190 protein-coding genes, 4 pseudogenes, 1 CRISPR repeat array and 1 riboswitch are annotated in these 228,517 nt (G+C 45.4%); of the genes and pseudogenes, 112 read left to right on the forward strand and 82 right to left on the reverse strand.

Translation table 11 applies throughout. The annotated features are described in order from the left end of the window. Nucleotides 1–97: 97 nt before the first annotated feature. The 7 genes and pseudogenes from JGK22_RS05265 to JGK22_RS05295 form a co-directional block, all read left to right on the forward strand. Nucleotides 98–1,585, forward strand: a pseudogene (locus JGK22_RS05265) (TIGR03936 family radical SAM-associated protein); the annotation flags it as partial. Nucleotides 1,586–1,813: 228 nt separating this feature from the next. Continuing rightward, nucleotides 1,814–1,963: a hypothetical protein gene (locus JGK22_RS05270; RefSeq protein WP_293312480.1), complete on the forward strand. Its 150-nt coding sequence runs from the start codon at nucleotides 1,814–1,816 to the stop codon at nucleotides 1,961–1,963. Nucleotides 1,964–3,060: 1,097 nt separating this feature from the next. Continuing rightward, nucleotides 3,061–5,394 (forward strand): Rne/Rng family ribonuclease, encoded by a 2,334-nt coding sequence (locus JGK22_RS05275; RefSeq protein WP_293206679.1) that lies wholly within the window; start codon nucleotides 3,061–3,063, stop codon nucleotides 5,392–5,394. A 2-nt stretch (nucleotides 5,395–5,396) separates the two neighbouring features. Then, nucleotides 5,397–6,152, forward strand: a complete 756-nt coding sequence (locus JGK22_RS05280) for a ribonuclease HII (RefSeq protein ID WP_293174924.1) — start codon at nucleotides 5,397–5,399, stop codon at nucleotides 6,150–6,152. Between the two features lie 186 nt (nucleotides 6,153–6,338). Further along, nucleotides 6,339–12,428 (forward strand): trifunctional serine/threonine-protein kinase/ATP-binding protein/sensor histidine kinase, encoded by a 6,090-nt coding sequence (locus JGK22_RS05285; RefSeq protein ID WP_293195752.1) that lies wholly within the window; start codon nucleotides 6,339–6,341, stop codon nucleotides 12,426–12,428. Nucleotides 12,429–12,553: 125 nt separating this feature from the next. Beyond that, nucleotides 12,554–12,949 carry a response regulator gene (locus tag JGK22_RS05290; protein ID WP_293155470.1) on the forward strand — a complete coding sequence of 132 codons (396 nt, stop codon included), beginning with the start codon at nucleotides 12,554–12,556 and terminating at the stop codon, nucleotides 12,947–12,949. Nucleotides 12,950–12,989: 40 nt separating this feature from the next. Beyond that, a complete protein-coding gene (locus JGK22_RS05295; protein WP_293174918.1) occupies nucleotides 12,990–14,759 on the forward strand; it encodes an adenylate/guanylate cyclase domain-containing protein in 1,770 nt (589 codons plus the stop codon). Nucleotides 14,760–14,991: 232 nt separating this feature from the next. On the opposite strand, the gene JGK22_RS05300 is transcribed toward JGK22_RS05295, so the two are convergent. The 4 genes from JGK22_RS05300 to JGK22_RS05315 all read right to left on the reverse strand — a co-directional run bounded on the left by JGK22_RS05300 (nucleotide 14,992) and on the right by JGK22_RS05315 (nucleotide 19,968). Beyond that, the gene (locus JGK22_RS05300) at nucleotides 14,992–18,006 is read right to left on the reverse strand and encodes a PAS domain S-box protein (RefSeq protein WP_293174915.1); all 3,015 of its coding nucleotides are present in this window, start codon (nucleotides 18,004–18,006) and stop codon (nucleotides 14,992–14,994) included. A 332-nt stretch (nucleotides 18,007–18,338) separates the two neighbouring features. Beyond that, nucleotides 18,339–18,614, reverse strand: a complete 276-nt coding sequence (locus JGK22_RS05305) for a hypothetical protein (RefSeq protein ID WP_293174912.1) — start codon at nucleotides 18,612–18,614, stop codon at nucleotides 18,339–18,341. Between the two features lie 267 nt (nucleotides 18,615–18,881). Continuing rightward, complete coding sequence (locus JGK22_RS05310) at nucleotides 18,882–19,064, reverse strand: zinc ribbon domain-containing protein (protein WP_363319142.1); 183 nt, start codon at nucleotides 19,062–19,064, stop codon at nucleotides 18,882–18,884. Nucleotides 19,065–19,074: 10 nt separating this feature from the next. After that, nucleotides 19,075–19,968, reverse strand: a complete 894-nt coding sequence (locus JGK22_RS05315; RefSeq protein WP_293174906.1) for an RNA-guided endonuclease TnpB family protein — start codon at nucleotides 19,966–19,968, stop codon at nucleotides 19,075–19,077. Nucleotides 19,969–20,270: 302 nt separating this feature from the next. Here JGK22_RS05315 and trpD point away from each other — a divergent pair, with 302 nt between their 5' ends. Next, nucleotides 20,271–21,386 (forward strand): anthranilate phosphoribosyltransferase, encoded by a 1,116-nt coding sequence (gene trpD / locus JGK22_RS05320; RefSeq protein ID WP_293175013.1) that lies wholly within the window; start codon nucleotides 20,271–20,273, stop codon nucleotides 21,384–21,386. Nucleotides 21,387–21,641: 255 nt separating this feature from the next. On the opposite strand, the gene JGK22_RS05325 is transcribed toward trpD, so the two are convergent. Then, entirely contained in the window at nucleotides 21,642–22,367 is a 726-nt protein-coding gene (locus tag JGK22_RS05325; RefSeq protein WP_293174902.1) for a retropepsin-like aspartic protease, read from the reverse strand. A 137-nt stretch (nucleotides 22,368–22,504) separates the two neighbouring features. Here JGK22_RS05325 and carA point away from each other — a divergent pair, with 137 nt between their 5' ends. The 5 genes from carA (at nucleotide 22,505) to JGK22_RS05350 (ending at nucleotide 27,322) form a co-directional block, all read left to right on the forward strand. Next, a complete protein-coding gene (gene carA / locus JGK22_RS05330; RefSeq protein ID WP_293206092.1) occupies nucleotides 22,505–23,656 on the forward strand; it encodes a glutamine-hydrolyzing carbamoyl-phosphate synthase small subunit in 1,152 nt (383 codons plus the stop codon). 261 nt (nucleotides 23,657–23,917) lie between these two features. After that, a complete protein-coding gene (locus JGK22_RS05335; RefSeq protein WP_293155451.1) occupies nucleotides 23,918–24,274 on the forward strand; it encodes an STAS domain-containing protein in 357 nt (118 codons plus the stop codon). A 212-nt stretch (nucleotides 24,275–24,486) separates the two neighbouring features. Further along, nucleotides 24,487–24,942 (forward strand): ribonuclease III domain-containing protein, encoded by a 456-nt coding sequence (locus tag JGK22_RS05340; RefSeq protein ID WP_293241260.1) that lies wholly within the window; start codon nucleotides 24,487–24,489, stop codon nucleotides 24,940–24,942. 335 nt (nucleotides 24,943–25,277) lie between these two features. Then, nucleotides 25,278–26,549, forward strand: a complete 1,272-nt coding sequence (rlmB, locus tag JGK22_RS05345; RefSeq protein WP_293312483.1) for a 23S rRNA (guanosine(2251)-2'-O)-methyltransferase RlmB — start codon at nucleotides 25,278–25,280, stop codon at nucleotides 26,547–26,549. A gap of 494 nt (nucleotides 26,550–27,043) precedes the next feature. After that, a complete protein-coding gene (locus tag JGK22_RS05350; RefSeq protein WP_293174890.1) occupies nucleotides 27,044–27,322 on the forward strand; it encodes a DUF1816 domain-containing protein in 279 nt (92 codons plus the stop codon). Nucleotides 27,323–27,511: 189 nt separating this feature from the next. Here JGK22_RS05350 and JGK22_RS05355 read toward each other — a convergent pair whose 3' ends face one another. The 4 genes from JGK22_RS05355 to JGK22_RS05370 form a co-directional block, all read right to left on the reverse strand. Then, the gene (locus JGK22_RS05355) at nucleotides 27,512–28,348 is read right to left on the reverse strand and encodes an alpha/beta hydrolase (RefSeq protein ID WP_293195741.1); all 837 of its coding nucleotides are present in this window, start codon (nucleotides 28,346–28,348) and stop codon (nucleotides 27,512–27,514) included. 231 nt (nucleotides 28,349–28,579) lie between these two features. Further along, nucleotides 28,580–28,861 (reverse strand): hypothetical protein, encoded by a 282-nt coding sequence (locus JGK22_RS05360; RefSeq protein WP_293174884.1) that lies wholly within the window; start codon nucleotides 28,859–28,861, stop codon nucleotides 28,580–28,582. 25 nt (nucleotides 28,862–28,886) lie between these two features. Continuing rightward, complete coding sequence (locus JGK22_RS05365; protein ID WP_293174881.1) at nucleotides 28,887–30,191, reverse strand: serine hydrolase; 1,305 nt, start codon at nucleotides 30,189–30,191, stop codon at nucleotides 28,887–28,889. 418 nt (nucleotides 30,192–30,609) lie between these two features. Next, the gene (locus JGK22_RS05370; protein ID WP_293175010.1) at nucleotides 30,610–31,065 is read right to left on the reverse strand and encodes a helix-turn-helix domain-containing protein; all 456 of its coding nucleotides are present in this window, start codon (nucleotides 31,063–31,065) and stop codon (nucleotides 30,610–30,612) included. 217 nt (nucleotides 31,066–31,282) lie between these two features. Between JGK22_RS05370 and gatA the strand changes: the two genes are divergently transcribed. Continuing rightward, complete coding sequence (gene gatA / locus JGK22_RS05375) at nucleotides 31,283–32,743, forward strand: Asp-tRNA(Asn)/Glu-tRNA(Gln) amidotransferase subunit GatA (RefSeq protein ID WP_293216319.1); 1,461 nt, start codon at nucleotides 31,283–31,285, stop codon at nucleotides 32,741–32,743. 122 nt (nucleotides 32,744–32,865) lie between these two features. Next, a complete protein-coding gene (locus tag JGK22_RS05380; protein WP_293206098.1) occupies nucleotides 32,866–33,903 on the forward strand; it encodes an alpha/beta fold hydrolase in 1,038 nt (345 codons plus the stop codon). A gap of 143 nt (nucleotides 33,904–34,046) precedes the next feature. Here the strand turns inward: JGK22_RS05380 and JGK22_RS05385 are convergent, their stop codons facing one another. Then, nucleotides 34,047–34,790: a pentapeptide repeat-containing protein gene (locus tag JGK22_RS05385; RefSeq protein ID WP_293195739.1), complete on the reverse strand. Its 744-nt coding sequence runs from the start codon at nucleotides 34,788–34,790 to the stop codon at nucleotides 34,047–34,049. A gap of 865 nt (nucleotides 34,791–35,655) precedes the next feature. Here JGK22_RS05385 and JGK22_RS05390 point away from each other — a divergent pair. The 3 genes from JGK22_RS05390 to JGK22_RS05400 all read left to right on the forward strand — a co-directional run bounded on the left by JGK22_RS05390 (nucleotide 35,656) and on the right by JGK22_RS05400 (nucleotide 37,164). Continuing rightward, a complete protein-coding gene (locus tag JGK22_RS05390) occupies nucleotides 35,656–36,306 on the forward strand; it encodes an ATP-binding protein (RefSeq protein WP_293189639.1) in 651 nt (216 codons plus the stop codon). 287 nt (nucleotides 36,307–36,593) lie between these two features. Further along, nucleotides 36,594–36,935: a DUF3593 domain-containing protein gene (locus tag JGK22_RS05395; RefSeq protein WP_293216321.1), complete on the forward strand. Its 342-nt coding sequence runs from the start codon at nucleotides 36,594–36,596 to the stop codon at nucleotides 36,933–36,935. Then, a complete protein-coding gene (locus JGK22_RS05400) occupies nucleotides 36,928–37,164 on the forward strand; it encodes a hypothetical protein (RefSeq protein WP_293174868.1) in 237 nt (78 codons plus the stop codon). The genes JGK22_RS05395 and JGK22_RS05400 overlap by 8 nt, the downstream gene beginning before the upstream one ends. Here the strand turns inward: JGK22_RS05400 and JGK22_RS05405 are convergent. The 5 genes from JGK22_RS05405 to JGK22_RS05425 form a co-directional block, all read right to left on the reverse strand. After that, complete coding sequence (locus JGK22_RS05405) at nucleotides 37,141–38,859, reverse strand: OB-fold nucleic acid binding domain-containing protein (RefSeq protein WP_293174865.1); 1,719 nt, start codon at nucleotides 38,857–38,859, stop codon at nucleotides 37,141–37,143. The genes JGK22_RS05400 and JGK22_RS05405 overlap by 24 nt on opposite strands. Nucleotides 38,860–39,144: 285 nt before the next feature. After that, entirely contained in the window at nucleotides 39,145–39,630 is a 486-nt protein-coding gene (locus JGK22_RS05410; protein WP_293214161.1) for a hypothetical protein, read from the reverse strand. Nucleotide 39,631: 1 nt separating this feature from the next. Then, nucleotides 39,632–42,295, reverse strand: a complete 2,664-nt coding sequence (locus tag JGK22_RS05415; protein WP_293174859.1) for a DNA polymerase III subunit alpha — start codon at nucleotides 42,293–42,295, stop codon at nucleotides 39,632–39,634. A gap of 212 nt (nucleotides 42,296–42,507) precedes the next feature. Beyond that, the gene (locus JGK22_RS05420; RefSeq protein ID WP_293174856.1) at nucleotides 42,508–42,927 is read right to left on the reverse strand and encodes a lysozyme inhibitor LprI family protein; all 420 of its coding nucleotides are present in this window, start codon (nucleotides 42,925–42,927) and stop codon (nucleotides 42,508–42,510) included. A 62-nt stretch (nucleotides 42,928–42,989) separates the two neighbouring features. Further along, complete coding sequence (locus JGK22_RS05425) at nucleotides 42,990–43,298, reverse strand: DUF2499 domain-containing protein (protein WP_293174853.1); 309 nt, start codon at nucleotides 43,296–43,298, stop codon at nucleotides 42,990–42,992. Between the two features lie 324 nt (nucleotides 43,299–43,622). On the opposite strand from JGK22_RS05425, the gene csaB reads away from it, so the two are divergent. From csaB to trmB, 3 genes are all read left to right on the forward strand, one after another. Then, nucleotides 43,623–44,669 (forward strand): polysaccharide pyruvyl transferase CsaB, encoded by a 1,047-nt coding sequence (gene csaB, locus JGK22_RS05430; RefSeq protein ID WP_293174850.1) that lies wholly within the window; start codon nucleotides 43,623–43,625, stop codon nucleotides 44,667–44,669. A 101-nt stretch (nucleotides 44,670–44,770) separates the two neighbouring features. Further along, a complete protein-coding gene (locus tag JGK22_RS05435; protein WP_293174847.1) occupies nucleotides 44,771–45,481 on the forward strand; it encodes a Uma2 family endonuclease in 711 nt (236 codons plus the stop codon). Nucleotides 45,482–45,602: 121 nt separating this feature from the next. Next, nucleotides 45,603–46,235, forward strand: a complete 633-nt coding sequence (gene trmB / locus JGK22_RS05440; RefSeq protein ID WP_293174844.1) for a tRNA (guanosine(46)-N7)-methyltransferase TrmB — start codon at nucleotides 45,603–45,605, stop codon at nucleotides 46,233–46,235. A 403-nt stretch (nucleotides 46,236–46,638) separates the two neighbouring features. Here trmB and JGK22_RS05445 read toward each other — a convergent pair whose 3' ends face one another. From JGK22_RS05445 to JGK22_RS05460, 4 genes are all read right to left on the reverse strand, one after another. Further along, a complete protein-coding gene (locus JGK22_RS05445) occupies nucleotides 46,639–47,175 on the reverse strand; it encodes a lipase family protein (protein ID WP_293175002.1) in 537 nt (178 codons plus the stop codon). Nucleotides 47,176–47,450: 275 nt separating this feature from the next. Further along, the gene (locus tag JGK22_RS05450; RefSeq protein ID WP_293195737.1) at nucleotides 47,451–48,284 is read right to left on the reverse strand and encodes a Uma2 family endonuclease; all 834 of its coding nucleotides are present in this window, start codon (nucleotides 48,282–48,284) and stop codon (nucleotides 47,451–47,453) included. 22 nt (nucleotides 48,285–48,306) lie between these two features. Beyond that, nucleotides 48,307–48,846 (reverse strand): hypothetical protein, encoded by a 540-nt coding sequence (locus JGK22_RS05455; protein ID WP_293195734.1) that lies wholly within the window; start codon nucleotides 48,844–48,846, stop codon nucleotides 48,307–48,309. Between the two features lie 183 nt (nucleotides 48,847–49,029). Beyond that, on the reverse strand, nucleotides 49,030–50,544 hold the full coding sequence (locus JGK22_RS05460; RefSeq protein ID WP_293216327.1) for a phospholipid carrier-dependent glycosyltransferase: 1,515 nt from the start codon (nucleotides 50,542–50,544) through the stop codon (nucleotides 49,030–49,032). An 87-nt stretch (nucleotides 50,545–50,631) separates the two neighbouring features. On the opposite strand from JGK22_RS05460, the gene JGK22_RS05465 reads away from it, so the two are divergent. Next, on the forward strand, nucleotides 50,632–50,787 hold the full coding sequence (locus tag JGK22_RS05465; RefSeq protein ID WP_293195730.1) for a hypothetical protein: 156 nt from the start codon (nucleotides 50,632–50,634) through the stop codon (nucleotides 50,785–50,787). A gap of 36 nt (nucleotides 50,788–50,823) precedes the next feature. Next, complete coding sequence (locus JGK22_RS05470; protein ID WP_293312485.1) at nucleotides 50,824–53,643, forward strand: tetratricopeptide repeat protein; 2,820 nt, start codon at nucleotides 50,824–50,826, stop codon at nucleotides 53,641–53,643. Between the two features lie 167 nt (nucleotides 53,644–53,810). Here the strand turns inward: JGK22_RS05470 and JGK22_RS05475 are convergent, their stop codons facing one another. From JGK22_RS05475 to acsF, 3 genes are all read right to left on the reverse strand, one after another. Continuing rightward, complete coding sequence (locus tag JGK22_RS05475) at nucleotides 53,811–54,053, reverse strand: hypothetical protein (protein ID WP_293174826.1); 243 nt, start codon at nucleotides 54,051–54,053, stop codon at nucleotides 53,811–53,813. Nucleotides 54,054–54,111: 58 nt separating this feature from the next. Beyond that, nucleotides 54,112–54,714, reverse strand: coding sequence for a Uma2 family endonuclease (locus JGK22_RS05480; RefSeq protein ID WP_293202805.1), 603 nt, complete (start codon nucleotides 54,712–54,714; stop codon nucleotides 54,112–54,114). Nucleotides 54,715–54,818: 104 nt separating this feature from the next. Beyond that, entirely contained in the window at nucleotides 54,819–55,892 is a 1,074-nt protein-coding gene (gene acsF, locus JGK22_RS05485; RefSeq protein WP_293189653.1) for a magnesium-protoporphyrin IX monomethyl ester (oxidative) cyclase, read from the reverse strand. A gap of 7 nt (nucleotides 55,893–55,899) precedes the next feature. Between acsF and JGK22_RS05490 the strand changes: the two genes are divergently transcribed. The 3 genes from JGK22_RS05490 (at nucleotide 55,900) to rpmF (ending at nucleotide 57,301) form a co-directional block, all read left to right on the forward strand. Next, nucleotides 55,900–56,169, forward strand: coding sequence for a hypothetical protein (locus tag JGK22_RS05490; RefSeq protein ID WP_293174817.1), 270 nt, complete (start codon nucleotides 55,900–55,902; stop codon nucleotides 56,167–56,169). 112 nt (nucleotides 56,170–56,281) lie between these two features. Further along, nucleotides 56,282–56,758 carry a TM2 domain-containing protein gene (locus JGK22_RS05495; protein ID WP_293174814.1) on the forward strand — a complete coding sequence of 159 codons (477 nt, stop codon included), beginning with the start codon at nucleotides 56,282–56,284 and terminating at the stop codon, nucleotides 56,756–56,758. 369 nt (nucleotides 56,759–57,127) lie between these two features. Then, entirely contained in the window at nucleotides 57,128–57,301 is a 174-nt protein-coding gene (gene rpmF / locus JGK22_RS05500; RefSeq protein WP_006632406.1) for a 50S ribosomal protein L32, read from the forward strand. A 153-nt stretch (nucleotides 57,302–57,454) separates the two neighbouring features. Here rpmF and queA read toward each other — a convergent pair whose 3' ends face one another. Further along, nucleotides 57,455–58,585, reverse strand: coding sequence for a tRNA preQ1(34) S-adenosylmethionine ribosyltransferase-isomerase QueA (gene queA, locus JGK22_RS05505; RefSeq protein ID WP_293312548.1), 1,131 nt, complete (start codon nucleotides 58,583–58,585; stop codon nucleotides 57,455–57,457). A gap of 145 nt (nucleotides 58,586–58,730) precedes the next feature. Here queA and JGK22_RS05510 point away from each other — a divergent pair, with 145 nt between their 5' ends. Beyond that, on the forward strand, nucleotides 58,731–59,120 hold the full coding sequence (locus JGK22_RS05510) for a hypothetical protein (protein WP_293154581.1): 390 nt from the start codon (nucleotides 58,731–58,733) through the stop codon (nucleotides 59,118–59,120). A 196-nt stretch (nucleotides 59,121–59,316) separates the two neighbouring features. Here JGK22_RS05510 and JGK22_RS05515 read toward each other — a convergent pair whose 3' ends face one another. Continuing rightward, complete coding sequence (locus tag JGK22_RS05515; RefSeq protein ID WP_293312487.1) at nucleotides 59,317–59,883, reverse strand: YraN family protein; 567 nt, start codon at nucleotides 59,881–59,883, stop codon at nucleotides 59,317–59,319. 12 nt (nucleotides 59,884–59,895) lie between these two features. Here JGK22_RS05515 and JGK22_RS05520 point away from each other — a divergent pair, with 12 nt between their 5' ends. Further along, a complete protein-coding gene (locus JGK22_RS05520) occupies nucleotides 59,896–60,417 on the forward strand; it encodes a pentapeptide repeat-containing protein (RefSeq protein ID WP_293312489.1) in 522 nt (173 codons plus the stop codon). Between the two features lie 149 nt (nucleotides 60,418–60,566). Here JGK22_RS05520 and dnaG read toward each other — a convergent pair whose 3' ends face one another. Then, nucleotides 60,567–62,567, reverse strand: a complete 2,001-nt coding sequence (gene dnaG, locus JGK22_RS05525) for a DNA primase (RefSeq protein WP_293189657.1) — start codon at nucleotides 62,565–62,567, stop codon at nucleotides 60,567–60,569. Between the two features lie 336 nt (nucleotides 62,568–62,903). On the opposite strand from dnaG, the gene JGK22_RS05530 reads away from it, so the two are divergent. The 3 genes from JGK22_RS05530 (at nucleotide 62,904) to JGK22_RS05540 (ending at nucleotide 67,385) form a co-directional block, all read left to right on the forward strand. Next, nucleotides 62,904–63,839, forward strand: coding sequence for an NAD-dependent epimerase/dehydratase family protein (locus JGK22_RS05530; RefSeq protein ID WP_293312491.1), 936 nt, complete (start codon nucleotides 62,904–62,906; stop codon nucleotides 63,837–63,839). 276 nt (nucleotides 63,840–64,115) lie between these two features. Further along, the gene (locus JGK22_RS05535) at nucleotides 64,116–65,042 is read left to right on the forward strand and encodes an Rpn family recombination-promoting nuclease/putative transposase (protein WP_293312493.1); all 927 of its coding nucleotides are present in this window, start codon (nucleotides 64,116–64,118) and stop codon (nucleotides 65,040–65,042) included. A gap of 213 nt (nucleotides 65,043–65,255) precedes the next feature. Further along, complete coding sequence (locus tag JGK22_RS05540) at nucleotides 65,256–67,385, forward strand: serine/threonine-protein kinase (protein WP_293312495.1); 2,130 nt, start codon at nucleotides 65,256–65,258, stop codon at nucleotides 67,383–67,385. A gap of 665 nt (nucleotides 67,386–68,050) precedes the next feature. Here JGK22_RS05540 and JGK22_RS05545 read toward each other — a convergent pair. Both JGK22_RS05545 and JGK22_RS05550 read right to left on the reverse strand, forming a co-directional pair. Continuing rightward, nucleotides 68,051–68,788, reverse strand: coding sequence for a hypothetical protein (locus JGK22_RS05545; protein ID WP_293213274.1), 738 nt, complete (start codon nucleotides 68,786–68,788; stop codon nucleotides 68,051–68,053). Beyond that, nucleotides 68,785–69,111 (reverse strand): MgPME-cyclase complex family protein, encoded by a 327-nt coding sequence (locus JGK22_RS05550; protein ID WP_293174790.1) that lies wholly within the window; start codon nucleotides 69,109–69,111, stop codon nucleotides 68,785–68,787. The genes JGK22_RS05545 and JGK22_RS05550 overlap by 4 nt, the downstream gene beginning before the upstream one ends. 345 nt (nucleotides 69,112–69,456) lie before the next feature. Here JGK22_RS05550 and cas10 point away from each other — a divergent pair, with 345 nt between their 5' ends. Genes cas10 through JGK22_RS05605 form a run of 11 tightly spaced genes read left to right on the forward strand, consistent with a single transcriptional unit; the run spans nucleotide 69,457 to nucleotide 79,981 of the window. Then, nucleotides 69,457–71,700 carry a type III-B CRISPR-associated protein Cas10/Cmr2 gene (gene cas10, locus JGK22_RS05555; RefSeq protein ID WP_293312497.1) on the forward strand — a complete coding sequence of 748 codons (2,244 nt, stop codon included), beginning with the start codon at nucleotides 69,457–69,459 and terminating at the stop codon, nucleotides 71,698–71,700. Then, nucleotides 71,697–72,422, forward strand: coding sequence for an RAMP superfamily CRISPR-associated protein (locus JGK22_RS05560; protein WP_293216338.1), 726 nt, complete (start codon nucleotides 71,697–71,699; stop codon nucleotides 72,420–72,422). The genes cas10 and JGK22_RS05560 overlap by 4 nt, the downstream gene beginning before the upstream one ends. Next, on the forward strand, nucleotides 72,409–73,677 hold the full coding sequence (gene csx10 / locus JGK22_RS05565) for a CRISPR-associated RAMP protein Csx10 (protein ID WP_293216339.1): 1,269 nt from the start codon (nucleotides 72,409–72,411) through the stop codon (nucleotides 73,675–73,677). The genes JGK22_RS05560 and csx10 overlap by 14 nt, the downstream gene beginning before the upstream one ends. Then, a complete protein-coding gene (locus JGK22_RS05570; protein ID WP_293174778.1) occupies nucleotides 73,674–74,102 on the forward strand; it encodes a hypothetical protein in 429 nt (142 codons plus the stop codon). The genes csx10 and JGK22_RS05570 overlap by 4 nt, the downstream gene beginning before the upstream one ends. A gap of 42 nt (nucleotides 74,103–74,144) precedes the next feature. Then, entirely contained in the window at nucleotides 74,145–75,266 is a 1,122-nt protein-coding gene (locus JGK22_RS05575) for a putative CRISPR-associated protein (protein WP_293174775.1), read from the forward strand. Between the two features lie 53 nt (nucleotides 75,267–75,319). Then, nucleotides 75,320–76,171, forward strand: a complete 852-nt coding sequence (csx7, locus tag JGK22_RS05580) for a CRISPR-associated RAMP protein Csx7 (protein ID WP_293174772.1) — start codon at nucleotides 75,320–75,322, stop codon at nucleotides 76,169–76,171. A 7-nt stretch (nucleotides 76,172–76,178) separates the two neighbouring features. Continuing rightward, nucleotides 76,179–76,799: a hypothetical protein gene (locus JGK22_RS05585; protein WP_293174769.1), complete on the forward strand. Its 621-nt coding sequence runs from the start codon at nucleotides 76,179–76,181 to the stop codon at nucleotides 76,797–76,799. A 29-nt stretch (nucleotides 76,800–76,828) separates the two neighbouring features. Beyond that, nucleotides 76,829–77,788, forward strand: a complete 960-nt coding sequence (locus JGK22_RS05590; RefSeq protein WP_293216340.1) for an RAMP superfamily CRISPR-associated protein — start codon at nucleotides 76,829–76,831, stop codon at nucleotides 77,786–77,788. After that, nucleotides 77,785–78,261 (forward strand): hypothetical protein, encoded by a 477-nt coding sequence (locus JGK22_RS05595; protein ID WP_293174764.1) that lies wholly within the window; start codon nucleotides 77,785–77,787, stop codon nucleotides 78,259–78,261. The genes JGK22_RS05590 and JGK22_RS05595 overlap by 4 nt, the downstream gene beginning before the upstream one ends. Further along, nucleotides 78,258–79,337: an RAMP superfamily CRISPR-associated protein gene (locus tag JGK22_RS05600; protein ID WP_293206136.1), complete on the forward strand. Its 1,080-nt coding sequence runs from the start codon at nucleotides 78,258–78,260 to the stop codon at nucleotides 79,335–79,337. The genes JGK22_RS05595 and JGK22_RS05600 overlap by 4 nt, the downstream gene beginning before the upstream one ends. A gap of 2 nt (nucleotides 79,338–79,339) precedes the next feature. Continuing rightward, nucleotides 79,340–79,981 (forward strand): hypothetical protein, encoded by a 642-nt coding sequence (locus JGK22_RS05605; RefSeq protein ID WP_293206139.1) that lies wholly within the window; start codon nucleotides 79,340–79,342, stop codon nucleotides 79,979–79,981. A 79-nt stretch (nucleotides 79,982–80,060) separates the two neighbouring features. On the opposite strand, the gene JGK22_RS05610 is transcribed toward JGK22_RS05605, so the two are convergent. Then, nucleotides 80,061–81,261 (reverse strand): ISAzo13 family transposase gene (locus JGK22_RS05610; protein WP_293216342.1). Its coding sequence is split into 2 segments (ribosomal slippage): nucleotides 80,061–81,020 and nucleotides 81,022–81,261, totalling 1,200 coding nucleotides; the frame shifts between segments, so codons are not numbered across the junction. 158 nt (nucleotides 81,262–81,419) lie between these two features. Here JGK22_RS05610 and JGK22_RS05615 point away from each other — a divergent pair. The 5 genes from JGK22_RS05615 (at nucleotide 81,420) to JGK22_RS05635 (ending at nucleotide 85,175) form a co-directional block, all read left to right on the forward strand. Further along, entirely contained in the window at nucleotides 81,420–81,863 is a 444-nt protein-coding gene (locus JGK22_RS05615; RefSeq protein ID WP_293216344.1) for a hypothetical protein, read from the forward strand. A 473-nt stretch (nucleotides 81,864–82,336) separates the two neighbouring features. After that, nucleotides 82,337–82,558 carry a hypothetical protein gene (locus tag JGK22_RS05620; protein WP_293216345.1) on the forward strand — a complete coding sequence of 74 codons (222 nt, stop codon included), beginning with the start codon at nucleotides 82,337–82,339 and terminating at the stop codon, nucleotides 82,556–82,558. Between the two features lie 3 nt (nucleotides 82,559–82,561). Then, nucleotides 82,562–83,056, forward strand: a complete 495-nt coding sequence (locus JGK22_RS05625; RefSeq protein WP_293208560.1) for a hypothetical protein — start codon at nucleotides 82,562–82,564, stop codon at nucleotides 83,054–83,056. 158 nt (nucleotides 83,057–83,214) lie between these two features. Further along, on the forward strand, nucleotides 83,215–83,640 hold the full coding sequence (locus JGK22_RS05630) for a hypothetical protein (protein WP_293208563.1): 426 nt from the start codon (nucleotides 83,215–83,217) through the stop codon (nucleotides 83,638–83,640). Between the two features lie 320 nt (nucleotides 83,641–83,960). After that, the gene (locus JGK22_RS05635; protein ID WP_293312499.1) at nucleotides 83,961–85,175 is read left to right on the forward strand and encodes a glycosyltransferase; all 1,215 of its coding nucleotides are present in this window, start codon (nucleotides 83,961–83,963) and stop codon (nucleotides 85,173–85,175) included. 153 nt (nucleotides 85,176–85,328) lie between these two features. On the opposite strand, the gene JGK22_RS05640 is transcribed toward JGK22_RS05635, so the two are convergent. The 6 genes from JGK22_RS05640 to JGK22_RS05665 all read right to left on the reverse strand — a co-directional run bounded on the left by JGK22_RS05640 (nucleotide 85,329) and on the right by JGK22_RS05665 (nucleotide 91,281). Then, entirely contained in the window at nucleotides 85,329–86,237 is a 909-nt protein-coding gene (locus JGK22_RS05640) for a MoxR family ATPase (RefSeq protein WP_293174740.1), read from the reverse strand. A 312-nt stretch (nucleotides 86,238–86,549) separates the two neighbouring features. Further along, complete coding sequence (locus tag JGK22_RS05645; protein ID WP_293232419.1) at nucleotides 86,550–87,773, reverse strand: bifunctional riboflavin kinase/FAD synthetase; 1,224 nt, start codon at nucleotides 87,771–87,773, stop codon at nucleotides 86,550–86,552. 373 nt (nucleotides 87,774–88,146) lie between these two features. Further along, a complete protein-coding gene (locus JGK22_RS05650) occupies nucleotides 88,147–89,070 on the reverse strand; it encodes an MBL fold metallo-hydrolase (RefSeq protein ID WP_293174734.1) in 924 nt (307 codons plus the stop codon). Nucleotides 89,071–89,333: 263 nt separating this feature from the next. Then, nucleotides 89,334–90,569 carry a transposase gene (locus tag JGK22_RS05655; protein ID WP_293174989.1) on the reverse strand — a complete coding sequence of 412 codons (1,236 nt, stop codon included), beginning with the start codon at nucleotides 90,567–90,569 and terminating at the stop codon, nucleotides 89,334–89,336. 46 nt (nucleotides 90,570–90,615) lie between these two features. After that, on the reverse strand, nucleotides 90,616–90,759 hold the full coding sequence (locus JGK22_RS05660) for a hypothetical protein (RefSeq protein WP_293174987.1): 144 nt from the start codon (nucleotides 90,757–90,759) through the stop codon (nucleotides 90,616–90,618). 333 nt (nucleotides 90,760–91,092) lie between these two features. Beyond that, on the reverse strand, nucleotides 91,093–91,281 hold the full coding sequence (locus JGK22_RS05665; protein WP_293174731.1) for a hypothetical protein: 189 nt from the start codon (nucleotides 91,279–91,281) through the stop codon (nucleotides 91,093–91,095). Nucleotides 91,282–91,953: 672 nt separating this feature from the next. Between JGK22_RS05665 and JGK22_RS05670 the strand changes: the two genes are divergently transcribed. Beyond that, entirely contained in the window at nucleotides 91,954–92,883 is a 930-nt protein-coding gene (locus JGK22_RS05670; protein ID WP_293312501.1) for a hypothetical protein, read from the forward strand. On the opposite strand, the gene JGK22_RS05675 is transcribed toward JGK22_RS05670, so the two are convergent. Both JGK22_RS05675 and JGK22_RS05680 read right to left on the reverse strand, forming a co-directional pair. Continuing rightward, entirely contained in the window at nucleotides 92,851–93,465 is a 615-nt protein-coding gene (locus JGK22_RS05675; RefSeq protein WP_293208571.1) for a hypothetical protein, read from the reverse strand. The genes JGK22_RS05670 and JGK22_RS05675 overlap by 33 nt on opposite strands. Before the next feature lie 130 nt (nucleotides 93,466–93,595). Further along, complete coding sequence (locus JGK22_RS05680; RefSeq protein ID WP_293189671.1) at nucleotides 93,596–93,760, reverse strand: hypothetical protein; 165 nt, start codon at nucleotides 93,758–93,760, stop codon at nucleotides 93,596–93,598. Between the two features lie 233 nt (nucleotides 93,761–93,993). On the opposite strand from JGK22_RS05680, the gene JGK22_RS05685 reads away from it, so the two are divergent. Then, nucleotides 93,994–94,893 (forward strand): alpha/beta hydrolase, encoded by a 900-nt coding sequence (locus JGK22_RS05685; RefSeq protein ID WP_293174716.1) that lies wholly within the window; start codon nucleotides 93,994–93,996, stop codon nucleotides 94,891–94,893. A 474-nt stretch (nucleotides 94,894–95,367) separates the two neighbouring features. On the opposite strand, the gene JGK22_RS05690 is transcribed toward JGK22_RS05685, so the two are convergent. Continuing rightward, nucleotides 95,368–95,895 carry a DUF4330 domain-containing protein gene (locus tag JGK22_RS05690; RefSeq protein ID WP_293174713.1) on the reverse strand — a complete coding sequence of 176 codons (528 nt, stop codon included), beginning with the start codon at nucleotides 95,893–95,895 and terminating at the stop codon, nucleotides 95,368–95,370. Nucleotides 95,896–96,584: 689 nt separating this feature from the next. Between JGK22_RS05690 and JGK22_RS05695 the strand changes: the two genes are divergently transcribed. Next, on the forward strand, nucleotides 96,585–97,436 hold the full coding sequence (locus tag JGK22_RS05695; RefSeq protein WP_293189673.1) for a M48 family metallopeptidase: 852 nt from the start codon (nucleotides 96,585–96,587) through the stop codon (nucleotides 97,434–97,436). A 521-nt stretch (nucleotides 97,437–97,957) separates the two neighbouring features. Continuing rightward, nucleotides 97,958–99,526: direct repeats of the CRISPR family, unit length 36 nt; unit sequence GTTTCAATCCCCTTGCGGGGAAGTCGTTTGGGAAAG. 392 nt (nucleotides 99,527–99,918) lie between these two features. On the opposite strand, the gene JGK22_RS05700 is transcribed toward JGK22_RS05695, so the two are convergent. From JGK22_RS05700 to rfbF, 6 genes are all read right to left on the reverse strand, one after another. Next, entirely contained in the window at nucleotides 99,919–100,698 is a 780-nt protein-coding gene (locus tag JGK22_RS05700) for a metallophosphoesterase family protein (RefSeq protein ID WP_293216349.1), read from the reverse strand. Between the two features lie 528 nt (nucleotides 100,699–101,226). Then, nucleotides 101,227–101,973, reverse strand: a complete 747-nt coding sequence (locus JGK22_RS05705) for a DUF1995 family protein (protein ID WP_293216351.1) — start codon at nucleotides 101,971–101,973, stop codon at nucleotides 101,227–101,229. A 147-nt stretch (nucleotides 101,974–102,120) separates the two neighbouring features. After that, nucleotides 102,121–102,864 carry a cyclase family protein gene (locus tag JGK22_RS05710; protein WP_293216353.1) on the reverse strand — a complete coding sequence of 248 codons (744 nt, stop codon included), beginning with the start codon at nucleotides 102,862–102,864 and terminating at the stop codon, nucleotides 102,121–102,123. Next, nucleotides 102,848–103,012 carry a hypothetical protein gene (locus JGK22_RS05715; protein ID WP_293174698.1) on the reverse strand — a complete coding sequence of 55 codons (165 nt, stop codon included), beginning with the start codon at nucleotides 103,010–103,012 and terminating at the stop codon, nucleotides 102,848–102,850. Before JGK22_RS05715 ends, JGK22_RS05710 begins: the two co-directional genes overlap by 17 nt. A 41-nt stretch (nucleotides 103,013–103,053) precedes the next feature. Continuing rightward, nucleotides 103,054–104,136: an acyl-CoA dehydrogenase family protein gene (locus JGK22_RS05720; protein ID WP_293276903.1), complete on the reverse strand. Its 1,083-nt coding sequence runs from the start codon at nucleotides 104,134–104,136 to the stop codon at nucleotides 103,054–103,056. Between the two features lie 450 nt (nucleotides 104,137–104,586). Continuing rightward, nucleotides 104,587–105,363, reverse strand: coding sequence for a glucose-1-phosphate cytidylyltransferase (gene rfbF / locus JGK22_RS05725; RefSeq protein ID WP_293174692.1), 777 nt, complete (start codon nucleotides 105,361–105,363; stop codon nucleotides 104,587–104,589). 498 nt (nucleotides 105,364–105,861) lie between these two features. Here rfbF and JGK22_RS05730 point away from each other — a divergent pair, with 498 nt between their 5' ends. Together JGK22_RS05730 and JGK22_RS05735 are read left to right on the forward strand one after the other, a co-directional pair. Continuing rightward, nucleotides 105,862–106,401 carry an RNase A-like domain-containing protein gene (locus tag JGK22_RS05730; protein ID WP_293174689.1) on the forward strand — a complete coding sequence of 180 codons (540 nt, stop codon included), beginning with the start codon at nucleotides 105,862–105,864 and terminating at the stop codon, nucleotides 106,399–106,401. Beyond that, nucleotides 106,398–106,697 (forward strand): contact-dependent growth inhibition system immunity protein, encoded by a 300-nt coding sequence (locus JGK22_RS05735; protein WP_293312503.1) that lies wholly within the window; start codon nucleotides 106,398–106,400, stop codon nucleotides 106,695–106,697. Before JGK22_RS05730 ends, JGK22_RS05735 begins: the two co-directional genes overlap by 4 nt. Before the next feature lie 285 nt (nucleotides 106,698–106,982). Here the strand turns inward: JGK22_RS05735 and JGK22_RS05740 are convergent, their stop codons facing one another. Continuing rightward, nucleotides 106,983–108,311: a beta-xylosidase gene (locus JGK22_RS05740; protein WP_293312505.1), complete on the reverse strand. Its 1,329-nt coding sequence runs from the start codon at nucleotides 108,309–108,311 to the stop codon at nucleotides 106,983–106,985. A 214-nt stretch (nucleotides 108,312–108,525) separates the two neighbouring features. Beyond that, nucleotides 108,526–112,050, reverse strand: a complete 3,525-nt coding sequence (locus tag JGK22_RS05745; RefSeq protein ID WP_293174680.1) for a glycosyltransferase — start codon at nucleotides 112,048–112,050, stop codon at nucleotides 108,526–108,528. A 455-nt stretch (nucleotides 112,051–112,505) separates the two neighbouring features. On the opposite strand from JGK22_RS05745, the gene JGK22_RS05750 reads away from it, so the two are divergent. The 3 genes from JGK22_RS05750 (at nucleotide 112,506) to JGK22_RS05760 (ending at nucleotide 122,470) form a co-directional block, all read left to right on the forward strand. Beyond that, the gene (locus JGK22_RS05750; protein WP_293195701.1) at nucleotides 112,506–114,824 is read left to right on the forward strand and encodes a tetratricopeptide repeat protein; all 2,319 of its coding nucleotides are present in this window, start codon (nucleotides 112,506–112,508) and stop codon (nucleotides 114,822–114,824) included. Nucleotides 114,825–115,406: 582 nt separating this feature from the next. Continuing rightward, a complete protein-coding gene (locus JGK22_RS05755; protein ID WP_293174674.1) occupies nucleotides 115,407–116,699 on the forward strand; it encodes an ATP-binding protein in 1,293 nt (430 codons plus the stop codon). Between the two features lie 578 nt (nucleotides 116,700–117,277). Further along, on the forward strand, nucleotides 117,278–122,470 hold the full coding sequence (locus JGK22_RS05760) for a PAS domain S-box protein (RefSeq protein ID WP_293211481.1): 5,193 nt from the start codon (nucleotides 117,278–117,280) through the stop codon (nucleotides 122,468–122,470). Between the two features lie 150 nt (nucleotides 122,471–122,620). Here JGK22_RS05760 and JGK22_RS05765 read toward each other — a convergent pair whose 3' ends face one another. Continuing rightward, entirely contained in the window at nucleotides 122,621–123,184 is a 564-nt protein-coding gene (locus JGK22_RS05765; protein ID WP_293174668.1) for a Uma2 family endonuclease, read from the reverse strand. A 164-nt stretch (nucleotides 123,185–123,348) separates the two neighbouring features. On the opposite strand from JGK22_RS05765, the gene JGK22_RS05770 reads away from it, so the two are divergent. Next, nucleotides 123,349–124,743, forward strand: a complete 1,395-nt coding sequence (locus JGK22_RS05770) for a lipid-A-disaccharide synthase-related protein (RefSeq protein WP_293174665.1) — start codon at nucleotides 123,349–123,351, stop codon at nucleotides 124,741–124,743. Between the two features lie 474 nt (nucleotides 124,744–125,217). Here JGK22_RS05770 and JGK22_RS05775 read toward each other — a convergent pair whose 3' ends face one another. Then, on the reverse strand, nucleotides 125,218–125,967 hold the full coding sequence (locus tag JGK22_RS05775; protein ID WP_293174662.1) for a 2-phosphosulfolactate phosphatase family protein: 750 nt from the start codon (nucleotides 125,965–125,967) through the stop codon (nucleotides 125,218–125,220). Nucleotides 125,968–126,189: 222 nt separating this feature from the next. On the opposite strand from JGK22_RS05775, the gene JGK22_RS05780 reads away from it, so the two are divergent. Beyond that, complete coding sequence (locus JGK22_RS05780) at nucleotides 126,190–127,083, forward strand: EI24 domain-containing protein (RefSeq protein WP_293174659.1); 894 nt, start codon at nucleotides 126,190–126,192, stop codon at nucleotides 127,081–127,083. Nucleotides 127,084–127,214: 131 nt separating this feature from the next. Here the strand turns inward: JGK22_RS05780 and JGK22_RS05785 are convergent, their stop codons facing one another. Next, a complete protein-coding gene (locus JGK22_RS05785) occupies nucleotides 127,215–127,490 on the reverse strand; it encodes a hypothetical protein (RefSeq protein ID WP_293174656.1) in 276 nt (91 codons plus the stop codon). Between the two features lie 546 nt (nucleotides 127,491–128,036). On the opposite strand from JGK22_RS05785, the gene JGK22_RS05790 reads away from it, so the two are divergent. The 4 genes from JGK22_RS05790 to JGK22_RS05805 all read left to right on the forward strand — a co-directional run bounded on the left by JGK22_RS05790 (nucleotide 128,037) and on the right by JGK22_RS05805 (nucleotide 132,787). Further along, nucleotides 128,037–129,548, forward strand: a complete 1,512-nt coding sequence (locus tag JGK22_RS05790; RefSeq protein ID WP_293174653.1) for an MBOAT family O-acyltransferase — start codon at nucleotides 128,037–128,039, stop codon at nucleotides 129,546–129,548. Nucleotides 129,549–129,558: 10 nt separating this feature from the next. Next, nucleotides 129,559–130,461: a hypothetical protein gene (locus JGK22_RS05795; RefSeq protein WP_293216361.1), complete on the forward strand. Its 903-nt coding sequence runs from the start codon at nucleotides 129,559–129,561 to the stop codon at nucleotides 130,459–130,461. Nucleotides 130,462–130,677: 216 nt separating this feature from the next. After that, nucleotides 130,678–131,409 carry a hypothetical protein gene (locus JGK22_RS05800; RefSeq protein WP_293312507.1) on the forward strand — a complete coding sequence of 244 codons (732 nt, stop codon included), beginning with the start codon at nucleotides 130,678–130,680 and terminating at the stop codon, nucleotides 131,407–131,409. A 460-nt stretch (nucleotides 131,410–131,869) separates the two neighbouring features. Then, complete coding sequence (locus tag JGK22_RS05805; protein WP_293312509.1) at nucleotides 131,870–132,787, forward strand: serine/threonine-protein kinase; 918 nt, start codon at nucleotides 131,870–131,872, stop codon at nucleotides 132,785–132,787. On the opposite strand, the gene JGK22_RS05810 is transcribed toward JGK22_RS05805, so the two are convergent. The 4 genes and pseudogenes from JGK22_RS05810 to JGK22_RS05825 all read right to left on the reverse strand — a co-directional run bounded on the left by JGK22_RS05810 (nucleotide 132,765) and on the right by JGK22_RS05825 (nucleotide 135,667). Beyond that, nucleotides 132,765–132,983, reverse strand: a complete 219-nt coding sequence (locus JGK22_RS05810; RefSeq protein WP_293216365.1) for a hypothetical protein — start codon at nucleotides 132,981–132,983, stop codon at nucleotides 132,765–132,767. The two genes, JGK22_RS05805 and JGK22_RS05810, sit on opposite strands and share 23 nt — an antisense overlap. Before the next feature lie 357 nt (nucleotides 132,984–133,340). Further along, a pseudogene (locus tag JGK22_RS05815) lies at nucleotides 133,341–133,946 on the reverse strand (J domain-containing protein); the annotation flags it as partial. A 245-nt stretch (nucleotides 133,947–134,191) separates the two neighbouring features. Further along, on the reverse strand, nucleotides 134,192–134,785 hold the full coding sequence (locus tag JGK22_RS05820; protein ID WP_293211490.1) for an ATP-dependent Clp protease proteolytic subunit: 594 nt from the start codon (nucleotides 134,783–134,785) through the stop codon (nucleotides 134,192–134,194). Between the two features lie 222 nt (nucleotides 134,786–135,007). Next, nucleotides 135,008–135,667, reverse strand: a complete 660-nt coding sequence (locus JGK22_RS05825) for an ATP-dependent Clp protease proteolytic subunit (protein ID WP_293174629.1) — start codon at nucleotides 135,665–135,667, stop codon at nucleotides 135,008–135,010. Nucleotides 135,668–135,890: 223 nt separating this feature from the next. Here JGK22_RS05825 and JGK22_RS05830 point away from each other — a divergent pair, with 223 nt between their 5' ends. From JGK22_RS05830 to JGK22_RS05940, 24 genes are all read left to right on the forward strand, one after another. Continuing rightward, nucleotides 135,891–137,126 carry a VWA domain-containing protein gene (locus JGK22_RS05830; protein WP_293312511.1) on the forward strand — a complete coding sequence of 412 codons (1,236 nt, stop codon included), beginning with the start codon at nucleotides 135,891–135,893 and terminating at the stop codon, nucleotides 137,124–137,126. A 142-nt stretch (nucleotides 137,127–137,268) separates the two neighbouring features. After that, nucleotides 137,269–137,835, forward strand: a complete 567-nt coding sequence (locus tag JGK22_RS05835) for a Uma2 family endonuclease (RefSeq protein WP_293312513.1) — start codon at nucleotides 137,269–137,271, stop codon at nucleotides 137,833–137,835. A 4-nt stretch (nucleotides 137,836–137,839) separates the two neighbouring features. Further along, the gene (locus JGK22_RS05840) at nucleotides 137,840–138,316 is read left to right on the forward strand and encodes a tetratricopeptide repeat protein (RefSeq protein WP_293174618.1); all 477 of its coding nucleotides are present in this window, start codon (nucleotides 137,840–137,842) and stop codon (nucleotides 138,314–138,316) included. A gap of 52 nt (nucleotides 138,317–138,368) precedes the next feature. Beyond that, complete coding sequence (locus JGK22_RS05845; protein ID WP_293189711.1) at nucleotides 138,369–138,938, forward strand: Uma2 family endonuclease; 570 nt, start codon at nucleotides 138,369–138,371, stop codon at nucleotides 138,936–138,938. A 78-nt stretch (nucleotides 138,939–139,016) separates the two neighbouring features. Further along, nucleotides 139,017–139,949, forward strand: coding sequence for a homoserine kinase (thrB, locus tag JGK22_RS05850; protein WP_293312515.1), 933 nt, complete (start codon nucleotides 139,017–139,019; stop codon nucleotides 139,947–139,949). Between the two features lie 226 nt (nucleotides 139,950–140,175). Next, nucleotides 140,176–143,565, forward strand: coding sequence for a serine/threonine-protein kinase (locus JGK22_RS05855; protein ID WP_293312517.1), 3,390 nt, complete (start codon nucleotides 140,176–140,178; stop codon nucleotides 143,563–143,565). Next, the gene (locus JGK22_RS05860; RefSeq protein ID WP_293189717.1) at nucleotides 143,562–145,094 is read left to right on the forward strand and encodes a phospholipase D-like domain-containing protein; all 1,533 of its coding nucleotides are present in this window, start codon (nucleotides 143,562–143,564) and stop codon (nucleotides 145,092–145,094) included. Before JGK22_RS05855 ends, JGK22_RS05860 begins: the two co-directional genes overlap by 4 nt. A 274-nt stretch (nucleotides 145,095–145,368) precedes the next feature. After that, entirely contained in the window at nucleotides 145,369–146,442 is a 1,074-nt protein-coding gene (gene fbp, locus JGK22_RS05865; RefSeq protein WP_293174592.1) for a class 1 fructose-bisphosphatase, read from the forward strand. A gap of 196 nt (nucleotides 146,443–146,638) precedes the next feature. After that, nucleotides 146,639–147,790, forward strand: a complete 1,152-nt coding sequence (gene tal, locus JGK22_RS05870) for a transaldolase (RefSeq protein ID WP_293189719.1) — start codon at nucleotides 146,639–146,641, stop codon at nucleotides 147,788–147,790. A 252-nt stretch (nucleotides 147,791–148,042) separates the two neighbouring features. Then, on the forward strand, nucleotides 148,043–148,873 hold the full coding sequence (locus JGK22_RS05875; protein WP_293195681.1) for a hypothetical protein: 831 nt from the start codon (nucleotides 148,043–148,045) through the stop codon (nucleotides 148,871–148,873). Continuing rightward, a complete protein-coding gene (zwf, locus tag JGK22_RS05880) occupies nucleotides 148,874–150,403 on the forward strand; it encodes a glucose-6-phosphate dehydrogenase (protein WP_293189723.1) in 1,530 nt (509 codons plus the stop codon). Between the two features lie 299 nt (nucleotides 150,404–150,702). Then, nucleotides 150,703–152,067 (forward strand): glucose-6-phosphate dehydrogenase assembly protein OpcA, encoded by a 1,365-nt coding sequence (opcA, locus tag JGK22_RS05885; RefSeq protein WP_293174581.1) that lies wholly within the window; start codon nucleotides 150,703–150,705, stop codon nucleotides 152,065–152,067. Between the two features lie 244 nt (nucleotides 152,068–152,311). Next, nucleotides 152,312–153,829, forward strand: coding sequence for a cobyrinate a,c-diamide synthase (locus tag JGK22_RS05890; protein ID WP_293189725.1), 1,518 nt, complete (start codon nucleotides 152,312–152,314; stop codon nucleotides 153,827–153,829). A gap of 100 nt (nucleotides 153,830–153,929) precedes the next feature. Next, nucleotides 153,930–154,421, forward strand: coding sequence for an ureidoglycolate lyase (locus JGK22_RS05895; protein WP_293174575.1), 492 nt, complete (start codon nucleotides 153,930–153,932; stop codon nucleotides 154,419–154,421). A 135-nt stretch (nucleotides 154,422–154,556) separates the two neighbouring features. Next, nucleotides 154,557–154,847 (forward strand): hypothetical protein, encoded by a 291-nt coding sequence (locus tag JGK22_RS33215; RefSeq protein WP_366025102.1) that lies wholly within the window; start codon nucleotides 154,557–154,559, stop codon nucleotides 154,845–154,847. Next, nucleotides 154,802–155,815 (forward strand): cytosine deaminase, encoded by a 1,014-nt coding sequence (gene codA / locus JGK22_RS05900; protein ID WP_366025104.1) that lies wholly within the window; start codon nucleotides 154,802–154,804, stop codon nucleotides 155,813–155,815. The genes JGK22_RS33215 and codA overlap by 46 nt, the downstream gene beginning before the upstream one ends. Nucleotides 155,816–155,963: 148 nt before the next feature. After that, complete coding sequence (locus JGK22_RS05905) at nucleotides 155,964–156,404, forward strand: KGK domain-containing protein (RefSeq protein ID WP_293174572.1); 441 nt, start codon at nucleotides 155,964–155,966, stop codon at nucleotides 156,402–156,404. Nucleotides 156,405–156,423: 19 nt separating this feature from the next. After that, the gene (locus tag JGK22_RS05910) at nucleotides 156,424–156,732 is read left to right on the forward strand and encodes a hypothetical protein (RefSeq protein ID WP_293174569.1); all 309 of its coding nucleotides are present in this window, start codon (nucleotides 156,424–156,426) and stop codon (nucleotides 156,730–156,732) included. Between the two features lie 17 nt (nucleotides 156,733–156,749). Continuing rightward, nucleotides 156,750–157,202 (forward strand): hypothetical protein, encoded by a 453-nt coding sequence (locus tag JGK22_RS05915; RefSeq protein ID WP_293312519.1) that lies wholly within the window; start codon nucleotides 156,750–156,752, stop codon nucleotides 157,200–157,202. Nucleotides 157,203–157,286: 84 nt separating this feature from the next. Continuing rightward, nucleotides 157,287–157,595 carry a hypothetical protein gene (locus JGK22_RS05920; protein ID WP_293174562.1) on the forward strand — a complete coding sequence of 103 codons (309 nt, stop codon included), beginning with the start codon at nucleotides 157,287–157,289 and terminating at the stop codon, nucleotides 157,593–157,595. Between the two features lie 11 nt (nucleotides 157,596–157,606). Then, nucleotides 157,607–158,059, forward strand: coding sequence for a hypothetical protein (locus JGK22_RS05925; RefSeq protein ID WP_293174559.1), 453 nt, complete (start codon nucleotides 157,607–157,609; stop codon nucleotides 158,057–158,059). Between the two features lie 100 nt (nucleotides 158,060–158,159). Next, complete coding sequence (locus JGK22_RS05930; protein WP_293174556.1) at nucleotides 158,160–158,621, forward strand: KGK domain-containing protein; 462 nt, start codon at nucleotides 158,160–158,162, stop codon at nucleotides 158,619–158,621. A gap of 68 nt (nucleotides 158,622–158,689) precedes the next feature. Next, complete coding sequence (locus tag JGK22_RS05935; protein WP_293174553.1) at nucleotides 158,690–158,866, forward strand: DUF4089 domain-containing protein; 177 nt, start codon at nucleotides 158,690–158,692, stop codon at nucleotides 158,864–158,866. 14 nt (nucleotides 158,867–158,880) lie between these two features. Further along, nucleotides 158,881–160,344, forward strand: a complete 1,464-nt coding sequence (locus JGK22_RS05940; RefSeq protein ID WP_293312521.1) for an AtzE family amidohydrolase — start codon at nucleotides 158,881–158,883, stop codon at nucleotides 160,342–160,344. Nucleotides 160,345–160,352: 8 nt separating this feature from the next. Here JGK22_RS05940 and rpsU read toward each other — a convergent pair whose 3' ends face one another. The 5 genes and pseudogenes from rpsU to JGK22_RS05965 all read right to left on the reverse strand — a co-directional run bounded on the left by rpsU (nucleotide 160,353) and on the right by JGK22_RS05965 (nucleotide 164,068). After that, complete coding sequence (rpsU, locus tag JGK22_RS05945) at nucleotides 160,353–160,547, reverse strand: 30S ribosomal protein S21 (protein ID WP_006632476.1); 195 nt, start codon at nucleotides 160,545–160,547, stop codon at nucleotides 160,353–160,355. A 328-nt stretch (nucleotides 160,548–160,875) separates the two neighbouring features. Then, nucleotides 160,876–161,986 (reverse strand): peptide chain release factor 2 gene (prfB, locus tag JGK22_RS05950; RefSeq protein ID WP_293174547.1). Its coding sequence is split into 2 segments (ribosomal slippage): nucleotides 160,876–161,913 and nucleotides 161,915–161,986, totalling 1,110 coding nucleotides; the frame shifts between segments, so codons are not numbered across the junction. Between the two features lie 66 nt (nucleotides 161,987–162,052). Continuing rightward, on the reverse strand, nucleotides 162,053–162,511 hold the full coding sequence (locus JGK22_RS05955) for a peptide chain release factor-like protein (protein WP_366025133.1): 459 nt from the start codon (nucleotides 162,509–162,511) through the stop codon (nucleotides 162,053–162,055). Then, a pseudogene (locus JGK22_RS05960) lies at nucleotides 162,497–163,042 on the reverse strand (PCRF domain-containing protein); the annotation flags it as partial. The gene JGK22_RS05955 and the pseudogene JGK22_RS05960, both read right to left, overlap by 15 nt. Nucleotides 163,043–163,339: 297 nt before the next feature. Further along, nucleotides 163,340–164,068: a Bax inhibitor-1 family protein gene (locus tag JGK22_RS05965; RefSeq protein ID WP_293174544.1), complete on the reverse strand. Its 729-nt coding sequence runs from the start codon at nucleotides 164,066–164,068 to the stop codon at nucleotides 163,340–163,342. Between the two features lie 568 nt (nucleotides 164,069–164,636). Between JGK22_RS05965 and JGK22_RS05970 the strand changes: the two genes are divergently transcribed. After that, the gene (locus JGK22_RS05970; protein ID WP_293174537.1) at nucleotides 164,637–164,990 is read left to right on the forward strand and encodes a PEP-CTERM sorting domain-containing protein; all 354 of its coding nucleotides are present in this window, start codon (nucleotides 164,637–164,639) and stop codon (nucleotides 164,988–164,990) included. Between the two features lie 119 nt (nucleotides 164,991–165,109). On the opposite strand, the gene JGK22_RS05975 is transcribed toward JGK22_RS05970, so the two are convergent. The 3 genes from JGK22_RS05975 to JGK22_RS05985 all read right to left on the reverse strand — a co-directional run bounded on the left by JGK22_RS05975 (nucleotide 165,110) and on the right by JGK22_RS05985 (nucleotide 170,011). Further along, nucleotides 165,110–166,306: an RNA-guided endonuclease TnpB family protein gene (locus tag JGK22_RS05975; RefSeq protein WP_293195769.1), complete on the reverse strand. Its 1,197-nt coding sequence runs from the start codon at nucleotides 166,304–166,306 to the stop codon at nucleotides 165,110–165,112. Between the two features lie 210 nt (nucleotides 166,307–166,516). Continuing rightward, nucleotides 166,517–168,616, reverse strand: a complete 2,100-nt coding sequence (gene bchD / locus JGK22_RS05980) for a magnesium chelatase ATPase subunit D (protein ID WP_293189733.1) — start codon at nucleotides 168,614–168,616, stop codon at nucleotides 166,517–166,519. 42 nt (nucleotides 168,617–168,658) lie between these two features. Further along, nucleotides 168,659–170,011 carry a HAMP domain-containing sensor histidine kinase gene (locus tag JGK22_RS05985; protein ID WP_366025111.1) on the reverse strand — a complete coding sequence of 451 codons (1,353 nt, stop codon included), beginning with the start codon at nucleotides 170,009–170,011 and terminating at the stop codon, nucleotides 168,659–168,661. 137 nt (nucleotides 170,012–170,148) lie between these two features. On the opposite strand from JGK22_RS05985, the gene JGK22_RS05990 reads away from it, so the two are divergent. From JGK22_RS05990 to JGK22_RS06010, 5 genes are all read left to right on the forward strand, one after another. After that, nucleotides 170,149–171,486, forward strand: coding sequence for an SLC13 family permease (locus JGK22_RS05990; protein WP_293174531.1), 1,338 nt, complete (start codon nucleotides 170,149–170,151; stop codon nucleotides 171,484–171,486). A gap of 287 nt (nucleotides 171,487–171,773) precedes the next feature. Beyond that, nucleotides 171,774–171,985: riboswitch (cyclic di-AMP (ydaO/yuaA leader) on the forward strand. Nucleotides 171,986–172,085: 100 nt separating this feature from the next. Continuing rightward, the gene (gene ntrB, locus JGK22_RS05995; RefSeq protein WP_293312523.1) at nucleotides 172,086–172,934 is read left to right on the forward strand and encodes a nitrate ABC transporter permease; all 849 of its coding nucleotides are present in this window, start codon (nucleotides 172,086–172,088) and stop codon (nucleotides 172,932–172,934) included. Nucleotides 172,935–173,114: 180 nt separating this feature from the next. After that, on the forward strand, nucleotides 173,115–174,542 hold the full coding sequence (locus JGK22_RS06000; RefSeq protein ID WP_293174526.1) for an ABC transporter substrate-binding protein: 1,428 nt from the start codon (nucleotides 173,115–173,117) through the stop codon (nucleotides 174,540–174,542). Nucleotides 174,543–174,777: 235 nt separating this feature from the next. Then, entirely contained in the window at nucleotides 174,778–175,620 is an 843-nt protein-coding gene (locus JGK22_RS06005; protein ID WP_293189735.1) for a nitrate ABC transporter ATP-binding protein, read from the forward strand. 55 nt (nucleotides 175,621–175,675) lie between these two features. Continuing rightward, nucleotides 175,676–176,467, forward strand: coding sequence for a universal stress protein (locus tag JGK22_RS06010; protein ID WP_293174520.1), 792 nt, complete (start codon nucleotides 175,676–175,678; stop codon nucleotides 176,465–176,467). 129 nt (nucleotides 176,468–176,596) lie between these two features. Here the strand turns inward: JGK22_RS06010 and JGK22_RS06015 are convergent, their stop codons facing one another. Together JGK22_RS06015 and JGK22_RS06020 are read right to left on the reverse strand one after the other, a co-directional pair. Continuing rightward, complete coding sequence (locus JGK22_RS06015) at nucleotides 176,597–176,815, reverse strand: hypothetical protein (RefSeq protein ID WP_293174517.1); 219 nt, start codon at nucleotides 176,813–176,815, stop codon at nucleotides 176,597–176,599. A 354-nt stretch (nucleotides 176,816–177,169) separates the two neighbouring features. Beyond that, nucleotides 177,170–179,251, reverse strand: a complete 2,082-nt coding sequence (locus JGK22_RS06020) for a S9 family peptidase (RefSeq protein ID WP_293174514.1) — start codon at nucleotides 179,249–179,251, stop codon at nucleotides 177,170–177,172. Between JGK22_RS06020 and JGK22_RS06025 the strand changes: the two genes are divergently transcribed. The 3 genes from JGK22_RS06025 (at nucleotide 179,241) to JGK22_RS06035 (ending at nucleotide 181,000) form a co-directional block, all read left to right on the forward strand. Beyond that, complete coding sequence (locus JGK22_RS06025) at nucleotides 179,241–179,393, forward strand: hypothetical protein (RefSeq protein ID WP_293174511.1); 153 nt, start codon at nucleotides 179,241–179,243, stop codon at nucleotides 179,391–179,393. The two genes, JGK22_RS06020 and JGK22_RS06025, sit on opposite strands and share 11 nt — an antisense overlap. 70 nt (nucleotides 179,394–179,463) lie before the next feature. Further along, entirely contained in the window at nucleotides 179,464–180,387 is a 924-nt protein-coding gene (locus JGK22_RS06030) for a nucleoside hydrolase (protein ID WP_293312525.1), read from the forward strand. Between the two features lie 217 nt (nucleotides 180,388–180,604). Next, nucleotides 180,605–181,000 carry a VanZ family protein gene (locus tag JGK22_RS06035; protein WP_293174505.1) on the forward strand — a complete coding sequence of 132 codons (396 nt, stop codon included), beginning with the start codon at nucleotides 180,605–180,607 and terminating at the stop codon, nucleotides 180,998–181,000. Between the two features lie 339 nt (nucleotides 181,001–181,339). On the opposite strand, the gene JGK22_RS06040 is transcribed toward JGK22_RS06035, so the two are convergent. Together JGK22_RS06040 and JGK22_RS06045 are read right to left on the reverse strand one after the other, a co-directional pair. Continuing rightward, complete coding sequence (locus JGK22_RS06040) at nucleotides 181,340–182,944, reverse strand: DUF4335 domain-containing protein (RefSeq protein ID WP_293204581.1); 1,605 nt, start codon at nucleotides 182,942–182,944, stop codon at nucleotides 181,340–181,342. A 93-nt stretch (nucleotides 182,945–183,037) separates the two neighbouring features. Further along, the gene (locus JGK22_RS06045) at nucleotides 183,038–183,643 is read right to left on the reverse strand and encodes a DUF3038 domain-containing protein (RefSeq protein WP_293122723.1); all 606 of its coding nucleotides are present in this window, start codon (nucleotides 183,641–183,643) and stop codon (nucleotides 183,038–183,040) included. Nucleotides 183,644–184,022: 379 nt separating this feature from the next. Between JGK22_RS06045 and JGK22_RS06050 the strand changes: the two genes are divergently transcribed. Continuing rightward, nucleotides 184,023–184,232 (forward strand): helix-turn-helix transcriptional regulator, encoded by a 210-nt coding sequence (locus JGK22_RS06050; protein WP_293204579.1) that lies wholly within the window; start codon nucleotides 184,023–184,025, stop codon nucleotides 184,230–184,232. Continuing rightward, nucleotides 184,225–184,773, forward strand: coding sequence for a hypothetical protein (locus JGK22_RS06055; RefSeq protein ID WP_293204578.1), 549 nt, complete (start codon nucleotides 184,225–184,227; stop codon nucleotides 184,771–184,773). The genes JGK22_RS06050 and JGK22_RS06055 overlap by 8 nt, the downstream gene beginning before the upstream one ends. On the opposite strand, the gene JGK22_RS06060 is transcribed toward JGK22_RS06055, so the two are convergent. Both JGK22_RS06060 and JGK22_RS06065 read right to left on the reverse strand, forming a co-directional pair. After that, nucleotides 184,736–185,677, reverse strand: a complete 942-nt coding sequence (locus JGK22_RS06060; protein ID WP_293312527.1) for a DNA methyltransferase — start codon at nucleotides 185,675–185,677, stop codon at nucleotides 184,736–184,738. The genes JGK22_RS06055 and JGK22_RS06060 overlap by 38 nt on opposite strands. Before the next feature lie 213 nt (nucleotides 185,678–185,890). Continuing rightward, nucleotides 185,891–188,522: pseudogene (locus JGK22_RS06065) on the reverse strand (endonuclease MutS2). A 557-nt stretch (nucleotides 188,523–189,079) separates the two neighbouring features. Here JGK22_RS06065 and JGK22_RS06070 point away from each other — a divergent pair. From JGK22_RS06070 to JGK22_RS06080, 3 genes are all read left to right on the forward strand, one after another. Further along, nucleotides 189,080–190,324, forward strand: coding sequence for a response regulator (locus JGK22_RS06070; RefSeq protein ID WP_293312529.1), 1,245 nt, complete (start codon nucleotides 189,080–189,082; stop codon nucleotides 190,322–190,324). Nucleotides 190,325–190,829: 505 nt separating this feature from the next. Beyond that, nucleotides 190,830–192,350: an aldehyde dehydrogenase family protein gene (locus JGK22_RS06075; protein WP_293204570.1), complete on the forward strand. Its 1,521-nt coding sequence runs from the start codon at nucleotides 190,830–190,832 to the stop codon at nucleotides 192,348–192,350. A gap of 429 nt (nucleotides 192,351–192,779) precedes the next feature. Then, nucleotides 192,780–193,127, forward strand: coding sequence for a DUF779 domain-containing protein (locus JGK22_RS06080; RefSeq protein ID WP_293211534.1), 348 nt, complete (start codon nucleotides 192,780–192,782; stop codon nucleotides 193,125–193,127). A gap of 254 nt (nucleotides 193,128–193,381) precedes the next feature. Here JGK22_RS06080 and JGK22_RS06085 read toward each other — a convergent pair whose 3' ends face one another. The 3 genes from JGK22_RS06085 to JGK22_RS06095 all read right to left on the reverse strand — a co-directional run bounded on the left by JGK22_RS06085 (nucleotide 193,382) and on the right by JGK22_RS06095 (nucleotide 196,022). Continuing rightward, nucleotides 193,382–193,876, reverse strand: a complete 495-nt coding sequence (locus JGK22_RS06085; protein WP_293216394.1) for a hypothetical protein — start codon at nucleotides 193,874–193,876, stop codon at nucleotides 193,382–193,384. A 167-nt stretch (nucleotides 193,877–194,043) separates the two neighbouring features. Then, nucleotides 194,044–195,114 (reverse strand): FAD-dependent monooxygenase, encoded by a 1,071-nt coding sequence (locus JGK22_RS06090; protein WP_293195659.1) that lies wholly within the window; start codon nucleotides 195,112–195,114, stop codon nucleotides 194,044–194,046. A 356-nt stretch (nucleotides 195,115–195,470) separates the two neighbouring features. Beyond that, nucleotides 195,471–196,022, reverse strand: coding sequence for a DUF2854 domain-containing protein (locus JGK22_RS06095; protein WP_293312531.1), 552 nt, complete (start codon nucleotides 196,020–196,022; stop codon nucleotides 195,471–195,473). A gap of 687 nt (nucleotides 196,023–196,709) precedes the next feature. Between JGK22_RS06095 and JGK22_RS06100 the strand changes: the two genes are divergently transcribed. Together JGK22_RS06100 and JGK22_RS06105 are read left to right on the forward strand one after the other, a co-directional pair. Then, nucleotides 196,710–196,970 carry a hypothetical protein gene (locus tag JGK22_RS06100; RefSeq protein ID WP_293174481.1) on the forward strand — a complete coding sequence of 87 codons (261 nt, stop codon included), beginning with the start codon at nucleotides 196,710–196,712 and terminating at the stop codon, nucleotides 196,968–196,970. A gap of 180 nt (nucleotides 196,971–197,150) precedes the next feature. Further along, a complete protein-coding gene (locus JGK22_RS06105) occupies nucleotides 197,151–197,321 on the forward strand; it encodes a hypothetical protein (RefSeq protein ID WP_293149374.1) in 171 nt (56 codons plus the stop codon). Nucleotides 197,322–197,675: 354 nt separating this feature from the next. Here the strand turns inward: JGK22_RS06105 and ppk1 are convergent, their stop codons facing one another. The 3 genes from ppk1 to JGK22_RS06120 form a co-directional block, all read right to left on the reverse strand. After that, nucleotides 197,676–199,859: a polyphosphate kinase 1 gene (ppk1, locus tag JGK22_RS06110; protein WP_293174478.1), complete on the reverse strand. Its 2,184-nt coding sequence runs from the start codon at nucleotides 199,857–199,859 to the stop codon at nucleotides 197,676–197,678. A 306-nt stretch (nucleotides 199,860–200,165) separates the two neighbouring features. Then, nucleotides 200,166–203,711 (reverse strand): HEAT repeat domain-containing protein, encoded by a 3,546-nt coding sequence (locus JGK22_RS06115; protein WP_293312533.1) that lies wholly within the window; start codon nucleotides 203,709–203,711, stop codon nucleotides 200,166–200,168. Then, complete coding sequence (locus JGK22_RS06120; RefSeq protein ID WP_293312535.1) at nucleotides 203,705–203,959, reverse strand: hypothetical protein; 255 nt, start codon at nucleotides 203,957–203,959, stop codon at nucleotides 203,705–203,707. Before JGK22_RS06120 ends, JGK22_RS06115 begins: the two co-directional genes overlap by 7 nt. A gap of 537 nt (nucleotides 203,960–204,496) precedes the next feature. Here JGK22_RS06120 and JGK22_RS06125 point away from each other — a divergent pair. Beyond that, entirely contained in the window at nucleotides 204,497–204,958 is a 462-nt protein-coding gene (locus JGK22_RS06125) for an SRPBCC family protein (protein WP_293195654.1), read from the forward strand. A gap of 6 nt (nucleotides 204,959–204,964) precedes the next feature. On the opposite strand, the gene JGK22_RS06130 is transcribed toward JGK22_RS06125, so the two are convergent. The 3 genes from JGK22_RS06130 to JGK22_RS06140 form a co-directional block, all read right to left on the reverse strand. After that, nucleotides 204,965–205,693 (reverse strand): gamma-glutamyl-gamma-aminobutyrate hydrolase family protein, encoded by a 729-nt coding sequence (locus tag JGK22_RS06130; RefSeq protein WP_293204564.1) that lies wholly within the window; start codon nucleotides 205,691–205,693, stop codon nucleotides 204,965–204,967. Between the two features lie 376 nt (nucleotides 205,694–206,069). Further along, complete coding sequence (locus JGK22_RS06135; RefSeq protein ID WP_293312537.1) at nucleotides 206,070–206,729, reverse strand: DUF2834 domain-containing protein; 660 nt, start codon at nucleotides 206,727–206,729, stop codon at nucleotides 206,070–206,072. Between the two features lie 36 nt (nucleotides 206,730–206,765). Next, nucleotides 206,766–207,044 carry a hypothetical protein gene (locus tag JGK22_RS06140; RefSeq protein ID WP_293195650.1) on the reverse strand — a complete coding sequence of 93 codons (279 nt, stop codon included), beginning with the start codon at nucleotides 207,042–207,044 and terminating at the stop codon, nucleotides 206,766–206,768. A 219-nt stretch (nucleotides 207,045–207,263) separates the two neighbouring features. Here JGK22_RS06140 and JGK22_RS06145 point away from each other — a divergent pair, with 219 nt between their 5' ends. Together JGK22_RS06145 and JGK22_RS06150 are read left to right on the forward strand one after the other, a co-directional pair. Next, nucleotides 207,264–208,871, forward strand: coding sequence for a nucleoside transporter C-terminal domain-containing protein (locus JGK22_RS06145; RefSeq protein ID WP_293312539.1), 1,608 nt, complete (start codon nucleotides 207,264–207,266; stop codon nucleotides 208,869–208,871). Nucleotides 208,872–209,393: 522 nt separating this feature from the next. Then, complete coding sequence (locus tag JGK22_RS06150; protein WP_293193440.1) at nucleotides 209,394–209,999, forward strand: DUF3318 domain-containing protein; 606 nt, start codon at nucleotides 209,394–209,396, stop codon at nucleotides 209,997–209,999. A 236-nt stretch (nucleotides 210,000–210,235) separates the two neighbouring features. Here JGK22_RS06150 and JGK22_RS06155 read toward each other — a convergent pair whose 3' ends face one another. Next, nucleotides 210,236–210,493 (reverse strand): helix-turn-helix transcriptional regulator, encoded by a 258-nt coding sequence (locus JGK22_RS06155; RefSeq protein WP_293195646.1) that lies wholly within the window; start codon nucleotides 210,491–210,493, stop codon nucleotides 210,236–210,238. Nucleotides 210,494–210,644: 151 nt separating this feature from the next. On the opposite strand from JGK22_RS06155, the gene JGK22_RS06160 reads away from it, so the two are divergent. After that, nucleotides 210,645–211,055: a hypothetical protein gene (locus JGK22_RS06160; RefSeq protein ID WP_293195644.1), complete on the forward strand. Its 411-nt coding sequence runs from the start codon at nucleotides 210,645–210,647 to the stop codon at nucleotides 211,053–211,055. Nucleotides 211,056–211,293: 238 nt separating this feature from the next. Here the strand turns inward: JGK22_RS06160 and JGK22_RS06165 are convergent, their stop codons facing one another. Together JGK22_RS06165 and JGK22_RS06170 are read right to left on the reverse strand one after the other, a co-directional pair. After that, a complete protein-coding gene (locus JGK22_RS06165; RefSeq protein WP_293208090.1) occupies nucleotides 211,294–213,069 on the reverse strand; it encodes a glycosyltransferase family 39 protein in 1,776 nt (591 codons plus the stop codon). Between the two features lie 119 nt (nucleotides 213,070–213,188). Beyond that, entirely contained in the window at nucleotides 213,189–214,400 is a 1,212-nt protein-coding gene (locus JGK22_RS06170) for a glycosyltransferase (protein ID WP_293193442.1), read from the reverse strand. A 117-nt stretch (nucleotides 214,401–214,517) separates the two neighbouring features. On the opposite strand from JGK22_RS06170, the gene cofH reads away from it, so the two are divergent. Continuing rightward, nucleotides 214,518–215,699 (forward strand): 7,8-didemethyl-8-hydroxy-5-deazariboflavin synthase subunit CofH, encoded by a 1,182-nt coding sequence (cofH, locus tag JGK22_RS06175; RefSeq protein ID WP_293174446.1) that lies wholly within the window; start codon nucleotides 214,518–214,520, stop codon nucleotides 215,697–215,699. Nucleotides 215,700–215,702: 3 nt separating this feature from the next. Continuing rightward, nucleotides 215,703–216,308, forward strand: coding sequence for a hypothetical protein (locus tag JGK22_RS06180; RefSeq protein WP_293174443.1), 606 nt, complete (start codon nucleotides 215,703–215,705; stop codon nucleotides 216,306–216,308). A 140-nt stretch (nucleotides 216,309–216,448) separates the two neighbouring features. Here the strand turns inward: JGK22_RS06180 and JGK22_RS06185 are convergent, their stop codons facing one another. Continuing rightward, nucleotides 216,449–217,093 (reverse strand): Uma2 family endonuclease, encoded by a 645-nt coding sequence (locus JGK22_RS06185; RefSeq protein ID WP_293174440.1) that lies wholly within the window; start codon nucleotides 217,091–217,093, stop codon nucleotides 216,449–216,451. Nucleotides 217,094–217,284: 191 nt separating this feature from the next. Here JGK22_RS06185 and JGK22_RS06190 point away from each other — a divergent pair, with 191 nt between their 5' ends. Then, complete coding sequence (locus JGK22_RS06190) at nucleotides 217,285–217,905, forward strand: Uma2 family endonuclease (protein WP_293195639.1); 621 nt, start codon at nucleotides 217,285–217,287, stop codon at nucleotides 217,903–217,905. Nucleotides 217,906–217,942: 37 nt separating this feature from the next. Here JGK22_RS06190 and JGK22_RS06195 read toward each other — a convergent pair whose 3' ends face one another. The 3 genes from JGK22_RS06195 to JGK22_RS06205 form a co-directional block, all read right to left on the reverse strand. Then, nucleotides 217,943–218,923, reverse strand: a complete 981-nt coding sequence (locus JGK22_RS06195; RefSeq protein ID WP_293312542.1) for a hypothetical protein — start codon at nucleotides 218,921–218,923, stop codon at nucleotides 217,943–217,945. A gap of 8 nt (nucleotides 218,924–218,931) precedes the next feature. Next, nucleotides 218,932–220,077 (reverse strand): AAA family ATPase, encoded by a 1,146-nt coding sequence (locus JGK22_RS06200; protein ID WP_293312544.1) that lies wholly within the window; start codon nucleotides 220,075–220,077, stop codon nucleotides 218,932–218,934. Between the two features lie 251 nt (nucleotides 220,078–220,328). After that, a complete protein-coding gene (locus tag JGK22_RS06205) occupies nucleotides 220,329–221,567 on the reverse strand; it encodes an LL-diaminopimelate aminotransferase (RefSeq protein WP_293226185.1) in 1,239 nt (412 codons plus the stop codon). Between the two features lie 68 nt (nucleotides 221,568–221,635). On the opposite strand from JGK22_RS06205, the gene JGK22_RS06210 reads away from it, so the two are divergent. The 4 genes from JGK22_RS06210 to JGK22_RS06225 all read left to right on the forward strand — a co-directional run. Beyond that, entirely contained in the window at nucleotides 221,636–221,800 is a 165-nt protein-coding gene (locus JGK22_RS06210) for a hypothetical protein (protein WP_293174425.1), read from the forward strand. 190 nt (nucleotides 221,801–221,990) lie between these two features. Next, on the forward strand, nucleotides 221,991–223,082 hold the full coding sequence (locus JGK22_RS06215) for a hypothetical protein (RefSeq protein WP_293174422.1): 1,092 nt from the start codon (nucleotides 221,991–221,993) through the stop codon (nucleotides 223,080–223,082). A gap of 358 nt (nucleotides 223,083–223,440) precedes the next feature. Beyond that, a complete protein-coding gene (locus tag JGK22_RS06220) occupies nucleotides 223,441–225,300 on the forward strand; it encodes a DUF3352 domain-containing protein (protein WP_293193445.1) in 1,860 nt (619 codons plus the stop codon). An 850-nt stretch (nucleotides 225,301–226,150) separates the two neighbouring features. Next, nucleotides 226,151–228,517, forward strand: a 2,367-nt coding sequence (locus tag JGK22_RS06225) for a filamentous hemagglutinin N-terminal domain-containing protein (protein WP_293312546.1), incomplete at its 3' end; no start/stop codon positions are given.

Below are 228,517 nucleotides of genomic sequence, written 5' to 3' on the forward strand. Positions count from 1 at the left end.
TTAGCATCCCACTTACAGAAGTCACAACCACTTATGTCAGATTTTTTGGTTCCTACTCTTCTAGGATAACTGGGGTTATATTTAATTGCAAGCCCCTAATGGCAGGCGGCCACTGAATTTTAACTTGACAATTTCTAATTTTACGCCTAAGCCTCACACTCCTTTTCAGTGGCATTCGGTTTCTACTGCCGAGTTTTCACGCAAGCAAAAATTGCTGAAGGGTGAATTCAAAGCGATGAGAAATATCAAGGTGAATTATACCGATGTGCGGATTTCGGCAATGGAGGATTTTGTCGGTAGGGGCGATCGACGTTTGGGCGCTGTAGTCCACCGCGCTTGGGAACTTGGCGCTGGTATGGATGCGTGGTGGGAAAGCTTGGATACAGCATACAAGGCTTGGACAAGGGCGATCGATGAATCGGGACTTACCTGGAAATACCGCCAAGTTGAAAGCGGCGAATGGAATCTTTTTCAGAAGGAAGAGGAGAAGGAAGAAGGAAGTTCGGCAACGGATTCTGTAACGGATGTAACGGATGTAACGGATGTAAGTCGTCCGAGGGAAGTCGTCCGAGGGAAGTCGGAAGATTTTCCCGCATCTCCCCCTCTCCCCCTCTCTCCCTCCCCCCCTCTCCCCCTCTTTCTCGATCGACCTTTACCTTGGGATCACTTAGACACGGGAATCGATAAAAACTGGCTGAAACTTGACTTGCAAAAGGCTTTAGAAGCAGCGACGGTTCCCGATTGTTCCTTTGAAGGGTGTTCCCGCTGCGGGGTTTGCGGCACAGATTTCGGACACAATGTGGTTGTAGATGCCCTGCCAATTCCAGATTTTGCTGGGGAATTTGTACCGAATACAGAACGGAAACAGCGTTTTCGGGTTTGGTTTGGGAAGGTGGGCGATATGGCTTTGGTTGGTCATTTGGATTTGCTGCGATTGTTCGATCGAGTTGTCCGCCGGGCCGATTTACCGATTTCGTTTACTGGCGGCTTCCACCCAAATCCTCGGATTTCTGTGGCAAATGCTCTGCCTCTGGGCGTTACCAGCACTGGGGAAATTGCTGATTTTGAACTCACTGAGTCGATCGATCTTGAGATTTTCCGGGCAAAATTGGCCGCGACTCTGCCGGAAAATATCCCGATTTACAAGGTTGAGTCGATCGACCTCAAAGCTCCTTCTGCCAGTCAATTGTTAGAAGCAGCGGAGTACGTAATTACTGTGGCTGCAACAGGCTTGTTGACGGAAAATGGCGAATCTGACCAGGATAATTCTACTGCTGTCTCCGTCGCAGATACTGCCAATTGGGAAGCTTGGGTGAAGGCGATCGCCGAAACAGAGGCTTTTTGGCGGGTGCACACTACTAAGTCGGGAAAGACTCGCGATGTCAATTTGCGCGATCGGCTGCACAAACTAGAACTTGTGCAGCAATCCGAAGGTACAGCCGTCTTGCGCTATACCGGCAGTTGTCGCAGCGACGGCAACCTGCTCAAGCCCGAACACCTTGTTTTCATGCTCGAACAAGTCAGCCAGCAGGAAATTCAGCTTTTGCAGGTTCAGCGCAGTCAGCTAATCTTGGGTTATGGTTAAAATAGGGAAGCTGTGGTGAAATATTTCACCTTCGGCTCTCGATCGGGATGTGTCGTGTCAAGCTATAATTGCTTGTTATGGAAGCCGCAGCGGCTTGAGCGCTTTTGTCGCTCGTCGCTAAGAGCCAACCAGCAACGCGGGCTGGGTGCAAATTGCTTCTGTTCAAGACTTCAAGCCTTTTTGTACATTCACGGGCTAAATCTAGCGCTAAACCCGCAGGAGCGGAGCATGAACCAAATTGATCGATTAATTTCGATCGATCGAGTGGTTGTCGATCGTCGGCTTAGTCAAAAATCTCATGGTTCAAGCCGAGCCAGCGGGTATTCAACAATAGATGTTTTTGACCTCGATCGAAAACGGATACAAGTCCGGACTTAATTCGTGGAGATCCCAAAATTTTAGACCAAGGTTCAAGTTCCCAGATTCATCTGCGCTTGTAAATCTAAAATCTAAAATTATTCAATCTAAAATCGACTGACAAGGTTTTAGGGTTGGCAGGGGCGGAAGTTCCAGTCGAATGCCAAGAATAGAGTCTGTTGAGTGTGATCGCGCAAGAATTCAATAAAAGTCCTTACGCTTTCACCAGAAAACGAGCCCGGCGTGCCCCTGGCTTTAGACACGGGGAGGAAGTCGGTAGCGGTTTCAACCGCCTTCAATATTCCTTTACACAAGTGATTGGAGTCTTATTCTATAATTGAGTTAGCAAGTAAAACAACCATCTACGTGTTGAAACACTCTAGTATCGGAGAAATCCCGGCACAGTGAGCCACCACACTCCTCAAGGAGTAGTAAGCCTGTATAACTGACAAGTAATGGCAGAGTGTGAAGCGTACCTATCTGGCGTTGTGATGGTCTATGAAAACAAGCACAATTTCAAAGTAAGCGCAATTGCAACATCTTTTATAAAGGTAGTTGTTTTGAGCGTCTAGAGGTGATTTGATAGCACCTTTGAGAGTTTTCGGATTCATTCAAGAATCCCCGTGGCTTAAGCCCTGGGGAGTATCAATCCTACTTACTTTCGCTCAAAACCAGCCCTCAACCACCACGCAAGCGGAGTTATCAGTTCGTAATGTTCAGTTGTGTGTTCAGTTGTGTGTTAAGAAATTGGTGAGAGTGGCGCTGAATTTATTCGCTGAGTTCAAAGGAAGAGTTGCAACTGTTGAATTTTGAAGTATTGAGGAAAGCAATTCTCAACTTAAAACTCAATATTGCTAACTCGATAAAAGCCTCCTTATTTCTATCTCTCAGATTTATCTGCTGAGCATAACTCATAACTCTCGATCGGTCGGGTTTAACTACTTTTTTATCTGTAACAGTGAAGAGTTAACAGTTAACAGTGAAGAGTTAAATTTCCTTCAACCCTGCACCAACTGACAGCTAATAACTCTTTAAGCTACTACTAATTACAGTTAAAGTCAGAGGCACTTTTCAGCGTTAGTGTCTCTAACTTGCTGACAGTTTTTTGAGGAAATTGAATGACAAAGCAGATAGTTATAGCAGAGCAGCATCGCATTGCTGCCGTCTTTTCAGAAGATCAAATCCAAGAACTCGTGGTAGCCACAGGCAGCCATCAAGTCAGTGACATTTACTTGGGAATTGTCGAAAATGTACTTCCTGGGATAGATGCGGCCTTCGTCAATATTGGCGACCCAGAACGCAACGGGTTCATGCACGTCACAGACCTCGGCCCACTGCGGCTCAAGCGATCGGCAGGAGCAATTACAGAACTCCTCACCCCCCAGCAAAAAGTGCTGGTACAGGTGATGAAAGAACCGACGGGCAGCAAAGGCCCCCGGCTGACAGGCAACATTACCCTGCCCGGGCGTTATTTGGTACTGATGCCCTACGGCAGGGGAGTCAATCTGTCCCGGAGAATCAAGTCGGAAGCCGAGCGCAACCGCCTCAGAGCCCTGGCTATTTTGGTGAAACCGGCCGGGATGGGGCTGCTGGTAAGAACCGAAGCCGAAGGCATGACCGAAGAAGCCATCATGGAAGATTTGGAAGTGCTGCAAAAGCAGTGGGAAGCTGTTCAACTTGAAGGCGGTTCTACCCGGGCGCCGGCACTGCTCAACCGCGATGACGATTTTATCCAGCGGGTATTGCGGGATATGTTCAGCGGTGACGTGAACCGGATTGTCGTGGACTCGCAAAATGGGATTAAGCGGGTGAAGCAGCAGTTGATGAGCTGGAACGGCGGTAAACTTCCTGCGGGAGTTTTGATCGACCACCACCGAGAGCGCGCCTCGATTTTAGAATTTTTCCGCGTCAACGCTGCGATTCGAGAAGCTCTCAGACCAAGGGTAGATTTACCTTCTGGCGGTTATGTGATTATCGAGCCGACAGAAGCGCTGACGGTAATTGATGTCAACTCTGGCTCGTTTACTCGATCGGCAACGGCTCGCGAAACTGTACTCTGGACAAATTGCGAAGCAGCAACGGAAATTGCCAGACAACTGCGACTGCGGAATATTGCCGGGGTGATTATTGTTGACTTTATTGACATGGAATCCCGCCGCGATCAGTTGCAGGTGCTGGAACATTTCAATAAAGCTCTCAAAGCTGACAAATCTCGACCCCAAATCGCTCAACTGTCCGAATTAGGACTGGTAGAACTCACCCGCAAACGCCAAGGTCAAAATATTTACGAGTTATTCGGCCACAGTTGCCCTACTTGCAGTGGGTTGGGTCATCTGGTACAACTCCCGGGCGAAGAGGACTTCGGCGCAGCGGTGCGGGAAGCAGCCGATCGCACTGTGACTTCCTCCAACCGGGTGATGTTGAACTTGCCAGAAGGATTGGAACGCCGCAGCTTGGCGCCTGTAGCTGCTGCAACTGCTGCACCAGTGCGAGAAGAACGTTCCCCCGAACTCGCTCGGGCTGCTTGGGAACCTCAGAGCGAAAGTTTGGATTTTGTTGAGACTGGCGGCAACGCCTCAGCTTTGGACTTGCTCAACCATCCCAGCTATCAGGATTTGGGCAACGGAACCAGACGGCGGCGGCGCCGCCGGATTGGTGAAGAGCCTTTTGCCGTCGTCCCGGTGGAAGAGGAACCGGTACGTAGCAAGTTGCGGCTGCCGAATACTTCGAGTGCGCCCGTCGCAGATACCCGCTCTGAGTATCTGGTGGTGACTCCCCCCGGCATCCGGGCAGCTTCTGAGGGCTTCGGGCTGGTGAATATGGCTGCTGTTGGCAGGCGCGAGGAATTCGATCGCGTGCGGCCAACTAAGTCTGAGCTGCTGAAGCCGATGGTGGAGCCTCCGGAGGTGATTTCGGTGGAAATGACGCCAGAAGAGCAGGATGTTTATGCTCTGATGGGGGTTTCTCCTTTGGTGCTAACCGATCGCAGCGTCAAAAATCCTAAAAATGCGATCGTTTCGGTGACACTCCCCGGAGCTGGGCCGAATAAGCCGCCTTTTGAGCAGCTCGAATTTGAATTTGAAGCGCCTGCGCCAGCACCCCATGTTGAGGAACAAAATTATTATTCAGAAATGTCGGTTGCCCTGCCGGTATTTGCTGAGGATGACGATGACGATGATGCTGATGATGAGGCTGAAATTTACGGCGCAAGTTCGATCGACGAAATCGATGATTTTGAGCCGATGGAGGAAGCCGACGATGTGATGGCTTTCTCGAATCAGCCGAATAAGCTATATGAGTCGATCGAATCCTATGAGCCGATCGAATCCTATGAGCCGATCGAATCCTATGAGCCGATCGAATCCCACGAGGCGATCGAATCGAGCGAACCCGAGGAACCTGCGATCAACCGCCGCCGCCGTCGCCGCTCCTCTGCTGTTTTGGATGAGTGATTATGAAGGAAGAAGGAAAAGGGAAGAAGGAAGAAGGAACAAAGAAGAAGGAAGAGGGAAGAAGGAAGAAGGAACAAAGAAAAAGGAACAAAGAAGAAGTAGAAATTTTTACTCTCTTCCCATCTTTCCATCTCCCAATCTCCCCCTCTCCCTCTCCCCCTCTCCCCCTTTCCCCCTCCCCCTCTTTCCCTCGGATAATTGCAGGTGTAGATGAAGTAGGAAGAGGAGCTTTGTTCGGGCCAGTGGTGGCAGCCGCCTGCATTTTGCCCGACGAAGTTCTCGAAGAATTAGTAAGTTGCGGAGTGCGCGACAGCAAACAGTTGAGTGCCGCAGCCCGGAGTCGGTTAGCAGTCAAAATCAGGGCTGTGGCGGTTGACTGTCAAATTGGTGTGGCTTCGGTGCGGGAGATCGATCGCCTGAATATTTTGCAGGCTTCTTTGTTGGCAATGAAACGGGCGATTTTGAAATTAAATGTCGCCCCAGATTTGTGTTTGGTTGACGGCAATCAAAGAATACCCAATTTGTCGATCGACCAAGAGACGATGATTAAAGGTGATTCGCGATCGATTCAGATTGCCGCTGCTAGTATTGTCGCCAAAGTTTGGCGCGACGAATTAATCCTGCGGATGGCCGTCAAGTATCCTGAATATGACTTGACAAACAACAAAGGATATGGTACTGCTAAACATAAGTTAGCTTTGGAACGTTGTGGTGTGTCTGTCTTTCACCGGGTGTCATTTAGTCCCTGTCGAAAATAGTTAAATAGCACTAAAAAACCTAATTAATTTCAGCCAGAGCATCTAAAATTTGAACAGCCAAGAATTTTGGATTAATTGTTCTGGGCGCATAAACTCTACTCTGTAAGATGTGCAATATGCACCTTACCGCTTTATCATTTTCAGCCTCCGATAGCATCTACAGAATATTGATTTAACCTCTTCACCATGACTGATAATATGTTAAAAATTCCCGGCTATCACCTCACCGAGCAAATCTATAATGGCTCTAGAACCCAGGTTTATCGAGGAGTTTCTGAGTCAAACCAAAAAGTAATTATCAAACTGTTATGGAGTGAATATCCCACTTTTAGCGAACTCATACAGTTTCGGAATCAGTACACGATCACCAAAAATCTTGACCTTCCGGGAATTCTCAAACCCATTGCACTCTTAAACTATCAGAATGCTTTTGCTCTGATTACCGAGGATATTGGAGGTATTTCCCTCGCTGAGTATACTGTTAATTCAGAGCAATTGGAGAATATCAAATCCAGTAAATCTGACATTTCCTCCCTCCAGAGTTCGCCTCTACCGCTAAATGAATTTTTGCCGATCGCAATTCAGATTGTCAAAACCATAGAAGGACTATATCACAACCGAATTATTCACAAAGACATCAAGCCCCAGAATATCATCATTAACCCGGAAACTAAAGAAGTTAAATTAATTGACTTCAGCATTTCCTCACTTCTACCCAGAGAAAACCAGGAAATCCAAAATCCAAACGTCTTAGAAGGAACCCTAGCTTATATGTCCCCAGAACAAACGGGACGCATGAATCGGGGTATCGACTACCGTACCGACTTTTACTCGTTGGGAGTTACATTTTACCAAATACTAACAGGGAAATTGCCCTTTGACTCTAACGATCCAATGGAGTTAGTCCACTGTCATATTGCCAGAATGCCAACTGAGCCAATCAATCTGGTTCCAGCTATCTCAGTGATGGTGAATAATATCATCATGAAACTGATGGCAAAAACTCCAGAATCACGCTATCAAAGTGCTGCTGGGCTGCGCTACGACTTAGAAAAATGCTCGCAGCAATGGCAAGAAAATGGGACTATTAGCGAGTTTGTATTGGCAAATCGGGATATTTGCGATCGCTTCGTCATTCCCGAAAAACTCTACGGTAGAGAAACTGAAGTTAAAGCCCTATTAGCAGCCTTCGATCGCATCAGCGAAGGCAATATCGAAATCATGTTAGTAGCGGGATTTTCCGGCATTGGAAAAACCGCCGTTGTCAATGAAGTTCACAAACCCATTGTCCGCCAACGGGGTTACTTCATCAAAGGAAAATTCGATCAATTTAAGCGGGATATTCCCTTCTCTTCCTGGGTGCAGGCATTCCAGAATTTAATCAGACAATTACTCACCGAAAGTGCTGGCGAGGTGCAGAAATGGCGAGTCAAGATATTAGGGGTTTTGGGTGAAAACAGTCAAGTTATTATCGATGTCATCCCAGAATTAGAACACCTAATTGGTAAGCAGCCAGAAGTCCTCAAACTAGAAGGAGTCGCAGCTCAAAATCGTTTTAATTTGCTATTTGGCAAGTTTATCCGAGTATTCGCCACCAAAGAACATCCTTTAGTAATTTTCTTGGATGATTTGCAGTGGGCAGACTCAGCTTCTTTGAAATTGATGCAATTGTTGATGAGCGAAACAGATACCCGCTATCTGTTGTTAATGGGAGCATATCGAGACAACGAAGTATTTCCGGCTCACCCGCTAATGTTGACATTGGGTGAGATTAGGAAAGTAGAGGCTAATTCGTCAGCATCTTCTCTAGAAAAGCAGGATATCGATCCACCCGTCCTGAAAGTCAATCAAATTACCTTAGCACCTCTCAACCTAACTTCCCTAAATTGCCTAATTGCGGATACTTTTTCTTGTCCAATAGAAAGAGCAATGCCTTTGACGGAATTGATTTTTGCCAAAACCAAAGGCAATCCCTTTTTTGCAACTAAATTTCTGCAATTTTTGCACAGCGATGGATTTATATCATTTGATTTCACCCCCGGGGCAAGGGGGGGGTGGCAGTGCGACATTGCCAAATTGAGGGCGCTTTCTTGGACTGATGATGTCGTCGAGTTTATGGCAATTCAGTTGCAGAAATTGCCTGAAAATACTCAGCAAGCTTTAAAACTTGCAGCTTGTGTAGGTAATCAATTTGACTTAGCAACGCTAGCAATTGTCTCCAAAAAATCCGAGTCGGAAACAGCAGCCGATTTGTGGCTAGCACTGCAAGAAGGATTAATTATTCCCACCAGTGAAGTATATAAATTTTTTCAGAAATCTGAATCAATTGAAATTCTTCAAGGATCGGAGTTATCGGTTCCCTACAGATTTTTGCACGATCGAGTGCAGCAAGCGGCATATTCTCTGATTCCCGAATCCCAGAAACAGTCCACCCACCTCGAAATCGGACAATTGTTGTTGAGGAATACGCCAGAAGCAGAACAAGAAGAGAAGATTTTTGATATTGTCAACCAATTAAATATCGGGGTGGAGTTAATTACCGATCGAATCAAACGAGATGAGCTTGCTCAATTAAATTTAATAGCTGGACGTAAAGCTAAATCTTCCACGGCTTACGCGGCTGCTGAAAAATATTTAACTTTAGGCATAGAACTCCTGGATGTTGAGTGTTGGCAGAATCATTACAACCTGAGTTTAGCACTTTACGAAGAAGCCACAGAGGCGATGTATCTGAATGGTGATTTTGAGCAAATGGAGCCATTGGCAGAAATAGTCCTGGAAAAGGCAAATACGCTCTTAGATCAAATCAAAACTTATCAAGTTAAAATTCAAGCTTTGAAAGCGCAGAACCAACTCAAACAATCTTTGAATTTTGGGTTAGACATTCTCAAACTCTTGGGGATAGATCTACCTAAAGATCCAGAACTGACAGAAATTCCCTTGGCTTTTGAAAAGACGCAATTGGCTTTACAAGAAAAACCGATTCATGACTTAATTGATTTACCTGACATGAGTGACCCGCAAAAACTGGCAGCAACTCAGATGCTGTTACAACTCTGTCCTTCTGCTTACATGGTCACTCCAGTTTTGCTACCTCTCATTACTTTTAAACAAATTCAATTAGCCCTTAAATATGGTAATGCACCAACTCATACTCATGCCTATGCTAATTATGGACTCATTCTCTGCGGAGTCATGGGGGAGTTAGAATCGGGCTATCAATTTGGACAACTTGCACTAAATCTACTCGAAAAACTCGATACTAAGCCTTTCAAATCTATGACGCTGTTTGTAGAAGCTTGCTTTATCAAGCATTGGAAACAGCATATTACAGAGACCTTAAAACCTTTTCTAGCTTCTTACTTTAGCGGTTTAGAGACAGGAGATTTAGAACACGCTTGCTATTCTGCCCACAGGTATTGCTACCATTTATTCTTTAGTGGATCGGTCGAGCTATCAAGCGTGAAACTAGAGATGGAAACTTACGGTGATGCGATCGACAAGATGAATCAGGATAGCATTCTTCAATTGCATCAAATTTACCATCAAGTTGTATTAAACTTACTGGAAAGGACGGATAATCCTTGCTTTTTAATCGGTTCAGCTTGTGATGAAGCAAAAATGTTACCGATTCATATTGCCAATAATTACAGAATAGCGTGTTACTATTTTTTCTTAAATAAGTTAATCCTTTGTTATCTTTTTTGTGACTACCACCAAGCCATTGAGCATTCTGCCGGAGCAGAAGAGTATTTAGATGCAGGAGTAGCTTCGATATTAGTACCGATTTTTTATACCTATGATTCTCTGTCTAAGTTGGCGGTGTATCCCGATCGAGAGATTTCGGAACAACAACAAATCCTCGAAACTGTAATCGCCAATCAGGAGAAAATGCAAAAATGGGCGAATCATGCCCCGATGAATTATCTACATAAATTTTATCTAGTAGAGGCAGAACGGCATCGAGTTTTAGAGGAAAAATTAGAGGCGATCGAATTGTACGATCGCGCCATTTCCCTCGCCAAAGAAAACGGTTATCTCAACGAAGAAGCACTAGCCCAGGAACTCGCGGCTAAATTCTATCTCGCTTGGGGTAAAGATAAAGTTGGCACAGTTTACTTAACCGACGCCTACTACGCTTATGCGCGTTGGGGTGCAAAGGCAAAGGTTGAGGATCTAGAAAAACGGTATCCCCAATTGCTCGCCCCAATCCTGAACCAGAAAAAGAGCATTCATACAGACGAAACAATTGTGCTAATGAAGTCTGGAACTATCTCATCCACGAGTTCCAGTGTTTCAGAAATCCTGGACTTCGGGACAATCATGAAAGCATCTCAAACACTTTCAGGAGAAATTCAGCTTGACAAATTGCTGTCAATTTTAATGCAAGTAGTGATGGAAAATGCCGGAGCAGAAACAGGCAATTTTATTTTGCAAAAAGCAGGTAATTTAGTAATTGAAGCTACCGGAATTAGCGGTGTTGCAGAAATAAAAGTTCTGGAGTCAATTCCTATTGAAACTAGCGATAAGTTACCTCGAAGCGTCATCAACTATGTTTTTAGGACTCAAGAATATGTCATTTTTAACGACTTGTTCGAGGAAATCAACCAACCAGAATCTCCCATTAAAAATATTAACGATCCATACATAAGTCAGCACAAACCAAAATCAGTATTGTGTTTGCCTATTCAACATCAAGGAAAGGCGATCGGTATCCTTTACCTAGAAAATAACCTGACAGTGGGTGCATTTACTCTCGATCGATTAGCAGTTCTACAATTATTGTCTTCTCAAGCTGCCATCTCGATCGAAAATGCCCAACTCTATGCCAATTTAGAAGCAAAAGTAGAAGAACGCACCCAAGAACTCCAGCAGTCAGAAGCTCGTTTTCGACAACTTTACGAGCAATCCGCCGATGCAATTTTGCTTTTAGATGGAGATGTTTTTATCGACTGCAACCCCGCCACGGTCAAAATGATGCGTTGCAATGACAAAAAACAGCTTCTTTCCTTGCCGCCGGCTCAACTTTCTCCGGAGATTCAACCAGACGGTAGAAACTCTTTTGAAAAAGCCCAGGAAATCACAGCCATTGCTTTTTCGCGAGGTAGCTATCGCTTTGAATGGATGCACCGGCGCAGCGACGGAGAAGACTTTTGGGTGGAAGTATTGCTGACTGTAATTCCTGTAGATGGTAAGGAAATTCTGCATACGGTGTGGCGAGAAATTGGCGATCGCAAGCAGGCTGAAGCAGCTTTGTACCAGAAAAATCAAGAACTAAGCGATACTCTCCAACAGCTCGAAACCACCCAAGAAGAGCTGATTCAATCAGAAAAAATGGCAGCTTTAGGACAACTTGTGGCGGGAGTTGCTCACGAAGTTAACACACCCTTGGGTGCAATTCGTTCTTCAGCGGGAAATGTGTCTAAGTTCTTGGATCAAACTCTGGAACATTTGCCAGCACTTTTTCAATCTTTCTCTCCAGAAGAAGGGCAAAAATTCTCAGAATTACTTCAGCGATCTCTCCAACAAGAATCAATACTATCAACCAAAGAAGAACGCAAATTGAAGAGAGCTTTAAGAAGCGAACTGCAAGAATTAGAGATTGAGAATGCCGATATTGTTGCAGATCTATTAGTTGTGATGGGGATCTACGATCGTATCGAAACTTGTCTCCTGCTACTCCAAAAACCGGATAGTTTGCACATCCTAGGAACCGCCTACAAACTGTCTGAATTAAAAAGAGGCATCGCTACTATCAATACAGCTACAGATCGAGCATCAAAAGTTGTGTTTGCCTTAAAAACCTATGCCCGTTACGAACAGGCAGGCACTAAGACAACAGCCAGCATTGCTGAAGGGATCGAAACCATCTTAACTCTCTATCAAAATTTACTCAAACAAGGAGTTGAGGTAGTCAGAAACTATACCGAAATACCGCCGATACTATGCTATCCAGATGAACTAAATCAAGTGTGGACAAATCTCGTTCACAATGCTTTGCAAGCAATGGATAATCGTGGCACATTAACTATTGGATTGACGGAGCAATCCGATCAGGTAAAGATTAGCGTTACTGACAGTGGCAAAGGCATCCCTGAAGAGATCGAGGCGAAAATATTCGAGCCATTTTTTACTACTAAACCCGCAGGAGAAGGCAGCGGATTGGGACTGGACATTGTGAAGAAGATTGTGGAAAAACATCAAGGAAGGATTGAGGTAGAATCAATTCCAGGTGAAACTACATTTAATGTTTTTCTGCCGAACGTTAGAGTATAATTATGAAATGTACCAATATCAGGACTGAAGCATAAGCTGGTTTGCAAGACTATTAGTAGCGGTAAGGTGTGCAGTTCTCACCCTACCAACAGAGTTATATCGCTAATCATAGAGGATAAAAAATAATGTCTAAGCCAGTTATTTTGTGTGTTGATGATGAGAGAATTGTGTTAAATAGTCTGAGGACGCAACTGTCAAGAGCATTCGGTAGTGATTACCTCTATGAAGGAGCGGAAGATGCGGATGAAGCTCTAGAGTTAATCGAAGAACTTAATGAGGAAGATATAAGTATTATTTTGATTATTTCTGATTGGCTAATGCCGGGAATTAAAGGAGATGAGCTGCTGATTCGGATTCACAAAAAATTCCCCAAAGTTATTAAAATTATGCTAACTGGTCAAGCTGACGAAGCAGCGATTAACCGAGCTAAGAACGAAGCGAATCTCCATTGCTGTTTGTCTAAACCTTGGTCGGAAGCCGAACTGTTGGAAACGATTAAATCTGGTTTAGCGCAACTATAGCCGAGTTGTTGAAAACTATTAAATCCGGTCGGTCTCAATTATGGCTCTACAAGTAATTGTCTGTGTTGATGATGAGAAAACTGTACTCCGAAGTCTGAAAGCAGAACTTCAAGAGGCAATCAGTAATGATTATATCATCGAAATTGCTGAAGGTGGGGAAGAAGCATTAGAATTAATCATGGAATTGCTAGACGATGGCTATGAAGTCCCGTTAATTATTTCCGACCATATTATGCCTGAAATGAATGGAGATGAGCTGTTAAGGCGAGTTCATATCATTTCACCCAAAACTCTGAAAATCATGCTCACAGGACAAGCAGATATTGAAGCGGTAGGAAATGCTATCAAAAATGCAAATTTATATCGTTATATCGCCAAGCCCTGGCAGCAAGAAGACCTGAGTTTGACGGTAAAAGAAGCTGTCAATAGTTACCATCAAAACAAACTGTTGGCGGAACAAAATGCCCAACTCCAGCAAATGAATAGCGAGTTGGCAAAGTTAAACTTTGACCAAGCATTACTGATTGCCCAACTCAATGAAAACGAAAATCGCTTGACACAGTTTTTGGAAGCAATGCCAATTGGTGTGGGGGTGCTGGATGCTGAGGGCAAAGTTTACTATATCAATCATAAAGCCAAAGAGATATTTGGTAAGGGAGTGGTGCCGGATATAAATTCAGAACAATTGTCAGAGGTTTATCAAACTTATCGAGCAGGCACCGATCGAGAATATCCTCCTGAAGACTTGCCAGTTGTGCGGGCGTTGAGAGGAGAAAATGCCGCTGCTGACGATGTAGAAGTCCACAACGGCGACAAAATTATTCCCTTAGAAATTTCGGCAACTCCTATCTACGATCGCACCGGAAAAATTACTTATGCTATTAATACCATTCTAGATATTACCGATCGCAAAAAAGCTGAAGCCGAGCGCAAAAATCTGATTACAGAACTTTTTCAAGTTAATAGTAATCTGGAACTGGCGCTAGATACAGAAGTAAAAATCACTGAGGCGACAAGTCGCTTTGTACCAAATCAGTTTTTATCTTTTTTGGGATATGACAGTATTGTTGATGTTAAATTGGGAGATGCGGTAGAGTTGGAAATGTCGATTTTGTTTTCTGACATTCGCGATTTCACAACGATTTCGGAACAGATGACACCGCAAGATAATTTTAAATTTATAAATTCATATTTGAGTTATATGGAACCGCTGATTGTGGAAAATCATGGGTTTATTGATAAATATATTGGCGATGCAATTATGGCTTTGTTTAGCGAGGGCGCTGACAATGCTGTGAAAGCGGGGATTGAGATGCTGCATACTCTTGCTGAATACAATCAATATCGCGTTTCTATGGGCGATGTGCCGATCCAGATTGGGGTGGGAATTAATACTGGTTCTTTGATGCTGGGTACTGTTGGCGGACGCAATCGGATGGACGGTACTGTGATTGGCGATGCGGTTAATTTGGCTGCTCGGATTGAAAGTTTGACGAAGAATTACGAGGTGCCGCTGTTAATTACTCAGCAGACTGTCGATGGCTTGAGAAATCCTGCTGATTATGGGATTCGCGTGATTGATAAGGTTCAGGTTAAGGGGAAGTCTGCATGGGTTACTGTTTATGAGGTTTTTGATGCAGATTTGCCGTTCGTTAAAGCGGGGAAGTTGGCTACTTTGCCAGTGTTTACTGAGGCTTTGTCTTTGTACAATATCTATAATTTTACTGAAGCGGCGGGGTTATTTGCTGATTGTTTGCGGCAAAATCCGGGGGATAGGGTGGCTCGAATTTATTTGGCTAGGTGTCAGTAGTTAGTTGACAGTTGACAGTTGACAGTTGACAGTTGACAGTTGGCAGTTGTTATTTGTTATTTTTGAATATCTCGCAATAATCAATAACTAATAACGTTCGCGAGCGGGGACGCTCGCACTAATAACGTTCGCGAGCGGGGACGCTCGCACTAATAGCGTTCGCGAGCGGGGACGCTCGCACTAATAGCGTTCGCGAGCGGGGACGCTCGCACTAATAGCGTTCGACTACTGACTACTGACTAATTTGCTCGATCGGCATTTCGATGATAAATTCGGCTCCTTGCCCTGGTGCAGACACGCAAGTCAGCATCCCGCCGTGCTCTTGGAGGACTCTGTAGGAAATGGACAGGCCCAAACCGGTGCCTTTGCCTGCGGGTTTGGTGGTAAAAAAGGCCTCGAATAATTGCTGGCAAACTTTTTCGGGCATACCGGGGCCGTTGTCAGAAACCCGAATTACAGCATTGGAGTTTTGGACTTCCGTCTTAATTTTAATCTTGCTGCGGTTAGCTTTGGCTTCGAGAACCGATCGCCCTGCGTTGTATTCCTCGATCGCGTCGATCGCATTTCCGATCAAATTCATAAACACCTGATTGATTTTACCGGAATAGCACTCAACTAAAGGCAAGTTGCCATATTCTTTAATTACGGCAATTTCGGGATAGTTGCCTCGGGCTTTCAGGCGGCTTTGCAGGATTAGCAGCGTTCCTTCAATGCCTTCGTGTAGATTAACCTTGGTCATTTGAGAATCGTCTTTGCGAGAGAAATTTCTGAGCGATCGCACAATTTCCCGAATGCGATCGGCTCCAATCTGCATCGAAGAGATAGCTTTTGGCAAATCTTCTAAGAGAAAATCTAGCTCGATATCCTCAATTTTCTGTTGAATTGATGCCGGTGGCTGTGGGCAGTGCTGCTGGTACATATCGATTAAATTCAGCAAATCTTCGGTATAGTGACCTATGTGGACGAGATTGCCGCAGACGCTACTAACGGGATTGTTAATTTCGTGAGCAACACCGGCTACCATTTGACCGAGGGTAGACATTTTCTCGGTGTGAATTAATACTGCTTGAGTTTGCTGCAATTCCTGTAAAGTATGTTCGAGCTGAAGTTTTTGCTGGGTTAACTCGGTTTGCGATCGCAGCAAAGCTTCCTCGCTGCGTTTTTGTTCGGAAATATCAGTAATTAACCCTTCCAAAGCGAGCAATTCGCCTGAGTCGGAATATACTCCCAAACCTTGCTCCCAAACCCATTTTAATTCCCCGTTTTTAGAAGTTATGCGGTAATTTAACTGATATGGTCGATTTTCTCGCAGGGCAATTTCTACGGCATTACAGAAGATTTCGCGATCGTCCGGGTGAGTCAATTCCGATAGAGAAACTTGCGGGGTGCCGATAAATTCTTCGGGAGAATAGCCGGATAATTGATAGCAGCCTTCGCTGACAAACTCCATACTGCGATCGGCATCGTTGCGAAAGCGGTAGGCCATCCCCGGCAAATTGCTCATTAGGGTGGACAAGGCGCGCTGGCTTTCCCGCAGGGCTTCTTCTGCGTGTTTGCGATCGGTAATATCTGTCATCACCACGAGCACGCAGAGTTCCCCCTCCAAATGAATCAATTCGGCTGACACCAAACACACCACCACCGATCCCGACTTCACCCGAAATTCGCATTCGGCGTTGCGAACAACACCCTGTACTTGCAGCAATTGCCTAAAATCAAGTCTGTTTTGAGGCTTTACCCAAATATTTAATCCCGCTACTGTATTGCAGGTCATTTCTTCTAAACTGTAACCAGTTATCGATAAAAAACTATCATTAGCTTCTATAAAACGACCCTCAGCAAAAGTAGTAATAGTCATTGGATCTGGACTCGATCGAAAAGCCTTAGAAAACTTTTCCTCCGACAAACTCAACCTTTTAATAGCTTCTTCCAACTGACTTGTCCGCTCTTTAACCCGGCATTCCAATACCTCGTTAGCCTGCTTCAGAGCAACCTCTGCCTCCACCCGATAAGTGATATCGCGCACCACGGCTTGCAGCCGCATTTTGCCGCCGATATCCATAGAAGTTAACAGCACTTCCGCCGGAAACTCTGAACCGTCCAAACGGCAGTGTACCCAGTCAAAACGACTATTTCCTGTTTCCATAGCCGTATTAATTCGCTCTAGAGAAAGACTCATAGAATCTTGCCCGTTCGGTTGCAGCCGCGGGCTAAATTCCGAAGGATGCTTGCCACAAAACTCCGATTCACTGCTGCATCCAAATAAAGTTAAAGTAGCCGGATTGCAATCTAAAAAACTCTTTTCGTCTAGCAGCATTACCGCATCTGTCGTCGATTCGTACAGAGTGCGAAACTTTTTTTCTGAAGCTTGCAAAGAAGCAATCAACTGCATTCTTTCTTCTCCAGCCCGCTTTTGGTTAGTAATGTCCTGCATTACTTGAGAAAAGCCCTGCAACTCTCCGCTTTCATCCCGCAAAGGAGTCACAATAATCTTCGCCCAAAATCGGGAGCCATTTTGGCGGAACCGGTAGCCTTCACTTTGATATCTACCTCTTTCGCTAGCTGTGATTAATTTTTCTTGGGGTTTGCCAATTGCAATATCTTCAGGCGTATAAAAGCATTCAGAATTTTTCCCAACTATTTCGCTAGATTCATACCCTAAAATTCTTTTGGCTCCCGAATTCCAGCTTGCTACATACCCCTTAGTATCTAGCATGAATATAGCATAATCTTTAACACCTTCTATTACCATTCGCAGGCGTTCTTCACTTTCTCTAAGCCTAGATTCGGCATTTTTGCGCTGGGTAATATCTTCGACAAAACCTTCGTAGTAGAGCAATTGACCGCCTGGGTTGCGGACTGCGCGGGCATTTTCCGCGATCCAAATTACTGTTCCATCTCTGCGATAAATCTGCGACTCAAAATCTGACACGATGCCTTTTGCTTGCAAAGCAGAAATAAAATCATTGCGGCGATCGGGATTGACGTAAAGCTGATCGCTAATATTAGTCAGACTGTCCATCAATTCTTCGGCAGAATTATATCCGTAGATGCGAGCCAAAGCTGGGTTAGCGCTGATGTAGCGACCGTCATGGGTTGTTTGGAAAATGCCGGAAACAGCATTTTCAAACATACTCTGATATTTTGCTTCCATTTGGTGCAGTGCCTCCTCTATATTCAGGCATTCTATCGTTTTATTTTCTAATTTACAGTCGTTCGTTTTGTTTGCTAATTTTTGGTGTGCCATTTTTGAATACCCTGGTGTGTTTTTGTGAAAGATTCAATATTGTTGAGTGTCTGTTAGTAGTATAGATGCTGGATCGCCAAGTCGATAAATCCACCGCCGAGCCGTGCGATCGTTGTTGTCAAGCCTTAATTGCTTGCAACACATATCAGGACACAACGCTGTGTTGTGTCCCTACAGAATATGTGTATTGGATCCGATCGAGAACGGCTAGAGTCTGAGATTCTCCGGACACTGCTGTATTTATTGACTTCATCTACTGCGCCGTTAGTTGTTAGTAGAGTTACGAAAGTTTAACCAGTCGGGTTTATTTTATTTTGAGCTACAAATGACTGTCAAAATCGGATTTGCCAATCAATCTGCTGAAAGTTGCGATCGTTCGATCCAAACTCGTCTGTTAAAAGCTTCCTGAATAAATGAGGAATAATTGTACAGGCTGAAATTAGCTGTAAACTGTTTTTTCCTGTTTCGGCAGTGACTTTGACAACGATCGCTCCAAAGTACAGTACCAACTGCTGATTTTTTAGACGATCGCCCCATCGGCTGGCAAACTTGCTGCAAGCAATCCGCCACTCTAGCTGAATGCTGCCACCAATGGTGCCAGTTACCATTGATTTTTGCTGGCAGATTATATAGCTGACGGTCGATCGCTCTTTAGTAGATGAGGCCCCTATCTAAAATTGTCACAATCCGAGGGAGCATTGTTGTATCAAAAAATTCATATTGGGCTAGTTTCGTGGAATAAATTCTGTAGCCGTTACATAAATCCTACCCAAAGCGACCCAAAATTAGGCAATGTTGGATGCCTCGGGGCTTCGTTTACTTCCTGCTTCATCCTGGTAGTGTCGGCACTTGTCCAGTCCACAGGCTAACCCCGCCTAACTGACGGTTTTTGACAAATTGATTGCCGCATTTAAGTCGCGGTCAATCTTAAAACCACAATGGCTGCATTCAAACATTCGCTCACACAGAGAGAGTGTTTCTTTTTTGGTTCCACAATTAGAACAGGTTTTTGAGCTTGGGAACCAACGGTCAACTATTACCAACTTTGAACCGTACAACTTGCACGCTCTAGGTTAACTGGCGGCGGAACTCAAAGAAACCCATATCAGCAACTGATGCAGCCAGTTTATGATTAGCCATCATCCCGGATACATTCAAATCCTCTATAACTATTACACCGTGGTTTTTGGCAAGTAATGTCGTTAGTTTGTGTAATGTATCTTTACGGATGTTAGCTATCTTTCTATGCAATCTTGCTATCTCGTTCTGTGCTTTTTGACCATTACTCGAACCGATGACTTTATGGCGACTAAACCATTGCATCCTTGAGAGTTTTGCTGCGTATTTTTTGTAAGATTTAGCACCTATAACTACTTCACCTGTTGAGAGAGTAGCCAATGCTTTAATACCGAGGTCAACTCCTACAATATTTGTTTGGCATGATTCTTGTTGTTCTACATCAAACCTGAAACTGATAAACCACCTGTCGGCAATCCGGGATATCGTGCAAGATTTAGTCAATACTTGCGGTAACTTTTCATAAGTTTTAATGACGCCAATTACAGGAACTTGGATTTTGTTGCTCGCGCTGATTTTGACTGTTCCTTCTAATGTGAAAAAATCTCCCCTTCCTTTTTTCTTAAACTTCGGTACGCCAGCAGTCTTTTTAAAACACCGTTTCCATGCTTCTCGCAATGCTATTAATGCGATCTGCGGTGTAGATTTGCTGCACTCGTAATACCAAGCATTCTCTGATTTTACCATAGCTACTAACAGTTTGTGCAGGTCAATAGCTGTAGGAAATTTGAGTTTTTCGTTGGGGTTTGCTTGATTGTGGTCGAGAATGTTTTTGGTCAACCACAGTCCCCAATTCCAAGCGTGACGAGCTACCCCGCAATGTTTGGCTAGCAGTATTCGCTGTCGGGCATTAAGTTTTAATTCGGTTTTAAATCCGAGTAGCATGGCATTCCTTTATTTGGCTCGCGGCATATATTTCTTGCTTGCACTGTCTGATTGTGACCAATATCAGACACCGCAGCAAGTATGGAAAATCTAACAGAAGACAAAAGCTACCCACGATCGGGCGCATATGGGCAACTTTGTCTAACAATCTAGTTACAGTTTTTCGCCCTGCTGTCATTTTGGCAAAAATTTGGGTCAGGGCGCGCCAAATGTCGGCAGCAACTCTGGTAAAATCCCGATCGACACTCGGCCCAGGCCCGACATCAAACAGCCCACCCCAGCAAAAAATTCATTGTCGCTACATGACTGATTCTTCCGTACTTACAACACCAGATATATCCGCAGCTTCAACTTTGACAGCGGACTCTCCCCTGTGGCCAGCCCTGCTGCAACAACTGTTAGACAGACAATCTCTTTCGCACGTCCAAGCTGCCGACTTAATGCAGGGATGGCTGGCAGAAGCCATACCCCCCGTGCTTTCAGGAGCCATTTTAGCAGCCCTCCAAGCCAAAGGCATCTCGGCCTCAGAATTAGCAGGAATGGCTCAGGTATTGCAGTCTCAGTCCCTGACGGGCGAGTCCCAGAGCGTTGTCGATCGCCAATCTCCCATCTCGAATCTCAAATTAATTGATACTTGCGGCACAGGCGGCGATGGTGCGTCCACATTTAACATTTCCACTGCTGTAGCCTTTGTGGCTGCTGCGGGCAAAGTTCGAGTCGCCAAACACGGAAATCGATCGGCATCCAGCAAAGTCGGTTCGGCTGACGTGTTGGAAGCACTCGGAGTCAACCTGGGCGCCGATCCTGCCAAGGTAAAAGCTGCGGTAGACGCTACGGGCATCACCTTTTTATTTGCGCCTGGGTGGCATCCCGCACTTAAGGCTGTAGCATCGCTCCGACGCACTTTGAAGGTGCGGACTGTTTTTAACCTTTTAGGGCCGCTCGTCAATCCTATGCGCCCTACAGGGCAGGTAATCGGGGTGTTCGATCCCAGTCTGGTATCAACTATTGCCCAAGCTTTGGGCGAGTTGGGAACTGAGTTGGCGATAGTCGTTCACGGCCGAGAAAAGTTGGATGAGGCGGGTTTGGGTGATGTGACGGATTTGGCGGTTTTGTCGGGCGGCCAGGTTGAACTGACAAGTTTGCATCCGGAACAGGTAGGATTGACGCCAAGTGCGATCGGCTCGTTAAAAGGCGGAAATGTTGAGGAAAACGCCGAGATTTTGAGCAACGTGTTGCAAGGCAAAGGTACAGCAGCACAAATGGATGTTGTAGCTTTGAATGCGTCTTTGGCTTTTCAGGTGGGAGGTGTAATTCCGATCGGTTCCCACGCAGCAGGAGTTACTTTGGCCAAGGAGATTTTATCGAGTGGTGAATCTTGGTTGAAGTTGCAGCAGTTGGTGGAGTTTTTGCGGTGAAGGAATAAGTTCGGCAACGATCGATGTGCGGGATTTAACGGATTAATCAAGGTACAAGGTACGTAGTTGGGCTTTAGCCCTCTATACAGGTATGTTGAAAGAGGGCTGAAGCCCAACTACGTACTTATTTCCATGATGACAAGAAAAGCACCCTGCTTTTTAAGGGGGATGCGAGGGAAATCTGTGGGTAACAAAAAGTGTTAAGTGAACCGTATTGCGTTACATCTGTTACATAATCCGCTGCCGAACTTCTCTCTATGAGCGCGAGCGAAATTCAATCACATCTTGCTTAATAGTCACATCTTTATTACCAAAAAAATCGTGACCGAGCAGCCCAATTTCTAGTGCTGGGGAGATGGGTACAACTATATTATTAATCGCCAAACCGCCAGCTTCAATTGAAGTAAGACTGCCGAGAGAAAAAGTAGCCTCTCCGTTCGGAGTTTTTGCTTGCACGGTTCCTTTAGGAACTATCCCCAAAGCGGTAGCCATTGCTGGTGTAATGACGGTGCGGCTGGCTCCCGAATCCACCATCATCTCAAACTTTTGTTTGCCATTAAAGGTGACTTCTATGACTGGGATATTAGCTTCTCGGCGTTTAATTTTGACTAGAAACACTCCCGACTTGGTATCAGGCGAAGCAGGCGAAGCAGGCGAAGCAGGCGAAGCAGCGGGAGTCGATTCTTGAGGGAGAAAACCGCATACCGATCGACTCAAGCTGACAGTTTGACCGCTGGAGTTCCGCATAAAGCATCCCTCGCTCTCTTGAGCTGTCGCTCGCGAAGAGTAGACGGCGGTGTCAAGTAAAATTGAGCTGCTCAGAGAAATAACTGCTGTTAAAGCCAGTAAAGGTTTCCGCAGGTTTTGAGGGTTCAGCAGAGGCTTGATTGAATTGGAGGATAAAGGTAAGGGAGATTGGCCGATCATAATTTGATTAAACGGTTTAGCTCGATCGTAACAACGACAACTGCCTTTTGGCATAGATAGCCCTGGACTCCGGCACCAACACATTCTGCCTCGGCTGGCACAAATTCCAATAATATCTGTATATTGCCGGCTAGCATCAAATCCCAGGCAGTGGTAAGAATTAAACCAAACGACTGTAATTTAAGGATGCCATGTCACTTTCAACTGCACAACCCGCTCTCCTAGTCCTAGCTGACGGTACTGCTTACCGCGGCTGGTCTTTTGGCGCTGACGCCACCGTCGTCGGCGAGGTCGTATTCAACACGGGAATGACGGGCTATCAAGAAGTTTTGACCGATCCGAGCTATTGCGGTCAAATTGTCACTTTTACTTATCCAGAATTGGGCAATACCGGGGTAAACCTCGAAGATGAAGAATCTTCGCGGCCGCAAATCCGAGGTGCGATCGCCCGTAACGTATGCAGCCGACCCAGCAACTGGCGCTGTTCAAAATCCCTGCAAGATTACCTAAAACAGTACGACATCCCAGGTATTTACGGCATCGATACCCGCGCCCTGACTCGCAAAATTCGCACCGTAGGAGCCATTAACGGCGGCATTTCGACCGTGATTCTCGACCAGGCGGAGCTTTTGGAGCAAGTCCAAGACGCCCCCAGCATGGCCGGGCTGAATCTGGTGAAGCAAGTAACTACCCGGGAGGTTTACGAGTGGTCTGAAGCCACAGATGCCGTATGGGAGTTCAGTCCGACAGTTAAGCCGGATAACGGCAAAATGTGGACGGTGGTAGCCCTAGACTTTGGGGTCAAGCGCAACATCCTGCGTCGTTTGGCGAGTTACGGCTGTCGGGTAATTGTTGTACCCGCCGACACGTCAGCCGAGGCAATTCTCAAGTACAACCCGGATGGCATTTTTCTGTCCAACGGGCCTGGAGATCCTTCGGCGGTAACGGAAGGGATCGCGACGGCGAAAGCTTTGTTGAAGTCGGACAAACCTGTGTTCGGCATTTGCATGGGACACCAGATTCTGGGCATTTCCTTGGGTGCGGAAACTTTTAAACTGAAGTTCGGGCACCGGGGATTGAATCATCCAGCAGGTTTAACTCAGCAGGTAGAAATTACTAGCCAAAATCACGGTTTTGCGATCGACCCTGATTCCCTAGTCCCGGAAGTAGAAATTACTCACCTCAACTTGAACGATCGCACTGTAGCCGGATTGAAGCACAAAACCTTACCCCTGTTCTCAGTCCAGTACCACCCAGAAGCCAGTCCGGGCCCCCACGACGCTGACTATTTGTTCGATCGATTCGTCCAGTCAATGCGAGACAATCAGAAAGTACCAGCTTAGTCATTGGTCAATAGTCAATAGTCATTAGTCATTAGGAAACATGACCGATTACCAATGACTGATGACCTGTTTGGCCAATGACCTGTTTGGCCAATGACCTGTTTGGCCAATGCCCCATGCCCCATGCCCCATGCCCCATGCCCCATGCCCCATGCCCAATGACCCATAACTAAAAAACTGTAGACAAAATACCAAAAAACTCCTATAATGAAGCCTCGACTTTAAGCCATACCTAGCTAGGAGGGTGTCATTCCTGAGTCATTGACCCTGACCGTTAGCCTCAGAGGCACTCGCGAAGTCAAGAATAACCATCAGTTATTTCGCTTGACTGGCCTGCTGGACGCTTTTTCTGAGGCCACTTTTCGGAAGGTACTAAGCAAATGTATTGACGAGGGCCCAAAACACGTAATTTTGGACTTGTCTCAGATAGATTTTGTGGATAGTTCAGGCTTGGGCGCACTTGTGCAACTTGTCAAGAAAGCCCAAACCATGGAAGGGACATTGCAAATTGTCTCAAATCCCCGCGTAACTCAGACTGTTAAACTGGTTCGCTTAGAGAAATTTTTGTCTTTGCAGCCTTCGGTTGATGAGGCGGTAAAAAACGTCAAGGATGCTTGACGCTACAGTGGGTTTAATTCGCTATCCGGCGATCGATGCTGGATAGCAAATTCTTATGGTTGTGCCGCGAGTTTTCAGCTCGCTTGTCTGTAGAAGATCTCAGTTTCTCACAGAGCACACTCCTGTGAAAGCTATAATTATCTGAAGTGACAAAAGACGAAATAAGTAAGTGTAGAAAAGCCAAGCTGTGCCGAAGTTTTATTTAAAAAAGTATGTCGCTGATCGCCGATGACAACCCAAAGCTGAGTCTGACAGATCTCGGTTTAGATCGAATCCATCCTCCGAGGGCGACACCCGCAGAAATAGAAAGAATTTCGCCCGCAGCATGGGCATATTTGGGGGATGCAGTTTACGAACTCTACATTCGGAGTTCGTATTTAATGCCACCGAGAAGATTGCAAGCTTATCACGAATTGGTGGTGGGGCAAGTACGAGCAGAAACTCAAGCGCGTCACTTGCGATCGATCTCTCCTTACTTGAACAGTACAGAATTAGCAATTGTCAAGCGCGGCCGCAATGCCGTATCGGGCCGTTCTAAGCGAGCAGATCCAGAAATATACCAACAAGCCACCAGCTTAGAAACGTTGGTTGGATATTTGTACCTGACAGACCCCGAAAGATTGACCGAAATTTTGGGATTTTTAGAACTTGATACTGAAAGTATTTAGCCGAAATTTGGGAAGAGTGAGGAATTAATTGATAATTCTGGCACGGTTAGCCTAAAACAGCAAAAAGCTCGCGAAGACAAACAAGATTGATATGTCGATCCTTAGCAAGTTAAGCAGCAGTAAAATCCTTGCTCCCTCAATCTAACATCTAAAATCTCAAAGCCCTAAGATTGCTCCCTCAATCCTAAATCCCAAATCTAAAATCTAAAATCGTGTTGACCACAACAAACAAATGAGAAAATTTACTAGACCAAACTCCTCGCGATCGAATTCCGACAGCAAGCCCTGGAGCAGCGAAGGCCGCCGTCAGGACTCACAACCGTCCTCTGCCAGATTTGAACGCAAGCCCCGTCCCGACACTCGCCCAACAGACGCCCCTCAAAAGCGATCGACCTTTTCGCCCCAATCCCGAGAAATGCCCGTGCGAGCAATTTTCAAACGGAGAGTCGATTCCGACAGCCAACCGCCCACCGGCAGAAATAATTTCCCCGACAGAGACAGAGACGGAGACGGATACAGCAGCCCGCGGCCAGCCCGCAACAATTTCCGAGACAGAGACAGCAGCCCGCAGCCAGCCCGCAACAATTTCCGAGACAGAGACGGCAGCCCACAGCCAGCCCGCAACAATTTCCGAGACAGAGACGGCAGCCCACAGCCAGCCCGCAACAAACAGAGACAGCAGCCCGCAGGAATCCCGGGGCAATTATTACAAAGACAGAGACAAAAACAGAGACAGAGATAGTAGCCCGCCGGAATTCCGCGGCAACCATTTCCGAGACAGAGACAAAGACAGAGACACTCGCCCGGTAGACACGAACTCAAATACAGTCGTGCAGCCAGACGCAGACACAGATGACATGATTTACGGCCGCCATGCAGTGCAAGCAGCCTTAGAAAGCAACCAAGTCCTGAACCGAATTTGGGTTGTCCCGCACCTGCGCTACGATCCCCGCTTTCACAGCTTGCTAACCGAAGCCAAGGCCAACGGCAGCATTATCGACGAAGTTGACGATTTGCGCCTCGACTACATCACGCGCAAGGCAAACCACCAAGGCGTAGCCGCCCAAGTATCAGCTTACGAATACCTGGATTTGAGTGAACTGATCGCACAGGCTAAGGCTGCTTGTGCAGATCCCGTAATTGTGGTAGCCGAAGGACTCAACGACCCCCACAATCTAGGGGCGATTATTCGCACCGCAGAAGCATTGGGAGCTCAGGGGATGGTGATTCCGCAGCGACGGGCAGTTGGGATTACCTCGGCAGTGAGAAAAGTGTCAGCCGGCGCATTGGAAAGCCTGCCAGTGGCAAGGGTTGTGAATCTTAACCGGGCCTTGGAAGAATTGAAAGAGGCTGGATTCTGGATTTACGGCACAGCAGCAGGCGTGGGTGACTCATTAGAGACAATCAACTTCTCCGGGCCCACTGTTTTAGTTGTGGGCGGTGAAGCTGACGGTTTGAGCCTTTTGATACAGCGCGGATGTGATGGATTAGTTTCAATTCCTTTAAGGGGAAAGACTCCTAGCCTGAATGTCTCGGTAGCAACGGGAATGGCTTTATACGAAATTTACCGCCAGCGCGGGCCGAAAAAATTTCACGTCCACGGATAGTCAAATTGGTTGAAAAAAACAGCACAACAGAGTAATTTATGTAAGTAGCTAAAGCCTGGTTATCGGTGTCTCTAGCTACTGAGACCTCACTAGCAAAATATCGAGTAGAATGTCACCTGAGAAAACACCTAATATGTACTCAAATTAGAGCCCAACTGCATAACAAACAGATAACTCTGAGGATAAAGCACTTTGGTTATTCCCAATAGGTAAGCAACTACGGTGATGCAAAAATATGCGAATGCCGCCAAAACATTGAGCGGTAGTACCCTCCGAACAAGTAATAATACATCGGCCGCCGTTACGGACAGGCGAAAGTAGAAGGGGCCTTCTCCTTACTGTCAAACAGGAAATCGACACCAATCTATTTAGATATTGACTTTAAATAGGTTTGGATTGTTTCTTTGTAGCATTAAAGCCGCGTAAATAACAAAAGCGCAGGCGTTGCCCGCAGCACCCTGAAAACACCGTTAAATACATTAGAAGAAAAGCAGATGAAAGAACTCTTGATTAGCTTGCTCAACTTTTTCGGATTGGCTTGGTGGGTTGAAGTGAAAACTTCAGCGCCGCGGTGTATTTACTATTTTGGCCCCTTCTTGACGGCTCAAGAGGCGGAATCTGCAAAAGCAGGATATATAGAAGACATAGAAAATGAAGGTGCAGAAGGTCTGAGTGTTTCCATTCAGCGCTGCAAACCTATTGCTTTGACGGTTGCAGATGATTTGGGAAAGTTTGGTGAGGGAGGGTTGTTGCCTGTTTTGAGCAGCCAGTAGCAGCAGGAATTTTGAGTTTTGAGTTTTGAGTTGTCAATTTAAATCCGGCAATATCGGAATTATACCCTGCAAGCTAATCCCGATCGCCATTTGGGACGATCGCACTGTTTAACTCGGATGCCAACGCCAACGATATAGCTTCAAAACTCTAGACGGTTGGATGATTGATTGCTTCTAAAAATTCAAAACTCAAGACTCGGAATTGCCAACTGCTTGGGGGTGACTCTCAATCCACCGATCGATATCTGTGACTACCCGATCGGGAATTTCCCAAGGAAATAAGTGGGCTGTATTGGGATAGCACTGCCACTGACTGTCCTGAAGGTGGCGGGCTGTTTCTAAACTGGATGCTGAGGTGATATGTCGATCGCCCTCTCCGGCCAACACCAAGCACGGACATTGAATCTCGCCGAGTTGTGGTAAGCGATCGTATCCGGCTCTGAGAGCGGTATTTAACGCCTTTGTCGCCTTGTGGGAAGTCTGGAGGTAGGCGGGAGTACCTGCTGCGGCTAAGTAGCGGTAAGGGGTCGCTGTATGCTGCTGGATTAAGTAGCGAAAGAGCGATCGCCTGCCAAAAGTATCAATATTCCACTGCCAACCGGGTACCACCCAGTTAATAATTCCGGCTAAACCGGTGTAAAGATTATCTTGCCAAGAAATGGGCGGGTGACTTCCGCGCGGTTTGGCGGCGGATGCGAGGAGAATCAAACCGGTGACTCGCTGGGGATATTTCATGGCTAATTCCAGGGCTAAAATGCCTCCCAAAGACCAGCCGATGACTAAAGTGCGATCGACCCCTAATCGGTCTAGAAGTGCTTCTAAATCAAGCAAGTGGTCGGTCATTTCAAAGGAATTTGAGGTGCGACTGTTGCCATATCCGCGCAAGTCTGGGGCGATCGTCCGAAACCGCTGTGATAGGTGTTCTGTGAAGACAGACATACAATCGCCGGAACCTGGATGGCCGTGCAAGCAGAGAATCGGAAATCCTTTTCCTTTGACAGAAACGTTGAGTTTTGTGTGGGACATTTTCTGATTTGGCGATTATATAAATCTACGTTATTAAGGTATGTTGTTGCGCTTCAGCGCTCTTGTCTATATGAAAGAGCGCCCAAGCGCAACAACGTACCTAATTATGTTAATCGCACTTTAAACCTGCCGCAGCCGCTGTCGGATACTTGACGGGAACAAAAGCAAGGCCTAACTGCTTTCCGACAAAGAGTTCTTCATTGAGCGGAGTTCCTTCGATGTATTCTTGAATTAAGTAAAAATTTCCATTTTCTGGAAAGCGATGAACCTAGGAGTGCACTCGCACTTATAGAGTTCCTCCAGGGCTTTAGCTTCTTTTTCAAATAGTGCTTTTGCTCCTTGCAAAACTTGCGAATCTTTAGATTGAGGAGGCAAAATTTCCTTGACTACACAAGGAGAATTTTCTAGTTGCTTTAAATCCTTAGCTGTATAGGTAATCGCAAACCCTCCCCGCCCCAATTTTTCGATAATTTCGTAGCGATCGCACAGAATATCTCCTGGATTCAGGCACATAAATTTTTAACAAGTTTTCACATTTTTAAAAGCTGGGATTATTACTAATATAATCGGCAATTTTAGCAATAGACTTGCGGATTTGTAGATCGCCACTGGTGCGGCTGTCTATCACAGTCATCACATAGGCTTCGCCGTCAATGTTCATCGCTAAAGTTGTGCCTAGCACCAGGGAATTCTCCCCGGTTTTTTCGCCCAACCACTGAGCTTTACTTCCTTTCAAGGCGGCAAATCCCAAAGCGCGATCGTACTGCTGGTTGAGAGTTTCTACTAACAGTTTAGCGCCCGGTGTTTCGCCGTTGTAAATTTGCACCATCATTTCGGTGAGTTCGTTAGCAGTTACGCGGTTGGGCCCGGAACCGGGGTTGGCGGGCATAGTTTTTTCCCCCATTAATTTGAAGTTCACGCGGGTGACTTGGTAGCCGCGATTTTCTAAGAATTGATTGATGTAATCGGAACCCAAATAATCGATCAGTTGATTGGTGGCGATGTTGCTGCTGCGATCGATCATTTCTTCTAACAGTAGTTGTACCGGGTAATTGCGCCTAGACAAAATCTTCGTCGATGAGTCTTCGGTGAAATTGCCCGGATCGACGAATACTTCATGGTTCAGACTGATTTTTTCTTTGTCGAGTTTTTGCATCAGGGCGACAGCTATCGGCACTTTAATTAAGCTGGCCGGGCTGATAGGAGGCACATCGCCCCGGAGGTTGACGCACTCTCTAGAAAGGTGGCAAATCCCGATCGACGCTTCATTCGACAAACCGCTTGAACGGGCAACCTCTGCCAAAAAATCGGATTTTGCTTGCTGGACTTGAGAGGTTGCTACGGTTAAATTTTCCCGGTATTCTTGAGCTTTGGAGGCTGTGAGGGGAGCTAAAAATGAATTTTGGGGAACTTCTTGTAAGTTGTTTAGGGCCTGGTGCCACAAAAATTGAGTTTGCTGCGAAGATTCGATCGACTGATTTGACTTCCCTCCCGTTTCTACGGCTCGGTTGGCTAAACGGACTGCTTGCTGTAAGTTGTCGTTAGATCTCTGTTCTACTAATATTTGAACTTCCACCTCTTGCAACTGCTGTACCAATTTTTCTTGAGAATTGCCGGCGAAGGGAACTAAGCCAGAGAGCAGGGTTGGTTCTGGGGAGGGTGAGGCGGGTTGTTCTAGTTGGGTGACGAGCCGATCGCGAATTTTGTAGAGTTCGTCTAGGGAACGCGGATTAGATGATTGAGCAAGTGAACTGGCGATGGTTAACACCTGAACCAGTCCGATGCTGGCTGCTACTGCCGCCATCTTGTTTGCGATCGACAAAAAACGGCTGAACCCTGGCATACTCGACATCCTCAACACAACCAAATTCAATCTAATCAGCTATTATTGCACGATTCAAACGATTTTAGATTTTAGATTTTAGCCGCAGCCGTAGGGTGCGGATACATCGACAATCCTCCACAAAGAGCGACAATCGATCGAGCGACGCACCTTTTCTTGTCAGGAACTCCAGGCAACAACCCTCCGTTTCACTCCGCCCAACATTTTTGTGGTAGCAAGCTTGTTGATAAATACTATCAGGTGCGTCGCCACAAAATTGTCGATTTAATTTAGGGATTTTTCATGGATCCACACCCTACGAATACTGACAACTGACAACTGACAACTGCCAACTGCCAACTGACAACTAACAACTGCCAAAATAAAGGGAGCGATCGCACCCAATGGCGATCGACCCCTCTAAAATATTGCGAACTATCTACTTTCTGCGGCGGCGCCGCCAATCAACACCCAACCGCTTGAGATAATCCCAGCCGCGTTGGGGCCAAACATGAGCGCTACCAGTCTTTTCAGCAATCCAGCGAGCTACTTTGGGGCCTGTCCAGTCTCCGCCGTCGGGGGCGGGGCCTTGCAGGGCTTGTCGCAGTTCTTCTTGCTGTTCGGGGCTCAGCAAGGATTTGGCAGGAGGGGGCTGGCGGTCTCCGCTGCGGTTTCTCACAGAGTTAGGCCCTTCTCGGTTATAGCGCTGGACAATTTCTTTGGCGTAGTCGTAGTTAATCCCTACGACTTGGGCTGCTTGTTTGATAGTCCAATTTCGGGAAACTAAGAGTAGCAAGTGCCAGCGGCGCGACTCTGTGGTGTTTTGTGCCTGCCGGTAGCGAATTTTGAGTTCCTCTGCCGTCAGGTGAGATTCTAAGTGAGCTTTAGGTGGCATTCCTCCAACGGGGCATCGGGAACTTCTTACCATATATCTTTGGTTTTGGGGAGAATTCCGGATGAAATTGTCTTCTTGGGGATCGTCGCGGCAAATACGTAGCTTTTTTTACCGCAGATGCAAGCATAGAGACGCAGTTGAAGAAGGGCTGTAAGTGCGTGCAATTGCCAGCTATATTGGCTAAGTGGCTGAAAGTAGAAATGATAAAGGTACGAGCATGGCATCCATCCGCGAGTTGCACCGACAACTGGTCAATAAAGAACGCTCTGCTGTGGAAATTACTCAAGAAGCATTAGACCGAATTACCCAGCTAGAGCCGAAATTGAAAAGCTTTCTGTGCGTGACAGCAGACAGCGCATTGGCGCAGGCCCACAAAGTGGATGCCCAAATCGCAGCAGGCGAGGAAATTGGGCTGTTGGCCGGAATTCCGATCGCCGTTAAAGACAATATGTGCACCGAGGGCATTCCCACAACCTGCGCCTCTCGGATTTTGGAAAATTTTGTCCCTCCCTACGATGCAACCGTCGTCTCCAAACTCAAAGCAGCCGGTGCGGTGATTCTGGGCAAGGCCAATATGGACGAGTTTGCCATGGGGAGCTCGACGGAAACTTCGGCCTATCAAGTTACCGCGAATCCTTGGGACTTGGAGCGCGTGCCCGGAGGTTCTTCTGGCGGTTCTGCCGCAGCGGTAGCCGGCGGAGAATGCGTCGTTAGCTTGGGTTCGGATACTGGAGGTTCGATCCGCCAACCTGCTGCTTTTTGCGGTTTGGTGGGGCTGAAACCGACCTATGGGTTGGTTTCTCGTTACGGTTTGGTGGCCTACGCTTCTTCTCTCGATCAAATCGGGCCCTTTGGCCGGACTGTTGAGGATACGGCGATTTTGTTGGGGGCTGTCGCTGGTTATGACAGTAAAGATTCGACGAGTCTCAATGTCCCAATTCCTGACTACGCCCAAGCTTTGAGACCCAGTTTGCGACCGAAGGGTCAGATTAGAATTGGTGTAATTAAAGAAACTTTTGGCGTCGGGTTGGACTCGGCGGTTAAAGACGCCGTGACAAAGGCGATCGAGCAATTTCAACAATTGGGCGCAGAAATTCAAGTCGTTTCTTGTCCCCGGTTCCGCTACGGTTTGCCCACTTACTACATTATTGCTCCCTCGGAAGCTTCGGCGAATTTGGCGAGATATGATGGAGTAAAGTATGGTTTCCGATCGCCCGATCCCGAAAATCTTTTGGATATGTATGCCAAAACTCGCGCTCAAGGGTTCGGTGCAGAAGTTAAACGCCGGATTGCGATCGGCACTTACGTGTTGTCCGCTGGATATTACGACGCCTATTATCTCAAAGCTCAAAAAGTTCGGACTTTGATTAAAGAAGACTTTGAAAAAGCTTTTTCTCAAGTTGATGTTTTGGTCTGTCCCACTGCTCCGACTACGGCTTTTAAGGCAGGCGAAAAATTCAACGACCCCCTGAGTATGTATTTGTCAGATTTGATGACTATTCCGGTGAATCTTGCTGGTTTGCCAGCTTTGAGTTTGCCCTGCGGATTTGATGATAAAGGACTGCCGGTGGGTATACAACTGATTGGTAATGTTTTGCAAGAATCTCGGCTGTTTCAAGTGGCTCATGCTTACGAACAATCCACTAATTGGCACTTGCGTCACCCGGAATTGAATTAATTTTTGAAATTCGGCGGAACGCTGCTGCGGAAGTTAGTAATCGATCTAAAGCTAATCATATGAATTAATCATTTGTCATTAGTTTTTGACCGATTTCTAATCTCCCGCGTGTCTTATTTTCTATGAACAAGTTACTGGTATTTGTTTTGTCTAAATCCCTCATAACTTTTGGGATAGTTTTGGCGATCGCTTATTCTGCTGCTTGTGTATTGCTATTTGTAGCGCAAGGTAAGTTTATATTTTTTCCGGCGCGGGCGATCGAAACTACGCCAGATGATTTTAAGTTGAAATATCAAGATGTTTGGCTGCAAATTCCAGCTAAAACAGCGGCGCTGGAAATGGAAAGCGTACATGGGTGGTGGATTCCTGCCTCGGAAAACCCCCGCAAATTTCGGGGGGAAGTAAGAGAGGTGGTTCCACTTCAACCATCCCAAACCCCCCCCAGCCCCCCCTTGTTAAGGGGGGGAGTCAGAGAGGCTGTTCCTGTCCCCCCCCTTAACAAGGGGGGGTTAGGGGGGGTTCCGGTTCCCCCACTTCACAAGGGGAACTTAGGGCGGGTAGTTTTGTACCTGCACGGTAATGGTTCAAATGTGGGAGCAAATGTCGAACACGCTAATCGATTTCATGGCTTAGGTTTGTCAGTATTTCTGATCGATTATCGCGGTTATGGAAAAAGTCAGGGCGATTTTCCGAGCGAATCTCGGGTTTATGAGGATGTTGAACAGGCCTGGGATTATTTGGTGAAACAGCGGGGGATTAACCCAAATCAAATTTATATTTACGGTCATTCTTTGGGAGGGGCAATTGCGATCGATCTAGCAGTGCGGCACCCGGAGGCTGCGGGGTTAATTGTGGAGGGTTCTTTTACTTCGGTAAGGGCAATGGTAGACTTCCAAAAACCGCTATTTAGGGCGTTTCCGATAGATTTGTTGCTGGCGCAGCGGTTTGATTCTCTGTCAAAAGTCGATCGCCTGCAAATGCCGGTACTATTTATTCACGGGACTGCTGACACTGTAGTTCCAGCCGAAATGAGCAAAAAAATGTTTGATGCAGCACCCGAGCCCAAACAGCTTTACATGGTTCCCAATGGAGGACACAATAATGCGGCACAAATCGGCGGTGCAGAATATCTGCGGGTAGTGAGCAAATTTTTATTGTAGGGTGCGTCAGCTCATAGTGCGATCGTAAAAAAAGATAAAAAAGGGTACGTAGTTGCGCTTGGGCGCTCTTATCTTATATATATGAAAGAGCGCTGAAGCGCAACTACGTACCTAAAGATCGACACCTATAAACGGCTTACCAATTAATTCAACCTTAAAATATCTAACCACCAGTCATTGACGGCACGGCAGTAATTGCAGTAATTGTTCGAGCTAATCGGTTGTTGTTTTTTAACATCACAACCTCGCCGAGATATTTTGCGGTTCGGCATCCGGGCGCCGCATAAATTAGCATCTATAAAATTAGCTTTGTTCAATCTCGCATCGCTCAAATCGGCCCCTCTGAGGTCAGCACCGCTAAGATTTGCACCGCTTAAATCAGCTTCTTTGAGGTCAGCACCGCTGAGATTTGCCCCAGAAAAATCGGCATTTCTCAGGTCACTTCGACTTAGTTTAGCTGCGCTCAAATTACTGCATTTTAAGTTGGCCAACTGAAGAGATGCGTCGAGCAGAGAACTTTCGCTGAGATTGGCATTTTCTAAGTTGGCTCCCCTGATGTCCGCCCTGCTCATGTCGGCTTTGCTGAGGTCGGCATCGATTAAAAAGGCATTTCTCATGTTGGCGTTATTTAAATTAGCTTCCATTAAATCCGCCGCAGTCAAATCCGCATCTACTAAGTCGGCCCTGCTGAGAGTGGCGCGACTCAAGGAAGCGCCAAACAAATCTGCACGGCTCAAGGAAGCGCCAAATAAGTCGCATCCGGGACATCCTCTTGTTGCTAGCAGCCGCTTGATTAGAGGCAGATTTTGAGCTTGTAAGGGAACTGCTGCGCCAAATGGGAGTAGCAGAATCACTGCTGCCAGAATTGTCAGTTTAATTTTTGTCATCAGGTGTTGCGCGTTTAAATTGTATATGTCAATTACCTATTACCTAGTTGTCAAATCATCTCCTCATCAGACTTTCTCCCTGGATCTCTCCCCTCTGCCGGAATCTCCTCGAACATAACAGACTATGTAGATGCAAGCAAAGCTTAGTCCGGGTAATTCATCTAACTGCGTTTTATCGCCTAGTTTTCTCCTGGAATAACGCGCGCGGGGCTAAAAACAGGGTTTATTGCTAGATTTTTCGCTGTCAAATCCAATATTTTTAGCAGAAACGGCCTTGTTTGCAGCAGTCTTGGTCTAGTCGATTGACAAGCGAATTTCGACCTGTGGTACCCGCCACGTGATTTATCCGTGGAATCAATCCCAAATCGAAAATCGAAAATCCTCTCTTCCCCCGAATTTATAAAATCTAAAATCTAAAATCTAAAATCGATTGACGTGGCACGCCGGTGTGAGGTTGGCGGACGATCGCCTTTGCGGATATTACTTACTCCTTTAGGATGAGAGCGATTACCTCAAATCGGCTTTGCAGGCTACCGGCGAGCCACCGTTGGCAGTGGCTCAATGCCTTGTATTTTGTAGCTGGCGACGGCTGGGGTAAATGAGCTCCGGCAGTGATTCGGTAATTTCTGGTGGATGCAGGCGGATTGTGCTACGGGGGCGATCGCTCTCCGTACAGGCGATCGGTAAATAAGCCAATTGGCTTAGACTCTTAAGACATATTGCTGATGCGATGCCTTCTACAAAAAAGATAGCATTTTGGTATGAACGCCGAAATTATACTGAATAAGCAAGTATAAAAAACGACAAAGTGTGTCGGCGGGTGTGAAAAATGGGTACAACTAATACTTTCAGACGAGGAAAATCAATGTCGAACAGCATAGATCAACTGGCAGAAGGCGGCAGAGGCATCAAACTCATGTGGCAGATTGCAGACGAGCTGAGTTACACCCGGACTCTTGACGGTCGAAATTGTTTGTCGCTGAGCAAAAGTTACGAAGTAGAAAGTCGCTCGCGATCGCAAAATATAAAAAAGGCTAGCGTTTTAGATGGGTTAATGAATTTGTTAAAGAAGTGGGATTGGCAAGATGACATTGAGCAGGAAGCAGAACTGAATGAAAGTTCTTTGAAAAACATCAGCCTGCAAGTCAACACAGATATGAATGCTTTAACTAAAGTTTTGGACTGGTTGGAGCAGTTGCAAGATGTATCGATCCCCAATGAGGTTTGGTTCCAATTACAGCTAGCTTTAGCTGAAGGTTTTACTAATGCAGTTCGTCACGCTCACAAAAATCTGCCCGCAGAAACTCCTATTCAACTGCAAATTACGGTATGTAGCGGACACTGGCAATTCAAACTTTGGGATTGTGGGCCGCGTTTTAATTTTGATGCTAAGCTCGAAGAAATTATCGCAACAGATAGAAAACGCTTTGCTGATTTAGAGGTTTTGAGCGATACTTGCTTGATACCTAGCAGACCGACAACTTTGGAAATGTCTCAGTTTCGGATTGCTGGGTAAAGTAACAATTAACAGACTGGCACGGTTGAAAATGTGTTATACTAATAACGGTGTTAGGGGAAGAGTTACGGGTTGTGTCTCCGCGCGGGTCAGGGGTTTTTAATACTAGCGACCTGCTGCGGAGAAGGTTAAAAGCTATGGGCTTGGGTGAGTCTCTAGCAGTTCGACAAAAATGGGTTCCTTTGTTAAATTAGACATGAAAAATTCACCACAAAAAGTTAAAATTTATTCACATTAATTTTTAATTTTTTAATCTATGATGGTATCTGGTCGCTCACCAAATACTAATGATTTCCAAAGAAAGTTTATTTGTGCTGTCTCTATTTCCCTACTTGGGTTTTCTCTGGTTTTTGACGAAATCTGGAAAAACTCCTCGTTTAGCTCTGATGGGATTTTACGGCACTCTCGTGTTTGTGGGTGTGACTATTCCCGCAGCAATTTATGCAAAAGTTGCCTACAATGAGTCGCTAGCAAATGTCGATTGGCTCCACGGTTCTGCGGAACTATTCTTGACACTTGCCAATATTTTAGTAGTTTTAGGCTTTCGGGAAGCGGTGATTAAAGCCAAAGCATCCTCACAGAATGGTGGCGAGGAGCAAGAATCTCTTGCAGACGGGGGAATTGATTAAGACTTTGAGCGGCCATTCTGACGCGGTGATTTCGGTGGCTATCAGTCCCGATCGCGAAACTATGGCTAGCGGCAGTCGAGATGGTACTGTTAAAGTCTGGAACTTGCAAACAGGCGAATGTTTGTGCAGCCTAGTTGGGTGCAATCCGGTGGCTTTTAGTCCTGACGGTCAAACTTTAGTCACCGGTGGGGATGGGGCCCAAATGTTAGTTTGGCAGGCGTTTGTTTAGTTGGGCGAGATAGCTGAGATACTGGGAAATGCGATCGACATCTGCGTCAAGCAAGCGATTGGCCCAAGAATATATCTTAAGTTGCGATCGCATTTCCCGAAATATTGCAGCATCCCCGCGACTGTCGAGAGGGAAAACCGAAGCATCAAATCCCGCCGACTTGAGACGGCTAACAGCGCCATCGCCATCTTGTACCCACAATTGACGCTTGATGCGAAGAGGTTGACAGCAATATTCACCGACAACGATTCCCCCCACCGAAACGCTAGCATCCTCTCCACGATTGGAAAGTTCTTGCAAAATAGCTTTCAGAGAATTGAGGTTTTTGACATCTTGCACCTGCGGCGGTGTAAACTTGACAATCACCATTTCTGTAACTTCCACTGGTTTAGTCGATCGTCCAAAGTTGACCGGTTGATTCGCCCAAGAATTTTGTATTTCCGATGGCGCCACCCAAGAATTTTGCGTTTCCGATGGCGCCACCCAAGAATTTTGTATTTCCGATGGCGCCACCCAAGAATTTTGTATTTCCGATGGCGCCGCCCAAGAATTTTGTGTTTCCGGTAGTGGGATCTCGATTTCCTCTGTAACCTCTGGTGTTTCTACAGGCTTTGCAGTATCTACAATTATCTGAATTTCCTCACCATCCTTCTCAATTTTCCCGCTAATCAGTAATACAGCATTCTCTATAATATGCGGTTTTAATTGTTCGTAAGCCTTCGGAAACACAACAGCTTTGATTTGATGTGTCAAATCTTCTAATTGCAAAATTGCCATCGCATCGCCTTTTTTCGTCACTACCAGTTTGATAGCGTTGAGCATGACAATAACCGATACTTTACCCTTTTTCTCGGCTAACTGTGCGAGAGTCACAACATCTGGATCTTGATTAGATTGAAGCAGAAACTTGAGGGGATGATCTGATACATAAAAACCCAGCAATTCTTTTTCTAAACGCAATTTTTCCTGTGTGTCAAAATCTTTCACAGTTTTTGATTTTGGCGCAGATTCATACTTATTCGCCGACTTCCCAAAGCTAGTATCTCCTAACAAGTCAAAGAGATTACCTTGACCAGTTTCTCGGTCTTTTTTGCGGTCTTGCGCCCATTTCATAACCCCTTCCAAGTCGTTTACTAATTGCTGGCGGTTGGGTGCGATTTTGTCAAAAGCACCACAGTGAATCAAGGCTTCTAGGGCGCGGCGGTTGACAGAATGTAGATTTACGCGATCGCACAAATCTGGTAAAGAATTAAAATCACCCCCTGACCTGCGCGCCTCCAAAATATTTTCAATAGCCCCCTCACCAACATTTTTAACCGCCGAAATTCCAAACAAAATTTTATGTTTTTCCGCCTTTGTCATCTCCATCGGCAATGGCGTAAAAGTAAGTTCAGAACCATTAATATCAGGTGGTTCAACATCAATCTTCAGCTTGATACAATTAGCAATATATCTCTGTACCTTCTCCTGGTCGCCTCTGTTAGCAGTCAGCAGTGCAGCCATGTATTCTACAGGAAAATTTGCTTTTAAATAAGCAGTTTGATAAGTGATATAGGCATAGGCCATTGAATGGGATTTATTAAAGCAATTAGATGCCACCAGACTATTTTCTAGTGTAAAATTATGATCTCTTTCAACGCCAATGTCATATACTTCTTGAGTTCCTAGTGATTTTCTACTAATGATTTTAACCATGTTTGTAACTCCTGAGAATATCTTCAATTTTAGTCTTTTTTCGTTGTAAACCTAATCTGGGATACTGATACACAAAATCATAGAATGCTTGTATATTTTTCCGACTAAATATTCTCCAATAATAAACTTTTTTAAATTGATGCTCTTGTACAGAACCCATGCCTAAGTGCCTTGTTAGTTCGCAGGGAAATTTAAAGGAACTAACAATGCAGACTAAACCGCCACTCCTACCTTTGTTTGCATAAGCACAACCGTCACCATCAAAGTACCCTAACACATAAGACGCTAAATATTTGGAGTTAGGAAAATAGGTAACTTCTGAAAAGTCCTTCCTGTTATGATGCCGTAGCCCTGTAAAGAGCTTGCCAGTTTTTCAGAAGAAAAATTTATTCGGTAGTGAGGAGCATAATTTTGAGGCTGAACAATTCTAATTTCACCAGAGTATTGTAGCTCTATGCTGAGCATTTCTGTGAGTTCTTTGTCAATTGATTCAAAAGCTACATAATTAGTTTGAGTAACGCAGCCATCAGCAGCTAGCAATCCTAACAAATAGGCTTTAGCTTGAGAGTCAATTATATCAAAATAGCTTTCATTTAAAGTATAGCGGTTTCGTCGCTTAGTATTAATGTCAGCTTCTTTTAAAACTCTTGAAACTGCTCTCTCGCTTACCCCAAGGTAGTTAGGGATTTCTCGACACTCCATGCCTTGGTTAAAAGCTAAAATGATTTGTTCCTTGTGTTCTGATTTTAGTTTCCTATAGTCTATATACATTTTATAGATGTGAGCTAGAGTTGATTTGTTTTAAGTCTAATCCTTTTTCAAATATTTCGTCAATAGGTAGCATTTGACCGTCAAAAGTCATAAACTTGTGATCTTTTGTCGCGCGAATTATCGAGCCATCTTCCAGACAATACTCAAAGACCTCCTGCTGACCTCGGCGATGCCACTGTGCAATTGGCTGTGTATAAATATGGCCATTATTATCAACACTGTAAACGGTACATTCAATTTCTTCCTCGACAATTTTACCAATAGCCATCGGCCCATATTCCATAGTCAATATCTTCGTGTCATAGCTCAAACAATATTCCGCGAATTGAAGCATCTGTCCGAACAACTCTTCGGCAACTCTTTGAGCGACACCATTCTTAGTTGCGCCATCAATAAATGTTTCCTTTTGCTTCTGCATTTCATCAGCCTTCTTCTTGCCCATTGCGCGGCGCAGCAAGTCAGCTTGACCTAAAGAATAGCCCGCCAAATCTTGAGCCATCCGCATAATTTGCTCTTGGAAACAAAGCGTTCCATAAGTCTCTTTTAAAATCGGTTCTAACAGCGGATGGTCGTATTTAACGACTTCTCTACCATGTTTGCGATCGATAAATTGTGGAATCAAACCAGCATCCAGCGGGCCGGGACGATAAAGCGCCAGAATAGAAGAAATATCATCCAGACAAGAAGGTTTGATTTTTTTTACTACATCCAGCATCCCAGAAGATTCTAGCTGAAAAATACCTTCTAAATCTCCTTTTTCTAATAGTTGATAAGTCTTTGCTACATCACCGGGTAACTTGTTGTTCCTAGTAAATGTCTCTTGAGCTCTGCGTTCTATGTCAGAAGGTAAGCCTTCAGCATTGATAGTTATATCTTGAGTTTGCTTAACATAATCAACAGTTTTTTGGAGAGTCGTTAAATTTTTGAGTCCCAGAAAGTCCATTTTGAGTAACCCCAAAAATTCCAAGTCTTCCATAAAATATTGGGTGATTACAGCACCATTTTCATTTTTTTGCAGGGGCACAATTTCATCAAGGGGGATGGAAGAAATCACCACACCGGCGGCATGAACACCATAGGTTTTGTTAGTTCCTTCAATGCGAATTGCCATGTCAATCCACTGACGCACTGGGACTTCGGTGCCAGTTTCGGCATTAGTACAAATAGTATTTTCGTAGTTGGTTTTAAATTCCTGTGCCGGTGTTGCATCGGAAATCATTACTTTGAGTTTTTCCGGTTTCCCCCGCGATACTGGAATCATTTTCGCCATCTCATCGGCTTTTTTGTAGGGAATACCTAAAACTCTGGCAACATCTTTCAAAACAGCTTTTGATGTCATCCTGTTGAAGGTAATAATTTGCGCTACGCGGTCTGTACCATATTTGTCTGTAACATATTTAATCATATCGTCCCGTCTTTCGATGCAGAAATCGCTATCAATATCTGGCATCGATTTGCGTTCGGGATTGAGAAATCTCTCGAATAGCAATCCGTGGTGTACCGGGTCTATGTTGGTAATATTGAGGACATAAGCAACTAAAGAACCTGCCGCAGAACCACGTCCTGGCCCGACGGGAATATTGTTGTCTCTAGCATATTTCATGTAGTCCCAAACCACTAAAAAATATTCAGAGAAACCCATCTGCTGAATCATTTTTAGCTCATATTCTAGTCTTTGTTTGTAGACTGGGGGGATTTCATTTCTGGTACGGGCTTTGAGTCTTTCTAATAATCCTAGCCAAGATATTTCTTCTACATAGGTATCGGCGGTATGTTCTGGGGGAATTGGGATTGTGGGAATCCGAGCTTCTCCTGTTAGATCGTATCTTGATACTTTGTTTGCTACTTCTAGGGTGGTTTCGATCGCCTCTTCGATCGTTTCATCATCCAAATGGTCTCGAAATAGTTGCGCCATCTCCATAGCAGACTTCAGATATTCTGTGCCGCTGTAGCGCATCCGCTTTTCTTCTTCAATCAGTTTGTTGGTGTTGATGCACAACAAAGCATCGTGAGCTTCTACGTCGTTGCAGGAAATATAGTGAGAATCATTGGTGGCAATTATTTTAATATTGAATTCGCGGGCAATTTTGACGATTTCAACATTAACCATGCGGTCTTCTTGGGAACCGTGGTCTTGAATTTCTATATAATAGTCTTCTCCAAATACTTCTTTATACCATTTGGCAACTTCGCGGGCAGTATCTAGCTTGTTTTGCAGAATCATTTGGGGAACTTCGCCACCCAAACAAGCGCTGGTAACAATGAGACCTTCGGAGTATTGTTTGAGGAGTTCTTTGTTGATGCAAGGACGGGCAAAAATACCTCTTTCGGGCATTCCTTTTAAATGGGAAATTGTGGTAAGTTTTACTAAGTTTTTATAACCTTGCGTATTTTTAGCTAAGACAACTTGATGGTATTTTCTTCTACCTCGAACTTTGACTTCGATGTCGCCGTTGACGACGTACATTTCATTGCCAATGATGGGCTTGATATTTTTATTTCGACAAACTTTGATTAGCTCGATCGCACCATACATCACGCCGTGGTCTGTAAGGGCGATCGCGGGCATCCCCAATTCCACCGCCCGTTCAGCTAGCTGCTGTAGCTGAGATGCCCCGTCTAGCAGGCTGTAATCGCTGTGAATGTGCAAACCAACGAAAGACATAGCGATTTTATATTGTAGATTTTAGATTTTAAATCTTACACCATTGGCGTGTCAAAGGATAAAATAAAAAACAAAGCTTATTATCACTTTTAAGATAATTTAGGGTGGGGGGTATGACACCATAATACATCAGTTTGCTGTGGTATGGATGATAGAATGGGTAAGTTGTTGTCGATCGCGATGGCTACGCCCTGGCTTACGCCTACGCACTTTTACAAACTTGCTTGTTCCAAATAACCCTCCAAATCTTTAATACGTTCTTTTGTGACTCTGGCTCTGCAATAACCGTAGATAGAAGGAGCCACGCTACCACCCTCAAAGTAACCTGCTTCATAATCGCAAGATTCATCTCTAAACTTGAGCCAACTTCGCTGTGCGACTATCAATCTCTGCTTTTGTTTGCTGTTGAGTTTTGGTTGAAGTTGCTGATATACTTGATTGAGTTTTTTGTCTGCTGCCTGAAACTCTTGGCTGGAACACACATTCTGATCCAGTGTCGTTTGAGGACTTTTACAGTTAGGTTGTTGGGCGAGTATTAAGGATGTATTACTAGCTTGACTGGGAAGTAAAGATGTGGCTGTCAATAACAGTGAACTAGCTGCCAATGTTGTCCAAACAATGCTATTTTTCAAGGATTTTTCTCCTTAGTTTGTTAGTAATGACTGATTTCCTATCAACTATCAACTGTCAACTGTCAACTGTCAACTGACTGCTGAGCCGATCGCCAAATCCACCAAGCAGCCGCCCACAGAGTAAAATTACCGATGACAGTCATCGCAGCTTGCAGGGTAACAATCCATTCTAGGGCTGGGGAGTTGTCGAAAAAGTGCCACGTACAGGCGCACATAGCGCTGACAAGGGCGGGCAGCATTCCGACAGAAAGGCCCCACCAAGCTCGGTTTTTAGTGACTTCGCCGTAAGTCCAAATTAACCAGATGGCGGCAATCCACTCGACGACACTAGAGACATGAATAATCCAGGTTGGAATTGACAAAGCGTGCATTTTTTGTATTGTGAAGGAAGATGTGTGACAGTTGGCAGTTGGCAGTTGGCAGTTGGCAGTTGACAGTTGGCAGTTGACAGTTCACCGTTACATTAGTGCTGTCCGCCGCTCGCTAACTTCGTGATTTGACAACTTGCCTGGTCGCTTAGAAAAGGGTTGACATTTACACCATTTATGGTAGCAGGTTTGCGGTGCTATTCATGAAGTTATTTGTGCGAAGAGCGATCGGGCGGTTGCGATATTTTGTTGTTTTAAAAAAGAATCTTTTGGTAACAATAATTAGGTATTGTAATAGTTATATTCGATTCCAAACAAAGAGTAGAAATGCGAGCAATTTTGTGCGGCTATTATGGTAAAGGCAACGGTGGCGACGAGGCGCTGTTGGCTTCGCTACTGCAAATGTTACCAGATGGGGTGACGCCGATCGTCCTTTCTGGCAATCCCGTCGAGACAAATCAGCGGTACGGAGTAGCTGCGCGCGATCGCATGAATGCGTTTGGTGTCCTCGATACACTCCGCAGCGCTGACGCCCTAATCTGGGGTGGCGGTAGTTTAATCCAAGACAGTACCAGCCTTGTCAGCCCTTTTTACTATGGTGGCTTGATGGGATTAGCGCAGCAGATGGGCTTAAAAACTGTTGCTTGGGCCCAGGGAATTGGCCCTTTAAATCGTGAGATTACTCGTAAATTATCTCAGCGGTGTTTTGGTGGATGCACAGCCGTCAGCGTGCGCGATAAAGGCTCAGCTACCATACTTGCAGATTGGCAAATTCCCTTTACATTAGCGCCCGATCCAGTGTGGGCTTTGGAAAATTCCCCCGTCTCCGGTTTGTGGGATTTGCCGTCGCCGAGAGTTGCGGTTTGTTTGCGATCGCACTCTACACTAACACCCGCCCGTTTGTCAATCCTAACTCAAGCTTTAGTTGACTTTCAAAAAGCCACTCGCACCTTAATTTTGCTGCTGCCTTTCCAAGCTTCCCACGACTTAGAAATTGCCAAACATTTGCACGAAGCGCTGCCGAAAAGGAGCCGCATCCTGAGTTTAGACGATCCGAGAAAGTTGAAAGGAGTGTTCCGGGGAGTCGAAATGGCGATCGGGATGCGCTACCACAGTTTAATTATGGCAGCATCCGAAGAATGTCGCTGTTTTGCCCTCAGCTACGATCCCAAAGTCAGCCAATTGATGGACGAGTTAGAAATGCCGGGATACTTATTATCAGAATTGCCCGAAGATCCCTATTTAATCAGCAAAACCTGGATGGATCACTATGCCAACGGCGCCGCACTATCGCCAGACAGGATAAAATTTATTGTAGGGCGATCGCTCTTTCATAAGGAAGTATTGCAAACCGCACTCCAGCAGTCTCAGTAAACAGTTGATAGTTGACAGTTGACAGTTGACAGTTTACCTGGAACAGCACAGTTTTGATGGCGGGGAGGCTGAATCTATTTTTTGCTAAGAGGTAAAATATTATGACAGTAAGTACAGCCGACATAAAAATTACCTGGGAAAAATTGCCAGACGATTTCATCTTAGACGAGGAACCAGTGGAAAATATCGACCAACCATTACTCGCCGCCGCCCTGCGCGAAATCCTAGAAATTGCCGGACTATTGTTAGAGGGAATCTTAGTTGCGCCGAATATGTGTGTGTGCGCGACATTAAACGACAAGCTAGTTACCAAAGCGCCAGATTGGTTTTATGCCCGCAACGTACAACCGCTTGCTGCCCCCGAAATTCGCCGCAGTTACACCCCAAACTTAGAAGGAGAAATCCCGGATATCGCGCTGGAGTTTTTATCAGCTAATCAGTACGACGAATATTCAAGTAAACCAACTTTTCCCCCGGGAAAATGGTTTTTTTACGAGCAAATGCTGCGAGTACCAATCTATGGTATTTTTGAGCCTGCGGCAGGATTGCTAGAAGTGTATCGGTTGAATTCATCAGGAAGATATGAAGCACAGCAGCCGGATGCAAACAATCATTATTGGATAGAAGGAGTTGGGTTATTTCTAGGCGTTTGGCAGGGAACAAAGGCTGAAAGAACCGGATATTGGTTGCGCTGGTGGGATGAAAGCGGACAGATGTTATTGTGGGGTGCAGAGATGGTGGAAAGGGAAAGACAGCGAGCCGATCGACTAGCCGCACAATTAAGAGCAGCAGGCATTGAACCAGAAGCTTGATACAATAATTAGAAATGAAAAATCCTAAGACAGCGATTTTTCATTTCTAAAAATATCTGCGTTAATCAACGTTAATCTGCCCGCATCAGCGGTTAAAAATTACATTCAGGAGACAGCAAAATTGGCAAGAGTTAGAGTTCGGGAACACGTAAATCCCCTATCGATGAGATATCAAACATCCGCCAGTCCCCCAGATTGGACGAAAATATATAGCGACTTAAATTTGCCACTGCATTTAGATATCGGCTGCGCCAGAGGCAGGTTTTTGTGGCATATGGCGCAAGCACAAGCTGATTGGAATTTTCTCGGATTAGAAATTCGGGAACCTCTGGTAGACGAGGCAAATCTTTGGCGGGACGAAAAAGGCTTGACAAATCTGCACTATTTGTTTTGTAATGCGAATAGTTCTCTCAAGCCTATTTTAGAAACACTTCCCGCTGGTACTTTGCAGCGAGTTAGCATTCAATTTCCCGATCCGTGGTTCAAGAAAAAGCACCACAAGCGGCGGGTGGTACAGCAGGAATTAGTCGGCGAGTTGGCGACTTATCTGGCTGTTGGCGGCGAAGTGTTTATTCAATCGGATATTGAGGAAGTAGAAGTCGAAATGTGCGATCGCTTTTCATCTCATCCTAGCTTTAAACGCACAAATAACGGTGAATGGTTAGCAGAAAATCCCATGCCTGTAGCCACTGAAAGAGAAATTGCTACTCTCAAACGCGGGGAACCAGTTTATCGCGCAGTGTTTCAAACATAAAACGTATTGTTTCACCAATAAAGCCCGCCGAATTAATTGCGATGTTTCACAAATAAAGCCCGCCGAATAGAATTCGGGGCTACACAAACAATGTCCGCGGAGGTGGACTGAAGATAAGAGTATCAATAAAAGCTGATTTGGTGTTTGAGATCGTATCAAATTCATTAAAAATTACATTAAACCTCTTGCAAAAATCCTTTTAACCAAATTTTGGGACGGGCTAGAAGCCCATCCCACAAGAAAAAAGATTGTTGTGGGATGGCTTTGAGCATCGTCCTAACTATTTTTGCAAGAGGTCTATTTTATACTATTTCTTTAAATTGGCATTTATCTCTTTTATTGAGTCCGTGGAGGCGGACATTGTTTGTATAGGCGCGAATTCTATTCGCCCGGATTATTCTGTTTATTTTAACCCGGAATTTGGGGAGGTTCGGGGTTTGTTGGTTTCGACTTGTTTGTCGATCGCACTTCTGTAACTATCCACCACATGATTCGGCATCACATCCCCATTAGGCGCCAAAAAAGCCCACTCCTCACCCACGTGCACATATTCAGTCTTAAAGAACACCGTAAAAGGCACCAGCGTAATAGCATCCGCCAAATTTACCACTCGATAGCTGTTCGGTACAACTCGATTGTGCTCCCTCGCAAACACCGGATCGCCCACCCTCGGACTGCCATAAGTATACAACTGCACCTGCTTTTTCAACCGAGGAACATTCACCGCAATGTCGATCGCAGCCAAAGTCGCGATCGCAGCACCCAAACTGTGGCCCGATAGATAGCAAGGAACCGACGGATTCAGCTTTTTGGCAATGTCCAGCGTTTGAGTGGCAATATTGCTGTAGATGGTTGAAAAACCGGGATGAATTGTACCGTAGGACTTACTGAAAACCTTACTTTCTTTTGTAGCGTAGGCAGGTAATTTTTGCTGGAATATACTTGGTCATACACTAACTCTAAATATCAATATAGCGGTTCTCAAAAAAGTCAGGTACGTTGTTGGGCTTTAGCCCTCTTATGTGTATAATATAGTAACCGAAGTCGCATGAAAAAATTCATTTATAGTCATACCTCATCTTTCGCTCGAAAGGCTATATCAAAAAACGGGTTTTTTACCTAATCTGCTGGCTGCAATCTAATGATTTTAATAAAAAACCCAGTTTCTCACCTCGTCCTTAATTGCTACTTTCCCACTGTCAACAAAGGTTTCCCTCATAATTGAGGTTCAATTCCAGCCGATCGCAATTGAGCGCGCAATTGCTCTAATTCTTCTTGAGCGCGATCGGCCCTTTGCCGTTCTTGTTCAGCCCTTTGCCGTTCTTGTTCAGCCCTTTGCCGTTCTTGTTCAGCCCTTTGCCGTTCTTGTTCAACTCTTTCAAAGCCCGTTAACAGCAAATTCCCTTCACTATCCCACCAGCGCAGCCAAGGTAACTCAACATTTTGATACCTTCCCTGCCAAATTCCCAATTCCACTCCTAACGGTGGAATTGGATAATGACCGCGATCGTTTGCCGGAAGTAAATGATAGCTACGGCCTACTAAATGGTAAACTTCGACACTCGCCTTAGTCACCTCATAAATCCCGTAAAATTCCGGACGGATGACATTTTCGTAAATCCAGAATTTGCCAGGTTTAGTTTCCTGTTGACCAGTTCGCAACAAAGGCGTTCTATCTCGTTCTTCTGCACCATTTCCCGACACAAATTCTAACACAATTAATGGTGCTAAAAACTCTTGCCACATCACATAAGAACGACGCACTTGACCGTCAAATGTTGGCGGGACATTTGGCACGTAAAACCAATCCGGTGCTTCCGCACCACGCTCTAGTGGCTCAGTCAATCGCCAATAAATCCCGCTATCTTGACCGATACAGTAATCAGCATCTGGATGAATGCTTTGGAGGATCGGAGTAATAGAATCAGTTAACAGAATGCTTTGGGGATGTTCTTGAAAGTTTTTCACAAAAGTGCCGTCGGATTCTGGTAGCTGAGTGTGATCCGGCCAACCTGCGGGGTTGTTTTCTACATCTAGGGAGAATTTCATGGTTTTATTTTGGTGACAGGTATTAATGAATAAAGTCTTTAATTTTTTCCTGAAACTCCTCTTGACTTATATTACCATTTATCAAGTCATCAGTGAGAGATTTAATCGGATTTTCTGTTACTTGAGCTGGAAAGGCGATCGCCCCAATATTCGCCTCAAACAAAGCCGCCCCTTCCGGTTGAGAACTATCGAAAACTTCCTTGAGTTCCGCTGCATTCATTTGGCGGCCGCTAGCATAATAAAGGTGAGTCGCCTTTCCCACCCTCCAAGTCAGTGCAAACAGCGACGAAGCCACCGCAAAACCGCCCACAAACGGCACAAACAAACCCAAACCATACATCGATATCCAAGCCATAAACGCTACCCAAAAAGAACCCAAACCCCCGAACAGATTGCCTCCGATCGCCAGCGCATCTTGACCTTTTGGATAGCCCCATTTTGCCCCAATATCCCGCATCATTTTTAATAGCAACACGCTCGCCACCAGTAGCGTCACCGTCATACTTCCCGGCAGCGGGTTGAGTCCCAAAATAGCAGATCCAATGGCATAATCTATAATCAAGTCGCGGATTTATTTGTTGATTTCGACAAGATTGGGCGATCGGGCGATCGCTTCCATTTCCTCTGAGGTTTTTGGAGAGTTTTTAGACATAAGATTTCGTCTTTATGAAAATCTATAAAAACTCTTGTGGGGCAGGCAAGATGCCTGCCCTATACAGGCTTTTATGGAGAGATATATTCTAATCTAAACCCAAGACGGAAGCCACATCCTAATTTTCCATTCTATTTGTGACAAAGGCAATCCCAAATAGAGAGGCATCCAGAAAATAAAAGCACCCAAAACCAGAAAAATAATTGTTACCCCCATCCCTCGGAGGCGGGTTTGTGGGCTGTGCAGCCACCTGTCAGTCCACCAAGCAAGTCCTAAAGCTGCAAACACAGAACAGCCCATATAATGGTACAAAAATACGCAGCGAGTCACCTTCACCCAAGGCAGCAAATTAGCCACCCAATTAACTATTAAATACAGCGCCATCCACATTTCAGTAGTCGGCGGAAACAAAATCGGCCGCTGCTGTTCGATCGCCTCAACCGAAGCCACCCGGCGCGTTTCCCTCCACACTAAAACCCGGTGAACCAAAACTCCTATTACTAGCAGTAAAGCTAAAGTTGACAGCCACCAAAGCAAAGGATTTCCCATCGCGTGAACATCAAGAATTACCGGGTTTACACCGCTGGGTAAAGGCGGCAAAACTGGATCGGATTGTGCGTTGCTGCTAATACTTTTGTAGAAGTAGACTATCGGGCGCAGCATCAAAGGCCAACTGTACCACGCCGAACAGTAAGGATGCACGTCAGGCCCGCTTTTAATCCGCTGGTGATAAGTCAAAATTTCCGTTTGCATCTGCCAAAAGTTGGGAGTTGGATTGAGATGCAGGTGAGGAATCCAGGAGATGCTGTAAACTAAAACAGGAATCACAGCTAGACTCAAAATTACTTCTAAGAATTTGAGTTGAGTCAGTCTTTGTACGGGACTTTCGGGCGGCAGGAGAGCAGGATTTACCTCGGCACTCTGTTCTTCATCTCCTCGGTTTCCTTGGATTAAACGCACTACCCAAGCGCAGATTAAAATTAGATACGTACCGAATAGAAACCACAGCCCATTCCATTTGATAGCAGCAGAAGCACCGAAACCTATTCCTGCTAGCACCAGCCAAAGCCACCGCTTTTTGCCTTCTGATTCTACGGATTTTAAAATAAATAGTTGTCCTAAGATTCCGAACAAAACTAGATAAATGTTGTTGAGCGCGTAGCGAGATTCAACTAAAAATAAACCGTCGCAGGCGATAAAGAAAGCAGCCAGAAAAGCAAAGGTGTGGCGTCGCACTAGCTGATAAGCCAGAGCTCCGACAACTAGGGGAATAAAGGAGCCTGTGAGAGCATTTAGCCAGCGGTAATCCCAAGGGGAAAGCGTTGAGCCGGCTAGACCGTTGACGGCTGTTTTGCCGAAGGGGAGGTGAGTGCCGATCGCAATCCCGATCGCAATTATGTACTGACTCAGCGGCGGGTGAGCGTTGAAAAAAGGTGTTTTAGTGAGATAATCGTTGGCAAACTTCGCGTAATAAACCTCGTCAAATACGAAAGCGTTAAATCGCTCCAGTTCCCAAAAGCGCAGAATCCAAGAAAATAGGAACACACCGAGCATTCCTAGACCAAAAACAAGAGTGGATCTGTTGAATTGTTTTTTGTTGAGTTGCATAAAATAACCGAAAATAGTAGATGCTAGATTTGGGGGCGATCGCTAATTTTAAAATAATCAGTTGAAAAGAGCGTAAAAATTACTATTATGACTTTTAACATTCGCTGCTACAAACCCGATGCAGGCAATAATGCTTGTCACGTGGGGCGATCGGCGGTAGCGACTATTGTTTCACAATATGCTGCCTATGTAATTGGCACCCAGGCAGGAAAAACGCATATGACAATGTGCGATCGACTATGATACCGGTTAACAAGGTCTTGTTTAAGGCGGGTGTTTATGAATCTCAGGCTGTGGGTTTGGGGGATAGCTGTAGGTGCAAGTATCCTCCTAGGAGTTCCAGCGGTGGCGGCACCCAGTGCGATGCAAATTAGTCAAGGGGTATCGCAGCAGGGAGGGGGAAACACTGCTGCTGCGGCTGAAAAATCCTTGAAAGAAGGGCTCCAACTGTACCAGCAAGGGACGGCGGAATCTTTAAAAGGTGCGATCGCCAAGTTTGAAGAAGCATTAAAACTGTATCGAGAAGCGGGCGATCGCGGTGGAGAAGCTGTCACCCTCAACAACATCGGCAAAGTCTACTCAGATTTGGGAGAGAAACAGAAAGCGCTAGAGTATTACAGCCAGTCTCTTCCACTGAGTCGGGCCGTAGGCGATCCCTCTCTAGAAGCTATTACCCTCACCAACATCGGCTTAGTCTACTCAGATTTGGGAGAAAAAAAGAAAGCGCTAGAGTATTACATTCAGGCCCTTCCCCTGAGTCGGGCAGTAGGCAATCGCTTAGAGGAAGCCCGCACCCTCAACAACATTGGCTTAGTCTACTCAGAATTGGGAGAAAAACAGAAAGCACTAGAATATTTCAGCCAGTCCCTTCCCCTGAGTCGGGCCGTGGGCGATCGCACTATTGAAGCTACCACCCTCAACAACATTGGCTTAGTCTACTCAGATTTGGGTCAGAAGCAGAAAGCGCTAGAGTATTACAGCCAATCTCTTCCGCTGAGACGGGCTGTGGGCGACGCTCAAGGGGAAGCTACCACCCTCAACAACATCGGCGGTGTCTACTCAGAATTGGGAGAAAAACAGAAAGCACTAGAATATTTAAGCCAGTCCCTTCCGCTGAGTCGGGCCGTAGGCGATCGCTCTCTAGAAGCTACGACCCTCAACAACATTGGCTTAGTCTACGATGATTTGGGAGAAAAAAAGAAAGCGCTAGAGTATTACATTCAGGCCCTTCCCCTGAGTCGGGCAGTAGGCGATCGCGGTGGGGAAGCTACCACCCTCAACAACATCGGCGGTGTCTACTCAGATTTGGGAGAGAAGCAGAAAGCCCTAGAGTATTTGAGCCAGTCCCTTCCGCTGAGACGGGCAGTGGGCGATCGCAGTGGGGAAGCTGTCACCCTTTACAACATTGCTTATGCCAAACGCGATCAAAGCAATCTCACTGAAGCCCTCACTGACATTGAAACCTCCCTCAAAATCATCGAAAGCCTTCGCACCAAAGTTGCTAGCCCAGAACTCCGCACCTCATACTTTGCCACCGTACAAAACTATTACCAGTTCTACATTGACCTGTTAATGCAACTGCACAAAACCCAACCCAAATCTGGTTACAATACCAAAGCCTTTGAAGCCAGCGAACGTTCCCGCGCCCGCAGCCTCCTCGAACTTTTGCAAGAAGCAAACGCCGATATTCGTCAAGGTGTCGCCCCAGAATTATTGCAGCGAGAACGCAGTTTACAACAGCAACTCGATGCCCTTGAAAAACGACGAATCGAAGTTCTAAATCGCCCCAACCACACTCCCGCCCAAGAAGCAGAATTAGAACAACAGCGGCAAACTTTAATCACACAATATCAGGACATTCAAACCCAAATCCGCACCACCAGCCCCCGGTACGCCGCCCTCACCCAACCGCAACCCCTAACTCTTTCACAGATTCAACAACAAATCCTCGACGAGAATACAATTTTACTCCAGTATTCTTTAGGAAAAGACCGCAGCTATCTCTGGGCTGTGACGAAAACCAGCATTACCAGTTATGAATTACCAAAAGCTGCCGAAATCGAGACAACTGCCAAAAACTTTCGTGCTGCTGTCACTGATCCGCGCTACCGAGACATCCCCAATCGAGTCGCTGAAGCTAACAACGCCCTCAGTCAAATTATTTTACAGCCCGTTGCTGCCCAACTCGGTCAAAAACGCCTGCTGATTGTTGGCGATGGTGTTTTGAATTATCTTCCCTTTGCCGCCCTTTCGCTCCCCGGAAAATCCGGTGAAAATGGGAATCCGCCTTTAATAGTAAACCATGAAATGGTGCTGTTGCCTTCCGCTTCCACCTTGGGAATCTTAAGACAAAACTATAGCGACAGACAACCCCCTACTCGGACTTTAGCAATTCTCGCCGATCCAGTTTTTAGCGGTAACGACGAACGAATTAAAAATTCTTCTTCTGCCACCACTGAGCAAGCGGTAGAATCAGCAAATCCCGGTTTGAGTCGCTCCCGAGGCAACAATAACGTACAGTTTGACCGTTTAAAATTCACTCGCCAAGAAGCTCAAATCATTCAAGCCTTAGTTCCTGCCAATTCTCGCACCGAATCTTTGGATTTTGCAGCCAGTCGCGCCACAGCCACCAGCCCGAATTTAAGCCAATATAAAATCATTCATTTTGCCACCCACGGTTTCGCGAATAGCACTAACCCGGAATTATCAGGAATCCTCATGTCCTTAGTAGACGAAAATGGCAAACCCTTAAACGGATTCCTGCGGCTTACGGATATTTTCAATCTCAAATTAGCAGCAGAATTAGTAGTTTTAAGTGCCTGTCAAACCGGATTGGGGCAGAACATTCAAGGCGAAGGCATGGTGGGATTGACGAGAGGATTTATGTATGCTGGGGCGAAGCGAGTGGTGGTGAGTTTGTGGAGTGTGGATGATGAAGGAACCTCGAAGTTAATGTCGAGTTTCTATCAGGGAATGCTGAAAAAAGGGTTAACGCCAGCAGCAGCTTTAAGGGCGGCGCAATTGGAAATGTTGCAGCAGAAACAGTGGCAGTCTCCCTATTATTGGGCTGCGTTTACGCTTCAGGGTGAATGGCGGTAAACAGTTGACAGTTGACAGTTGACAGTTGACAGCGGGGTTTTAAAACCCTGAATTTTGATAAAGTTGATGAAAAATCAGCATCAATTTAGTACGAAAAACCAGAGACGTAGGGTGCGTCGCCACTAATAATTCTCGCCCTCAACCAGGATGCCAGTGAGCGACGCACCCTACAATTTATAACCGGGATTAATAACGACGTAGAGTGCGTCGCCACGAATAATTCTCGCCCTCAACCAGGCTGCCAGTGAGCGACGCACCCTACAATTTATAACTGTCATCAAAGTTATCCAGTTGTGTGCATCTGCTTTGTAGTCTACAAAAGAGTTGCGTCTTCCCGATCGCATATTACCAGAAAGAATTGGTTGAAAGCCGGAACCCCTTGAGGGAGAAATTAAAATCAGACTATTCATTACTCCAATCCTCTTCCTTCTAGGTAGAGGTGGCTCTCAAACTGTCAACTGTCAACTGTCAACTGTCAACTGTTGAATCACCCTTCATCTCAAAATTAACTCCTTGGTAAAGTTCGCTCAATTGAATTTGAAATTCGATCGCACTTAATGTCATAACTTCATCAGCCGTTGTATATTCTGTTAATACCCATTTATTTTCTGAATTTTTAGCAAATTGTTCGATATAACATTTATATTGGTCGATCGTAATATATTCTCGAAGACTGGGGATCGATCGATAATACTGAAATTTATCGCCTCGATCGTAATTTTTGGTTGAATTTGACAAAACCTCAACAACCAGCACCGGATTAGTTACCGTAGTCGTACCGCTGCCCTCATAAGCAGGCTCTCCAGAAATCACCATGACATCGGGATAAGTGTAAAGGCGATATTGCGATATCCACAAACGCACGTCACCCATATACACGCGATAGTTCGGCCTTCCCAAAGTCAATTTAAAGCGGGCATAAAAATTACCTGCGATTTCATTGTGATTCGTTGTTCCACCTGTCATTGGCACTATTTCTCCATCACGGTATTCACTTTTAAACTCCGCAGCTTCTTCTAATTGCAGATATTCTTCGGGAGTGCAGTAGCGTTTTTCTGTTTGTACAACCATAATATCCTCAGAGCGACGCGCATCAAAATGAGACTAACATTATACCAAAAAAAAGCGGCTCTGCCATCGCAGAACCGCCGTAACAGAGGATCGGAAATCAAAACTTAACGGACTGCACCCTCAACAGAAGGCGACTCGATTGTCTTCATGAAGTACAGTTTCACCAACTGCCAACCGTTGGACAAATACAGAGGCAATTTTTGGAACAATTGCAAAACTTTCGGAGTTTTAGACTCAACAATCGCGGTTAATTGCTGATTGTTTTTGAGGCAAACATCCAACCGTTCATAAAATTCTGGATTGTTTACGTCGAGCATGACGGGGAAAACGCGGCCTGCTGTTTCGTTGGTTTTTTTGATCACTTCAATGTCGTATTCGCGAGCATCGAGTCCGAGCGATCGATAAAAACCACCGCGCTGGATATCATTGAGATACATTGTCGCAAATACCGACAGCAAGAAGAAACGGCACCACAGCTTAGCGCGCCAATCATTCAACATCTGAGGCTGAGCTCTCATCACCGCATCGAAGAAATCTCCGTGGCGGTTTTCATCCTGACACCAATTTTCAAAGAATCGGAAAATCGGATAAATCTGATCTTCAGGATGGGCTTTCAAGTGCTGATAAATCGTGATGTAGCGCCAATAACCGATTTTTTCGGATAAGTAAGTGGCGTAGAAAATAAACTTCGGCTTGAAGAATGTGTAACTGCGGCTCTTTGTCAAGAAACCCAAATCTAGGGACAAACCAAAGTCCGACAGCGCTTTATTCAGGAATCCGGCGTGCCGCGCTTCATCGCGGGACATGAGCAAGAAACCTTCGGCGAGTACCGGATTTTTGTCCTTGAGTTTGCGTGCCAATTCTTTGTAGAGCAAGAAGCCGGAAAACTCAGCGGTGCAAGAGCGTTCGAGGAATTCAATAAACAACTTCCGCTTTTCGCCGTCGATGTGTTCCCAGGATTGATCGAACTCGGCATCCCGCACGAAGTGGGTTTTGTTGTAGTCAACGCGGAACTCTTTGATAATTGCTTCGAGTTCGGCTTCGTTTACCGAGATGTCCATTTTGGCCATCTCGTCAAAGTCTGTTGTGTAAAATCTCGGTGTGAGAATAGTTTCTTTGGCTGGGGTTTTCGCTTCTTGCTGCTGGGCAAAAGCGGGTTTTTTGAGCGAATCTACCATATGTTTATTGGATTTTTTGCTTATAATTGCTCGCTTGTTTGAGGTTTCGGGTACTGCGGGCGATCGCCCTTGTATCTCCGACCAGCGCTGTGCGGCGCACTTTGGCGCTCTCTGTGGAATTCAGGTCAAAGCTGCTGAAATTTCCACGCCCTCCAGTTTACCAAGCTCTCGACCCGGAAAGATGTTGCTGGCGTTAAGAATTGCTACGCACAATTACTTATGGGCTTTGAAACAGAAGGGATTCGGGAACAAAATTCTGCCTGTTGTCAATTTATAGGATACAGCATAAATAAATTCCCGTGTCAAGCTTTTGAAACACCCGATCGCCAACCACAAAATATATATTGAGGGAGCGCAATAGTTAAATAACCAGGCAGGACGGGCATAAAATGAGCAATTTAGGTGTTAGTTACCTTTTATGGGCAGCTTGTTTTTTCGGCCCATTCGGACTCCACCGCCTCTACAACGGCAAGATTGGCACGGGTTTGCTGTGGCTGTGTACCTTTGGGTTATTTGGGTTCGGGCAATTGTTTGACTTGCTACTTCTGCCGCAGATGGTGGACGAGCACAATGCCACTATCAGGGGCAAACTCGGGGTATCTCCCCAAGGTATACCGCTATCTTCCACCAGTGGGGCGATCGCCTCGACATACCAGAAGCCAACCCCGGAACAGTTAGGGATTAAACTCCTCAAGGCAGCTTATACCAAAAACGCCAGATTATCTGTCACTCAAGGGGTGATGGCAACCGGCGCTACTTTTGCCGAAGTGGAAGAGGCTTTCACGGCAATGCTCAAAACCGGTTATGTCAGCATCGAGAACGACCCAGTTAGTGGCGTCGTGATGTACTATTTTCACGAGCTTTAAGGAATGAGAATTAAATAACTTACAATTTTAATGATTGTGGGATGGGCGTCCCGCCCGTCCCTTATAGACGGGCGGGACGCCCATCCCACTTTTAAGAGTCTAAGTTATTAAATTTTCGTTCCTAAGCTGGAGTGGGTGCGTCAGTTGGGGGATTTGGCGTGTTGTTGGAGAAGCTAATCGCTGACGCACCCTACTACTTGTCACAGAGAAATGTAGGGTGCGTCAGTTGGCGGATTTTATGTGTTGTTCGACAAGCTAGTCGCTGACGCACCCTACTACTGGATATTGCTTGTTGTGGTTTGTCGAGCCAGCGAGGCAAAATCGGCTAGAATGTTTGTTTGTCTATACAACCAGAAAGTATTTAGCGTCATGGCAGTCCCTAAGAAGAAAACCTCCAAATCCAAGAAGAATATGCGTAAAGCCACATGGAAGCGCAAAGCTGTAGTGGCAGCTCAGAAAGCTCTGTCTCTCGGCAAATCAGTTCTGACTGGGCGTTCCAACAGCTTCGTGTATCCCGGTAATGAAGAAGAGGAGGAAGAATAAATAGATTAAAAATTAACAATTGGCATTTCTGATATTTTGCACCATTCTCGGTTAACAGGCTTTGCCGGCTGTTGGAGAACACATATATTTTCTTGTGGGGTGGCCACTTTGGGCCGCCCTAAAAGAAAGTTTGAGAATGGTGCCAGATATGAGTTAATCGTTCCTTGCCTCCGGTAAAATGAGCATGGCATCGCCAAACGAATAAAATCGGTACTGATTCTCGATCGCCTCTCGGTACAAATCCAACAGCCGAGGCCTTCCAATCATCGCGCTTACCATCATCATCAAAGTAGAGCGCGGCAAATGAAAATTGGTAATTATCCCGTCTACAACCCTCCACTTGTAACCCGGATAAATAAACAAATTTGTCTGGCCGCAAAAAGGCTGCAACGAAAAATCTTCGCTCGCCGCCGCAGCTCCCTCTAAAGCTCTCACTGCTGTCGTACCCACAGCAAAGATCCGCCCGCCTCGGGCTTGAGTTTCGCGGATTTTCTCGACAGTGGAGGCCGATACTTCCACCCATTCGCCGTGCATTTTGTGAGTCGTCACGTCTGCAACCTCCACCGGGCGAAACGTTCCTACTCCCACATGGAGGGTGACAAAAGTTTTTTCGATTCCCCGCTCTTCCAAGCGGCTGAACAATTCTTCGGTGAAGTGCAACCCTGCTGTCGGAGCCGCCACCGCCCCGAGCTTTTCGGCATAAACAGTCTGGTACTGTTCCGGCGCAGCTTGGGAATTTTCGATGTAGGGCGGCAGAGGTACGTGGCCGTATTCGTCCAAAAACTTCGCCAGAGTCGCATCTCTAGGGATGTCAAACTCTAACAGCCGTCCCCCAGTTTGCTCGTCCCTGTCTATAACTGTCGCAGTCAATCGACGATCGACTGCCACAGCCTGGGGAAGGCAACAGCAAGGCCCTTCCGCAGAGTCATCACAGGAGGCGGGCTCAAACTCAATTTTGGCTCCCAACTTTAAGCGTTTCCCCGGTTTCACCAAAGCCAGCCAGCAGTTGTGCTGGCGTTCTTCCATCAACAATATCTCCACAGCCGGGCCGTTCGGTTTGTGCCCGTAGAGCCTCGCTGGCAGAACACGGGTGTTGTTAAGTACCAGCAAGTCTCCGGGTTCGAGCAAATCCGGCAAATCGTGGAAAATCCGGTGTTGGTGGCTGCTGGCAGAATCTACAACCAGCAAGCGAGAACTGTCCCTCGGCACTACCGGATTTTGGGCAATGCACGAGGGCGGAAGTTCGTAGTCATAAGCGTCCAAAGACCAGTCAATCTCTGTCATCGGGTGAATTCCTGTCAAAAATCTGTCAACTCGGTAACAAATTGGGTAAAAACCCCCATCCCAAGTCGGGTGCTTTTCCCCTTGTGGTGGCGGGTATAGCCCGCGACGATAGAGGTGTAGCATCAGCTTTGCTCGAAGGATAGTTATGGAATACCTCTACTACATCGCTAATACTAGCCTCACTCTGAGAGTCGTGGATTACCTACGCACGGCTAGTCATCTTCCTTTGCAATTTATCACTGTTATTCACCAAATTGACGGCTGGGTCGTGAAGGTGAAAATGAGCCAATATTTGACTCCAGAAATGCACGGGGATTTTCGGGCTTTTATGAACGAAGTCGGGATTCCTTACGATCCTGAAATTCGCTTGCAAATGGCACTGTGGAGCTTGGAAACGGGACAGTCGCCGCTGAGCGTGATGCGCCGCTACCAGGTGGCCGTGGTTTGTCACGGAAGCCCAGACCGCAAAGAAATTGAAGCGTTTCGCCAGCAGTTTGTCAAGGGTCTGGGATATTGCCCGGAAACTTTGGCCTAGACTGGGAAGCAGATAAATTGCCTGCGATCGCAGAGTCCGAGCGGGAGAAGGCAAGAGGGGCAGAGGAGTTAACGCTTTTTCCATGTCCGTTAAAGATGAAGAAACCAATGGGCCATAGTCAAGGCAAGTTAACAATTAAAAATTACCAAGCGGTATTACTTTTTAATTTTAGCCTGTAATTTTTAATTTGACATTTCTAATCACTAAAAGCCGATCGAATGTATTCTTGCAGGGTAAGCCGGTAGTTTCCGGCAAGGGCGGATTGAGAGTTCGCTGTCGTTGGTGGTAATATTTGCTTGGTCTTTTGCCGCGAAGGCTCGCACCTGACTAAGGCGACATCGAACCGACAAGAATTATTTGCTAAATCTGGACGAGTGCTTAAAAATATTTCGGCGGTTTGCCAAAGTTTGGCTTGTTTCGTGGCACTAACAGCAAGCATCCCGCCAGCATCCCAATTTCCACGACGGCGAGTTTTCACCTCTACAAAGGCTAATGTTGGGAATTGGCGATCGGAAATGCCTGGTTTTTTGGCGCCCTCTTCATCTCTTCCGAGGGCGATGATGTCAATCTCTCCCCAGCGACAGTGGTACTGACGGTGCAGGATTTCCCAACCTTGCTGCTCTAACCACTCGGCGACTAAGTTTTCTCCCAACGTGCCTAGATCCCGAGAGTTTGTCGGTTGGGGAGAGTTGGAGGCGGCGGGAACCACCGAAGAGGAGCGCTTTCTGGTAGAATTCAATTCTGAACTGTCATTGCTGCCCATTAGCTTTAACTTATGAATTCTGGAATTCGCCAACGTCGCAAAAATATTTATACTTTCTTGCTGAGTTTTGTTATTTTAGCAGTAATTGCCGCTGGGGCGATCGCGATTAATCCCGCACCTGCTTTCGCCTTGGATCGCGACAAAGAAATCCTAGTTGGCGCTGATTTTAGCGGACAAGTTTTGACTAACGACAGTTTTAATAAAGCCAATCTTCGCAACAGCAATTTTACCAATGCAGATTTAGGAGGCGTAAGTCTGTTTGGCGCCAATATGGAAGAGGCAAATTTTGAAGGCGCTAATTTAAGGGGTGCGACTTTGGATTTGGCTCGCATGATGAAAGCTAATTTAACTAATGCTATCCTTGAGGGTGCTTTTGCTTACAATACCAGACTGGAAGGAGCTGTGATTGACGGTGCTGATTTTACTGAGACTCTCCTCCGAGACGATATGATCGAAAAGCTTTGTAAGGTTGCCAAAGGTACTAATCCGGTGACTGGTAGAGAGACTCGCGAAACTCTGTTTTGTGATTATTAAAAGATATAGCGGTTCTCAGAAAGATGAGGTATGTTGTTGGGCTTCAGCCCTCTTGGTTTCAGTGGTTATATAACCTGTCAGTCATACCTCACCTTTTTGAGAAAGGCTATAAGACGGCGGTTGAAACCGCCGTGTCTTCTAAAATCTTATTAGCCCCAAGGTACAGAGGTTAAATCGTAAAAATTAACTTGACGCAGCCGCTCTAATTCCTCTATCCATTCTTGTTCGGCGCACAGTTGTTGGTAATATTCTATAGCAGCATCGGTTTTTTTCCACATATCGAGGGCAATCCGGCGCCGTTTGATGCTGATGATTTGCTCGATACAGGCGATCGCAGATCGAATTACTAAAGGCGCGCGATACACATTTTTTTCCGAAAACTCGTTTAAATGAAATAAATGCGAGATTTGATTGAGTTGGGTCGGATATTCAATAAAGCTATCTTGTAATTTCAATATTAACTCAGAAGGCGCTGCTTGTAAATAGATGTTGTGCAGTATTTCTGCATTCAAAATTAGGTGCCACAAAAATCTGTGATGAGAAAGGCTAAACTGCACGTCTCTAGCTTCTATGGCTTCTCTGACTTCTTGACGGTATTCGGGACAGTGCAAGTAAATCTGCAATAATTGCGCTTCTGCTTCTTCTAACAGACTGCGGGCTGCTACTGAAAAGCCTGTTTTTGAGCTTTTGCTGTCGCTGCTTGCACGCTGCTTTTTATATTGTTTGCTCGGCTTCAGCTTGTTTCTAATTAACAGAGGCATTGTCAATGCTTCGTCTTGATTCAGCCGCTGTCCCCAATCGCTGACTACTTGATTGAGTAAGTTTTCTGCTATCATCTTTGTGAGTCTAAAATCTCCTTTGCTGAGGATTTCGGCGCTTTTTTGCAGATAATGTGATAACTGATTGTCGTCAGTAATATTAGTTAATAATTTAATGATTCTTTTGGTGATTTGTTGGGAAGTATCCGCTTGCTTCAAATCTTGATTGACGAGCATTTGTTGGATTTGCCAATCAAGCCACAATGGGGAATTGTCGAGCAATTCTCGATATTGTTCTGGGGAGTAAGTTTTGAGGTATTCGTCGGCATCTTTGCCGTCGGGAATGTTGAGCACTCGCAGTTGTACTTCTCCTTGATAGGCGAGTTGTTCTATTTCTCCAATGGCACGCTCTGCTGCTTTGGTTCCTGCTTTGTCGGCGTCGAAGTTGAGGATAATTTGTTTGGAGTCCGTGTAGCGCAATAACTGCCGCACTTGGTTTAAGCTCAGGGCTGTGCCGAGGGAAGCTACGGCGTTGGAGATGCCCGCTGCTTGAAGTGCGATCGCATCAAAGTACCCCTCTACGACGATCGCGCGATCGGCTTTGCTAATGGCTGTTTTGGCTGTATCTAAGCCATATAAAGTCTTGCCTTTGTCGAATAGTTCTGTTTCGGGAGAATTGAGATATTTAGGTTGTTCGTCGCCGAGAGCTCTGCCGCCGAAACCGATGACTCTGCCTTGGGTATCGCGAATGGGAATCATGATGCGGTTGCGGAAGCGATCGTAATAGCCACTTCCGCCTGATTTGCGCGGTACAATTAATCCTGCTTGCTCTACTAATTGCGCCGGATAGTTTTTTTGTTCTACTAAATAACTGTAAAGTGCTTCCCAACCTTGGGGTGCATAACCTAGTTGAAATTGTTGGATAGTTTCTTCGCTGAGCTTGCGTTCTGATTTGAGATATGCTAAGGGTTCTTCTCCTTGAGATTGCCGTAAAGCGTGTTCGTAAAATTTGGCGGTTAGTGCTGAGATTTCATAGAGTTGTTCCCGCAAAGAAATTTGGCGCTGCAATTCTTGTCGGTGTTCGGGTTCGACTGTTTTGATGGGAACTTGATAATTTTTAGCTAATTCTAATACGACTTCGCTGAAGGAGCGTTTTTCTAATTCCATGAGGAATTTAAAGGCATTGCCTCCTGCACCGCAGCCGAAACAATAGTACATTTGTTTGGCTTGGTTGACGGTGAAACTGGGAGATTTTTCGTCGTGGAATGGACACAAGCCGACGAATTCTTTGCCGCGTTTTTTTAAGATAACTCTACCGGAAATAACATCTACTATGTCGGCTCGTTGTTTGACTTCTTCGATGGTTTCTGGGTGCAGCCGGGGTACTTGCATAGGACTATGTTAGGTGAGTTAAAATTATGTTTGTTTTGATCGATCGCACAATTGGAGTTTTTCTGTACGTAGAAACCGGGTTTTTTACGAAAATACAGAGGTTTCCGCCCGGATATTCGGTTTAAAAACCCGGTTTCTTTAAGCTTGATGCGATCGTGAAGTGTTGGCAAAGCAAGATAAGCTGTTACTACTAATTTAAACTGTATTATTCGGGACGGGCTAGAAGCCCATCCCACTCATGGTTTGATTGTTTTTTGACATACAATTTAAATGCTGCAACAGCTTACTCGCTTTATTGTAAGATGTTGACACTAACTTTAAGGAGCATGGGCAATAATGCGAATTTTAATGATGGGCGGTACTAGGTTTATTGGGGTTTATCTTACTAAGATTTTAGCAGCACAAGGGCATGAAGTGGTGTTGTTTAACCGGGGCAATAAGCCTGTGTCGGTTGCGGGCGTGAAACAGATTTTGGGCGATCGCACAAATGTCGATCAACTTAAAGACAAGTTATCGGCGGTTGAGTTTGACGCGGTTTTTGACAACAACGGTCGGGAATTGAGCGATACAAAGCCTTTAGCTGAGATATTTAAGGGGCGGGTGCAGCACTTTGTTTATATGAGTTCTGCGGGGGTTTATTTGAAATCCGACCAAATGCCTCATATCGAAGGAGACGCTACCGATCCCAAAAGCCGACATTTGGGTAAGTGCGACACGGAAAATTATTTAGCCGAGTCCGGTTTGCCTTGGACTTCGATCCGCCCGACTTACATCTACGGCCCTCAAAATTATAACGATTTGGAGGCTTGGTTTTTCGATCGCATTGCGCGCGATCGCCCGATTCCGATTCCTGGTAACGGGATGCACTTCACGCAGTTGGGGCACTGTCAGGATTTGGCGATGGCGATGGCGGGGGTTTTGGGTAACGAAAGGGCGATCGGGCAAATTTACAACGTTTCGGGCGATCGATTTGTCACCTTTGATGGTTTAGCGCGCGCCTGCATTCAAGCCGCCGGCAAATCACCCGATGCTATTAAGATTGTACACTACGATCCGAAACAATTTGACTTTGGCAAAAAGAAAGCTTTCCCCATGAGATTGCAGCACTTTTTCGCCTCAGTTAATAAAGCTGTCACCGAACTTAACTGGAAACCGGAGTTTGACTTAGTTTCGGGATTGAAAGATTCATTTCAGAATGATTATGTAGTTTCGGGAAGAGACAAAGCTGAGATAAATTTTTCCGTTGACGATCAGATTTTGAAAGCCCTTTAAACTAAAATTAGACTGAGGTACCTGCGACTTCAGAAACCCGGTTTCTTCATATAGCGGTTCTCAGAAAGATGAGGTATGTAGTTGGGCTTCAGCCCTATACGTTTAATGGTTATAGAAGCTGTCAATCATACCTCATCTCTTTGAGAAAGGCTATAGTTATCGTTATTGTTGGCAAAACTCGTAGAAACCAGGTTTCTAGCCCATGCGTCTAAACCATGTTAAATCAAAGTAAAGTGCACAGTCCGCACAATACGAATCTGAAGGGAGAAAAGTAACATGAGATTCATCAATCCCAAAATCTATTTTGCATTTACGAAAATATTTGGCTCATCCGACAATACAGATATCTTAATTAATTTTTTGAATGCTTTACTATATGAAGGAAAAACAATAATTGAAAGCCTAGAGATAATGGATCCCAATGTGACTTACCCAATAATTGGATCGACAAACAGCTATTTAGATGTCCAAGCCACACTTAACAACAACACATCTGTAATTATTAAAATACAAGTTTTGCACGTGCAGACATCTGCCAAGCTAGTTTTGTCGGATACAGCAAAAACTTATGGAACACAATTCATGATTCAGGAATTGTACAAGGGATTGCAGTCTGTCATTTTTTTGGCAATAGCAGATTTTAAAATGTTTAAAAATCATCAAAATATAACTTCGCGCTTTGCTTTGAAAGAAACAACTCACTTGTTTGATTATCCCTATAATCAGATGGAGTTAGTTTTTGTAGAGTTGCCAAAATTTAAGAAGGAATTAGACCAATTAGAAAATATTACTGATAAGTGGATTTACTTTATCAAAAATAGCGGGATTTTACGTGAAATTCCAGCAATATTGGGCGAAGTACCACAAATTAATAGAGCTTTTGAAATAGCCCAGGATGTTAATCTAACTCGCGAAGAATTTGACATATTGCAGAAACAAGAGTTTTTCGCGCACGATCAGCAAAGCCATGAACAAACCTTATTTGAGCAAGGCAGACAAGAAGGTCTAAAATTAGGAAGAAAAGAACGAAAAATAGAGTTAATTATGCGTTTACTGACTCGCCGTTTTGCTCAAGTAAATCCCGATAGTCAAATCATAATTAGCGAATTGTCGATCGACAAATTGGATGATTTAACAGAAGCCCTGTTAGATTTCTCCAACGCGGAAGATTTGACTGCTTGGTTGGAGGTTAATTCTCAATAAACTAACCACTCTTTTTTGAAGTAAAACTGTCAGAGCAAAGATGATTCGCTGACTATTTTACCACTTGTCGGCAGAATCATCTTGTAAGTTTACAGACTTTCTGCTGTAAAGCCGATCGCAAATTAGTTAAACTGAATCAGATACAAAACCTCTCCCCAAACCCCTGTTTTACTCCGAAAGGGGAGAAAAACTCGGAAATATCAGGTAAATTTCATGCTTGGAATCACACTCGGCACTCGCTACAGCATTATCCGTCACTTGGGAGGCGGCGGATTTGCTCAAACTTATTTAGCTGAAGATAAGCAGCTACCAGGTAATCACCTGTGCGTCGTCAAGCAGCTTAAACCTCAAGCAACCGATCCCGAAACTTTACAGATAGCAAGACGTTTGTTTGATACGGAAGCACAAGTCTTATATAAGTTGGGAAATCACGATCGCATTCCGCAACTTTTTGCTTACTTTGAAGAAAATCAAGAGTTTTATCTCGTTCAAGAATTTATCGAAGGCCACGATTTAAGTCAAGAAATCACACCCCCCCAAACCCCCCCTTACCAAGGCGGCGCAGGGGGGGGTTCTCCTGGAAATGTGGGAGGTATGAAGGAAGATGAAGTCATTTGTATATTACAAGAAGTTCTGGAAATTTTAGATTTTGTACACCAGCAAAATGTGATTCACCGGGATGTCAATCCGCGCAATATCCTGCGCCGAGATCGAGATGGTAAGTTAGTGTTAATTGACTTCGGCGCAGTCAAGGAAATTACTACTCAAATTACTAATCCTCAGCCCAAGAATAGCCTAAGTGTGAGCATCGGTACTCCCGGTTATATGCCCAGCGAACAAGCTCACGGTAATCCGAAACTCAGCAGCGATATTTATGCAGCAGGTGCGATCGCAATTCAGTTTCTCACGGGCATCAATCCCCACCAAATGCCGAAAAATCCTGATACAGAGGAAATTATTTGGCAGGATAAAGCATCGGTGAGTCCTGAATTTGCCAAGATTTTAGATCGGATGGTAAAGTACGATTTTCGGCAGCGCTATTCTAGTGCTGGCGAAACACTGGAAGCTATTAAAGAATTGAAAAAATCTTTCAGCGGTACTGTTCCGATATTACCTCCGGTTGTTGCTGCAAAAAAGCTGCCTAAACCGCGACAAAAACTATATTTTAAAATTGGGGCAATCGCCACTTTTATTGGTGTCACTATTATAGCATCAATTTATGGTGTCAATACTTTTAATTCTGCTAACGCAACTGATTTGCACAATCGAGGGATTACTCTTTACAATTTAAGCAAGTTTGAAGAAGCTCTAGCAGCTTACGATCGAGCCATAACTCTCCGCCCGGATTATGCGGAAGTTTGGCAGGAAAAAGCTAAAACTTTATATGAGTTGAAAAAATACAAGGAATCACAGTCAGCCTACGATAAAGCTATAGAATTAAAGCCGGAGTATTTGGAGGCTTGGACGGGACGCGGTTATGCTTTGGATAAGTTGCAGCAGTCCAAGGAGGCGATCGCATCTTTTGACAATGCTTTGAAAATCCAGCCGGATTATCCCGCAGCCTGGGAAGGTAGAGGCGATGCTTTGCTAGATTCGCAGCGGTATGAAGAGGCGATCGCATCCTACGAAAAAGCCGTACACTTTCAGCCAAATTTATACCGTGCGTGGTACAATCGGGGACAAGCTCACCAAAATTTAAAACAGTACGATCGCGCTGTTGAATCCTATCAAAAAGCAGTTGAAATTAAATTCGACAATTCTGATGCTTGGTACAATTTAGGCAATGTTTTCCTAGAATTGAATAAAAACCAAGAAGCTTTTGAAGCTTACGAAAAAGCCGTGCGGTTTCAGCCAAATTTTTATCAAGCTTGGTATAGTAAAGGCATAGCTTTGCTGAAAATGCGCCGACATGAAGAAGCGGTAGAAGCTTACGAAAAAGCTGTTAAATTAAAACCGGATTATCATCAAGCATGGTATAATTTAGGTTGGTCTTACCACGAATTACGCAAGTACGAATCAGCTATTGAGTGTTACAGTAAAGCCTTGGATTTAAATCCGAAAGAATCTCAAGGCTGGTACAATAGAGGTAATGCTCAGTACAATTTGAAGCGGTACGAAGATGCGATCGCCTCTTACAACGAAGCTGTCTATGTCAAACCGGACTATTCGGAAGCCTGGTATAGTCGCGGTAACGCCCTTGTAGCGGTGAAAAGATTCGGAGATGCGATCGCCTCATACGACAAAGCAATCCGCTACAAACCGGATTATGGAGCCGCAATGGAAGCAAAAAAACGGGCCGAAAGTCAGCCCGGAATCAGCCAGCCACCGCCTAAACAACAATAATTGTTAATTAGGAAAACCGGGCGAATGGAATTCGCGTCTATACAAACAAAACCAGCCTGCGCGGGTTGAAGATAACCGGGCGAATGCAATTCGCGTCTATACAAACAAAACCAGCCTGCGCGGGTTGAAGAAACCGGGCGAATGGAATTCGCGTCTACACAAACAAAACCAGCCTGCGCGGGTTGAAGATAACCGGGCGAATGGAATTCGCGTCTATACAAACAAAACCCGCCTGCGCGGGTTGAAGAAACCGGGCGAATGGAATTCCCGTCTATACAAACAAAACCCGCCTGCGCGGGTTGAAGATAACCGGGCGAATGGAATTCCCGTCTATACAAACAAAACCCGCCTGCGCGGGTTAAAAAAAACCGGGCGAATGGAATTCGCGTCTATACAAACAAAACCCGCCTGCGCGGGTTAAAAAAAACCGGGCGAATGGAATTCGCGTCTATACAAACAAAACCCGCCTGCGCGGGTTGAAGAATTGACCGTTAAAATTACGCGATCTTCTTCAGTCCGCGGAGGCGGACATCGTTTGTATAGGCGCGAATTCCATTCGCCGTCTGCATCTCGGACATCGTTTGTATAGGCGCGAATTCCATTCGCCGTCTGCATCTCGAACATCGTTTAAATAAATACGGTTTTAACCGCCGTATTATTTACTTTTACCTAACAGCAGGACTAATTACCGTAACACGGCGGCTGTCTACCAACATCGGCCAAAAACCGCGATCGCTCAATGCTTTTACTGCCGCAGTAGCAGCGTTTTGATCCGTTGTATAAGCAACGAATAAAAAGGGACGTTGGCCGTAGGAAGCTAAGCCTACTTGCGTACCCAATGCTTGCTTGACTTGGCCGGCTAATTCCGGTTGATTGAAGTAATCTACTAACACGGCGTAACCGGGGCCGAGGGCTTGGGGATTGAACCCACTATTCCCAGTCTGGGGATTGGCGATTGGTTCTGAACCTGGTGCTGGCTGGGGGTTGTAGACTGGCAGGTTTTGGGGAAGTGCTGCTGCGGGCGATCGAACTACGTAAGCTTGCAATCCGACAACATCTTTGATGTATTTAACCCAATCGATCGCAATTTGCGAGTTACGAAACCCACCAACCCTCGTCACAGTATCGTTAATGTACCGACAAACTGTATTGTCATTATTTCCGGGAAAAGAGCGTTTTGCTTTTTCTTGCTGTTCCGGTGTTCGGGTGACAATTAACAGTAGATATTCGTCGGACTTCGGTGGTTCGCAGCTTGACTGAGCTTTAGCAGAACTCGCCAAAATTGTCAATGTCAAAATTGCGATCGAAGTAGCAGAAAATAGGGGAATAGACACAATAAAATTGTACAATTCTTCCCTAAATTTTCCTAACTTCGCTGTGGATTTTTTTGCTTGTTTATTCATGCTGTCTGTAGGGAAGCGAGGGCATCGGGAATAGTTGCTGACGGTGCTTGAAATTCACCAGTCAGGACATATTCTAATCGCAGTTTCAACCAAGTAATGAAGACTGGATCTGTGGAAACAATAGCTGCTGCTGGTTGAGGGCATTTTGCTTTAATTGCTGCCATTGCCGGTGCTTCTAGGAAAGCGGGTTGTTTGACCAACCAGAAGTCTATTTGTTTTTCTTGTTCATGGTAGTTGCGAGTTCTTTCTTTAAACACTTCATCAAGGGCTTCTTCTTCTAGCAAAAAGCGTTGGCTGGCTAAAACGTAGTAGTAGGTTTGCATTTTTGTCGTTGTTAGGGGTTGGTAGTTGGCGGTGAATGTCGCCTGTATCTGTGAGTTTTGTCGATTCAGTATGAATTTGCCGAGTTGTGGCAGTTCGAGAACCTTAGACTATTGTGCCGTTTACTTTACCTTATTTGTTGTCATTTTGGGTAGGTGCAGCGCCAGTTATGTCTGAAAAATGATTGGTTTGAGGGGAGTTGGGGGAGTTCGGGATTATTTTTCTGGGGGTTGATTTTTGTGGAAAATTTAGGTGACAATAGTAAATTAGATAGAGTTGCACGTTGAAGAATTACAAATTATTAAGGCAATCTTGGGCTGTCATACCGGATGAGGAGTGGTTTGCATATGGACAGTATTGCGATCGGTATTGCTTGGTGTGTCGCTTGGGGCGATCGACGGAAACCTCAATTTGATCTAAGCGTGTTGCAGGAAATGCGACGGGCGTTGACTTCTGGGGAGGAAGTGCCGGTCCAGGTGAGGGAAATTGTCGATCGAGTCAGGGCACTAGAGAAACTTGAGTTTCCTCAAACTCTCGAAAAACTAACCGAGCTGACAGAGACACATTCGGTATTGTGGGAATCTAAAATTGGTTTAGTTTACGGCGGCGCAACCAAAATCAAGCAATATGTATTTGAAGCGGCAAAACTACCGGATATTCGTGGCGCGTCAGCTTTACTAGACAGAATTAATTTAGTCGATATTCCTGCTTTCTTTGGCGAACCCCAAAAATCTGTTTCAGTTTCCCAATGGCTAAAGGAAAACTTTCCCACTTTAGAAGCAGCTTTAGTTAAAGAATTACTTGTTTATTACAAAGGCGGCAATATCCTCGCTTTTTGTCCGGCTGCATTTGTGGACGATCTAGCTAATGCCATTGAAAAACGCTATACTTACGAGACTTTGACGGCGAATTCCTGTGCTGTTGGAGAGAAATTTAAGCTGTTAGAAATTCGCTTAGGATTGTTGCCAGATAATATTCAAGATACTTTCTGGTTAGAAAAATACCGTCAGGCAAATTCTGAATCCGATCGCGTTAAAAGAGAATTGGTCAAAGCTTGTTTTGGTTATCCCAAAAATGATTCTGAAGAAGTTGATTTTTTTCAGAATCGGAAAAGTTTTAACGAATTAACTACTAGGTTGGCGATTTTATTCAATCAGCGCCGGAGTGGAAATGATTTTCCTAATCGCCCCAGTCGTCGTTATCCGCCAATGTTTGAAACGCATCCTTATTTAAGGAGAGATGAGAGCGATCGACGATCGGCTATCGCCAGAATTAGCGATCTTCCGGGCAATCCATCACTATCTGAATCATTAGTTCGCAAGCGGATTGTAGGTCAAATAGCTAAACGAGAGGTATTTCAGGAAAATTTACCGACTTGGTTTACAAATCTAGGTCTTGATTGGCAGCCGACTGGCATTAGAATTAAAAGTTGGGTAGCAGAATTTGAGGATTACTTAAATAAGCCAGAAAATAGTCAACTAGCTAGCGACTATTATACCATCGATCCTCAGCCTGAAGAAGCCAGATCTCTCAGAGAAATTGGCAATGCTTCTCAAGGTTTTGTCGCCTATATTTATGCAGATGGCAATAATATGGGCGGCTACATTCAGCAAATTCAAACTCCACAAGAGTACAAGAAATTCAGTGAAGATATTTTCCAAGCAACTGAACAATCTGTTTATAAAGCATTAGCAGAGCATCTCAGACCTCATCTACTGAACAATTTAACCGATCCAGATAACGAAGACCGCAACGATCGCTGGATTCATCCTTTTGAGATTTTGGCGATCGGCGGCGATGATGTGATGTTGATTGTGCCAGCCGATCGAGCTTTGGCGATCGCTAAAACCATCGGCGAAGAATTTGAAAATATATTGCTACAAACAGGTGGTTATAGACTAGATAATAGCCGTCCTAGTTACGCAGCACACCGCTATTCACCAGAAAAAGCAACTCCTTCTCATTGCAAGTTAAGTATGTCAGCAGGAGTCTTAATTACAGCAGAGGATACCCCAATTTATTACGCTCAGAAGCTGACAAATCAGCTCCTCAAATCAGCTAAAAAATCTGGCAAAACATTGAAAGATGCTGGATATTTGGGAGGAACCATAGATTTTTTAGTAATGAAATCTGTCACCATGATTGCATCGAGTATTGAAGATTTTCGTAAAGAAGGTTTAACGATGAATCGAGGAGCCAAACTGAAGCTATATGCTGCACCTTATACCTTACATGAAATAGGTGGATTAATTCAATCTGTCAAAGCTTTGCAAAAAGCTGAATTTCCCAAATCGCAACTCTATCAAATTCGCAGTTTTCTAGAACGAGGAAAACAAACGACAATCCTCAATTACCGCTATTTCCGAACCAGACTGAAACAAGGCAAGGCAGAATTAAGAGCAGAATTTGAGGATGCTTGGTGCAAACCAAAAGACAAAGAAAATAAGGGAAATTTAGCTCCTTGGATGTTCGATTTAAAAGAGGGAGTTTATGAAACCATCTGGCGAGAACTTGTGGATATTTACGATTTCATTGAAGAAGATTCCGAACCAATTTCCGAAGAATTAGCAAATATGGAGGTAGACTCATGATTGTTCTCAATGAACTTTCAAATTTAGTTGAAACTTATACACTTACAGCAGTAATTGATACGGCTTTGTGCGTAGGTGCCGGCGGTTCCTCCGGTTCCCTAGCAGATAAGCCGATCGTCCGCAATTCAGAAGACAACTTGTTAATTCCCGGTTCTCAAATCAAAGGCCGCCTCCGTCACGAATGCGAGAAAATTGCGAGAGGTTTGGGGTGGGAAATTTGCGAATCTCCGAATGCCGGTAAAATGGTTGTCCGCAGAGAGAATGCACCGAATGAATTTAAGCGCAACGAATACGAAGTATTAGGATATAATGATACTTATCACTGTTTAATTAGTCAAATTTTCGGCGATCCAGTTTTGCCGTCGCGCATAATTATTGACGACTTAATTTGCACAGAAGACCCGGAAAATTTAGCTGAATTTATACGTCCGGGAGTCACAATTAATCGCCGCCGTCGCACCGCTGAAGAAAACAAACTTTACTTTTTAGAGACTTCTCCGCCGAATGTTTCACTGAAGTTTAAAGGTCAAATTCATCTGTTACCAAATTGTCCCAGTTATGCGAAACCTCTGATGTTGGCTGGTTTCAAGCACATTCACGCATTAGGTGGAAGTAAATCGGCTGGTTTGGGATGGCTGAGTTGGGAAACTTTACCGAATTTTGAAGTTACTGATGCAGATTGGGATTGTCTAGCGAAGGGAGGGGAAAATGCAGCGAATTGAACTAGAAATTAAGGTTTTGTCTCCTTTGGCGATCGCGCGCCAGAAACCGGGAGGTTCGATTAGCGAAGCTGTAGACTATATCCCCGGTACGGTGATTCGGGGTGCTGTGGCTGCTCAGATTTTAAACGAATCCGGTCATCAATTCAGCAATTTGACCGAATCTGGCGGCGATTTTCAAAGTTTATTCTTGAGTGAGAATCCAGCAATTTTCCAGAATGCTTATCCAGCATTAGTAATTAATGGCAAGATTATCCCTCAAGCAAGATTTGAAGACAATGGAGTTTTACCGGCTACCGCATTAAGTTCTAAAAATAAGTCTGGTTTCAAAGGTAAAAGTAAAGATTCCAAAAAAGATAATAATGGCATTTTTGATACTTTAATCGATCGCTTTTGTGCCGAAGGTTACGGATATCCCTACGATCCGAATTGCCCGAAAGACGGAGGGAGAGTCGATCCGGCTGGTATTAGTTTTTACTGTAAATTCAATAAAAAGTACCACAGCCTAAGTGCTAACAAACGCCTATTAACGCGAGTCGGCATCAATCGTCGCAGGGCTGCATCAGAGGAAGAAATACTTTACAGCGTCGAAGTTTTGAACGAATCTCAGGATAAGAAACAGCAGCCTGTTTGCTATCGAGGTGCAATTTTAGTGGAAGATGATTTAGCAGAATCTTTGTGGGATTTCATTCAACTGCGAAATCAAAGCTTTCGCTTAGGTGGTTCGACTTCCCGAGGATTGGGAAAAGTTGAAATTACCACAAAAGAGCCTGTTAATGCTAAAATAAGTGTAGAGCAAAAAATTACTAATTTTACTAAGTCTATACAAGACCGTTGGCGGGAATGGAGAATTTTTGGCGTTCCGTTAAAGGAGTTACCGGGCGATCGCACTTACTTCACCCTCGACTTGCAATCTGACGCAATCCTCACCGAAAACTGGCGGCGCACCACTGTAATATCCCAAAAGATGTTGCAGCAGTTTGCCAAAGTTGAAGATTCATCATTGAAACTGGAAGCAGCTTACAGCAGTTACGATTATCTTTCTGGCTGGAATGCGGCTTGGGGATTGATGAAAGATGTAGAGTTAATAACGAACAAAGGATCGGTTTATTTGTTCAGTACAAATCAACGGGAGATTTGGGATAACGTGTTGGGAGAATTGGAAATGAGAGGATTGGGCGATCGAACTTCTGAAGGCTTCGGTCAAATTCAAATTTGCAACGATTTTCACCTTATATTTAGAGACAAGCCAGTATGAGTATAAGCACAGAGCAAAAAATAGAGTTAGAAGTACAAAGATCTATTCGCCAAGTAGAAGACGATCTAGTCATTTGGATTCAGGATGCTTTAGATACTTGTCAATATGGCAAGTCGGGAAAAGAAGAACTAGAGGAATCACAGTTCCGCAACTTAGTCCGCGTTGCTGACACAACTGATAGTGCAGAAGTTATTAAAAACTTTGTGCGATATCAAGTAGGAAGAGATAGAAAATGGGGAAGGGGGGAAGAATCTTTAGCGACAAGGCTGATTCAAGATATTGATGGTAACATTAAAAATAGTGCTGGAATAATTGCAGAATGTTCTCAAACTGACTTTAAACCTATTTGGCTGGAACTAATTCGCCGTTATTTAGGTTATGGCTCTCGACATCTCAAGTATTTGAAAGATGGACAAAATCTCTAACTATCTATAACAGTCTTCCATAAATTAATAGGAGATTTTGAAATGATTAAGACAGTTATATGCTCCGTGGGTATCAGCGCTGCCAGAAAAATTTCAGGAGTTAAACCGCGGGAGCTAACTAATTGGGTTAGACAGCAACAAAGTATGGAATGTGCTGCTGAAACAATATTTTCTACTTTCCGTGATATCCGTCCAGAAGGAGAAAGCTTGAAGAACGACTTATCCGCGGAAATTCATTCTCTTGTTCGGATTGGGATTACCAATCAAGATAGAATAATTTTGCTTGCTTCAAGTACGGACGACGGATATTGCTGCGCTCTTGCGGTTGAGAAATATCTAAAACATCATTGGGAGGGTATATATGCCAAAGCAGAATCAGTTCCGGGGCTTCAAGTTATAGATCCCGATCTTTTCCGAACAACAGGAGTAGTTGAATTTGTACAGCGCATTATTAAAGAAGTTAATAGCTATGAGGCAAGTAATATTATTCTGAATCCGACTGGAGGATATAAAGCACTGGTTCCTTACACAGTTTTACTGGGGATGTTGAAAGGAGTTAAGTGTGATTATATTTTTGAACAGTCAACTACAGTTATAGAATTACCTCCACTTCCTGTAGAATTTAAGCGATCGCAATTTGAAGCTTATAAAGATTTACTAGAAAAGATTGAGCGTGAGACAGCAATTACTCAAGCAGAATGGGAAAATAATGTCCCTTATTCTGAAAGAGAAGCGTTTAAGCCACTAATTGAGTTTTCCGAGGAAGGAGTAACTATTTCTGGTGTAGGTTTCTTGTTTCTTGAGGAAATGCGTAAACCTTCAGTTTTAGTCCCCTTTCTTTCTCAAAAAGCTATTAGAGATTGTTTTGATAATCTGGCACAACTAAGACAGTGTGATCCATTTGCTTTTTTGTTGAAGGCTGCTAGTTCCAAAGATGGTTTTCAACAATATGAACATATTAACGTTGGGAATGGGTTGCGCTGGCTCAAGCCTGGTAGAACAACCGATCGCTATTTAGTATCTGTGGAAGATTGGCGTATGCTGGTGTGGAGAGCAATCCGCGAAGATCAGGAGGGTCCAAAATATGCAAGTAAGGTTACAGTCGATCCTACAACTGAACGGCGATCGTATGCTCCTTTCATGCGTATGGAATTTGTGAAATAATTGATGTGTTCAGTTGGTTAAGTCTGAATTAACTTAATTACGTAGGTAAGTTTATGTTTGATACATTCAAAAATCGACTGGAAATCACAGGAACACTTACAACAGTAACGGCATTACGCATTAGTGCCGGACGTTCCACTGAGCCCATCGGCTCCGATTTACCAGTAATCAAAGATGCTTTGGGTAGACCTTTAATTCCCGGTTCAAGCTTTAAAGGTGCTCTGCGATCGCGCTTAGAGAGCTTCCTTCGAGGTATTGACCCAAATTTAGCAGAAGATCCGGCTAACTACACAACTTCAACTAGAAACAATCAAGTCAAAGCTTTCAAAGAAAAGTACAAAAATAATGACTTAAATTTAACACAAGAACTCATCGGTATAACCGACGATATTGGTAGTTTATTTGGCACTCCTTGGATGGCTAGTAAATTCCAAGTTCGCGACTTAACCGTACAACCCGATGCGTGGTTTGGACAATATCAAGAACGAGATGGTGTAGCCATTGACAGAGACACAGAAACCGCCGCAGATGGCAAACTTTACGACTACCAAGTTGTCCCCGCCGCAACACCGTTTGATTTTAAAGCAGTAGTTGAAAATGCTCACGATTGGGAATTGGGTTTATTGATGATTGGTTTGCACCAATTTGAGACAGAACAAATACCTCTCGGAGGCGGACGATCGCGCGGCTTAGGTGTGGTTAAACTAGAAATTGACAAAATGCGCTGGATTGATGTCGAAGACCATCCCGAATTTTTGTTAGAATACTTACAAAAGTTAGTCATGGGAGATGAAACGGCTTATGAAGATGCGGCCGATTATAAAGATGAGTGGGTACAAAAGCTGATCGATCGACTGACTCCTAAACAAACCAAATCATCTGAAACTATAACTCAGACACAGTGAGGTAAATATGGCGTTCAGCAATTATCAAGAACTCGGCGAAGTTCTTCAAAATTTTCAGATTTACTACACAGAAGTCAATTTTATAGGCGAAACTGAGTTTGATATTCCTAGCTGCTTTCTAAAAGATTTGGAAATTGTCATTCAGGATGGATTACCTGATGATTCAGAATTTACAATTTGTGAGAACTTAATTTATCCAGTTGTCAAAGAAGTTTGGAAACATTATCGTACTAAGTTTGTTTTGTGGAGTCATAAATATCTCACGGATTGTGAAAACCCTGACAGGTTTCCTGAATATATTTTGGCTAAACGCTCTCATTTGGGAAAAGTCGTTTTTGATAAACCTTATTTGGTATTAGTCGATGCTAAGCAAGATAGATTTCATGAAGGGTGGGTTCAATGTCTTCTTGAAATGATTGTTGCACAGCAGACTGGCGATCGAACAAATAACGCTATCTTTGGAATTGTTTCCCACGGTAGACTTTGGGAATTTGGCAAACTTGAAGGGGATAAATTTATATGCAATAGAAAATCCTATACAATTCAGGAAATCGATCTACTCTTTGCTGCCGTTAACTATGTTTTTCAGCAATGCGAAATTCAGCTAAATGAGTTAGTAGCTGCTTAATTCTAAATCATCTCTCGACCTACTAAACTATGCACAAACGATTTGTCAATCATTGTACCATTGACTTAACTCTCATTCCTGACGGGCCGATTCTGATAAAATCCGGCAAAGAAGGAGCCGATCCGACTAAACCGGACATGGAATTTGTCGAGACTTATCATGCAGGAGGGAAGTCAATTTATCTGCCGGGAAGCAGCTTAAAAGGTGCTATTCGCGCTCATGCTGAGAGAATTATTAGAACCATAGGAACAGATAGTAATCCTAACAATTCAGACATTCTCTGGGCTAACGATCCGCTGAATGACAAATATGATTACTTGAAAAATAAATCATCTAGCGATATTTACAAGTTATCTTCTTTTACCGATCGCATTTTTGGAAATACTTCAATTGCTAGCAGACTTAGAATAGAAGATGCTCACCCAATTGATAAGAAACAACTCAAAATTCAAGAACGCAATGGAGTTGCGATCGATCGCGTTTTTGGTTCCGTAGCCGTGGGCCCATTTAACTATCAAGTCTGCACCGCTGGAGAATTTCGCACTAAAATACATCTGAAAAACTTTTCCTTAGCACAATTAGGCTTAATTGGCTTAGTTTTGCGAGACTTAAATGATGGCTGGTTTGGCATCGGTTTTGCTAAATCTCGCGGTTTGGGGACGGTGACAGTAAAATTTAACGAAGCCGTAGTTCAGTATCCCGGTTGTGTATTAGATGAAGATAATCGCCAAATTAAACAAATAGTAAAGCCTGGTCAATGGGGACACGCTTTCTTGCTGGGTGCAGGAGAATTTTTAGAAGTTGATGAAGCCGGAAATTACGGCTTTTCTCAACCCGATCGCGAACAAACTCCAATTGCTGCTGAACCGATGGATTTAGGTTTTGGAGTGCAGCTAAAATGGCAAGGTGATGGTGAGACTGGTGTACCCAATTTATTTAAATGTGCAGTTTCTGCTTGGAGTAAGCTTTTAACAGGTGCTGTAGCATGAATACAGGTTTTGTATATGTTCGATCGCGTTTATCACCGGATGAAGCCAAAAAGTTGCTAGAAGAGTTAGCAACTGAGGAAAGTTACTATTTTGTGCGATCGCCCCACGCAGTCAGTGGCATTTGCAGGAAATTGCCCGATGAGTTGTCTCTCGGCTTTGAAGGGCAGATGTTTAATAGCGATCGCGAATTGCGCTGGAAAAAGCAGGGAAGTACATATGAAGCGTTAATCCTGAGTAGGGTTCCAGCCGATTTAGAGGGATTTGAGGCGATCGGCGAAAATTGGGAATGCTGCGATCGCGCTGCTTACTTTCACAGCCTTGACGAACCCAAATTTCCTAAAACTTTTATCTATAAAGGAGAAAATGACGAAAAAATTGACTCTAAGAATATTACCATAGGTCAGCGATACTTTAAAGACCAAAGAACTGCCACCGTTCATTTTATCGCCCTCACCGTCAGGAGTAAAAAATGACTAATAATCCCGTACCTAAACTCCGAGGTTCTACACCGCCACCAATCCGCCCAGTTTCTAATAACTATGCTGGCGAAATGGGAGTAGATAAACCTTATAAATTAATTAGTTTTCCCAATGAACACCCGCCGAAAAAAGCTCCTGCCGGACATCACAAATATTTGGTCGATCGCCTGCACGGAACTTTGTTTATCACTTTGAAAGTTCAGACTACTTTGCACGTCTCTACAGGCGTAGTTGTCATGGGTAGCGACATAGGCAGCCGCGTCCCTTTAATCAAAACAATGGTTCAAAATATTGACCAAAAACTATCAATTCAAGGTAGTTCTCTCAAAGGCTGCATCCGATCGGCATACGAAGCCATTACTAATAGCACTTTAGCAGTAATTACATCAAGATACAAAGATAAAATTCCGTCCGATCGCCTGCCTTGTAAAAATAAACAAGAACTCTGTCCGGCAAGTCAAGTATTCGGTGCTTTAGATTGGCAAGGGCTAATTGAATTCAGCGATGCTAAATGCGAAAAAACAGGTTTTGCTACTGGATTTATGCCATCTTTATATCGTCCCCGTCCTGACCAAAGAAGAGCATATTTTAACCAAAGAGGTAATGTAGCTGGACGCAAGTTTTATTATCACACAATTAGAGCGATCGACAAAGGTCAAAATCAAGGCATTACTGTTCAGCAAGCTGCTAAAGAGTATACTTTTAAAACACAGATACAATTCAAAAATTTAACGCCAGCAGAGTTGGGAACGCTTTTGATTGTGCTGGGCCAAGATCCAAAATATGCGATCGCACTTAAGGTAGGTGGCGGAAAGCCGATCGGCATGGGAACGATGACTGTGGAGGTAACAGCAGCAAAGGTGTTGCAGAATCAGGGAGATTTGCGCGATCGCTATTCCTCCTACAATCCTCCAGAATCTGAGAGCATAACGGGCACAAAATTGCAACAGTTCATGCAGAAAAATATTCAAGCTGCTCATTCTAGCTTAGTGCAAGCAACTCAACTGCAACAACTAGCTGAAGTGTTAAAATATCCGACCGATCGCGAACCTCCAACAGGAATGTATTAAAGATGTCTACACCTGAATTAATGACAGAATCTTTGACTGAAAGAGAATGGGAAATTGCCCATGCGATCGCTCAAACTCTAGTCAAAGATCAGACAGATGTGAATGAGTTCGGAAAGGCGATCGCCTATCTTCGCAATGCAGTTAATCTAAATCAAACTAATGCTAATTCCAGGTTTTTTAAGTATCTTAAAACCCTTGTCGGTAACGGTAGACAAATCGGACATAGTGGCAAAACCACAGATTATTATCGCAGTATAGACAAAGCTTGTAGCGATTGTCTCAAAGGATTTCAAGGGGATGCTAGCACTTTGCTGCAAATTTTAGGTTGGGCATATCGTTTGATGCGTTACTACAAAGAAGCCGGACCGATCGGAGAAGTTGTGGCCCCTGTTTTAGAGTCAGTGAGACAAGTTGAAATTGCTAAGGCGATCGGCAGTCATCAGTTTGTAGTTAGTCAAATTGTCGAAGCCAAAGTTACTGCTGTCAAAGGGAACAAGGTGACATATGAAATTTTGGGAACTATCAGGCTAACTGAAAAAGAACCGAAAAAAGCACAATCTCTTTCTGAAGGACAAGTGGTGAAAGTTGAAATTTTAGATATTAAGGAGGATGGGAGTCCCAAGAAAGTGAAGTGTGCTGGCTAGAAACAATATTTGCCGATACCGAGAGTGTTCTGAGTGTAATATAGTGTAAGAGGCCTCCACAAAAAGAATGATCCAATAGCTATGTGGGTTTAGCGAAAATTTCCACAAACCATTTGTGAAGATTGGGCAGACGATTTATCTGGGTTTCAATTTCTGCCATAGCTAACTTGTTAATTTTAACTCCCGTGGAATAAATTGTTTCTACTAATGTCACTACTGGATTTTTATCGTTAAATGTGAGAGTTTTGGCGAAATTTACCACACTCTCAACACTGTCAAGTAAACTACCATTCCAATGCTTTTCTAACCAACCAAAACAACGCTCTACTGGGTTATATTTACTATGATATGGCGGATAATAAGCCAATTGTAACGTCAGTTGAGATTTCTGGGAAAAATCTAAAATTCGTTTCATAAACTGAGTACGACGAGAATGATTTTCCGGCCCATTATCCTGATTGATAACCAATTTTTGAATGTGACTAAAACGGTGTTTAACCGTTTCCCACCAACTTTCAAGTAAGTCAACTATACAATCAGCCGTCAACTTAGAAGTAACGAAGAATAAAAATAACTCGTTGTACTCAGGCAGAAAAATGCCATAGGGAATCACAGTTGATTCAGTCGCAAAATCGTGATCGAGTGCAATAGTTGGCGTCCGATTTTTACCACCTCTATCAAATTCTCCAATCTTGACGGAAGCCTTGGCATCAATGGAGATTCGGAGAGTATTAGGGTTATTATCAGCTTCTGTATTGATTTGTCCAAGTTGTTCAAAAATAGCTGATGTTTCCGGGATTTTTTTAATCGGTTTAGTTTTAAGAACTCGTTTTAAGGTATAACCCAAATCATTCAATTTTCGTCGAATTGTTTCTGTACTTGGTAGTTCTTCGTCACTATAACCAAATTGTTCAATTAATTGACGATGCACTTCCTTGGCAGTAATGCGTGTATATAATCGCGTACTCTTAAAGCTAGGATCAGTTTGACTGTGTGGGTCTACTAACGATTTAATATCTTTCAATAAGTTGGGTAATGAAAGTTTCAACCCGCTTTCGTCCACTGCGCTTGAAACCATCGACAATTGGCTCACCACTTTTCAATTCTTTCATCCCTTTACGAATGGTGCGTCTGTTCCATCCTAACTCCCGTTCTACTAACGTTTGTCCACCTATTCCTAAACCTTTGACTACCGATGCCATGAATTGTCGTCTGTCTGTCCCCTTGAGTTTTTGAGCTGTTTTGATGTAAAGAGATTTGGCGTGTTCGGTCAGTTTCATGATAGATTTTAGAGACATAAGATACGCTGCACACTGAAATTATCTTTGGGTCATTATAGGATCAATCATTCTGTGGTGCTCCCTAATATAAAGAGTAAGGCTGACAGTTTCAACTGTGAGCCTTGTAAACTTTGATACTTTTTTGGAGCGATCGACCTATGTGTAGGCTAGAAAAAACAGACTTACCTGACAACAATTATCAGGTAGGCTCTACCAACATAACTTATGCACCTGTTCAGGCAATCAGACCGACGTTTTTAGTAGAAGACACCCAAGACATGAAAAAATACCCACAGACATTGGAAGCTTACCTACCAGCAGATTCAGCCAAGTTAGGTGTATCGGAAAGCTTATCACCGGACGATCTCCATTCTCCTATACAAGGTGAAGAACCGGATAAAAATTTAAGCAAGGCTATCTCGAAGAACAAGTTAACAAAAGTTCGTCATTTACAGAAGCTGGCGGCAATAGTGGCAATTGTCGCAGGCATCGCCACTACTGCTAATAACTCTGTCCAGTTGTGGCAGCATTGGCATACTTTCAAAAATTCCAGCGCCTCACCAGCCTTACATGATATCAAGTCACGATATCAAGTAAAGTAGGCTTCTTGGAAAAGTTGGTTTAAATCTGTAGAGATGAAGCATTTGCGCTTAGATATAGGAAGAAATCCAGAGTCTTTATACGTAAATGCTTCAACCTTCTAAAGATTCATGCAAGAAAATACAGATGGGGTGAGGTGAAAATCACCCCACTGCATTGCTTTGTGCGAGCAATATTTTTTACGTTTAAAATTTATGTTTGGAGAGTTTTTATATAGTATTCAAAACCACGATTTTTTTCTCAAGCTGACATGCACTTGACTTTTGTAGAAACTACGTATATTATCTAAATTACTAGAGGCTAAAAGTGTTCCTAAAACTGTTACAGTTTTCTTAACTTACCCCGCAAGGGGATGGAAACACGCCTCTAGATTGACTGAACAGTTGCATAACTTATGTCAGTCCTCTTCCCCGCAAGGGGACTTTAAATTTAAATTGTCATAGTTGTTGTAGGGTAATACCCAAGGATGACACAAGTGAATGATGTAGAAAAAAATCAAGTTTATCTGGTGACTGGTGTAGTAGTAGCTATTGACGAGAGCGATGGGATATTAATAGCAGGGATGTTATCAGATAGTCCTTTTACTGCGGAAGAGCCAGAGTCAAAACAGACACAAAATTTGGTAGGCAATTTTGCATTTACCAGGCAAAAAGCCAAGTTTTTAAGAGACCGTCTTAATGAATTTTTGCAGGAATAGACAATGACAGTAATCACAAACTCAAGAGCGGAACTTCAAAGCTCAACATCGAATCCAAAAACTTTTAAATTCTTTGAATTCCCTCCTTCTCCTCTGAAACCAAAGCAGTCATTTAAGTCGCCTACTGCTCCTGTTGAAGTACAGGAATTAGTCCAGAAGTTAGCCAAGATAGATGGTGTCGCCAAAGTTAGAGCAATAGCTCCTAGAACGGAAGACATTCACTGGATTGAGTTTGAATTAGAACTATGCCCTGAAACAGAGTTGGATTATGAAACTTGGGACAAAATCCAAGACTTAGTAATTGATTGTGAATGGGATTTACGCGATAAAACTAATGAAAAATGGTACTTTGACGAAAAACTCGTGGAAAAGTTTGTCAGAATCCAAGACGGAGCGAAAGAAGTTGCTCGCTCGGAAACTATAACTTTGTCAAGTCCTACAAGTTATTACAATTCAGTTAAGTCTGGCAGTAATTGGTATGTTATAGCTAGAACTTAAAACAATTAGGCGTTGCTGAATAGAGACATAATTCATCGACGATCTCGATACACACGGCAAGGGAGAACAACCGTTCATTCCTACCCAAATTTATATCTGCGATCGGCAACGCCAAAGATTAAATTACTGAACAAACTAGAAAGTAGCTGTTGATTTTTATGCCGAGCGAACAGTCCCATCGCGAACAAGCTAAGAATAATGAAGAGGCGGCACTTAGTATCAGAGATACTTTTCCTGATTGGGCAGTGACAATGTGTTTTTACTCAGCTTTACACTGCATCGAAGCTTATGCAAAGGTTCAGAAAGTCGATCTTGAAGAAAAATATCAAGGTTCCTCATCGCCACACGATCGCCTGTTTGATTATGTTCGTGACATTGCTGACAGGCGAGATAGAAGCTTGGAGAAGGCTTATAAAAATCTGAAAAATGAAAGTCAAATAGCGCGATACTTAACAGGTATGAAAGCAGGTATAAAAACAAGTATAAAAACTAATTCTCGGTTTCATTATACTAGATATACAAAAATAGATGTCGATCGGTCTTTTGATAATCTACAAATAGTTAAAAAGCTATTAAATCCCTGACAAAAATATCTAAAACTCAGCTTCTAACTTTCACATACTTGAATTTTAAACAAAATAGGGATAGGCTGGTAAGCTTAAGAAGCAAGAGTTTCTTAAGTGAAAAATCAAACAACTGCCAACTTCCCCTAACGGGGACGGAAACAAACTCTTCCGTAATGCTGAATAACAGTCAGATTCATTCTGATAGTTGCTCAGACTTCCCCGCAAGGGGACTTTAATCATCCACCTAATTGACCCAAACTTTCCCGATCGCCCGATCGCCCCGCACATCCATAAGGCTAAACTAATCTAAGTTTTACCACAAAAATTTCTCCCCGTTCATGAACATCGCCTACCTAGTCAACCAATACCCCAAAGTCAGCCACAGCTTCGTCCGCAGAGAACTCCTAGCCGTCGAAACTTGCGGCCTCAAAGTCGGGCGTTACTCCATCAGATCCTGCGAATCCGAACTCGTAGACGGCGCAGACAAACAAGAACAAGAATTGACCAAAGTCATCCTAGGAGTTGGCGTACAGGGCTTAGCGTTGGGCTTACTCCGCACTGCCGCAACTAGACCAATTCGATTCCTCGAAGCTTTGCGGTTAATGTTCAAAGTTGGCTTACACTCAGAACGCGGAATTTTGCTGCATCTAGCTTATTTCGCAGAAGCTTGCATTCTTTTAAACTGGTTCGCAGAATCCGGTACCACACACGTTCACGCTCACTTCGGCACAAATTCCACAACTGTTGCAATGTTATGCCGCGTGCTGGGCGGCCCGACTTACAGCTTCACCGTTCACGGCCCCGAAGAATTTGATAAAGCTACACTTCTTTCCTTAGATGAAAAAATTAAACGATCGACCTTTGTAGCAGCAGTCAGTTCCTTCGGCAAAAGTCAGCTATTTCGGTGGTGCGATCGCGCTTATTGGTCAAAAATCAACGTCATACACTGCGGCGTCGATGCAGCATTTTTAGCCGCACCCCACGTCCCCATACCCGCAGCACCCCGCTTAGCCTGCATCGGGAGACTCAGCGAACAAAAAGGTCATTTGTTACTGTTAGAAGCCGCCAGCAAGCTAGCTGTTCAAGGTTTAGAGTTTAAATTGGTATTTGTTGGAGACGGGCCGCTGCGAGCTGAAATTGAACAGCAGATTGTACAACTCAATCTGCAAAACTATATAGAAATTACCGGCTGGGCCAGTGGCGATCGAGTTCAGAAAGAGATTTTAGCTTCCCGCGCCATGGTATTGCCGAGTTTTGCTGAAGGTTTACCCGTCGTAATTATGGAAGCCCTCGCTCTCAATCGGCCCGTAATTAGCACCTATGTTGCTGGTATTCCAGAGCTCGTAGAACCGGGTGTTTGCGGTTGGTTAGTTCCTCCCGGTTCCGTAGAAGCATTGGCTGTTGCTATGCGTGCGGCATTGGAAGCACCTTTGGAAAAGCTAGAAGAAATGGGGAAAATAGGAGCCGAACGGGTTGCTCAACAACATAATGTTGATCTAGAGGCAAAGAAATTAGTGGCGCTATTTCAAGGATCTATTCAACAATCATCATAATATAAGAAGACCGGGCGGTTAAAACCGCGTCGATACAGACGAAACCCGCCTCCGCGGGTTGAAGAATTGGCGATTTCAACCGCCGAATTATCTTTAGTCCGCGGAGGCGGACTTTGTTTGTGTAGACGCGGTTTCAACCGCCGTCTTATCTTTTTAAGGAATAGCAACTTCTCTCAACAACTTATCAACAATCGTCTTCGCCTTCCTTCCCCCCGCCGGAATCAACCGATGAGAAAGTACGTGCGGCGCTAAATCCTTCACATCATCCGGGGTAGCAAAATCCCGCCCTGAAATAAACGCCAACGCTTGAGATGCCCGGTGCAACGCCACCGCACCACGGGGACTCACGCCTAGAGTAATCTCTTCATCCTGGCGAGTCGATCGCACCAAATCCACAATATACTGCTTCAAAGAGCCTTCCACCTGCACCGCAGCGCACAAACGGCGCAATTCCTGCACCTGTTCCAAGGAAATACAAGGCTGCAAATCTTCCACAGCAAAAGTATCAGACAGCCGTTCCAACATTTGCAACTCTTCCGACGCAGCGGGATAGCCCAACGTCAAAGACAAGGTAAACCGATCCATCTGCGCTTCCGGTAGCGGAAAAGTGCCTTGATATTCGATCGGGTTTTGAGTCGCAATCACAAAAAACGGCGCCGGAACATTCCGAGAAACTCCATCTACCGTCACCTGCTTTTCTTCCATCACTTCCAGCAAAGCAGACTGAGTTCGCGGCGTCGCCCGATTGATTTCATCCGCCAGCAAAACATTAGCAAAAACTGGGCCCGGCAAAAACTCAAACTTGCCACTGCTAGGATTCCAAATATTAGTACCGGTAATATCCGTTGGCAACAAATCGGGAGTACACTGAATGCGTTGAAACTTCCCATCGATCGATCGCGCCAAAGACTTCGCTAACAGCGTTTTTCCCACACCAGGCACGTCTTCCAGCAGCGCGTGTCCCCCGGAAAGCACGGCTACCAGCACTAAGCGAATAGCATCCGCTTTACCGACAATTGTCTTGCCTAGATTTTGTTTGAGCCGCTCAATATGTTCTCTCATATCCCTGATTTTTAAGTAGAAGGAAGAAGGAAGAAGGAAGAAGGAAGCTTTTTAGCCTTCCGCATTTTACCTTAATTACGTTGATTTACTTAATTGCTAATTGCTAGTTGTTAATTGCTTGTTCTTTTATTCTCACTCAGCCTGCGCGGACTTCGTTTTTATACACGCGATTTCAATCGCCCAAGCAAAACTATACACAATGGATTCATAATTAGGACGGGCTAGAAGCCCATCCCACAATTATTTTTCTTGTGGGATGGGCTTCTAGCCCGTCCGAAAATTTGATTAGCCAATACTTTTGCAATAGATCTATTAACCATTGGCAGCTAACACCTTTCTAGCAACATCACAATCTGTCTGAATTTGATTTTTGAGAGCATCCAGAGAAGCGAATTTTTGTTCGGGTCGCAAAAATTCTATCAAACTTGCGCTCAAGGTTTGACCGTACAAATCCCCAGACCAATCTAACAGATGAACTTCTACAGTTAGTTGTAGACCGTTTACCGTCGGGCGGCAACCAACATTCATCACCCCATTTATGAATGATAAATCTGATGCTTGGCGCGGAATTAGAGATTGGGGATTTTCCCACTTATAGGCAGAATTTTCATCTTTTTTGATGATTCCGCCTCCATCCTTCACCGAGACTCGCACCGCGTACACGCCAAAACGCGGCAAAAATTTTTCCGGTGGCAGTTCGATATTAGCAGTCGGAAATCCGATCGTCCTACCCAGCCGCTGTCCCCCAACCACAGTCCCGACTAAACTGTAAGGCCGCCCCAGCAACTTATTCGCTTTTGTGAGGTCGCCGGATGCTAAACCTTCGCGGATCGCGGAACTGCTGATTCGATCGCCCTCATCGCAATTGTGCAGGGGTATCAGCGCAACATCAATACCGTAACCCGAGGCGATCGACTGCAAATCTACAGCCGTCCCAGCACGTCCGCGTCCGAACCGAAAATCCACCCCCACACTAATACGACTCGCTTGCAGTTGCCGCACCAGAATTTCCTCGACAAACTCAGCAGCAGTCAATGCTGCCAGTTCTCGATCGAACGGCAGCAGCACAAGTTGCTCGACACCCATTGCTGCGAGCAATTCTACCTTTTCTGCCAGAGGTGTCAGCAGTTTTTTGGGTTGACCTGTAAAAAATTCTTGCGGGTGGGGATTGAATGTCACCACAGTACCGTAAAGCCGATCGCCCGCAGCATCATCGCGACCAGAGAGGCTGTTGCCCTCGGCCCGGGGGTGCGCCACGATCGCACCATTGAAATTCAGGGCGCTGCGGGCTGTTTCCGGCAGTGCTGCTGAGTCGTTTTCCCAGCTTGCCGGATGTTCGCCTTCCAAATTTTGATCTCTGCCAGCGTTTGGGCGCAAGTTTTGCCCCGACGCAGAAACCGTCGCAGAAGTTAGCCCCGGCGATCGATTTAAAATTGGCTGCACGACTTGTTGATGCCCTAGGTGCAAACCATCAAAGTTTCCCAAGGCAACAGAAGTTGGAGTCAGAGCAGCGGTTGAAGAAGAAGTTATCCACACGCTTAAGATTTTGCCATACTTAGCCAGATTGCGATCGCCAGTCGATTTTAGATTTTAGATTTTAGATTTTAGATTTGACTCCACAGAATCGATACTGGGAGTTAGAACTTCGATCTAAACTTTTTGGTTCTCTACGACTTAAGCCGGGGCTTGTATCCGTCTTTGAGTCAGGTCAGCCCTCACTTAAATTTTAGATTTCAGACCTCAAGATTTACCATAAAGAATTGGTTGAAAGCCTCTCTCTTTGAGGGAGAAATAAAAATCAGACTATTCATTACTCCCATCCTCTTCCTTGTAGATGCCGCTCTCAAACTGTCAACTGTCAACTGTCAACTGTCAACTGTTTAAGAACCATCTGGCAATCTCAAATCCATCACGCAGGCACTTTAGGGGCTTCCACCGACCCTTCAGACGACCCTTCAGACAAATCCTTGTTTTGAGGAGGCAGCAACTGTAACGACAAACCTTCCCGCGCCATCAAACTGTTCGGGAACCTTTGAGCCACTTGCTCTCCCACCTTGTCTAAAAACTCGTCATTGTGCAGCGGATCGTGGTGAAAAATCACCAACTTTTTGACATTAGCAGCCTTTGCCACCTTCACCGCTTCCTGCCAAGTCGAATGTCCCCAGCCAACCCTGCTAGACTTTTCCGAATAATACTCATCATCCGTATAAGTAGCATCATAGATCAGCACCTCAGCATCGCGAGCCAAATACAGCACATTTTCGTCCAAACGATCGGGAAAATGTTCAGTATCAGTCACGTAAGCAGCCGCATACCCCCGCCAGTTGACGCGGTAGCCGATCGCTTCACCGGGGTGGTTCAACAAAGCTGTTTCCACCTTAATCTCTCCGATTTCCATGGGTTCACCCACTTCTATATCGTTAAATTTCAGATCTGCCCCCATAATTTGCAGGGGCACCGGAAAATTAGGGTGGAGCATCTGGTCGTTGAGTCGCTGCTGGATAGTAGCTTGATTAGGAGTAGGAGCAACGGCCCCATAGATGTGAAAACAATTGCCTTTAATAAAAGCTGGGACAAAAAATGGGAATCCTTGAATGTGATCCCAGTGAGTGTGAGTAAAAAACATATGAGCTTCTACGGGCATCTGCGACAGGAGAGTTTGTCCCAAAACCCGCAACCCAGTACCGCCATCGAAAATTAGGCGGCTGTCACCCACTCGCATTTCTATACAGGGCGTGTTGCCCCCGTAACGTACTGTTTCAGCTCCGGGAGACGCTATACTACCTCTAACGCCCCAAAAGTGAACCGTAAATTGGTTTTGCATACTAGACATGGGTTTTCCTGCAAGATTGTTCCGGCGAGCCATCGATAAGGTGTTTACATAATATTAGTAAGGCTTTTACCATCAAACCCAAGCTTTTTGACGGTCTAGTTTCCCACTTGTTGGAAGTGCCAAGAGTCTCGCTTCCCAGAAAATGCAAAACTGTTGGGCTTGATAACTGAGGAATAAATTACAAGGTGGACTGATGAAGTCTCGATCGTAACTATTCTTTTCTCTCTTCACTAGCGTAACCGATACTTTTTTGCTAACATTCGTCAACAAATACATAGGCTGAGATGTTCTCTCAACCAAGGTGTATCAACCGATGCCCGCAAGAAAATCCCGCGAGCACCATTTAGATCCCTGTTCATGCAGCGTCCATCTCGGTCTCTAATAACACGAGAACCGCCAATCTTCTTGACTTCTCCAGTCCAAGAAACTGTCTTTGATGTATAAGCTTCGTTGATGTCAGTCAGGGCTACCTTACCTGACTCCCAAGCTTTCCATTCAAGATGTTTCTTGAACTGATAATGAGATAAAGTCAGCATCTGACGCACGGTTTTAGAGCGAATTTTGCGACGTGACTTGCTAACCATCTTTGAAGATTCAAATGATGGCAATAAGATGACATCGAAATTATCAACTAAGAATTTAGCAGTCTTGTCGTGCAACTCTTTAACCATGTGTTGAACCTTGGACTTCAACCTGTCAGCAGCCTTTTTAAATCTTTTCTTCTGCGCGCTAGGAGATGCGCTCATTTTTGAGATTAACCTGTCTAGCTTGAAGCACAGTTTTTGGATTTGAAGATTGGAGTCATTGCCGAGATATCCGTAAGAACTCTCGGAAATAAAAGTCATGAACGTGCGAACACCGGGATCTAAGGCAACCACGCGACCTTGGTTGTCGGTCTGACGCGGCTGCACTTCTTCGGAGACAATTAGATAATACTCGCCATAGGCAAGCATTAGCCGTCCGTCACTGAAATCCTTGGGTAATGCCTCTTTCAGCTTTGACCGACCCAATATTGTGTGATAGATGCCACAATCTTTGATTGCAGATTTAGGGATGTAAATAGATTGCTTTGTATCCTTGCGACTGCGGAATTTACAGCGACGCACTTGTCCGTCTTTTTTGAAGTCTGCTTTGGCTTTTTTGACGGCTTGACAGGCGTCTTTAATTGCAATTGATTTAATTTGAAATGGAACCGATGACGCCCAGTCAGGTAATGAGTTGAGAATCCCTGTCTTGATCGTTAGCCAGTTGGCTTTGGTTCCCGGCTCCTGTAAGTATTTAATTGTTGCATTAAATACGAATCGGGAAACACCGAACCATCTTTTCAACAGAGCTTTTTGTTCAGGGCTGGGGAATATTCGGATCTTTCTTGATTTTCTGGCTGTAGCTCCTGAGGCCGTGCATTCGGCAACGGTAGCCGTGAAGGATGGCAAGAAAATCGGCTGTGAGTTCGGTTTCAGGGCAGTGAAAAGGGTTTGAGAGAACCAGGAGTTCTCCACCGTTTTGCTTGACCATAAACTCGAATAGCTCAAATCCGAATCTGCTTTAGATGTCTCTACAGGCAACAACAATCTTGAGCTGATCTGTGCGCATAACTCTGACCAGTAGGGCTTGCAGTCCTTTTCTCTTAAAGTTGAGTCCAGAGCCGATGCCTTGGAGGATTTCAGCTTCTGGATATCGTTCTCGCATAAATTCAACTTGCCTAGCAAGGTCGTCTCGCTGTTTGGTTGAACTGACGCGACATTCGCAAATAGTTCCCACGACAATTGCACCGCGCTGGTATGACTCAACATCGTAGAGTCTTTGTCCTGCTTCGTTTTTGATGCTTTTGATCTTGCCTTCATCGGAGAACTTCCTGATATGTGTTTGCGTGCAAGCCCAGAAATTTGACTCATGAGTCTGAGTGGTATATATGCCATTCACTCAATCTAGGCGGTTTGTTACCAAATGTTAACATTCGTTAGAAAACTATATACTGTTGATTTACCCCATCTCAAGTGAAGTTTCTTTCCAGAGGATTATTTAACGGGCGATGCCGCCGTCCTTGGAACTTTTGCCGTCCGATTCCGAGTGACTGGAACTTTTGCCCGATCGCTCCCTAAAATAAAAAGGAAATCCTCTGCGGTCGTACTCGATCGAGGTCGTACCGAGGAATGGGATTCGGTCGTGCCAATTTAATGCCCTACCTGAAAAAATTATAGCTGATGGCAACGCATCTGTTTGCTGGCAACGCTCGACTCCTACTCAGCTTTTGTTCTAGTTTGGGAGGGCGATCGACATTTTCTTCAAAAATCTTAGCCAATGAGGCTGGTTTGAAACGCTGCACAGCTTGACAGCGAGCTGGACGGACCGCCGTAGGTGTCGGCCACAGCATCCAAAAAGTATGATTTGATTCATGGCAGAAGCATTTCTCAACTGTAGGCCTCCGATCCCAACCACGATCGCAATCAGTGATTCTACCCAATTTTTCAATTATTTAATCTAAAATCGGAAATGGTATGACACCGGGCGTAGCGAGATCCCAGACTGTTGGCAAAAGGCTATATTTTCGTCGCGCAGTTCTCGGCGGGCGAATTCCAGCACTCAAAATACCCGAAATTTCTGAAATTGTCAATTTTTGTGTTTTTTGCCGGCACCCAACTCCGATCGCCTTTGAACTCAAAAGTCAGTGAGAAATATTCGTGCGTTACCTGTTGTGCTTTTCCCAACTATCTTCAATCAGTCTTTTGCGAGTAATAAGTTCTCGGAATTTGACTCATCTGTGGCACTCACCACAAGTTGATATTTCTGGTATTCTAAAGTCTCACACTCTTGTTTGGAAAAAATCAAAATCTGTACAAAAGACGCCTAAATAACTTAAAGTTATTTGTAAAAAAAGTAACTATGAATCAATTTAAAAAAACTACAACTAAGCTGAATCAAACCGTAACGAAAGAGTCCGATCGCACTTTGCAACTAGGTCAGCTTCCTTTGAGCGAGATCTCCTTAGAAATGACTGAGGCCGGAGCTTTGAGGACATTTAGCAGTCTAGACGATCGCCCGCAGGAAACCCCAGAGAGAACCGAAAAAAAACGCCGGAGGGTGGATGGGAAGAGCAATCGAGCTCGATCGCCTGTGGTTTCTAGCGCCTTTCTCAAGTGGCTGCTACCGCGTTTGAGTCGATCGAAAGGTGGGTTGGCGGCTTTCACCCTGGCAGCAGTTTGGGGGTGGTGGAACAGTCAGTTATTGCTTTCGACAGGGTTGGGGATCGCAGCGATGATGCTGGTTTACCGAGGGCAGTCCGGGGAATGGCAATTGCTGCGATCGAAAGCCGAGCAATTTTGGCAGAGCCCGAACCGCCGGTTGGTTTTAGCAGTAGGCGCCGGCGGGATTGCTACCTTGGGTGCTTACATGAGTTTGGCGATTTGGGCGGACTCTGAGAGCCACTGGATGGCTTTGAGCCTGATTTTGCAGAATTTTGGCACGATCGCGATTGCAGGGCTGTTGCTGCGCCAAGCGCTGAGTCTGGGATCCTCAAAAGATGAAGATGAAGCAGCGCTCGATCGGATCTTGGGAGATTTGACTGATGCTGACCCTGTGAAGCGTTTGATTGCAGTGCGGCAAATGACCGATTTGGTGAATCAGGGTGGGTTTAACCGCGTGACTTCTGTCAAAAGTTGGAGCGCCCGTTCCCGGGCTGCCGAGTGCTTTCGCCTGATGTTGAGTCGGGAACCCGAGGCTATAGTCCGCAATGCCATTCTTGAAGGTTTGCAGACTTGGGACGATACTTATGGCATGGTTTCACAGACCAAAAATAAAGTCATCGACTATTAGCTGACCGTCAAAAGCATAAAATGTAATGCGATGAATATTTGGGGCTTTGACGCGCAGGGGTGTGTTAGGCGCGATCGGAGAATTAGACCCTGCCAGATTCGGCGCCGGCATTTCATCTTGAACGATCGGGTTACCGTCGATGTCGCAAGCAGATAAAACCGTTCGCCGCGAACTGGTGACAAGTCCTGCTACGCTGCGAACTGGATACTTGAAACTTACTTCTATTAGTCCGCTTTTTGGGGCACCCATTAACACTGTTGAGCCAGAAACCGTTAGGAATGCTGGGTTTGAAGGTTGGATGGCGACGGCATTGCTAAAAGTCACTCCCCAATGGGCAAACTGGTTGTCTACTACTTCAAAGCATTTCAATTCTTCTAAAGCTAGGCGAACCATTCCCGGTGCGCTGACGCGCGATCGCACATCTAACCCTGAACCCGATCGTTCTGGAGTGGCGACAAATGTCTGTTTGCCGTTTAAATCCATGCTTCGACAGGCAGTATCAAACTCTGCAAACCCGTCAGCTAGAAGACTTTTTGCATCAACCATAAAACCCTCGCGATCCCGTTTCCTAAGCAGTTGCATTTTTTATACCTCCCTGATATTAGTTGTTTCTTGTGTTTTGGAATTGATAGCGGCGAGGCTCGTGATTTCATTGCCTGCAATCAGAGGTATGGAAAACCCATCGCCCGCCTTTTAACAGAAACCTTCGACATTAAAAGCCACTGCTCCGTAAAATATGGTAATTAATTATTTGCGATCGGCTCTCGGCTGTAAACCTGCCGCGATTAAAAGCTAGATCTGATACCGCTGCTTTCCGAGTGCCTGCTTTCGGAGTCGGCGAACCGACTTGATTGTGTTGAGGGGTCTTACCCATCATTTTGTTATTATCTCCGATCGCAAGTAGTTTGCAACGGTGAGGATAACTGCACAACCTGAGCGCGCAGATCGCAAAACTTAGTTGCTGTGTGTAGTTTCAGGCTTCACTTGTACTAAAATAGATTGAAATCAATACTGAATCTTTACAAAAACGGCGCCAGCTTTGCAATCTTTTTAAATAAAGACGAGGCGACCCGCGAAACTCTACAATCTCACAGCGATTGAGGCTTATTTATGCTTGTTCCTCTCGGCTTCGGTCAGCGATCGATCGTGACTTCTCTCGGCAGAATGGTATATTACACTGCTGAAAAAATGCCTTGGATCGGATTGCCGAACTCAAATTCGGAAAATAAACCGAACTTAGTATTTTTTCACGGCTTTGGGGGCGGGTCAAGTGCCTACGAATGGTCGAAAGTTTATCCGGCTTTTGCAGCGGAATATCGAGTCTTAGCACCGGATTTAATCGGTTGGGGGCGATCGGAACATCCCCAAAAAAATTATCAGGTCGAAGATTATATCACATCTCTGATCCAATTTATCGAAAAAACTTGCGGAAGTCCTACGGATGTGATAGCTTCTTCGCTGACAGGGGCGATCGCGATTCGAGCTGCGATCGCCCGCCCGGATCTGTTCAAATCGCTGATTTTGACGATTCCCAGCGGTTTGTCAGACTTCGGACAAGATTACGGCAGCAGTTTCTTTGCTAAACTCGTCAACACTCCAATTTTAGACCGCTTGCTCTACAGTACGGGCATTGCCACAGATGGCGGCATTCGCAGCTTTTTAGAAGAGCGCCAATTTGCCGATTCCCGTCGAGTCTACCAAGAAATTGTCGATGCTTATCTGCAATCTGCTTTGGAACCAAATGCAGAATATGCAGCCTTGTCTTTTGTGCGGGGAGATTTGTGTTTTGATTTGTCACTTTATATCACTCAGCTAACAACACCGACTGCGATTATTTGGGGTGAAAAATCTCAGTTTACTAGCCCCGAGATTGGCCAGCGGTTGGCTAATCTCAACCCGGATGCAATTAAGGTTTTTCAAACTCTGGAAAATGTGGGTTTGACTCCGCAGTTGGAAGTTCCGGCTGTGACTATTGGTTTAATTCGGCAGTATTTAAGGTTGTTTTCTTAAGAGTAAAGAAGTTCGGCAACCAATTCTGTAACGGATTTGACGGATAGAGGTTTCAGGTTCGAGGGAAGAAGGAATATTAATTCCCCACTACCCATAGATCAATACAGTTAACTTAAGACCGATCCCCCCTAACCCCCTTAAAAAGGGGGAAAAAGAAAGCTCTTAAAGTCCCCCTACAACCAGGGGGATTGAGGGGATCTCCCAGTATAAGGATTCTTAGTGAACCGTATTGACCCATAGATGTCAATTTAATCCTAAAGACCTCTGTATCTCTCGTTTATATCCAAGTCTAGATCCCCCTAAATCCCCCTGGTTGTAGGGGGACTTTGACAATACTCTTGTCCCCCCCTTAAGAAGGGGGGCTAGGGGGGATCTAGACTCTGCTAGAAGCGAGATTTCTCATGGATTTTAGTCTGAATTTGACACGAATTCCCAATGACAACTGACAACTGACAACTGACAACTGTCAACTGACTATTCTTTGACTCGCACGTCGATGACGCTGGCGTTGAAAATGTATTTTTTGCCTTCAAGTTCGAGAGTAGTTCCGATTTTGACTTTCATATTTCCTAAAACCGGGCCGTTTTCAGTAATTTGACCTTTCCCCTCTAGAGTAAATCTCATATTTCTGCTGAAAGATTCTTCTTCTCTAGGATCTGGGACAGCTTTTAAGGTGCCGTTGGGCTGAGGAACTGCGAGGGTTCTAGTTATGGTTTTTACCTCTTTGATTGTAATCTGACCAGAGGGCTGGTTGCGGATTACTACGTTGATTTTATCGCCGGCTTTGAATAACTCTTGAAAGTTTGTGCCTTTGAGTCCGATCGCAATTGCATCCATTTCTACGGTTTTGACGCTGGCGCCGCCGACTTGGGCGACGGAACCGCCGGAAGTACCGGGAAAGAAGAAGATGCCGACTGCAACTAGCAGCACAATCATTGCTGCACCTACGTCTAGAATGCTGAGTTTGCCGAACAACCGGCCTTGAGAATCCAAAATTTTCATAAATCGCTTACTTAATTCACTGACAGCGACAGGAGTATCTGTACAAGCCAAAAGATATTACCACAACGATCGCCCAAAATCCGCAGGACTTGGAGAGTGGGGGATGGGAAGAGGGGGAGATGGGGAGAGGGGAGAGTGGTTAAAATTTAGGAACAAGTTAAAATAGCAACTAAGTAGCGTTATATTTCGTCTGCCGATTTAGTGACTTTTTGAGTTTTTCCTAAAAAAAAAGACCGGGCGGTTGAAACCGCGTCTATACAAACAAAACCTGCCTCCGCAGGTTGAAGAAGCGACGGTTGAAATTACATTATTTTCTTGAGTCTCGCGTTTCGCGGACGGGTGCATCTGGCGCAAGGAAGAGGGCGAAGCATGACCGCATATAAGTTATTAGTTATAATCTCCTATTTTCTGCGGTCATGCTTCGCCCCTACGAATATATAGCGGTTCTCAGAAAGATGAGGTATGTTGTTGGGCTTCAGCCCTCTTGGTTTAAGCGGTTATATAAGCTGTCAGTCATACCTCATCTTTTTGATACAGATGCACCCTAGCGGACTTTGTTTTTGTAGATTCGGTTTCAACCGACATCTTATCTCCTTCTTCCTTCTTCCTTCTTCCTTCTTCCTTCTTCCTTCTTCCTTCTTCCTTCTTCCTTCCTTCTTCCTTCTTCCTTCTTCTAGGGCGTATAAATCATGTTAAAAGGTTTTTGGTTGACTTGTCGGCGTAGTTGTGGCCGGGGGATTTATCTATTTCTGTCGGTGATTGTGGCTGCGGGTATCTGCGTGATTTCCCCACAACCGACTCAAGCATTTTCTTTACCGGAACTGATTTTGCGGGGGATTCAAGTTATTCAATTGTCGAATATGTCCGATCGCCAGGAGGTGACTGTTGGCCGACAAATCAATCAGCAGTTGACGAGTAGGGAGTTTAGGATCGATCGCGATCGGGCTACTACAGCATACATCAACCGCATCGGTCAGCGACTGGCCCAAGAAAGCGATCGCCCGGATATTCCTTATACTTTTCAGGTGATTGACGATAACAATATTAATGCTTTTGCGACGATGGGCGGTTTTGTTTATGTGAATAAGGGTTTGATGGCGGCGGCGGATAATGAGGCGGAGTTAGCAAGTGTGATCGCGCATGAAATCGGGCATATTAGTGCTCGCCATTCGATTAAGCAAATGCGTCAAATGGCGATCGCATCTGGTGTTGCTTCGGCGACTGGGCTGGATGGTTCTAAGGCGGTACAGATTGGGGTGGAGTTGGCTTTGCGTCGCCCTCACAGCCGTCAAGCTGAGTATGAGGCGGATCAGTTGGGTTTGCAAACTATGGGGCGATCGGGCTACGCTCAATCTGGGATGGTTGATTTTATGAAGAAGTTGCTAAATAAGCCTTCTCCACCAAGTATTTTGAGCACTCACCCGGCGACTAGCGATCGAATTGCTGCGATTTCCCAGGCGATCGATCCGGATCTGGCTAGCGGTGAGGGTTTGAATAATGCGGCTTATAAGCTGGAAATGCGTCGGTTGTTGCGATCGTAGTTTTTGGTAGGGTGGGTGAGTTGCGTTGAAGTGCGATCGAACTCAAGCTGACGCATTCTATAGAACCCATTTGAGATCTATTTTGCGTAAATCTGAGAAACCGGGTTTCTTTCTATATGTCTCATCACCCAACCCAAAAACTCGTAGAAACCCGGTTTCTTGCCATGAGCCTAAATCTCAGAAACCGGGTTTCTTTGTATATGTCTCGTCACCCAACCGAAAAACTCGTAGAAACCCGGTTTCTCGCCCCTTGCGTAAATCTGAGAAACCGGGTTTCTCTCTATATGTCTCGTCACCCAACCGAAAAACTCGTAGAAACCCGGTTTCTTGCCCCTTGCCTAAATCTGAGAAACCGGGTTTCTCTCTATATTTCTCGTCACCCAACCGAAAAACTCGTAGAAACCCGGTTTCTTGCCCCTTGCCTAAATCTGAGAAACCGGGTTTCTTTCTATATTTCTCGTCACCCAACCGAAAAACTCGTAGAAACCCGGTTTCTTGCCCCTTGCAAGAGGACAAATACCGTTTCAATCCCCTTGCGGGGAAGTCGTTTGGGAAAGAAACCGAACCCCTCCGAAGGTAAAGGTTTTGGGTTTCAATCCCCTTGCGGGGAAGTCGTTTGGGAAAGTAGATGAAATAGACCATTACCGAGCAATCGGTTGGTGGTTTCAATCCCCTTGCGGGGAAGTCGTTTGGGAAAGCCAAGTCGAACCCTTGCCGTTTTTGCACCAAAGTTTCAATCCCCTTGCGGGGAAGTCGTTTGGGAAAGGAGATTTTTCCCTACCAGGAGGTAGCGACGGCAGTGAAAGTTTCAATCCCCTTGCGGGGAAGTCGTTTGGGAAAGACACCGGTACCTCTGGTCGCTGGATTGTTTGACTTCGGGTTTCAATCCCCTTGCGGGGAAGTCGTTTGGGAAAGAAAAACAAAATTCTCTCCTACTTTTCACTTTTTGTTTCAATCCCCTTGCGGGGAAGTCGTTTGGGAAAGATTAATCTGGCCTTCCCGAGAAGACCTTACGTTTCAATCCCCTTGCGGGGAAGTCGTTTGGGAAAGCTTTCTTCCCATGTGAGAAAGCTGTACTTTCCGTTTCAATCCCCTTGCGGGGAAGTCGTTTGGGAAAGATTTGAATTTATTTTAAATCTCCCACAAGCAAAAAACCACTTTATTCGTTTCAATCCCCTTGCGGGGAAGTCGTTTGGGAAAGGAAATTTTGTGATTTTATTTAAACGAGAGCAGCTTAAAGTTTCAATCCCCTTGCGGGGAAGTCGTTTGGGAAAGAAGAGCTAGAGCAAATTATACACCTCTATAAAGACAAGCTGTTTCAATCCCCTTGCGGGGAAGTAGTTTGGGAAAGGTGTACATGAGGATAATGGTAAGGGCTTTTGCTCTCAAGTTTCAATCCCCTTGCGGGGAAGTAGTTTGGGAAAGGCTCGAAGAAATGAGCTATGGAGAATAGAAATGAAAACGTTTCAATCCCCTTGCGGGGAAGTAGTTTGGGAAAGTTTTGCGAAATATTGTTTTCCGAAAGTCAAATACAGTTTCAATCCCCTTGCGGGGGAGTGGTTTGGGAAAGGATTTGGGTTTGTGTATAAATTTTTCTTCGGAAGAAACAATGTTTCAATCCCCTTGCGGGGGAGTGGTTTGGGAAAGTGGATTGTTTGTTGTTTTAGTTTCTGGTTTAATCCAAAAGTTTCAATCCCCTTGCGGGGAAGTCGTTTGGGAAAGTTGACTATCAATTTTTGGAACCGGGCCGTTCAAGCTCAAGAAGTTTCAATCCCCTTGCGGGGAAGTCGTTTGGGAAAGCGACGTGTTTCGTTGCAACTGGCGGACGGCGTTCTCGTTTCAATCCCCTTGCGGGGAAGTCGTTTGGGAAAGGTACTTGTAACAAGACAGTTACGATTTTTACTGAGGAACGGTTTCAATCCCCTTGCGGGGAAGTCGTTTGGGAAAGGCTATACGAAATTCGGAGTACTTTGTACCTCTAAATGTTTCAATCCCCTTGCGGGGAAGTCGTTTGGGAAAGCCACATGGAAAGTTACGAGTCTGAATGCTCTTTTGTTTCAATCCCCTTGCGGGGGAGTCGTTTGGGAAAGAGTTCGGCTACAAACCCTTACCCAGAGAGCGTTCCAGACGCCAAATCGACGCACCGTTTTTTAACTCTCAATAAATGGGGGGTCATCTTCAATAAGCATAGGATTGAAAACCCTCAACCCCAGACTACAAACACAATCGACGCACCTCAACGAAAGAATCAGGGTTTCACCAATCGCCCTAGGTGCGTCGAAATCAATTGCGGCAATGAAACCCACCGCAGCCGATCGCCCACCTAGATCAAAATCGCTTGCAGTTATGAAACCAACCGCAGGCGATCGCAAAATCTATTCAATTTTCAAAGTTCCGCGTGAAAAACCCTTGCTTTCCACTACTACAAACAATAGAGACTCAAGAACAGATTGTCAAGTTTTTCCCAGCACTTCGTTAGGAATTAAGCCTCTTGTTGAACAACTGAGCTCAACTGAGCTTTCAACTGAGCTTTTGGAGGTGGAATCTGCGGCTTCAATTGTCTGACAACTTCATCAAACGGCAAAATCCGCACTTGATTGTTAAACACATTTACCTGATAAACTCTGCGATAACTCAAGTCAAATCCAGTCAGCCAGCCACTTTTTGGATGATAAGCACCCGTGTCAATATCCAACCACCCTTGGCCCCTGACTAATTCCCCAGGCCTCACACCCTCAAAGGTAAACGTGATCGTGTGACCGGTAATAATTAATTTATCGGGAAAATACGGTTTCGGCATCGCATGAAATTCCTTGCGAATCCAGCACAATTGTTCGATCGACTGTTTGTCAATTGGCATAGTTGGATGCACACCCGCGTGCACCAGCCAGATATCCCCTAAGTCTAGATGCGTTGGGAGCGATCGCAGCCAATCTAAGTGTTTGTACGGCATCATCCCTGTATCCTTGTAACTAGCGACAGTCGCATCCCCACCGCTGTACAGCCAAGACTGCCACGCCCGCATATCCACAGAGGGCCCCGACAAAGCATCTAACATCAGTTGTTCGTGGTTTCCCAGCAGCGTTTGGTAGGGGCTTTGCTGCACAAAATCTAATACCTGAGCGCTTTTCGGCCCGCGATCGATTAAATCTCCTAAAAAATATACGCGATCGTCCGAACTCGGGGCAAGTGCCTCTAGCAAAAGCATTAACCCGTCGTAATGCCCGTGTACGTCCCCAATAACAATGCGCCGCTGGTTCACTGTATTTATCCGCTTTCCTGAATCGAAACCTTAATTACTCGCTTATAGCATCTGATTTAGCTGCTATTTCCTCCGATCTTTCGCTGAGGAGGGGTGTCACCCATTATACTACTTTTATAAACTTTTGGTAAAGTTCACAATTTTATTTGCGTAGTTACAGATCGCAACACTGAGAAGTTATCCCAGCTTTCGGTATAAGTGAAGTACAAAGATACCCTAGAAACACGGGAGTGCCCTCTCCTGCAAGTCTTTCAGAGAATTGATAACCGCTGTTAATTCTGCTGTGGCAATTACTACTATCGAGTCAGTCGATTTTAGATTGACTCAACAATGATTTCACCGAATAGCATGGGTTTGAAGCCCCAGCATGAAGGCAGATTGTGATAATAGCGGAGTTTAAATCTCCCTTCTTATCACTTCGCTGTCAACTGTCAACTGTCAACTGTCAACTGTTTAAGGTGCAGGATGCGCCAGCGATGAGTCGATCGAGCAAATCGAAAATAACTCTAGCTAACGCACTCTACAATACTACTGAGTCAAAGCCTTGAGGAAAGTCTGCATTTCTGCTAACAAACCTTTCTTTTTTAGCGGTTTTGCCGGTGCAGTCGAATCCGGATCGGCGACTCCCATAGCTTTCGCTAAAATCCGTTCTAAATCGTCTCCCACAGGTTTTTGAGCAGTTTCCGAAATTAATTCGTATTCGTCATTTATTTCCAGCCAGACTTGCCACGGTTGCGGATAGCAGCGGAATAAAGCTGCCGTATCTAGCGGCCTGATGTAATAGCAAGATTCGATTTTGCTCAGGAATCGATCGCGCAACTGACGGCCTGCATAACCTATACCTATAGTAGCAACATCTTCTAGGCGCGGGTTGAGCAAGATCACAGGGCGGCCCGCCGCAGCTATATAAAGTTTTTCGACTTGCGACACCTCTACCGCCGCCGGATTCACCAGCAAAAACAGTTCATCTTCCGGTGCTATATTATCTTCAACAGGAGTGCGGCTGCTGCCCAAATCACTTATTTTAAAAGGTACTTCTCCCCAATCGCGGCGGGCGAGGGCGGCTGCACCAGCATCGGGAAAAAAGACTTTCATCCCGGAGTGGCTTTCCTCAAATTCTGGTAAGAATTGTTGCGTGATAGACTGTGCTTGCAGGGCGATTTCGGGAAAGACTAATTCGACTTGCAGGAGATTCATGCCATCCGAGAGGGCGGCGGCGGTGGCAATGCGCGATTGGGCGATCGCATCATTGAGATCGTTAGGCAGTTCTGTCATTAATCTTATTATTCGTACTCGACTTCTCTCAATCCAATTTTACCGCATTAAGCTAATCAAAATTTAAATTAGACTTAATAAATAATCAAAATCTTGTGGGGTGGGCTTCCAGCCCGCCCGAAATATGCAATTCAAATATGCCACAGCTTAAGCTACAAAAGCTAACACGGACACGGGCGAGCCGGAACCTCCCAAAAGGCGCAATATTCCGATCGCCAAAGTGAAGTCTGCCGCAGGTAAAAAGTGGAGATTTGCCAGATTTTCCAGCACAATTCGCTGCTGTTGCAATACCATTTTATTCACAGCAAAACTTTCATCTTGTCCCGGATCGACTCCGTGAGTGTCAATACCAATTCCCGCAATCGATCGCTCTTCTAGCAAAAATTGAGTCGCAGCTCGACCAAATCCCGGAAAGTGGCAAACTCCGCCTTCGTCAGGATTGAAAAATGCTCGCTCATCATGCCATTTGGCTTGCCATCCAGTATATAATAGAACTAGATTTTCCGGTTCAATAAATTTGTGCTGGCGTTCCCAATTCAATATATCATCTATCGTTAAAGTGTAATCGGGATTGGCAAGACATTGCTCCCGAATGTCGATCGCAATTCCGGGCAAAACTAGAGACTGGGGCGCATAACTATCAACACTCGCGCCTGCTGGATAGAAGGTATTCGGTGCGTTGATGTGAGTGCCGCTGTGTTCTCCCATGGAGAATTTTCTCAGGAAATAGCCGTTTTTGTCTATTTCAGATACTATTTCAAATTCCGGCGCTGGATCACCCGGCCAGATGGGAATCTGTGGATGAATTGCATGGGTTAAGTCTATAATGTCGCGGTAGGCGATCGTTTTTAAATTATTTGAGTTACTGTTTGAGTTAAAGTTGTTTGTCATCGACACAAAAACTCAGGTTAGCTGATATACCTACAATATTAGGACGGGCAAGATGCCCATCCCACATTTTTTTTTCTTCTTGTGGAATGGGCATCTTGCCCCTTCCAGATGCCCATCCCACATTTTTTTCTTCTTGTGGAATGGGCATCTTGCCCGTTCCAGATTCAAATCAAAATCAACCTAGCTGAATCACTCTAGAATGCGATCGAGCGTCGCTGCCATCACATCCTTTGTTTGCCCGGAAACAGTATACACCAAAGCCTCTCGATAAACTCTTCCAGCCGGGTGCAGCCTACCGTTAGCCGCACCGCTGGAAACCACCACCGCAGCGTGCCCGCACCGCACCGCCAAATCAATAGCTTCCGCTCGGAGCGCTAATTGTTCGGCTTTTGAGCTATGTTGAGATTGTAGGAAATGCTGTTTTAGCCGATCGAGCTTCTGTTCCAATTTTGTGCAAGCCGCCACAATCGCAGGCGAATCTTTAACTATCGCCGCCGCTACAATTACATCCAATCCCGCGCGAATACAGCCAAAAGTAACCGGCACAAAATTCAGGATATTTTTGCTGTCATTTTCCGCAATCCAACCGACAGCTTTAACCGAAATTATTTCCGATTCATGCAACAACCAATTATTAAGACTTGCTGTCACAGTATTAGTCGAATTCATCGCGATTAACGGCATGATTTCGCTGACAGCTATTTTACCAGATTCCCGTTCAATATTAGCAAAAGGCAGCAAACCAAAAACCGCGCGATTGTCTGGAAGTACCGCAGCCACAATAAACTTTTCAAACAAGCCAAAACCAGTAATCCAAGGAACATTCCCCGACAGTAGATAGCCATCTTTTACGGGAGTTGCGGTGACTGCCGGATTGCCCGTTAGCGAAGCCCTCGAAGAGGATCGCCTCAAATGCGAAAACCCAACACCCAAGCGTAACTCTTTTTGGGCGATCGCGCGCAAGTATCTGCCTTTGAGCATTTCATTGTCACTGCTAGCAATCATCGCAGTTGCGCTGTGGTGCTGAGTTTGCAGGAAAGACAAAGCCCCAGAATATCGCGCAGTCAATTCCTGATATTGGTAAAAAAGCTCCGGTGGAATGTCCGCGCCGCCCCATTTTTGGGGAACGCGCAACGCTAAGAGCGATCGATTTTCCAATCCTAAAAGTGCTGTTTTCAGCGCTTCCGAGTCACTGTCGATAATTTCCGCGCGGGGTGCAACGCACTCTTTTAGGTAACTTTCCGCGCTGTTTAGAATATATTGAAAATCCATTTTTTATGATGATTTTATAGAAGACTGGGCGGTTGAAACCGCGTCTATAGAAACAAAACCCACCTCCGTGGGTTGAATCTTCAGACTCGGCGGTTGAAACCGCGTCTACACAAACAAAACCCACCTCCGTGGGTTGAATCTTCAGAAACGGCGGTTGAAACCGCGTCTATAGAAACAAAACCCACCTCCGTGGGTTGAATCTTCAGACTCGGCGGTTGAAACCGCGTCTATAGAAACAAAACCCACCTCCGTGGGTTGAAGACAATGCGATTAAAATTATATTAGCTTCTTCAGTCTGCGGAGGCAGACTTCCTTTGTGTAGACGCGGTTTAAACCGCCGTTTCTTCAGTCTGCGGAGGCAGACTTCCTTTGTGTAGACGCGGTTTAAACCGCCGTTTTCCTGGTTTAAACCGCCGTTTTCCTGGTTTAAACCGCCATCTTAATTAATCATTATTCCCAAACTTTCCAAGGAGCCTTCCCTTCATCCCAAAGCTCGTTTAAATACTTATATTCCCGATAAGTATCCATCGCATAAAAGAAGCCTTCATGGCGGTAAGCCATCAACTGTCCATCTGCTGCCAAACGCTGCATTGGCTCCTGTTCTAAAACACAATCATCCTCACCCAAATACTCAAATATCCGGCGGTTAAATATAATATATCCAACACTAATCCAGCCGTCTATTTGAGGTTTTTCAGCAAATTCTCGTACTTGACCTTCACTGTCAACATCCAAAATCCCAAAACGTGAAATCGGGCGAAATGTAGTTACAGTTGCCAGCTTACCGTGAGACTTGTGAAACTCCATCAATTTATCGATATTGACATCAGCAACTCCATCACCATAAGTCACCATGAAATTCTCGCCATCGATATATTTTTCGATCCGTTTTACCCGCCCTCCCGTCATGCTTTCTGCACCAGTATCAGCCAGCGTTACATGAAAATTTTGTTCGCGATGTTCCTGCTGATAAGTGATGGTATTTTTCCGTCCCAGACATATCGTAAAGTCATTGTTCATGGCTTCATAATTCAGGAAATATTCTTTAATCATGTTGCCGCGATAGCCCAAGCAGACAATGAAGTTTTGGAAGCCGTAGTGGGCGTATATTTTCATGATGTGCCAAATAATCGGGCGCCCGCCGACATCAACTAAAGGCTTGGGGCGAAATTCTGTTTCTTCTCTCAGACGAGTACCAAGACCGCCCGCTAGGATGACTACTTGCATTTTTTCACCTTTTGAAAACTTATCAATTAATCTATCATCAATTATCTGGGATTTTTTCAAAGAATTATTAATAATTTCTCAGATTGAGTGAAGCTTTGTAAACCCTAACAAAATTATATTCTAAATACAATGTAGGGTGCGGACTGTGCATCGCGCACTTAAATGCTGCGTGCAATTCCTAACTCACTCAGTCCCGGACGCATCAACCTCAAAAAAACCTGGTTTTTAACCTAATTTGTGGGTGAGAGCGGGGTGCATCTCAATTTTGAAGAGGGCGAAGCATGACCGCATATAAGTTATTAGTTATAATCCTATATTGACTACGGTCATGCTTCGCCCCTACAAACATATTTTCCTTGCGTGAGATGCACCCTGAGAGCGCATAATTTTCGTAAAAAATTTGGTTTCTAGGCACCTGTGCGTCCAGGACTATCACTAATGCTAAACTAGGAAACAGACAAAAACATTAGACAACTATACTGAACATCAAAAACAACAATGAAAAGTCAACTCGATCGCCTAAAAAGATTTTTAGGTATAATCTGCGCGATCGCCTCAATCACAATCTTATTGCACTCGGCAATATCCGCTGTTGGTGGCGCTGTTTTTGCAGGGGAAATCTCAAATATACCACAAACCACCATAGCCTTTGTCCCTAAGATACCGGGCGGCGGATTGGATGTTCACGAAGCCGCAGGAGGACACACTTTAGAGAGACACGTTGGTAAAACAGAAGGAGAATTAGCACAGCGACTCGGACGAGAAATGGAAATTGCTGCTGCATCTTCCTTTGCTAACCGTTCCGTCGCTGAAGCGGCGATTGCGGAAGCAATGTCCAAAAATCAAAGTGCGATCGCCTCCTGGGTAAAAAAAGGAGGCAATCGTTATACGATCGACTACAACGCCAACAGAACAATTGGCATTACTCTGCGCCGCCGCTCATCCAAAGCAACTCCAGTCTCTCGCCTGAAAATCGTCCTCCAGCGCAGCAATAAATTACCTCCCGGATACTTTATTCTCACAGCTTATCCCCAATGATCGATCAATTTCCTAATTTAACCCAATTTTTCAGTTCCTACTTTCACCAAGAGTGGGCGCTAGAAGCTGACACTCCCAGCCAAGTAGTCAACAACTACCGGAACAGCGAGCCCCCCGAAAGTATTGAAGCTGCATTGCAAGAACTTGGTCAACTGCTAGAAATGCCGATTTCAGAACCAGATTTAGAAACCTTCGTCCTCGATGAATTAGGCTGTTACTATGACCCACAATCAAAAAATCAAACAGTCAGAGAATGGCTGGAATCCGTGCAGCAATCGTTGATAAATCTCCGATGATTCGGCGGTTGGAAACCGCTACTACACAAGCCAAGTCTGCCTCCGCAGACTAAGAGATAGAGGAGTATTTAAGCCTGATTTTTTTGTAGATACTGCCTACTATTTAGTCTCGCGTTGCGCGGACTTCGTTTGTGTAGTCGCGGTTTCCAACCCCCGGGTTTCTAACCACCTCGGATTTAAAATTAGATCGCACATTTCTCTCAAATCCCATCCATATTTATTCGTCCGCGGAGGCGGACATCGTTTGTGTAGTCGCGGTTTCCAACCGCCGACTCTTGAGTGATTTTACTTGGTAATAGTCAACAAATAACCTTCATGAACTTTGACATTAGGAACAACATAAGTCAAGTTATTGCCAACAACCGAAACACTTTCTTCTTTAACCATAACCAGCTTTTGCACAGCGCCTTCGAGATTGTTAGGAATCTTCTCTAATTTGAGACTAACTTTTTGACCGTTTTTAATCCCAAGCTGCTGCAAATTTACAAGATTCAAGGTAACGGTTGTGGCTGACGAATAATTGCGATCGAAATAACCTAAAAGTACCTGTGCTTTACCTTCGGGATTTGACTTGCTAGCTAAGGCCACAAGACGATCGCTATCCGATCGACTCAGCACCCGCGAATTCACTCCATCAGCATAAGCTTTGTAAGTCCACCAAGCAGCCCTCGGCTCAAAAGTATTCGGCGTAACCATCCCTGTCAGCGTATTATTGAAGCAATTACTAACTTTTTTACCTACTGTTGTATCCCAACAAGCTCTGCAAGCACCATCAGCTCTTGCATACTCCAAGTTAGACAAATAACCTAAAATTTCCCCCGGCTGATACTGCGCTAATTCTCCGACAATTTCGTTGACATAAATCTTTTGCAATTTTAGTTCCTTGTAAAAGGGACTTTGTTGGAAATTGCGTTTAGCATCAAATACGTGATCGTCAACAAATAAAATTATGGTATCATTGAGTTCGTGCCAAGCTAGGAAATTTACTTCCAGTTTGTTCGCTTTGCAGTAATCCAAAAAAGCCGCGAGATATTCTTTGTTGTAAGTGCTGATGCTCGGCCCGCCAATCATCGCTGACGGCCCCAATTCTTGCCGCAAGATTTTGTAAGCCCTTTTGTAAGTTTCAAAGAATTGTTCTCTGCTTCCCTTCCAAAACGGATTTACTAAATCTGGTTCGTTCCAGATATCCCAAATAATTTTTTTGCCCTTATTCTGTTGGGCTAACTGTCGGATGAAGGCTTCCCACGCGGGGTAATTTTGATAGGGCCAGCCTTTGGGGTTGCTGCCGTAGCCCCAGAGGTCGCTAACTAATAGTTGAAATTCGGCTCCGCTGGCGATTACTCGATCGTAAATATCGAGTCTTCCGGCGCGCCACAGCTTGGGCTGCAAGGGCTTAATGGAGCTATCGGGGGGCTTGCTGGGGTCGATTCCGTGCAAGAAGCCGCTCATGGAGGTGATACCGGTGGCTGGCTGTCCAAAATCGACTGTGACGTTCGATCGCATTTGGGCAATTGTTGGCTGCTGCCCAAAATACGCGATTAACAGGATTGTTACCAAAGCTAAGCAAATTGGCAGCAGCTTATTAATAGGTTTGAACTTGAAGGTGAATTGCATATTGCATATTGTATGTGGTTGCAAACAGAAAAAGACTTCAATTCAATCAAGGTATGTAGTTGCGCTTCAGCGCTCTTTGTTTATATATTGAAAGAGCGCTTTCATCGCAACAACGTACCTTAAAATGAGTTCTTTCCAAGGTATGTAGTTGCGCTTCAGCGCTCTTTGTTTATATATGAAAGAGCGCTTTCATCGCAACAACGTACCTTAAAATTTAACGAGACAAGGCGAGTTCAAAACCCTGTACTAATTCCATCAATTCTTGCCAAGCTTCGGAATTAATCAGCGCACAAGTATCGAATTGCTCCCCTTTCTCTGAAGATAAGGCAACAAAATTTACAATCCAACTCAAGATAGTTTCGCTTGTCAACAATGGCGTGCATTTCCAAGCTGACTGCAACTTCTCCACCATCCCGGACATATCCCCGCGCTCCCAAGCTTGCCAAGCCTGCCATACTAGATAATAGTAATGGAGCATACTGTCAACTTTTTCGATCTGCTTTTGGACTTTGGGCGCGATCCTCTTCGAGGGCTTCGCTAACGCAAATTCGTCTCGATTGCCGCTAGCAGATAAGACTTGGGCGACAACTTCTGAGTATTCCAACAGCATCCGTTCTTCCTTAAAAAGCTCTTGGGCTCGCAGTTTGCAAGCTTGTCCTGCCAGCCTCCGCAATTCGGGATTTTGGGCCCATAGTTCTACCGTTGCGGCTAACTCTTGTGCTGTCTGTTGCGCGTCAATTGTCGGATCGGCAATTAACTTTCCGGTATCTCCCAACTCTTCGGGAATTCCGCTGACTGCTGTAGCAATTACGGGCAATCCCTTCGCCATTGCTTCCATCACTGCTAGCGGCATTCCCTCTGCTTTGGATGATAAAATAAAGATGTCGCTGGCATCCAACCAATCGGCAATATCCCACCGCTGGCCGATAAATTTAACTTGTTCGGTGACTCCTAATTCGTTGACAGTTGCTCTCAATTCCGGTTCCATGTTGTCGTGAGTCGTGGAACCGGGGCCGGCCCAAACGAAGTAAATTTGCGGCCAAACAGGCAGATTTTTCAGTTTGGCGATCGCCTGCAATTGATACTGATATCCTTTAATTGGAGTCAGTCTCGCCGCCGTGAAACAAACCACAGCCTCTTCGGGAATGCCTTGTTCTTGGCGCAGGCGTTGGCGGGTTGAGAGATTGGGCGGTTCAAAGTAATTGTTCGGCCTGCCGTAATAAATTACTTTACCCCATTCCCGAGGCATTTTGAACAAACTCTTAAACAAGTTTAAATTCTCGTGGGAAACAGCTATCACCGCTTTAGCTAAATTGTACTGATAGGCCACTGCATCGAAATAGGGAACCTGATCTCCACGGTTAAAAGTCTTATAAGTGCGATCGATATAACCCAGAGTAATTACATAAGGTATGTTCTGTTTGAGTGCAACTTGTTTCGCAGCAAAATTTGCCATCGGCCAGCCATCGCTAAATATAATTAAATCCGGTTTAGCTTCCGCGTAAATTCTTTCAGCATCGCTACAATTGTAGGCAATTCGCAAAAACTCCCTCATCGTATCGAACTCCAGCCAAATATGCTCGATACCTAGTTGTTGCTGTTCGGTAATTAAAGGATTAGAAGCTTTAGTTTGCACGCTAGTAACTCGGTAGCCGTCGGCTGCTAATTTGGAAAGTAGCGAGTGGTTGAACTGCGCCAAACCGCCGATTCCGTGGTCTTCTGCATAGACGAGTACGTGCGGTGCAAGCTGGCGGCCAATTGAACTAGGCTCTGATTTAAATTGATAGGTATTGTTGACTGCCTCCGCCACCATGTCTTGCCATTCTTTTAAATTGGTTAAGGCATAAGCATCAAAGTTGTTCGTGTATTTTTCCGAAGAAACTCTAAAAGTTTCCAACCATTTAAAAACTGTTTCTGTGCCATTATAAGGAGTATAGTACAGGGATTTTCTCAAACACTCGACCATCTCTGGCAAATATCCGTCGCGGTACATCCGCCACGCTATCCACACTAAAGACTTGTAACGTTCTGCCTTTTGTAATTGGCGTATGCGATCGGGCAAATTGGGTTGGGCGAAGAATTGCTCCATTACAATTTCCATGCTTTTCATCACTTTTTCCCCACCGGACATGAGATTGCTATCGTGCTGGCGGTAGCAGGTTAATATCTCTTTTAACCACGCACATTTGCAGCCTTTTAAACCCAAACGCAAAGCAAAATCTAAATCTTCTGTTGGCGGAAAGCGATGGTCAAAACCGCCCAGACGTTCCCACCACTCGCGCCGCACCATCATTGCACTGGGACGCACGCTTTTGTGCAGGACAAAGCTTTCTAAATCTAAGTTGGGCGTGTCTTCCCAAGGCATGACTGGGTAGATGTCTTTTCCGGTTTCATCAACCATCAACCAGCCGTTTTGTACCATCCCTAAAGTGGGGTCAGCTTCAAAACAAGCAATTTGTTTGGCGAGTTTTTCTGGCAGGAAAAAGTCGTCGGCATCCAGAAATGCTAAAAATTCGCCTTTGGCCATTTCGCAAGCGCGGTTTCGAGCTTTTGCTGCTCCTTGATTTTCTTGATATACGTACTGAATCACATCGCGGTACGGCTCTAAAGTTTGCCTCGTATTGTCTGTAGAACCATCATCTACGACGATAATTTCCCAGTTTTGGTAAGTTTGATTTACAGCGCTCTCCACAGCTCTAGTAATGTAGTGTTCGCAGTTGTATGCCGGGATAATTACGCTGACTCGCGGTGTTTTTGAGGTAGGTATGCTAGCCATTATTTTTTTCCATTCTGGTAAGTTTCTTAACGATTGAAAATCGATTGTAACTCCGTAAGTTTGAGCGATCGCACTCAGACGCTTCTGCCAATCGGTGACTGTTGGCCTTAGAGGATAAGGACTGTACTGGATAGATTTTTGGAAAAATTCAACCGCCTCTACTGGATGGTTACTATAGTACAATTGCCAAGCCATCCAAGTCAATGCTTCGTAAAAAGCCGGATTTTCTAACTCGCGGATGTGCTGCGGTAAATCTGGTTTGGCGAAAAATTGCTGTTTTAAGGTAATAAAAAGATTGGCTTGTTTGAGAGCTTTTTTTATTGATACATTTTGATCGTGCTGGCGGTAGGATACTGTCACTTGAGGCAGCCATGCTGCTTCGCAACCCAAGAGGGCTAAACGCAGAACTAAATCTGAATCGTCTACTGAATCAAATTCTGAATTAAATCCGCCTGCAAGTTCCAGCCACTGACGTGAAAACATCATGGCGCTGGGAAGTACGGGCATTTGTACTATCCAAGTTTCTAAGTTCAATTTTGGGAAATATTCCCAAGCTTTGATATCGGAAATTTTGTCGCCTTGCTGGTTGACAATGCGCCAGCCGCTGTTAACAATTCCTAAGGAGAGTTGCTGGCGAAATAGGGATATTTGTGCTGCTAATTTATCTGGCAAAAAGAAGTCATCTTGATCTAAAAAAGCGATGAATTCGCCTTTGGATTCCTGAATTCCTCGGTTGCGGGCTGCTGCTACTCCGGCATTTTCTTGATATACGTAGCGAATTCTGTCGAAATAAGGCTGCAATACCTGATGTGTCTCATCTGTCGAACCGTCGTCTACAACGATTATTTCTAAATCTGTAAAAGTTTGGCACAACACGCTTTCTACCGCTTGTACGATGTAGCGAGATCCGTTGTATGCTGCTATAATTACGCTGACTTGCGGTGTGCGTGTGGCTGCTGACATTGTTTACCTGGTTGTTCAGTAGAAGGAAGAGGGAAGAGGGAAGAGGGAAGAGGGAAAAAGATATACACAACAAGCTTAAGCGCGAGCCGTATTTTGAGTTTTATTAGGTGGGTTTACTTAACTGGTTGCTATCTTAGTTTAATCGAAATATGTGTTTGCTCGACTTGCGTACAAATTAACTTAAACAGTCCTCGACGCACTCCGACAAAGAAACCGGGTTTTTTCCCAAATTTGCGAATCACAGCGCGTCTTCTCAGCAAAAACCCGGTTTCTGGCAACCTGTGCGTAAGTCCTATTAAAGTTCGTTAGCGTAGCCCTCGATGACGATCGCATAAATGCCATCCAGGTACTCGGTATTTACAGTCAGGCTGATGTCGGTGCACGATCTGGAGGATATTAGAGAGGTTTTGCTCTACAATTACACAGGGAATTATTACTAAACAGGAACGTTAAAAGTGAATTCAGAAACAGCCGCGGTTGATTTGCAACAACAGGCAGAAATATATTTAGCTTTAGGGAAGTTGGATCGGACGATCGCACTTTGCCACCAAATTCTCGAATCCCACCCCGATTCCGCCGAGACTTGCAAAACCTTAGGAAAGGCGCTGCAAGCTCAGGGTAAGCTAGAAGACGCTCGGTATTGGTATAAAGTTGCGATCGCCCACAAACCGGATTTTGCCGAAGCTTTTGCTAACCTCGGCACCCTCTGCGCTAGTTTGCAACAATGGCAAGAAGCGATCGACTGTTACCAAAAAGCGATCGCCCTACAACCAGACTTTGCAGGATTTTACCGCAATTTGAGCCGGATATTTACCGAAGTCGGTCAAGCTGAGCCAGCAGCCGACTGTTGGTATCAATCACTCAGCGTGGAACCGATCGACATACCGGAAGAATATCTAGATTTGGGCAATACTTTGTTGGCGCAAAACAAGCCACAAAAAGCTCTAGTTTGTTACCACCGCGCTATTTATTTAAACCCTAGTTGTTGTGAAGCTTACACCAAATTAGCCGAAGCTGCTAGCGCCCTAAAACAGTGGGACGAAGCTATTGTTAACTACCGCAAAGCTATCAAGCTGCAACCGGATATTTCGGAGTTTCATTACAAATTAGGCAATGTTTTGCAAGCCAATAAACTCTGGCGCCAAGCCGAAGCTGCCTACCGCGAAAGTATTGAGCTGAATCTGAATTCTTTTTGGTCTTACTACAATTTAGGCAGCGTTCTGCTCGAATTAGAACAATGGCAAGAAGCTATTATTGTCTACCGCACGGCTGTGGCAATTGACCCAAATTTTTCTTGGTCTTACTACAGCCTCGGTGAAGCTTACGGCAAATTAGAAAAATGGTCGGAGTCCGCAGCAGCATACCAGCAAGCTGTTGACTTAGATCCGAATTTTTCTGGTTCTTGTCACAAGTTGGGAGATGCGCTTTTTCAATTAGAAAAATGGTCGGAAGCTGCGACAGCTTACCAGCGGGCGATCGCTCTTAATTCAGATTTTTTTTGGTCTCATTATAATTTAGCATTAACTTTAGTTAAACTCCAGGATTGGTTGGCAGCAATCTTGGCATACCAGCGGGCGATCGAACTCAATCGAGACTTTTCTTGGGCTTACCACAATTTAGGAGAACCGCTGTTAAAAACCGATCAGTGGAAAGCAGCAGCTACTGCTTATCAGCGCGCTATTGAACTCAACCCCAATTTTTCTTGGTCTTATTATAATTTAGGCGATGCTTTGACTGAGATCCACAACTGGAACGAAGCTGTTTCTGCTTACCTTTGTGCGCTGCAAATCGAACCGGATCTCCCCAACATTTACGCCAAGTTAGGCGATGCTCTCATCAAAAGAGTGCCGTCAGGTTTAGATCCGGCAACGAGTTACTATCACCACGAATTGCAGCCGCTGCACGCTCCTGAATTTTACTGCGAAACAGCCCAAAAGTTTGCCGAGAGCGATCGCCCCGACGCAGCTACAGTCTTGTACTTGATGGCGTTAGAAATTCGGCCGCAAGATGCCGCAATATCCGGGAAATTGGCGGAAATTTTGCAAAAAAATGACTCTACGGGCGATCGCAGTATATTATCAGAGTTGGAGAATGACGATATTCGCGATCGCTACATTGCCCGAGTCGTCAAAAATCAGACTTTTGCAGAAGTCGGGGGATTGTGGGGCACAGTCAACGAAAAAGTATCCGTAGCAAGCAAATACGGTGCAGTTTCTCTGACAATGATTGATGTCACGCCGGCATCCGCACACATTTGGGATGATTTTCGCGATCGCATGGCAAGTTTAAATATTGCTAATTATAATTGTATCAGTCAAGATATAACTCAGATTCAGCTTGCAGAAATTGGTGAGCCTTACGATGTCGTCCACTGTGCAGGAGTTTTGTACCATCACCCCCACCCTTTGCAAATTTTAATGAGCTTGCGTCAAATAACAGGGCAGTATTTAATCTTAACTTCAGCAATTACCCAAGAACTTATAGAAAACGAGCGGGGACGCTACGAAATTCCAGCTTCTGGGGTAATCTTCATTCCCGCTTTGGGCGAAGCAGAACGAGCTATCTTAACAGCTTACTGGCAGCAGTACACCTACGGCACACCAATTCTCGGAGTAATTGATAAAGCCGTTTTTGACATCAACGACTTTGGCCCTTGGTGGTGGCTGCCTACAGCTTATGCTTTAGAATCTATGTGTAAAGTAGCTGGCTTTAAGGTTTTAGATAAAGGATTGACTTGGTACAATAACGCTCTGACTCTATTGCTGGAGATTTAAAGATTGTTCATTCAGTTGACAGTTGACAGTTGACAGTTGACAGTTGACAGTTGACAGCTTGAGGGCGACCTCTACCTAGAAGGAAGAGGATTGGAGTAATGAATCGTCTAATTTTAATTTCTTCCAAAAGGGAGAGGATTTAAACCAATTCTTTCTGGTAAACGAACAATTCCAAAAAATCCGCACAAACAAATGATAGAAAATTCTATGTCTGAGATGATTCCTAGTTCTATTTCCCCAATATTCCTACTAGAACCCAGTCTGTTTTTAATTACGAAATAAAATATACGAACCGCACCCGAGGGTTAGGATTTTATTAATTACCGAAATCCTTGCTTTATTGCTTCTGACTTCTCTTCTACATATAGCGGTTCTCAAAAAAGTGAGGTATGCGCTATGCGCTATGCCCTATGCCCTATGCCCTATGCCCTATGCCCTATGCCCTATGCCCTATGCCCTATGCCCAGTCGTACCTCATCTTTCTCAGAAAAGCTATAACTAAGCCTTATTCCATCCGTTACATCTTGTGTTACATAATCCATTGCCGAACTTCCTTCTTCCTTTATATTGGGAAAACACTCAATGAACAATCAGCAACCAGAGACGCCATTAGGAAACATTTTAGTAGTAGACGATACGCCAGAAAATCTGCGCCTGTTGTCTACAATGTTGACTCATCGGGGGTACGCGCCCCGCTGCGTGATTAATGGGCAAATGGCTCTGAGAGCCTGCAATTCTAATCCGCCCGATTTGATTTTACTCGACATAATGATGCCGGAAATGAACGGCTACGAAGTGTGTCAGCATCTAAAATCTGAACCTAAAACTCGCGAAATTCCGGTAATTTTTATCAGCGCTAAAGATGAAGTTTTCGACAAAGTAAACGCATTTGCAGTAGGAGCAGTTGACTACATCAGCAAGCCATTTCAGTTTGAAGAAGTGCTCGCCCGCATCGAAAGTCACCTTACCCTGCGGAACTTACAAAAACAGCTAAAAGAACAAAATGTGCTGCTTCTAGAAGAAATCACCAGCCGTTTAGCCGTTGAAAAAACTCTTTACGAAAAAAACCAGATTTTGCAAGAAGAAATCAGCAACCGCCTCGCCGTTGAAAAAGCCTTGCAAGAGCAAAATTTGCTCCTCCAACAAGAGATATCGAACCGCAAGCGCGCTGAATCTGCCCTCTTAAAATCTAACCAAGAATTGGCGCGGTCGAATGCCGAACTAGAACAATTTGCTTATGTAGCTTCTCACGACTTGCAAGCGCCTTTAGCAACTATTGCCAGCTACGCTCAACTTTTAGAAAAACGCTACAAAGACCAACTCGACAGCCAAGCTATTAAGTTTATCACCAATATCGTTCAGGGCTGCACGAGAATGCAAACTTTAATTGACGATTTGCTCGAATATTCGCGAGTTGGTCGCAGTCAGAAACCCTTTGAATTGGCAGATTGCAATCATGTAGTCCAGCAAGCAATTGCCAACCTGCAAGGGGCTATCCGCAACGATCAAGCAGTTGTTACCTACAGTGAATTGCCAGAGATAATGGGAGATATTTCTCAACTGGTACAGCTTTTTCAGAATTTACTCAGCAATGCAATTAAATATCGCCACGATGCACCGCCTACGGTTCATATTACCGCTTCCAAACAGGAGGAGAACTGGTTGTTTTCTGTGTCAGATAATGGGATTGGGATTGCTCCACAGCATCAAGAACGCATCTTTCAAATTTTCCAGCGCTTGCACACTCAAAGAGAATATTCTGGAACAGGTATTGGTTTAGCAATTTGTCAAAAGATTGTGGAACGTCACGGTGGATCTATGTGGGTGGAGTCGGAACCTGGTCAAGGTTCAACTTTTCACTTTACTCTCCCTTAATCGAGACATCAGGCACGCACTTATAGCGGTTATCGGAAAGATGAGGTATTGACCAATTCATTAACAATTCCCCAATTCCGCAATCCCCGAATCCTCGAATCCTCGAATCTCCTAATCTCAAATCTCAAATCTCAAATCAAATTTGTACCTCATCTTTCGCTCGAAAGGCTATATAGCGGTTCTCAAAAAAGTGAAGTATTCCCGATGCCCTCTTTGCCCCATGCCCGATGCCCTATGCCCTATTCCCGATGCCCTATGCCCTATGCCCATGAGTACCTCATATTTTTGAGAAAGGCTATATCCAGAAGCTAGATGGCAGGAGAAGCTGAATTAAATCCTATATTTTCAGGGCGAAGCTTGAAGGTAGCAGTTAAATTGCAAGTTAGAATAAAACATATTTCGCGTTGACAGCCGAGTGAATTTGTGATATAATTATAACTCTTAAACACAAGTTTTGTAGCGTTCAGTCACACCGCAATCCGATCGCCGATGTATGTGTAGGTGCAATTCGATAACTCCCCCGGAAATAAAAGATAAAATCCAAGTTAGCTTGAGACAACTTTTAATTAATAAATATTATGAAAGCAGTTTTTAACTTAGCTGTACCTCCTACGTGCTTCAAGGTTCTGTTAGTAGAAGACCACCCTCAGGAAGCTGAGCTTATTGAAGATTTGCTGTCAGGAATTAGCGGTCGGCAGTATATATTGCTGACGAAAGTAGAGTGCCTCAGCGAAGCGCAGCAGCGATTGAATCAAGAAAGTTTTGACATAATTTTATTAGACCTTTCACTACCAGACAGTCAGGGCATCGAGACGGTGGCTCGGATACAAGAGTATGGGGTAAATGTGCCGATCGTAGTTTTGACTGCCCAAAACGACGAAGAGCTTGCCCTGCGGTTGATCTCGGTGGGCGTACAGGATTATTTAGTCAAAAGAAAAATCGACGGCGAACTGTTAATGCGATCGCTCCGTTACGCCATAGAACGCCAGAACAGTCAAGATGCTTTGCGAAAAAGCGAAGAAAAATATCGCTCGGTGGTGGAAAATTCCCTGATCGGAATTGCCATCGTCGCTCCAATTATTGACCCCGCAATTGCTGAAAATTGCAATTGGATTGAAGTTAACGACGCTCTGTGCGATTTGCTCTTATACGATCGCGACGAACTCGTGCACAAGCATTGCCTGGAGCTTACTCATCCAGAGGATTTTGAGGCCAATTTTGAAAAATTTTCTCAGATGTTAGCAGGTAAAACCGACGGTTACATCTCAGATAAAAGGTGGTTTAGAAAAGATGGCGAAATAGTTTACACGCGAGTTTCGCTGCGCTGCATCCGCGGCCTAGATGGATCTATTGACCGGATAATTGAAGTGGTGTTGGACGTGAGCGATCGCTACCGCTACGAAGCACAACTGAAAGCATCTGAAGAATTTTTAAACCACACTCTAAATGCGACCCCAGATCCAATTTTTGTCAAAGATGACCAGAACCGGTGGATGATATTAAATGATGCTTTTTGTCAGTTGATAGGGAAATCTCGACAAGAACTGATCGGCAAATCAGAATATGACTTTCTTCCAAAATCAGAAGCGGATGTTTTTTGCAGAAAAGATGAAGAATTATTGGCAAAAGATATCTGTTTGGAAACAGAAGATAAATTCACCGACACTGCGGGAAAAGAATGGATAATTTCTACCAAAAAAAGCGTTTTTAAAAGAGCTGATAACAGTAAAGTAATAGTTGGCACAATCAGAAATTTTACCGAATACAGACGGCAGCAAATAGCTCTGGAACAAAGCGAAGCTCGATTTCAAAAACTCGTAGCCAACCTGCCCGGAGTAATTTATCAATTCCGACTCTCAGCTAGCGGAGAAAAATATTTTCCTTACGTTTCTTCAGGCAGTCGGGAACTTTACGAATTAGAGCCAGAAGCAATAGAGCAAAATGCAGAATTGATTTTCAGCCGAATTCATGCAGACGATCGCTTAGATTTAGAAGCATCGATCGCAATTTCAGCCGCTATGCTGGAACCTTGGCGGCAGCAGTGGCGGCAGATTATGCCATCCGGAAAAGTTAAGTGGCTGCAAGGAGCATCCAGACCGGAAAGGCTCACCAATCAGAGCAAATCTGGGAGCAAAGGCGATATTCTCTGGGACGGTTTAGTGATGGATATCACTGAGTTAAAGCAGGCACAGACAGAGCGCGATCGCTTTTTTACTATATCCTTAGACTTGCTTTGTATTGCTGGTTTCGACGGCTATTTTAAACGATTAAACCCTGCTTGGTCAAATGCTCTGGGCTACAGCAGCGCCGAACTGCTCGCCAAACCATTAATCGAATTTATTCATCCAGACGATCGAGTAGCCACTCTAATCGAAGCGGAAAAGCTAATAAGTGGCACGCCCAGTATTTACTTTGAAAACCGCTATATTTGCCAAGACGGTTCTTACAAATGGTTGCTGTGGACGGCATCGCCTTTTAGCGAAGAAGGTTTGATTTATGCAGTGGCTCGCGATATTACTTCTCGCAAAAAAGCTGAGTCGGAACTTCAGCGACAAGCAGTCGCTATGGGCGCTGCTCATGACGGCATTGCTATTTTTAACGAGCGTAAAGAATGTATTTATTCAAACGACGCTTATCTTAAAATGTACGGCTTGGCTAGCGCTAGCGAACTGTATGGGAAGAAATGGAAAATGCTCTACAGCCGTGCTGAAATTCAATATCTTGAACGTGAAATAATCCCGGTGCTCCAGGAAAAAGGGTACTGCAATATAGAAGCGATCGGTCAGCGGCGCGACGGTACTAAGTTCCCTCAAGAATTGTCGCTGACAATGCTTGCAGGGGGCGAGATAATTTCGATCTTCCGCGATATCACCAAAAGAAAACAAGCAGAATCAGAACTGCAATCTAGCCAGCGCCGCTATCAAACTTTGGCAGAAGCATCGCCGGTTTGCATATTTCACAGTGATGCGTTTGGTAATTGTCTTTATGTGAATCAGCGGTGGAGCGAAATCACGGGATTAAATGCAGAATTAGCAGCCGAAACTGGCTGGATGAATGCCCTACATCCCGATGATGCGGATCGGGTGAAGAATGAATGGTATGGAGCAATTATTCACAAAATTCCTTTTAAATCAGAATACCGCTTTCTGCGTCCAGACGGTCGGGTAATTTGGGCGATCGGTCAGGCGATCGCCGAAATCGGAGACAAGCACGAAGTTAAAGGCTATATCGGCAGCATTACTGATATTAGCGATCGCAAACAAGCTGAATTAGACCTACTGCGGGTGACTCAAGCCGTAGAAAGCACCAGTGATGCGATCGGCATTGCTGACTTGACAGGGCGATCGATCTACCACAATCAAGCCTTTATTCAGCGGTACGGCTACACAGCAGAAGAACTGAACGCAGCGGGTGGAGCAACGGCAATTTATCCGCAAAATTCAGTGCTGCAAGAAATGTTTAAAACGATTCGTAAAGGCAAATCTTGGCAAGGCGAACTCAAAATCAAAACTAAAAGCAAGGAACTGGTAACAACCTTATTTCGCGCTGACTGTATTAAAGATGAAACTGATAATTTAATCGGGTTTGTGGGAGTAATTACCGACATCACAGACCGGAAACAAGCTGAGATGGCGCTGCTAAAGCAATTAAGGCGAGAACGCCTGGTAGTTGCCATGCTCGATCGCATTCGCTCTTCCCTCAATTTAGAAGAAGTTCTCACCGCTGCTGTCGATCAAGTGCGGCAATTATTGCAAACAGACCGCACAGTTATTTACCGCTTTAATCCCGACTGGAGCGGCACTGTAGTTGTCGAATCCGTGGCAAATAATCGAATTTCTCTCCGAGGTTTTAACAATCTTGACCCCTGTTTTAAAGATAAATTTGTTGCTATTTACCAGCAAGGCTGTATTCGAGCTATCGAAGATATTTATGGTGAAAATCTGAGCGAATGCTACATTAAAATTCTTGAAAATTTTGAAGTTAGAGCTAACTTAATAGTGCCAATTTTACAAGCACGAGAAAGCATTTACCCTGCCCAACCCACCGCAGAAAATCAACTTTGGGGACTGCTGATCGCCCACGATTGCAGCGGCCCCCGTGTCTGGGATTCCTCAGAAATAGAATCCCTGCGGCAATTGTGCGTGCAATTGGCGATCGCGATCCAGCAATCGACACTATTTGAACAAGCACAAACCGAAATAGCCGATCGCAAACAAGCAGAAGCAGCCCTAAAATTAGCTAAAGAAGCCGCCGAAACCGCCAACCGCGCCAAAAGCGAATTTCTCGCCAACATGAGCCACGAACTCCGCACGCCTTTAAACGGGGTTTTAGGTTACGCTCAAATCCTCAAAACCGACAGAGACTTAAGCTGCGATCAACAAGAAAGTCTCAGCAATATTCAACAGTGCGGTCAACACCTGCTGATGTTAATCAACGATGTTTTAGACCTTTCTAAAATCGAAGCTAGAAAAATGGAACTCTACCCGGAAGAGTTAAATTTTCTAAATTTTACGAAAAACATTGCGGATCTGTTTCAGATGCGGGCAGATCAAAAAGGAATTTGTTTCAATTACGAACAAGTATCGCCCCTGCCCACCTGCGTCCAAGTCGATCAAAAAAGATTGCGCCAAGTTCTGATAAATTTACTCAGCAATGCCGTTAAATTTACTAACAGCGGCGGAGTAACTTTCAAAGTCGGCTATGTCGGCACAGAGGCCTGGAGTCGCAGCCAAGGAGAAACATACGAATTCTCGCTTTTGAGTTCTGAACTCAAAGAAACTTATCTGCGCTTTTCCCACAATGCGATCGCAGCTAAACACGCTTTAAAAATCCGATTTCAAGTCGAGGATACCGGGACAGGAATAGACAAAAGCAAGTTAGAAGAAATATTTTTGCCGTTCCACCAAGTAGGAGGCAATACCTTTGTTGAAGGTACGGGTCTCGGACTCTCGATCAGCCAGAAATTAGCTAAACTGATGGGCAGCAAAATTCGCGTCAACAGCACTTTCGGAAAAGGCAGCACTTTCTGGCTAGATTTAGAATTGCCCGCAGCCAAACGCTACTTAGAGGTGTCTCCTTTGCGGGAAAAACGCTGGCTGGTCGGTTTTGTGGGCAATAAGCGGAAAGTGCTAATCGTGGACGACAATCAACTAAATCGCGATTTGTTGTGCAGGATGCTGGGGCGTTTGGGATTTGAAGTTGCAGAGGCACAAAATGGTCAAGAATGCCTCTACAAAGCAGTCAAATTTCAACCTGATGTGATTTTAATGGACTTGCAAATGCCTGTAATGGATGGCTTAGAAACTACAAGGAGACTGCGGCAGTTGCCGGAATTAAAAGATGTCGTGTTAATCGCTTTGTCAGCTAGCGTTTTCGAGTCGGCGCAGCAAGAGAGCATCCTTGCAGGGTGCGATGATTTTCTTCCCAAGCCGATCGAAGCAAATCACTTTTTGGAACAGTTGCGCGTGCATTTGGGACTAGAATGGATTTACGAGGAATCTCCGGAAAACCAAAATTGTAAAACTCCCAGTTTGTCACCAGCATCTGATTTTCCTGCTTATGCTGCTCTGTTACCTGCGGCTTCTGAGTCGGTAGCAAAAATTGTGAAACTTGCGGCTATGGGCGACATTGAAGAAATTTTTGAGGAGAGTGCTAAGCTGGAAAGTTTGGAACCAAAATTAGTGCCGTTTGCCACGAAGCTCCGCCAACTTGCTAAGGGATTTCAGCTCAAACAAATTCGGAATATTTTACAGCAGTATATCGATGGTTAGTAGTTATTAGTTATTGGTTATTAGTTATTGGTTATTAGTTATTGGTTGTCAGATCCAATCCCTCCGCTACGATGGGCCCAATCCCTCCGCTTCGCTTCGCCCAATGCGTAACTCATGTTAGTGAGAAAGGCTATATAATATTCTGTTGTTTCACTGTAACAGCCAACCAAATAAATCTCCTACTGTCAGTTGCAATTCCCTGGCAAAAGATGGCACGGGCAATAACTGTTCCGGTTCGTCAAACACCTCGGTTGATTGAGCCGGCCGATATACAAAAACCGATCGCTCTTCTGGATCGATTAACCAACCCATTTGAGTTCCGTGTTTGAGAGAATGTAAAATATTTTTAGTAACTTTAGTTTGGCTTTGGTCAGGGGAGAGGATTTCAATTGTCCAATCCGGGGCGATCGCAAACACATTTGCCACACCGCCATTTTCGTTACGGGGAATGCGCTCCCAAGTGAATACAGTCACGTCGGGAACGATCGCGCGACCGCCAAAAACACACCGCAGTTCGGGAAATGCTCGCGCCACCTTTTGAGGTTTGAGAGCAGCATTAGCAGCACTTGTCAACTCGCCTTGAATTACACTATGTTCTCCTTGAGGCATGGGTTTTTGAATGATTTTACCGTCAATGTACTCGCTGGCTGGTTTGGTTTCTGACAACTTCAGAAACTCTTCGAGTGTCAAAGATTTTGGCAGGGTTTGTAGCATCCGATTTTACCTCTAAAATAGGAGTTTCATCCGCTATTTTACCAAAAAGTGCCCGACTCGCGCGGGTCTACTTACTTCATTTTTTCTGCTATATAGTAGTTCTCAAAAAAGTGACGTATGCCCAATGCCCTGTTTGGCCGATGCCCTGTTTGCCCGATGATAATATGAGAGACAGTTTTTTGAGAGATTTGGGATTGAAAATACTTTGCCTCAGTAACGGCCACGGAGAAGATGCGATCGCCCTTCGCATCTTGCGAGAACTGCAACAGCACCCGCATCCCCCAGAAATAGCCGTGTTTCCGCTAGTGGGCGAAGGGCAAGCTTTCGCTCAACTAGAAAACGCCTGCATCATCGGCCCGGTGCAGCGGATGCCTTCGGGTGGCTTTATCTACATGGACGGAAGGGAATTTTTGCGCGATGTCAAAGGCGGGTTGCTTCAGTTGACCCTAGCTCAGTTTAAAGCTATCCGCGCTTGGGTGCGATCGCCACAACAGTCTGGAAATCACAAGCCAGCAATCTTAGCTTGCGGAGATATTGTACCGCTGCTGTTTGCTTGGCTGGGCGCCGCGCCCTATGCCTTTGTCGGCACGGCTAAGTCGGAGTATCACGTGCGGGACGAGCAGGGGCCTCTGGCTGGCAAATCCCGCCCGTGGGCTTGGAAGATTTGGTCGCGATCGGTTTATTTCCCTTGGGAGCGCTGGTTGATGACTAGAAAGCTCTGTAAAGCCGTTTTTGTCCGGGACGCCCTCACCGCCGAGACTTTAGAAAAGCTGGGAATTCCCGCCTACAATCTCGGCAATCCCATGATGGACGGACTCGAACCGGAAAACCCCGCCCGTTTTTACGGCCCTGATGCAGAGTTTCGGGAAATGGAGCGATCGCTCGTCATCACCTTACTGCCCGGTTCCCGAGCGCCGGAAGCCTATGCTAATTGGCTGCTAATAGTAGAGGCTGTTGCCGGAATTTTGTCTCTGTTTGGCGATCGCAAATTGTTATTTTTCGGAGCTATTTCTCCCGAGTTAAACTTAGAAGCTTTGCGACCTAGTTTAGAATTTTTCGGCTGGCGTCAAGACGGCGAAACTAAAACCCAGCGGCGAGAAGGCAGTATTTTGCGACCTCCTGTTTCTAGCGCTCAAGAAATTAGGAAAGAATCTCCTAATTTGCTATTGCCCTTGACTTTTGTGCAAAGAAAAGCCACGATGATTTTAACTCAGCAAAGTTTTAACGATTGTTTGTACCAAGCCGATTTAGCGATCGCAATGGCCGGAACCGCTACAGAACAATTTGTCGGTTTAGGAAAACCGGCGATCGCCATTCCCGGAAGCGGCCCGCAATTTACTCCCGCTTTTGCCGAAGCTCAAAGTCGCCTCTTAGGCCCCTCATTAATTTTAGTCAAACATCCCGCCGAAGTTGCCGGCACCATCCAGTCTTTGCTTCGCGATCCCGACAGGTTGCAGCTAATCGCTGAAAATGGCTGGCGCCGCATGGGAGAAGGCGGTGCATCAGCCAGAATTGCCGAGTGTTTAATTCAACGGTTCGGCGAATCCAACAATTCTTAATTGTCTGGAATACACTAGGAATACAACAATATTGTCTCCCTACTCAATATCTTTAATTGCACTTTATTGAAAAAATATTGTTCGCTAATTACTAACTTCCGTCGTTCGTAGTGAGGACTTCAGTCCTCCGATTGGATGCGGACTCGCAGGGAGCATCTCATTTTGGTAAAAAGCATTTTTTCTTTGAGTGCGAGCTTAAGAGCTCGCGAGTATAATACCCGCGAGCTCTTAAGCTCGCACTACAAATGCAAAACTGAGATGCTCCGGGAGCATCGGGAGCATCTCAGTTTTGTAAAAAGCATTTTTTTTATTGTAGTGCGAGCTTAAGAGCTCGCGTATTGTACAATACGCGAGCTCTTAAGCTCGCACTGTTGTAAATGCAAAACTGAGATGCTCCCAGCGTACCTACCAATACTGCACTCGCAGACAATTTCAATTCGCCGTTTCTTCCGAAGATAAAACCCAGAAATCAGCCTAAGAAATTTTAAAATCCGACTTCACCAACACACCCGGTTCTCGCTGCATAGGAAGCACATCTAAAGTATCTAATTGCGCGCAATATTTTAAATCTTCAATCACACCCAAACCCAGGAGGCGCTGGCCGTGACTGGCTTTTTCCAACAATTCATGCAGCCGATCTTGCCAGTGCAGATAAAGAGCGATCGCCCCAAACACTTCATCGTTACCAGCAAAATCGATCGCAGGAATACCGCTTTCTGCTAAAAGACTTTGGGCGATCGCACCAGCACACACCGTATCCTCCAACGAATAACTCCCTTCCCAACCAGAACCCACAATCCAAATACTTTCCGGCTTTTTGCTTAACAGAAACTGCACCACAGATTTGCGGTTGTTCAAAGCCGCCGTCAACACCGTAGCAGCATCTTGCACTCGTTGCAGAGCCCGAGTACCGTTAGTTGTGCTGATAAAAATTCGCTTTCCAGTCACCTTTTCTGGCGGGCAGTCCAGCGGCGAATTCCCCATGTCAAAACCGTCAACTTTCGCGCCACCGCGCTCTCCGGCGCGAATCCGCTTGTCTCCAGGCCATTTTTCGCTCTCGGCCATCAGCTTATCTAAGTCGCTGAAAACTTGCACAGCTTCCGCCCCATTATTCAAGGCCGTCGCCATCGTCGTAGTCGCCCGCAGTACATCAACTGCGATCGCGCAAGCCGGCATCTTGTCTGCTGGCGTAAGTTCCGGGGTATGGTAAATAAAAAGCTTCACTTTTGGGGCTACCTGCAATAAATCCTCATACGTAATAATAATAGAATTTGTACCCTGAGCGTAGTCGAAGGGCTTTCTTCCTTCTTCCTTCTTCCTTCACCGAATAGCCGGGTTTGAAGCCCTTACTCATGAAGGCAGATTGTGATAAAAACGGAGTTTAAATCTCCGTTCTTATCAATTCGCTGTCAACTGTCAACTGTCAACTGTCAACTGTTTAACCATATGTCAAAACAGCTCAATTCAAATCCCGCCCCCGCAGCCATTACCGCTCCCCTTGGACTTTTGGTAGGTTTCACCTATCCTTTTCGAGCTTTCACGCTGATTTTGCAAACTCCCAAGCTGTGGACTTATGTATTAATTCCCGTCGTCCTAAATTTTTTAATTGGTATCGGTCTTTATTTAAGCTTGCTATTTCCTAGTTTGGCAGGCATAGACGTTTTAGTTGCCGATTTGTCAGTCAAATTTAATGATTTAATTGCGAGTTTGCCAGCTTGGCTGAGCTTTCTTGGCGTCTTAACAATCGGTTTCGGCTGGCTGCTGCGCGTACTTTTGGTTTCAGGACTTTTGTTAATAATCGGGTTTTTATTAGTCCAGTTTGGCGTGATTTTAGGTTCGCCCTGGTACGGCAAATTATCCGAACAATTGGAACTTCTGCGGAACGGTCAATTGCCCGCAGAAGCACCAATGAACTTGGCGAGTATTTTTCGGGATCTACAAATGGCGATCGGCTTTGAAATCCGAAAACTACAACTTTTGTTCAGCATCGGGATACCGCTCCTGCTGCTGAATTTTCTCCCCGGCCCCGGCTCTATTCTTAGCAGTTTAGGAGGCGTAGCTTTGGGCGCGACTATTGTCTGTTTGGACTTTTTAAATGCACCTTTGGAGCGGCGGAAGCTACCTTTTCAGGATAAATTTGAGATAATTCGGGCGAGTTTGCCGGCTAGCGGGAGTTTTGGTTTGGTTTGTTTGGGTTTGGTGAGCATTCCCCTGTTGAATCTGTTGGCGATTCCACTGTGTATGACGGCGGGGACTTTGTTTTTTTGCGATCGCATTTGGCCCGCCCGCTTCGCCACAGAAGAAACCAACAGCCCGACCGAATCTAACATAACAACTTAGGATCGCAAATTAAATAATTTACACTCTTGAAAGTGGGATGGGCGTCCCGCCCGTCCTTTCTGGACGGGCGGGACGCCCATCCCACAAGAACAATAAAGATTGTAAGTTATTTAATTCTCATTCCTTAAAAACTAGCGAGATGCTTCTACTTTCTGCCGAATGCCTTCTACCTTCCGCTGACTCTGGGAGTTAGAACTCAGAAACGGGCTTAAAAAAATCCAACTAACGAAAAAGAAGGAAGCTGTAAATAGCTGGACAATATCGATCGCGGACAGGTATCCGTCAGACAATAGTGCAATGCTTCTATCTGTCAGCCCGAATATCCAAGACAGAATCCCAAACAGCCAAATGCCTTTTTGGAGCATTGGCAAAAATGCTGAAACTTCGGAGTTTTGCTGCTTGTTCATTGATTTAGCCCTTGTTTGCGAAGAATCTGGTTAACCGAGCACCCCAAGGGCTTAAGGATTTTTGGTCTCCTCGGATTCCCTTTGTTATCTATATGTTAAGAAATGTTTCCCAATATTGCAATTTGCCCCTGGAGGTATTTGCACATCTATCTCAGGAGGTAGTCGCAGCGTGAAAAATAGGTAAACTTTGCTACACTTTTGCAGGAAGCGCGATCGACCTCTCACCACGAGTCCGCTCTTGGCATTAGTGCCACTCCTTGATATAGTGAGTGATAACTTTTTCGATTTTCGATTTTCGCTTTTTGCATAGAAAATCAAAAAGTTGGAAATGACTTACTATGTATGGGTTTAAAGCTTGCCAACAGTTGCATTATTTTAGGAAAATGGTGTCACAACTTAGGTAAAAAACTCTGAGACGCAGAAACTGGGTTTTTTCACAAAAATCCCACCAGACAACGCGAGGGATATCGGTTGAAAAACCGATGAAAAACCAAAGTAATCAACCCGCTGTCCGTTAGACTTATCAAAGACCGAAATCAAAAGAATATGTTATTTAACAGTATTGAATTTCTAGTATTTTTTGCAATTGTTTTCACCATATATTATTTGCCTCCCTTACAAAAACTGCAAGTTCCCATCCTCATAATTGCCAGCTTCATATTTTACAGTTGGAACGCTCCCGCACTGCTGTCAATCCTGCTCCTCTCAATTGCGATCAACGCTACAGCCAGCTTTCAAATTGCCAGAATTTCAGACAAGAAACAGCGTTTTTTTTGGGCCTTATTAGGAGTAGTTCTGAATGTATTAATTTTGAGCTTGTTTAAATACGCCGGTTTGCTCACTAACTTTGTTGCAGATGTTTTTAATATTGCTCGAACCGAAGGCAGTATTGCTTATTTATTCTTAAAATTACCTCTGCCAATCGGTATTTCTTTCTACACCTTTGAAGGCATAAGTTTAGTGGTAGATGTACTGAGTCAAAAAGATAAAAGCGAAAGCGAAACAGAATCCCACGCTTACGTATCACCCAAATTTAGCCAACACCTGCTCAATACTTCATTTTTTATTAGCTTTTTTCCCAATTTACTCTCAGGCCCTATTTTAAAATCCAAGACATTCTATCCCCAGATTGAGCCTAAATATTTAAAAGACATTTCTTTCAATTTCATTTTTAGATCGCTCACAGTCGGCTACTTCCTAAAAATGGTCGTCGCCGACAACTTAAAAGACTATACCTTCTGGATCAGCTTTCCCTACTACCAAGGATTTGGAACTATTACCAACCTGACGCTGCTGTTCGGCTACTCAATCCAAATCTTTGCCGATTTTGCCGGTTACTCCTTAATTGCGATCGGTTTAGCAGCGGCTTTGGGCTACGCAATTCCCGACAACTTCAACTTTCCCTACATCTCCCGTTCCCTCTCCGAATTCTGGAGAAGGTGGCACATTTCCCTATCAACTTGGCTCAGAGATTATCTATACTTTCCCCTAGGAGGAAACCGTAAAGGAAAAATCAGAACTTATCTTAACTTAATGACAGTAATGACTTTAGGCGGATTGTGGCACGGTGCTGCTTGGAGTTATGCAGTTTGGGGCATTTATCACGGATTTGGTTTAGCAGTAGAACGCTTTTTTGGGTTCGACAAATCCAAAAATAAATCCCCAGAACCCAATTCAGCAGAAACCAAACCAATCTGGCAGCAATTATTATTTGACAGCGTTAGCGTTGTAGGAATTTTCTCTTTTGTTTCCTTCGGATGGCTGCTTTTCAAACTCCCACGATTTGAAGAAGCAGTTGACTTCGTAGTTACTTTAGTTCGCAACTATAAAGTCAAGCCTGGTTGGACTCACATTATTCCGACGCTAACTTTTTCCCTACCAGTAGTAATTTATCACATTCCTCATTTTCCCACTTGGCAAAATCTGATGAAACATGATTCACTTAAAAAAAATCAAAAATTCTGGAGTATTTATCAAGATGTAGCTTTAGGAATTATGCTAGCAATGATATTCCTCAACAGTGGCAGCTCGAAACAATTTATTTATTTCCAATTCTAGAAGGTGTTCAATGTTTATAAAATACAAGTTGCGATCTATTCTGCGCCCGGTACTAATTTTCCTGTTTGTAATAAGTTTTTATCAAGTTCTCGTCAGTGGCGGAGTGTTGCCAGCTTCTGACGGAGTTAGCCTGATTCAAAATAATATTGTCAAAGCTCAAAGGTATGTATATGATGATTCCGATCTGAAAATTGTCATGGTGGGTAGTTCTCTATCTGCCAACCTTCATGTTACAGACATTGGAAAGGGCGTAAAGAGCATAGCTTTGGGGGGAGGATCGAGCCAGACGGGTTTAGAAATAGTTAAAAAAAGTAATAGCAACCCTCCGATTATTTTGGTAGAAATTAACGATACTATTAGTCGCACAATAGATAGGGATTTAGTTGAATCTTTGTACAATCCTGTTTTTTATTGGATGCGCCAGTATTTGCCAATACTGAGAGAAGAATATCGTCCAGTTAGTATTTTTATACATTCGTTAAAAAAACGCTCTAAACAAAATCAAAAAGCAACAAAAGAGGCACTAGATAGCGGAGAGGCTCGCAATCTTACTCCGGAATTATCGCAAAAAGCTATCCAAACAACAGTTGACATTCAAAGCCAACCTTTGTCTAAAAAAGATGCAGAAGATATCAAAAAAGAAGCTGCTGTAATTAGAGCTCAAATCGCTGAAATCAATAAAAATAGCGGGGCAAAAATAATTTTATTTGACATTCCTCAAGAGTCGCGAGTTGACGCTGCAATCAGGAGAAAACAAGTCCGAGAATTGACTAAAAAGCTGTTTCCGTCCGATCGCTTTGAGTGGTTGCCCCCCCCGCCCCCGCGAGAATGGCGCACTAATGACGGCATTCACTTGATCCGCAGCGATGCTAGGGATTTTGCCAAGTTTTTGAGGCATAAATTACTGGGCTAGTCAGGGCGGGGACTCTTGGCATGGCCCCTCCAAAGGAAAGCTTGTCATTCTCTTTGAAGTATGTCATACTACAAATATCCGTGATGTCAACTTAAAAATCGTAAGGTTTGCAGTCAGGACTTCAGTCCTCAAAGCCCTAAAAGCCACACGAGAAAGAGTTTGACGATCGCCCTGCAACCATACTTGACATGAGTTCAGCATCAATAATTTAGAACTATGGCACGATTAAATCAGATTATCGCGATCGAGAAAGGCATCAAAAGCCGATCGATCCAAGAACTAGCAGAAGCCCAAAAAGCCCTCCAGAAGCCCGCCGTGCTTTCGGGAATCTCCCGCACGTACCGCCCCAAAGACGAAGAAGGCGAACAACTGCCGCCCGAGTCCAAAAAAGTCGAAGTCAAAGCCGAAGAGATTATCCGCAAAACAACAGAAGTTTTGACCAAACTCTTCGACGTAACCGCAACCAAAGACTGGACAAATTGCAGAGCCCGTGCCGACGTAACTGTAGACGGAAACGTGCTTTTGAGCCAAGTGCCAGTCAGCTATTTACTATTCATTGAAAAGCAACTGTCAGAGTTGCAAGCATTTATCAAAAAACTTCCTGTTTTAGATGCTTCCGAGACTTGGAACTTTGATGCTTCAGCCGACTGTTGGGCAACAGAACCGGTGCAAACTCTCAAGACTTTTAAAACTCCCCGCAATCACGTTAAAGCTGAAGCTACGGAACACCATCCGGCTCAAGTGGATGTCTATTACGAAGATATTACGATCGGCTACTGGCGGACTGTCAAGTTTTCTGGATCTCTGCCAGCACGGCGGATCAATGAGTTGCTCCAAAGGGTAGAAATCTTGCAGCAAGCTGTGATGTTTGCCCGAGAAGAAGCTAACAATTCTGATGTTGAGGAACAGAGAGTGGGAGAGCGAATTTTTCAATTTATTTTCCGCTAATTGCTTGCTTTTGTGATAGTTATGGTTTAAGATATAAACAGAGTACAAGCTCAAACTAAAACTTCAACTTAAATCGTACCAATGTGACAGTACAGGTTCGACTCCTGTCCCTTCTACTCAAAATAGAGGGTAGCCCAATTTGGGAGAGGCAGCATTGCGTACAAATTCAATAGCAAGTTATCACTCTAAATTCAGCATTCACCGCCGATCGCCAAAACGAATGTCAGGAACAATCAGGTCATCGAGGTTGCTGGTTCAATTCCAGCCTCCCCAACCAAACACTGGGGAGTAGCTCAATCGGTAGAGCGCGATGATATTAATCTTAAATCCTTGACTTAAATGTGGTAGCGTGTAAAATGGCCGGTAATAGAAACCCAGTAGTAAGGTCAGAACTACTGGGTTTCGCGCTAATAATTGAATCAATCCGTTAAATCCGTCAGTCCAGGACGCATCAAGACAGATGAGTTACTGTATCAATCCTCAATGCGAACAACGGGAAAATACTGCTGCTACTCAAAATTGTCAGGCTTGTGGCACGGCTTTACTAATTGCCGATCGCTATCGTATCATCAAGCCAGTGCGATCGCCCAATCCCGCACGCCCCACAGACATCTTTGAAGTCCAAGATTGGGGAACCGGGGACAATGAATGGGGAACACTCAAGGTGTTAAAAGTCTTGAAACATACACACAATCCCGATTTACTTCGTTTGTTTCAACAAGAAGCGCGGGCATTAATTTGGCTAGCGGGAAAGGGAAGAGTTCCCCAAGTCGAACCAGACGGTTATTTCCAGCTTAAATTCCCCCATAACTCGCAGCAATTGTCTTGTTTGGTGATGGAAAAAATTATTGGCGAAAACTTGGCAGAATTTCTAACTAAACATCAGTACATTTCTCAAACATTAGCTGTTGATTGGCTGCAACAAATGCTTGATATTTTGCAGGAAATTCACAAATATCATTTAGTGCATCGGGATATTAAGCCATCCAACCTGATGGTTGCAGCCGATGGGAAATTGAGACTAATTGACTTTGGGGCTGCAACAGAAGCAGGGATTGATACAACGCCCGTAGGTTCTGCGGGATATTGCGCGCCGGAACAAGTTGCAGGTAAAGCTGAAGTGCGATCGGACTTTTTCGCCCTGGGGCGTACTTTTGTACATTTATTAACGGGTTTACAGCCGATCGACTTTCCCGTCAATCCAACAACAGGTAAAATAAATTGGAGAAATCAAGCTGTAGGCGTTGACGAGTTGTTCGTAAGCTTGATCGACCAATTGATGGAACCGCTACCCGAAAACCGACCTGAAAATACCCAAGTTATTTTAGAAAAACTCAAAAATATTAACCTTTTGATTACCGACGCAGAACCGAAGTAACAATCACCGTGATCGTGGCACTAGCAATCAGAGTAAAAGCAAGCTGCACAACCCATTGAGTCGCTTGCTGGTAGTTGGAAAATCGATCGTTGAACTTCTCGACATCAGTCGCTAGGTGGTCAACACGGGTTGATAGGCTGTCTAATTTTTCGATTACATCTGTCAGTGTTGGTTCGGTGGATGGTGTGTCAATCATCTCTGGTTTCTCAACTCAATAATTCTATGATACCAGATCGGAATTGCCGAGCGTAAAAAATAGTAAGGTGCGCCCCATCTACAATCTGCAAATTTCATCGAACATTTCATAGTGACGCACCCTACAAGTTGATACAACACAGTATAGTCTTTCGATTACCTGCACAGAACCAATGCCCAATTCCCAATGCCCAATTCCCAATGCCCAATTCCCAATTCCCAATTCCCAATTCCCAATTCCCAATTCCCAATTCTCAATGCCCAATTCCCAATTCCCAATTCCCAATTCCCAATTCCCAATTCCCAATTCCCAATTCCCAATTCCCAATTCCCAATTCCCAATTCCCAATTCCCAACTGCGAAAATCCCGCTCAACTTCCGCCCACAAAGCCCGATTGTGAGGGTCAGTTTTGACCGCCTTTTTCAAATAAATTCTCGCTTTGTCAACCTGCTTTTCTCCTATTAAATGCCGTCCCCAGCGCTGATAGGCGATCGCCTGCCACTGTCGCACCTCCCGATCTTCGGGCATCCGCTGGGCCAAACCCTCAATTAGGGCGATCGCCCGCGGGAACCTCTGATATTTCAGCAACTGTTGCAGTTCAAAATAAGCATCTTTTTTTAACTTGTCTTCCGCCGCCGACAGATCCTGCTTATCTTCAGTGGGTTGCTGTTTCCGAGTCACCTTAACTGCTTGCGGTTGAGCTTTCACCGCCTCCGCTGGCGCTGTCGGAGTCGGCGGTACAGTTGAATTGGCAACTTTCGATTCCGCAACATCGGCGGGTGCAATATTCACCAGGAACTTATAAGCCTCAGTAATAGTAATAAACTTATTCTTAGCCTGTTCGTTTCCCGGATTCACATCGGGGTGATACTGTCTGGCTAACTTTCGATAAGAGGCCTTAACTTGCGATAAACTCGCACCAGATCTTAGCCCTAACTGTCGGTAATAATCTGCAATATCCATTTAGCATGAATCAAGTTTTCTAATACCATTAAATATGGCAGAATCCTTAAATGTAAAGATTCTGCCAAAATTTACCGCGAACTATGGTAGTGCGAGGGTTGCCCGCACTACTACACTATCAAAACCACTTACCAGAAAGAATTGGTTTAAAGCCTCTCCCTTAAGCGGGAGAAATTAAAACAAGACTATTCATTACTCAAATCCTCGGACTTGCAGGTCAACTGTCAACTGTCAACTGTCAACTGTCAAGGACGATCTTCTACCACTTTGTCGATCAAGCCGTATTCCTTGGCTTCCTCGGCGGACATGAAATAGTCGCGATCCATGTCTTTCTCGATTTTCTCGATCGGCTTTCCGGTATTTTTAGCATAGATACCGTTGAGTTGGTGGCGCAAGCGCAGAATCTCCTTCGCCTCAATCTGAATATCCGTTGCTTGTCCCCGCGCGCCCCCAGAAGGCTGGTGAATCATGATCCGCGAGTGAGGCAAAGCCAACCGTTTCCCCTTCGTACCAGCAGCCAGCAGGAAAGAACCCATCGAAGCAGCCAAGCCCACACAAATCGTCACCACGTCGGATTTAATGTGCTGCATGGTATCAAAAATAGCCATGCCTGCCGACACCATCCCCCCGGGGGAATTGATGTACAAAATAATATCTTTGCCCGAATCTTCCGAATCGAGATACAGCATCACCGCGATGATTTGATTGGCAATTTCATCGTCAATGTCCTTGCCCAAGAAAATAATCCGTTCCCGGTAAAGGCGATCGTAGATATTAATCCACTGAGTATCATAACCACCCGGCATTTTGTAGGGAACTTTTGGCACACCTATAGGCATAATTCGGAACTCCGTTTAGTTGGTAATTGGTAATTGGGAATTGGGAATTGGGAATTGGGAATTGGGAATCGGTAATTGGGAATCGGTAATTGGGAATTGTTAGTCATAAAAAAACTATTGAATAACTAATTCAGGGTAGAAACTACTAGCCATTAACCCTTAATTTTTACTCATGCCACATTCCCCATTCCCCATTCCCCATTCCCCATTCCCCATTCCCAGTTATACGACGGCCGCAGAAAGGGCTTTCGGCAATTCTTCCGAACTTTCAAGAACGCGATCGATCAAACCGTATTCTTTCGCTTCATAGGGCGTCAGGTACAGCAACCGATCCATATCTTTAGTAATTTTGTCGATCGGTTGGCCAGTACAGCTTGCAAAAATATCGAGCATCGTCGCCTTATTTGCCAGCACTTCCTTCGCCCGAATTTGAATGTCGCTGGCTTGACCTCGCGTGTAAGCCTTGGGTTGGTGCAATACAATCGAAGCGTGGGGCAAACTCGCCCGAAAGCCCTTTGTACCAGCCGCTAACAGCATCGCAGCCATGCCCATTGCCGAACCGAGACAAATAGTCTGCACGGGCGGCTTAATGTACCTGATCGTGTCGCAGATAGCGAAGGCTTCGGTTTCAAAGCCGACGGGTTCGCCACTGTAACCAGAAGTGCCGGTCGAGTTGATATAGATTTTGATCGGCTTATCCGGGTCTTCGTACTGCAAGAACAGCAGTTCAGCGATAATCAGTTCTGTTACCGCAGGCACCAGAGGCATACCCAGATAAACGATCCGCTCCTTCAGCAACAGGGAAGGTAAATCGGGAGGGGGAGTTCGAGAGTTGCCCTCTCCGTAGTATTGCGATTGCACGGCTTTAATGGGTGTGTTCATGTTTGTTTTTGCCTGGGGACACCCACCATACTTCGGCTACGGCTCGCTTGAGCTAAGTCGAAGGGCTCAGCACAAGTATCTGTACTCAGCTTGGTGGGACGAAGAAAGGAGGGCAGAGTGTGTGCCTTTCCTCAAAAGAATGGGGTTGTTGACAACCGAAATGTTGCCTGAACTCATGGAGTTATTCTTAAAGAAATAGTAACGCAATCTTTAGGTATCCCGCATGAAAGTTAGTTTGCTCCCGGTCTTGAACGACCCCAACCTTGATGCTGCTGCGCCATCAACCCAGCGCCAGCTAGCCGTTTCAGTGTCGGCGACGGCAAGCGCGATCGACTCCAGCGTACCTTTAAACCTGTGCCTGATTCTCGACCACAGCGGCTCGATGGGCGGGCGCCCCTTGGAAACCGTCAAACAAGCCGCCGGACGGTTGCTGGACAGGTTAAAACCTGGGGATCGCTTTTGTGCGGTGGCTTTCGATCACAAAGCCAAAGTTCTCGTCCCCAATCAAGTTGTGGGAGATCCCGCCAGCATTAAACGGCAAATCGAGCAATTGCGCCCCGCTGGCGGCACAGCAATTGATGAAGGGATTAAGTTAGGTATTGAAGAGTTGGGGAAAGGCAAAAAAGAAGCAATATCTCAGGCGTTTCTGCTGACTGACGGCGAAAACGAACACGGCGACAATAACCGCTGTTTGAAGTTGGCGAAACTGGCCGCTGAGTACAACATGACTTTAAATTCTCTGGGATTTGGGGATAACTGGAACCAGGATATTTTGGAAAAGATTGCTGATGCTGGCGGCGGTGCTCTGGCTCATATTCAGCGGCCGGAAGATGCGGTTGATGAGTTTGGCAAGTTGTTTACTCGCATCCAAGGTGTAGGTTTGACTAATGCTTATTTGCTATTTTCGCTGATGCCAAAAGTGCGGTTAGCCGAACTAAAACCGATCGCGCAAGTTGCCCCGGATACGATCGAATTACCGGTGCAGCAGGATGGCGATCGCTTTATGGTGCGTTTGGGAGATTTAATGAAGGATGTAGAGCGAGTAGTTTTGGCTAATATTTATATTGGACAGTTGCCGGAAGGTACGCAGGCGATCGGGCAATTGCAAATTCGCTACGACGATCCGAGTGTCGGCGAAGGTTTGCTCTCCGATCCTGTTGCAGTTTCGGCTAATGTCCTAAAAGTTTATCAGCCTGCACTTAACCCGATGGTGCAGCAGCACATTTTAGCTTTGGCTAAGTACCGCCAAACTCAACTCGCAGAAACTAGGTTACAACAGGGCGATCGCGCTGGTGCGGCCACGATGCTACAAACGGCTGCTAAAACTGCTCTGCAAATGGGCGATAAAAGTGCCGCAACTGTGCTGCAAACCTCTGCTACTCGTTTGCAGTCTGGTGCAGAATTGACGGAAGCCGATCGCAAGAAAACCCGTATTGCTTCTAAAACTGTATTGAAGTAATATTATTTTCGCTTAATTGCGATCGGCAGCATTGTTCGTAGTAAGGAATGCAAGTCCTAATTTACTAAAAGCCTTAGAGAGGACTAAAGTCCTTACTACGAACCGGTTTATAATGTTTGTACCACCTATCGAGAGTGCTTGTATGAGCCAGACAATATCTGATAAAGTACGCTGGACTACCGCCGATTTAGAACTCTTACCCGATAACGGCGATCGTTATGAACTTATTGATGGAGAGTTATTTGTGACTAGAGCACCGCATTGGGGTCATCAACAGACTTGTGGCAGATTTTTCTCTGTGCTTGATACTTGGTCGATGTCTGCTGGTTTAGGACGAGCTGCAATCAATCCAGGGCTGATTTTCACAGAGGCTGATAACGTCATTCCTGATGTAGTTTGGGCGAGCAATGAACGCTTGACCCTCTTGCTAGATGAAGCCGGCCATTTAACAGCCGCCCCCGAGTTGGTTATCGAAGTATTGTCTCTCGGTGCAGATAATGAAAGACGGGATAGAGATTTGAAACTCAGACTATATTCAGTGCGGGGAGTACAGGAATACTGGATTGCGAATTGGCGGTTGCAGCAAATTGAGGTTTATCGCAGGGAACAAACAAGTTTAAGATTAGTTGCTACGCTGTTGAGGAATGATGAATTGACTTCACCTTTGTTACCTGGTTTTAGTTGCTCTGTAGCTCAGGTTTTTGCTTAGACTTATGAAATATTTGTACAGAGCGATCGCACTTTGCGGATTTGTTACCGTTTTGGGCGGAATATCCCCTGCCATTTCTATTCAATCCCCACCAATATTCATCGTTCAAAATGCGGCTGAAGACTTATTCAACAGCGCTTTAGCCAAGTCAGAGGCTGGAGATATCCCAGGGGCGATCGCAGATTACACCGCAGCTATTGCCATCAACCCCAACTACGCCAAAGCTTATAACAAACGCGGCATCATTCACGGCCGCTATCTCAAGGACTATCCAGCAGCCAAAGCCGACTTCGATCGCGCCATTGAAATTAACCCGAAGTATGCCGATGCTTACTACAACCGTGCGAAAGTCCGCTATTTATTAAAAGACAAACCGGGCGCGATCGCTGACTATCAAAAAGCCGCCGATTTTTATCAAAAAGACGGCAAGACAGAAGATTATCAAGATGCAATAAAACACCTGCACAGGCTGCTATTATAAATGTTTTGGGAAACAGGGTATAATATAACCACAGCTTTAAAATTTTCAAATTATGACCTTAAGCAAAAGTTACAACTACGCCTCCCATGAAGACTATTTAGAAGGGGAAAAATTTAGCCCGATCAAACACGAATACAGACAAGGAGAAATCTACGCAATGGCGGGAGCAAGCGATGCCCATGAAACAATTGCAGGCAACTTATTTGCGCTGCTGAGAAACCACGTTCGGGGTACAGGATGCCGCATTTACATAGGAAACATGAAAGCCAGAATTGAGCAAGCAGACGTGTTTTACTATCCAGACATCATGGTGACTTGCGACGAAAGAGATAGAAGCCTTGAATATTTTAAACGCCACCCGCGCTTAATCGTAGAAGTTCTATCTCCAACAACAGCATCATTCGATCGCGGAAATAAATTTGCCGACTACCGCACCGTAGAAACTTTGCAAGAATACGTAGTGATTAATCAAGAAAGAATCGGTGTAGAATGTTATCGGCGCAATGCAGAAGGGCGCTGGGAACTTTACCCTTACGGTGTTGGCGAAGAAGTTCGCTTGGCTAGCGTAGACTTTCAATGCCCGATCGCACAAATTTATGAAGATGTTTTAGAAATCGGTTAAAATAGTCGATCGCACAAACACCAAACATTCATCTGCGTCCATCTGCGGTTGAACACTCCAAATTCACCCCGTCAAAAAATGTCTGCAACCTCCACCGTCACTGTCACCGTACCCGCCACAACTGCCAACCTCGGCCCAGGTTTTGACTGCATCGGCGCCGCTTTAAGCCTCTACAACTCCTTCCAATTCTCTCTCCTCGAACCCCCAGCAACCGAGAAATTGCAAATTACAGTTACGGGTGCGGAAGCAGCCAAAGTCAAGACAGACGACAGCAATCTCGCTTACCAAGCCTTTGTCAAGTTATACGAATACCTCCGTCAATCCCCCCCACCAGTTGCGATACATATAGATATGCAAGTGCCGCTGGCGAGGGGTTTGGGGAGCTCCGCTACCGCTATTGTCGGCGGGTTAGTTGGTGCAAATGAATTAGCTGGAAAGCCTTTGAGTCAGGTGGAAGTGATGCAATTGGCGATCGAACTTGAAGGACATCCCGACAACGTTGTCCCCGCTTTACTCGGAGGCTGTCGCCTCGCTGCTAGCAATACACCGGGGGGTTCCTGGGAAATTTGCGATATTCCGTGGCATCCTGATATTGTGCCCGTGGTAGCCATTCCCGATTTTGAACTTTCTACAGCCGAAGCGCGACAAGTTTTGCCCAGTGAGTACAGCAGGGCTGATGCGATTTTTAATGCCGCACACCTCGGTTTGTTGGTGCGGGCTTTGGCTACGGGCGATCGCAATTGGCTGCGTTGCGCCCTCCAAGACAAGATTCACCAGCCTTACCGGCGATCGCTGATTCAGGGATATGAAGCGGTGCAAGAAGCTGCAATGAATGCAGGGGCTTGTGGGATGGTAATTAGCGGTGCGGGGCCGACGCTTTTGGCTTTAACGGATGTTACTAATGTTGATGCGGTTGTGAGGGAAATGGCGGCTGCTTGGATGGAATTTGGGGTGAAGGCTGATGTGCGGGCGATTTCTATTGATACTCAAGGTGCACAAGTCTCCAGTTAATTAGTCGTAAGGTGTGTACCCTTTCGGGTAAACGCATCTTAAAAATTCGCCATCATCTAAAAATATTAAGACTACCTATGATTGACAGTCCATAAACCGCTGAAAAGCCGGCCTAATGGAATCTGTGTTACAAAAATAACAGAAATCTTCTATGGGTAGCTAAGTTATGCCAGTTCGCTTCATCAACGATCGCTATGCTATATCCCCCAATCCGCGATCGGGCGGGATGGCTGATGTCTATCGCGCAAGAGACTACGATCAGGAAGAACGGCTGGTTGCAGTAAAAGAATTCAAACACGGGCAGATTGAAGCAGATATTCTAGCCGAGTCCTTCAAACGTGAAACCCAAGCCCTGCAAGAGTTGAAGCACCCCGGAATTGTGGAACTTCTCGATTTTGGCAAGGATGAAACTACGGGTAACTATTTTCTCGTCTTGGAGTGGATGGACAAGGATTTGGCAACTCTTCTGAAAGAATCTCCTCCCGACGGTTGGGATTCATTTTGGAAAGCGGTAGCGTTACCCGTGTTGGAGGCTCTGGCTTTTTCCCATAATCGCAGAATAATACACCGCGATATCAAGCCCAGCAACATTTTAGTGGGGAGTGACGGTCAACTCAAACTTGCTGACTTTGGCATATCCAAGCTTAAGGGCTATTTGCAACCAAGCATTACTCTCAAAGACTTTGTATCGCGTACATTCACTCCGCCAGAAACCGACGATGGTTCCTATACCTACACTCGCGATATCTACAGTTTTGGTGTATTGGTTCTAAAGTGCCTGACCAATATTGAACTCACAGATCATAATAGTATCCCCAGCGCACTGAAAGCGTTTAATGCACCACCTGAAATCCTTGAAATAATCGAGCGTACTGTTTCTCTCTATCCAGAAGAGCGTCAGCCTAATGCAGAGGTACTGCTAGCTCAACTTAATGCTATTCAAGGGAAGACAAAAACAGGAGTAATTAAGAAGCCTCCTTGCTTCCTTAAGCTTATACCAAAGTGCTTGAACAGACTTAAAAGTGAAATTGAGATTTATTCTGAAGTTGAGATCGAGAATCTTATCCTTGACGATCTCAATAATGAATCGGGTTGTGGGATTCGTCCCTATAAATTTAAGGACGACGCAGACGATTCATCTCGTGAAGATCATTACGAAATTTATGGTGTTTCCTATCGGTATCACATGAAGGTGGATCAAAACCGAGGAAATCACCTAGTTATTTTCAATGCTTGGTCTACTTCCTACTCGCAACTGGAACAGCGTCGAGAGCGTGCTTGGAATCTATCCTACGAGTTCAAATTTGGAATGCCACTGAATTCATATGAAGCAAAAGAGGTTATTCAGAAGCTACAGGATTCAGTGATAGAGCATGAAGCCAACTTAAAAGAACAAGAAGATGAAAAAGAAAAGCAACGGATATTCCAAGTTTGGTGGGATATTCTCAGAGCCAAGACAGATTGGGAAAAAAACCGAGAGAAACCGATTAAATACACAAGCGTTACTCGTGAGGGAAACCGCGTTATCTTTGAATTATCAGAACTTCCAGAAAATGACATAGCTGGACAACCCCGCCATGTGACAAACTCAAAAGGATTTAGCATCTTGGGGGGAGATATTGAGCAGGTCATCAGTGACAGATTGACTCTTTATGTTAAATATGGAGAACCAGATAGACTCCCACAATCTGGCGAGTTACGCTTTGATACTCGTGCTGCTGAGGTTGCCCTAAATCGACAAAAAAATGCCCTTGATGCGATTCGATTTGACCGGGGAGTACGCTCAGACATTCGCCAATTACTCGTCAATCCTCAAGAAGTTCGTAATCCTAAAGTAGAGGTGGATGTCCAGTTTGTTCAACCTCTCAATGAATCACAGCAGGAAGTTGTTAAAGCTGCACTCGCAACAGAAGATTTTCTGATTGTTCAAGGTCCACCAGGTACAGGAAAGACAACATTTATTACAGAAGTTGTTCTGCAAACTCTTAAAACTAATCCTGATGCTCGAATTTTGCTCAGTTCACAAACTCATGTTGCACTAGATAACGCCCTAGAACGGATTCAAGCTAAAAATCCTAACTTGAAGTTGGTGCGACTTGGTAACCATGAACGGGTATCAGAGAATGTTCATTCGCTCTTACTCGAAGAACAGATGGAACAGTGGCGAGAGGGTGCGATCGCTAAAGGACAGGAATTTATTGATAATTGGTCAGCGCAACGAGGTATTTCTCAGCATAACAGTGAAATAGCCACACTATTTCAAGAAATGAAAACTCTGGTTACAAAAATTGAAAATCTCAGAGGAGATGTTAATATCTGGAAACACGATTTAGATGAAATACTAGCAATAAATTACAACCCAGAAAACCCAGATTCATTGTTGGAAACTAAAATCCCCAAGGATAAGCTAGAGGAATGTCAGAGTATTGAAGCTGAAATTAGTATCCTTCGTAAGCAATTAAAAGAAGCACGAGAGCAACACAAGGAAAAAGCAAAGCGTCTTAAAGAATTAACCGGAAGCAGTATCAATAAACTTTTGAGACTTTCGGTTCAGGAGATAGAAGAGCGGATAAATCAACTAATAAATCCAAATGCACCTGATGCGAAGATGCTCCAACGGCTGATAGCTATTCAGGCGGAGTGGTTCGATCAGTTTGGTCGAAATGAGAAATTCAATGCACCTTTGATTAAGCGATCGCAAGTAGTAGCCGGAACCTGCATCGGAATTCCTAGAGATATTCAAGACATAGAATTTGACCTGTGTATTATTGATGAGGCTTCAAAAGCTACGGCGACAGAAGTGTTGGTTCCAATTGCGCGATCGCATCGCTGGATACTTGTTGGCGATCCCAAACAACTCCCACCATTTCGAGATGAAGCTAGCAGAGATTCTGACTTTCTGGACAAATACGACCTAACTCAAGAGGATATCCGAGAAACCCTGTTCGATCGACTGCTGAGAACACTCCCAGATGGCTGCCACAAGATGTTAACAATTCAACATCGAATGGTTGCACCAATCGGCGATCTGGTCAGTGAGTGCTTCTATGATAGTCAGCTAAAAAGTGCCAGGACTGACTTAGATCAGCATCTTCGCAGTGTTTTACCACAACCTGTGACTTGGTTAACAACAACCAAACTTCAGAATAGTCGCGAACAGTCTGCCAATTCTAGCTTTAACAATATTTGTGAGGTCAATGTCATAGTTCAGTTTCTCAAACAGCTAAACCAGACGGCACTAAAGGCGCAGAAAAAATACAGTGTCGCTGTATTGACGGGGTATGCAGCACAGCTAAAGTTGCTCGATCGTAACCTGGCCTCAGAATTAAACAATTGGCAAGCATTAAAAGTTGAGTGTAATACAGTGGATGCCTTCCAAGGACGCGAAGCTGATATTGCAGTGTACTCTGTGACTCGTTCTAACAAAGAAGGTAAAGTGGGTTTTCTGCGCGATGCAGAACGATTAAATGTGGCCTTATCCAGAGGTAAAGTTGGCTTAGTAATCGTGGGAGATCATTACTTCTGTAGAACCTCACATGACAACCCATTACACCGAGTTTTGGATTACGTTGAAAGTCACCATGAAAATTGCGCCCTAAAGGAGCTTAACTTATGAGTTCAGAAGAATCAGTTTTTCTTACTCCAGAAGAACTACGCCGCTATGACAATCGTACAGGCTTCGATTTAGTTAGCTGTAAAGAAGTCGGATTGCCAGTTTATAAAATCACTGTTCTAGCTCTAACCCAACTCCATAAACCGATTCCCCCTATAGAAGAATATGTCTTGAAAGCTATTAATGCTAGTTTATCCTCAGAAGTGGATATTGCTGGATTTCTTGGTCTCGAACCGTCTATCGTCAGGGATGCAATGATAAATTTAAGGATGAGTGAGGATATTGACCTTATAGCTCCTGATGACTCTCTGATGCAAGTTTGGAAGTTGACCAAAAAAGGTGAAGGAACGCTCCGCGATGCCAAAATTATTGTTCCAGAGGAGCGAACATTTGATATCAACTTTGATGGACTCCTACGGCATCCTCGCTGGTACGGGCGATTGGAATCACGTTTACTCAAGCAAAAAGACTTGCGTAATCAAGAAATTATAGAAATTGAACCATCTCCGAAAAAGCCACCCGAACTTTCCGATCTTAAACTCAAAGATGTGGACGCAATTATTCGCCAGATTGAGGGGGCAAGCAAAGCCAAAGTCAAGCAAGATAGAGACCTGCTAGCCTTGAAAGCTATTGAGCGTAGACAGAGATTTTTTCAACCTGCATTGGCACTAATCTATAAAGCAAAAGATAGTGATGATGTTCAGGTTGCCTTCGGTATTGATGGTGTCCTGTCCACTGAACATGAAGCCGCTTTCGCCCGTTCTAATGGAGTCAAGAAACTTAAAATATTAGAGACGATAAAAGAAAGCGCACCACGGAAACTAGCTGAAGAAGTTTTAGGACGTGAATTCATCGATCAAAACCCTATTCCAAATATTGAAATCGTCAAAGAAAAAGTATTTACGGCTCAGGCTGAACTACAAGCCCAAATTGAGACCACACAAAATCGGATTGAGCAGACTAATAACGATGAAGAAAAACGTCTTCTAACTCAGCAGCTTCAAGAGGCTTTACAGCGAATAGAATATCTTGAAAATCAACTTAAATCAGAACTAGCTTTGCTGCCTATTCGTTTTCTAGAAGTATATGAACACCGTCCACTGCTCGAACAGGCTCTTAAAGAGAGCCAAGAACGTCTGATGATTATCTCGCCTTGGATTCGAGCAAGTTCTGTGGATAAAAAATTTCTCCAAGAGTTTGAAAATCTCCTCAAGCGGGGAGTACAAGTTTTCATTGGGTACGGTTTGGGAGAAAATGATGATAAAAAGTACCAATCTGATATCCGGGCTGAGAATAATATTCAAAAATTAGCGAGTCAGTATAAGGATAATTTCCGGCTCAAGCGCCTTGGAGATACTCATGCAAAAATCCTCATTTCTGATGTGAAATTTGCTGTAACGACAAGTTTCAATTGGCTTTCCTTCAAGGGAGACCGCGATCGCACGTTCCGGGATGAGCGGGGGACGCTGGTATCTGACCACCATAAAATCGATGAACTGTTCGATAGCTATAGGTCGCGATTTAAAGATTGAATGGTCTCGCTTCCACAAAGTTAAAACCTTCTTCCCTCTTCCTTCCTCTGCGGTGGGTTAAAAATTTTAGTGATTTTGAATACAATTCCCGACTAAATAGCCGATCGCACTCCTCAATTTTGTCTGGGGATCTAAAGTTCCCCTAAAGTTCCATGCCCGATCGCAAAACCCTCCCTAAAATAGAAGTTGCAGGACTATCGGTCTCATCGCCGATTCAGGAACACCTGAAAAATCCCAAACTAGCGAGCCACAAGACAGGGAGAACATCAAAATCATGGTAAACGCGCCGACAGGGGAAGCCCGCCTAGGCCAAACCGAGCAGGTACAAGCCTTAGACCGCGATTGTACGACTCTATCCCGTCATGTACTCCAGCAACTGCACAGCTTTTCAGCAGATGCTCAGGATTTGAGTGCCCTAATGAGTCGCATCGGATTGGCTGCAAAGTTGATCGCAAGGCGACTCAGCAGAGCCGGGTTAATGGAAGATGCTTTAGGGTTTACAGGGGCTGTAAACGTGCAGGGAGAATCTGTCAAAAAGATGGATATCTATGCTAATGAAGTGTTTATCTCGGTATTCCAGCAAAGTGGACTTGTCTGCCGCTTGGCTTCGGAGGAAATGGAAAAACCCTATTACATTCCTGAAAATTGTCCGATCGGGCGTTACAGTCTGCTCTACGATCCCATAGACGGTTCTTCCAATCTTGACATCAATCTCAATGTCGGCTCCATATTCAGCATCCGCAAGCAAGAGGGGGATGATGAAGACGGTTCTGCTGCCGATTTGCTCCAACACGGGCACAAACAAATCGCTGCCGGCTACGTGCTGTATGGGCCCAGTACCATGCTGGTTTATTCGATCGGGCAAGGCGTTCATTCATTTACCCTCGACCCCAGTTTAGGCGAGTTTATTCTATCAACCGAAAACATCAAGATTCCAGATAACGGCCCGATCTACAGTGTCAATGAAGGTAGCTTTTGGCAGTGGGAAGAATCTTATCGGGATTACATTCGCTACGTACATCGAAATCAAGGCTACACTGCTCGGTACGGCGGGGCTTTGGTGGGAGATTTTCACCGGATTTTATTTCAGGGAGGCGTGTTTTTGTATCCCGGAACCGTGAAAAACCCCGATGGCAAATTGCGTTTACTCTACGAGTCGGCTCCTTTGGCGTTTTTGATGGAGCAAGCCGGAGGGCGCGCTAGTACGGGTATTCAAGACATCTTGGACGTGGTGCCGACTAAAATTCACGAGCGCACGCCTTTGATTATTGGCAGTAAAGAAAATGTAGCGTTGGTTGAGTCTTTTATTAAAGAGCGATCGCGCAATCCCATAACACTTGAAGAGTGAAGTTAGTTGACAGTTGACAGTTGACAGTTGACAGTTGACAGTTGACAGTTGTCAATTGATAGTTGTTAGTTGTTAGTTATTAGACCGAAGTTGGAAGATAGTAAGAGGAAAAAAGGAAGAAGGAAGAAAGTTTTCACTGCCCATTACCAATTACCCATTACCCATTACCAATTATCCAAGTTTAGGAGTTAAATCAATGACGGACCAGACAAAGAATCACCTGTTAGAAATCAAAGAAATTGGCCAGAGCATCTGGATGGACAATTTGACCCGCAATCTGATCGAGTCCGGCGAACTCAAAAAGATGATTGAAAGTCGCGGGCTGCGCGGGATTACATCGAATCCGGCTATTTTTGAGAAGGCGATCGCGGGTAATGTCATTTACGACGCGGATATTGAAGCGGGCATCCGGGCTGGCAAATCTGTGCTAGAGATTTACGAATCTCTGGTATTTGCAGATATCCGCAACGCTTGCGACATCTTCGCCCCGGTTTACGCAGAGTCGAAGGGTTTGGACGGTTACATCAGTATCGAAGTGCCACCGACGATCGCGAATGACACAGAAAGTACAATTAGCGAAGCCTTGCGCTATTATCAGGCGATCGGCAAACCAAATGTGATGATCAAGATTCCGGGAACTGCTCAAGGATTGCCGGCAGTGGAACGAGTCATCAGCGAGGGGATTAACGTTAACGTGACTTTGCTGTTCTCTGTTGACAGCTACGTCGAAACTTTCTGGGCGTACATTCGCGGTTTGGAAGCGCGGGCAGCTAAGGGTTTGGATGTGAGCAACATCGCTTCTGTTGCCAGTTTCTTCTTGAGCCGGATCGACATCAATATTGACGGCAAGATTGACGAGAAACTCAAAAACGTCACAGATATTTCCACCAAAGCCAAACTGGAAGCAGTGAAGGGGAAAATTGCGATCGCCAATGCCAAGGTAGCTTACCAGAAGTATAAAGAGATCGTCGCGAGCGATCGTTGGCAAGCATTAGCAGCAAAGGGAGCCGAAGTGCAGCGACTGCTGTGGGCGAGTACCAGCACTAAAAACCCCAACTACAGCGATGTGATGTATGTGGATGAGCTAATCGGCCCCGATACGGTGAACACTTTGCCACCGAACACCGTTGAAGCTTGTTTCGATCACTGCGATGTCGCGCCCCGGATTGAGAATAACGTTGCAGAAGCTTACAGTCTGATCGAAAGTCTCAAAGATCCCGACATCGACATCAACTTGGACAAAGTGATGGAAGACTTGCTCCTGGACGGGATCGAGAAATTCGTCAGCCCCTTCCAATCCCTGATGGATTCCTTGGAAGAGAAAGTTAAGAGGCTCGCACCCGTATAGTTCGCCGATTTGGTATCGGTAAGGGCAGAAACTCTCAGGAGTCTGAACACATAATCGTTTTGGCTCCTGAATCCTGATTAAATGCTCGTCCCCAATTATTGACGCGACTGAGATTATGGAAAATTTGTGTACGAACGTACACAATTCCCTTGTCAAAGAATATTTTGTGTACGAACGTACACAATTCCCTTGTCAAAGAATATCAAGTCCGCAAATTCCTGATTTTTCATACCTGACTGCTAAAGAAGTGTTATGTTAACTCCCCATACCATTCAACAAAGCGAGGAAGTCAACGCCCAACTGGATATCGCTGAACGGGCGAGGCTTCAACAACTCGAATCGATCGTAGAACAAGGACTTCATACTTTTTACGAAGTTGGCAAAGCCCTTGAGGAAATTCGGGAACAAAAACTGTACCGGGAAACCCACAAGAATTTTGAGGCTTATTGCCACGAAAAGTGGGGAATCACGAAACGAAGAGCTTATCAGTTCATTGACGCGGCTGAGATTATGGAAAATTTGTGTACGAACGTACACAATTCCCTTGTTAAAGAATATCAAATCCGCCCATTAAAGGGATTGCCCCCCGAGGTACAGCTAGAAATTTGGCAAGAAGCAGTAGAGTCATCGCCCAACGGGATTCCTACTGGTGCAGCAGTTCAGCGTTTGGTTGAACAGCGATTTCCATCGCTAGGAAGCGGGCGAACTCCCAAGGATACTGCTTCAGAATTGGAAAAATTGCGATCGGACAATCAACGCCTCAGACAGCAAATCCGAGAGCAAAACAGAGAGAGGGATCGGCGTGCTGCTGCTGTGGCGTTGGAAATGGAGCAACTTCGAGCCGAAAACAGGCAGCTAAAAGCTGAACTGCGACAACGAGATAAAGATTGGGAAGTTCGACTAGCTGCTGAAAGGGTTAAAATCCGGGCGGAAGTTATAGCGGAACTCAGAGAGGAAATCCGGGCGGAAGTCAAAGCCGAATATGAAGGGCAGATCAACTCTCTGACCCAGCAATTAGCAGAAATGACGGCAAATTATCATGCTGTACTGGCAAGATTAACAGCACTAGAACAAGGAAAATAAATGGTAACGATACTTGAAAATCCACTGCGGGTTGGTTTGCGAAAAGAACGGATGCCGGAACCGCAAATTCTGGTGATATTTGGAGCTTCCGGCGATCTCACCCAGCGCAAACTGGTACCAGCAATTTATCAGATGAAGCTCGATCGGCGTTTACCACCAGAAACTACCGTCGTGGGTGTGGCCCGCCGTCCCTGGAGTCACGATTACTTCCGAGAACAAATGCGGGAAGGCATCGAAGAATTTGGCGGCGGTATTAGCAATGAGGAATTGTGGCAAGATTTCGCCAAAGGTTTGTACTACTGTCCCGGCGACATTGATAACCCCGAAAGCTATCAAAAACTCAAAGCTTTCTTAGCCGAACTCGATGAAGAAAGGAGAACCCGCGGCAATCACATCTTTTATCTGTCCGTTTCTCCGAACTTTTTCCCAGAAGCAATTCGGCAACTGGGCGCAGCTCAAATGCTTGCCGATCCAATAAAACATCGCTTGGTAATTGAAAAACCCTTCGGCCGCGACTTGAGTTCGGCAAAAGCTCTCAACCGTGTGGTGCAGCAGGTTTGCCAAGAACAGCAAGTTTACCGGATCGACCACTATTTGGGTAAAGAAACGGTTCAAAATTTGATGGTGTTCCGGTTTGCGAACGCGATTTTTGAACCGCTGTGGAACAGGCAATTTGTGGATCACGTACAAATTACGGTTGCAGAAACTGTGGGCGTAGAAGACCGGGCCGGTTACTACGAATCCTCTGGGGCGTTGCGGGATATGCTGCAAAACCACTTGATGCAGATTTTCTGTCTGACGGCGATGGAACCGCCAAACTCCCTCGATGCTGACAGCATCCGCACCGAAAAGATGAAAGTTCTGCAAGCAACTCGCTTGGCGGATTTGAATAACTTAGAGTTTTCCGCGATTCGCGGTCAATATTCCGCAGGGTGGATGAAAGGCAAACCCGTGCCGGGTTATCACGAAGAACCGGGGGTTGCTCCCAACTCGACAACGCCGACTTTTGTGGCGATGAAGTTTATGATTGACAACTGGCGATGGCAGGGAGTGCCTTTCTACCTGCGGACTGGTAAGCGGTTGCCGAAAAAAGTTAGCGAAATTGCAATTCAGTTTCGGGAAGTGCCGCTGTTAATTTTTCAGTCGGCGGCCCAACAAACTACTCCTAACGTTTTGACGATGCGGGTGCATCCCAATGAGGGGATTTCGCTGAGGTTTGAGGCGAAAATGCCGGGGCCAGATTTGCGGACGCGGACGGTGGATATGGATTTTAGTTATGGTGCTTCGTTTGGGGTGACATCTTCGGATGCTTACGATCGCCTGTTGATTGATTGTATGCTGGGCGACCAAACTTTGTTTACCCGTTCTGATGAAGTGGAAGAAGCTTGGCGGGTGGTAACTCCGGCGCTGATGGCTTGGGAATCTTCCAACGACCAAAGTTTGGTTCCTAAATATGAAGCTGGTACTTGGGAACCGGCAGAAGCAGAATTAATGATTAACAGAGACGGCCGCAAGTGGCGACGACTTTAAAAGTCAATTGTCAGTTGTCAGTTGTCAGTTGTCAGTTGTCAGTTGTTAGTTGTTAGTTGTTAGTTGTTAGTTGTCATTAGGTAAGAGTTGCTAACTTAAGAATCATCAAGGACTAATTTAGTAATCCTAATGTTCGGGAACTCTTGCGTGATAGCAGTTGTGACCAATGACCAATGACCAATGACCAATGACCAATGACCAATGACCAATGTCCGATGCCCGATGCCCGATGCCCGATGCCCAATGACCAATAACCAATAACCAATAACCAATAACCAATAAGAAAGGAGAAAAAACCGATGACGATGACACCGATGAAAGCTCCGCCTCTGGTTTCGCTGCAAAACCCTAAAGATGTGTCGATCGACCAAATAGAGGCAGAACTGAGTAAAATCTGGGAAAGTTACAGAGAATCAGGATCGAAGGGCGATTTTCCGATCGCGACTAGGGCAGCAACTTTTACTTTTGTCGTGTACGAACCGGAAGAAACCCAGCAATTATTGGCGGATCTGGGATTTTATGACGGGCCTGTCGATGGTATTAGCGGGCCGATGACGGCATCTAGCATCAGGGCTGCTCAAAAAGCTTACGGAATGCCCAGAAGTGGCAAACCTAGCGCTGAATTGTTGGCGATGTTGCGCGAAGAAGTGGCTCGCAAAAATGCCAAGGGAGAGCTTTTGGGTTCGAGTGGCTTGGGTTCCGGGGGTTCGGGGGTGGCTGATGCGATCGTAGCTGCGAATCCCTGCCGGATTATTGCTCTGTGCCCGACGGCGGGAGAAGATACGGGCGTGCAGGCTCAAGTGGCTGCTTACTGTCCGGTGCACAAGCGCGGCAGCGGCAATCTGATCTGCTGCGAGTATATTACGCTGCGGGGTACGGAAGCTGCTCTGGAACGGGTGAGCGCGATCGTGACAGCGCTGACGATCGCGGATTTGCCGACTTTGTTATGGTGGAAAGCGAATCCCGATGCCGATCGAGGTTTGTTCCAGCGGCTGGCGGCAACTAGCAGTTCTGTGATTATCGACTCTAGCAGTTTTGCCGAGTCTGAAGCGGAATTGCTGTTGATGCAAAGTCTGATCGAGGAAGGAATTCCGATCGCGGATTTGAATTGGCGCAGGCTGGCGGCGTGGCAGGAGTTGGCTGCCGAGGCCTTCGATCCGCCGGAACGTAGGGCGGCAATTCGGGAGATCGATCGAGTGACGATCGATTACGAACAAGGCAATTCTACTCAAGCGCTGATGTATTTGGGCTGGCTGGCGAGCCGGCTTCAGTGGCGTCCGGTTGCTTTCAAGCAAGAAGAGGGCGATTACCAAATTAAGCGCATTAAATTCGCAGGTGCGGACGAACGGGTTGTAGAAGCCGAGTTAGCTGCGATTCCGATTGCCGATACGGGCGATGTCCCCGGCGATTTAATTGCTCTGCGTTTAAATTCTACGAACGAGAAAGCGGCCTGCGGTACGGTTCTGTGTTCGGAAACGGGGGGCTGTATGCGGATGGAAATGAAGGGAGGCGCTCAAACCGATCGATTTAACCAGGTGACTCCTCTGTTCGATCAGGTGACGGAACAGTTGCTGGGCCAGCACTTGCAGAGTTGGGGCCGGGATATGCTGTACGAGGAAAGTTTGGCGGTGACGGCTCAAATGCTGAAGTTGGCTAAGAGGTAAAGAGAAGTTCGGCAACGGATGCAAGTAACGGATGTAACGGATGTAACGGATAGAATAAGGAAGAAGGAATTGAGTTAATATAAAGTAGAGCAGGCAATGTCTGCTCTACTTTATATTCTTCTTTCTTTCTTCGCGTTCTTCGTGTCTTCGCGGTTCGTTAAAGCATTATTTAATAGATGAGAGAGCTACACTCATAACTTTATCAACTATCTGTTTTCAGTATTTATTGTAACTAACTAGAACTATGGCTTTAGTAATTGCTGGCGAACGAAGCGGGGCAGGAAAGACTACTGTAACGATCGCCCTTTTAGCTTATTTAATCCGCCGCGGCTTGAACGTGCAATCTTTTAAGGTCGGCCCTGACTACATTGACCCGATGTTTCATGCTTTTGTGACTGGCCGCCCCTGTCGGAATTTAGACCCGGTTTTAACGTCTGAATCTTATGTAAAAAAGTGTTTTTCCCGCCACATTCAAGATGTCGATTGTGCTTTGGTTGAAGGGGTAATGGGTTTATTTGATGGGGTTTCTCCAAAGAAGGAAGAAGGAAGAAGGAAGAGGGAAGAGGGAAGAGAGAAGAGGGAAGAAGAACAAAATTATCCTATTTCCTTTGCTTCTACGGCTCATGTTGCTTATTTGTTGAATTTGCCGATATTGTTTGTGATAGATTGCAGCCGGCTTTCTGGTTCTGTGGCTGCGATCGCCCACGGTTTTCGTTCTTTTAACCCAAATCTTAAGTTCGCGGGTTTGGTGCTCAATCGGGTGGCGAGCGATCGACATTTGGATCTGCTGACAGATGCTCTGGAACCGCTCAATTTACCGATTTTAGGAGTTTTGCGTAGGGATGAGGCTGTGACGATTCCCGATCGGCATTTGGGTTTGATTCCGGCCGAGGAGTTGCCGCATCTTCACGGTGCGATCGATAAATTGGCTGATTTGGCTGCTGTTAGTTTTGACTGGGAGCAACTTTTACCTTTATTGGCTGCAACTCCTCATGGGGGGGGTGAGGGGTCTGAGCAACTTTTGGGTAGATACAGTCTCCCTTACTCAATTGTAACTAAAAAAGATGATGTTGTCAACTGTTTGGAAAAAAAGTTTTCGGTGAGGATTGCAGTTGCGCGCGATCGGGCTTTTAATTTTTACTATCAGGACAATCTTGATTTGCTGGAAGAGTTGGGCGCCGAGTTGGTATTTTGGAGTCCGTTGGATGACTCGGTTTTTCCTGAGAATGTGCAGGGGTTGTATTTTGGCGGTGGTTTTCCCGAAGTGTTTGCTGGGGAATTAAGCGGTAATGTTTTAATTCGGGATGCTGTCAGAAGTGCGATTTTTTCGGGAATGCCGACTTATGCGGAGTGCGGCGGTTTGATGTACTTGTGCGATTCGATTGTAGACTTCGACGGGAATTCTTGGCAAGGAGTGGGAGTTTTGCCGGCTGTGGCTGCGATGGGAAAGCGTTTGACTCTGGGATATCGAGAAGCTGTGGCGGTGGGAGATAGTTTGGTGTTAACTGCGGGGGATGTGGTTTGGGGACATGAGTTTCATCGATCGCATTTAACAGTGGAACCAACTAATCCAATTTATCACAGTTGGAGGTACGGCAAACGGGGAGAAGTTGAGGCGGTTGCTGAAGGTTGGGGGGTTTATGGGGTGCACGCTGCTTATTTGCATTTGCACTGGGGTGCGAACCCTGATATTGCGGTTCGTTTTTTGCAGCAGTGTTCTAATTTTGATTGTAAGGGTGTTTTGGGCGATCGAGTGAATTAGATTTTTTTAACCGCAGAGGGCGCAGAGGGCGCAGAGAAGAGAGATAGAGGAGTATTTGTATTATGTTTTTGATGAAATGAGTGAGGAGGTGTTGGGATTTATGAGTACATCAGTTTCAATGAAGCAATTGCCGGCACAATGGATAACATCGGAGAATTTTCGGAGTTACGGTCAAGTTATTTCTGCGAGTTTTGATGGCAAGTCTTTTGATGATGAGGATGCTAAGTTAAATTTGCAAAATGGCATTCCTAGATTTTACATTATGCGGTTGCACGAGAAGGGTCGCAAGTTTGGTAAAATTACGCGGCACGTTGAATGTACTCAGTGTTTGGGTTCTCTGGAAGGGAAGGATTGGTTGATGGCTGTTGCGCCTCCTGGGGATAGCGATCGACCTAGTTTGGAGGATATTGTTGCTTTTCGGATTCCGGGTGATTGTTTTATTAAGTTAGATGTGGGGACTTGGCACGCGGGGCCTTATTTTGATGCTGATTTTGTGGATTTTTATAATCTGGAGTTGAGCGATACTAATGTGGTTGACCATTTTAGCTTTGATTTGGTGAAGCATCACAATCTGGAGTTTGAGATTGTCTAATGTTGGTGATTTGTCGTTGCGCTTTCTTCCTGGTGATTATTTTTCGTTATGGGTTGTTTTTTTGAGTAAGATTTTTTGACCGCAGAGGGCGCAGAGGGCACAGAGGAAGAGATGGAAGAGAAAGAAATAAATAGGATGTGTGAACAAAAGTATAGCATGGTTCTGCGCCGATGTCGTTTGTTGGGTGCGGGCGATCGCGAAACGGTGGATATTGCGATCGAGGATGATACAATAGTTGCGGTATCGCCGCGCATCTCTGGACTGGGCGAACAGGAAATCGACATTCAAGGGAAATTAGTTAGTCCTCCGTTTGTGGAGTCGCACATTCATCTCGATTCTGCTTTGACTGCGGGGAACCGCGATGGAATCAAAGCGGCACTTTGTTTGAGGGAATTCAAATTTGGGGTGAACGCAAGCAAGGTTTAACTCTGGATGATGTCAAAAAACGGGCGATTGAAACTTTAAGGTTGCAAGCATCTCAAGGGATTTTGTTTGTCAGGAGTCACGCTGATGTTAGCGAACCGACGCTGACTGCTTTGCAAGGACTTTTGGAAGTACGAGAAGAAGTCAAAGATTGGATGACTTTGCAAGTTGTGGCTTTTCCGCAAGACGGGATTTACGGGAGTCCTGAAAACGACAAACTTTTAGAAAAAGCTCTCGATATGGGTGCGGATGCTGTGGGTGGAATTCCCCATTATGAGTTAACGCGGGAAGATGGAGTTAAGTCGGTTCACCGCATATTTGAACTTGCGGAAAAATACAATAAATTAATAGATGTCCACTGCGATGAAATTGATGACGAACAGTCGAGATTTTTGGAGGTAGTGGCAGCTTGTGCGATTAGAACAGGTGCGGGTTCGCGGGTGACTGCTAGCCACACGACGGCTTTCGGTTCTTACAATAATGCCTATGCGTTTAAGCTGATGGGAATTTTGCAAAAATCGCACATCAATTTTATTGCCAATCCTTTGATTAATATCACATTGCAAGGCCGCGCGGATACTTATCCGAAACGTCGCGGAGTGACGCGGGTTAAGGAGTTATGGCAGCATGGTTTGAATGTCAGTTTTGGACACGACTGCGTGCAAGATCCGTGGTACAGTTTGGGTACGGGAAATATGTTAGATGTGGCTCACATGGCGGTTCATGTTTGTCAGATGACGGGAATGGCTGAGATTGCAGCTTGTTTTAATATGGTCACTGTCAACGGTGCTAAAACTCTCTATCTGGGAGATGATAATTATGGGATAGATGCGGGGAAACCTGCAAATTTGATTGTGTTGGATGCTGAGGATTGTTATGATGCAATTAGGAGGCGCGCTGCGGTTCGGTATGTGATTTCGCGGGGTAAGTTGCTAGCGGAAACTGTCCCAGCAAAAACTTGTTTTTTCTGACTGTCAACTTGCGGTTTTTTTTAGTAGTGCGCTGTACAAACAACAACTTTATCGATATAAAATATCAAGGGTTTTAGCTGGAAAAGCAACCTTGACTAATATCGTAAAAAATGATAGCTTTTAGATAAAATTAATCCTTCAAACACATATGAACGCTAAGTTTCAAGACCTAGAGTGCGATACAGATATTTTGCTTATAGAGAAAGATACTTTTACAGTTGAAAGATTTAAAGACCTAATGCGACAGAAGCTTGCTAAAAACCTTAATGAAATAATACCCAACTCGCGAGAGGTAAGAATGTTTTTTAAATTGTTTTATGATTGCTCTATTGGTGAACTAGATCTAAAAGTAGATAAAGGTCAATGGATTTTTCCTCCTGCAGGAATGACCTGTCAGCTTCTCAAAATCGGTTCCCAAGCTTGGCAAAAAGGTAAGCTAAGAGTAAAAGCCTATTTAAAATTTAATTTCTCTAGCGTGGAAGTGCAAATAAGTTGTGATTTTTGTCCTGATGAACCTGCCGAACCAGAATCTATTCTAGATGACATCCGCCAATCTGAAGAGTACAAAAAACTCGCTAATAACAACTGACCTCTGAAACTGCTAAACTATGAGTCAAGGTGCTATTCCCGATGAGAGTCCGAGAAACTTGCCAGAGCAACTGCTTCTGCAAGATGCAGTTGCTGGAAATAGCAAAGGTATTCAAGGCGGAGTGAATAATATGCTGGGAGATGCTCCCAGACTTGTGGCAATCTATGGTGGATATCCTGAACATTGGTATAAAATGACCAGCATTCAGTCTTTTATGATTGATGGAGCGTCTGTACAAGTTCATTGGTTTCGGAATAGTCAGACTCAGGAAAATGTAGAGTACAAGTTCAAACGTCAGTACCCGAAAATAGCTCCCAAGAATCTGTAATTAGGAAAGAAAAAAATATGATAATTCGCTGTATCGCTAATACAGGTGCATTGCTTCCTGATGATTACATAGAACCTACTATAGGTTACACAAGACAACTACAGTTCTCATTAACGGTAGGTCGTGAATATGTTGTTTATGCTTTTAGAGAATGGCGGGGAACTATTTGGTATTATATCTGCGATGATAATTACAGCTATTATCCCATGCAGAATCCGGCGCCACTGTTTGAAGTGGTTGATGACAGAGTTTCTAAGTATTGGCGGTTTAAACTTTCGCCCAATGGATTCTTGATGATAGCATTTGAACAGTGGTTTACCGATCCTTATTTTTATGATAAGCTGACGGATCAGGAAGAGGCGGAGGTTGAGATTTTTGATAAGGTTAAGGAATTGATGGATGCTGAGAATTTTGATTTGCCTCCCTTAGATGTCGCCGTTGAAAAATTGCGGGAAGCTGTCAGTGTTTGAGTTGAGAAAGAGAGAAGTTCAATTTAGTCTTTTTCGTGTGATTCACATACTTTTTCAACAAATGACATCGGAAACTGTTAAACTATGAAGCAAGGTGCTATTCCCGATGAGAGTCCGAGAAATTTACTAGAGCAACTGCTACTGCAAGATGCTAAAGCTGGTAATTGTAGAGCCATTCAGGGCGGATCTGACGATATACTAGGGGATGTTTCCAGACTGGTTGCCCTCTATGGAGGTAATCCCGAAGACTGGTACAAAATAACCAGCATTCAGGCTTTTGTAATTAATGGAGCTTCCGTACAAGTGCACTGGTTTGAAAACAGGGAAATTTTGCAACAAGTTGAATTAAAGTTTAAACGACAATATCCTAAAATAGCCCCTAAGAATTTATAGGTATACAAGTTATGATTGTTCGCTGTATTGCTAATACTGGAGAACTTCTACCGGAAAATTATATTGATCCTGCCCGAGGTTATACTAAAAAGGTTGAATTGCCGTTGACAGTTGGCAAGGAATATGTTGTTTATGCAATCCGATCGTGGCAGGGAAGAGTTTGGTACTATATTTGTGATGATAATTACACCTATTATCCCATACAGACTCCGGCACCGCTGTTTGAAGTAGTTGATAACCGAGTTTCTAAGTATTGGCAGTTTATGCTTGAGCCGAATGGGGTGTTAAGGTTTGCTTTTGAGCAGTGGTTTACTGACGCTTATTTTTATGATAAGCTGACAGACCAAGAAGAGGCGGAGGTGGAAATTTTTGATAAGGTTAAGGAATTGATGGATGCTGAGGTTTTTGATTTGCCTCCCTTAGATGTCGCCGTTGAGAAGTTGCGGGAAACTGTCAGTGTTTGAGTTGGGGAAAGTACGAGAGTAAATTGATTTTGTTAACCAGATTGACTAAGATAGCTTGAAATGGTATAAAATATCAAAGAGCAGAAATTGGTAAAATAAAATGGAAGAAAAAGTTAAAATCAATACAAGCTATGAGACACTAGACGGCGAAGATGATGTTTTGTTATTGGGGAAAGCTACTTTTACTGTTCGTCACTTGAAAGAGCTAACAGCTAGCAAGTTTTACAAGATAATGGTTCAGACTTATATAGCAGAAACTAACAAGCGTGAGCAGTCGATAATTCAGTGGATACAATATCTGTCGATTAACGAAGAAACAAAAATTATGGGAGGGGATATAAACTGGAAATCGCCTCAAGAAGGAATTGATTGTCAAATTCTAAAAATTGGTTCTAAGGGTTGGCAAAAAGGAAAGCTTAAGATAGAAGTCAATGCAACTTTGCAGTCTTGGAAAACGCAGACATCCATAAAGTTTTGTCCTGATGAACCACCAGAGCCAAAATCACCTTTAGATGATATCCGACAATCCGAGGAATACAAAAAACTGAGCGATAATAAATGACAGCCCGATCGCCATTACAATAAAATAATCGATCGCACCCCGCCGCACTGATAAGGGAAAATAGAAAAATGACAAATATAGAAGAATATGTCGATCGCACCGCTGAACTGATAAACTTACCCATCAAACCGGAACATCGCCCCGGCGTTGTGGTAAACTTCGAGAGGATAGTGCAGATCGCCCGACTCGTTACAGAATTCCCCTTACCCCCAGAAATCGAAGCTGCACCAGTGTTTGAACCTTAGATTTTTTACCGCCGATGAACGCAGATGAAGCCAAATTTTTAGCAGGAGCGGATGCAGTCGCTACAGCATCCGCTGTTAAAAGTGGTAAAATTGCAGCGACAGCGGTTGTAAATGCTGCTTTAGAACGAATTGCCGATCGAGATAAAACACTCAATTGCTTTACTGCCATCACCGCAGAAAGTGCGATCGCAGCAGCCGAAAAGATAGATAATGCGATCGCGCGCAACGAAAACCCAGGCCCTTTAGCAGGCGTTCCCTTCGCGGTCAAAAACTTGTTCGATGTCAGCGGAATTACCACTCTAGCAGGGTCAAAAATCAACGCTGACAACCCTCCGGCGAGCCAAGACGCGGCGGGGGTCGCCCGACTCAGACAAGCCGGGGCTGTGCTTGTAGGCACGCTCAACATGGATGAGTACGCCTACGGTTTCGTCACCGAAAACAGCCATTACGGCCCAACTCGCAATCCTCACGATACTGCGCGCATCGCCGGCGGTTCCAGCGGCGGTTCCGCAGCAGCAGTGGCCGCCGGTTTAGTACCCTTCACCCTCGGTTCCGATACTAACGGTTCCATCCGCGTACCCGCTGCTTTGTGCGGTGTGTTTGGCTTTAAGCCTACTTACGGCCGTTTGTCAAGGGCCGGTGCTTTTTTGTTTTCGAGTAGTTTGGATTGCGTGGGGCCGTTCGGGCGATCGCTCCGAGACATCGCGCTACTGTATGATATCCTGCAAGGCCCAGATTCTCGCGATCCAGTTTGCACTCAACGCCCGCCAGAACTTACCTCGCCACAGTTAAATACAGGAATTGAAGGATTGCGAATTGCTTTTGCTGACGGCTATTTCGCTACTGGGGCCGAACCGGAAGCTATGGATGCTGTAGAAATAGTTGCCCGAACCTTGACAAATGTCTTGAATTGTGGTATTGAGACGGAAACAACAACAACAAACCCCCGAAAAATCGGGGGGCTTGCAACTGTCAGCATACCGGAATCCGATCGCGCGAGGGCGGCAGCGTTTATAATAACTGCTTGCGAGGGTGGAAACTTGCATTTGGAGAATTTGCGGACGCGCCCTCAAGACTTCGATCCCGCCACGCGCGATCGTTTTTTGGCTGGAACCCTGATTCCTGCGACATGGTACGTGCAAGCACAGAGATTCAGACAGTGGTATCGGTCTCAAATTCGTGCAATATTCCAACATACAGATATCATTCTCGCACCCGCCACGCCGATCGCAGCTCCTGAAATTGGCGTCGAGAAAATGGTCATCGCCGGACAAGAAACAAGAGTGCGTCCTAATCTGGGACTGTTCACCCAACCCCTATCATTTATAGGCTTGCCGGTGCTTTGCGTGCCCGTACAGCGGCCCGGCGCTTTGCCCTTGGGGGTACAAATTATTGGTGCTCCCTACAGCGAAGCGGTGATTCTCCGAGTCGCTGCGGTACTAGAATCGCAAGGCATTATATGTGCCGAATCAATTTAGTGCTAGTTCTAGGGTTTGTTGTTGCGGTGGAAGCGTCTCTTAGTCCTTCTAGCAATAGCTTTGCGCTTCTGCTTTTCGAGGGGGGTTTCAAAGTGGCGGTGCTTTCTCATGTCGGGAAAAATTCCCGCTTTGGAAACTTGTCGCTTAAACCGTCGTAGGGCTGACTCAATCCCTTCATTTTCGCCGATTACAACTTGGGTCATTCTTTCTCCTTTGGTTCGTTAGATCAAGTTTTATCATATCAAGATTTCTGGCGGCGCGACCTGTTGGATGTCGGGCGATCGACCAAAACCCCAAAATTATACCAGAAAATAGGTTCTTCATTCAGTTGATAGTTGACAATTGACAGTTGACAGTTAATTGACAGTTGACAGTTGACTACTGACCAACTGACCAACGTATCCGCTCAATAAATCGGGGTAAATCGCTCAATGATGAGCGTTAAATATCGCAAAATCGTTCCAAACGCAGTAGTCTACCCCGAGCTATTGAGCGGATACTGACCAACTGTCAACTGTCAACTGTCAACTGTCAACTGACCAACTGATTTTCCTGGCGCAGGTAAGCTTGAATAAACGGCTCTAATTCGCCGTTCATCACATCTAAGACGGCAGTTGTTTCCACTCCAGTCCGCAAATCCTTGACCATTTGATAGGGGTGAAACACGTAGTTGCGAATTTGGTTGCCCCAAGCCGCCTCTACCATATCGCCGCGAATCTCGGCAATTTCGGCGGCGCGCTGTTCCCTAGCAACCACCAACAGCCTAGCTTTGAGTAAGGCGAGAGCTTTTTCTTTATTTTGCAACTGACTGCGTTCTTCGGTACAGCGGACGGCTAAACCAGTCGGAAGGTGAACGATGCGGACAGCCGTTTCTACCTTGTTAACATTTTGTCCGCCCTTGCCGCCTGCGCGAGAAGTCGTGACTTCCAAATCTTTTTCTGGAATATCCAGTTTAACGGATCGATCGAGCACCGGCATCACTTCAACGCCCGCAAAACTTGTTTGACGCTTGTCATTAGCGTTAAACGGCGAAATTCTCACCAAACGGTGAGTACCTTTTTCCGACCTCATGTAGCCGTAAGCGTAGCGGCCGACAATTTCCAAAGAGGCAGATTTAACACCTGCTTCCTCTCCCTCAGAAATCTCGGTTAAATGTACCTTGTAACCCTGACTTTCACCCCAGCGGGTGTACATCCGCAGCAGCATTTCGGCCCAATCTTGAGCATCTGTACCGCCGGCCCCGGCGTTAATTGTCAAAACGGCGCCGCCTTCGTCGTAGGGCCCCGACAGTAATTGTTGCAGTTCCCACTGGTCAAGTTCGCGGGTTAATTGGGAAAGACTCGATGAGGCTTCTTGGAACAGGGACTCGTCTGCGTCTAACTCCAGCAGTTCTAAAATAGCTCTAGCGTCTTCTAGGCTAGTCTGCCAGCCGTGGTATTGGTCTAAATGAGATTTGAAGTCATTCAGTTCTTGGAGGGTTCCTTGAGCTTGTTCTTGGTCGTCCCAGAATGCCGGTTGGGCGCAGATTTGCTCTAAATCTTGGATTTTGGCTGTGAGTGCGGGGATGTCAAAGATAGTCCTGGGTGGTACCCAGTCGATCGGACAATGTTTCAATATCGTGTTTGATGTCTAGAACTTCCACTGTGAGTTCTCCTAGTTTTGTGGTGTCTTGTCGATTTTAGCTGAAATTGGGTTCAATCTGTGCAAATCAATTTTTCAGCAGCAGACCAGCTTTGATGAATGGGTCAATCTTGCCGTCGAGTACCTCGGCGACGGCTGTTGTTTCGATTCCTGTACGGAAATCCAGAACTTTGTCCTGGTTTGCGCTGTCGCTGGCAAATTGATATTCTCGAATTGGTTGGTTGAGGAATGTTTTTAGCCGATCGCACTGAATGTCTGCAAGCTGCTGAACTCCTTGCCTTTGCATAATAGCAAACAGTTTGCTCTTGAGAACCGCCAAAGCCTTGTCTTTATTTTGCATTTGAGTGCGACATCCGTCACAAATGGCAGAAATACCAGTAGGAATATGCACAATTTTCACCCATGCTTTGGTTCCGTTAGTATTCTGATTGAGATTGGGTAATATGGCTCTTAAATCCTGCTGTGCAATCTCCAATTGCACGTACATTGGCAAAATTTCCACCGTCGCTGTAGAAGAGAGTCGCATTATGGTAATATTAAAAGGCGATTTCCGTTTAAGTCGGTGTATTCCGGTTTCTGACTTGAGATAGCCGCAAGCGTAACGTCCGTCTATTTCCAAGGTTGTAGAAATAATTCCTATTTCAGGCGCTGGGGAAGATTCAACGTCCGCAACTTGGTAGCCTCGGCTTAGTCCCCACATAATATACATTCTGAGCAACATTTCTGCCCAGTATTGAGCATCGATACCGTTTGTTCCGGCCTTAATTATGAGGTAGGCTCCATTTTTGTCGCAAGGCCCGCTCAAGGATTGCTCTATTTCATACTCTTGGAGAGAGTGGTTTAGTTGAGCTAAATTAGTTTGAAGTTCTTGCTCTAGTTCGTCGTCTGCTTGAAATTCGAGTAACTCCAGTGCTGCTGTAGCATCTGCCAAAATTGTTTGGCACTGGTTGAGTTTTGCCTGATAGGATTGGAGTGCGTCTAGTTCTTGGAGTGGTCGTTCAACTGTCTTGATGCTTTTGCCAGATTCCGGCTGTGCTGCTAGCTGTTGTAACTTTTGGCTTTCGGCGGTTAAGGCTGAGTCAAAGACAGTCTTGTAGGTTGGTTAGTCGATCGCACAAAATTTCGATATTGTGTTTGGTCTCTAGAATTTCCACTGTGATTTCTCCAGCGTTGTGGGTGATTATATTAATCTTAGCTTGTGGCTCACTTGTTGTGCCACAAATACTAAAAAATATTTTTTGACCGCGGATGAACGCGGATGAACGCGGATGCAAGCGGGAATTGTCAAGGTAATAAAAAACCGCAGCCGGATGTCGATCGCGCTGCGGTTGTTTTTAAGCTAAACTTTCAATGATTAATCGCGACCGTTGAGAGCAATCATCAGGCGCAGAATGAAGATGAACAAGTTGATGTAAGTCAAGTACATCGACAGGGCGGCGGGCAAATACTGGTCGTCGTGGTAGGTGCGGGGTAAGATGTAAAAATCGACGATCGCAGCACCAGCAAATATAAACACGCCGATGCCAGAAATGCCAATTTCCAACCAAGTTGGGGTGTAAACGCCAAACAGCGACAGCAGAAATTGACCGCCAACGACTACTAACAAAGCAATGACACCTAAACTGATAGTCTTGGTGAGGGCCATGCCGTCTGCTTCCGACAAGTTGGAGCCTATTTGGCGGGCGGCGATGAAAGTAATGCCGCAGCCGAGGGCTGCAAAACCGATGCCGCCGATGCCGACGCCTTGGGTTCTGAGGGCTGTAAATACCAATCCGCTGAGGGTGTAGCCGGAAAGCAGGCTGTAGGTAGCCAGCAGGGGCAAGGCGGTGTTTTTGTTGTTTTGTTCGGCGGCGGCGCTGGCGACGAAGAACAGAATTAATTCTAGGACGATCGCAGCAATAAACGTGGGAAAGAAGATACCGGGATAGTTGCGGATGACTCCGAGGCCGCCGTAGGTGCCGACAGCAGTTAAGACAAGTCCGCCGCCCACGAAGGGGAGAGCGTTAGCGATGACGTTGGGGCCAACCAGCGCGTGGTTTTTGGCCTCGCGCACGGCTTCGCGGAAGTTGCTGGTGTTACTCACGAGGATGTTACCTAATTTTGGCTGAGATTTGCTATCTATATTTTGACAGCTTTACAGTTTGTTGACAAAACATGAAGTAGTTTAAAGATTTGATAAAGAACGGGGGTGAGATCACTTCCTACCTGGAAGTGATTGTTTATAATCAACGCCGTACCAGTAAATCTCCACCCTGCGGTCGTTGTCGGGGAACGATGTCTGAGACCGTTGTCAGTCGTCGTAGAGCTATAATTGAGGTTAAAGTACCGGTGCTATTGCCGGCGATGGGCAACCTAAAAGTCGATCGCATTGCAAATATATAGCTGAAGTTAATCAATTTGGAATTTGGGATTTACGATTTGGGATTGAGCAGTTTATGATTGAGTCAGGGACTCCCATTGATTTTAGGTTTTTGATTGGTGACTTAGTTGAAACTACAGCCCGGAAATCTGAATCATCTCAACTATAAAATAAATCTTAAATTTTTAAGCGGTTGGGTGGGTTGCGAAAGTGGTCGAGACAGGGTATGTAAAGCAAATTAATCGTGAAAGTATTTAGTTCGATCGACAAAATGCCAAACAGGTAATATCTAATGCCCACCTTTTTTGCTCGCACATTATTGCCACCTGCCGCCGGAATTCTATTGGCGGCAACTACCCTTATTTCCGGCGGTCAAGCTGCCCTTGCAGCTAATGTCAGTGCCGTTTCTACTGCCACTTCATCGCAGGGTTCAGAACATTTGCTGCTGGCTCTGACTGGTCAATCCGCGCAAGGTACAATTTTACCGAGCCCGAACTCGGGAACGGTAAACCGGGCGGCTGGGCCGGTGAAAATTCCTGAGCCTTCAATGCTGGCGGGGTTGGTTTTAGTCGCCGGTTCGCTGGTGATGACTCGCCGGAGAGGGAGAGTTAAACAGGAGAGTTTTGGCAAAAATCAAAGTTTTTAGATTGTTAAGAGTAGATGCAACACAGGGAAGATGCCTGTGCCACAATTCAGGACACAGGGAAGATGCCTGTGCCACGATCCAGGCTAGTGAATCTCGATGTGAACTACCCGACTCTCACCCTATCGGGTAGAGAGCGGGCTTCCAGCTTCAAGGGGAACCGCGTTCGACAAGACCGAAATCTTGCCACCACGACTTACATTCCCTCCACTGGCAGCAGCACTCGTTCCTAATGCCAAAAACCGCAAGGCTTCATCTCTGATATTTTTTGCCGCATTCACGTCGCGATCGTTTCGAGATTTACATTTAGGACAATCCCAATGACGAACATCCAAAGGCATCTCGGATACTTTGTGCAGACAATTATTGCAAGTTTTGGAGCTAGGGAAAAATCGCTCAACCTCAATATAGGTTTTCCCATCTTTCTCAGCTTTGTACTTGAGCATTGTTCCGAACATCCCCCAGCCAGCATCGCTAATTGCTTTGGCTAGACAGTGGTTGCGTACCATGCCTTTGACATTTAGATCTTCTACTGCAATGACTTGGTTTTCGTCTACTATCTTGCGGGACAGTTTGTGCAGAAAATCCTCGCGAACACGTTTGATTTTAGAGTGGACTTTAGCCACTAATCTTCTAGCTTTGTTTCTAGTGCTACTTCCTTTCTGTTTACGACTGAGTTTTTGCTGTTTGCGCTTGAGGTTTTTGCTATGTTTCTTGAGGTGACGAGGGTTTTTATACTTACTGCCATCGCTAGTTACACAGAAGTCAATCAAGCCTACATCTAAACCAATTGCCTTGCCTTTCGCAGTAGTTTCTACGCTCTTGATGCCATCATCAACCAAGATAGAAGCAAAATACTTTCCATCTGGGTTTTTAGATACGGTAACAGTCTTAACTGTGCCATCAAAAGTGCGATGAACTTTGCAATTCACTTCACCAATGATAGGTAGCTTGATCGACTTTTCGCCAACCTTGACATTCTGAGGATAGCTGACAGATTGCCGACCGTGCTTTGATTTGAAGCTAGGGAATCCAGCTTTTTTCTCAAAGAAGTTTTGGTAGGCAACAGACAGATTTAGCGCAACAACCTGTAGAGATTGCGAGTAAGCCCCTTTCTTCAGCCAAGGATATTCTATTTTTAGCTGAGGTAATAAACCTTGGATCGCACCTCGACTTAGCCCCTTACCCGTAGCCTTGTATGTTTCCTGACTCATATTTAGGCTGTAATTCCACAACCAACGCGAACAGCCGAAAGCACCAGCAAAATACTGCTGCTGTTCGGCTGTCGGATATAGTCGGAACTTGTAAGCCTGATACATTATCATTAACCAAGGTTGCTGATAATATTATAGCTGATATACAAAGAAAATGCAAGGAGTTTGCTCATCTCGTCGCCGAGGAGCCCATCTCTCTATGGCTTACGCCTAGTAGCTTGTGGGCAAATGGGACTCCTCACCTCGCTCGGCTTTCATCCCGACGCTCACGCCCTGCGTTAGAGCGCGGGACTTCCCGCGTGTCCGTTAAGGATTTTAGCCGATCGCGTCGCGCAGAGCATTTTTAGTCATAGCTGCGATCGACTGTTCCGAAGCTTTCGGCAAATGATAGTATTTCCCGCCAGAAGTCTTGGCCAACTCCTTCGCAAAGCCGGTCGAAATAAACTTGCTCTCGGTATCAATCACCAGCAACTGCATTCCCAAACCGCGAATTTTGGCAGCAATTTCTAGCAACTCCTTCTTAATATCCGGCTTTTCGCCATCTAAAATCGGTTCGCCCAAAGAACGAGCCAAAGGAATATTACCGCGTCCGTCAGTAATAGCAACAATCGCCACTTGACCGATATCTCCAGACTGCCGCGCATTAACTCCCACGCGCACCGCCTGAGTCAAACCGTGGGCCAGGGGGGAACCGCCGCCGCAGGGCAATCGTTCCAAACGCTTGCGGGCCAAGGCTATCGATCGAGTCGGCGGTAACAATACTTCTGCTTGTTCTCCGCGAAAGGGAATCAGCGCAACTTGGTCGCGACTTTGATAAGCTTCGGTGAGTAGCTGCATGACAGCACCTTTTGCCGACTGCATCCGGTTGAGCGCCATGGAACCCGAAGCATCCACGACAAATACGACTAAAGCCCCAGCTTTTCTGGCCAAGCGCTTCGCCCGAATGTCTCCCTGTTCCACAAATACCCGCTTATCTCGATTTGGGCTGGAACTCGCCGCGGGTTCTTGGTCTGAATTCCTTTGGCGGCGGGCTTTTTGGTAAGGTGCGGCGGCCCTAAGAGTCGCGTCAACGGCGATGCGACGGACTGGGCCTTTGGGCAATATTGGCTTGACGTAACGGCCTCTATCTTCGGAGAAAATGGTGGTTCTGCTGCCGGATTTGCCTTGTTTGTTGGCGGATTGTTGGGCGAATAAAAGCACGCTGGGGTCGAGAATTACGCCTTCGGGGTCAAACAGAAATTCTTCGGGAATGGTATCTTGCTCTGGTTCTTCTTGAGGTTCGGGGTTGTCTTCATCCTCTTGATTTTCTTCGTCTTCTTGCTCGTTTTCTGGTTCGTCTTGTTCTTGTTCTGACTGCTTTTGGGGTGGTGGCGGCGGGGGAGGAGGAGAGTTTTCGTCTGGGGGAGATTGGATGACGGTGGCGCGGGGTACGATGACTAATTCTACGGCGCGGCGCAAGTCTTCGGCGTTAACTTCTGTACGTCCTTCGATGGCGGCGCAGGCGCGGGCGACGCGCACTGCGAATATTTCGGCGCGGTGTCCTTGAACTGCGCCGCGGATGGCTTCTTCTACTAAGTAGGCGATTTGTTCGCGTTTAATGGTGACATCTTTGAGCCATTCTCTGGCGAGGATGATTTGGGTTTTGAGGTTGTCGGTGTCTTCGGCGTATTGAGTGAGAAATTGTTGGGGGGAGCTGGAGTAGGATAAAGCTTGTTCTACTGCGTAGACTCTTTCTTGTAGTTCGAGGGCTGCGTCGGCGGAAAGGACGATCGCGATGCGATCGAGCAAATGTTCTCTGAGGGGGCCTTCTTCGGGGTTGTAGGTGGCAATGAACAGAGGTTTGCAGGGATGTTGGAAGCTAATTCCTTCGCGCTCTATTTGGTTGCGGCCTTCGGTTAATACTGTGAGCAATTGGTTGGAAATATTGTCATCGAGGAGGTTAATTTCGTCTACATAAAGTACGCCTCGATTTGCTTGGGCTAAGAGTCCGGGTTGAAATACAGTTTGACCGAATTTTACTGATTGTTCGACATCGACTGAACCTAAGAGTCTGTCTTCGGTGACACCGAGAGGAATTTGAATGAATGGTGTGGGAATTATTTCGGTGGCTGGATTTGTATTTGTGGAACGGGCATCTTGCCCGTTTTCTTCTGACAGGTCAGAGGCATTTTCTGCAATAATCTCATCAGGTTCAGCGTTGCAAAAAGAGTCTTTGACAATTTCAATTGGTGGCAGTAGGGAATGCAAGGCGCGGGCCATTACTGATTTTGCTGTACCGCGGCGTCCGGCGATCGCAACTCCTCCCAATCCGGGATCTACTGCTGCCAACAGCAGGGCTAATTTGATTGCTTCTTGCCCAACTACGGCGGTGAGGGGAAAGGATGCTGTGGAAGGGCTAAGGCTGGCTGCGGGCATAGGATTTTCTGATTTTCGGATCTAAAAATTTGAACTTAATGTTTAGGTTACTGCTTGAAGTATTTTAACTTCTAAGGGGAGAATCACGGTAAAAGTTGAGCCGACTCCGATTTCTGATGCGAGCTCGATTTTGCCTTGCATCAGGGTAACGAGCCGCGATACTATAGCTAATCCCAAACCGGTGCTGTCGGGGGGAAAGTGCTGTTGGCCGGCTTCTGAGGCTTGAAAGAATGGCTCAAAGATGCGGTTGGTATGTGCGGGAGCGATGCCGATGCCGGTATCTGTAATGGCGATCGCCCAATTTGCATCGACCGCACGGCAGCAACTTAATTCAATGCTACCAGCTTCTGTGTAGCGAATGGCATTGCTCAGCAGGTTAGTGAGAATTTGTTGCAGCCGCTGTGCGTCGGCGATTACTTGTGTGGGGGCGCAGTCGCTGGTAACAGCGAGCTTTAATCCTTTAGCATCAGCTATTGGCTGCATCATTTCTACTACGGTACTAATTATAGATCGTACATTAGTTTGCCGCAGGTTAAGTTTAATTTTGCCTGCATCGGCGCGAGAAAGTTCTAGGGTATCGTTAATCAGGCGCAGCAACTGTCTGCCGTTGCGCAATACTCGCTCGATGTGTTCGATGCCGGGGAGGGTATCTTTGATTTCGGATTGCCATTTTTCTTGACGCAAAAACAGTTCGGAATAACCGATAATTGAGTTGAGGGGAGTTTTGAGTTCGTGAGCTAAATGGTAGAGGTTTTCTTGATTGACGCTGACAAGACGATTCAGTTCTTGATTGTTGAGTTTTAACTGAGTTTGGATTTGTTGAAGTTCCTGGAGCCTCTGAGCGACGTAGCTATCGAAACACTGGGCAATTGCTTCGTCTACTACGGCATCTATGAGCCGAAAAGCTCTGAATACGTCGGCGGTGGTTCCTGCTAGCAATGGTGCTTCTAAGTGGGAGAATATTACTTGACGCAATAAATGGTATTCCCGAGCTACTTCTGCGGCATCGTAGCCTTGTTCTGCTCGCAGAAACCCGTGGTCTAAACTGGCTTCAATTATTGCTTTTATGTCGCTGTTTTGAGATTGTGAAAGCACTGTGACCATCGCCCCCAACAGGTGAGGTATGTGATTTTCGATCGCAGAGTGTGGCAAGGTGTCAGCGCTTTCTATTTTCCGATCCAAGCGTACTGCTTCAATCCAGTTTTTGAGGATGGTATCGGTTTTGTCGGCGAGCAGTTGGCTGTAGTCCATAATGTCTGCGTGGGGGCGAAGTTTGGCAGATATTCCCCATGTTTCATTGTAGTTGAGCGATCGCCCGATCGCCATACCAAACTTCACCCCCACGCGAGCCTGCCAAAAGAAGTAGTTTCGCTCTAATTTTTCCCTGTGCTGCAACTCTCACTATGAATACATTCCAGCTTGGTGCTGCCAAAAGGAGCACTTAAACTTATTGACCTAATAGCCATAAAGTAGTATAATCCCTCAATCCGAGAGGTTTGAATTTTTAATTTTTAATTTTGTCAGGGGACTAAATGGAAAACGTGCAAGCTGCGATCGCTGCGGCCACATTTATCGGTGTAGTTTTCTTAATAATTACAGAATGGATACACCTCACAATTGCGGCATTTCTGGGAGCGCTGATTCTGGTTTTCACCCACGTAATGACGTTAAAGGATGCGATCGAATATATTAGTCGCAGTCACGGAACGCTGGGCTTGTTTTTTGGAGTCATGGTCATGGTGAGAGCCTTTGAGCCTACCAAGATATTCGACTACTTGGCAACTCAAATGGTGCTTTTGGCGAAAGGCAAAGGCAAAAATCTCTTGCTTGGTATTGTCGGAATTACTACCCCAATTTGTGCAGTTTTGCCAAATGCCACGACTGTCATGCTGCTAGCACCGTTAATACCGCCAATGGCAGAAGAAGTCGGTGTAGATTTTGTGCCGCTGCTGATTTTAATGGTATTTGTGGCTAACAGTTCGGGACTGCTGACAATCGTGGGAGATCCGGCGACATTCATAGTCGGCGATGCGATTAACATGAGCTTTACAGATTACCTGTTAAAGTTAAGTTTAGGTGGGGCGATCGCCGTAGCAGTCATCTTAGTTATTCTGCCGTGGATGTTCCCCGAAATCTGGCACAAAGAATTGGATGATTTGGAACATTTGCCACACCCAAAAATCAATCATCCGCGAGTGTTAGCGGTGGGCGGTTTAATTATAGCTTTCGTGCTGACATTTTTTGTAGTGGGAGAGTCGCTGCCCGTGCCAATTTCACCAGCAGCCGTGGCTTTGTTGGGGGCGGCTTTGGCAATGCTCTTGGCTCACCATTCCAAAATAGATTCTTTGAACAATATTTTACGGGATTTAGATTGGAGTACGCTGCTATTTTTCATGTCGATATTTGTGCTAATTGGCGGTTTGGAAAAAACCGGAGTCATCGCTGGGATGTCGGGAATTTTAGCAGCTATTTTAGGTAAAAATATTTTTCTTGGTTCTTTAACGCTGTTATTTTTCGTGGGTTTGATGTCGAGCGTGGTGCCAAATATTCCGCTTGTTGTGGCGATGGTGCCACTGTTAAAACAGTATGTTGTGAATGTCGGACTCGCACCGACGGAGGTGCTGGCACCCGATTTTGCAGGGCAGTTTCCACCTGCTGTGCTGCCACTGTTTTATGCGATGATGTACGGGGCAACTTTAGGAGGAAATGGCACTTTGGTAGGAGCTTCTTCTAATATTGTGGCTGCGGGAATTTCTGAGCTGCACGGGCGCCGGATTTCTTTTCAAACTTTTCTGCGTTACGGGCTTCCTGTGATGGCTTTGCAATTGGTGGCTGCGGCTGTTTATGTAACTATCCGGTTTCTGATTTGAAGAAGTCATTAGTCATTAGTCATTGGTCATTAGTCATTGGTCATTGGTCATTAGTCATTAGTCATTGGTCAGCATTTATTATACCCCTTCAAAAAAAGCAACTGTAGGCCAGCGATCCAAACCCTTAAGTCATCAGTCATTGCCTAATCTCAAATCGAAAAATGGAAAATCTCAAATTGTATTAGTTCTGTTTCTCAACTTTTGGGCTTCGCCGATCATCGCCCCTACCTACTCCTAAAGACGTATTGACAGGATGAGAAGGTCGTGCTAGGTTAATTTAAATTGGCTTAAAAGTCAAGCCTAATCCAGCACTGCGCCCTTAAACAAAGCCTGTGGCTGGAGCGGAGGAACCAATTTTCGGGGCGAATCCCTACAGAATTAAAAACCAAAGTTAAAAATTGCCAAATTTGAGTGTAATTTTGAGTTTGAAATCTTTAGAGAAGGGCATCTCTCAGTCCTAGCCCGTCAGCTAACTTCGCAGGCATTGAGAAGAGACTGAAGAGTCAACTTGTCTTCAATAGATAGTTTGGCTTCGTCAGTGTCTCCGGTTGGTATTGTTCAAGATTTCTTGTACCGCCCCTGACTCTGAGGAGATTTAAATGTCAATTCAACTTAATTTATCTGCGATCGCAATTGCCGGACAAGCTGCCTGGAAACGAACAAAACCCGTCATCATCCGAGATAATGTATTGTTGCCGGCGGTTGGTTTTTTGGGAATTCTTGGCCTGTGGTGGATTGTTGCCAGCTTCAAAAGCGATTTAATTCCCACTCCGTATCAAGCGTTAATCGCTAATTTAGATTACATATTGCATCCATTTTACCAGCGCGGGCCGGGAGATTTAGGCATTGGCTGGCTGCTGCTGGCGAGTTTGCGGCGGGTGTTGCTAGGATTTTTGCTGGGTGCCGTTGTGGCGATTCCCGTGGGATTTCTGATCGGGATGTCGAAACCGGCGATGATGGCGCTCAATCCGCTGATTCAAATCTTCAAACCGGTGTCGCCGCTGGCTTGGCTGCCGATCGCTCTATCAATCTTTAATTTAGCAGATCCGTCGGCAATTTTTGTGATATTTATTACGTCTTTGTGGCCGACAATGATCAATACAGCTTTGGGAGTCTCTAGCGTTTCCAAGGATTATCTGGATGTGGCGCGAGTGTTGGAGATGCCGCGCTGGAGGCGGATTACTAAGATAATTTTGCCGGCGAGTTTGCCTTACATTTTTACTGGCTTGCGGATTAGTTTGGGGATTGCTTGGCTGGTGATTGTGGCGGTGGAAATGCTGACTGGTGGTGTAGGAATTGGCTTTTTTGTGTGGGATGAGTGGAGCCGTTTGAACCTAAGTTCGGTATTTTTAGCGGTGTTTGTAATTGGCTTAACTGGTTTGCTGCTCGATTGGGCTGTTGGCAAAGTTCAAGAAATGGTAACGCATCGATCGATCGAGAGTCATTAGTTATTAGTCATTAGTCATCAGTCATCAGTCATCAATCATCCTCATCTCTTGAGATTATCTGCGTTTATCTGTGTTTATCTGCCTTAAATCTGCGGTTGCTCTATCGAGCGAAGATTTATGCAATTGCTCATCTATTAGTCATTGCCAATCTAAAATCTAAAATCTAAAATCTAAAATGGTATGAGTGATAACTTTTCCAATGAATGGAATCGGCGGGAGTTTTTGCAAGGAATGGGAGCGGCGGCGGGAATGGCTTTATCTGGTTGTGGGATTAACGCCGATCGATCGGCAAAAGGACTCACAGAAGAAGCCGAAGCGGTAAAGCCGATCGTCAATTCCCAAACCTTAGAGAAACCCAATCTAACCATAGGGTACGTACCCGTTAACGATTGTGCACCATTTGCGATCGCCTGGAAGAAAGGATTTTTCCGCAAATACGGCTTAAACGTCAAACTCAACCGCGAAGCAAGCTGGGCAACCTCCCGCGACGGCCTGATTTTCGGGCGCCTCGACGCCTCCCCAGTCGTATCCGGCGCCATCACAAACGCCCGCATTGGTGCCGAAGGAGCGCGTCACGCACCCATGTGCGCGGCAATGACAATTCACCGCCACGGCAACGCGATGACGATGAGCAAAGCAATGTGGGATTTTGGTTTGCGCCCGTGGCACGAATACAACGGCAATTTAGAAGAATTTGGCAAGCAATTTCGAGGTTTTTTTGAGAGTCAACCAGTAGAAAATAAAGTCTGGGCAGTTGTACTAAGTTCTGCTATTTACGAATACTTTGTGCGTTATATATCTGCCGCTGCCGGTATCGATCCGTTCAAAGAATTTAGGATAATTATTGTGCCGCCGCCTCAAATGGTAACGAATATGAGAATCGGGGCGATGCAGGCTTACATGGTGGCAGAACCTTGGAATACGCGGGCAATTAAAGGTAATTTGGGCGTGGGGTTTACCTTCGCGCAAGGTAAGGAAGTTTGGCAGGGACATCCCGATCGCGTTTTGGGAGTAATGCAATCATTCATTGACGAAAACCCGAAGACTTATTACTCGCTGGTGAAGGCAATGGTGGAAGCTTGTCAGTTTTGCAGCAAACCGGAAAATCGCAGTCAAATAGCAGCATTGTTGACCGATCGATCTTTTACGGGGGCTAAACCTAAAAACGGGGCGATCGACAAATTTACGCGACCGGGAATAGTTGGGGAATACAATTATGGTGGGTTTGATGAAAAAGACCGCACTATAATATCTGAAGATACAACAATTTTCTATGACATTCCTAAGAACTTGCCCCAAATACCGGGAAATCATTCAACATTTTTGTGGCAGTCTCACAGTATTTGGTTGATGACTCAAGCCGCGCGCTGGGGACACATTAAGGAGGTGCCGAAAAATGCTGATGAATTAGCTAAACAAGCTTGGAGAACCGACCTTTACCGCAAGATTGTTGCCGAAATGGCGATCGATTGTCCCCAGGAGGATTACAAAGTCGAACCTGCGGAAGTTTTCATTGACAAAAAATCATTTGACCCCAGCGATCCGGTGGGTTATTTGAATAGTTTTGAAATTCGAGCCAATCGCCCTCAATCTTTTTTTCAGTCTTAATATTTGACTGCTTTCGCTGTTCCTATGACATCTTGCACCATTTTCAACAACCTGTATGGGCGGGGAAAGCCAACAGCCTAAAAGGTAGCAGACAAGTTAAATAAACCCGCCCCACCCCACGAAAAAGCCCCAATTGACATTGATGCAAGATCTCAGTTGAAATCGACTGCTAAATTTGAGAGTTTAGGCAGTCGCAGTTAAATTAAATTACTTTACTACTTGTTAGGAGAATACCGTGACTCAATTTACTTCTACATCTACCCCCACCAACGACAAAGTTAACAGCAAATCTGCTAATTTTCTGGAAATAAACAATTTGTTCAAGTCGTATAAAAATGCTGATGGCAGCGAATTTAGCGTTTTGGAAAATATCAACTTAAGTATTGGATCTGACGAATTTATTTCAGTAATCGGTCACTCGGGTTGTGGCAAATCGACGCTGCTGAAAATAGTAGCAGGTTTGGAACAACAAAGTGGCGGAATCGTGACACTAGAAGGCAAGGAAATTCGCAAACCTGGAGCCGATCGCATGATGGTATTCCAGCACTACGGATTGCTGCCTTGGTTGACGGTGCGGGAAAACATTCGCCTAGCAGTTGATGAAGTTTTGCAAAATCTCAACCGCGCTGAGAAGATTAGCCTTGTCAATGAACACCTAGCAATGGTAAACTTAACAGCAGCAGCAGATAAATATCCCGATCAAATTTCAGGGGGCATGAAGCAACGGGTTGGGATTGCGCGAGCTTTGGCACTTCGGCCGAAGATGTTATTAATGGACGAACCATTTGGAGCGCTGGATGCTCTGACTCGTGGCAAGTTGCAAAAACAGGTGCTCGATATCTGGGAAAATCACAGACAAGCTGCAATGATGATTACCCACGACGTGGACGAGGCTATCTATATGTCCGATCGCATTGTGTTGATGACAAACGGCCCGGCGGCGACAATCGGCGAGATTTTGGCAGTGCCGTTTTCGCATCCGCGCGATCGCCAGGAGTTGCGGGAATCTCAGGAATATTACGAACTGCGAAACTACGCTTTGAATTTTCTCGATCGCTACTTTACTCAAGACGAATAACCCAAGGGCGACTAGAAGAACCGACAAAAAAATTCACTTAAGAGAGGTCTAGCCTGTGAATCTCAAAACAATTTTAGCGCGTTTTGAAAGTGCATTAGGATGCCAAAACTTAGCGGAAGAAATGGTGTTGCTGCCGGAGTCAAAAGTCCCTGTTTCTAAGAAAAAGTCAAAACCGACAAAACCGACAAAATCTATCAATTTTATTGTGGGTTACAACAGTTCTCCTCAAAGTCAAACAGCTCTCGATATTACCCTTTGGATTGCTCATCAAACTCGTTTAGTAACAACTCAAGAAGTCACGGTGCAAGTCGTCTACGTACTCGACGAAACTCCCAACATTTACGATGAAAATACTTGTAGTTTGGGTGTGGAAAATGCCTGGGCTACGAAGCCCCAACTGTCGGATTTAGAGGAAAAATCGGCTCTTTACTGTGCAGCGCCTGCGATCGCATTACCTACAGCCGAAATCCAATCGGTATCCCAGCGAGCGACCTGGATCGATCCGCCTTATTTTCGGGCAATTTTCTGTCAAAATAATGAGTACGAGGTAGCAGATAAGTTGCTGTGGCAAGCCCGCTGTTTGGCTGAGGAATGGCGCGGTTTATTCAAAGCTCATTTACGCATCGGTAAAGTTGCGACAGAATTGAGAAATGTGGTAGAATTAGAATCGGCAAATTTACTATTTTTAGGCTGCAATTCTCGCAACCACCCGCTGGTTAGGCAACTCGGCAAGAATTTTCCCTGCTGCGTGTTGGGGATTCCTGCCGCACTCAGCTATCCGATGGATTTGGGGCCCGAAGAAAGTTTGAGCAACTTGCAGTTGGCTACAGCTATGCCTGCACGTTAAACTTGTGGGAAATGGAAGCCTCTGAGGTGGGATTTTATAGCGCGAGCGAGTTAAGATCCCTGCGCGGTTGGTGCTTCTCTTGCTTCAAAAACGCTAGATTGATGAGTGTTATTAAGGGTTGTTGAATGCTTATCGGATCGCAGAAAGTTCATCAACTAATTTTATCCTGCCCCGGCAGACAGAGCGCAGGAGGCGATCGATAGAGCGTTTGTCATCCTCAGTCAAAGTCTCGTCAAAAATAGCCGCCAGCAAACCGTAGCGATCGGCTATAGTAATGTAGCCTCTATGATTCACTTCGGCAAACAACTCGCCCAAAGCAGATGGAATCAGGTTGACAGGGGTTTGCATAGAGATTGACTCTCAACTCGACATCGCGCGATCGATCTTTTCTGCGGTAACAGAGATCGATCGGACTATTTTATTCTCTCGGTATATTGCCTTAAAAGATGTGATAATAAACAGCAAAATTTGTGATAATAAACATCAGAATTTGTGAACGAAATCACATTTAATCTTGGCGAATTATGATTCAATTTTACAGTTGCGTTGGGATCATCTCAGTTTTGCAAGAAGCATTTTTAAAGAGCGGACTGAAGTCCGTACTACGAAGCATTTTTTGAGCGGGGCAGCACTGTAAATGCAAAACTGAGATGCTCCCGTTGCGTTCGATCGCAAACAGAGCAACTGCAACGTTAATTTTTGTTAAAGATTGTAAATCGGCACTGGTTCCACCGGTTCAGCTAACTCAAACCCAAACACGCGGGAATAGAAATAGAATTCCCCATCAAGAGTTCTTTTAATATTTTCAGCGCGACGAAAACCGTGCTGTTCCCCTTCATAAGCAACGTAAGCAACCGGTAAACCTTTAGCTTTCAATATCTCTACCATCATTTCGGCTTGATTGGGCGGCACGACTTTATCTTCCAATCCTTGAAAGAAGATAACGGGACAAGATAAACCTTCGGCTGCATGAATGGGCGATCGAGCTACATACAAATCTTTTCGTGCAGGATAAGGCCCGATCAATCCATCCAGATACCGCGCTTCAAACTTGTGAGTATCATTTGTCAAAGCCTCCAAATCGCTAACTCCATAATAGCTCGCACCGGCCTTAAACACATCGCGGAAAGTCAGAGCGCACAGAGTTGTGTAGCCCCCTGCACTGCCTCCGGCGATCGCCATTCTTTCGCCGTCTACCAAACCCTGTTCGGCTAAATATTTAGCACCATTAGCGCAGTCATCAACATCAACAATACCCCAACTATCTTGCAGCCTTCTTCTGTATTCCCGGCCGTAACCAGTGCTACCACCGTAGTTGACATCAAGCACCGCAAAACCGCGACTCGTCCAATATTGAATTTTCAAATTCATGCTGCTAGAAGTAGCAGCAGTCGGGCCGCCGTGGCTTTTGACAACTAACGGCGGTTTTTCAGATTCAGGTGCAGCGAAGTCTTGGTTTTTCGGAGGATAGAAGAAGCCAAAAGCAGTCAAACCATTTTCGGTTGGAAATTCCAGCGGTTCCGGTACAGAAAGATAACCAGAATCGATGTTTAAATCGCTCGACTTTCGCAAAATTTTCCGTTGACTTGTGGCTAAATTTAGCTGTACAATAGCAGTAGATGCGATCGGCGAACCTGCCAGAAAAACTACAGTTTCTCCCCGCGCTTTCACCGACGAAATATCAGTGTAACCTGTCTCAATATTTGTCAACTGCTTTGTCGCTAAATCGAGACTTCCTAGATGCCACTTACCTTGCTGAGTGTAGGTGCAAATAATTTTGCTTTCCGAGACAAAGGCATAGGTAGACATTCCAAAAACCCATTGGGGAAGGCCGAATTCAGCAGCCATTTCGCACAAAGGCTCTATTTCAGCCTCCCCCCTTGCTAAATGGGGATTTTCTATTCCAGCCTCCCTGCTTGCTAAAGGGGCTTCTGTGCCTACTCTTGCCTCCCCCCTTAGCAAGGGGGGATTGAGGGGGGTTCGATTGGGTTCTGTGCCCACTCTTGCTTCCCCCCTTGCTAAGGGGGGATTGAGGGGGGTTCTGTAAAAATTCCACCAGTTCGACTTATCAGAAACAAAATACAAAACTCCATCGGGCGACCATTCCGGCTGAAAAATTGACTCATCAACCCCGCCCGCAACTAAATATTTTTCGCCTAAAGAACCATCAGCATTAATTTCTGCCACCCACAATTCTGTGCCATCCCACGGCATATTTGGGTGGTTCCAACAAATCCAGGAAAGTTGAACACCGTCAGGACTCAAACGAGGGGAAGCATAAAAATCGTTGCCCTGAGTTAAAATTTGAATATCTTCGCCGTTATCTAGATTAATACTAACAATTGTATTCACAGATTCGCCTTTTCCTGCATTGTCTTCGCGCACACAAATCAGGCGATTTCTTGGTTTGTCAACGATCGCATCTGCGTAGCAACATTTAGCAGCAGGTGTCAAGGGTTCTGGTGGAGAATTTAATGTTTGACAATAAATTCTTTGGTCGGCAAAATGAGAGAAATAAACCACGCTATCAGAAACTGCAAAAGCAGCGCCGCCGTATTCGTGGACGCGAGTGCGAACGTTGAACGGAGGCGGTGTTACGTCAGTTATTTTACCGTCGGGAGTCCGCCGCACGAGGACGCTTCTTCCTGCTTCCGATGGTCTTCCTTCTACCCAGTAAATATCATCGCCGTCAATGGCAATTTGTCCGAGTCCGACAGTTCCTGAAACAATTAAATCTGAGGTAATGGGAGATTTCCAAGAGCCGTAAGGTGATATGGTATTCATAATAAATTATTTAGTGAGTGAGGGACAGATTGGGAATTGGGAATTGGGAATTGGGAATTGGGAATTGGGAATTGGGAATTGGGAATTGGGAATTGGGAATTGGGAATTGGCGAGTACCTCACTTGAGAACGGCTATAGTTGAATCAGTTGTGTTTTTAGAACAAATAAATTTATATTTGTACTTTACACTAATTCAATGATGGGGAAGCAGAATGTCGAAAAAGCTGGTACTAATGGATCACGACGGTGCAGTTGACGACTATCTCTCAGTCGTGTTGCTGATGACAATGGAGGAAGTGCAAACTCTGGGAGTAATTGTCACTCCGGCGGATTGCTACATTCAGCCAGCCGTGAGTGCAACCCGCAAAATCCTCGATTTGATGGGGTGTTCAGAGGTGCCAGTGGCGGCGAGTACGGTGCGGGGATTGAATCCATTTCCGGTGTTGTTTAGGCGAGATTCCTTTGCGTGCGATCGACTTCCCATTCTAAATGAAAAAGCAACCATTGACACACCGTTAATATCAGAACCCGGACAAAACTTTATGGTGGGAGTTTTGCGGGATGCAAAGGAACCGGTCACATTAATGGTAACGGGGCCGCTAACAACAGTGGCACAAGCCTTAGATATTGCACCAGAAATTGAAAGCAAAATCAAAGAAATTGTGTGGATGGGAGGGGCGCTCAACGCTATAGGCAATGTTAGCAAAGATATGGAACCGGGACAAGATATGTCGGCGGAATGGAATGCTTACTGGGATCCGATAGCCATTGAGAGAATTTGGCAAACACAAATTCCCGTTGTGATGTGTCCTTTAGATATCACCAACAACGTACCGCTGACTGTGGAATTTTCCAATCGCTTAGCCAGACAGCGCAAATATTCAATCTCCGATTTAGCAGGACAGTGTTATGCTTTAGCCATAGCTCAAGATTACTATTTTTGGGATATTTTGGCAACGGCTTATTTGGCACATCCAGAATTTTACGAACTGCGAGAATGGGAAACCGAAATAGTTACTGAAGGTGTCAGTCAAGGGCGTACAAAAGTTGAAACAGGAGGGCGAAAAATTCAAGCAATGGATCGAGTAGATACGGAAAAGTTTTACAATTACATATTGCAACAGTGGGCGCGTTAAGCATAACAATATCTGGTAGAGGCGGGTTCTTAGCCAAAAATATCCCTACAAAACCCGCCCTAACTCAAATATTTACGCTATCTTCTCTTTCCTCTCTTTCTCTGCGCCCTCTGCGCCCTCTGCGGTTAATCAAAAAAAATCTCATTCACAAATCCAACAAAATTGCGGTAAGCGGCGTGGACTCGGTTCGTCAATTGTCGATAGTGGAAAAAATCCGATGAAATTATCCTCAAAAAAATTCTGGATTGTTGCGTGTGTTTTGTACTTGTTAATTATTCTCAGTATCATGCTGGTAGCAGATATGGGAAAGTTAACTAACTTTCCTCTGGCTCATCCGCCTTATGACAAACTCGGACATTTTATTTTGTACGGAATAGCATCTTTTTTGTGCCATAGAGCAACGGGCAAAAAAATGATGATGGTGTTGAATTATCCAATTCCTTTCGGGCCAGCACTGTTTACTATTTTCACTGCTGGGGAAGAAATGCTGCAAGCTATTTTGCCAAATCGTACTGCTAGTATTGAAGATTTTTTAGCGAGTTTTGCGGGGATTGTAGTTTTTTATTGGATTGGAGAAGCTTGGGATAAAGAAAAAGGAAAGTTCGGCAACTGATTGTGTAACGGATGTAACGGATGTAACGGATGCAAGGAAGAAATAAGAATAAGGAAGAAGGAAGGAAAGAAGGAAGGAAGAAGGAAAGAAAGAAAGAAAGAAAGAAAGAAGAAGGAAGAAGGAAGAAGTTGAGTTTGTAGGGTGATATTCGGCGCATCGGTTGATGGGGGCGATCGACTAATGTTGTGTTTATGTATTATCCAACCATTGCGATCGGGTGCGTAGCTATTAAATTAGCTAGGGATTGTTGGTGGAGCCACACCCTAGGACTTTTTTGGTATAAGGATATTTTGGCAGCATAAAATGGAGCAAATGTCAATAAAATGTGTTTGCGAAAGTTCAATTAGTCTCTTCCAAAAAGGTTTGTACTCGACCGTTTGGTCTCAATACAACTCGAATTTTCGGGTTTTTTCCATGAGTAACCGCAGAAACAAACGGCTCGCCGACTAAGGGCATACTAGCCCGATCGATATAATCGGCGGCTGCTTTGCCCATCGGGACAATAGTTTGAATTGAGCCGTTTTCATCGATCTGGAGGCTGTATTCCAAGGTTTGTTCCATTCCTTCTGGTGGCTTCCAGCGTTCCTCAAAGTAGGTTCTAGCTTCTGAAACTTGAGGAATTGTATCAAATAAAGTGCGGTTTTTTTTGCTGGCGGTAGCCCGGTTGTTGTCCTCTGACTCGGCTTGCGGTTTAGTGTCCTCAAGGGGTGGGAGTTCGGTGCTGGGGGGGGAAATCGGCTGGGGGAGGGGGGGGAATGATTGCGGTGGGGGAACTGGGAATCGCGATGCAGATAGGGATGGTGGCAGGGGGGGCGGTACGGCGGGAGCTAGTCTCGGCGGTATGGGGGGCAGCAGGTAGGGTGCTTGGGGGGCGGCAATTGGGGGCCCTGCGGGATCGGGAATTGTGATGATTTGCCCTTGGGAGAGGGCTGGGGCGCTCTGTGATGCTGCGGGTGCGCTGCTGTTGGGGGGGAATAGCAGGGGTGGCTGCTGGATGGGGCTGGGTTTGTTGGTGCTTGGGCTTGGGGCTAGGGCGATTGGGGGCAAGCTGGGGCTGGGGGTGGCGGCGGCGGTGTTGATGGGCGGGGGCGGTAGGGGGGGTAAGCCTGGTGTGGCTGCGGCTGTTGGTGTTGCTGTTGGGGATGTGGTGGGGGATGTGGTGGGGGCGGGAACTGGGCTGGGGTTGGCGCCGGCAAGTATTTGGGGCTGCGGGAGTGCGGGGGTAAATTGTGGGTTGGTGGGGGCTGTGACGGGGGCTGTGGCGGTTGTTGGGGAGGTGTTGGAGGACGATCGATCGAGCATTTTAACAATTCCCGTCGTCATTCCGACGCTGGCGACTAGGATTGCTGCGATATTCAACCATGGTAATGCTTTCGCTTCTGGGCGATCGCGGTTGAGGTTGGGGACTGCCATGACTTCGGCGGCGCAGTCATCTAGTGCGGTGGCTAAGTCAAAGAGTTGGAGGGTACTCAAGTGTACTTCCGGCCCGGATTCGGCGGCGCTCAATGAGCCTAAGAACAAGTTGTGGGCGAGCAAGCCGCGGGGTTCTAGGCGGGGGGGAACTGGCAGGTAGGTAGTGTTTGGGGCTGCGGTTGCTAGTTCGGATGTGCTGAGGGGTCGATCGAATGTAACGACATTGCGCGCGACTTCTGGCGAGTCTGGGGCTGTGGTAAAACCTGTTTGGGAGTTGAGGTTGTTGTCCCAATCGCGGGCTTCGCCGAGGAAGTTTTGGACGTAGTTGGTGACTGCTTCGTGGAGGGTTTCGAGTTGATTGCGATCGCCCCTGAGAGTAACGTGTTCGGTATCTGGTAGCCTGGGGTCATCTAGTCGCAACTCAAAATTTAAAGATTTAAACACGGGTTTGCCCGCCCAACGAGATAGAGGCGAACTTTTGGCTGTAATTTCCAGCGTGCAAGTGGGGGGCGTGTAGCGTTTGAGAGCCATAGCAAGAAGACTGTATGTTATTTGTTATTTGTTATTTGTTATTTGTTATTTGTTTGTTCTAATAACCAATAACCAATAACTAATGACTGGTGACTAATTCTTAGCACGATCTAGGAGGGCGAGCCAGAGGCGCCGGTGGCCGCCGGGACTGCTGTAAAACAGCAAATCGATCAGGAGTTTCAGGGCCAAATTAGTTAGTTCTTTTGCCGATAAAGTTTCTGCATCTTCCATGCGATCGGCATAAGTGTTGCTGAACCTATCAATATAGTCTCCCAACAAAGCGACTGTGTGAGGTTCGCGGTTTTGCTCAGCCATTTGTTCGAGCAAGGCCACGGCGCGGCGGATTAAAGCTTGATGCTGTTTTGCCAAATTACAGCTTATCAAAACGAGCGATCGAGCTTCCTCCACATCCAGTTTTTTCCGTCCTCCCTGGCCTTTTCGCAGCGGGTTCGATTGGCGCAGCCGCCACAAAGCTACGCGATCGGCTACCATTGGCTCTAAATTCAGTTCGGCTGCTACCTTGAGCATCGCCTCTGAGCCAATTTCTGCCAGGGCTTCTAGGGCTAACAGCACTAAATCCAGTTGGGCTTTAATGTTGTCCAACTGGGTAGGTTCTGGTGCTTTTTGGGTCAATTCTTCCCAGTTGGGAGATGGGCCCGTTTCGTTTGTGGGAGCGGAGGGCTTTACAGTCGAGCGCATGGCTTGGGCACGGGAAATAAGACAGGTTGATGCAGGATATCGACAGTATGCAGTAATGCAAGCTTTGTGGCCGGACAAAAGCTGATCTGTTAATTTTTCTCCATAACTCGTGGCTTTGATTCCGGCAATCCTAGTTGCTGGACGGATTTGCGAGTTGAAAGTTGCGGTTGCAAGTTCGATCGCCCAACCGCAGCAAAACCCAAAAATTTTCACCCCCAACCATCCTACGCCGCAGAGTGACCGAAATCAAATCAGTGTTTTGAGGCGATCGGAACTTATATCAAGGCCAAACTCTTAGCATTCTCGAATGCTACTTATAGTCTGTCGCTACTTATAGTCTGTCAGATTATAGTTGTCATTGCTTAATCTGGCGCAATCTATGGATATTACGGAGCAATTTGGCAAAAAAGTTAGACATTTCAGAAAGCTCAGAAATCTTTCCCAAGATCAGCTTGCAGAACTATCTGAATTACATCGTACTTATATTGGCTCTGTTGAACGAGGAGAAAGGAATATAACGCTGCTGAATGCAAACAAAATAGCCAAAGCATTATCCGTTAGTTTAGCTGAACTGGTAACTGATGACTGAAAGAAAACTAGATCAAATTTTAGCAAAATACCAAAATTCATTTACCGAGAAAGTTTACGCAGAAGAGAATGAAGAACACGATATTTTAATGGATGTGTTTGGTATTTCTCCCATAATAAAAAGAGAAAATAGGCAATATTGGGGGCGCGAGTTAGGTATGTGTTGGCAATTGTTAGTTATTGAAACGTGCAAAACATATTGCAGTAGTTTTCAGCCAGCATTTAAAGTGGGAAGCGATGAGCCGTGCGATCTAATTGTTGATGGGTATGCGATAGATACAAAATATCGTATTGGCTCAGGAGATTCTGGAACACTGAAAAAGTTTAAATCCTATGGCCAACTACTTCGTACCTATAATTATGAGCCAGTTTTTTTAATACTTAGACAAGATAATTTGTCCGCAGCTATTACAGCGTGCCAAGTAGGGACTTGGAGAGTTTATACTGGCGATGCTTCGTTTGAGTTTATACAAACAATAAGTGGGTTTGATTTAAAGTCATTTCTTATTGAAAGAGTGGGAGAATTCCCTGTACACCGATGAAACTATCAAGGCGCTTGTTAATAATATCTATGTAGTCAGGTACTATTTCAATGCCAACATACTTAATCCCAAATTCTTGCGCCGCCAGTAATGTAGTTCCCGATCCTGCGAAAGGATCGATTAGAATAGAATTTTCCAAACGCGGTACAAATATTTCAACCAACTTTCTCATTAGAGCGATCGGTTTGACTGTGCAATGAACGTTAAACTCCTCGGTTTTCTCACGCTGTATACCTTCTAAAATATTTGACTGAAAACCACCGCACCGATCTTTAGTATAAAATAGACCAGTACCATACTCCTGTAGAGTTTCCAAGTAATTATTGACCAGTGGTTTTTGAAGTACGCAGATTGCTTCCCATTCGTTCCTCAGACAACTGTGCCAACCCTCCCATTTTTCAGAATTTTCATATCCTTTCTTCTCGAACTGTTGTTTGATATTGACGCCTTTGGGGATACCACTGGATCTTTTATAAACAAGCATATCTCTCGCATAGAATCCAGCATTTTCAAGGGCTACTTGTACGTGAGCAACAGTTCGTGTGCTGTTGAAAACTAAAACTGTCGCACCCGGTTTGCAGATCCGAAAAAGCTGCTCACCCCAATCAAAGCACCACTTCTCATACTCCAGAGTGTTGTTACGATTCCTTTGATACCATTTTTCGTTTCTGACTCCACCTGCTAAACCACTACCATAGGGAATGTTTTTAACAAGGGTTTTACTTCCTTTGTCATTGACTTTTTCAATACGTCTTTGAATTTCTGAGTCATCCCATTTATGCCCAATAAATTCATAATTGTAAGGTGGGTCAGTGATACACGCAGAAATATAATTTTCTGGCAATGTCTTCATCACTTCACGACAGTCGCCAACCAAAACTTCATTTGAGGGAGTTTTTTTCATTAGTCAGGCAGTTAGTTACTCAATATGATACTTTATGGTGTTTATATCATATCAATTCCGGCTGCGCCGGAATGACAAGCGAGGAGACGGCTTGGCCTTAGTCCCTACGCCAGATTAATTGTAGGGACTAAGGCCAAGCCGTCTCCTAATTTCGACTACTAATAATTCCGATGGTACCGGATTTGATATCAACCGGAAATGTGTAAATCCTGACTATTTCAAATAAACCAAGGTCACACCTCCACCTCCTTCTTTTTGACTGGCGAGCTCGTAGCGGGAAACCTGCGGGTGAGAATCGAGGAACTCGTGAACCCCGCGCCGTAACTGTCCTGTACCTTTGCCGTGAATTATCCACAGCGCACCGTATTCGACTGCTTTGGAAAGAGCTCTGTCGATTTCGATTTCGGCATCGGAGACTCTGGCGCCCCGAAGGTCGATCGAATTATTAGCAGTGCGGATGGCAATTTCGGGATTGGGTTTTGCTGGTTCCGACGCTGCTTGTTTAGCTTTGGCGGTAGCGGCTGCTTGAGCTGCAACCTTGGCTAATTGAGCCTTAGTTTCCGGTTTTTGACCGTCGAGGGATTCAATTTCTGTTAGTTTGACGGTCATTTTCATAATCCCAAACCGCACGCTCAACTCTTCGTTAGCATCTGGCCCGCTGAGAACTTCGGCGGTTTGGCCTAAGCTGGGAATGCGGATACGATCGCCCGTTTTCGGCATAAAACCCGGTTTTGGTTTCGCCGGTTGCTTCCGAGAGGGCAGGTGTTTTTCGGAAATTTGATTTAAGGTTTCTGTTGCCATTTGGGCATTTTGAGCCGTTTGGTCGCCCGCCTGCAAGCGACGAATAATTTGAGCAATTTCTGATTTTGCTGTGCCTATTGCCTCATTTACTGCCACTTCCTGAGCTATTTTTAGTTCTCGCTCCCGCTCTTGCAAAGCCGCTGCTTTTTGAGAAACTTCCTTGTGCAGTTTTTCGGTTTGGTGCAGCAGTTGAGTTGCTTCTCTGGCCTTGGTTTCCTGTCTCCGGCGCTGGGCTTCGAGTCCTGCAATCACTTGATTGACATCTTGAGATGCTCCGCCGACATAGGTTTGAGCTTCATCGACTATCGATGCTAGCAAACCGAGTCTTTTAGCAATAGTTAGGGCGTTGGAACGTCCGGGAATTCCCCACAGCAAGCGGTAGGTTGGCTGCATCGAACTGTCGTCAAATTCTACTGAGGCATTTTCAAAGCGGGCGTCTTGATATTTGAGGGCTTTGAGTTCGCCAAAGTGGGTAGTTGCGACTGTTAGCAGCGAATGTTGGGCGAGATATTGCAATAGGGCGATCGCCAATGCACTACCTTCAGATGGGTCTGTCCCCGCTCCTACTTCGTCTAACAAAACTAAAGATTTGGGAATTGGGAATTGGGAATTGGGAATTGGGAATTGGGAATTGGGAATTGGGAATTGGGAATTGGGAATTGGGAATTGGGAATTGGGAATTGGGATCCGATTTATTATGCAAAACTTCTAAAATGCGGCTGATGCGGCGGATGTGGCCGGAAAAAGTAGACAAACTTTGCTGCAAAGATTGTTCGTCACCAATATCAGCAAGAATATTGTCGAACCAAGGCAATTCTACGGGTTCGCGGGCGGCGACAAACATTCCTGCTTTCGCCATTAAAGCTGCCAATCCCAAGGTTTTGAGGGTGACAGTTTTGCCGCCGGTGTTGGGGCCGGTGATGGCGACGACGCGGATCTGGGGGCTGATTGTTAAATCGACGGGAACGACTGCAAAGCCTTGTTCGTGCTGTTGCTGCCAAACTAATAAAGGATGGCGCAATTGACGGAGGGTAATTGGCGATCGCAGATTCCGAATTAATACTTGGCTTTTTTCTGGTTGTTCCTCATCTAAATTTTCATCACTCGAATTTTCATCATCTAATTTTTCTGTATTTTTTGGTGCTAATTCTGGCTCTCCCAAGTCGATAAATTTCGGCGGGTTTGCTTGGAGCCAATAACCGTAGCGCGCTTTAGCCGCAGCTAAATCTATAGTTGTTACTACCACCACCAATCTATCTAAATCTGGTTTGACTGCTGCGACTTGCTCGGTGAGGGCGCGGCGGACTGCTTCTTCTTCGGCTTGTTCTTGCCGGAGCAACTGCCGCATTTGGTTGTTAAGATTGACTGTGTTGTGGGGTTCTACGTACAGTGTCGCGCCGCTGGCGGAGGAGTCGTGAACGATGCCCGGTATAGCATCTTTTTGGGGAGCTTTTACCGGAATCACAAAGCGCGAGCTTCTTTGAGTAATTACCTGTTCTTGGACGGCGTTGGATTGGCGCTGTAAAATTCCTTGCAATATTTGATAAATGCGATCGCGCAACTGTCGCATTTGCACTCGAATTCCTGCTAATTTAGGAGTGGCGCGATCGGCTACTTGAGCGCGATCGTCTATACAGCGATGGATTTCTTGCTCAATTTCGGGATAAGTCCGCAGTTGCGATGCCAGTTCTTTGAGCGTCGGGACATCGGGCGCCGAGTCAATTATCCGGCGCAATTGCCTTGCTCCTGCGAGTGTAGTAGCAATCGCGAGCAATTCTTCGCCACCGAGCAAACCTTGAAGTTCGGCTCGTTGCAGGGTAGAGCCGATGTCTTGGATGCCCTCAAAACTCAAAGCACCCCCAGCGCGGCTTTCTAACTGATAAGCTTCCTGAGTTTGGGCTAGGAGTTCGGCTGTTTGAGCTTGAGTTGCTGGGATTTGGAGGTCGAGGGCGGCCGCGACGCCGAGTTTAGTAGCAGCGAAGGTAGCCAAGTGCTGACACAGGCGCGGCCATTCTAATAGTTCTAGTGTTTCGGATTGAATCAAAGTTGAGGTGGTGTTGGTGATTGGCATTCCCAGGCGCTGACCGAGAAGGTTCATTTGACGATACTATTAATTAATTTTAAAGTTTTTTATGGTTTCCGGGCGCAACTTGAGAAAGTATCTGGGATAACCGTCAGTCTATTTTCCATGTTTGGATTTGAGATTTGAGATTTATTGCACAGGTGAATCTGCGAACTTTAACGGGGTCTAAATTTGTGGGATCTCCACGACTCCTGTCGGGGGCTGGTATCTGTTTGCGGGCGGGTGACAAATTAGCAAGGCGAGAATTTGTATTTTTGGGTTCGCCGTCTCAAATTATACATTCTACTGATACCTGTTTGGCAAAACGATGCAACTGTAGGCCCGCAATCCAAATCATTATCCAGTAACTCCTGCCCAATCTAAAATCTCCAATCTAAAATCTCAAATGGTATGAGCATTTTTGCTGTTGAGGGAGCTAGCATCTACTGTTTTTTGCTGGGATTAAACTATTTTGTTTTAAATATGTCCGGGTAATTGTGGCGGTTGTATCCTAAAGAGAAAGTTGTGGAGCTGGTGTTATGGCAAAGATTCTGACGATCGCAGATAGTGTGACTTGGGAAGTCGTCCAAGAGTTACTGGAAAAGGAGGGACATCAGGTAAAAGTCGCTTCCGACGGCAAAGATGGTTTTGACATGGCGAGGGAATTATCTCCGGATGTGATAATTTGCGATGGGACTTTGCCTCAAATTCACTGGTTGGAGGTGTGCCGGCTGGTGAAAGCCGATAGAGAATTGAGTACAGGGTATTTTCTGCTGCTGACAACACCCGAGCAATTTGCCGAAGTTCAAGAATTGGACGCGCTGGTGGACGATTTTCTGTTGAAACCGATAGTGAAGCAAGAATTGTTGGGGAGGCTGCGGGCGGGATTGCGCGAGCGCGAGTTGAGGCTGGAGTTGGCACGAACTCAGCAAGAATTGCAACTGTCGCGCGATCGATCGCTGGAAAGTGAAAAGATGTCCAACTTGGGGGAATTAGTGTCTGGTATTGCCCACGAAATTAACAACCCAATTACTTTTATTTACAGCAATCTCACCCACGTCCAAAGTTACGCTACCGATTTAATTGAACTACTGCGATTGTATCAAAAACAGCTCGTCAATCCTGACGCGGAAATTATGCAAAAACAGCAAGATATGGATGTGGAATTCCTGCTCGACGACTTGTTGAAAATTGTGAGTTCCATGCGTACCGGGAGCGATCGCATCCGCCAAATAATCTTGTCGGTACAGGATTTTTCCCGCAGCGATCGCTCTGGCTGGCAGTTATTCGATATTTCCGACGGTTTAGAAAACACTTTGTTGTTGTTGCAGCACCGCTTGCCGGCCCGCGATGGCAGGCGGGATATCAAGGTGATGAAGGAATACGGAAATTTGCCGCAAGTTGAGTGTTACGCGGGTCAGCTCAATCAAGCTTTTCTGAATATTATTAATCAGGCGATCGATGCTTTGGAAAAGTCGAGTCAAGAGTTGGAAGAGTCGGAATCAGTTAAATTCAAGCCTGTGATTTTGATTAGCACTCAGGTAATCGATGCTCAGCGGATTGCTATTGAGATTGCTGATAACGGCATGGCAATCAGCGAAGAGATTGCAGCGGAAAATTCGGACAATTTTTTGATGGGGAAACCTGCGGAATACAGCAGCACCTTGGGGATTGCTGTCAGCTATCGGATAATTGTAGAGCAGCATAAAGGAGAGTTAAAGTATTTTTCGGAACCGGGTAAAGGTACTAAGTTTCGGATAGAAATCCCGCTCAGGCACAGTTAATTAATGGGAGGTTAATGTTTAGGTACGTTGTTGCGCTTGGGCGCTCTTTCCTAATATTATAAAGAGCGCCCAAGCGCAACAACGTACCTTATTTTTCGTGAGATATTGTGGCGAATCCGCCCCAAGCGATGGGTGCATCTCACCGTTGAAGAGGGCGAAGCATGACCGCATATAAGTTATTCGTTATAATCCCATATTGACTGCGGTCATGCTTCGCCCCTACAAACATATTTGCCAAAACCAGATGCACCCTTTATATTTATATAATAGTAGATTTAAATGATTTGTAAGATGCTGTTTCTCTGGATCAAGAGCCTGCTCTGCGGTTAGTTGTAAAAACTCTGATCAACCGCCAGACCCGGAAATTGAGAAACTACTTCGATATCAAATATTGGAAAATGTAAAATTTTGTATAGAAATTACCCAAATTTCCGAAATATAGACGATAGTTGATATTCAAGAGACTTCAATCGTCAACAAAAACAAGTTTAAATTAGGTAATAAAATGGTAGTAGCAGCACCTGTTCAATCCGGCAGTCAGTCGATTTTTCAAGCTCGTTATGACAACTTTATTGGCGGTAAGTGGGTAGCACCGGTGAAGGGGAAATACTCGGAAAACCTTTCTCCAATTACCGGAAAATCAATTTGTCAAATTCCCCGATCGAGCGCGGAGGATGTAGAATTGGCACTAGATGCTGCCCACGCCGCGAAAGACAAGTGGGGTAAGACTTCCCCCGCAGACAGGGCACGGGTGTTGCACAAAATTGCCGATCGCATCGAAGAAAACCTCGATCGCCTCGCCATCGCCGAAACCTGGGACAACGGTAAACCAATTCGCGAAACCAGACTAGCAGACATCCCGCTGGCGATCGACCATTTCCGCTACTTCGCAAGCTGCATTCGGGCCCAAGAAGGGTCGATCGGCGAACTCGACGAAACCACAGTCGCCTACCACTTCCACGAACCCCTAGGCGTCATCGGACAAATCATCCCCTGGAACTTCCCAATCCTCATGGCTGCGTGGAAACTCGCCCCAGCCCTCGCCGCCGGAAACTGCGTTGTCCTCAAACCCGCAGGGCCAACCCCCGCATCCATCCTAGTATTGATGGAAATCATCGCCGACTTAGTACCGGATGGCGTCATCAACGTCGTCAACGGGCCCGGCGCCGAAATCGGCAAAACCCTCGCCACCAGCCCCCGGATTGCGAAAGTAGCCTTCACCGGTGAAACAACCACGGGCCGGCTGATCATGCAGTACGCCTCCCAAAACGTCATCCCCGTCACCCTAGAATTAGGCGGAAAATCGCCCAACATTTTCTTTGAGGATGTCTGCGCCCAAGATGACGATTTTCTGGACAAAGCAGTGGAAGGCTTTGTGATGTTTGCTTTCAACCAAGGCGAAGTTTGCACTTGTCCTTCGCGGGCGTTAATTCAAGAGTCAATTTACGATCGATTCATGGAAAGGGCGATCGATCGCATCCGCCAAATCAAACAAGACAACCCCCTAGATCCAACAACCGCCCTCGGCGCGCAAGTCTCCGTCAACCAGATGGAAAAAATCGCCGAATACGTCAAAATCGGGCGTGAAGAAGGCGCAGAATGCCTGATTGGCGGCGAAAGAAAAATCTTATCCGGCGACTTACAAGACGGCTATTATTTCCAGCCGACAGTCTTCAAAGGAAACAACAAAATGCGAATTTTCCAAGAAGAAATCTTCGGCCCAGTATTAGCAGTCACCACCTTCAAAGACGAAACCGAAGCCTTAGAAATTGCCAACGATACCCTCTACGGTTTAGGCGCCGGAGTTTGGACGCGCGACATCAACACCGCCTACCGCATGGGCCGCGCCGTTCAAGCAGGCCGCGTGTGGACAAACTGCTATCATTTGTATCCAGCCCACGCAGCCTTCGGCGGCTACAAATCATCCGGTATCGGCCGCGAAAACCACAAAATGATGTTGGATCACTACCAACAAACCAAGAACTTATTAGTCAGCTACAGCCCGAAAGCATTAGGCTTCTTCTAAAAAGGTACGTAGTTGCGCTTGAGCGCTCTTAGATTATCTAAAAAAAAGAGCGCCAAATCGCAACAACCAAGAACTTCTTCTAAAAGGTACGTAGTTGCGCTTCAGCGCTCTTAGATTATCTAAAAAAAAGAGCGCCAAATCGCAACAACCAAGAACTTCTTCTAAAAAGGTACGTAGTTGCGCTTCAGCGCTCTTAGATTATCTAAAAAAAGAGCGCCAAATCGCAACAACCAAACCAATAACTTCTTACAAAAAGGTACGTAGTTGCGCTTCAGCGCTCTTAGATTATCTAAAAAAAGAGCGCCAAATCGCAACAACCAAGAACTTCTTCTAAAAGGTACGTAGTTGCGCTTCAGCGCTCTTGTCCATATACAAACAAGAGCGCTAAAGCGCAACAACGTACTTAATTACCATACAATAATTTCTCCCATGGAAACAATCCCCAAAGTCACAGCCACAGAAGCCGCCTTAAAACTAATAGAATACCTCAAAACCCAGCACGGAGAATTGATGTTTCACCAATCGGGCGGCTGCTGCGATGGTAGTTCTCCCATGTGCTATCCCAACGGGGAATTAATCGTCGGCGATGGCGATGTATTGCTGGGAAAACTAGACGGTTGTCCCTTTTATATTGCAGCACAGCAATACGAACATTGGCAGCACACGCAGTTAATCCTAGACGTAGTACAGGGGCCCGGAGGCAGCGATTTTTCCCTGGAAGGGCCGGAGGGAGAGCGTTTTATTACTCGTTCTCGCTTGTTTATCAATGTTGATTAATTGTATTTTGCCTCTTGTTTGGACTAAAGAAATTTTATTTGTATTGAACCGCAGAAGGCGCAGAAAACGCAGAGATAGGACTTACGAGAGCAGTCAGAAACCGGGTTTTTTACGAATATCCTTCGCCGCAGCTACAAAATTTAGGAAAAAACCCGGTTTCTTGGGCCTTGATGCGTAAGTCCTAAGAGAAAGAGAACAGAGATATATCTTATAGATGTTGACAATCTAGGCGTTTTTTGCTAGATGTACTTTGTCTAAGGCAAGCGCGTTTCTTCAATAAATGAGATGCCATCAAAAATACCGTTTTTAAAGGCTTGAGTGCTGCGAACTCGGTGATTTTCGCTGAGTAATGTCATTGTTTCCATAAAGGTAATAAGGACGTTATCTTCAGTTTTATTTGCCCGAAAGCATACTGTTTCCTGGCCTGCATCCCAGGCGATCGCCGAAAAATCAGAATAACTGCTAGAATACAGTTTCAGAATCCGTTCTTCAAACTCTCCTTGAAAATTAAGCTGAACGCGAGAACCGTCTGAAAATTCATAATTGTTAACTTGTTGGTAGTGACTTCCTTGAATCCAGATGGTAAAATTACCGAAAAAGCTGCGAGAAAAATGTCCGCGAGTATCGGTCTTGATGTATTCTCCTTGCCAAGTACCAATATGACGGGTAAAAATTTCAGGTACTTTCTCCAAATCTGGAGAACTTACAGGGGTTACTGTATTTTCACGAATTACAGGATTGTTACTCATTATTTCCTCTCCAGTTTTTCTCGACACCTGATTTGCTTAAGACTGACGGAAAAATCAAGTTAATTTCATCATTAAACCACCCAGAGTTTGTTGATCTGTACTGCATTTAATTAAATTGTAAATTTCAATTTCATCTCCCCCTCTCCCCCTCTCCCCCTCTCTCTTTCTTAACGACGGCCAACTTTCTGACTAATTTCTCGGCTGCTGCGTTGATATTCGTGGACAATTGGGAGTCTTTCAGTTTGGAAGTTTTCCAGGGCTTCGGGAATATTTGCACTATTTGCGAGATGTTTTGCTAAATACAAACCATCTTCCCAACCGGAAGTCATTCCTCTGGCGCGTGTGGAACTTTTGGCGTGGGCTGCATCTCCAATTAAGATAACACGACCATCGTAGATTTTCGGTAGGGGGTCAATGTCATAGGAAAAACGACAGACAATATTTTCTAAAGGCGTTGATTCTATAAGTTTTCGGGCATCTTCTGGGAGTTTTGCTAGTTCTTCGGGAGGAATGGTAATATTGGTAGGTTGCAGTTTCCCGATTTCAGATTCAGTGCGCTCTTTTTCAATAAAGAAGCCCCAATGAGTGCGACCTCCACCGATGTGAAAGAAGTTGGCATAAATTCCCCGACCCCGTACATAAACAAAAAAGTTTCCTTCGGGACAGAAGCTGTTATCTTCGACTATTCCCCGCCAGACGACATCGCCTAAATAAAATAGTTCTACGTTAGGAACTATAAATTGACGGACTTTTGAGACAATGCCATCGGCACCAATTAATAGATCGCCTTCCCATTTTGTGCCATCTTTAAAGTGGGCGATCGCACTGTGCTCGGTTTGGGCGATCGATGCCAATTCTGCATTAAAATGAATACACTCGGGGGGTAACTCGTCAAGGATTGCTTCTAATATAGCTTTGCGGTGTACCAGCATTGCTGGGACTTCGTTTTCTTCGTAGGTGACTGGCTCGGAATTGATGACACCGCCGCGCAGGTTGCGAAACTCGAATAATTTAACTCGATCGCCCGAGTTGATGATTTTTTCGGTAATTTGAGCGTTGCCTTGATGCAGTGCTTCCATACCTGCTTGCACGATCAGAATACCACAGCCATCGGTACGCGGATAGGGTGCTTTTTCAAACAAGTCAACTTTAAACCCTTGTTGAATCAGCAAAATTGCCAGATAAGCTCCTGATGTTCCTGCGCCGATAATACCTATCCTGGTCTGGGACGGAACCATTTGTGCTGCTCCTGATTTTAAGATTGCGATCGCTCCTCAACCAATATTATTATTACATAAAATAAGATTTGGGCTAGGTCTGGATGGGCGATCCTCTTTGAGGGCTTTGCTAACGAGCTTTTGGTGATAGCGACTGGTTTCAAGCAGCAGTTAAAATCAGTATCGGAAGTGATGCAGGATTAATAATTAATATTATGTCAGATCTAACGACCATATTGGTTTGTAGTGAGGACTTTAGTCCGCATCAAAGAGAGGACTGAAGTCCTCACTACGAACCGTTACTGATTGTGGTCAATTGACCGGACATAATATAATGGGTGAGTTGAAAATTATCGCACTCACAACTTAAGGCTGGTTTAAGCTTTAGGAGTGGTAATTAAAGCCAATTCAATTTTGTCATCAGGCTTTTGAGTGACTTTTGCGTCCAAACCAGGACCAAAAAATTTAGCTATTTTTTCTTGCTTTTCTTCCCAAAGTGCGATCGGCAGCAGCGGCGAATAAAACTCTAGAATTAAAGCATAAGCACCGTCAATATCAACTTCCCGCAAGCTTTGGAGGAGGGGGCGTTCCTCGTCAGTCGGGGCCATTCCCAAGCGTTCCAGAGCGTCATCTAAGTGGGCGGGTTGGCCGTAACGAAATCGGGTGATATCTTTGCGGACTTGGTTTTGAGTATCCGTGGCCTGACTTTCTCTCAACAGGAGAACTTCAGGAGAAGTCGGTTCGGTGAACTCCACTGGCTCGAGTTCGGCTGCTTTCAGGGCCAAACCTCCCAGCAAAAGGGGAATTCCATAAAAAAAACCGGCTAGGTTGAGGGTTGGTTTGTCGGTGAAGTAGGCATAGAACCCGACTACTGCTAAAATACCGCCCACCACTAAGGCTAGGCTTGCTAAAGAAATTTTACGTAACATATTAGTGAGGTAAGTAGCTGGAATCAACAATATACTTTAATTATTATCGGGCAAGAAGTCTGGAATAAATTTAGTTTTTTTGCCAAAATACCGGTCAAAACTGCTAGCATCTATGAGAGCGGGTTCTCTGTGCATCCACAATCTTGTCTCTAGCTTCAAAAAAATATCCCGCTTTCCCTCGCCGCGGCGCCACCGATAAATATCCGGTTAATTGGACGCCGTTGGTTCCAGAAGGTAATCGAGATCGGCAGTATCATCAAAGTATAGAGAGCGGCGATCGCGATCGACGCTCTTGCCCTTTCAACCAATTTTAGGACGTCAGGAACTCAGGGAATCAACGCCACTGAGCTTGTAAGAAATTACAAGCTGTTCTGACCAGACCCCTCGGAAGAGGAGACGTTATTTAGGTCACGACACCGGAGAATGCGACGCCAGTTTTCCGCTCTGTCATCTGCAATTAAACAGTTTTAAAGTCACTGAAACAGTGTTGCAGGTCTAACAAGCCTTTATAACCAGGTCGAGGCGAACATTACCCCGCAAGGGAGAAAGGATACAACTGTATCGACCTTGGAGGGGCAACCATACCCCTCTAACCCCGAAAGGGGATTCAAGGCGGTTGAAACCGCGCCCGTCGTTTTCCTCTCAGGTCTAAAGACTTGCTCGTTTCCCACTTACCGAATATTTTTTATGATTAAAGACGAAGACAAACAGACTGCGGTCGCCAACAAGTCTGTTCTAGACCAGATTAACTCGCTCAAACGCGAAGATGAAAGGCTTTATAATATTTTAGCGATCGATGTCTGGGCCCTAGCCAAGACAATGGATGAATATCAACCTGGATTTTGGGCTGCTTTCATGAAAAACCGCGAGAAGGCCTTGAAGCGATTTTTAGCTGAAATGATGAAAAACAAACCCGCAGATAGCAAACGTCCGCCTTTCCTGCGCTAAAGTTTTGATGTACAATCAAACTATAACACAGACTCAAAAAAACCAGATCGCGCTCATCACTTCTATATAAAAATAGTAAAGGATTGGCGCCGAAAGGCACGTCGGTGAATTAAGAATTCTCGTCTGTTCGCAGGGGGGAAAGTCAAATATTTTTGTTAATACTAGCCAAGGCAAAAAACAATGGATGTACAGACAATCAAAGAGCGCGTAGCAGAAATCGAAGTCAAGCGGGAATCCCTCGTGCGGCTGTTAGATCGATCGGACTTGGGAGCTCTGAGAATTGATGTCAGTCAGGCGATCGAGGAAATTGATGATTTGTTAGAAGAATTTAAGCGCACTTTTGACAGTTGACAGTTGGCAGTTGACAGTTGGCAGTTGGCAGTTGTTAGTATTTGTAGGGTGTGTCGCTATCGATAGTATCCAAAAAAGATGAAAAATCGAGCGGGCGACGCACCAGCGACAATAATATTTGAGAAAACAACCTCAACCTCAATCGTTGTAGCAGCAATGATTTGTTGAATTGCTATTACTTATCGCGCCTTTGATTTGCATATTTCGGTGGGTTAAAAACTTTGTGGGGTGGGCATCTTGCCCGCCCTAAAAGTTAAAATTAAATGCAGTACAGCTTAATAACTAACAATAACTGACCACGACTAACTGCAAAATTTGACCGCTGTCAACTGTCAACTATCAACTATCAACTGACTAATTCATCGCCATATCCATCAAAATCTGCTGAGAGTTAACCTCCGGGTTATTAGCAGGTGGCCGCCGCTGAGAATAGTGTCCCCCAGGCTGCAAATCCCAAGCTTGACGGTTGTCCGCCAGCATCACACCGAGAATTTCTTGCAATTCCATTACTATAGTCGGATCTTCGACTTGGACGATCGCCTCAACCCGCCTGCTAAGATTGCGCTGCATCCAGTCAGCAGAACCAATATACACCTCTTCGCTGCCACGGTTGAAAAAATAAAACATCCGCGAATGCTCTAAAAAGCGGCCGATAATACTGATAACTCTGATATTGTCGCTAACACCCTCAACGCCCGGACGCAAACAGCAAATCCCGCGAATAATCAAATCAATTTTAACTCCCGCTTGCGAAGCTTCGTACAAAGCAACAATAATTTGAGGGTCAACTAAAGCATTCATTTTAGCGACAATCCGGCCGCAGCTACGAGTGCCGCTTTCCGCATTCAAGCGGCATTCGTCGGCCTCGCGGCGGATTAATGCTAAAAAACGATCGCGCATATTGACAGGCGCCACCAACAATTTACGATAAGATAGCTGTCGCGAATAACCGGTTAAATAATTAAACAAATCTGTCAAATCTGCACCCAAATCCTCGCGACAACTCAACAAACCGACATCCGTATACAGTCCGGCTGTTTTGGGATTGTAATTTCCCGTGCCGATGTGGACGTAGCGGCGAATACATTTGTCCTCGCGGCGCACTACCATCACAACCTTAGTGTGGGTTTTGAGTCCCACCAAACCGTAAACGACGTGGACTCCTGCTTGTTCTAACTTGCGCGCCCAATTAATGTTATTTTCTTCATCAAACCGGGCTTTGAGCTCTACTAAAACAGCTACTTGCTTGCCGTTTTCCGCTGCTTGAATTAAGGCGCTGACGATCGGCGAATCACCAGAAGTGCGGTATAAAGTCATCTTAATCGCTAACACCGAGCGATCGTTCGCCGCCTCAGTAATAAACCGCTGGACAGTCGCTGCAAACGAGTGATAGGGATGGTGTAGCATGATATCCCCTCGACGGATGACCGTAAAAATATCCTCACCATCCTCAACATCCAACATCGATTTGCCTAAAATCATTGGCGATTCCGAATTCCGCAAGCGCGGCGGCACCACCGGAGTCCAAGGCGGGTCTTTGAGTTCCGGCACAGGCAGCCCCACAAAAGACATCAAATCCTTGAGGCCTAACAGCCCCTCCACCGCGTAAACATCCTGCTCGCCGAGATCCAACTCATCCATCAGCATATCTCGCAGCGCAAGCGGCATAATCGCTGGAATTTCCATCCGTACCGCAGAACCTGTAAACCGGCGCTTGCGGAGTTCCTGTTCAATCGCCAGCAGTAAATCATCTGCCTCATCTTCCTCGACAGTCAAATCGGAATTGCGAGTAATCCGAAATGGGTGATATTCCTGAATATCCATCCCCGGAAACAAAGCCTCTAAATTGTGGGCGATTACCTGTTCTAAAGGTACGCCCGTCCACACAGGAGTTTTGCCCCTTTGCTGCCACTGCAAATGGGCCGGTAAGGGCAAAAATCTCGGCAAAACCTGCGGTACTTTAACCCGCGCAAACAATTCCTCGCGGGTGTCGGGATCTCTGACAACTACTGCTAAATTGAGGCTGAGATTGGAGAGGAATGGGAATGGGTGGCTGGGGTCAACTGCTAGGGGAGTGAGTACGGGAAATACTTGTTCTTTGAAGTAACGGTGCAAGTAATTTCGTTGTTCTTGATTGAGGTCAATGTAGTCGAGAATGTGGATGCCGCTTGCTGCTAATTTGGGCCGCAGAGTTTGGTCAAAATAGGCGTGTTGCTGAGTTACCATCGGCAAAAGCCGCTTGTTGATGGCATCTAGCTGTTGTTGGGGCGTGCTACCATCGGAGGTTAATTTGGTGACTTTTGCTTCTACTTGCTGTCTGAGGGCCGCCACTCGCACCATGAAGTATTCGTCTAGGTTTGAGCTAAAAATAGCGAGAAATTTGAGTCTTTCGAGGAGGGGCGTGCGGGGGTCTAGGGCTTCGTGGAGCACGCGGTTGTTGAATTCTAGCCAGCTTTGTTCTCTGTTGAAGTAGTATTGAGGGTCGCTGAGGTTGATTTCGGTGTAGGTTTTGACTGGGGTCTTTTTTGGCTTGGACATGGTTTGCGGGGGTCTTGCGGGGAGGCTCGATCGTATCTTTACCATTAGTATTGCAGTAGTATCGCGGTAGTGGGGCGGTTGCGGGCGATTGAAATCGCGTCTAGACAGACAAAACCCGAGCTCAGAGGGTTCGAGAAATTAAAACTCTTGTGGGGCGATGCTCCTAGCCCGCCCCGGAGTAGCGGGCGATTGAAATCGCACGCCAGACAGACAAAACCCGGATGGTGCGCGGGTTGAAGAGAATATGTCATTGCGCGCGAAGCAAAGCAATCGCAGAGCCCAGACAACAGCATGACTTTCCCAACATCACGCACCAATCCCGCGAATCCAATCCTGCACCGCCTCCAACACATCCTCTCCATCGGCGGCAAAACCTGTTAACGGCAATTCCAGCGGTGTATCGGTAATCCAGGCGATATGAATTCCCATGTGAGTGTCGGCGAGTTTGCGGGTGAAAGACGAAAGCGCATCTTCGCAGGGACAGGAGTGCAAAATTAAGGCGATGTGCTGTTTTTGCAGCCGATTTTTGAGTTGGGGAATTAATCGCTTGAATTCGGGGGCGTTGCGAATGGCGGGGATGTCTGTATCTGCGGGGAAGATTGTTTGATATAGTTGGGTACAGAGCTCTTGGGCGATCGCGCTTATATCTGTTTCGCCTTCTAACGCGCGAATGTTGAGGGGAACGGGGAAGGTTTTATCGGTGGATTGGAGTTGTTTGAGGAGTGTGGGGATATCTGTATTTTGTCGGTGGTTGCGATCGGGTGTTGGGGAATTGGTGGGTTGGGTGTGCCATGCTTGATAAAATTCTGGGTAAGTCATATTTTGGGCACAGGCCCAGATAATTGGGTAGCGATCTTTATAGCGATTAAAATCGTTTTCGTAGACTTCGGAATTTAGACAATCTTTCAAACCTGAGAGTGCGAGGACGAAGTGTTTACCTTTGATAATTTCCCCTAAGATATCTGCCGCTTGCCACCGGGCAATGTTATCATTTGAATTTCTGATTAAATCGACTAAAGTGGCGATCGCAACTACGTTATCTTTGCATATTTTCCCTAAGCTTACGGCCGCTCTCCTCTGGGTATTTTTATCCTGAAAAGTACCGATTAAATCGACTAAAGCTGAGATCGCAACTGAGTTATCTTTGTCGATTTTTCCTAAGCTATTTATGGCACTCCTCCAGGTATTATCATCCTCAGAAGTACCAATCAACTCCACTAAACCGGACATAGCAACTGGGTTCGATCCACCTATTTCTGCTAACTCTTTTACTACTTCTATCTGGGTATCTTTATCAATCTGAGAAGTACACATTAACTCCACTAAATGGTAAATCGCGCATTGCCCCCGATCCGTCTCTTTCAGTATGTCCCTTGAACCCTCTGCAATTGGATCAGAATATGTTTGCCACTCTTTCTTCTCCTCATTAAAATAACCAAATCCCCACTTAATAACCTGCGACACAATCTCATCAGCAAAACTACAATCCTTAAACTCAGCAATCCCCGCAGCCGCTAGAAAATACGCACGATAATTATAAAAATCACCACACCCATCCTCAAACTCAACCAACCTATTAATAAACCCTTCCTTCTTCTCCTTCCCTACCTCCTCACGCCCCAACCACAACAAAATAACCTCCTTCCACTGCTTCTCAAAAATCCGGTACACCCCATCCCTCGTAGGGGCGGTGCCCCCGTGCCCGCCCTCTGGGGGAATATGATTCAAGAAAAAGTGCCAATCCTCAACCGCCAACGCCGCAAAATATTCCTGAAAAGTCGGATGGTAAAAAGCATAAATTCCTTCCAGCGTCTCCCCATCCCTCGCCACTAAATTCAGCCAACCCAAACGACAAGCTAACTCAAACAGCGATGCACCCATCACCCGATATCCCACACTTTCTCGCAACTGAAACCGCGACGTTTCATTTAACATCCCTGAAAGTGCCAATTTCCCCAAAGCCGCATTCAATTCCTGCTGCTGAATCCAATTCAAGTGCGGTTTTTTCCACTGATATAAAGTAGTCACAAACCGCTGATAAAGCTTAGCCTTAGTATCCGGCAAATCCCCATCCAACGACTGCCAAGTGCCGCACAATAGCGAACATCTCAGGGGATTTTTCACTAAATCTCGAATTCGCTCTTTTCCCGGTGCTGCTAATGCTTCCCGTAGCTGTTGAGAAAGCACCCCCCCAGCCCCCCTTGGTAAGGGGGGAGTAAGAGTTTCTTCTGTATTTAGGGCTGGGAAAGAAAGGGGAAGATCCCCCCCAGCCCCCCTTAAGAAGGGGGGAGTTAGAGTGTCGCCTTCTCCTGTCGCCTGCGTTGAGAAACCGGGAGTAAGAGAGTCCCCTTCTTCTCTTGTCTCCCCCCTTACCAAGGGGGGGTTAGGGGGGGTTCCAAACTGGGGGTTAAGGGGGGTTCCAAACCACTTATCAATAAACATTTCCACCTGTTCGGGATAGGAAAACTCCAGAGTGCGATAAGTATCAAAACTATCCAACGCAGTGCCGATCGCATCCCAGACATTCTGCCGACAACTTAGCACAATCCGCGCCCTTTGAATACAGCCGCCCGTTCTAATTTGTCGCTCAATTTCCGCCAAAGGATTCCCATCTCCCACCGCCATCTCATCCGCCCCATCCAACACCAACCAAACGCGCTCAGCATTAAATTGTGCTAAAAAATCATCCTTAATTTCCGCCGTCGCCTCAGCCTTCCCAATTCTCTTAATTGCCGCCACCAACCAATTATCAAATAAATAGGTTTCTAATTCCTTCCCCTGCAAATCCGCCAAGGATACCCAAATTACCATAGCCTCGGAAATGCCCGCCGCTACCCAATTCGCAATCTGCCGCAACAGCGTTGTTTTCCCCGCCCCCGGTTCCCCAATAATTCCTAACCGCTTCCCATTGCTTTTCGGGCTAATTCCTTGCTGGATTACTTGTTCGAGAAACTCGCTATGTTCAAATGTCTGAGTAACTTCTTTTTCCCGATACAAATCCGAACCTTCTTCAGCCCCAAGATTCTCGCGCTTCTCAGTCACTTTGTGCCGTTCCACCAATCCCAGCGGTACATAAACATCATCTATTTGATGGTTGCCAAAAGTTAGCTGATTGCTACTGAGTCGCTGCTGTTCTTTCTCGTCTAAAATCTCCTGACAAATATCCCGCCAGTCAATCGGCACGTAAGCAATCCGGCTCTTTTCAACTATCTCCTCTAGCCAAGCATACATCTCTTGGGTTCTGCTATCAATCCGCGTTAAAGTTTGACCCGTAAAAATCTGAAAAACTTTCTCGTTTTCCTTGATTTCCTGAGCAAAGTATGCAGATACCAAGGCAAATAATTCTTGCTCTAACTTTGTCTTGTAGGGTGCGACATCGCAATTTTCCAGGGCAAGTTCCAGCAGTTTTTGGTTGACTTCTGCTACCCGATTCTGCTTTAACTCATCTGTCGCAGTCAGCAGCAATTCTATTTCATCTAAACCCTCAATCGGAATCCCAGACGGGACTGTTTCTTTATCGACTTTTTCCAATTCAGATTTTAACTGCTTAATCTTCTTATCGAGCCATTCTAAATCTGGACGGTGTTGAGGTAAGTAAATAACGATTCCTTTAGAAGCCCTGCGAGATGGCTCAACCAATTCTTTATGACATTCTGAGGCGATTTGTTGTTGAGCTTTCAAGAAAGAACGTTTCAGCGCTTTTTCTAAATCGTGATTGACTATTTTCCCGTTTCGTGATACTTTTTTGATTCCGGTCAAACAAAGGTGCTTTGCTGCATCATTAACTTGAGTCCCCAATATGGCTTGCCACACGACTGTGAAAAGTCCTCCCAATAACGCAGCATCTAGCATTTGACAGTTCTCCTAATTTCAGGCTCTAGGGGGTTAGTTTGATTGTAGGCGATCGACTTTATTTGCGATCGCACGAGTTGACAGGTGCGTCGCTCGCTCGATTTTTGATGTTTGGCTAAGGATTTTTTGTGGCGACACACCCGAATACATGATTGTAGGCGATCGACTTTATTTGCGATCGCACGAGTGGACAGGTGCGTCGCCCGCTCGATTTTTGATGTTTGGCTAAGGATTTTTTGTGGCGACACACCCGAATACATGATTGTAGGCGATCGACTTTATTTGCGATCGATAGCTTCAGGAATTTGTCTGCTTAACAGTCACCGTCAGTTGAAAACCGAGTGGTAACTGCTCAAAAACCGCTGAAAAAATACAAAAACCGCTGGTAAATCAGTGAATAGGAAGGCTGGAACCACCTAAAATCGTTGGCTATCGTTCAGATTCTCGAAAATCACCAGCGGTTATTGAGTAGTTATATATAAACTCTAATTAAATGTTTTGTATGTAGTCAATAATTCTTCTCCAATATACTAGATTGTGTTAACATAAAGTTTAGATGCGTTCGCCCTGAGTCTAACCCAACGCTCAGTAAATCCACCTGCTAATTCAACGTCAAGTATGGATAGCTAAAAAACTTACTGTATATATATCTTCTTCCTTCTTCCTAATGACGGCAGAACTGATGGGTAATCGGTAATCAATGATGGGTAATCGGGAATTCTATCCGTTACATCCGTTACATCCGTTACATCCGCTGCCGAACTTCCTTCTTCCTTCTTCTTACAATGCCCAATTTTAGATACTCGTCGCTGATAAACGCCACCGTTGAAACAGTCTGGAACTTTTACGAAAGGCCGGATATTCTGCAACTGTTGACTCCGCCTTGGCAACCGGTGAAAATCATCCGCCGCGAAGGGGGACTCGATGTGGGGGCTGTGTCAGAATTTCGGCTGTTATTGGGGCCGATTCCAGTAAAATGGGTGGCGACTCATACTGAATGCGAACAATATCGCTTGTTTGTTGACGAACAAACTGAGGGGCCGATGGCACGTTGGACTCACCGACACGAGTTTACCACAGAAAATGGCCATACCCGATTGACAGATGCGATCGCATTTTCGATACCGGGCGGCCCGATTGTCGATTTGCTGTTAGGTTGGTGGGTAGAAATACGGTTAACTGATATGTTTCGCTACCGCCACGAAGTCACTAAGCGAGAGTGCGAAAAAAATGCAAATAATGGCTGAAAAATTTCATGCAGATATAGTATAATTCATAAACTTGGAAGCTGCTGCTTCGACAAAAGCCCGAAAAAGTTCGCAGTTTGGGAGACTTTTTGGCGACATTTCTGGATGCCACTGAACTGCTACCATCCAAGGGTGATATTTGTATTCGATTGCTTCTATTAAACCGTCGGGTGCTCGTGCTACAATTTGCCAGCCGGGAATCATTGTTTGTACGGCTTGATGGTGCCAGGAAACGACGTTTGTAGAGGTAGTTCCCATGATTTTTGCTAGCCGGCTGTCGGGGTCTATTTTAATGATATGCTCGATCGCACGAATCGGGTTTTCTTGTCGGTGAGTAACCTCCTCTCCGTAAGCATCCGGTACGTGCACGACCAAATTCCCGCCGCTGGCTACATTCAGGACTTGCATTCCGCGACAAATCCCCAACACGGGTATGTCAGCCCTCAAAGCTAGCTTAGCTAAGCTTAACTCAAAATTGTCGCGTTCTGCGTTAACCGAGTAAACCGTGCGATCGACAAAACCGCCATAAAGTTCTGGATTGATATCTCCACCACCTGAAAAAATCAAACCATCTACGGCATCAAAAATACTAGCCGGATCTAATTGATTGGGAGGCAGTAAAATTGGAATACCACCTGCTGCCTGCACTGCATCAATATATGCTCCGTTGAGGCAATATTCGCCTGCTTGACTGCGACAGTAAGTTGTGATACCAACGATGGGATGTTTTTTCATTTTTTAGAGAGTGGGAGATAATTATTTACATTAGTTCTAGGATATTCTAGTATTATCAATAAGTTTTTCTTGCACGGGCTAGAAGCCCATGCCACCAGAAAATTTACTGATTGTGGAACAGGCATCTTGCCTGTTTTTTGCACGGGCTAGAAGCCCATGCCACCAGAAAGCCCATGCCACCAGAAAATTTACGGGCTAGAAGCCCATGCCACCAGAAAATTTACTGATTGTGGAACAGGCATCTTGCCTGTTTTTTGCACGGGCTGGAAGCCCATGCTACAAGAAAATTTACTCATTGTGGAACAGGCATCTTGCCTGTTTCTTCCATTATTACGCTCAATTCCTAGATTAAACTGAGCATTTCCTGCACTGCTGTCTAATTTGTAACAATTTTAGGATTATTTTCAGGCAGCGGTGGGCGGGTACACAGATAAGCCAATGGCCCGAACAGTGGCACTAATGTTACTGCCCAAAATGCTGTAGAATTTAGCACTCCTCGGCGCGCCATATCGTCGGTTAATAAAGCAGGAAATAGCAGGGAAAGCAGACAAAAGTCTAAACTCATCACGTGGATAAAACGGCTGGTTTGCCACTGCCCAACAAAATCAGACCAATCGCCTTTTGTCAAGCCAAAAGCAACCAACGCAGCAGCGCCTAATGTTAGGACAATCCCAGTAAAACGGGAGTCTAATATTTTTAAGAAAATATTTTTAGTGCCAGAAAATTCTGGATTCGGTTCGCGCAGGGCTAAATAAGGGAGCAAGGCAAATGCACCGACGCCAAATGATAAAGTTGCAAAAATCCATGCTCGTATTTTCTGCCCTCTGCCGTCGGCAAATAAGACGCAACTGTAAATCAGCGGCCAGACTCCCATGATGTTAAACAAAGCTACAATTAAAGGGTTGATGCCTGCTATTTTGCCTGTGGAAAGGTTGGTAATTAGTGTGATGGTGTCGGGGTTGTCGGGTGGCGCAAATACAAAGGCGTAGGTGCTGAATATAATCCAAAGCAGAGCAAATCCAATTTTTCTAGACATATATTCCTTCTCAGAATCGAAAATCGACTCAACCTTCTAAAAATCATCATCGGAGCCCTCATCGGAGCTCTCATCGCTGCGGACAAGTTCCGAAGGAGGCCTGTCATTACTCCAAGCCCACCACACGGCGCCGCACTGGCAGCGGTAAAATTCTTGCCACTTGCGGCGGTTGGACTCGGTGTATACTGGCGATCGACGATTAATCCAGACCTCATGGGCATCCGTGCAGCTAGCAGCGCACTTGGGACAGCAAAACTCAGTAGCGTGAACCGCCGCCGCAGTCCATTCGGGAGGATGTGGAGCAAAAGCTTCCATGTGTTGCGTGTTTCTATCTAAACTGCTGTTAAGTAGGCAAATCAAGGGTTGCTAAAGATCCGTAGAGCTCGCAACGGCATAAGTTATGACATAAGTACGCTGTTGAGTGCGTAATTCCTATGACAGTTATTTTTTTGGCATTTGCCGTCCGATGAATAGTATAACTGATGTGGTGTAAGCCGTCGATCGGCATTCTCAGCTATTTCAAGGACTAGGCTCATGTCTATCTACAACTTTATCTCATTTCTGGGCATCTTTGGCTTGTGTGCGATCGCCTGGATTTTTTCAGAAAACCGCCAAGTTCGCTATATACCTTGGCGCGTCATCATCTGGGGCATTGGCCTGCAATTAGTATTAGGATTTTTAGTATTCCAGTTCGAGCCAACTCGCATCGCCCTAGAGTGGTTTACCAGCTTGCTGAATGGAGTATTCACTGCTGCTGACTTTGGGGCGAGATTTGTATTCAGCAAAAACTTTGTACCGCTACCGCCGCTGCCCGGTGATAAACCGTCAGTTATTGATTTAGGACAGATTTTCGCCTTTCGAACATTGCCAACTGTCATCTTTTTCTCGGGATTAATGGCACTGCTAGAGAACATAGGTGTCATTCAAATCATCACCAATTTTTTCGCCAAAATTTTTTACTTGACAATGCGCTTGAGCGGCGCGGAAGCTCTTAGCGGTGCCGCTAATATTTTTGTAGGAATAGAAGCGGCAATTGTCGTCAAACCCTATCTGGCACAAATGACCCGTTCCGAACTTTGTGCTATTTTATCTTGCTGTTTTGGAACCGCTGCATCATCAATTTTAGCAATTTACGTCAGTGCCCTCAAACCTGTTTTCCCAAATATTTTAGGGCATTTAGTTTCAGCCTCAATTATTGCAATTCCCGCTTGTTTTGTCATCTCAAAAATCGTAGTTCCCGAAACCGAAGTACCGCTGACAATGGGCGGTATTCCCAAAGAAAAACCGAAGGCGCAAGGGCGCGATTTGGTGGGCGAAGAAATAGGCGAAAACGATGGCGAAATGCCCAAACAAGAAACAGTGGGTGGAGATCTGATCGAGCGCGTCAGCCCTTTAGATGCAGCAATTACCGGCGCTTTAGACGGTGTAAAAATGGCAGTGGCGATCGTGGCTGTTTTGATTTTGATTCTTGGCTTGGTTTCCTTAGTGAATCAAAGTTTTGAAGCCTTAGCTAGCTTGCAGTCTTCAGAGAATCTACTGTTGCAGACGATCGGCAAAATCTTTAGTGTAATCACGCTACAAAACATTCAAGGAGCCTTATTTTACCCGCTAACTTTGTTAACCGGAGTTCCCTTTGAAGATTCTTGGGAAGCATCAGTAATTATCGGTCGTCGGCTATTGGAAACAGCCATTCCTCCTTACCAAAGTTTAGCAGAAGCAGCGGCAAAAGGACTGATTAGCGATCGCACAGTTTTAATTGTCAGTTACGCCCTTTCCGGTTTCGCCCACCTAGCCTCCGTCGGCATATTTGTCGGTGGTACAATCGCCCTAATTCCCTCCCGCCGCAAAGACATTTCCGAACTCGGTTGGAAAGCCTTATTTGTCGGCACCTTAGCTACAATGATGATTGCCTGCATCGCCGGATTATTTGACACCGGAGACGCCAGCATTTTAGGCACTAAGACACCGCCTACTGCCCCGATCAGCGCTCCTGCTTCGCCGAAGTCGGAAGCATCCCCCGCCGCAAGTCCGAAGCCGTCAGTTGCCCCAGCAATTGCCAGCCCGAAGCCTTTGCCGAAGGGTGAAAAAGCTGCTCCGAAAGCTCAAGAATCTCCTAAATCTGAATCGAAGAAAACGCCTTAATATAGCCTTTCTCAAAAAGGTGAGGTATGACTGACAGGTTATATAACCACTGAAACCAAGAGGGCCCAAGCCCAACAACGTACCTCATCTTTCTGAGAAATATTTGTCAATTATTGACAATCTTTAAAACCCGCCCTCACTCACTTTATTATATATGTATGAAAGAGCGCCCAAGCGCAACAACGTACTTAAAAATTAACCTTTATTTTGTGCCTATGGCGTAAGTAATGTTACAGTTATATTTTCGTATTGGAGCGAAATCAAAGTTGATGTAGTTTATTGGTTGTGTGGGGGCGGGTTTATGTAGGTTATTGATGGGAGTTAAATATTGTTGGTGAACCCGCCCCTACGAGTCCCTGATAGATAATTTGATGTAGTTTATTGGTTGTGTGGGGGCGGGTTTATGTAGGTTATTGATGGGAGTTAAATATTGTTGGTGAACCCGCCCCTACGAGTCTCTGATAGATAAGATTGTTTTTTTTGCAATTACCAATTACCAATTACCAATTACCCCAAAAATCTATGAATCCAGAACCAGAAATTCGCCGCCTGTTAGATGTGATGCCCGCCTCGGGCCGCATGACTTGTAAAATTATTAATAAACCTCAACAATCGACGGTAATTAATTGCGATTTTCCTTTACCTTGGCATCAATCTCGCCCGATTTATATTAATTTTGATTTGTGGCGCCTGCTATCTAAGCCGCAGCGGGATTTACTGCTATTGCGTACTGTAAGTTTTCTGGGCAATTTCAAGTGGTTTAAGCCGGATATTTATCAAGGGGCGGCTGTGGCGGGTATTCTCGGCACTGTTGTAGAATTGTTGCAGGGAGATGCGATCGGAATTGCGATCGCCGGTGGGTTGACGGGACTGGCGATGACTCGAATTTGGCGCGACAACCGCAGTTCGCAAGTAGAATTAGATGCCGACGAAACGGCGATTCGGGTGGCGGGAAGGCGCGGTTACAGTGAATCTGAGGCGGCGGGACATCTCCTGGGGGCGATCGAATCTGTGGCGCAGATAGAACAGCGTACTTTGGATTTCAACGAGTTGATTCGGTGTCAAAATTTAAGGGCGATATCGGGTATTTCGGCGGTGGGCGTGCCCGATAGCGTCAGACAGGATTGAAAAAAACATCGCTATTCAAGCAAATTAGCCTTAACAGACAAAGATTCCAGAAACTTAACTGCCTCATCCAGCATAGCTGCTGGTAATTTCTCAACAATTGCGATCGCCCTTTGACGAGTTTCTAGATTAACTGCTTATGTCGCAGGTTGAACAGACAAAAATTGCACTTTCATCGTCTTAATCAGCTTCGGTAACGTACTTATTTTAAGCAAAAGTGCGATCGCCCGATCGACCTCCTATGACTCCTCCTCATCTACCCACCGACTGAGATAATCCGGCAACTCATCAAAAGATACCCCCACCAAACGGCAAAAATCCCTGATTTGCCGAATAGTCATCGTAGGTTCGTCTCCCTTTTCCCATCGCCGCACCGACGAAGCCGACACCCCCATCCGCACAGCCAACTCTTCTTGGCTCAAGTTAGCGTCCTCTCGCAGTCTCCGAAAAGGCAACTCGTTTTCTAGTTGCCGTTGACGTTGCCTTTTTTTTACCATATTATTATAGCAGTCTACTTTAAGTGATTAATTTGAGCGATTAAATTAATTGCGGTAGGCACAGCCATAGTCAAAACAGAATGCACTAAAAATCAAAGGTGCAAGTCTGTCACTTTCCTGTGGGCAAACATACCCAATTTAGAATACAGCCATGAACACCCCAGAAACTACGAATTCCTGGATTATTTACCGACTGCTGCCCAACTTTCAGCGCTTACCCATCGGACAATTTCGCAGCCGCAGCGAAGCAGAATCTTCCCTGAAAGTCATCCGACAACTGCTACCCAATACCGAATTAATACTTGCTTTCGAGATTGGGACAGAAAATCCAACTACCGAACTCATTGGGCGCCCTGCTAAGGAACCAAACTTGCCCAATTCAGTTAACCGAGAACTCTTGAAACTGTTCATTATCAGTTCTCGCCCTGTTGTTTCCCGCGTCATTCATTCTTTTCATCGCGATAATTTTGCCTGCGCTACTGACTGGAGTCCGTTTGTTCCGACTCAAAATCGAGGTGAAGTGATGAGCGTCTTAATTAAGTATTTTGCCGCTGACTGTTAGCGTTCGATCGAACATTCCTGATTGTACTGCAAAGCGCTTTTTCCTGATATTATTAAGAGCGCTGAAGCGCAACTACGTACCTAATTTTAAAACTGCGCTGCCTAGTTGGGCTTGGGCGCTTTTTCCTGATATTATTAAGAGCGCTGAAGCGCAACTACGTACCTAATTTGTCTGACGATAATAAAATCGCCCTGCTTATTAAGGGGGATTTAGGGATATTTGAGGAATAAATGGTAATTTAAGAACAGTGATAAACTTGATATTCATAACCATCAACAGGTGACAAGTCGCGAGATTCAATCTGACACTTTTGTGCTGCTAAATTTACGGGCGCGCGAAAATTTACTAACCACAAATCTAGCGGACGTTCCAATTGACTGAGTGTCTTGTCAAGTATCCCTGCCACAATTTCCGGCGATTCCCTTCTCTGCTTAACTAAAAGAAACTGTGGAGAATCAAAGGCTTTAATTTCCTTCTTTCCTCTTCCTTCTTCCTTCTTCCCTCTTCCTTCTTCCTTCTGACTCTTTTCCCATTCCAATCCTATCCCCATCAACTCTCCTATTTCTACATGAGTTTTTTGAGTAGTAGCAATTAACACGGGAACTTGCGAGACTTCGCGGATAATCGGAATTAACAAGTCTGGTTTGTAATATTTGCGATAGCCGAGATTGGAATTTACTGTTACACTGCTGACAAAACCCATTACTAAAATTAGCAGAACTGCTTTTTTGCCAGTAAATTCTACAGCAGGTAAATTAAACCATCGAGTTTTTATTGTAGGTGTGTCATAAATAAATGCTAAAGTTACTCCTAATATTAATATCACTCCCGGAAAGTAGACGAAATTGTATCGAGGGCCGCGAGTTAGGTCAATTCCTAGAATGTATGCAAAGCTGAAAAATAGGAAAATTGCTCCTAGCACAAATCCGCCAAAAATAACAGTACCTAAATGAGTATCGGTGGTTTTTAAGGCATTTTTCACAGCGTTAAACAGGATGGGAAGCACCCAGATCAAAAATATTGCCATTACGATCGCAGATCCAACCACCACGGCCAGATTTGACGATTCCACCGGAAGCAGCGATATCACAGCGATCCATCCCGCCAAAGCTTGGAAAATCGGCGCAATCCAATCTACAAATGTGCGATCGCCACTGACAATCCAATTCGTGAGCTCGCTACCGTATTTATTCGACAAAAATATCGGTAGCCATACTAAACCGCCCGCTACAGTCCCCAGCGCTACTGCGAAAAGCCGCCAGAGGATTTGAAATTGCCAAATATTCGGCTGCTGACTCTCTGAAAGCGCCAATTTTCCATAAAACTGCTGCCAGATTACAGCAATCAATGCTATGGCTTCCGCACACAAAGTCAAGGCAAAAAAGTAGTGAACCGCAATTCCCAAACAATTAACAATTATCCAAAATAGCACCGTCCAGATAGGCATTGGAGCGCGCTGTTGCAGCTTTTTTGCAGCTACTGTCAAGCAAAAAAGAGACGCAATAACTAATAAAATTGCTAAGGTATAATGGCGGGCTTCTTGAGCAAGATAAATGCCGTAGGGAGAAACTGCCATCATCGCAGCCGCACATTGACCGACTAAACGAGAATTGAACGCAAATTTGCCTAAAAGGTAGATAGCTGGAACTGAAATCACTCCTAATAATGCCGGAAGCGATCGCCCAATCCACACTAAACTATCCTCAGTCGGTGCAAACAGCCGCATCCACCAGTGGGCTACCATAAAATACACTGGCGGATGGTTGCTTTCCACCAGCAAATGCTTGAGAACATCTGCAATGCCAGCATCCGGGCCCAATTGCAGCGGTTGTAGTAGAGTCGAAAGTGCGATCGGGCGATCGATCGGCACCCCGCGAAAACTGTTGCCCAAACTAAACACCAGAGTCGAAAACTCATCCGTCCACAGCGGTTTCGAGTCCAAATTGGCAAAACGTAGCATTAGGGCGATCGCCGTCCACAGTAATAGCAACAACAGTTGTTTATGCTTAATCATTAATTCAGTCAGTTGTGTGTTGTCAGTTGTGTGTTGTCAGTTGTGTGTTGTCAGTTGTGTGTTATCAGTTGACCGCCCACTGCCCACTGCCCCATGCCCCATTCCCAATTCCCAATTCCCTAATCAACTTCCGTTACCCGCCAGCTCAGCTTCATGTTGATCCAGAAATTCCAAAGAGTCACAGCCACGATCGCAATTAAATTAGCCAAATATTCATTGATGCCAAAAACATTAAACATCAAATTAACCAGCAGCACATTCAAAATCAAACCCATCAAGCAAATTGTATTAAACTTCAACAGGCGTTTGAAACGCTGGCGATTTCCCGGTTGCCGCTTAGAAATGTCCCCAAAAGTCCACAAATCATTCCACAAAAAATTACTAATAATTGCTAATTCAGCAGCAATAATTAGACTGCGAGTCAGCTCCAAATGCAGACTATTTCGCAGCACGTACAAAACCCCCATATTGACAAACACACCGCTGAAACCCACGATGCCAAATCGCAGAAACTTACCCACTGGCCAGCGGGCAAACCGCAATATGAACAAATGTCGCAAATACTCAATATACTGTTTCCCAGTAACTTTGCTCTCGCCTTCTTTCCGCTCCTGAAATACATAACCAACTTCTCCAATCCAGCGGATATTGCCCCTACCGAGCACTTCAATCAAGATTTTGTAACCCGCAGGATTCATGGTTTGGCCGGCAATGCAACTGCGACGCACCATAAAATAGCCGCTCATTGGATCGGAAACTCTACCGACGACTCCAGGCAGTATAATCAATCCAACAGTTTGAGCGCCCCGCGACAAAAATCTCCTGACAACGCTCCAGTCGCTCACCCCGCCCTCGGCTACGTGGCGGCTCGCAGCGGCCAAATCTGCCCCCCGCTGAATTTCTGCTAAAAGCTGCAATAGCGTCTCCGGCGGATGCTGCAAGTCGGCATCGATGACACCCAAAACCTCGCCCCGAGCAGCCTGCCACCCGCGAATTACCGCTGTCGAAAGTCCACGCTCGTCTTCCCGGCGCATCACCTGCAATTGCGGATATTCGGCCGTCAGGGACAGGGCAACTTCCCAGGTGCGATCGGGGCTGTTGTCATCGACTACAATTAATTCGTAGTTGCCGGGAATGCTGCCATCAAGCAACTTGCTCAATTGTTCCACAATACTTTTGACATTCTTGCACTCGTTGTAGGTGGGAATCACCAAGGAAAAATAAATTGGCTGTGTATCTTCTGCAAAAGTTGAACCACAAGTCCCTACAGCAGGAATTTGCAAAGGCCCAGACGGCACTGGCAACAGGTGATTTGCTTCGTTGACGCTCATAGTTACCGTTTCTTAAAATGAAAAGATGTTTTTTTACGACTTTATACTTTAGAATCTGTTTCGTCCATAGTTGATTTGTTAAGATATAAAAAGCCGTTAATTTTAGTGGTGGATTTTGTGACTGAATCGGAAAATAAAACTGTTGATGCAATTCTCGATCGCGCTTTACAACTTTATAACATCTCTAGCGCAGAGGCATTGGTACTTTTGCAGCAAAGAGAGCCAGATGCGATCGCTTCTATTCAAACAACCGCTGACTTGCTCCGCCACCGACAATCAGGCGATATTGTTACTTATGTTATCAACCGCAATATTAATTTCACCAATATTTGCGAGCAGCATTGCAGTTTCTGTGCATTCCGCCGCGACGACGGAGATGAGGGCGCTTTTTGGTTGGATACAGCCCAAATTCAGGACAAGGCAACAGATGCAGTGCAGCGGGGTGCGACGGAAATTTGTATGCAGGGCGGCTTAAATCTTCAAGCAAAGCTTAATGGCGGATCTTTGCCTTATTATCTGCAATTAGTGAAAACTATTAAGGATAAATTTCCGCAGTTACACTTGCACGCTTTTTCGCCCCAAGAAATAGAATTTATTGCCAGACAAGATCGTCTTAGTTTCAGCTATGTAATTTCGGCATTGCGGGATGCGGGAGTCGGTTCGATACCTGGTACTGCGGCGGAGGTTCTCGACGATGCGGTGCGACGGGTGATTTGCCCGGAAAAACTAGATTCGGCAACTTGGCTAGAAATCGTAGGAACTGCTCACAGCTTAGGTTTGCCGACAACGAGTACGATGCTTTGCGGGCATATTGAGACGGCAGGGCAGCAGGTTTTGCATTTAGAAAAAGTGCGATCGCTCCAACAAAGTGCCATTAACAACAACTATCCAGCTCGCATCACAGAATTCATTTTACTGCCCTTTGTCGGGCAAGAAGCACCAGCCCCTTTACGCAGTCGAGTCGGCCGCGATCAACCAATTTTAGCAGATACATTGTTGCTCACCGCAGTATCGAGAATCTTCTTGGGAAATACGATTTCCAATCACCAACCGAGTTGGGTGAAATTAGGTTTAGACGGAGCTAAAGAAGCGTTAAAATGGGGTTGCAACGACATCGGCGGCACATTGATGGAAGAACACATTACCACGATGGCAGGTGCGGTTGGCGGCGGTTGTCAATCTGTAGAAGATTTGCAAAATGCGATTAGTTCTTTGGGGCGAGATTATCAGCAAAGGGATACAATTTATCGACCTGTGGGGGTTGAAAAAATGGCGCCAATAGGTATTAGGAGAAATTGAGCGATGTCTTACAGCGAGTTCACCACAATTGTCAAAGTCAAACAAGCCTTTGGATTAACAACTGTAGAAGGCCCGCGATTTCTACCGCAAATAACTCCGATCGCTCCAAGTGCAACCCTGACAGATTTTTTGGCGCACAGTTTACCCGTAGCTGTGGCGACAGGAAGTGAAAAAGCGCGATCGGAAATGATTATTACCCCCGTACTGCTCGAAGTCAGAAAGATTTTGCAGGAGAAGATTAGCTTGTTTTCGGGAGAAGACTTTACCGTAGATTTCAAACAAGGACTGAATGGAATTTGTGATTTCTTGATTAGTCGCTCTTCAGAAATGTTAGAAATTGAAGCACCAGCAGTCGCAGTTGTTGAAGCTAAAAAAGCAGATTTAAAAACAGGAATTGGACAGTGTATTGCCGAAATGGTAGCAATGCAGAAGTTTAATGAAGCGAAGGGAAAACCAATTCCTGTTGTTTATGGGAGTGTTAGCAACGGTACGCAGTGGCGATTTCTTAAATTGGAGGAAAAAACTGTATCACTGGATCTTAATGATTATGCCTTGGTTCCGCTGGAGCAAATTTTGGGAATGCTAGTTTGGATGGTACAAGATGGGTGATTAAGTGCGATCCTCTTCGAGGGCTTCGCTAACGCTCTTTTGACTCAGTTGGTAAAGTGCGATCCTCTTCGAGGGCTTCGCTAACGGACATTTAGGATTTCATTAAAAGTCAACGATCGATCGCGATTTAAAGTTTGGGACTATCGGGCGATCGCACTTTCAAATTCTTCTAGCGCTTGACAACTTCCTACCTGCAAAGCACGTTCCACTGTAGAAGGAATCAGTTTGGCGATCGCAATTCCTGGAAAATTCGGACTAATATCCGATTCTACATACTCTCCTTCTTGCAGCAAATAGATGCGAAGTCTGCCGCTGTCGTAAACCCAGACTTCTGGAACTTCAATAGCTAGATAAGCATCGAGCGTAGTTTTAGAAGCTACATCCGTTTCAATTGCTAAATCCGGCGGCGGATCGTCCGGCAAAAGTCGGCGACGACTAATCATCCGCTGATAATTTAGAATATAAAAGCAAGCATCAGGTTCAATTCCCGCTGCACCTTCCCGCTTGAAAGTAGTAGAACCAAATGGTTCGTATCTTCTACCCGCAGACTTGAGTAAAATTTTGACAATATCAGAGATTAAATCTGTGGGTCTTTCGTGTTCGGGTAAAGGAACCATAATTTCTAAAGTTTCTTTGCTGTAAGCAACTCGTGCCGATCGCTTTTCTCCCAATTCTTCCAAAATCGACTCGAATTCGAGCCAAGTTATATTGGGAATAGTTACGACACTACCGGGAGTAAGCTGAATCTGGCTAATAGGTTTGAGGACGGGAGCGATAACAATCATAAGCTGAATTGAGAGCTAGTTGTTAAGTTTCTGCCAAAGGCAGGCAGGATGCCTACCTCACAAGAGTTTTTGAAGATATCTGTTGAGTGTAGCACGGGCAACGAGAAGAGATGGGCGATCGCAGATTTATGATTGCTAGACATCAAAGCCAGATTTGGTATAATTAGTATTATCAGTCATTTTAAAAACCTATGACTCAAACTTTACCCAAACTCGTAAACTTCGAGGAATTTGTAGAGTCGCTACCTGAAAATGCGACGGTACGCTACGAACTGCATAATGGAGAGATTGTTGAGATGGCACAACCAGTAGGCGAACACGAGGAAGTTATCAGCTTTCTTGGCATCGAAATTCCTTATGAAATCAAACGTCTGGCATTGCCCTATGGTATCCCTCGCCAAGTGATAGTTAGACCTCCTGAAAAAGATTCTGGTTATTGCCCCGATTTGTTGGTGCTGAACCGTGCAAACCTTGTGAATGAACCATTGTGGCAAAAACAATCTGTCCTCAGTTTAGGTGCATCGATACCTTTGGCGATCGAAGTTGTGTCAACCAATTGGCGCGATGATTACTATTTGAAATATGGTGATTATGAGGAGATGGGTATCGCTGAATATTGGATTGTGGACTATGCTGCGTTGGGTGGACGCAATTTTATTGGTAATCCGAAACAGCCGACTATTTCTGTGTGTAACTTGGTTGATGGTGAATATCAAATTCTCAAGTTTCGGGAGTGCGATCGGATTGTGTCGCAAACTTTTCCCGATTTGAACCTCACAGCCAATCAGATTTTTCAAGCTGGTTTAGTGTAAGCCGATATCTTGCAAAATTATAATTGAGGTGTTTTATTCAAACGAACTCATGCAATGTGTTGAAAAAAAAAGGAATATGACACTTAACATCGCTACTTTGCTGTGAATAAAATTCTCCAATCTTTAGTGATAGTTGTTCTCTAAATCGGCGTTCTATAGCTTTGCGATCCTCATCAGATTGGCGCTCTTTACCACTCCAGCCAACGGGTGACATAATTTTTTCCCAAGAATTTTTAGCTTTTTTAATTGTGAGCAAAGCCATAATTAATTGCTGCTTGCGCGTTTCATCAGACGTATTTTCAAACTCAGTTTTCCATGAATCCTGAAGTTTATCTAAGTCCGTACAATTTAAACAATGATTTATGCGATCGAGCGCTCTATGTATGTTAAGGTTATTCTTCAAGTCTGGATCGCTACTAATTTTATCAGCCATATCCATATAAATAGTATTCAGTTGAACAGGATTATCCTGATACATCGGAGAATTAGGATAATCATCAAATACTGATTGAAGTTCAGGTGTGACAAAATATGCCTCCTTATGAATCAAGCCTGTAATCCATATCCGGTGCTGTGCTGCATTTTGTGCTTTCACCTGGGAATTTTCGTAAAGACTGCAAAAAATTGCTTCTGTATCACGAAAACTGTAATTATCAATATTAATCTTTTGCAAGTGCAAGTCTAAATCTATCATTGCAAAAAGCCGATTTGGATCTAAATACGAGTTAGTGGTAGGCTGTTCGTGTAATCTTAAAAGATTGAAATAAGTATTGATTACAGTTTCGCGATCGCCACAGTTGAAAAATTGTGGTCGTTTCTGAGTCCACCATTTTGGAACGCAAGCATTATAAAAGTTTGCATCCGGCAGTGTCTCCATGTTTTTATAAGCTTGAGGCGATTTTATACCCTCGATTGTTGAAATAACACCCTCGCAGAGAACAACAATTTTATTCTTAATTCTGCGAGATTCAAGAATCATCTTGCAATGTTCTTTTAGCTGTTTTGAATTCAGACTCATTTCTAGTATTAGGATTCTTGTTTGATTAGTTTTGGCTCGATTTCTTTAACATGAGCAGGTGTCAAAGCTTCACACAATGCGTAGGAGTGAGTTGCCAGAATATATTGATTGCTCGGTGCCCACTCTTTGAGGTCTGATATAATTTGATATTGCCAATCTGGATGAAAAGCAATTTCAACTTCATCCATCAAAACTATAGCATTTTCTATGCTCCGGGATTTGAGCCATATATAAATGCTAAGTCTTTTGAGTTCGCCGTGACTTAAATCTTCGGGATATAGTTCTATAGTCTCACCATTATGATCCAATTTAAAGTTAACTCCCGAAAAATCTTTATTTAAATTTATCCTTTTATTCCCTAACAGCAGATTTAAGTCCTTAATTAGAGTTTGATAACTGTTCCCGTAGCTACCTGTTTGTATCGCTTCTCCGAAATCGCGATCGCGAGCAGCCTCAAATGATTCAATAAGTAGCTCTACAGCAAGGAAGTCATAGGTAAACAAGCCTTGTAATTCAGATCGTGCTGATTCGAGTATACCATAATAATTATTGTCTCCGGTACTGGATTTTTTAAATAATAGTTCCCTAGATTTTTGCGGGAGAAATAAAAAAATCTGTGTCGAAGGAGCTGCTAGAAAAATTTTCTGCGATATCTTCTTTAGGAATGATTTTACTTGCTCCTGGCTTTGATTGTTAAAACGACATTTTAACTCTGTACTTGCTATAGTTGTCATATCATCTTCATCTTCAAACTTTTCAAGAGAACATATATATATGATATTATTTTCCTCATTGATATTTTCATCGTCGCCTCTATAATCATACTCTGGGGAATATTTTTCCTCTTCAAAACTAATTTGGCAATAAAATTCAAGTTTGACAATATTTTTTCCATCCCAAATATCAATGATTGCTATTTTTTTTTCTTCCCAGCCCAAAATTTTAAATCCCTGAAGCAGATTCTGTATAAACGGTTTTTTCTCGTCATCAACAGAACAGTGCAGCAATACAAAAATTAACTGCAACAGCGTACTTTTACCGCCGCCATTTTGGCTTCCCAGCGGAAAAATACTAGGAACAAAATCTTTTTCAAAAGTGATGTCTATATTTTTTAATCCCCGAAAATCAGGAACTTGAACTCGTAGCAAGTGCATAAAAAACTCCTGGTGTTGGCTGGTATTCTTTATTGAAACGCTGAGCCACAATCATTTTAGATTATAACTCACATCTTTTACTATTTTCAGGAACAGCCAAGATGCCTGTTCCACAACACATTAATAAATTCTTGTGGGGTGGGCATCTTGCCCGCCCAAAGAAACAGGCAAGATGCCTGTTCCACAATACATCAAGTTTCTTGTGGGGTGGGCATCTTGCCCGCCCCCAAAAAGACTTATCTCTCGCCGTTTTACACCTTAAACTTCTCCACAATTCGTCTCATTGCTTCCTCCACATTCTCCCGACTATTAAACGCCGAAATACGGAAATAACCTTCGCCCGCTGCACCAAAACCAGAACCGGGTGTTCCCACCACATTACAAGTTTCTAGTAACTTCTGGAAGAAATCCCAACTCGACAAACCATTCGGTGTTTTCACCCACACATAAGGTGCATTTTCGCCGCCAAAAACCTCAATTCCTGCTGCTGTCAATTTCTCGCGGATAATTGCAGCATTTTCCATGTAAAAATTGACTAACGCCTGAATCTCTGCCTTACCTTTCTCAGAATAAACTGCCTCTGCACCGCGCTGCACGATGTAAGAAACGCCGTTAAATTTAGTAGATTGGCGGCGATTCCACAACTTCCAAATTTCGACATCGGAACCGTCGGCGGCTTTTCCTGTCAAAGTTTTCGGTACGACTGTTAAGGCGCAGCGAGTACCCGTGAAACCAGCATTCTTCGAGAATGAACGAAATTCGATCGCACAATCGCGCGCCCCTTCAATCTCGTAGATGGAGTGTGGTAGGCTCGGATCGGTAATATAGGCTTCGTAGGCTGCATCGAAGAAAATAATCGAACCGTTCGCTTTAGCATAGTTTACCCAAGCTTGCAAGTGTTCCTTGGTTGCGGTTGCGCCCGTCGGATTGTTGGGGAAACACAGGTAAATTAAATCGACTTTCTTGTCTGTGGGAATTTGGGCGGTAAAATTGTTGTCTGCGGATATTGGGAGGTACACAAAACCTTCGTATTCGCCATTTTCGTTCGCATCTCCCGTGTGTCCCGCCATCACGTTCGTGTCTACGTACACCGGGTAAACTGGATCTGTAACTGCGATCGTATTATTATTGCCGAAAATATCGAGAATATTGCCGCAATCGCACTTAGAACCATCAGAAATAAAGATTTCCGAAGCATCAATATCGCATCCCCGCGACTTGAAGTCGTGCTCTGCAATTTTCTCCCGCAGCCATTCATAACCTTGTTCCGGGCCGTATCCTTTGAAGGTATCCCGCGAACCCATGTCTGCTACCGCTTTCACCATCGCCTCCCGACAAGCTTCCGGTAGCGGTTCCGTCACGTCGCCAATCCCCAGCCGGATGATGGGTGCACCGGGATTCGCGTCTGCATAAGCTTTTACCCTGCGCCCGATTTCGGGAAACAGGTAGCCGGCTTTGAGTTTGAGGTAGTTGTCGTTGATAGTTGCCATAGTGCGATCGCTCTCAATGTCGTACAATAGCTTATACCATTTTAGATTTTAGATTTTAGATTTTAGATTTGAAGAATTGGATAATTGAAGAATTGAAGAATTGGGAACAATCGAGCGATATGCGAGTTTGCAGCATGGGGCCGGCAGTTGCATTCTGTTTGAAAATTGCTATTACTGCTAATTGTCTCCCTCAAGACGTAGAAAGTTCGGCAACGGATTTTACAAAGGATTAAATAAATCCCAATTGAAGTTCGATAGAAAAAATTTCCCCATCTCCCCATCTCCCCATTCTCCCCATCTCCCCATTCTCCCCATCTCCCCCTCTCCCCCTCTCCCCATCTCCCCCTCCCCTCCATCACAGCCATTGACAAAAAAATCAACCAGCTTGTATAATTAGATATAGTGTGCAACGCAGAACCAATTATGGATGAGATAGAGTACGCCAAACTGTGTCAAGAACTGGCGGCCATTCTGAATGAGTTTAATTTAGGTTGGGTAGTTGAACAAGTCGCCAATAGTGTAGAGATAGGTAAAGTAATTGAAGAGCGATCGCTCAAACGAAAGACACCGCTGCTCAAGATAGAAGATTATACCGCAAAAGAACAACTTTTGCTGTTAATTGCTGCTGTCGAACAAGCGACGGTGAACACTTCGGAAATGGAAGACGAGATTGCTTATTTCTTGAAAGTAGAATCGGAAACCTCTCCCCTCGGTACCAAAATTATCTTTGCCAATTCCGGCGCAAAAACAGCCCAAACCATCGAGTTTACGTCCACTTTAACAGCCCCACGCCACAAACAGGCGATCGCCCTCAAGCAATTACTCGAAAAACTGCCCTCTGAACCTAGCAACTACGCCATCAATTCTGAAATTAAGAGCAAGTTAAAAAGCTCGATCGATCCAGATTTCAACGGAGTGGCAGAACAAGCTAGAATTTTTGATGCTTACCTATTCACCATCCTGCTGAAAGCAGTTGCTAACGAAGGCGGCAACATCTATTATAACAATGTTTTAGACGACGAAACACCGAAATATTTAACGTTTAGAAAAACAGCCGGAAAAATCCACGGAACAGCACATCCATACACTCATGCTGTTGTAGAATTTCCCGACAAACCAGCCCTGGAAATTCATCTCGGAGTCAAAGTGCAAGGTAGAGCCGGAGTTCTGCACAACTGCAACGTTTTAATTCTGTACCAAAAAGAAGCGAATATCTGCCGTTTGCTCAACCGCGAACCCCGACACTCGCAGGTAATTTTAGCGGTGAAATCTGAACACTGCACCTCGGAACTTCAACTAGAAATGGCTGGTGCTTTTATCGGATTGGCGTCAGATATTCGCTACGAAGGTGGCAGCTATTTCATTTCTAATAGTTACTCGCAACCAGTGGCAAAATTACTGACTACTGCGCGCAAAAAATGGGAACACAATATCTTTCCTAGGGCCACAAACGATGTTCACAGGCTGATGTACTCATTTCAAACTATCTTTAAAGACTTTAAGGCTAGAAACTAAGATTGGGGAATAGGGCATAGGGCATGGGGCATAGGGCATGGGGCATGGGGCATAGGTAATTTGTTATTTGTTGTTTGTGATTATAAAAACTACTAACTGCTAACCGCTAACCGCTAACTATGCCGGGTACATCTGGTTTTTGAAGCCTGAAGAAGCATGACCGCATATAAGTTATTAGTTATAATCCCATATTCACGGAGGTCATGCGAGAGTCCCTACGAATATATTTGCCTTGCGCCAGATGCACCCACTATGCCCAATGCCCAATGCCCTGTTTGCCCTATGCCCTATTCCCAATTCCCCATGCCCAATCCCCAATATAATTTATGATGTTTCGAGTACCAGAACTTTACGAATAATGTTCAAGAAAGATAAATCTTCCCTGCTGTTTACGATCGGAGCCGCCACACTTCTGATCGGTTTAGGTATCCTCGCATACTCGATCGTCATTTCCCGAGGCCCCGCCAAAGATTTGCCAGCGGGAGCCGTCGTTGTTCCCCAAGATGCGATGATGGCTCTATCCATCACTACCGATGAATCGCAGTGGAATAGGCTGCGAGAATTTGGTACGCCGGAGTCAAAAGCTTCGTTTGAAAGGTTTTTAAGCGAATTGCGCGATCGCCTCCTGACAAGCAACGGTTACGCCTACCAGCAAGACATTCAGCCTTGGGTGGGTAACACGGTAATGGTGGCGTTTCTCCGCAACAAAACAGCGATACCAGTTCCCCCGCGCGCGCCCAACGCGCCCCCACCTCAGCCAATTCAGCAGTCAGTAGCAATTATCCTGCCCATCTCCAACCCGATTAAAGCCAAAGAATTATTAGCAAAACCCAGACCCCTCAACCAAGGAAAAATGGTTGAGCGCAATTACAAAGGAGTGCAAGTTACAGAAACTCAAGGTATACCCGATCGCAATTTCTCAGTCGCGGTACTCGGAACAAACTATCTAGCAGTCACCACAGATCCCACCGCCACAGACAGAATAATTGACACCTACAAAGGCGAACCATCCCTCGCAAAAACTCCTGGCTATGGAGACGCCATCCAACAAATTAAGGATGTCGGTGCCTTCGGTCAAATCTACGTGAATATGCCCGTTGCAGCAGCCTTTACAGCCGCCAACTCATCCCGCGAAATTTCGGTAGAAAACCTGGAAAAACTGCAACAAAATCAAGGATTTGCCACCACAGCGACGCTGGATGCAGACGGAATTGGATTCAAATCAATCTCTTGGCTAAAACCAGATTCTACTACTCGTATAGCAGTGGAAAATAATGCTCTAAAAATGGCTAATCGCCTGCCAAACAATACAATCATGATGGTATCGGGCGGTAACTTGCAGCGTTTGTGGCAAGACTACGTATTGGGATCTGATGCTAACCCGCTTGCACCGATTAATCCTCAAGTTTTGCGTACTGGTTTAAAATCGACTACTGGCCAGGATTTAGATAAAGATTTCATCAACTGGATGGCGGGAGAATTTTCTTTATCATTAATACCAGCCCCCGCGCAGAATCCGAAAGACAAATTTGCTGCTGGATTTGTATTTATGGTGGAAACAAACAACCGCGGCGCCGCTAACAAATCCCTGAAACAGCTTGATGAAATGATGAAAAATAAGCAGTATAGAGTTGAGGAAATTCAAGTTGGCGGTCAACCTGCGACTCAATGGAAATCGCCGTTTGGAGGGATTACTGTAACTCGCGGCTGGATGAAGGATGTGCTGTTTATCACAGTAGGAGCACCCGTGGTGGACGCGATCGTTCCGGCGCCGACAAGTCCGCTTTTAAGTAGCGAATTGTTCCAAAAAACTGTACGATCGCAACTTAAGCCTCACAACGGCAATTTTTTCATCGACACCGAGAGTGCGTTTAACCCGAAAAACCTGGCTTTGCCGGAGTTTCCTCCCAACCAAAAAATCTGGATAGATGCCACGCGGTCGATCGGCATTACAGCGGCCGTGATTGGCGATCGTACCACCCGCTACGACGCTTTTGTCGGTCTCAAAAAATCCGACCAATCGACTCCTTCACCAAAGCCCTCACCGAATCCATCTTCACCGAGTTCACCTTCACCGAGTTCATCGTCACCGAGTTCACCTTCACCGAGTTCACCTTCACCGAGTTCACCTTCACCGAGCTCACCTTCACCGAGTTCATCCTCACCAAGCCCTGATTCACCCAGTCCCTCGCCCACCGTCCAAACTTCACCGAATTAACTCTTAAATCCTGCCAAAAATCCGCTATGACAGCCCCTTAAACAGCAAAATGGCGATCGATTAAAACCGAAAAGCAGCAGATCGAAACCGACAATAGTGGATTTGATTTTAAGAGGAAAAGTGAGCCGGATTTAAGTTGTTTTACGTCACCAAACCTCACACCAAGAAACCGCCAAACCCGGTTTATAAAAAAAACCGGGTTGCAGCAAGCAAACTCTAAAAAATTGGCTTGTAGCCCAAGGAAGAAAGAAGAAGCAATAACATTCCGGGACACACACCAACCTTCAAACCTTAAGATGAGGTACGTTGTTGGGCTTCAGCCCTCTTAGTGGAACTGGTTATATAAGCTATGAGTCATACCTCATCTTTTTGAGAAAGGCTATACTTTTTCTTGTCATAATTTTCGTTACAGGCTATCGTGGAGATAGCTTTGTTGTTTTTGAACCGAGGAAAGCAAAGATGTTTGACCAGAAATTTTCCCGATCGCTCTTGGACGCAGAACCTAATTTTTAACCCCATCCTTCGTTGAAAGTCTTAATAAGAGTAAAAAAAAATCGGTTAATCGGCGTCGGAGTGGGTCTAAAATGCCGTTTTTTTGAGTGTATCATGTGGCAGATGTATAGTCTAGGTATTGCGAGTTATATTGAGAGTGTAAAGAAGATATAGCCTTTCTCAAAAAAATGAGGTATGACTGACAGCTTATATAACCGCTTAAACCAAGAGAGTCCAAGCCCAACAACGTCCGCGAATCTTTGTGATAGCCGCTATACGTTATTGTTGCGACCTATTAAAAATTAAACCCTTTAAAACTATGAAAAACCCCAAGAATCTTCAAATACCGGCTAAATTAATGTCAAGAAAAAGAATTGGCAAACTGGCACTTTATGTGCAAATAGTCTTGATAAATATTTACTTTTTGCAAGCAAAAGCCGAAGCTCAAATTGTGCCAGCGAACGATGGAACTGGCACTAAAGTCACTCCCACCCCAAGCGGAACTCCTACACCGCAAACTCGCTTCGACATTGAAGGCGGACAATTATCGAACGACAAACAAAATCTCTTCCACAGTTTTACACAATTCGGTTTGTCGCCAAATCAGATAGCCAACTTTATCTCAAATCCCAGCATTCGCAACATTTTAGGCCGCATCAATGGCGGTAGCCCTTCGATTATTAACGGCTCAATTCAATTAACCGGCGGTAATGCTAACTTGTTTCTGATGAATCCCTCGGGCATCATATTTGGCAACAGTGCCAGCTTAAATGTGCCGGCTTCTTTCACAGCAACCACGGCTACCGGTATTGGATTTGGTTCTAATTCGTTTAACGCGATCGGTACTAACACCTACACATCTCTGACGGGCACGCCCAATTCCTTTGCTTTTGGAGCCGATCGAGCTGGGGCAATTGTCAACACAGCCGACTTAGCAGTCAAGTCAGGGCAGAACTTAACTTTGCTTGGCGGCACCGTTGTCAGCACAGGCAATCTTTCGGCACCGGGCGGTAAAATTACCGTTGCGTCAGTCACCGGGACAAATTTAGTGCGCGTCAGTCAGGGAGATAGTTTGCTGAGTTTGGACATCCAGCCGTCGTCAGCGACAAGCAGCCCTGGAACAGCAGTCGCATCCTTGCCGGAACTGCTGACAGGGGTCGGTCAAACCAATGCTACAGGAATCAGCGTCAATGCAAGCGGTCAATTGGTACTTACAGCATCTAACCGAATAGTAGCTGCGGGGGATGTTGCAGTCAAAGGTGCCAGCGCTCGATCGATCCAAATTCAAGCAGCCAACACCCTTGCAGCCAGCGGCAACCTGACGAGTACACAAGGTGCGATCGTCCTACAAGCCAGCAGCGACATTAGCACTCTCGCCCTCAACTCCAACTCCACCACCGCAGCAGGTGGCAACATCACCGTCACCAGCCGTACAGGAAAAGTAGAGACCGGCAATATCAACGCAGGCTCGATCGACAAAACCAGCAACGCCGGAGACGTTAGTATTGCAGCCTCAAGCAGCATTCAAACAGGCTTCATAGACGCCAACTCCGAAGAAAAAAAAGGCGGCCAAGTCACCCTCAAGGCCAGCAATGACATTGAAGTAACCCGTATCAACACCCAAGGGCGAACAGCCGGAGGAAATATTAACATTTCAGCCGGCCGTTATTTCCGAGCTACAGGTACTTTTACCTGCTTGGCGCAAGCTTGTAGCATTGCCGCGGCCGCGACTGGTAGCGCGAATGGTGGAGATATCACCATTAGCCACGGTGGTCAAGCCTCAAACACTATTTTCGGCGTCGGGCCCAACTATAACAGCTTGAACGGTACTGCTGGCAGCATTGCCACTGGGAGCGACAAGAAGGAAAATGTTATTGCATCCGGAAGTTTTCCCAGCTCAAAGACTCAGATCGTACAGCCGACGCAAATTAATATCACAACTTCTTCAACCTCGCCGACGCCGACTCCGGCACCGACGCCGACGCCGACTCCTGCACCGACTCCTGCACCGACTCCTGCACCGACTCCCGAACCAACTCCGGCGCCAACCCCTGCACCGACTCCTGCACCGACTCCTGCACCGACGCCCGCACCGACTCCTGCACCGACTCCTGCACCGACTCCCGAACCAACTCCGGCGCCAACCCCTGCACCGACTCCTGCACCGACTCCCGAACCAACTCCGGCACCGACTCCCGAACCGACGCCCGCACCGACTCCGGCACCGACACCCGCACCGACTCCGGCACCGACACCCAACCCTCCGCCAGCACCCAGGCGAACTCCTGCACCCGCACCGACACCCGCACCAGTACCCGCGCCAGCACCTGCACCGACACCCGCACCAGCACCCGCACCAGCACCTGCGCCAGCACCTGCGCCCGCAACCGCACCTGCACCTGGGCAGACAATTACTGAACCCAGCGTACCAGTATCAAATTTGTCACCAGCGCCGACAATTACTCAAAATCCATCGCCAACAATTACTCAAAATCCAGCGCCGAACTCGAATTTGTCACCATCGCCAACAATTACTCAAAATCCAGCGCCGAACTCGAATTTGTCACCAGCGCCGACAATTACTCAAAATCCAGCGCCGATATCAAATTTGTCACCAGCACCAACGATTACTCAAAATCCAGCGCCGAACTCGAATTTGTCACCAGCGCCGACAATTACTCAAAATCCAGCGCCGATATCGAATTTGTCACCAGCGCCGACAATT

Source organism: Microcoleus sp. PH2017_08_TRC_O_A (assembly GCF_020738665.1).
Classification (GTDB): Bacteria; Cyanobacteriota; Cyanobacteriia; order Cyanobacteriales; family Microcoleaceae; genus Microcoleus.

Bases quoted from the DNA above. Each gene is read 5' to 3' on its own strand.
- JGK22_RS05270 (WP_293312480.1), top strand. From the start codon at position 1,814: ATGAACCAAATTGATCGATTAATTTCGATCGATCGAGTGGTTGTCGAT.
- JGK22_RS05275 (WP_293206679.1), top strand. From the start codon at position 3,061: ATGACAAAGCAGATAGTTATAGCAGAGCAGCATCGCATTGCTGCCGTC.
- JGK22_RS05280 (WP_293174924.1), top strand. From the start codon at position 5,397: ATGAAGGAAGAAGGAAAAGGGAAGAAGGAAGAAGGAACAAAGAAGAAG.
- JGK22_RS05285 (WP_293195752.1), top strand. From the start codon at position 6,339: ATGACTGATAATATGTTAAAAATTCCCGGCTATCACCTCACCGAGCAA.
- JGK22_RS05290 (WP_293155470.1), top strand. From the start codon at position 12,554: ATGTCTAAGCCAGTTATTTTGTGTGTTGATGATGAGAGAATTGTGTTA.
- JGK22_RS05295 (WP_293174918.1), top strand. From the start codon at position 12,990: ATGGCTCTACAAGTAATTGTCTGTGTTGATGATGAGAAAACTGTACTC.
- JGK22_RS05300 (WP_293174915.1), bottom strand. From the start codon at position 18,006: ATGGCACACCAAAAATTAGCAAACAAAACGAACGACTGTAAATTAGAA.
- JGK22_RS05305 (WP_293174912.1), bottom strand. From the start codon at position 18,614: ATGGTAACTGGCACCATTGGTGGCAGCATTCAGCTAGAGTGGCGGATT.
- JGK22_RS05315 (WP_293174906.1), bottom strand. From the start codon at position 19,968: ATGCTACTCGGATTTAAAACCGAATTAAAACTTAATGCCCGACAGCGA.
- trpD (WP_293175013.1), top strand. From the start codon at position 20,271: ATGACTGATTCTTCCGTACTTACAACACCAGATATATCCGCAGCTTCA.
- JGK22_RS05325 (WP_293174902.1), bottom strand. From the start codon at position 22,367: ATGCCAAAAGGCAGTTGTCGTTGTTACGATCGAGCTAAACCGTTTAAT.
- carA (WP_293206092.1), top strand. From the start codon at position 22,505: ATGTCACTTTCAACTGCACAACCCGCTCTCCTAGTCCTAGCTGACGGT.
- JGK22_RS05340 (WP_293241260.1), top strand. From the start codon at position 24,487: ATGTCGCTGATCGCCGATGACAACCCAAAGCTGAGTCTGACAGATCTC.
- JGK22_RS05350 (WP_293174890.1), top strand. From the start codon at position 27,044: ATGAAAGAACTCTTGATTAGCTTGCTCAACTTTTTCGGATTGGCTTGG.
- JGK22_RS05355 (WP_293195741.1), bottom strand. From the start codon at position 28,348: ATGTCCCACACAAAACTCAACGTTTCTGTCAAAGGAAAAGGATTTCCG.
- JGK22_RS05360 (WP_293174884.1), bottom strand. From the start codon at position 28,861: ATGTGCCTGAATCCAGGAGATATTCTGTGCGATCGCTACGAAATTATC.
- JGK22_RS05365 (WP_293174881.1), bottom strand. From the start codon at position 30,191: ATGCCAGGGTTCAGCCGTTTTTTGTCGATCGCAAACAAGATGGCGGCA.
- JGK22_RS05370 (WP_293175010.1), bottom strand. From the start codon at position 31,065: ATGCCACCTAAAGCTCACTTAGAATCTCACCTGACGGCAGAGGAACTC.
- gatA (WP_293216319.1), top strand. From the start codon at position 31,283: ATGGCATCCATCCGCGAGTTGCACCGACAACTGGTCAATAAAGAACGC.
- JGK22_RS05380 (WP_293206098.1), top strand. From the start codon at position 32,866: ATGAACAAGTTACTGGTATTTGTTTTGTCTAAATCCCTCATAACTTTT.
- JGK22_RS05385 (WP_293195739.1), bottom strand. From the start codon at position 34,790: ATGACAAAAATTAAACTGACAATTCTGGCAGCAGTGATTCTGCTACTC.
- JGK22_RS05390 (WP_293189639.1), top strand. From the start codon at position 35,656: ATGTCGAACAGCATAGATCAACTGGCAGAAGGCGGCAGAGGCATCAAA.
- JGK22_RS05395 (WP_293216321.1), top strand. From the start codon at position 36,594: ATGATTTCCAAAGAAAGTTTATTTGTGCTGTCTCTATTTCCCTACTTG.
- JGK22_RS05405 (WP_293174865.1), bottom strand. From the start codon at position 38,859: ATGGTTAAAATCATTAGTAGAAAATCACTAGGAACTCAAGAAGTATAT.
- JGK22_RS05410 (WP_293214161.1), bottom strand. From the start codon at position 39,630: ATGTATATAGACTATAGGAAACTAAAATCAGAACACAAGGAACAAATC.
- JGK22_RS05415 (WP_293174859.1), bottom strand. From the start codon at position 42,295: ATGTCTTTCGTTGGTTTGCACATTCACAGCGATTACAGCCTGCTAGAC.
- JGK22_RS05425 (WP_293174853.1), bottom strand. From the start codon at position 43,298: ATGCACGCTTTGTCAATTCCAACCTGGATTATTCATGTCTCTAGTGTC.
- csaB (WP_293174850.1), top strand. From the start codon at position 43,623: ATGCGAGCAATTTTGTGCGGCTATTATGGTAAAGGCAACGGTGGCGAC.
- JGK22_RS05435 (WP_293174847.1), top strand. From the start codon at position 44,771: ATGACAGTAAGTACAGCCGACATAAAAATTACCTGGGAAAAATTGCCA.
- JGK22_RS05450 (WP_293195737.1), bottom strand. From the start codon at position 48,284: ATGAAATTCTCCCTAGATGTAGAAAACAACCCCGCAGGTTGGCCGGAT.
- JGK22_RS05460 (WP_293216327.1), bottom strand. From the start codon at position 50,544: ATGCAACTCAACAAAAAACAATTCAACAGATCCACTCTTGTTTTTGGT.
- JGK22_RS05465 (WP_293195730.1), top strand. From the start codon at position 50,632: ATGACTTTTAACATTCGCTGCTACAAACCCGATGCAGGCAATAATGCT.
- JGK22_RS05470 (WP_293312485.1), top strand. From the start codon at position 50,824: ATGAATCTCAGGCTGTGGGTTTGGGGGATAGCTGTAGGTGCAAGTATC.
- JGK22_RS05475 (WP_293174826.1), bottom strand. From the start codon at position 54,053: ATGAATAGTCTGATTTTAATTTCTCCCTCAAGGGGTTCCGGCTTTCAA.
- JGK22_RS05480 (WP_293202805.1), bottom strand. From the start codon at position 54,714: ATGGTTGTACAAACAGAAAAACGCTACTGCACTCCCGAAGAATATCTG.
- acsF (WP_293189653.1), bottom strand. From the start codon at position 55,892: ATGGTAGATTCGCTCAAAAAACCCGCTTTTGCCCAGCAGCAAGAAGCG.
- JGK22_RS05495 (WP_293174814.1), top strand. From the start codon at position 56,282: ATGAGCAATTTAGGTGTTAGTTACCTTTTATGGGCAGCTTGTTTTTTC.
- rpmF (WP_006632406.1), top strand. From the start codon at position 57,128: ATGGCAGTCCCTAAGAAGAAAACCTCCAAATCCAAGAAGAATATGCGT.
- queA (WP_293312548.1), bottom strand. From the start codon at position 58,585: ATGACAGAGATTGACTGGTCTTTGGACGCTTATGACTACGAACTTCCG.
- JGK22_RS05510 (WP_293154581.1), top strand. From the start codon at position 58,731: ATGGAATACCTCTACTACATCGCTAATACTAGCCTCACTCTGAGAGTC.
- JGK22_RS05515 (WP_293312487.1), bottom strand. From the start codon at position 59,883: ATGGGCAGCAATGACAGTTCAGAATTGAATTCTACCAGAAAGCGCTCC.
- JGK22_RS05520 (WP_293312489.1), top strand. From the start codon at position 59,896: ATGAATTCTGGAATTCGCCAACGTCGCAAAAATATTTATACTTTCTTG.
- dnaG (WP_293189657.1), bottom strand. From the start codon at position 62,567: ATGCAAGTACCCCGGCTGCACCCAGAAACCATCGAAGAAGTCAAACAA.
- JGK22_RS05530 (WP_293312491.1), top strand. From the start codon at position 62,904: ATGCGAATTTTAATGATGGGCGGTACTAGGTTTATTGGGGTTTATCTT.
- JGK22_RS05535 (WP_293312493.1), top strand. From the start codon at position 64,116: ATGAGATTCATCAATCCCAAAATCTATTTTGCATTTACGAAAATATTT.
- JGK22_RS05540 (WP_293312495.1), top strand. From the start codon at position 65,256: ATGCTTGGAATCACACTCGGCACTCGCTACAGCATTATCCGTCACTTG.
- JGK22_RS05545 (WP_293213274.1), bottom strand. From the start codon at position 68,788: ATGAATAAACAAGCAAAAAAATCCACAGCGAAGTTAGGAAAATTTAGG.
- JGK22_RS05550 (WP_293174790.1), bottom strand. From the start codon at position 69,111: ATGCAAACCTACTACTACGTTTTAGCCAGCCAACGCTTTTTGCTAGAA.
- cas10 (WP_293312497.1), top strand. From the start codon at position 69,457: ATGGACAGTATTGCGATCGGTATTGCTTGGTGTGTCGCTTGGGGCGAT.
- JGK22_RS05560 (WP_293216338.1), top strand. From the start codon at position 71,697: ATGATTGTTCTCAATGAACTTTCAAATTTAGTTGAAACTTATACACTT.
- csx10 (WP_293216339.1), top strand. From the start codon at position 72,409: ATGCAGCGAATTGAACTAGAAATTAAGGTTTTGTCTCCTTTGGCGATC.
- JGK22_RS05570 (WP_293174778.1), top strand. From the start codon at position 73,674: ATGAGTATAAGCACAGAGCAAAAAATAGAGTTAGAAGTACAAAGATCT.
- JGK22_RS05575 (WP_293174775.1), top strand. From the start codon at position 74,145: ATGATTAAGACAGTTATATGCTCCGTGGGTATCAGCGCTGCCAGAAAA.
- csx7 (WP_293174772.1), top strand. From the start codon at position 75,320: ATGTTTGATACATTCAAAAATCGACTGGAAATCACAGGAACACTTACA.
- JGK22_RS05585 (WP_293174769.1), top strand. From the start codon at position 76,179: ATGGCGTTCAGCAATTATCAAGAACTCGGCGAAGTTCTTCAAAATTTT.
- JGK22_RS05590 (WP_293216340.1), top strand. From the start codon at position 76,829: ATGCACAAACGATTTGTCAATCATTGTACCATTGACTTAACTCTCATT.
- JGK22_RS05595 (WP_293174764.1), top strand. From the start codon at position 77,785: ATGAATACAGGTTTTGTATATGTTCGATCGCGTTTATCACCGGATGAA.
- JGK22_RS05600 (WP_293206136.1), top strand. From the start codon at position 78,258: ATGACTAATAATCCCGTACCTAAACTCCGAGGTTCTACACCGCCACCA.
- JGK22_RS05605 (WP_293206139.1), top strand. From the start codon at position 79,340: ATGTCTACACCTGAATTAATGACAGAATCTTTGACTGAAAGAGAATGG.
- JGK22_RS05615 (WP_293216344.1), top strand. From the start codon at position 81,420: ATGTGTAGGCTAGAAAAAACAGACTTACCTGACAACAATTATCAGGTA.
- JGK22_RS05625 (WP_293208560.1), top strand. From the start codon at position 82,562: ATGACAGTAATCACAAACTCAAGAGCGGAACTTCAAAGCTCAACATCG.
- JGK22_RS05630 (WP_293208563.1), top strand. From the start codon at position 83,215: ATGCCGAGCGAACAGTCCCATCGCGAACAAGCTAAGAATAATGAAGAG.
- JGK22_RS05635 (WP_293312499.1), top strand. From the start codon at position 83,961: ATGAACATCGCCTACCTAGTCAACCAATACCCCAAAGTCAGCCACAGC.
- JGK22_RS05640 (WP_293174740.1), bottom strand. From the start codon at position 86,237: ATGAGAGAACATATTGAGCGGCTCAAACAAAATCTAGGCAAGACAATT.
- JGK22_RS05650 (WP_293174734.1), bottom strand. From the start codon at position 89,070: ATGTCTAGTATGCAAAACCAATTTACGGTTCACTTTTGGGGCGTTAGA.
- JGK22_RS05660 (WP_293174987.1), bottom strand. From the start codon at position 90,759: ATGCGAGAACGATATCCAGAAGCTGAAATCCTCCAAGGCATCGGCTCT.
- JGK22_RS05670 (WP_293312501.1), top strand. From the start codon at position 91,954: ATGAATCAATTTAAAAAAACTACAACTAAGCTGAATCAAACCGTAACG.
- JGK22_RS05675 (WP_293208571.1), bottom strand. From the start codon at position 93,465: ATGCAACTGCTTAGGAAACGGGATCGCGAGGGTTTTATGGTTGATGCA.
- JGK22_RS05680 (WP_293189671.1), bottom strand. From the start codon at position 93,760: ATGATGGGTAAGACCCCTCAACACAATCAAGTCGGTTCGCCGACTCCG.
- JGK22_RS05685 (WP_293174716.1), top strand. From the start codon at position 93,994: ATGCTTGTTCCTCTCGGCTTCGGTCAGCGATCGATCGTGACTTCTCTC.
- JGK22_RS05690 (WP_293174713.1), bottom strand. From the start codon at position 95,895: ATGAAAATTTTGGATTCTCAAGGCCGGTTGTTCGGCAAACTCAGCATT.
- JGK22_RS05695 (WP_293189673.1), top strand. From the start codon at position 96,585: ATGTTAAAAGGTTTTTGGTTGACTTGTCGGCGTAGTTGTGGCCGGGGG.
- JGK22_RS05705 (WP_293216351.1), bottom strand. From the start codon at position 101,973: ATGACAGAACTGCCTAACGATCTCAATGATGCGATCGCCCAATCGCGC.
- JGK22_RS05710 (WP_293216353.1), bottom strand. From the start codon at position 102,864: ATGACAAACAACTTTAACTCAAACAGTAACTCAAATAATTTAAAAACG.
- JGK22_RS05715 (WP_293174698.1), bottom strand. From the start codon at position 103,012: ATGCCCATTCCACAAGAAGAAAAAAATGTGGGATGGGCATCTGGAAGG.
- JGK22_RS05720 (WP_293276903.1), bottom strand. From the start codon at position 104,136: ATGGATTTTCAATATATTCTAAACAGCGCGGAAAGTTACCTAAAAGAG.
- rfbF (WP_293174692.1), bottom strand. From the start codon at position 105,363: ATGCAAGTAGTCATCCTAGCGGGCGGTCTTGGTACTCGTCTGAGAGAA.
- JGK22_RS05730 (WP_293174689.1), top strand. From the start codon at position 105,862: ATGAAAAGTCAACTCGATCGCCTAAAAAGATTTTTAGGTATAATCTGC.
- JGK22_RS05735 (WP_293312503.1), top strand. From the start codon at position 106,398: ATGATCGATCAATTTCCTAATTTAACCCAATTTTTCAGTTCCTACTTT.
- JGK22_RS05740 (WP_293312505.1), bottom strand. From the start codon at position 108,311: ATGCAATTCACCTTCAAGTTCAAACCTATTAATAAGCTGCTGCCAATT.
- JGK22_RS05745 (WP_293174680.1), bottom strand. From the start codon at position 112,050: ATGTCAGCAGCCACACGCACACCGCAAGTCAGCGTAATTATAGCAGCA.
- JGK22_RS05755 (WP_293174674.1), top strand. From the start codon at position 115,407: ATGAACAATCAGCAACCAGAGACGCCATTAGGAAACATTTTAGTAGTA.
- JGK22_RS05760 (WP_293211481.1), top strand. From the start codon at position 117,278: ATGAAAGCAGTTTTTAACTTAGCTGTACCTCCTACGTGCTTCAAGGTT.
- JGK22_RS05765 (WP_293174668.1), bottom strand. From the start codon at position 123,184: ATGCTACAAACCCTGCCAAAATCTTTGACACTCGAAGAGTTTCTGAAG.
- JGK22_RS05770 (WP_293174665.1), top strand. From the start codon at position 123,349: ATGAGAGACAGTTTTTTGAGAGATTTGGGATTGAAAATACTTTGCCTC.
- JGK22_RS05780 (WP_293174659.1), top strand. From the start codon at position 126,190: ATGTCAAAACAGCTCAATTCAAATCCCGCCCCCGCAGCCATTACCGCT.
- JGK22_RS05785 (WP_293174656.1), bottom strand. From the start codon at position 127,490: ATGAACAAGCAGCAAAACTCCGAAGTTTCAGCATTTTTGCCAATGCTC.
- JGK22_RS05790 (WP_293174653.1), top strand. From the start codon at position 128,037: ATGTTATTTAACAGTATTGAATTTCTAGTATTTTTTGCAATTGTTTTC.
- JGK22_RS05795 (WP_293216361.1), top strand. From the start codon at position 129,559: ATGTTTATAAAATACAAGTTGCGATCTATTCTGCGCCCGGTACTAATT.
- JGK22_RS05800 (WP_293312507.1), top strand. From the start codon at position 130,678: ATGGCACGATTAAATCAGATTATCGCGATCGAGAAAGGCATCAAAAGC.
- JGK22_RS05805 (WP_293312509.1), top strand. From the start codon at position 131,870: ATGAGTTACTGTATCAATCCTCAATGCGAACAACGGGAAAATACTGCT.
- JGK22_RS05810 (WP_293216365.1), bottom strand. From the start codon at position 132,983: ATGATTGACACACCATCCACCGAACCAACACTGACAGATGTAATCGAA.
- JGK22_RS05820 (WP_293211490.1), bottom strand. From the start codon at position 134,785: ATGCCTATAGGTGTGCCAAAAGTTCCCTACAAAATGCCGGGTGGTTAT.
- JGK22_RS05825 (WP_293174629.1), bottom strand. From the start codon at position 135,667: ATGAACACACCCATTAAAGCCGTGCAATCGCAATACTACGGAGAGGGC.
- JGK22_RS05830 (WP_293312511.1), top strand. From the start codon at position 135,891: ATGAAAGTTAGTTTGCTCCCGGTCTTGAACGACCCCAACCTTGATGCT.
- JGK22_RS05835 (WP_293312513.1), top strand. From the start codon at position 137,269: ATGAGCCAGACAATATCTGATAAAGTACGCTGGACTACCGCCGATTTA.
- JGK22_RS05840 (WP_293174618.1), top strand. From the start codon at position 137,840: ATGAAATATTTGTACAGAGCGATCGCACTTTGCGGATTTGTTACCGTT.
- JGK22_RS05845 (WP_293189711.1), top strand. From the start codon at position 138,369: ATGACCTTAAGCAAAAGTTACAACTACGCCTCCCATGAAGACTATTTA.
- thrB (WP_293312515.1), top strand. From the start codon at position 139,017: ATGTCTGCAACCTCCACCGTCACTGTCACCGTACCCGCCACAACTGCC.
- JGK22_RS05855 (WP_293312517.1), top strand. From the start codon at position 140,176: ATGGCTGATGTCTATCGCGCAAGAGACTACGATCAGGAAGAACGGCTG.
- JGK22_RS05860 (WP_293189717.1), top strand. From the start codon at position 143,562: ATGAGTTCAGAAGAATCAGTTTTTCTTACTCCAGAAGAACTACGCCGC.
- fbp (WP_293174592.1), top strand. From the start codon at position 145,369: ATGGTAAACGCGCCGACAGGGGAAGCCCGCCTAGGCCAAACCGAGCAG.
- tal (WP_293189719.1), top strand. From the start codon at position 146,639: ATGACGGACCAGACAAAGAATCACCTGTTAGAAATCAAAGAAATTGGC.
- JGK22_RS05875 (WP_293195681.1), top strand. From the start codon at position 148,043: ATGTTAACTCCCCATACCATTCAACAAAGCGAGGAAGTCAACGCCCAA.
- zwf (WP_293189723.1), top strand. From the start codon at position 148,874: ATGGTAACGATACTTGAAAATCCACTGCGGGTTGGTTTGCGAAAAGAA.
- opcA (WP_293174581.1), top strand. From the start codon at position 150,703: ATGACGATGACACCGATGAAAGCTCCGCCTCTGGTTTCGCTGCAAAAC.
- JGK22_RS05890 (WP_293189725.1), top strand. From the start codon at position 152,312: ATGGCTTTAGTAATTGCTGGCGAACGAAGCGGGGCAGGAAAGACTACT.
- JGK22_RS05895 (WP_293174575.1), top strand. From the start codon at position 153,930: ATGAGTACATCAGTTTCAATGAAGCAATTGCCGGCACAATGGATAACA.
- JGK22_RS33215 (WP_366025102.1), top strand. From the start codon at position 154,557: ATGTGTGAACAAAAGTATAGCATGGTTCTGCGCCGATGTCGTTTGTTG.
- JGK22_RS05905 (WP_293174572.1), top strand. From the start codon at position 155,964: ATGAACGCTAAGTTTCAAGACCTAGAGTGCGATACAGATATTTTGCTT.
- JGK22_RS05910 (WP_293174569.1), top strand. From the start codon at position 156,424: ATGAGTCAAGGTGCTATTCCCGATGAGAGTCCGAGAAACTTGCCAGAG.
- JGK22_RS05915 (WP_293312519.1), top strand. From the start codon at position 156,750: ATGATAATTCGCTGTATCGCTAATACAGGTGCATTGCTTCCTGATGAT.
- JGK22_RS05920 (WP_293174562.1), top strand. From the start codon at position 157,287: ATGAAGCAAGGTGCTATTCCCGATGAGAGTCCGAGAAATTTACTAGAG.
- JGK22_RS05925 (WP_293174559.1), top strand. From the start codon at position 157,607: ATGATTGTTCGCTGTATTGCTAATACTGGAGAACTTCTACCGGAAAAT.
- JGK22_RS05930 (WP_293174556.1), top strand. From the start codon at position 158,160: ATGGAAGAAAAAGTTAAAATCAATACAAGCTATGAGACACTAGACGGC.
- JGK22_RS05935 (WP_293174553.1), top strand. From the start codon at position 158,690: ATGACAAATATAGAAGAATATGTCGATCGCACCGCTGAACTGATAAAC.
- JGK22_RS05940 (WP_293312521.1), top strand. From the start codon at position 158,881: ATGAACGCAGATGAAGCCAAATTTTTAGCAGGAGCGGATGCAGTCGCT.
- rpsU (WP_006632476.1), bottom strand. From the start codon at position 160,547: ATGACCCAAGTTGTAATCGGCGAAAATGAAGGGATTGAGTCAGCCCTA.
- JGK22_RS05955 (WP_366025133.1), bottom strand. From the start codon at position 162,511: ATGCGACTCTCTTCTACAGCGACGGTGGAAATTTTGCCAATGTACGTG.
- JGK22_RS05970 (WP_293174537.1), top strand. From the start codon at position 164,637: ATGCCCACCTTTTTTGCTCGCACATTATTGCCACCTGCCGCCGGAATT.
- JGK22_RS05975 (WP_293195769.1), bottom strand. From the start codon at position 166,306: ATGTATCAGGCTTACAAGTTCCGACTATATCCGACAGCCGAACAGCAG.
- bchD (WP_293189733.1), bottom strand. From the start codon at position 168,616: ATGCCCGCAGCCAGCCTTAGCCCTTCCACAGCATCCTTTCCCCTCACC.
- JGK22_RS05990 (WP_293174531.1), top strand. From the start codon at position 170,149: ATGGAAAACGTGCAAGCTGCGATCGCTGCGGCCACATTTATCGGTGTA.
- ntrB (WP_293312523.1), top strand. From the start codon at position 172,086: ATGTCAATTCAACTTAATTTATCTGCGATCGCAATTGCCGGACAAGCT.
- JGK22_RS06000 (WP_293174526.1), top strand. From the start codon at position 173,115: ATGAGTGATAACTTTTCCAATGAATGGAATCGGCGGGAGTTTTTGCAA.
- JGK22_RS06015 (WP_293174517.1), bottom strand. From the start codon at position 176,815: ATGCAAACCCCTGTCAACCTGATTCCATCTGCTTTGGGCGAGTTGTTT.
- JGK22_RS06025 (WP_293174511.1), top strand. From the start codon at position 179,241: ATGGTATTCATAATAAATTATTTAGTGAGTGAGGGACAGATTGGGAAT.
- JGK22_RS06020 (WP_293174514.1), bottom strand. From the start codon at position 179,251: ATGAATACCATATCACCTTACGGCTCTTGGAAATCTCCCATTACCTCA.
- JGK22_RS06030 (WP_293312525.1), top strand. From the start codon at position 179,464: ATGTCGAAAAAGCTGGTACTAATGGATCACGACGGTGCAGTTGACGAC.
- JGK22_RS06035 (WP_293174505.1), top strand. From the start codon at position 180,605: ATGAAATTATCCTCAAAAAAATTCTGGATTGTTGCGTGTGTTTTGTAC.
- JGK22_RS06040 (WP_293204581.1), bottom strand. From the start codon at position 182,944: ATGGCTCTCAAACGCTACACGCCCCCCACTTGCACGCTGGAAATTACA.
- JGK22_RS06045 (WP_293122723.1), bottom strand. From the start codon at position 183,643: ATGCGCTCGACTGTAAAGCCCTCCGCTCCCACAAACGAAACGGGCCCA.
- JGK22_RS06050 (WP_293204579.1), top strand. From the start codon at position 184,023: ATGGATATTACGGAGCAATTTGGCAAAAAAGTTAGACATTTCAGAAAG.
- JGK22_RS06055 (WP_293204578.1), top strand. From the start codon at position 184,225: ATGACTGAAAGAAAACTAGATCAAATTTTAGCAAAATACCAAAATTCA.
- JGK22_RS06060 (WP_293312527.1), bottom strand. From the start codon at position 185,677: ATGAAAAAAACTCCCTCAAATGAAGTTTTGGTTGGCGACTGTCGTGAA.
- JGK22_RS06070 (WP_293312529.1), top strand. From the start codon at position 189,080: ATGGCAAAGATTCTGACGATCGCAGATAGTGTGACTTGGGAAGTCGTC.
- JGK22_RS06075 (WP_293204570.1), top strand. From the start codon at position 190,830: ATGGTAGTAGCAGCACCTGTTCAATCCGGCAGTCAGTCGATTTTTCAA.
- JGK22_RS06080 (WP_293211534.1), top strand. From the start codon at position 192,780: ATGGAAACAATCCCCAAAGTCACAGCCACAGAAGCCGCCTTAAAACTA.
- JGK22_RS06085 (WP_293216394.1), bottom strand. From the start codon at position 193,876: ATGAGTAACAATCCTGTAATTCGTGAAAATACAGTAACCCCTGTAAGT.
- JGK22_RS06090 (WP_293195659.1), bottom strand. From the start codon at position 195,114: ATGGTTCCGTCCCAGACCAGGATAGGTATTATCGGCGCAGGAACATCA.
- JGK22_RS06095 (WP_293312531.1), bottom strand. From the start codon at position 196,022: ATGTTACGTAAAATTTCTTTAGCAAGCCTAGCCTTAGTGGTGGGCGGT.
- JGK22_RS06100 (WP_293174481.1), top strand. From the start codon at position 196,710: ATGATTAAAGACGAAGACAAACAGACTGCGGTCGCCAACAAGTCTGTT.
- JGK22_RS06105 (WP_293149374.1), top strand. From the start codon at position 197,151: ATGGATGTACAGACAATCAAAGAGCGCGTAGCAGAAATCGAAGTCAAG.
- ppk1 (WP_293174478.1), bottom strand. From the start codon at position 199,859: ATGTCCAAGCCAAAAAAGACCCCAGTCAAAACCTACACCGAAATCAAC.
- JGK22_RS06115 (WP_293312533.1), bottom strand. From the start codon at position 203,711: ATGCTAGATGCTGCGTTATTGGGAGGACTTTTCACAGTCGTGTGGCAA.
- JGK22_RS06125 (WP_293195654.1), top strand. From the start codon at position 204,497: ATGCCCAATTTTAGATACTCGTCGCTGATAAACGCCACCGTTGAAACA.
- JGK22_RS06130 (WP_293204564.1), bottom strand. From the start codon at position 205,693: ATGAAAAAACATCCCATCGTTGGTATCACAACTTACTGTCGCAGTCAA.
- JGK22_RS06135 (WP_293312537.1), bottom strand. From the start codon at position 206,729: ATGTCTAGAAAAATTGGATTTGCTCTGCTTTGGATTATATTCAGCACC.
- JGK22_RS06140 (WP_293195650.1), bottom strand. From the start codon at position 207,044: ATGGAAGCTTTTGCTCCACATCCTCCCGAATGGACTGCGGCGGCGGTT.
- JGK22_RS06145 (WP_293312539.1), top strand. From the start codon at position 207,264: ATGTCTATCTACAACTTTATCTCATTTCTGGGCATCTTTGGCTTGTGT.
- JGK22_RS06150 (WP_293193440.1), top strand. From the start codon at position 209,394: ATGAATCCAGAACCAGAAATTCGCCGCCTGTTAGATGTGATGCCCGCC.
- JGK22_RS06155 (WP_293195646.1), bottom strand. From the start codon at position 210,493: ATGGTAAAAAAAAGGCAACGTCAACGGCAACTAGAAAACGAGTTGCCT.
- JGK22_RS06160 (WP_293195644.1), top strand. From the start codon at position 210,645: ATGAACACCCCAGAAACTACGAATTCCTGGATTATTTACCGACTGCTG.
- JGK22_RS06165 (WP_293208090.1), bottom strand. From the start codon at position 213,069: ATGATTAAGCATAAACAACTGTTGTTGCTATTACTGTGGACGGCGATC.
- JGK22_RS06170 (WP_293193442.1), bottom strand. From the start codon at position 214,400: ATGAGCGTCAACGAAGCAAATCACCTGTTGCCAGTGCCGTCTGGGCCT.
- JGK22_RS06180 (WP_293174443.1), top strand. From the start codon at position 215,703: ATGTCTTACAGCGAGTTCACCACAATTGTCAAAGTCAAACAAGCCTTT.
- JGK22_RS06185 (WP_293174440.1), bottom strand. From the start codon at position 217,093: ATGATTGTTATCGCTCCCGTCCTCAAACCTATTAGCCAGATTCAGCTT.
- JGK22_RS06190 (WP_293195639.1), top strand. From the start codon at position 217,285: ATGACTCAAACTTTACCCAAACTCGTAAACTTCGAGGAATTTGTAGAG.
- JGK22_RS06195 (WP_293312542.1), bottom strand. From the start codon at position 218,923: ATGAGTCTGAATTCAAAACAGCTAAAAGAACATTGCAAGATGATTCTT.
- JGK22_RS06200 (WP_293312544.1), bottom strand. From the start codon at position 220,077: ATGCACTTGCTACGAGTTCAAGTTCCTGATTTTCGGGGATTAAAAAAT.
- JGK22_RS06205 (WP_293226185.1), bottom strand. From the start codon at position 221,567: ATGGCAACTATCAACGACAACTACCTCAAACTCAAAGCCGGCTACCTG.
- JGK22_RS06215 (WP_293174422.1), top strand. From the start codon at position 221,991: ATGGATGAGATAGAGTACGCCAAACTGTGTCAAGAACTGGCGGCCATT.
- JGK22_RS06220 (WP_293193445.1), top strand. From the start codon at position 223,441: ATGTTCAAGAAAGATAAATCTTCCCTGCTGTTTACGATCGGAGCCGCC.